Here is a 225,302-nt window from a genome sequence, read left to right on the forward strand (position 1 = left end):
GGGGTGGTGTTTTTTTTAATACCCCTCCGCTTGGGCCTTGCGCCCTCTTATTTTGGGGGTTTTGGGGGGGGGGGGGCCGGCGTTTTTGTGGGCGTGGGGGGGGGACCGTCGCCAGCACGCCGCAGCCCACCCCGCAATAGGGGCAGGTGGTCCTCACCTCGCGCGCTTCGTCGATCTCCATGGGTTCAGGCCGCGCGGCTGGCCAGCGCTTCCAGCGCAATGAACAGATGCTCGCCTTCGACCCGCACCGGAATGGTCCGCACCGCGCCCTCGTCGGCGCCGAGCGCCTTGCCCGTCTCCAGCGAAATCACCCAATTGTGCAAGGGACAGGTCACCGCCGTGCCATGCACGATGCCCTGGCTGAGCGGTCCGCCCTTGTGCGGACAATGGTCGTCGATGGCGTAGACCTGATCGTCGGCGGTGCGGAAGACCGCGATCTTCCCCTCGGGCGTGGCGACGCAGCGCGCGCCGCGGCGCGGGATGTCGGAGATGGAGCCAATGGCGATCCAGTTCATCATGATCACTCCGCCGCCTGCGCAAAGCCGACCGAGGCCATCGGCCGGAATTCGTGCTTGTCCTTGCCGGATACGCGTTCCGACCATGGATCGACCTGGGCGAATTTCTGGCTGAAGACGAAGCGGTCGTAATAGGCCTTGCGCTTCTCCCCATCGTCCATGATCTGGCGCTTGATCTCGGGGATGCCGACGCGCTTGGCCCATTTGTAGATGCGCTCGAGATAGCGGCCCTGCTCGCGGTACATCTGCGTCAGCGCCACGATGTGCTCCAGCGCCTCATCCTCGGTCCTGACCAGTCCGAGCACTTCGGTGCCCTTGATGTCGAGGCCGGCAGCCCCGGCAAAATGGATCTCGTAGCCACTGTCGACGCAGATGACGCCGACATCCTTGCAGGTCGCCTCGGCGCAGTTTCGAGGACAGCCCGACACCGCCATCTTGACCTTGGCCGGGGTCCACGAGCCCCACATGAATTTCTCGATGCGGACACCAAACCCCGTCGAATCCTGCGTGCCGAAGCGGCACCAGTCGGAGCCGACACAGGTCTTCACGGTGCGCAGGCCCTTGGCGTAGGCATGGCCGGAGACGAAGCCGGCCTGGCCGAGATCGGCCCAGACCGCCGGCAGGTCCTCCTTGCGGATGCCGAGCATGTCGATGCGCTGGCCACCGGTAACCTTGACCATCGGGATCTCGAACTTGTCGACGACGTCGGCGATGGCGCGCAGTTCGGCGGCGTTTGTCACCCCGCCCCACATGCGCGGCACCACCGAATAGGTGCCGTCCTTCTGGATGTTGGCGTGGACGCGCTCGTTGATGAAGCGCGACTGGTAGTCGTCGGCATAGTCGTCCGGCCAGTCGCAGACGAGATAGTAGTTGAGCGCCGGCCGGCATTTGGCGCAACCGCAGGAGGTCGTCCATTCCAGCTCCTGCATGACCGCTGGAATGGTCTTGAGGCTCTTGGCTTTGATCAGCCGGCGCACCTCGTCATGGCCGAGCGTCGTGCAGCCGCCCATAGGCTGCACCGCCGCCGGATTGTATTTGTCGCCGATGGTCAGCACCATCAGCTTCTCGACCAGTCCGGTGCAGGAGCCGCACGAGGCCGACGCCTTGGTGTGTGCCCTGACGTCGTCGAGCGAGGTCAGGCCCTTGGCCGTGATCGCGCCCGTGATCTTTCCCTTGCAAACGCCGTTGCAGCCGCAGATTTCCGCATCATCCGGCAAGGCTGCAACGGCCGCCATAGGGTCCAGTGGGGCACCCCCCTGGTAGGACTGGCCGAAGATGAGCGTATCGCGCATCTCTGAAATATCGGTCTGTTTCTTCTTCAGATCGTTGAACCAGGCGCCGTCGGCCGTTTCGCCATAGAGCACGGTGCCGATGATGCGGTCGTCCTTCAGCACCAGGCGCTTGTAGACGCCGGCGGAGGCATCGCGCAGCACAATCTCCTGGCGGTCGTCGCCCTCGGCGAAGTCGCCGAGCGAGAACAATTCGATGCCGGTGACCTTGAGCTTGGTCGGCGTGTCCGAATGGACGAAGGCCGCGGCCTCGTCGCCGGCAAGCTGGCTGGCGGTGACGCGTGCCATCTCGTAGAGGGGGGCGACCAGCCCGTAGACCTGGCCATTGACCTCGGCGCACTCGCCGAGCGCGTAGATGTCGGGGTCGTTGCTGCGCATGCCGGCATCGACGACGATGCCGCGATTGACGGCAATGCCGGCCTCCTTGGCCAGCGCCGCGTTCGGCCTGATGCCGACCGCCATGACTACCAGCGTCGCCGGAATGACGGTGCCGTCGGCAAGCTCAATCTGCTCGACCTTGCCGTTGCCGGTGATGGCTTGGGTGTTGGCCTTGGTGATGACCTTGATGCCGCGCTGCTCGACGGCGCGCTGCAGGAGATAACCGGCGGCCGGATCGAGCTGGCGCTCCATCAATGTCGGCATGACATGCAGCACGGTGACATCCATGCCTTGCGCATTCAGCCCGGCCGCGGCCTCCAGTCCGAGCAGACCGCCGCCGATGACCACCGCCTTGGCCCGCGACTGCGCGGCAAGCATCATCGCCCGGACGTCGTCCAGATCGCGATAGGTCAGCACGCCGGGCAGATTGTGGCCGGGCACCGGGATGATGAACGGCACCGAGCCGGTGGCGATGACGAGCTTGTCATAGGGCTCGGTAACGCCATGATCGGAGGTGACGGTCTTGGCCTCCCGGTCGATGGCAACGATCTTGTGGCCCTTGTAGAGGGTGATGTTGTTGGCGATGTACCAGCCGTCGCCGTGGATGATGATCTCCTCATAGGCCTTCTCGCCCGACAGAACGGGCGACAGCATGATGCGGTCGTAATTGACGCGCGGCTCGGCGTTGAAGATGGTGACTTGGTAGCGGCCAGGGGCCTTTTCCAAGAGATGCTCAAGCATGCGCCCAGGGGCCATGCCGTTGCCGATGATGACGAGTTTTTCGGTCATATTCCTGATCCGCTCCGGTGTCACTCAGCCGCGTATGAAAGGGCTGGGGCTTCGGAAGATGCCGCGCGCTCCATCCGCCGAATGCTGAACTGCATCCAGGCAAAGCAAGCGACGACGATGACAAAGAGCAGCATGAAGCAGCTCGACCAGACGCCCGTGAGGTCGTTGAGCGCGCCGAAGGCAATCGGCAGGACGAAACCGCCGAGCCCGCCGATCATGCCGACGACGCCGCCGACCGCGCCAACGCTGCCTGGATAGTAGGCCGGTATGTGCTTATAGACGGCAGCCTTGCCGAGGCTCATGAAGAAGCCGAGCACGCTGGCGACCGCGATGAAAGCCACCGGCCCGATGGCGAAGTGGAAAGCGATCGGCCCGGTAATGCCGTGCACGATATAATCGGTGGGTGGCAGCGACAGGATCAGCGTGGCGGCGGACGACACCGCGAAGGTCCAATAGAGCACGGTGCGAGCTCCGATCCGATCGGAAAGCACGCCGCCATAGGCACGGAAGACGCTCGCCGGGATCGAATAGGCTGCGCCGATCATGCCGGCGGTCGCGATGCCGAAACCGTAAACACCGATCAGGTAGCGCGGCAACCACAGCGACAGCGCCACGAACGCGCCAAAGGCGAAGAAGTAGTAGAAGGCGAAGCGCCAGACCTGCACGTTCTTCAGCGGCGCGAATTCCTGCCAGAAGCTTCTCGCCGGTGCCGCCTTGCCGGCGCGGCGCTCGCGGATGACCGGATCGTCGCCGGTGGTGAACCAGAAGACGGCAGCCATGACGACGAGTGCTGCCGCCCAGATCAGCGCGACCGACTGCCAGCCCCAGGACAGAAGCACGAACGGCGCAAGGAACTTGGTGACCGCGGCCCCGACATTGCCGACACCGAAGATGCCGAGCGCCGTGCCTTGCTTGCCGGCGGGGAAGAAGCGCGAGACATAGGCGACGCCGACGGCAAAGGAGCCACCGGCGAGCCCGACGCCGAGCGCGGCGATCAGCATCTGCCCGTAGGTGTGCGCAAAAGCCAGCAGGAAGGTCGCGACCGCGGCCGCAAGCATGGTCGCGGTGTAGACCAGCCGTCCGCCAAAGCGGTCGGTCCAGATACCGAGCAGCATGCGTACGAGCGAGCCGGTGAGAATTGGCGTGCCGACGAGCAGGCCGAATTGCGTTTCGTTCAGCCCAAGCTCCGTCTTTATGCGGATGCCGATGATTGAAAAGATCGTCCACACCGCGAAGCAGACGGTGAAGGCGATGGTGGACATCATGAGCGCCTGCCGGGAAGCATTGTCCTGGCTCGGCGCGGCTGGGAGATTTGCGGTCATTATCAGGCTCCGGTTTGCGGCGTGGGAGGCACCGCGCTTGTCTGTTCGTTCGCGACTGTCAGCGGCCCGGCATCGGCGAATTGGGTGAAACCGACGTTTGCGCGGTCACTTCGAGGCCCTTGCCGTCGGTCTTGGCGCCTGCGGGAAAGAGGATGAGCGCAGCGGTGAACAGCGCCGCCGTCAGCGCGCTGCTGGCCAGAAAATCGCGGCGCGCGAAGTCCGCGAGGGACGCGCCAGTTCCGATCCGTTTCGTCATCGTCGTCTCCAGTTGGGCGCCGCTTGGGACCAGCGCCGTCGATTGCGTGTTCGGTCAAAACAAAAAAGCTGCTGGCCAGGCCGCCGCGTCCGTCTATCCGGATCGCGTATTGACCTGAGCAGCAGCTTTGCTTGTGGCGCCCGCCATTGGACGCCGTGTCACTTGACCCTTGCGGGCCTACATTCTGAGAAGCAGGAAACGTGCCAATTCGACAGCACTCTGAATTGTCGAGTGAAATCAATGAGAACTGCAGCCGCGCGACTTTTGACCAAGCCCGGCAGCGGATCAAAGATTAGTCAGAATGCCTTGCAGGGCGGCATAATATTTGTGCAATGCGGTATGTTGCCGATTGCCGATGCGGATTGTTTTTCGGTCACGGCCTTACTCCGCGGCTTCGACGAAGCGGTGGCGTTCGTAGAGGAACTTCAGCACCGCCTCGCGGCAGCGCAGGAAGGTGCGGTCGGAAGAGAGTTCGACGCGGCGGCGCGGCCGGGCCAGCGGCACGGCAAGCACCTCGCCAATGGTCGCCGCCGGGCCGTTGGTCATCATGACGATACGGTCGGAGAGCAGCACCGCCTCGTCGACATCATGGGTAATCATGATCGTCGTCGAGCCGAGCCTGGAATGGATGTCCATCACCGCGTCCTGCAGATGGGCGCGCGTGAGCGCGTCTAGCGCGCCGAACGGCTCGTCGAGCAGCAGGATCTTCGGCTCCATGGCCAGCGCCCGGGCAATGCCGACGCGCTGCTTCATGCCGCCGGAGATTTCCGCCGGGCGCTTGTCCTTGGCATGCGCCATCTGCACGAGGTCGAGATTGCGCATGATCCAGTCATGCCGCTCGGCCTTGCTTTTCGAGCGACCGAAGACCTTCGACACGGCGAGGTTGATGTTTTCGTAGACGGTCAGCCACGGCAGCAGCGAGTGGTTCTGGAACACCACGGCGCGTTCGGGTCCGGGGCTGTCGACCTCCTTGTCCTCGAGCAGCACGGCGCCGGCGGACACCTTGGTCAGCCCGGCGATCAGGTTCAGCAAGGTCGACTTGCCGCAGCCGGAATGGCCGATGATGGAGACGAATTCACCCTTGTCTATGGTCAGCCGGATGTCCTTCAACACCTCGCTGACCTGGTTGCCGCGGGCGAAGGACTTGTCGATATGGTCCAGTTTCAGATAGGCCGTCATCGCCCCTCTCCTCACTTTGCCGTTGCGCCGCGGGTGACGAAGGCGCCGACCGCCGCGACCAAACGGTCGAGGCAGAAGCCGGTGACGCCGATATAGGCGAGCGCGACGATGATGTCGGGCAGCCGCGACGAGTTCCACGCGTCCCAGATGAAGAAGCCGATGCCGACGCCGCCGGTCAGCATTTCGGCGGCGACGATGGCGAGCCAGGAAAGGCCGATGCCGATCCTCAAGCCGGTGAAGATGTACGGCGCGGCGGCCGGCACCATGATTTTCACGAAGAACTCGAACTGGTTGAGCCGCAGGATGCGCGAGACGTTGCGGTAGTCCTCGGGGATGTTGCGCACGCCAACGGCGGTGTTGATGATGATCGGCCAGATCGAGGTGATGAAGATGACGAAGATCGCCGACGGGCTGGAATCGCGAAACGCGGCCAGCGACAGCGGCAGCCACGCCAGCGGCGGCACGGTACGCAGGATCTGGAACACGGGGTCGAGACCGCGCATCGCCCAGATCGACTGGCCGACCAGCGCGCCGAGCGCCACGCCGACGATTGCCGCCAGGCCGAAACCGATGGCAACGCGCTGCAGCGAGATCAGCACGCGCCAGGCGAGCCCGATATCCTGCGGGCCATTGTCGAAGAACGGATGCGCGATCAAATCGTAGGCCTCGTTCCACACCTGGCTCGGCGGCGGCAGGCTTGACGTCGGCGACGAGCAGGCGATCTGCCAGACGACCAGCATGAGCGCGATGACGATGGCCGGCGGCACCAGCGCACTGGCCAGCTTGCCAGCGATGGCGAGCAGATCGAAGCGGCGCCGCGCCTTGGCGGTGAACGCGATGACCGCCGCCGGTTTCGCGGGGAACGCCTTCACCTTTGTGTCCTCGATAGTCTGGATCGACATGTCCGGGAAAAACTCCGTGGTCGGGATTTGCGACAAGCGGCGCGAGCGCTGCTTGCGTGCGACAACGGCGCGAGAGGCGCCGTTGCTCTTGGGGTCGACAAACGGCGCATTGCGCCGTTTGCGACGGTCAAGCCGAAGCCTTTATCTTCAGGCTGTCGAGATAGGCGGATGGGTTGGCCGGATCGAAGACCTTGCCGTCGAAGAAGGTCTCGACGCCGCGCGACGGCGACGCCGGGATGTCGGCTGCCGCGACGCCAAGGTCCTTGGCCGCCTCGCGCCACAGATCCTCGCGGTTGACCTGGTCGACCAGCGCCTTGATGTCGGTGGCCGGCGCGAATTTGCCCCAGCGGATGTTCTCGGCGAGGAACCACGTATCATGGCTCTTGAACGGATAGGAGACGCCGCCTTTCCAGAATTTCATGTAGAGATCGGTGCCGTTGGCGACGCGGCCGTTGCCGTAATCGATGTCGCCCTTGAGGCGGCCGATGATGTCGGCGACGGGCACGTTCATCCATTGCCGCTTGCCGATGATGGCGGCCATCTCGTCCTTGTTCTCGCTGGCCTCGCACCATTGCTGGGCTTCCATGACGGCCATCAGGATCGCCTTGGTGGCGTTGGGGTATTTGTCGATGAATTCGGCGCGCAGGCCGAGCGCCTTTTCCGGATGCCCCTTCCACAATTCACCTGTCGTGGCGGCGGTGAAGCCGACGCCCTGGTGGACAAGCTGCTCGTTCCATGGCTCGCCGACGCAGAACACGTCCATGTTGCCGACCTTCATGTTGGCCACCATCTGCGGTGGCGGCACGACGATGGTCGAAACGTCCTTGTCGGGATCGATGCCGCCGGCGGCCAGCCAGTAGCGCAGCCACAAATCATGCGTACCGCCCGGGAAGGTCATGGCGGCCTTGATCTCCTTGCCGGCCGCCTTCTTGGCGGCGAAGACGTCCTTCAGCTTCGAGGCATCGAGGCCGACACCGGTGCCGGCATATTCCTGAGCGACCGAAATGCCCTGGCAGTCGTAGTTAAGCCGCGCCACGATCGCCATCGGCATCGGCTGGTTGTTCTGCGTCACCTTGCCGGTGTGCATGAGGTAAGGCAGCGGCGTCAGGATGTGCGCGCCGTCGATGCCGTTGGCCGCACCGCCGAGCATCAGATTGTCACGCGTCGCGCCCCAGGAGGCCTGTTTGAGCACCTCGACTTCGGGCATGCCGAACTTGGCGAACAACCCTTTCTCCTTGGCGATCATCAGCGGAGCCGCATCGGTCAGCGCGATGAAGCCGAGTTTGGCGCCGGTGACTTCCGGAGCGGCCGTTGCGGCATAGGCGCCGGAGGGCAGCAGCGCGCGCGCGGCCGCCAGGGTTGCTGCGGTGGCAGCACTTGCCATCAGGAAATTGCGGCGAGTCATTCCCTCGATAGGGGCTTCAGTCTTGATGCGTTTCGTCATCATCGTCTCCCGTTGGGCACTGCTTGGGATCAGCGCCGTCGATTGCGTGTTCGATCAAAACAAAAAAGCCGCCGGCCAGGCCGCGCGCGTCCGTACATCCGGGATCGCGTGTTGACCTGAGCGGCAGCTTTGCCTGTAGCGCCCGCCATTGGACGCCTGTTCCGTGACCCTGAGAAGAGTCTGCTTATTGCAAAGCAGGAACCATGCCAGTTTCAGACTAGATGACAAACGTCAATGAGATCAACGAGATGCCACAATTGTCGGCGATCCGGCCCGCCGGGCAAGCAAGCCAAAGATTGTTCATTAGCGCAGTCGCACGCACAACTTTTGTGCAATGCACAAGAATGGCGCGGAAATGATCAGGCCTGGATGTCGGCGGATTTCTGGCCGGCAATGTAGGCGTCGATCTCGTCGGGATCGAAGATCTGGCCGTCGAAGAAACCATCCGGGCCGAGTACCAGGCCGGCCCCTGTCGCGCCGACCGCGGTCGCTGCCTTGAGCGCGCCCTCGACCTTCGAATTGGCGCCGGGAAGTGCGACGCCAAGCGGCTTCAGTGCAGAACGATAACGGTCCGGCCGGTAGCAGTTGCGGGCGATGGCGAGATTTTCCGGCGTGTGCGCCACATGCCCCCAGCGCACCATCTGCGTGTAGAACCACAGCGCATGGCTCTTCCAGGGAAAATTCGCCGCCTTTTCGAAGGGCAGGAAGAAGTCGTCGATGGTCCGATCGGCCCCGCCGCCCAATTGGAGATGGCCGGTCAGGATCGGCATCTGGACGGCCGGTGGCAGGCCGAGGAAGCCGGGCTGCGCCATCACCGCGGCCAATTCGCCATGATTGGCTGGGTCCTGACACCAGCGCGCCGAATGATGGAGCGCGCGCAGCAATGCCGCCAGTGCCTCCGGGTTTTCGTCAGCCCACGCCTTGCGCACGCCGATCACCTTCTCCGGGCTGTTCCTCCACAGCAGCGCCTTGACGGTGACGATATGGCCCGTGCCGGCGGCCACTGAGGCGCTGTTCCAGGGTTCGCCGACGCAATAGCCGTCGATCCGCCCAGCGGCCAGCGCGTCGGCCATGAAGGGCGGCGGCACGATTACGATCTCTATCTGCCGCTCTGGATCGATGCCGCAGGCGGCGAGCCAGTAGCGCAGTTCGTAATTGTGCCCGGAATGCGGATGCACCACCGCGAAGCGCAACGGGTCGTAACCGGCCATAGCACGCTCGCGGATGAGCGCGCCAAGTGCCGCACCGGCGCGCGCCGGGTCGAGATCGGGTTCGGCGCCATGCCCCGCCATGCCGGCCCAGACGGCGTTGGAGATGGTGACGCAATTGCCGCCGAGCCCGAGCGAAAACGGCACTATGGTCTCCGAAGCGAGCGGCGTCAGCCCGAGATTGCAGGCGAGCGGCATCGGTCCCAGCATATGGGCGAGATGGAAATGGCCGATGGCGATGCGGTCGCGGATGTTGGCCCAGGACGTCTCGCGGTGCAGCGTGAGGTCGATGCCTTCGCGCGCGGCAAAGCCAAGTTCGCCGGCCGCGACCAGCACGGCGCTGTCGAAAAGCGGCATGAAGCCGGCGGTGATCTGGTGCTCGGCGCCCATGCTCATTCGTCCTCCGCCGGTCCCAGCAGCCCGGCGGCGGTCACCAGGCTCTGGGCGATGTCGCTGATCTTGCGGTTCTGGTTCATTGCCGTCTTGCGCAGCAGCGTGTAGGCGGCCTCTTCGGAGAGGCCGCGCGATTTCATCAGGATGCCCTTGGCGCGGTCGATCACCTTGCGACTCTCGAGCTCGCCGCGAACCTCTTCCAGTTCGCGCGCCATGCGCGAAAAAGCGTTGAAACGGCTGACGGCCATGTCGAGGATCGGCTTGACGCGCTCTTGCCTGAGCCCGTCGACGACATAGGCCGAAACGCCGGCATCGACCGCGGCCTCGATCGAGGCCTGGTCGGAACGGTCGACGAACATGGCGATCGGCCGCTTCACCGCGCGCGACAGCTGGAACATATTTTCCAGCATGTCGCGGTTCGGGTTTTCGAGATCGATGACGATGACATCGGGCTCGATCTCGGCGATCCGCCGTGCAATGCCGGTCACGTCGTGGATGACGGTGACCCGCTCATGGCCGGCCTCGCGCAAACCCGCCTCGATGATCGCGGCGCGGATGCGGTTTTCGTCGATCACCAGGACGGCGAGAGAAGTTCGGACCATGCCTGCATTGTGACCAAGCGAAGGAATTGTGCAATGCGGTATGATCGAACAATCCCGACATTCGCTGAGCGCGGCGATTGCTGCCTGCCGGCGCGCATAGCGCGATCGCCACCGCCAGGCCGAAGCAGGTCGTCGTCGACCGCGGCGCCCGCGCCTTCCGTTTTGGCGAGAGGGATACGCCCACTATCGCCCCTTGCGGACAGGAACTCCAAAATCGTCCACGAAAACGATTGCCCTGGTCCATCCTGAGCTTTCCAAGTTCAGAGGGGTTCGAGTCCCTGACTTAATCGAGCTTTTTGTGGGCAAAAATCAGAAATCTTCCCGTATCGTTCCGTATGGTTTCCGCGACCGCCTCGTCCAGTCGAATTTCACTTAGCCTATACGCGCCCAAGAAAAGCCTGAACTGAAAGTCAGGGACCGCGCCCAGAAACGGACAGCTTTTGATCAGCCCCAGCCAATGGCGAAAAATCGAATTTGGCCAGCACCCCAGCTATCCTGGCAAAGCTGACAAATGCCTGTCGCGCCTGTTCGGTTGTCATCTGCCCGGCAATCGCGGCGTTGCAGCTTCTCACCGCGCAACTGTATACCGGTCCGCGACGGGCCTTCGGCCATTGATTCAAGAATACGAGCGCCTCCCGAACAGAGTTGATGTCGTTTATCGCGTCACTGGTCTTAACCTGCACGGGGGCAAGGAAAGCCAGACTGTTCATTGTTGCCTCCCTGTGATTGTAAGAGTTGATTCAGCTTCCCATGATGCGGCTCTTTCGTTTGAGGCTATCGGACATCATTTGACCATCCTCGCTATCCTGCGAGGGCCGGGGCTCGCCCCGGCCCTCCTTCGCGACCGTTAGTTGGTGCCGTTGATCGCAATGCGCTTGGCGCTTGCCTGCGCCTGTTCGGACTTCGGCAGCATTACGGTGAGCACCCCGTTCTTGAACGTCGCTGCCACCTTGTCCTCGTCGATCTCGCGGCCCATGCCAAAGCGCCGTTCAAAGCGTCCATAATAGCGTTCGCTGAACTGGCGATCCTTGTCCTCGGTTTCGGATTTCTTCTCGCCGCGAAGCGTCAGGACGCCGTCTTCCAGCATGACCTCGATGTCTTTTTCCTCGAGGCCCGGCACTTCGGCTATCAGTCGAATTTCCTTGTCATTCTCCGAGAATTCGACGCTTGGCCAACTGCCGTTTCCAGGAGTCATCCGGCCGAACACCGAGGGGGTGTCAAATCCGCGTAAGACTTCATCGAAGAGCTTGTTAACGTCACGATGCAACGACATGAATGGATCCACGTCACCACCGCGGTAGACACTGGGGTGGTTGTTGCCCCGGTTCCAAGGCACCAAGTCACGTACACTCATTGTCTTTTCTCCTTTTCTTTTGTTTTTATGGGTCGTAGCCCACCCGTCGGGACGGGAGTGTTCGCGAAGGCCGATCGCCGAAGGTCAGGCGGCTACGTTGCCTTCAATCCGCTTCGACGCTGGCCCGTTGCCGGGTTCGGTATTGATGGCGATGCGGCGCGGCTTCATCTCCTCGGGAATTTCCTTCTTGAGGTCGATGATCAGCAGACCGTTTTCGAGCCTGGCTCCGACAACGCTCACATGATCGGCCAATTCGAAACGGCGGAAGAACGGCCTCAGTGCCAAGCCATGATGGAGGTACTGAACCTCCTCGTTCTCCGCCTTGGTGCCCTCGATCACGAGCATATTTGGCTCATGCGTGATCGTAAGCTCGTCTTCACCGAAACCTGCGACCGCAACGACAATGCGGTAGGTATCCTCACCGAGCTTGGCGATATCGTAAGGCGGCCAGTTATCCGCATTCTGTGAAGGGCTGGCGTTTTCGAGCAGGTTGAAAATACGGTCAAAGCCGATGCTCGACCGGTAGAAGGGTGAAAAGTCCAGGTTCGTTCTCATAACTACATCCTCCTTGGAGCAACATAGATACGAGGGAACGCCAAGAAGCTTGGCGCTCCCTGACACATCGGCCCCATAACGGCGACCGATCAAAAATGAGTTGGGAATCGATTTCCGCAGCGTCAAGGGGGGAAAGACTGCCGAGGCAGTTTCGCGGCCGTCTTCAAATATCTATTGGCAAGCGCTCCATCGAATACCCATGTGCTTCGCTGGTATTTCGAACGGAGGAAAAAAGATGACCATGACGCGCCAAGACGTTATCTCGGTCCTCGGGCCCGTGGACGACGCGACGATTGCCGAAATCATCACGTCCGGTGCCTCGCTCGAGGAATTGAGAGAGGCATGGGCATGGGCCTTTGGTGACGAGGCATGGATGAACCAAGGCCGGCCGCTGCCGGGAACACGGGTGGCAGCGCTAATCGACCTGATCGAGCCCGACGACGAAGGCGACCTAGCAGATCTGGCCCAGGGGGACCCGGGCAAATCATGAAGATGCCGCCGGCGGCTCACCATTCAGGCAGCAGCGTTTAATCGTTTGATCCGTTTGGCAAGTTCCTGCTGAAGGCATCTATATGATCAGGCAACGATAAGGAGGTTCGGCTTCCGCTCCCGTTGCCGCGATGACGCACCGTTCCGCGGCGGTAAATTGCCGCCGCGGTGAATCCAGCGTCCCCCTCTTAAAGGAATTTAGCCATCACTTTCTAAAAGATAGTCTCCTTGGATCTTCGGCCCTGTCATCCATGGCGGCGCTGCGGGTACGGCCTCAATGACACCCACCCTATGTGCCCAAGTGGCAAAGGCCTTATGTGCCGCCTCGACAGACTTTCTGCCATCGTACGCAGAGTAGCATGCATCAGACGCCGCTGCGTGGAGAAGCCCGCGCCTTTCAACCGGCCATTCTTCCAGAAACTCTATCGCATCCATGGCACAGCCGATCTCTTGGATACCATAGCCGTCGTCTCTTACGAAAACCGGCTGTTTGAACGTCGCATTTTCCATTGGTGACCTCCCTTCAAACCGTGCGGCAACTGATCCTGCCTCACCGTGTGCGGCGACGATGTCAGTTCCCGGCATGCCGTCGAGCTTGGCAACGCCATGGCAGACCGGGACGGAAACGGGATTTTCAAAGAAAATCGCCTCCATGCGCTCCTTCCGCTTCTGTTCGATTCGACATCCGGCAACCGCACATAGGAAAAAGATTGGAAACACCTCTTTTCAGTTCAAGGGGAGTTTGGCGAAACGAACAGAAGACCTCCCGAAGCACCTTCGCACACATGCCGGGCTGCTTCGGGATCGCTGCTAGTGTCCTGATTCCGAAGTTTGAGCCATTTCGGTTTGGTGTTGTGCGACTTGAAGCGTAGCCAGACAGAAGCGCTTGATGGTGTTGAGGATATCGTCGGCCGACTTGGTCCATCTGAAGGGCTTTGGATCGGCATTGACAGCTTCGATGTAAGTTCTGATTGCCGCCTCCAACTCCTGTGTCGACCTGTGGACGCCGCGCCTGATCTGCTTTTCGGTCAGGTTAGCGAAGAAGCGTTCGACCTGGTTGAGCCATGAGGCGGCTGTCGGTGTGAAGTGAATATGCCAGCGGGAACGCTTGAGGAAGAAAGCGCGCACGGTGCTGGTCTCGTGGGTGGCGTAGTTGTCCATGACGATGTGGATATCGAGGTCAGCCGGGACATTGGCCTCGATCTCGCGCAGGAATTTCAGAAACTCCTGCGCGCGGTGGCGCTTAAAGCAGCGGCCGATGATGGTGCCGGTGGCGGCATCGAGGGCAGCAAACAGGGAAAGGGTGCCGTGCCGCGTATAATCGTGGCTGCGCCGCTCGATCTGGCCGGGGCGCATCGGCAGCACCGGCTGCGTGCGATCCAGCGCTTGGATTTGGCTCTTCTCGTCGACGCACAGGACCAGCGCTCGCTCGGGCGGGACCAGATAGAGGCCGACAATGTCACGCACCCTTCTCCACAAACAGCGCATCCGATGATAGTTTGAAGCTCTCTGCGCGGTGCGGCTGAAGGCCGAAGGCCGTCCAGATGCGGTGGATGGCAACTCGCTTGCCAACGTGATCACCGGCAACACCGGCAACAACACCTTGGCAGGCCTGGGCGGCGCCGACACACTCATCGGTGACGCAGGCACCGACACGCCCAGCTATGCGGCGTCGGCGGCCGGTGTGAATGTCAGCCTGATGACCGGTGTGGCTCAAGGCGGCGATGCCGAAGGCGACACCTTCTCCAGCATCGAGGGCCCTCTGGGCTCTGCACAGAACGATACGCTCGAAGGCGATGGCGGCAACAACGTGCTGAATGGCGGCGCCGGCATCGATACGCTGAACGCATTCTGTGGCCAGCTTATGAGCCAAGTCGTCATCAAACGCTCTCCGGGCTGTACATATCGAATGGAAACGTGATCCTAAATACCCCATTATCAGGACCTGCGTTCTTCGCTTTCACCAGAGTTGCAATAGTCTCTGATGCAAAACGTTCTATGGGGTGTGACAGGATCAGCGAAATCGTACCGTCTATCAAAGCAGCCCGCGTATCTTCAAAGAGTTCATAGCCTACGGTAACGAAGTCTTCCCGTTTTGGGGTAGCCCTGAGTGCGGCTATCGCACCTGTAACACCACCCCCTGAGATGAATAGTCCGCACATATCCGGATGGTCTGTCAGCAGCTTTTCGACATGTTCACGGGCAACCACGGCTGACTCGTAAGTTGGCAGCGGTTCGAGCAGCGTGAATCCCGAATTATGTTCACGGAAGTAAGAACGAAACCCGCTTTCGTTCATTTCCTGGTTTCGCAATCGGTGGCTGCCCAAAAGAATGCCTATTTTCCCCGGCTGTCTCACCATGCGGTCAAACGCCCAGGCAGCGGTGCGTCCTACTTTCCAATTATCGAGCCCCACAAAGCTGATGCCTCCCTTGGCCGTAAGGGGGCCGATAAGTGAAACGACCGGCACGCCGCTTTCAAGAACTGCGTCAATCGCGTCAGCAACGGCAGGATGCTGCGGCGCTACAATCGCAAGTGCTTCGCACCGCCCGCCGAGCGACTGAATATGTGCCGCGACTTTCTCCGGCGTGAGGTCTTCCATGTACTCGACCGTTAGATCGATATTGCAGGCAGGATAAGCTTCCGCAGCTTGCGCAATTGAATCGCCGAGTAGGCGATAGAAGCGTCTCTCCCGTCGCTGCAGCAAAACCCCGACACGGTGGATCACCTCTTGTGCCTTCGCCGCCTGCTTGATGGTGCCAAGTCCGTAGAAGCCGATTTCCTCAGCGGCTGCCAAAACGCGTGTGCGCGTATTGCTCCGGACCGATTCAGGCTCGGACAGTACACGATTGACCGTTGACACGGATACACCTGCGGCTTTTGCCAAGTCTGGAATGGTTGGTCTCTTCATGTCAAAAATTCCATTACTCTGGTTTCGGCATCTCAAAAAATATCATTCATACAAATTTTCGAAATGATTTGAGACGAATTTCTGAAGCGATAGTAATCCAGATTGACCTGAAAGATGTCAACGTAGCATTCATTGCGCGTTGACGGTGCTCAGCGATCTAGGAGCCGTCAGCGCTTTGGGGGGAGGCCCGGCGCACAATTTCGACGAGGAGGCTCAACGTCGTTGCGTTGAGATCGCGGACTTGCGCGTGCCTGCCGGGATCGGCCGCACGGCCAAAAAAGGCAAAAAGTATGTCGAGCCGCAGCCATGCGGCTTTAACCTGAGGAGGAATTCGACATGTCGTTCACCAAGAAAATAGCCACCGCAGCCATGGCATTCATGCTGGCATCCAGCGCTCATGCGGGTGACACGGATATCGCCGTCATCGTGGGCTCGGCCCAAGATGGCTTCTGGAACATGGTCAAGAAGGGCGTCGATGATGCTTCGCTGATGGTCAAGGCTAATGGCGGCACCGTCAATTTCATGCAGACCCAAAACTATGACAACTTCGGCCCGGACCTCGCTTCGCTAATCGAACAGGCTGTAGCCCAGGGTGCTAAAGGTATTGCTATCCCGAACTGGCTGCCAGAATCCGAAACCCCTGCCCTCAAGGCTGCGCGGGACAAGGGCGTGGTGATCATCTCCTTCAACGCTGGCCAGAGTGAGATGGATAATTACGGCTCGCTAAACTATTTCGGGTCGGACGAATATCTGGCAGGTGTTGAGGGTGGCAAGTATCTGGCTTCTCATGGTGCAAAGAAAATTCTCTGCCACATCCAGAACCCAGGTGCCGTAAATCTCGAGACCCGCTGCAAGGGCGTTCAAGACGGTGCGAAGAAGGCTGGCGCAGACACCTTCATCCTCCGTGTTCCTGCTAACCTTGACCAGGACATGAATGGTACCTCTGAAGCAATCAAATCCGAGCTGATCGCCGATCCGTCCATTGACGCCGTCATCACGCTCGCTGCATGGGCTGCAGATGCTGCCGCTAGCTCCATCGATCAGCAGAGCAAGATCGGCAAGATTCAGCTTGGTACCTTCGATATGTCCGCCTCGGTTCTGGATCGCATTTCGAAGGGCACCCAGACCTTCGCAATCGACCAGCAGCCTTATCTGCAGGGGTTCCTCGCAACCTCCATGCTGTTTGCAAACCTGAAGTTCGGCACTGCGGTTGCAACGAAGCCGGTTCTGACTGGTCCGGCGATTGTCGACAAGACCAATGTTGCTTCGGCAATCGACGGCGTCAAACTCGGCGCACGTTGAGGCTGGCCCGAGGCTGAGACCTGGCCGCTAACCTGGCCGGGTCTCATCCATGCTCCCTCTATGTAGCTTCGTCTGCGCTAACTGAGGATTTTGCTTCCATGACCACCACAAACCTAAGAACCAGCACCGTTGAAACACCCGCCATCGAGAGTGAATCGGCCATTTCATCCATTAAGGCCTTTTTTCGCACCCCCGCCGCTGGTGCTTTCATGGGTTTCGTGGCTGTATTCATCCTTTTTGCGATGTTCGGGTATAGCCGCAACTTTTTGTCCGTAGCTGGTGTAACTACGTGGGTGAACTTCGCGTCACTCATAGGAATGATTGCGATTCCGGTCGGGTTCCTGATGATTGCCGGTGAACTCGATATTTCAACCGGTGCTGTACTTCCCGCGTCCACGATGACAGTTGCGATTGTCTGCGAGCACTATCAGATGCCTGTGCTTGTCGGTGTAGCTGCAGCGCTTGCCATCGGTGCACTGATCGGCTTCATCAATGGATACATCGTAACTCACACGCGCGTGCCGTCGTTCATCGTGACATTGGCGACGCTCTTTGCAGTGGCAGGCATCACGCTCTACCTGTCGATCTTCTTCATCAACAACACCAATTCCTTCTATCACGCGCCAGATTGGGCAAAATCGCTCTTCGGCGGGAAGGTGTATGGCTTCAATTCTTCCGTCTTCTGGTGGGGTGGGCTTATCGCAGCATTCGTCTTCTTTCTGCATTACTCTCCGAAGGGAAGCTGGGTGTTCGCTCTTGGTGGAGACCAGGAAAGCGCGAGAAACGCAGGTATTCCTGTAACCAGGATGAAGATTGCACTCTTCATGCTGTGTTCCATATCGGCGGCCTTTGCTGGTGTCCTTCAGGTGATGACATTCAGCTCCGCAACGTCTCAGGCCAATTTTGGCCTAATCTTCAACACCATTATCGCCGTGGTCGTAGGTGGCGTTCTCCTCACGGGTGGTTTTGGTACTGTAATGGGCATTGTCTTCGGGGTGCTGACCCTTTCGATTGTTACCCAAGCTATTGGTTTCACAGAGATCGACAGAAACCTGTCCTTCCTAATTATCGGTGTCATGCTTTTGATCGCTGTCCTGCTCAACGACACGTTTCGTCATTTGGCCACCAGCTGGTCGACGTCCAAAAAGAAATAAGGAGAGCGACAATGTCCGATAAGAAACCCGTTCTCGAATTTCGAAACGTCGACAAATCGTTTGGCCATATTGATGTTCTGAACGATATCAGCCTCAAGGTCGGTGAAGGTGAAGTGCTCTGCCTGCTTGGCGACAACGGCGCGGGTAAGTCGACGCTCATCAAAACGCTGTCTGGTGTCTATCAGCCGACGCGTGGCGAAATTCTGATGGATGGTCAGCCCGCACTTTTCTCCAGTCCCCGTGAGGCTCAGGAACGCGGGATAGCTACAGTTCACCAATTCGGTGGGACATATCCTTTGATGTCCATAGGACGTAACTTTTTCATGGGTTCGGAGCCGACAAAGGGTTGGGGACCGTTCAAATATTTCGACCGCAAAACCGCCACCCGAGTGGCAGTTGCAGAGGTTCAGAAAATGGGGATCACACGCATCACCGACGGGGATCGCTTGGTCGGTGGCCTTTCCGGAGGGGAACGCCAGTCGCTCGCGATTGCCCGTGCTGTCTATTTCGGAGCCCGTGTTCTCATCCTTGACGAGCCGACGGCAGCCCTCGGCGTCAAGCAGGCTGCTCACGTACTGCGTATCATCAATGAAGCCAAGCGTCGTGGCCTCGCGGTCATTTTCATCACCCATCAGGTGATGCATGCCATGGCAGTGGGCGATCACTTCGCAGTGCTCATTCGGGGTGCAATTGCGGCTGACTTCCGCAAGGGGGAAAAGACACGCGAGCAGATCGCTGATCTGATGGCCGGTGGTGAATCCATGGCCAGTCTCGAAGCCTCACTTGAAGGGTATATGGAGACCCATGACGGTCTTCCGCCACCGCCCGCTCACTGACTGAATATTGGCATTGCCGCCAAGTAGTGGAATTCGTTGAATGGAAGCGGTTGAGCTCTTGTGCCAGCCGAATGGAAGGAGTTTGTCCAATGGTGCGTGTAGCAGTCATGGGTGCAGGGCTGATGGGCGCTGACCACGCCAAGATCGTCGTGGAGGAAATGCCGGGCGCGACCCTTCAGGTGGTCTGCGACATGGATGAAGTCCGCGCTCGCAAGGTGGCCGATGCCCATGGTGCGGCAGACGTTGCAAGTAATCCGGAAGCCGTGATTGCCCGTGCCGATGTGGATGCGGTGATCGTCGCGAGCCCGGACTTCACTCATGCGCCGCTGTCACTCGCCTGCATCAACGCGGGCAAGAAGGTGCTCTGCGAAAAGCCCCTATCGCAGTCCTCGGCCGAATGCCTCTCGATCATGCAGGCCGAACAGGAAGTTGGTCAAAAGTTCGTCCAGCTCGGCTTCATGCGGCGCTACGACCAGTCCTATGTCGAGATGAAAGAGGCAATTGAAAATGGCACGCTTGGCCGAGTCCTGATGATGCACAACTTCCACCGCAATGTGGAAACGCCAGCCTCCGACTTCACCGGTGCCATGGCAATCACCAATTCCGCCCCGCATGAGTTCGACGTCGTGCGCCATGTACTTGGCACCGAATATGCCTGGATCTCTGCCTTCCAGCCGAAGCGCTCTGATCGACGCGTCGCGCCCGTCTTCATGATCCTCGAAACCGTCGATGACCAGCTCGTCAACATCGAGATCAACAACAACGCTGCGTACGGCTACGACGTTCGTGCCGAACTCGTGGGCGAGCAGGCGAGCATTTCCATGAGCCATGTCGCTTATACCCGTCTCGAACGCTCGCTTGGCGTCCACACCGGCTACGATGCCGATTGGCGGACCCGCTATTTCGATGCCTATCGCCGCCAGAACCGCGCCTTCCTACGCTTCGTCGACACAGACGTGTTTCCCGAGATCGCATCAAGCTGCTGGGATGGCTATGCCGCAGCAGTTGCCGCGGAGGCAGGCGTAACGGCACTCGCTTCCGGACAGAAGCAACCCGTCACCATGATTTCCAAGCCGGAGTTCTACGCATGAAACTGGGTTTCGTATCCGACAGCCTTGGGGGCATGCCGCTCAATGACCTTCTCGACAATGCTGCCCGCATGGGTGTCTCGGGGGTTGAGCTCAACACCTGCGGCTGGTCGACCGCTCCGCATTTCGACCTGAAATACATGCTCGGCAACACGGCCGCGCAGAAGGAGTTCCGGAAGTCCTTCTCTGACCGTGGGCTTGATGTGATCAGCCTCAATGCCAATGGCAATCCGCTTCACCCGACCGATCCGGCTCAGGGCGAAGGTCTGAAGAACACCATCCGGGTCGCGGGCGAGATGGGCATCAGGACGGTCTGCACCATGTCTGGCCTGCCTGCGGGCAATCCGTCCGATACCATGCCAAACTGGGTCGTCTCTTCCTGGCCGCCGGAAACACAGGCGATCCTCAAATACCAGTGGGAAGAAAAACTCTTCCCGTTCTGGACCGAGATCGTGGCGCTGGCAAATGAATGCGGTGTGGAAAAGATTGCGCTCGAACTGCATGGCAACCAGTGCGTCTACAATGTGCCGTCTCTGTTCAGGCTCCGCAACGAAGTCGGCCCGGTCGTTGGGGCCAACCTCGATCCCTCGCACCTCTTCTGGATGGGAGCCGATCCGCTGATCGCGGCCGAAACGCTGGGCGACGCCGTCTATCACGTCCATGCCAAGGACACTTTCCTCAATGCCCCGAAGCAGGCGACGACCAGCCTCTTGGAAAACGGCAGTCTCACCGACATCCCGGCGCGAAGCTGGTCCTACATCACGCTCGGCTTCGGCCACAGCGAGGAATGGTGGCGGCAGTTCTGCTACCGCCTCAAGATGGCAGGCTATGACGGCTGGCTCTCCATCGAACATGAGGACGTCCTCCTTAACGCGCTCGAAGGGCTCGAGAAATCCGTGACCCTTCTGAAGGGCGTCATGCCTGTCGCCCCAGCCGATTTCAAATTGCAGGATATCTGACATGAGCTTTCAACTGGCAGCCTGTGCGGAAATGCTCTGGCAGGACAAACCGATACATTGGCGAGCGTCCCGCTTGCATGAGATGGGGTTTGGCGTCGGCCTGTGGAATTATCCCGCCTGGGACCTCGATGAACTGGAGAAAACCGGCGCGACATTCACAATAATGAACGGCTATCTTGAGGGGCGATTGGCTGACTCAGAGGGGGCCGACCTTATCCTCAAATCTGCGCGGGAAACCGCACAGGTTGGCAAGCGCCTTGGTGTTCATCGCCTGAACCTTCATGGTACTGGTCTTGGAGATCAGGGGCTGCCCATTCAGCAAATGGCACATGTCGCACCGGGCATGTGGCTGAAAGCACGCGATACCCTGCACCGCATCTGCGACATGGCAGAAGAAGAGGGCGTCACGTTCACCCTTGAAAACCTGAACCTTCGCGAACATCCCGGCTGCCCGTTCAATTCAACGGCAGATGTACTTTCGCTGGTCGCTGCCGTCGATAGACCGCAGCTCCGGATCAATCTCGACCTCTATCATACCCAGATCGGCGAAGGGGATGTGATCCGCCATGCAGAAGCGTGTCTTCCATGGATCGGAGAAATCCAGGTCGCCGACAATCCCGGGCGATGCGAACCGGGAACGGGTGAAATGAACTGGCCGATGATTGCAAGAGCGTTGGACGCCATTGGGTATGCGGGGCCTGTGGGGATGGAAGCCTTTGCGAAAGGCAACCCGGAAGATGCGCTAGAGGCATTCCGTAATGCGTTCACGATTTGAAACAGTAAGGAAATTGATATGCTGAAAGTAGGTCTCCTCGGGGCAGTCCGCATCGCAGGCGTCCACGCAACGGCCATCTCCACGAATCCGGGCAGCCGGGCAGGATCCGGAAGGGTATCGACTGGTCAATCGCTCAATTCGAATAGGTGGCCATTCAACGAGCATCCAGCTTGAGGCCACTTTTTGGACGTTGTTGGACGAGATCGCCCACGGACAGGGGATGACGGCGCCGAAATTCCTCTCGACACTTTACGATGAAGCACTGGAAACCAACGGCCATATCCCGAACTTTGCCTCCATGCTGCGCACCACGTGCGCGCTCTGCGCGACAGGCAACCACTCGACAGCGAACCCTCGGAATTGACGAACAAGGCAGCCTGACACGCGGGCACTACTCAAAACGTCCGAATACCGGAAATCCCGTGTAGCAGCCGCCTGCTACCAGCGACCCGAATTTTGGCGCTATCTATTAGCATTGGCGGATCTGACGGAGGCGGTGTAGGGTTCGCGTCACAAGAAGAATGAGCCGTATCCACGGCACTGCGAATCTGGGAGGATTCATGGTCGAGATTATCTCCAAGCGGGATGGCCCGCGGCGCGAGGACGTACAAGTCAAAAGACTGATCGAGCAGAACCGCTCGACCATCGTTCGCCTTGCCGACCAGATCAGCGGCGGCGGCTATTCGGCTTCCAAGAAGCCACGCCAGCAACCAAAGGCCGAAGGCCTGATCATCCATGTTGGCGGTGGTGCCTCGCCTGTGGCTGAAGCCAAACCGTCCATCCATGTCACCATGAACGGTCGTGTGATCTCCAAGGATCAGAACACCGGCCGCCAGCTTCATCATATCGGCGATGTCCGCAACCGGGATGGTAGCCAGATTTTCGTCCTGGCAACGAAGCAGAACGGCTTTTTCTCACCAGTCGACGAAACCGTCGCCGAGGCGCTTGCCGAACTGGACGGGGCCCACCTGACTGCGACCTATAGCGAAGAACAGCTTGCCGCCGACATCGGCGCGAAACTCGGCATCGACTGACCACCGGCACTCGGGCGTCGCTGAGCACGCCCAATCCGCGACAGCATACAGAAATGGCATACCTCAAAGGTACTGTGATGACTGAATGAGACACGCGAACGGCCCCGATCAGATGAAGACCGATGCTCTTCCGGCGCGTGCGTCGATGGCCACCGGACAGTTGGTTCTGGACAACATCGACTATGACGAGCGCGCCACCATGCGCGCTTGGGAAAGTTTTCTGGCTGACGAGCCGAAGTGCGCCCGCGATCCGGTCCATGTCCGCTCGCTGATCCACGATTCCTGGTATCGCAGCGCCACCGGCGGCATCAACGCGCAAGGCATCGAAGCGCCGCTGAGCAGCGATCGTGACGAGATCGAATATCTGACCCGTGCCAATGCCGAGCTGCTTTCGGCGGCGCGGCGATCGTTTGCGTCCCTTGGCCAGTTGCTGGAAGGGACGGGAGCGATGCTGGTGCTCGCCGACAGTGATGGCGTGCTGATCGACGCGATCGGCGACAAGAAGACCTTGCATGACGGCATGGACATTCATCTGGGCATCGGCGGCAAATGGAACGAGGACGCCGTCGGAACCAACGGCATCGGCACGGCGCTTTGGACCGGCGAACCGATTTTCGTCCACGCCGCCGAACATTTCTGCGCCGGCATCAAATCCTGGACCTGCGCCGGTGCGCCGATCCGCGATCCCCTGGACGGCAAGATCATCGGTGTCGTCGACCTGTCAGGCTATTCGCCGATCTTCCGGCCGCACAACACGGCGCTCGTCGCCGCCACCGCCAGGCAGATTGAAAAGGCACTCGCCGAACAACAGCAGGAGCAGCGCACGCGCCTGCTTGAGGCCTTCATTTCCTCGGCACCCAGCTACCGCCGGAAAGACGGGTTGGTGATCGTCGATCATCGTGGCCGCGCGATCTTCTGCAACAACGTGCCCAATGGCGATACGACGGAGATGATGGACGGCCCGATGGAACCGGGGCGTGGTCGTTGGCTGATGAACCTGCCGGCCTCCGGCTCGGACACCGATCTCGCCAACGCACTGCCGGCGCATCTGCGATCCTGCCATGTCACGCCGCTGAAGCTTGATGGCGATCTTCGTGGCGCGGCTCTGGTGTTTCCCTCGGTGCCGGCCGTCTCGGGCATGACGGTGATCCGCCGGGAGGAGAGCAAGCACCTGCGAACCGCCGCCGCCATGATCGTCGGCGAAAGCGAAAAATTGCTGGCCGCCGTCGATGTCGCCTCCCGTGTGGCCGGGTCGAAGGGTGTCACCTCGTTGCTGATCGAAGGCGAGACGGGTGTCGGAAAAGAGTTGTTTGCACGACTTGTCCATGCCGGCAGCCGGCGCACCGAAAACGACCCTTTCATCGCCATGAACTGCGGTGCAATCACCAAGGAACTGTTCGGCAGCGAATTGTTCGGCCACGTCGGCGGCGCCTTTACAGGAGCTTCGCGTGACGGCAAGCCGGGCATCTTCGAACTCGCCAATGGCGGCGTGCTCAGCCTTGATGAAATCGGCGAGTTGCCGCTCGAAATCCAGCCCTTCCTGTTACGTGTGCTGGAGGAGCGCGTCGTCCACCGCATCGGTGACTCCAGAGGCCGGCCGGTGGACGTGCGACTGGTCGCCTCGACCAATCGCGACCTCAAGCAGGAAGTCGCGGCCGGGCGCTTCCGCAGCGATCTCTATTACCGCATCGGTGCGGTCTCGATCCATGTCCCGGCGCTGCGCGAGCGCGGCGACGACGTGCTGCTGCTGATCGAGCATTTCAACCGTCAGATCGCGAAGCTGGCAGGCAACGAACCGTTGGAGTTTTCAAACGCCGCGCTCGATGCGCTGCTTGCCTACCGCTGGCCGGGCAATGTGCGCGAGTTGAAGAACCTGGTGGAACGCCTGCATATACTGGCGCGCGGGGGCACGATCGACTTGCAGGACCTTCCCGGAGAAATCAGTGCGGGCGATCGCAGCGCGATAGCCATGCACGGCGACCATCCCGCAGCCATGCTTGAAGCACCCGTATGTACATTCGAGGACGCGGAACGCCAGGCGATCAAGAATGCGCTTGCCGCGGAGAGCGGCAATCTCAGCAAGGTTGCGCTCAGGCTCGGCATTTCGCGGCCGACGCTCTATCGCAAGCTCGGTCAATACGGGATCCGGCGCGGCTTCCTTTAGGCGCAGCTCCTTTCACCTCCGCAATAAAAAACCGCGGCATTCGCGCCGCGGGATTGGGAGAATTCGTCGACCGAGATTGCCTTCAGGCAGCGGTCGCGGAAATGATCAGGCCTTTACGACCGCACCGGTCACTTTCTCCGAGACGTAGCCGAGGATGTTGCCGATGATCAGCGAGATCACCACGGCGGCAGCAACCTTGATGATGCCGCCGGCACCTTCGCCATAGGCGGCGGCAGCAAGCAGAAAAAGCGCGGCAGTCGTTGCATAGCCATAGACCGCCGACGGAATGGCGCTCAGCAATGGCAGCTTGGCGGCGAGGATCAGGACAATGATTGAAATGCCGACACAAATGCCGGCCATGATCGCGGTAACACCAATAGACGTCAGTGCTATCAGTGCGCCGGCGGCGCAGATCGCTCCCCAGAGGTTTGCAACCGCCGAATTCTTGAAACCGGCTTCCTTGCCGCCACAGTGATAGAAACTTCCCCAGCCGACAAATACCGCCCAGATCAGCAAATAGGGGTTGCCGATGGTGATCGCTGCCCACGTTGCAATGCCGCCCATAATGCCGATGACGACGGCCAACCCTGTGATAAGATCCATATTGTCCTCCCGTTTTTCCAAAGCTCGAAGCAAAGAATCTCGATCGGGATCGCGCTTCGCTGACGTCCCGACACGGAAAACGCCATGGCATCAGCCACAGGGTTCAAGAAAAGGCCTGCCGGATCAGGCAAGCAGTCGGATCGAACCGGACGTGGCACCCGTCCGCGCGAAGTCCGGTCCAAATGTTTCAGGGCACGATGACGCCACGGCCGGTGAACCGGCGGTTCTTGAAATCGTCGAGCGCGGTGTTGATGCTGGCGAGATTGTATTCGGTGTAGTGCATCTTCACCTTGCCGTCGGCGTTGAGCTCCATCAGTTCGACAAGCTCGGTGAAATTGCCGACCAGGCTGCCGCCGATGTTGATCTCCTCGATGACAAGATGCGCGGTCGGCACGTTTATGTTGCCGCCATAGCCGACGACGAACAATTGCCCACCCTTGCGCACCATCTTCCAGCAGATGTTCTCGACACCGAGTTCACCGACGAAGTCGATCACCACATGGGCGCCGCCACCGGTGATCTGGGCGACTTCCTCGACGACATTCGGCCCACCATCGAGGATGAAATCGGCGCCAAGGTCCTTTGCCAGTACCCGCGCCGCCGGCTCGCGATCGACGGCGATGATGCGACAGCCCGAAATCGCGTGCAGCGATTGCAGCGCGATGTGGCCAAGCCCGCCTATGCCGAGCAGCACGCAATAGCTGCCTGGGCGGAGCAGTTTGGCGGCCCGCTTGGCGGCGCGGTAGGCGGTGATGCCGGCGTCCGCCAGCGGCGCCACTTCGATCGGCGTGATGTTGGCATTGAGCTTGATCAGCGATCGCTCGCTGGTGATGAAGTATTCGGCGAAGCCGCCATTCATGCCGAGGCCGGGGAACTGGCCGTTGTCGCAATACATGTCCTCGCCATGGCGGCAGTTGAGGCAGATGCCGCATGAGCGGAAGGGATGGCAGATCACGGCGTCGCCGCGCTTGACCGAGCGGACGCCGCTGCCGACCTCCTCGACCCAGCCGGCATTTTCATGGCCCATGATGTAGGGCAACAGCGTGCCTTCGGGATCCATGGTCGGCTTCCACACGCCCTCGATGATGTGCAGGTCGGTGCGGCAGAGGCCGGCGGCACCCACCCGCACGATCACCTCGTCGGGAGCGGTGATCGTCGGTGCCTTGACCTCCTCGATCTTGAGTAGGACGTTCATCTTCGGGTCGTACTCGTAAAGTCTGGCAGCTTTCATGGCTGTGTCCTTTCAACGTCGAAATCGTTCCGTCGGAATTGTCGCCTCAGGCGCGGCCGAGCCTTTCGGAGCCGCCGCCACGTGCCGGGCCGGCCGTCGGATCCTCATCCTCGGCAAGATCGCCAATCAGCGTTTCGGTGGTCAGGATCAGCGTCGCCACCGAAGCCGCGTTGGCGAGCGCGGTATAGGTGACGCGGACCGGATCGATGATCCCTGCCTCGAACATGTTCTGGTATGCGCCGGTCGACGCGTTGTAACCGTAGCCGCCATTGATGCGGGTGACCTCGGTCACCACCGCTTCAGGATCGGCGCCGGCATTGGCGGCGATGCGCCACAGCGGCCGCGACAGCACCGAGCGTACGAGGCGCACGCCTTCGGCAACATCGCCATCGACGCCGGCCGCCAGCTTGTCGAGCAGTGGCGCGATCTGGGCGAGCGCCGAGCCGCCGCCGGCGACCACGCCCTCTTCGGACGCGGCGCGCACCGCGTTCAAGGAATCCTCGATCAGCTGGATGGTCCGCTTCTGCTCGACCGGCGTGACGCCACCGGCATAGAGGATCGCGGTGCCGCCGGAGAGCTTGGCCAGGCGTTCGCGCAGCTTGTCCTGGTCGATGTTGGGCGGCGAGGCTTCATACTGCCGCTGCACCTGGGCGCGACGCGAGGCGATTGCCGCATGGTCGCCGCCGCCGCGAATGATGGAGGTGTAGGACGAACTGGTCTTCACCCGGTCGGCCGTGCCGAGATCCTCGGCGGTGATATCCTCCAGCCGGCCGCCGAGATCGCGCGCGATCACCTTGCCGCCGGTGATGATGGCCAGATCCTCCATCATCGCCTTTCGCCAGTGGCCATATTCCGGCGGATGGACGACGAGATATCGTCCTGGCCCCTGCTTGCCGAGCAGCGTCACCACCACTTCCGGCGACATTTCCTCGGATACGATCAGCAGCGGCCGGCCATCCTCGTCGGCGATGCGGCGAACCGCATCGAGCTGCCCGGGCTCCTTGATCTTGAGGTCGGTCATCAGGATGTAGGGCCGTTCGAGAACAGCCTCCATCTTCTCCTGATCGGTCACCATGTGATGCGAGAGGTAGCCGCGTTCGAAGGACATGCCCTCGACGACGTCAAGCGTTGTCTCGGTGGTGACGCTGAAGTCGGTGGTGATGACGCCTTCGGCGCCTACCCGCTGATGGGCTTCCGCCACCAGCGCGCCGAGCTTGCTGTTGGTCGCGGCGATGTTGGCGACCGACGCAAGAATGCCGTTGCCCTTGGCCGGCTTGGCCGAGGCCTTGAGTGCCGCCACCACCGCCGCCACGGCGAGGTCGATGCCCTTGCACAGATCGACGGATTTCACGCCACGCTCATTCGCCTCGACGCCACTCTGGATGAGCGCGTTGGCGAGCACGATGGCCGTCGTGGTGCCGTCGCCGGCGATCTCGTTGGTCTGCATCGACACTTCGCGCACGACTTGCGCGCCCATATTTTCGAAACGGTCGTGCAGCTCGATCTCGGAGGCGATGCTGACGCCGTCGCGGGTCACCATGGGCGTGCCGATCGGCCGGTCGATCATGGCGTTCATGCCTTTGGGGCCGAGCGTCGGCTCGACGGCGGCTGCAAGCCTGAAAACGCCACGGGCGAGAGCCCGGCGAGCCTCGGAATTGTGGAGCATTATCTTGGGCATGATTCCTCCTTCCGCCTTACGGGCGGGTTGTTGGTTGGGGGCCTCGTGCGAGGGAGGCCGTTGCTGTCAGCGCTTCAGGCGGCCGGTGTCGTCCCGGTCGGCACACGATCCAGAATGAAATCGACGAGCGTCGGTTCGCCATCGACCACATCCAGTTCCTTGTATCTGGTCTGCTTGAGCCCACGGCACAGCGCGCCGTTGAACTCCATGTTGATGCGCACACCGCGCAGTTCGGCGAGATGGGCACTGAGTGCGGCCGGCGGGATTTTCTGCCCTTCCCATGTCACGAACACAGGATCGTCGGCCCGGCGGTTGGGAAAACGCTCGAGCAGAGCCGCCCTGTATCTCGGCTTCTGTTTGGCCGCCTCGCCCGGTTCGAACCGCGCGACGTCGTAACCCGGCAGGTCCGTGCCGAGGATTTCCCGATCGGTAAGGCCGTGCGCCTTGAGGCCGCGCAGGACCGCCTCCTGGCGCCGCTTGAAGGCCTTCATCGCGAAGGTTTCGCGCAAGCCGCCGAGATCCTGATCCTCGGCAAGCACGGCAAAAATGTCGCCGAAGCTCTTGCCTTCCGCCATGCCGCGATTGACCTCTTCCGCGAACATGTGATCGTGCAGCTTGACGCGATAGGCTGGCTTCCAGGAGAGCTGGTCGAGCGCCTTGCGGACGCCGTCCAGCATCAGGAACGCGAAGTTGGGCGAGCACCAGTAGGTCGGCAGGCGGAAGTCGACTTCCACGCTGCCATCGCCTGTCACCTGCGCCCGCTCGACGAAGCCCATCTCGGTGACGGGTTCGTCGAGTTCCGGGTCGTTGACCTCACCAAGGCGCCGCCACAGTTCCTTCTCGCGGCCGCTGGATACACTGGCGGTTGCCATGGCTCCTACTCCGCCGCGATGCTGAAGGGCGAGCTGGCAAGCGCCTTCTTCTTGGCTTCGATGTCGATGTTGTAGAGACGCGCGGCGTTGAGGCCGAGGATCTTCTCCTTGATCTCGTCGGTCAGCTGCACACCCCGTTCAGCGGCGATGTCCTCTGGGATCTGATAGGCCCAGAATTTCTCGACCAGCCAGCGCGGCGTCCAGATCGCATAGTCGGAGCCGAACAGGATCTTCTCCGGCCCGAGCCAGAACAGCAGTTCGGCGATGACCTCGCCGAAATAGCGCGGGCGGGAATGGATGAAGGGCAGTGCCACCGCCAGTCCGCCGTAGACGTTGGTTTCCTGTGTCGCGATCCAGCAGAAATCGTCGAGACGCGGCAGGCCGCAATGCTCGATGATCCAGTTGAGGCCCTGAAAATCCGTCGCCGCGTGATCGACGTCATGGACGTCGAACGCGTCCTTCGAGAGCGGCAGGATGGTCGGGCCTTTGTGGACGTGGATGTTCCTGATGCCGAGCTTGTCGCAGAGTTCGAAGCACTTGTAGGCATCGGGATCGGTGAGCTTCCAGCCCTTGGAGGCGCCGTTCCATTCGGCCGTGTACATCTTCACGCCCTTGACGTCGTAGGTCTCCTTGAGGAAGTGGATGTATTCCAGCGCCTTCTCGCCGTCGCGCGGATCGAAGGCGCCGTTGACGATGAAGCGCTCGGGATAGCGCTTGGCCACCTCGGCGTTGCGCTCGATGGTGTTGAAGCCGTTCTTGTAGAAATCCTTAAGATAGGTCGACTGGACGATCGCCACATCGTCGGGACCGTCGATGAACAGGTCGCGATAGAGATCGTCGGCGCTGTATTTCTCGAATTTGCTCTTCTCCCACAGCTGGTCCTTCGGGCTCAAGCCAGTGTGATAGGCATAGAAGCACTCGATGAACTGCTTGCCGTGGATGTTCTTCTGGTTTTCCGGGCTGCCGTCCCAGAAATGGGTGTGGCCGTCGACCACGAAAATGTCCTTGCCTTCCGGTGTTCTGTACATGGTTGCCTCCGCAGCAATCGCGTTGATCGGTTCGGCGCGCCGCACCCAGCGGCACGCCGGATTTTTCGTGGCGGCTATTCGATGTATTCGAACATCTCATCCATGTTGCCGAACAGGATCACAGTGTTGTCGTCGACGCGAACCATGCGGCCGTAGTGGGTGGAGCTGTTGACCTCGAAGGTTTCCGCCGTCATCTCGCGGCCGAGATATTCGCTGATCTCGTCCATCTTGAAGATCAGCTTGCCGGTGCCGTCGATGCGGATCATCGCCGGTTGGTAGGTGACGGTTACGTTCGGCTTCTGGCCCATGAATTCGGCGATGGCCCTCGCCTCGACAGAGTCGTTCATGGTGACGCCGCACTGATGCGAAATCGTCTGTTCGAAGGTGATGTCCTTCATCGCCTTGAAGATGTTGGAATGCGTTGCGTCGCGTGCAGATAGTGACATGACGATTTCTCCTGTTTCAGCGCTTGAGGCCGAGTTCGCCGAGGATCTGGCCAATCCGCTCTTCGGATTTGGCACGGACGTCAGTGAACGCGACCGGCTTGGAATGCGGCATCGACCAGATCGGCTGCAGGCCGGCGGCTGCCTTGTCGGCGAGCGCGCCGTGTTTCTTGACCCAGCCCTGGAAGAGCTTCTTGTTGGCGGCGCCATGCTTCCCGTCATTGGCGAGGAGATGCATGAGGTCGATCGTGTTGGCGAGGTTGCGCTCATAGTCGGCCTCGGCTGCCGAAATCACCGCCGGCGTGATGAAGTCGTGGTTGGCGGCGGCGATCTGCATCAGGAAGCCGGAGCGGAACACTTCGCCCACCAGCGGCTCGAAGATGATGTTGATGGCGAAATACTGCTCGAGATAATCGGTCGCGCCCATGATGGTTTCGACCGCTTCGCGGGTGCCTTGCCAGTTCCTGTCCTCGAGCCAGGCTTTCTTGCCTAGCTCATCGTCCCAGTCGGGAAGATCCATCCCGATCTCGGCGAGGTAGAGGGTGATGTCCTGGGCGAGCCTGAGCTTGTAGGACGAGTTGGTCAGCGTCGCGTTGTTGATCATCTGGGTGTAGCCGTAACGCTGCGCCTGCATCAACGACGTACCGAGCCCGAATTCGGCGTGTTTCCAGGCGCCGAGCTGCGTCTGCAGGATCTTGACCCAAGCCTTGTCGAAGGTCTTTGGGGTGCCCGACTTGCGCGCATTGTTGATGACGCTCTGCACCATCGCCTCGATCTTCGACTGGCGCTGGTAGTGCGTGCGCTCCCACTCCTGGTCGGGAGCGCGGAAGGCATGCCAGTTGGAGCTCTGCGCGGCGGTGTTCTGCTTGACATAGGCGCCCTTGCCGTCGGCGAAAGAGATGATCCAGTCCTGGATCAGGTAGCGTTCCGGGTCGGGCTGGACGTCGACCGTCATGTCCTCGTAGTGGGTGGCGCGCTGGCCTTTCGGGTCGAAATACCGGTACTTCCGGCTGTCGGAGTCGGCGAAGATTGCCGCGCCGGCGGCTCCTGATCCGACTGAACTCGAGGTTGCAGGCATAGTCTCTCTCCCTTGTTGCAGTTGTGGTTGGCTGTGCGCGACCGCCCTCAATGGGCCGGCGTTGCACCTGCCGATGTGGTGAACTTGTCGAAGAAGATCCGCTCCGTTTCGAAGCCGTTCATGAACAGGACCGGCTGCAGCGCATCGATCATCGGCGGCGGGCCACAGGCATGGACATCGCCCTGCCCGTCGACCGCCAGTTGCTTGAGCACGACGTCGACACTCTGGTGCACGAAGCCACGTTCGCCCTGCCATTCGGCGTCGTCATTCGCGTGCGACAGCACGGGAATGAAGGTGACGTCGGAATGATTGCCGACCAGCTCGGCGATCCTGTCGAGATAGAACAGGTCGTTGCGGGTGCGGGCGCCGTAGAAGAAATAGACCGGACGTTTCTCGCCGCTCTTCAGGTGATCGTTGAGGATCGACCATATCGGCGACATGCCTGAGCCGGCACCGACCAGGATCAGGGGTCCTTGCCGTTCGTCGCGGCGGAAGCAGGTTCCGTAGGGTCCGACGACGGTGACTTCGGCTCCGGCCTTGATTCCTCCGGAATCGAGTTCTCCCGAGAACTTTCCCTCAGGGTATTTTTTGATGATGAAGGAGAGTTTTTCGGTTTGGTCCGGCGTATTTGCCATGGAGAACGAGCGCGTAATCGTCTCCCCTTTTTGCGTGGTAACCGTGATGTCGACATATTGCCCCGCCCAGAACTTCATTGGGGAGCCGAGTTCGATCTCAATGCCGCGAATGTCGTGGGTCAGCTGCTCGATGCGAGCAATCCGGCCCTTGTACGTCTTCACGGCGATCGCTTTCGCCAAAATCTCCTCGTCGTAGTTGAGAAGCTCGACTTCCAGGTCGGAGAAGGCGATGCAGCGGCACAACAGGACGTGGCCGCTCTCCTTCTCCATGTCGTTCAGCGCGAAGGTCGAGTATTTCAGCATGTCGACTTCGCCTTCGAGCAGCACGCTTTTGCAGGCCGAGCATTGCCCTTCCTTACAGCCGTGCGGCAGGGCAATGCCCTGGCGGAACGCGGCGTTGAGCACCGTTTCGCCATGCTCGACGTCGAATTCGACGCCGACCGGGCTGAGCCTGACCGTGTGGGTTTCCGACATACGGACCTCCAGTGTGAAAAGAGAGGGCGGGACGAACCCGCCCCCTCTGGCCTGATCAGTTGCAGGGATTGATCGTGAAACCGGCCCGGTATTCCGCCAAGTGCTTCTCGCGGTCCGCGGGCGACATGGCACGCAGCGCGTTGAGCGGCGATCCGAGCGTGTTGCCGCGCACGTCATCGAGCGTCCACATCTCCTTGTCGTCGAAGCGAAGATGCGGCTGCGGAACCAGCGTCTTGCCGTCGGAACGGACGAAGTTCAGGTCCTTGATCGCATCGGCCAGATCCCAGCCGTCATAGAGCGTCTCCCACTCGCGCTTGCCGCTGAAGCGGCCCATCGCGGGCGTCGGCCGGCCCTGATACTCGTCGGCGAAGGCGACTGTTGCGGTCCACTTGTCGAGTTCGTGGGCGAAGGTATGGAGCTGGCCGTCGATCTCGCCGACCACCATGTCCTCGCGGATCAGGCACGGAACGAGGCAGGACCAGCAGCGGTGCGGATAGACGTAGCCGACATCGCTATTGAACAGCAGCACCTTCTCGCCCTTGTGGCTGAGCTTGGCGTACCATTTCCAGAAGTCGCCGAACTCGGCGTACCAGCCCGGATATTTGTGCTCGAACCACTCGAAGTCCTTGTCGGTCTGGGCTTCGATACGCCAGAAATTGACCGGCCAGCCGACCGCGAAGAACTGCCCGACCTTGTGAACATAATTCTTCTTGGTGATGCGTTCCCAGGCCGCCTGGACGTCGTCGTGATGGACCTTGATGCCGTATTTTTCGAGCGGCAGCATGTAGGTGCGATAATAGTCCTCATAGATCCAACGGTGCCACATCTCCGCGTAGGATTCCTTGTTCTTGTCGCGGTTGGTGGTGCCGTATTCGATGAAGGTGCCGATTGCCGCATCGACGATGGCGTGGTTCTGCCAGAAGGCGTAACGCAGATCGCGCTCGAGCAGGAGGTGGTTTTCCGGCTCCTTGAGTGCGGCCATCAGCAGCGAGTGGCCATTGCCGATGTGGCGGCTCTCATCCGACTGCACCGACAGGAAGACGGTCGGCAGCGCGTAGTCGCCGTTGCGGGCGGCTTCCGAAGGCATGGCGACGAACAGCGTGTTGGTGAAGGCGGTTTCAGCCACCACGGTCAGGTACATGCAGGCGGCGGTCATCGTGTCGCCGGTGATGAAGCCTTCGGCGAACTGTCGGCCGATGGTCGTGGCGTAGCATTTTCCGAAGGCTTCTTCGGTGATGTCGAAGCCGGCCGGATCGATGTAGTTCTCCATGTACCATTTCTTCAAATTCATCTGGATCGTCGAGTGACGAAACTCGTCGATCATCTGCATGGTGAAGCCGGTTCGGAGTTCCTCACCAGGCGCGATGCGGGCAACCATCGCCATCGAGCGGGCAGCCGAGATTTCCGGGAACGGAATGATGGCCAAGAAGAGCTTCATCCACTCGACCCAACGCGGCTCGACGTTGCGGAACATGTCGCCGCGCAAGGCCGCATCGAGCGCGCCATAGACGCGGTTGTCTTTTTCTTCCTGCATCGGGAAGTACGACCGCAGGACCTGCTTCATCGGGTCGCGCGGCGTCTTGTTGATCTTGTAGTCGGTCGGAAACGTCATCGCTTCCTGGACGTAGGAAGGATTCCAGCCGAGATCGGCAATCTTCTTGGTCGCCTCGCCGACGGAGATTCCGCGTTGCGAGGTAATCTTGTTAAGCGTCAGAGACGTCATGGTCATAAGCCTCCACCAGGTTTGAGCCGCAGGTCCCTTGACCCCGGCATGAAGCGGCACAAAGCACCGCCAGTGAGAGTGCGAACGGCACGACAAAGGGTTGCGCATTCAGGCGCGACTCATGGTCCGGCCGTTCAAGTGGATCGCGGCAAAGGTTCTCGAGGTGTTTTGGCGGAGACCCGCGGCGCCAACCGCATGGGCGATGGGCGTATCGAAGCGGTCTCTGCTTCCTCCGTTCCTTCGTTCTTTTGGCACCGCGTCAAAAATGCGATGGGCTTCTTGTGGAAAGGTACAAAGCAAGCGCCGTGCCAGTTTGAAAAGAGCGCCCATGGCTGACGTTCAAACAAAATCGCCACTCTTTCGGCATATGAGCAGATGGCCGACCGTAACGTTGTTTTACAGTTGTAAAGTACGCTTGTAATATTTAAAATCTATTCGCATACGCAATATGTTTAGTTAGCAAGTGCAGCAAAAAAAAGAAAACAGATATCATCTATTCAATTCTTCGTCTTTCTCTACTATCTGAAGGAGACGGCCGTGGATGGGCCTGGCGCTGGAGAGAGACCATGCCGAACGATAGAGACAGCCGGAGGCCACCAGAGCCAATGTCCAGCCAGGCCGACGGCGTCACCGGCGATCTTGTCAGGCTGATGCCCCGCGATCTGGTCTTTGTCATGCGCTTCATGGGCGAGAGCCAACATCGCCTCCAGAGCCACTTCCAGGACTTCATCCGGGCCGAGCTTGCCGCCGGCGGCGTCACCACGGAAACGCATCCGATGATCCATCTGTTCATCGAAAACCACGCGATCCTGTTGCGGGACTTCGTGTTTTCCGGCGTTTCGCTGACGCGCCAGTTCCGCGTCGACGAGATCGAGCGCCTCACCGGTGACACGACATCGATGATCCGTGTCGACATCTGGGATCAGCTCAAGAGCCATATCGAGACGGCCGAAAGGCAGTTCCAGTCGCAGGCCGGTACGTTGCCAAAATTGCTGTCGGCTTTCGAAAAACCGCCGGGATCTTTGGGGAGCAAACAATGACGGGAGGATCCGATATCGCCAGACGCCACGCGCTGCTCGCCCGCCGGCTCGATCTGGTCGCCAATGTCTCCGCGCTCACTGCCGAGGCGCTGCGGCTCAATCAGAAACGCTCCGGCATCGAGATGGATGTGCTGCGCCTGGAGCTGGAAATCGGCAGAAGCGGCGCCAGCGAGCAACTGGTGCGGGACTTGCATGAGGCAGAGCAGAGCGCGGCGGCGGTCATGCAGGCATGCGCGGTGTGCGAGCAACGCATCGTCGCAGTGGAAGGCGATGTCGAGGACATTGATCGCCGGCTTGCCGCGACGGCGAACGAGGACTGACGGGAGAGAGAGCATGAACCAGCAGACGATGCAGAACCTGACCTTGTTCGACCTTCTGGCGCGGAGCTGGCGTCGCCCGTCGGCAATCGCCGATTTGCGCTTCAGCGCCGATGGCTCGGCTGTTGCCTTCGCTTCAGTGGATGCAACCATCGCCATTGCCACGGTCGCGGATCACGAGCCGCCGGAAACGCGGATAAGGGTAAGCAACGATCTGGGGCAGACGACGATCCGCCCAAGGGAAAGGCCACCTGTCCCGTTGATCGCCACGGCGGCATTCGGAGATGGCGATGTCCCGCTCGCCGCCTATGCGCATTCCGCCTTTCTGGTCGGCGCGGCCAGCGGTGAGGTGCTGCATCTGACCCCCGACGGTGAAGCAGCGGCCCCTTTGGTCCGGATCGACGGACCGATCGTAGCCATCGATCACAACGCTAGGACGGACATGACAGCCATCAGCAATGGGCATGATGCCTTTCTGTCGCGCGGCCAAGGCGGCGCAGTGCAACTGAAACACGCCGTGACATCGTCCATGGACGCCCTTGCTTTCTCGCCAGGCGGGCGGCGCCTCGCCTGCGGCGGTGGTGATGGACTGTCGATCTGGTCTGTCGAAGGCGACGCTGCCTTGATACGCGATGTCTCCTTTCCAGCGCGCCCGGTGTCGATCCGTTGGAGCGGCGACGGCACGTGGTTGGCCTGCGGGCTCGAAACCGGAGGCTTTGCCCTGGTCAGCATGACCGATGGCCGCGCTGACATCGTCGCGGGATTTCCATCGCCGGTGCGGACCGTGTGCTGGAGCCGGCCGGCGAATGCGCTGTTTGCCTCGGGCGCCTTCCGGATTGCCGGGTGGTCGATGACCGCGCCGCCGGTTGGCGGCGAAACCTCCGGCGCGCTGGAGACGGGTCGTGCCGGGCTGGTGCTGGTCGAAACGGTGGCGGCGCACCCTGAAAAGAAACTCATCGCGGCCGGCGACGCCAACGGCCGGATCACCATCGCCGAGATCGGCGCCCGCGACGAACTCCTCGTCAGGCCTTTCGGCAGCGCGGTCACCGCGCTTGCCTGGTCCGGCGACGGACGGCATCTGGCGGTGGGCGCCGTCGACGGCACCGCCGCGATCGTCACCTTTCCAGCCCAGATGTTCAAATAACGGACGCAGTCCGTATGAAACAGGAGGATAGAATGCAGACCGAACTCACCGCAGAGGACGAGAGCAAGGACGAATTTTTCGAGCGGCTGGCCAAGCTGTCGGAAGAGATGGTGGCCAAGCACGGCAAGGATTTCAGCATGGGCGCGCTGGTCCTCGCCGCCCGCTGGATCGCCGAAAACCGCGTCGGCCAGTTGAAGACCAACTAAACTAACGAGGCTGACCAGCCGGTCGGTGATGTATTGTCTACCTCCGGTGTCTCAGCGAGCTGACGGATGATCCTACCCGGCGCTTCGAGGTCTGGTGCGCATTCCACAGCGGACAAGCCGCGCCGAAGCGGGCAGATTGCAGCTTGGCAGTACTGTGGCGTTTGGTGATGTTCCCGGCCCGGTCGATGCGCGCGAAACCTTGGTCGTTCGATCCTGCGCAAGAGGCCGGCTGCGGCCGCCTTAAGTTCTGACGCCGAAATCACTGCGACGTATTCTGCATATCACCAAGGGCATCACCGCCAGCATCTTCCACATCATCAACAGCCTCGCCGTCGACGCCATCGAGAGCGGCCGCGAGTGCATCACCGATGCATCGATTGAGAACTGGGAGCCGGAGTTCGATGCCGAGGCGGCATTCGCATAATGGAGAACATACGAGAACGGCAATTACCGGTGCGGTTGCCGCCCCCATTCGGACGAACCTCTGTCGTCCTGGATCAGTCGCCATGCGGCCTTCAACGCGGCCTCTCCGTTTGTCATGCTTTGGCACTGCCTTCCAGAGGTGCCGTCGCTGCGCAGCGCCGACCTCCATCTCAGCGACGCTGACCAGATCAGGCTGGCCAACATGTTCGCCATCAAACCGACCGTCTTGCGCGGCATGACCTTCACCAGTGCACCAACGTTGTCGCATCGGCACCGGACACAAATAGAACTCCGTTGCGTTAACAAGGCTTACAGGTATATGATGTAAACCTAGCGTCAATCAGGCACCTGAAGTCGCCTAGGTATATCGAAGGAACCCATTATGCTTGAACTGGAACCGCTCTGCTTTTCTTCTGAATGCCCGAGCCGGGCTCTATTCGATCAGATCGCCGACAAGTGGTCGATGATGGTGATTGCGGTTCTCAATGAGGGACCGCAGCGCTTCAATGCCATCCGCCGCCGCTTGCAAGGGGTGACGCAGAAGGCTCTCACTCAGTGCCTTCGCCGCCTCGAGCGCAACGGTCTTATAGCGAGAGAGGTAATTTCACTCTCCCCAGTGGCGGTGCAATATCAGCTGACGCCACTCGGCCATACCTTGCGGGAGCCCCTTCAGGAACTGCACAAGTGGACGTTGGTGAAACTGCCGGAGGTCACCGAAGCGAGAGAGGTTTTCGACAGCAAGGGCGGCGGGCAGAAGGCAGCAGACAGGTCGCTGATACAATTACGCCTGTGACACGAACTGAGCGGCGGATGCTTTCAACAGATGGTTCGCCATCGTGCACGGAATGATGAACCCGGGTCAAGTATACTCTGCCCTACCAGCGCGACTTCAAGTGCCTGATTGACGCCAAGTTTACAAAAGATACTTATGGCTCCATCAACAATGATGGAGCTTTCTCATGCGTAACAATCTTCAATTCTATATCGACGGAACCTGGGTGCAGCCCAAAAGCACAGCCGTAATCGATGTTATCAATCCCGCGGACGAAACCGTCATTGGTCAAGTCGCGCTGGGCGATGCGAGTGACGTGGACGATGCGGTTTCAGCCGCGCGAAAGGCATTTGAAACGTATTCACTCACCTCGATTGAGGAGCGAATTTCGCTCTTCGACCGGATTATTGCTGCCTACGACAAGCGAGCTAGCGACCTAGCCCTAGCGGTAATGGATGAAATGGGCGCGCCGCAATGGCTTTCAGAGCAACTGCAGGTGACCGTCGGTGTTGCCCATTTCCAGATTGCACGAGCAGCGCTTGCGACCTACCGTTTCGATGAGCCGCTTGGCACAAGCGAAGTCGTACGCGAGCCGATCGGCGTTTGCGCCCTGATCACGCCGTGGAATTGGCCATTGATGCTGATGGCCGCAAAGGTGGCACCTGCGCTCGCTGCGGGTTGCACCGTGGTGTTGAAACCATCTGAAATCGGACCGTTCTCAGGTACGATCTTTGCTGAGATCCTCCATGACGCCGGAGTTCCCAAAGGAGTGTTCAATCTTGTTCATGGCGATGGCCGCGTTGTCGGCAATGCTTTGACGAGCCATCCCGACGTGGATCTTGTCTCCTTCACCGGCTCCACCGCGGCTGGGATCGAGGTGGCTCGCACCGGTGCGCTGACTGTCAAAAGAGTACATCAGGAACTTGGAGGAAAGTCACCCAACATCGTCCTGCGTAGTGCAGACCTCGCATCTGCTGTCGAAGGCGGTGTAGCTCAGATGATGCTGAACAGCGGACAGTCCTGCAGCGCACCGTCTCGGATGCTGGTCCATGTCGATCAGGCTGCCGAAGCTATTGGCTATGCCAAGACAGCCGCCGAAACCTGGTCGGTCGGCCATCCTTCTTCCAATGCAAAAATGGGACCGGTAGCTTCGGAAGCGCAATGGAACAAAATCCAGCGTCTGATCCAGTCGGGGCTCGATGAAGGCGCCACGCTTGTGACTGGAGGGCTTGGCCGTCCCGATGGACTTGATGCTGGCTTTTACGTCCGGCCTACGATCTTTGCCGATGTGCGCAACGACATGACGATCGCACGTGAAGAAATCTTCGGGCCAGTCCTGGTCATCATCGCCTATTCCGACGAAGAGGAAGCAGTGAGGATCGCCAACGACACGACCTACGGCCTTGCCGCCTATGTGCAGGGTGAGCGGGTTGCGGCCGAAGCCATCGCGCGTCGCCTGCGTGCCGGCCAAGTCTACTTGAACAATGTTAATCTTGATCTGGCTGCACCCTTCGGCGGCTACAAGCAGTCCGGCAACGGACGTGAATGGGGTCCGATGGCAATTGCCGAGTTTCTCGAGATCAAGGCCATCGTTGGTTTCCGCGATGCAGCCTGACATCTAGGTTACTTTGACAATGGATGCCCGGAGCCAGATTGGTCCGGGCATTCAGCGAATGTTTACCAACTGGCAACCAAGTTATTCGTGGGACTATTTTTGAAAAGCCACGATGTTCTCACTCAACCAGGCAGCGACAGATCGCGGCGCCTTGCCGGTCAGGTCTGTAAAAGTCGCTGTCGTTTCCGCGAACTCCCTGAACAATCGGTCGATTCCCAGCAGAACATCGGCCACCAGGTCGCTGGCGCCTGAACCGATCAGCGAGTGACGCACCTGCCGCTCCTGCCGATAGACCTCCCGGATGAGATCGTGGGCCGAGGAGTTCAACGTAGAACCGTCGCGACCGATCCTGATCGGTGCAGATGAGCGCGACGTGGTGAATGGCCTTCAGCATACTACGAACTCTAGCCAAGCTGGGGTTTGAGGCCAAGGTCACGGCGTCGCAGTGCCCGCTCTGATGGCTTGGTGAGACCACGCCTGTAGCCGGCGGCATGGACCTTGAACGTCTTTGCTCAATCCTGGGGAATCCCAATTCAGCTAGAATGCGCAGCTCGGAGCCAGGGAGGCATCGCCCCCCTGATCGTGAGAATCGTTCCCCGCGCATGGTCGCCGGGAAGCCTCGCAGGTGCGTTTGGCTGTGCAGGGCATGGACCGAGTCGTACGGCTGGTAACGTGCAAGCCGCTGCTTGGCGAGCCTGTTGGCGAACCTCGTGGCGAACCCGCCAATAAGCCACTGATAAATAACGATAATGGTGGGCCCGGAGGATGTGCGAGAAATATTGATTTCATTGGCTTTTTCGTGGGCCAAAATAAAAAGTCTTCCCGTATTGTACCGTATCGTCCCGCGACCGCTTTAAAGTACCCTTACCTCCTTCACAGGCAGGTACAGGTCCATCTTCGCGGCAGGTAAAAAACCGTCATTTCCGCTAGAGATCGCGCTTCCCAACACGATCTCCCAAAAGCCTGGGTTAAGGATGATCCCGTCCTCTATTCCGCGGCCAGTGCCGTCACTTCTCGCCGGAACGGCAGCGCGTCGCCGATATCGAGTTCGTCCAGCTCACGAGCGAAACGATGGCCGGCGTAGGTCGCCCAGGCAATCGGGCCTGGCGCCTCGGCATCGCCGATGACCTTGATCGAGCGAATGCCACTATCGGCCCACTCGTCCCGCCGCGCCTTCAATTCGCGCCAGACGCCATCGTCCTGTTGGCGCGACGTCACCAGCACCACGCCATCTGCGGCGATGTCATGTCGGGTGCCCGTATAAGCACAGGCAGTGACAACACCTCCCGACACGATGTGAGTCATGATCTGGTTCAGCACGATCTCGACGCCGAGCTCGGCCAGCCGGCGATGGATGGTGCCTTGCTCCAGCGTGTTGCGGGTCCAGTCGGACACATAGGCGGACGGCGTCACCAGCGTCACCTTCGCGCCCCGGCGCGCCATAAGCTCTGCCAGAACGCCACCCATGTAGTAGTGGTCGTCGTCGAACAACACGACGTTGCCGGTCGGTACATTTCCGCTCATCAGGTCGTCCGGGGTATAGAGCGGCATGGCCAGATCCATCGGCATCGGCACGACATGCGCACGCGCCACGCCGTCACGGCGCCATGTCGAGCCGGTGGCAATGGCGATGTTCTGAAACCCGAAGGCCAGGATATCCTCGGCGGACAATCGGCTCTCGAAATAGACGTCGACATTGGACATCTGGCTGAGCTGATATTGGCGATAGTCGCGTACGCGACCCCAGGCGGAGAGACCAGGCAAGCGGCACTCGCGTGCCACGCGGCCGCCGAGCTCGGTGCCGGCCTCGGCGATCGCCACCTGGTAGCCGCGCAGGCCGAGTGCGCGGGCGGCCTCAAGCCCGGCGGGACCGGCGCCGACGATCAGCACGCTCTCACTGTCGCCCTTGGCCTGCATCCGCTCCGGATGCCAACCCTTGCGCCATTCCTCCATGAAGGTCGGGTTCTGCGTGCAGCGCGAGATCGACATGGTCATGTCGCCGGCGATGCAGATGTTGCAGCCGATGCATTCGCGAATGTCCTCGATCCGCCCCTCTTCCACCTTCTTCGGCAGGAAGGGGTCGGCAATCGACGGGCGCGCGCAGCCGATGAAATCAAGCGTACCGGACCTGATCATCTTCACCATCACGTCCGGCGACGTAAAGCGCCCGACGCCGACGACCGGCTTTGAGGTCAGCTTCTTGATGCCGGACACGAGGCTCTCCTGCGCGGCCTCCTCCTTGAACCGCGACGGCCCGGAGCAGTCCTCCCAGGCGCCATGGGCCAGATCCCAGAGGTCGGGCAGGTCGGCATGCATCTCGATCATGTCGCGCACTTCGGAATTGGCGAAACCCAGCTCGCCGATCATCTCGTCCAGCGATAGCCGCAGCGTCAGGCCGCAAGTGTCGCCGATGGCGTCCCTGCCCTCCTCAATCAGCTCCCGCATCAGCCGCGAGCGGTTTTCCAGCGAGCCGCCATACTCGTCGCTGCGCTGGTTGGTGGCGGTCGACAGGAAGTGCTGGATGATGCCGAAGCCATGCGCGCCGTAGAGACAGACCAGGTCGAAACCCGCCAGCTTGGCGCGTTTGAAGGCATTGCGATGCCAGCGGCGCAGGTCGCGTATATCCTGCTTGTCCATGGCGCGTGCCTGAACCGGGTCATTGGTGAAGGTGCGGATGGGCAAGGCCGACGGTCCGCGCGGCACTTCCTTGGTGTAGAGGTTCGGTCCGTTGATACCGGAATAGGCCAGCTGGATGCCGGCCAGCGCGCCATGCTGGTGCATGGCCTTGGCCATCCTGGCGAGCGCCGGGATATCGGCGTCGTCCCACAGCCTGAGCTCGATGAAGGGCGTGATCTCCGAGGTGTGGTGCATCTCGGTTTGCTCGGTGAAAATGACACCCCAGCCGCCTTCCGACTTGATGCGCCGCATCTCGGCCGCGGCGGACGGATCGCGATAGCCGCCGCCATTGCAGTGCGGCACCTGGTAGAAGCGGTTCTTGGCGGTCACCGGACCGATCTTCACAGGCTCGAACAGAATGTCGTAGCGTGGATCACGCATGGTGCTTCCTTCCTGCCAGCGTCGCATCGCGGCATGCGCGGTGATGCTTTCAAACCTTGACGGTGGGTAGATGCCGTGAACCTACTCATAAGTTGCGGCGCGCGCCGGAAAACTACAGATTTCTTCTGTGCCGATTAGGACGCGCCTAATCAGCCCCCGCCGCCTGGGTTAGCATCCGGTGAATCCCGGCTGAGCCAAATGCGACTTCAGCGCCGCGGCCACGCGATGCTAGATAGCGCGCACGGCCAATGAGACATACAACACATGGACAGCATCCGAATCCTTGAAAAGCTGATCGCATTCCCGACGGTGAGCCGCGTTTCGAATCTCGACCTCATCGGCTACGTGACGGAGTTGTTGGCGGCACAGGGCATTGCATGCCAGATCGTCCGCAGCGCGGACGGCCATAAGGCGAACCTTTTCACCACCATAGGGCCGGCCGACACTCCCGGCGTCATGCTGTCCGGCCATACCGATGTCGTCCCCATCGACGGCCAGGACTGGACGCTGCCGCCTTTCGAGATGAGCGCGCGCGACGGCAAGCTTTACGGCCGCGGCGCGGCCGACATGAAGGGTTTCGTGGCCTGTGCGCTTGCCGCGTGCCTCAAGGCCTCGAAAATGAGCCTGCAAACGCCCTTGCATCTGGCGCTTTCCTACGACGAAGAGGTCGGCTGCATCGGTGTGCACAGCCTTATCGACATGCTGCATGCTGCGCCGCACCGGCCATTGTTGTGCATCGTCGGCGAGCCGACCAGCATGCAGGTTGCGACCGGCCACAAGGGCAAGCTTGCGGTGCGCGCCATCTGCAGGGGACGGGAAGGCCATTCGGCGCTGGCCCCCTTGGCACTCAATGCCATTCATCTGGGCTGTGACTTCGTCTCCGCACTGCGCCAAGAACAGGATCGGCTGGCGCGCGATGGCGTACGCGACGGCGACTACGACATTCCCTACACGACCGTCCACGTTGGCAAGATGAATGCCGGCGTGGCGCTCAACATCGTGCCGAACCTCTGCCAGCTCGACTTCGAGATCCGCAATGTCGCGGCCGACAATCCCGACCAAATCCTCAATGGGTTGCGCGCGGCGGCAGCGCGCATTGCCGCTGCGGCTTCAACGATCGCGCCAGAGGCGGCCATCGACATCGATATCACCAACACCTATCCAGGGCTGGACACGCCTGCGAACTCGCAGGCCGTAGGCTTCGTCAAATCGTTGACCGGCGCCAACGACACCATCAAGGTTGCCTTCGGCACCGAAGGTGGATTGTTCAGCCGCGACCTCGGCACGCCGACCATCGTGTGCGGACCAGGCTCGATGGCGCAAGGGCACAGATCGGACGAATTCGTCAGCGTCGAACAGATGCGCCGCTGCGACGGCATGCTGGACAATCTGCTGCGGCGGCTTGCCGATCGCCGGCTTCAGGTGGCATGAAGCAACGCCGCTATTCCACGACCCTACCGCTGCCGAACACGCCCTGTTCGACGACGAAACGGCGGCAATGATCGATGAATGCCTGCACCGTTTGGGTGCGATGCTCAGCGTTGGGTAATGCAACCCCCATGGTCAGAGGCCGCAAATCCCCCTCCAGAGGCACGAAGACCAGAGGCTTGCCGTCCGGCGCCAGCGTGTTGAGCGGCCGCATGTTGGCGATGCCATAGCCGAAGCCGTTCGCAACCATCGAACGCATCACCGCGATGTCGCCGGTGCGCTCGGCAATGTTCGGCCGGATGCCTCGCGAATGAAAGGCCGAGAGGAAATATTCGCGGCTATATGGCAGGTCGAGCAGCACCATCGGCTCGTCGGCCAGCTCTTCCGGCGTGATGGAAGCCTTGCCGGCGAAGCGGTGCCCCTGTGGCAACATGACATAGGCCGGAACCAGCATCAGCGGTTCGAACGTCGTGTCCTGCGACAGTTCTAGATCGTAGGTCAGCGCCGCGTCGATTTCGCCTCGTTGCAACATTTCGAGCAGCTGACCCTGGTTGCGTTCGAACTGCCTGAACCGCACCTCGGGATAGGCGCGCTCGAACTTCATGCGCAGGGTCGGCATGACGATTTGCGCGAAGGTCAGCAGGCATCCGACCGCCAGCGGCCCACGCACCTTCTCGGCGATGTCGCCGGCAATATCGTGCAAAGCGTCGGCGTCGGCCAGCAGCCTGGCGGCCTCCTTGAGGAAAACGCGCCCGCCGGCCGTGAGTGACAGGCCATGCGAATGCTTGCGCACAAAAAGCTGGACGCCGAATTCGGCCTCGAGCTGCGCGATGGACGCCGAGATCGAAGGCGGCGAAACATTGACCTGTTCGGCCGCCTTGGTAATGGAGCCGGCTTCGCCGACGGCGACGAAATATTCCAGTTGTCTCAGCGTGAAGCGTAACGGCATGGGCGGCTATGTTGCCGGTTTGGGCGCTGCGATCAAGCGCCCGCACTGCCTCAGTACTTGATCCATGTCGTTTTCAGCGCGGTGTACTTGTCCAGCGAATGCAGCGACAGGTCGCGACCGAAGCCGGATTGCTTGATCCCGCCGAACGGGGTCATCGGGCTCAGCGCATCGACCGTATTGACGGAAACCGTGCCGGCGCGGAGCCGGCCGGCAACGCGGTGCGCGCGCGAGAGACTGTCGGTCCACAGTGATGCGGCCAGTCCGTACGGGCTGTCATTGGCAATGCGGATAGCCTCCTCTTCGTCGTCGAAGGCTATGACCGAAAGCACCGGTCCGAATATCTCGTCGCGGGCAATCGGGTCGTCATGGGCAACATTGTCGAAGATGGTGGGCTGTATGAAGCTGCCGCGACCGTTGATCGTGACCCGATCGCCGCCGGCAACCAGGCGCGCGGTCTTCTTGCCGGCCTCGACGAACCGCATGACGTTGGCGGCGTGGTGGGCATCGACCATGGCGCCCATTTTCGAGGCCGGGTCGAGCGGATCGCCAGGCTGGGTGGCCGCAGCGCGCTCCGCCAGCTTCTCCAGAAGCGCATCCTTGATGCCGCGTTGCACGAGCAGGCGCGAATTGGCCGAACAGACCTCGCCCTGGTTGAAGAAGATGCCGAACGCCGCCATGTCGGCTGCCGCATCGAGATCGCCGCAATCGGCGAAGACAAGGTTCGGGCTTTTGCCACCTGTTTCAAGCCAGACCTGCTTCATGTTCGACTGGCCCGAATACTGCAGGAACATCTTGCCGACCGAGGTCGATCCGGTGAAGGCAAGGCAATCCACATCCATGTGGCGGCCGAGCGCCTGGCCGGCCGTCTCGCCAAGGCCAGGCACGACATTGAACACACCGGCGGGCAGGCCCGCCTCCATGGCAAGTTCCGCCAGCCGGAGTGCCGAGAAAGGCGACTGCTCCGCAGGCTTCAGCACTACCGAATTGCCCGCCGCCAGCGCGGGCGCGCATTTCCAGGTCGCCATGTCGAGCGGAAAATTCCACGGCACCACGGCGCCGATGACGCCGAGCGGCTCGCGCCGCACCAGCACCAGATCGCTTCCGCCGGTCGGCGCCACTTCGTCGTAGATCTTGTCGATGGCCTCGCCATACCACTGGAAGATCGCCGCAGAACCCGGGACATCGACAGTCGCCGCATCCATGACAAGCTTGCCCGTGTCGAGCGACTCGAGCAGGGCAAGCTCCTCCAGGTTTTCGCGCAGCAGCCGCGCCAGCCGCAGCAGCACCTCCTTGCGGTGCGCCGGTCTTGTGCGTGACCAGACACCGGCCTCGAAACTGCGGCGCGCCGCGGCAACGGCGAGATCGATATCTTCCTCGCCGCAGGACGCCACCTCGGCCAGCGTTTCGCCGGTGGCCGGGTTGATGCTGGCGAAGGTTCGGCCCGAACGCGCCGCGACCGTCTTGCCGTCGATGAACGCCTTGTCGCGAAAACGGATCGCGGATGCCTTGCTGATCCAGTCCTTGTGACTCACGCGGATGCCTTCCCCCTGTGTGCCGGCTACTCGTCGCCCGGCACACCGTAGCTCGGCGCGTCGGACGGATTGATCGCACGGGTCACATAGGCATCGAGCTGCGGCTTGTAGATTTCCCACAGGCTTGCCAATTGCTCGATCGGGCAGTCGTCTGTCCAGTCGCAGCGCAGGTCCGCGACGGGCCATGCGACTTCGCGCACCAGTTTCATTCCAGCGGAGTGGACCGGGCCCGCCTCGCCACCCACTCTCAGCGTGGCGCGCAGGGTCGCGATCAGGCGGTCGCCGAGATGCCCTTCAGAGGCGAGGAAGGCCTCGACCATGGCTTGCGGCACGCCATCATGGGCCAGCATGTTGCCGCCGCAGGCGACATTGTCCGCACGCGCCTCCGCCCAGATGCCAAGCGCCTTAGGCCCGGAGTGAATAGCGGTTGTCCCGGCGACATCGACAGCCAGCACCTGACGGTAGTCGCTGTAGGCGCCGGTGCGCTTCAGGATAGCGACCGCCTCGGCGGCCGAGGCACCGCGCGCCAGCAGTTCGAGCCCCCTGGTGCCGAGCGTCGGATCGGTGACGTTCTGGCTGGCGACCGCGCCCACGCCCGCCTGCGCATAGGCGCAACGCGCCGCCACCGCCGGAGAGGAAGACGACACCGCGACGCCGAACATGCCGGTGCGGCTGCATCGCGCGACGATGGAGAAGGTCATGATGATCAGTCCGGAATGACGGCGGTGCCGTCGATCTCGACCAGCCAGTCCGGCCGCGCCAGGGCCTGCACGACGAGGCCGGTCGAAACGGGATGCACGCCTTTGATGTACTCGCCTATGGTGCGGTAGACCGCCTCGCGATGGCGCACGTCGGTGATGTAGACGACCACCTTCACCAGATGCTCCATGGTGCCGCCGCACTCCTCGATGAGCTGCCTGATGTTCTGCATCACCTTGTGCGTCTGCTCGGCCGGATCGTGGCTATCGACATTCTTGGCGGTGTCGAGATCCTGAGGACACTGGCCGCGCAGATAGACCGTCCGGCCGCCCCGCGTGACGACCGCCTGGCACAGATCATTGTCGAGCTTCTGCTCGGGATAGGTGTCTTTCGTGTTGAACTTGCGGATTCTCGTATGCGCCATTCTGGTCTCCATCAGATCGGGCTCGTGGCTGTTGTCGGTCAGGCGTCCATGGTCTCGCGCCGTGCGGCAGCATGGTAGGCCAGATATTTGCGCTGCGTCGAAATCCGGTCTGCGACATGCTTGGCATCATGCCAGACGCCCCAGATGAAACTCGATCCTCTTCGCGACTGCCAAGGCAGGCCGAGAAAATAGATTCCAGGCTCGGTCGAGACCCCGCGCTGATGCCTTGGCCGGCCCTTCTCGTCAAAGGCATCGACCTTCAACCAGCTGTAATCGACGGCAAAGCCTGTCGCCCAGATGATCGCCGCGATCCCGGCCCCGGCCAGATCGAGCTCACGAAGCGGATTGACCAGGCATTCCGGATCCGGGTCGATCCGCCGGGCCGCGGGCTCCTCCGGGAGGTCGAGACCGTTGCGCGCGACATAGGCGTCGGCCTCGTCCAGAAGCGACATCAGGTTGGCGTCACCGCGGGCAATGTTCTTCGCCAGATCGGGGGCGAAGGTCAGCACGCCGCCCTGATATGTCTTGGTCATGCCGACGAGGGTAAGCCCCTGCGCGGCCAGCCGACGGAAATCAATCGTTTCGCCCCCACGCGCGCCGCTCACCGCAATCGTGACATGTTCCGTGCCAGGCCCCGGGGTTTCGAGGTCCCATTTGCCGAGAACGCCAAGCCACCAGCAGAAATCGCGCCCGCGATAGGCTCGTGGCGGGCGGTCGTGCGGGCCGACCGAGAGGTAGACGCGCCGCCCCGAGCGCTGAAGCTCGTCGGCGATCTGCACACCTGACGATCCCGCCCCGACCACCAGCACCGCGCCCTTTGGCAACTGTCCGGGGTTGCGGTACGCGCTGGAATGAATCTGCAGAATGCCGGCATCGCCGGGGACAAGGGCGGGGATGACGGGGACCTGGAAAGGTCCGGTCGCCGCGACGATGCTGTTGGCTTCGATCACCCCATCGGACGTCTCGACTCGGAATCCGGGCCGACCGACATTTCTTTGCGCGAGCTTGACCTCGACGCCGCAGCGGATCGGCGCATTGATCTGCCTTGCATAGGCGGCGAAATAGTCCGCAACCTCTTCCTTGGAGGGAAAGCCGTCGGGACCCGTCACGGGATATTCCATGCTCGGGAAACGGTCATGCCAGGCTGGCCCATTGGCAACGAGCGAGTCCCATCGCTGCGAACGCCAGCGCTCGGCGATCCGGCCACGCTCGAGAACGAGATGCGGCACCGCGCATTTGCTCAGATGCTCAGACATAGCCACCCCGGCCTGGCCACCGCCGATGACAAGCGTGTCTATTTTTTCCACCGACATTTCTGCGTCCTTTCCCCCCAAGAGTTTCTGCGGATGCGAGGAGGTCAGATCGCTGGTGTACCGGAGGGACTGATTACCGAAAATTACGATTTCACGTGGCAGTGGTTAGCTTGTCCCTAAATGCCAGGAGAGTCGGCCAACGCGAGACTACGACAGCATCGCCCTGGCCGCCTTTTCGCCGATCATCATGGACGGCGCATTAGTGTTGCCGCCAATCAGCGTCGGCATGATCGAGGCGTCCGCCACGCGCAGATTGCCGAAGCCGCGCACCTTGAGGCCGGCGGGATCGACCACTGCCATTGCATCGGTGCCCATCTTGGCCGTGCCGACCGGGTGATAGACGGTCAATGCTTCGGCACGCAGATAGGCGAGGATCTCGTCGTCGGTGACGACATCGGGTCCCGGCAGGATTTCCGGTCCGCGAATATCGGCAAAAACTGGCGAAGCCAGGATCGAGCGCGCCAGCTTGATGCCTTCGACAAGGGTCAGGGCGTCCTGCCCGCCGCTGAAGAAGCGGTGATCGATCAGCACGTTGCGGCGGGTGCCGTCACGCTCAAGCGTGATTTCGCCGACGCTTCCGGGTCTGAGCACGCAGGTGTGCACGGCATAGCCGTGGCCATATTCGACGAGCCGGCCGCGATGGCTGCGGTAGCCCGGAACAAAGTGGAATTGGACATCGGGAATATCGCCGGCATATTTCGTCTTGGCGAAGCCGCCGGCCTCGACATAATTGGTCGTCAGCATGCCCTTGCGCCAGACGAAATACTGAAAGGGTGCAGCCAGCATCGCCGGCAGATTGGCGAGCGACAGGCCAAGCGTCCTGGCGCCGTTCGACCGCACGGTGATCATGCCGTCGACATGGTCGCGCAGGTTCTTGCCGACGCCCGGCACGTTCATAAGCGGTTCTATCCCCGCCGCCTTCAGCTCGTCGGCCGGCCCGATGCCGGAAGCAAGCAGGATGCGCGGCGATCCGATCGCGCCCGCGCTGAGCACGATTTCGGCGCGGCATGTCAGCCTTTGGACCGCGCCGTCCTTGATCACATTGGCGCCCGCGACGCGCCCGCTTTCGACGGCCAGATCGAGCACCTCGACGCCCGACAGGACCTGGAGGTTCGACCGGCCGAGAACCGGCCGGACGAAAGCGGTGTAGGCCGAGAAGCGCTGGCCCTTGTCCTGGGTGACGTTGTAGATGCCCAGGCCGAGTTGGCCATCGGCGTTGAAATCGCGGTTTTCGGGCAGGCCCAGGCCCCGACCCGCCTCTACCCACAGATGGGATACGGCGTTGGGATCCCGCGGATTGTCGACCAGCAGTTCGCCCTCGAAGCCATGATAGGCCGGGCTCTGGGACAGGAGGTTCCGCTCCAGTCTCTTGAAGACCGGCAGCACGTCGGCATAGGACCACCCCGCACAGCCGAGCGCTGCCCACTCGTCGTAATCCTGGGCGGCGCCGCGAATATAGACCATCGAATTGATCGAACTCGATCCGCCAAGAAGCTTGCCCCGGTTGACCGGTATACGGCGGTTGTTGAGCAGCGGCTGCGGCACACCCTTGTAGCCGTAGTCGAAGGCCGGATTGCCGTAGAGCGAGAGAATGCCGGCCGGCACACGCACCCTTGTGCGGTCGTCACTGCCGCCGGCCTCGATGAGGCAGACGCGGTTGGCGGGGTTGGCGCTCAGCCTGTTGGCCAGGACGCAACCGGCCGAGCCCGCGCCGATGACGATATAGTCGAATCCCACGGTCGCGATGCTCATGCCGTGCCTATTTCGTGGTCCACAACGAAGACCACCGGTCTTCGTTTCATGCATGTCGTCTTCCCAAAACCGAGGTCACTTTTGGGCGACATGCATTTAGTGCTCTTCGTCTTCGTCGTTCTTCAAGAGATCGAGGATTTCCCGCTTCATGGCGATGAAGTTCGGCTCCATGACCAGATCCATGCTGCGCGGACGCGGCAGGCCGACGCGGATTTCCTTCTTGATCTGGCCCGGCCGGCCGGACATGACGAGCACCCGATCCGCCAGCAGGATCGCCTCGTCAATGTCGTGGGTGACGAACAGGACGGTTTTCTTGGAATGGTCCCAGATCCTCAAGAGAAGCTTCTGCATGGAGTGGCGGGTCTGGCTGTCGAGCGCGCCGAAGGGTTCGTCCATCAGCAGCACCTGCGGATCGTTGGCGAGCGCGCGCGCAATCGCCACGCGCTGCTTCATGCCGCCCGACAGCTGCGAGGGATAATGGTTGGCGAATTTCGCCAGGCCGACCTCATGGAGAAAATGCTCGACGATCGCCCTGCGCTCGGCCGCCGACATGCCCTTGCGCTTCGGACCGTATTCGACGTTCTGCGCCACCGTCAGCCAGGGAAACAGCGTGTAGGCCTGAAACACCATGCCGCGATCCGGACCCGGCTCGGTGACCGGCTTGCCGCCGACGGCGATCGTGCCGCCGGTGCGCTCCTCGAGTCCGGCGATGAGATAGAGCAGGCTCGACTTGCCGCAGCCGGATGGGCCGACGATCACACAGAACTCATTGGGCGCGACATGGAACGAGATGCCGTCCAGCGCCAGCACGGCGTTGTCGCCCGTGCCGTAGCGCAGCGCCACATTGTCAACGCCGATGTCGGCGCTCTTCGGTTTCGTCGCGAGTGTCAGGGCGTCCATTTCAGCAAATCCTCAATTGGCCCAGGGAGCGACGAGGCGGCGGATGCCCCGGAACAATTGGTCGGTGCAAAGACCAAGGATGCCGATCATGGCGATGGCCATGAAGATGACGTCGACCTGGAAGCCGCGCATCGCCTTGAGCGAGATGTAACCAAGTCCGCTGCGGGCGGCGACGAGTTCGGCGACGACGAGATAGGTCCAAGCCCAGCCCATAGTGACGCGCAGCACGTCGAGCACGTTGGGAAGCGTGGCCGGAAAGACAATGTGGAAGACGGTGTCGCTGCGTTTCGTGCCAAGCGTATAGGCTGCGTTGACGAGGTCGCGCTGGACGCTGCGGGCGCTGTCGGCGATCATCACCAGCTGCTGGAAGAAGATGCCGAAGATGATGACGGCCACGCGCTGCTCGACGCCGATGCCGATCCACAGGATGAACAGTGGTACGAAGGACGTCACCGGTAGATAGCGGATGAAATTGACAAGCGGATCGAGCGCCGCCTGGACGATGCGGTAGGTGCCCATCGTCAAGCCGAGCGGCACCGCCACGATACTCGAAATGACGAAACCGATCAGCACCACCTGGACGCTGGCGAGCACGTGCTCCCACAAGGAGCCGTCAAGCACCATCCTGATGGTGGTGGACAAGACGGATTCCGGGCGCGGCAGGAACATTTCCTTGACCGCTCCGGAATAGGTCAGAGCGAACCAGCCGCCGATGACCGCACACCAGACCAGGACGCTGAGCGTGATGGAGAGAGGGCGCGACACGGCCTGAAACGGCGTGGCGACAGCTTTCCAGGCGGATCGACCGGGCTGATTTTTATCCACGCTCTTGGTCACGATATGGCTGATGGGAGACGTTGCATTCGGTGCCAATGTCACAGGGAAACCCTTTGGGCTGGATAGACCGCAGGCGAAAGGCTCGGCCTGCGGTCCAACGAACTCGCTTTGCGAGGCCAGATCACTTTGTCAGGAAGGACGGATCGACGAGGTCATCGTATTTGATGTCCATCTTGAGCTTGCCGAAGCCGCCCCAGACGTCGCCGCCGAGCTTGATCAGCTTGCCGGCTTCGCCATTCTCGCCACCGGCGAAAAATTGCGCATTGCGCTCCTTGCCGTAGAAGTTCACGCCCGCGGCGGAGGAGGCGAAGTCCTTCGGATCCTTGAGCCAGCCGCCGACGCCCTTAGCCATCACTTCATAGGCTTTCTCGGGATTTTCCTTGATGAACTCGTTGGCCTTGTAGAGCCCCTTCACCAGCGCCTCGACATCCACTGGATTCTTCGTAATGTAGTCGCAGTTCAGCGCCACCACGTCGACGATCAAGCCGGGCGTCTTCGACGAGTCGATTAGGACCTGGCCCTTGTTTTCCTTCTTGGCCAACGTCAGATGCGGCTCCCAGGTGACGGCAACGGGAATGCGATCGGCCATGAAGGCGGCGGCGGCATCATCCGCCGTCATATTGGTGACCTTCACATCGGCCTGGCTAAGACCGGCCTGCTTGAGCAGGATGTTGAACCAGAACTGCGAGACCGAGCCTTCATTCAGCCCGACTTCCATGCCCTTGAGGTCGGCGACGCTCTTGACGCTGCTCGGCGCCAAGACGCCGTCGCCACCATGGCTGTCGTCCAATGCATAGACCGATTTGAAGCAGACGTCCTTCGAACGGTACTTCATGATTTCGTCGATGGTCGAGGCGCTGCCGTCGAGCTCGCCGGCGGCGACGGCCGCCATGTACATCGATGCTTCCTCGATGACTTCGAGCGAGACTTCGAGGCCGCCTTCCTTGAAGTAGCCCATGTCGCGCGCAAGGAAGAGCGGGCCGTATCCGACCCAGGTCGTCATGCCCAGCTTCAAGCTGCCGGCTTCGGCGTGGAGGCTCACCGAAAGCGCGCTGAGGGCAATGCCGGCCGAAAGCGCGGCACGGCGAAACTTCGAGATTATTGTCGTCATCACGTTCCCCTGTCTTTTTCTGAGGTCAGGCGCTGTCCGCACCAAAACAACCCGCCTTCGGACGCATCGCCGAAGGCTGCCACCTGACGTTCTTTTTGTTCTCTTTCAGCCGGCGGATGGAGCAAAGCACGCTGTGTGCGATGCACAAATAATGATTTTCGATAATTCTGCTTAGGCTGGGCCTAACCAAGCCGGCGCTGCCGCGTCTGCGCCACCCACAGACTTTGGCGTGAGGCTGACGATCCCGATGACCTCATCGTTGCTTTCGGAGACGTCAACGACGGTCGCCTCCTCTGTATGGCCGGAACTGGCGAAGCCAGCTATTGACCTAGCTTCTAGGCCGCGACCTGCCCTCGCGCATTCAATGGCGACATCAACACACGAGCGCCTTCGAGCAATTTGAGGCTGTGGCCGAGTTCAGAACCCGCCTAATTGCACGTCGTTGCCGCCGATTACCGCACGCATCGCTGAAAGGTCTTTTGGAGCCGGGAATGTTGAGCTACGTGTGACGGGTGCCATTAAGAAGACGGAGAAAACTCACGAACGGCCCAAACCATTTTACCCCGAAGCCATAGATTTACCCGGCAGCGCTCAATTCAAACTCGATGAATTAGGCGTAAGATATTGATATATAATAATATAGTGGGCCCGGAGGATGTACCGGAATCATTGATTTCATTGACTTTTTCGTGGGCCAAAATCAGAAATCTTGCCGTATATTTCCGTATGGTCCCGCGGCAGCCAAACAGTCGAATATGGCGACCCTATGCCCCCTTCGCACCAGGACCGGCCATCCAGATCGCTTCGCGCGTCATTGGCACTTTTCGGACGGCGCCAAAGCTCGGCCTGTTCGGAGATCGCCAGTTCGTCGTGGAGGTCGAGATAGCGGGCGATGCTCACTCTGCCCGAACCTCTGCAAGTCCTGGCTTTATGACAGGTTGATCACCATATTGCGCAGGAGCGCGACGGATTTTCGCATACCTTCCATCGGGGTTAGCTCGTGTCCTCGTGCTCGATCGACAAGACATCGTCGTCGCCGACCTGCTTGAGCACGGTACCGAACTGCCGCCACTAGTTTATGATGGCTCCGGGCCGGCGACCTTTCGAAGGGTCGCTCGACATACTACGCCGATTGGGAACGTTCTGCTGGTATGGCCCGGTGCTTGGAGGCCCGGGTCCGCTCGATATCACGAGCCTGCCTAAGAGCATCAAGATCGGCTATGCAACATTTTTCGACCATATCCATACGCCCGATCGGCGCGCACGGTTTGCACGGCATCTACCTTACAGTTCCAGGATTGCTGAACCTGGCCGCCAATGGCGAGATCGCCGGACGCATCGCGCCACGACCGCAATTTGTCGGCATGGGCGACCAGGATCCGTTGGCGCCGCCGGCAGCTGTCGATTGCGCGCTCTCGCAAACACGAGCCGCTATGAGCGGGCCAGAGCCGGCGACCATCTCATCCTTCACCGGGAACCCGAGAGCGGCCATGTCGAAACGCCAGCCATACGCGCCGCCGTGGCCGGCTTTTTCCGGCGCTTCCTTACTGACGATTAGCGCGAGGCGACGCGCAGCCCGGCGGAATCGAAGAGGTGCAGCCGCTCCGGCGGCAAAGCCAGGCTGAGCGGCAGGCCCTGCGTTTCGACGCCTTGCCGCTTGAGCACGGCGACCAGCTTGTTGTCGCCGGCAATAATGGCATGAACGACAGTTTCCGGGCCCAGCGCTTCGGCCAGCGTAACCTGCGCGCTGACCGCGCCGCTGCCGCCGTCCGAAAGTTCGATGTCGTGTGGCCGGATGCCAAGCGTCGCGTCGTCTCCCGGCTTTAGCGCGGTCCCGTCGGCTGCGACCGCGGCCGAAAGCCCGCCCGGACCGTCGACATGCACCTCGGTCGCGCTGGCGGAACACACCTTGACCGGCAGCAGGTTCATGCGCGGCGCGCCGATAAAGCCTGCGACGAACAGGTTGGCCGGCGCATTATAGAGGTCGAGCGGTCGGCCGATCTGCTCGATCTTGCCGGCGCGCATCACCACGATGCGATCGGCGAGCGTCATCGCCTCGACCTGGTCATGGGTGACATAGATCATCGTGGTGGCCAGCCGCTTGTGCAGGGCTGCGAGTTCGGCGCGCGTCGAGATGCGAAGTTCAGCGTCGAGGTTGGACAGCGGTTCGTCGAGCAGGAAGGCGGTCGGATTGCGCACCACCGCACGGCCGATCGCCACGCGTTGCTTCTGGCCGCCGGAGAGCTGCCCTGGCCTGCGGTCGAGATAGGGCGCGATTTCCAGCATGCGCGCCGCTTCCGCGATGCGCCGGTCGATCTCGGCTTTCGGCATGCGGATGTTTTCGAGCCCAAAGGCAAGGTTCTGGCGCACGCTCATATGCGGGTAGAGCGCATAGGACTGGAACACCATGGCGAGCCCGCGCTGTGCGGCCGAGACCTCGGTGACGTCGGCGCCGTCGATCTCGATCTTGCCGCCGGTCGGTTGGTCGAGCCCGGCAATCAGCCGCAGCAGCGTGGACTTGCCGCAGCCCGACGGGCCGACAAGCACCAGCATCTCGCCGTCGCCGACATCTAGACTGATGTCGTGCAGGATCTTCACCTTGCCGTAGGCGCGATCGATGTTGGTCAGCGTTATGCGTCCCATGGCGCCCTCACTTCAGCCCGGTGCCGGCAATGCCGGAGGTGATGTATCGCTGCAGGAAAACGAAGACGAGGACGACGGGGATCATCGTCACCACGGTCATCGCCAGGATGTAGTGCCACTGCACATTGAGCTCGCCGGCATAGGTGTTGAGCCCGACCTGGAGCGTGTAGAGTTCCTTGCGCGACAGCACCACCAGCGGCCACAGGAAGTCGTTCCAGCGCCAGACCACCGAGAAGATCGCCAGCACCGCGAGCGCCGGTGCCGCGAGTGGCAACACGATGCGCCAGTAGATCTGCCATTCCGACGCATTGTCCATGCGCGCCGCATCAAGCAGTTCGTCGGGGATGGTGAGCATATACTGGCGCAACAGGAACACGCCGGTTGGTGTGGCCACCGTCGGCAGGATGACGCCCCACAGCGAATCGAGCAGGCCAAAGGCGCTGACCACCGAATAGAGCGGCACCAGGATGACCGAGAGCGGCACCATCAGCGTGCCGACGATCAAGAGCATGGTGAAATCGCGGCCGCGGAATTTATATTTTGACAACGCAAAGGCGGCCATCGAATTGGTCAGCAGCGTGATCAGCGTCGCCATAGCAGTGACGAAAACCGAATTGCGGAGATAGCGCAGGAAGTCAAAATGGACGAAGGGTTCGATATAGTTCTCAGTCGCGAAGCCGATCTCACGCACCGGCTGCCGGTCGGCAATATTGACCTTGATGATGTCCTTCGGCGCCTTGGGATCGATCATCTGCGCCACGATGCCGATGCGGCGCACCTCGGCCATCACCTTGCTCGAGCCGTCCGGCAGCTTCACCGTGTAAAGGGTGAGCGGCTTGTCATAGCCTTCGACGCTCGTCTGCTGGCTGACATACGGCAAAATTGTCGGCGGGAACTCTGAGAGCTGTGCCGGCGTCTTCAACGACGAACCAACCAGCCAGATGGCCGGGCCGAATATGATGACGAGACCACCGACGAGCCACAGCCAGGTCACAGTGTCGGTCCAGTGCCAGGAGCGGCCACCGCGCCGGCGGGTCAGGAATGCGGCGACGCCGCTCATTGCCGCGCCCCCTTGCGTTCGCCCCGGCGCCCGACCTGCAACTGCACCAAGGTCAGCACGACCAGCACCAGTCCCATCAGGATGGAGGCCGCCGAAGCCAGCCCTGGATTGCGCAGCAGCGAGGCGAAGCCGATCTCGTAGATGTACTGCGTGAGATAGAGGGTTGAGGTTCCCGGACCACCGCCGGTCAGCACATAGACCTCGTCGAATATCTGCACGGCGCGGATCAGCGCCAGCACGATGACGACAAGCAGGTTCGGCATCAGCATCGGCAGCGTGATGCGCCAGAATACCCGCGCCGGCTTCGTGCCATCCATCTCAGCCGCCTCGTAGAGGTCGCGCGGGATAGCCTGCAGGCCGGCAAGCAGGATGAGTGTGTAGAAGCCCATATGCGCCCAGACCGAAACGCTGACGGCGGCAGTGAAAGCCCAGAATCGGTCGGTCAGCCAGTTGTGCGGCTCGCCCCCAAAGTCATGGACGATCATGTTCAGCAGCCCCTGGCGCTGCAGGATCCAGCGCCAGATGAGGCCGGTGACGACGGGCGACAACAGCACCGGAAAGAAGAACACCGCGCGCCAGAACGAGCGCCCGACGATCTCGCGGTTGAGGATCAGCGCGGTCGCCATCGACACGACCGTCATCAGCGCCACCTGCACGACGACGAACAGGCCGGTGTTGTGCACGGCCTTCCAGAACAGGTCCTCGCGGCAGGTGGCGGTGTCCAGGTAGTTGCCGCAATCGAGCAGGCGCTGGTATTGCTCCAGCCCCACATAGCTGCGGTCCTGCAGGAAGTAAGCCGTCCCTGAGGTGGCCGAGTAGAAGAAATTGATGACCAGCGGCACCAGGACGAAGATGCCAAAGATCGCCATGTTGGGGGCGAGGAAGAAGGCGGCCATGCCGCCGGTGCCCGTCGCGCGCTGCCAGGCGTTGAGCGGCACGTTGACGATCGACGCCAGCCATAAGACCGGCGCCGCGAGCACAGCGCCGGTCCATGCCTTCAATGTCGCAGCGACGCTCACTTGGCCTCGGCGACTTTGTCGGCGATATCCTGGTCGATCTTGACCCAGGCAGCGTCGAGGGTAAGTTCGCCGGCCATCACCTGGCTGACACGGGTCACCAGTGCGGCGTAGTAGGCATTGGCCCATTTCCACGGCGGCAGCGCGTCGGCTGCCGGCAAGGTCTCACCCGCCGCCTGGACAAACTTGTCGAGCGCCGGACCGACATTCTTGTCGGCCGAACCCCACTTCAATCCGCCTTTCGCGATGACGCCTTTGTGCGCTGGCAGGAACAGCGTGCGCTCACTGAACTCCTTCACCACGGCTTCGCTGGCCAGGTAATCCATAACCTTGGCAACGTCCTTGGGGTTCTTGGTGTATTTGATGGCAACGAGTGCCGCGCCACCTTTCAAGCCCGAACACCCCGCGGTGCCGCAGGGCGAGCCGGTCGCGATCCAGTCGAAACTGTCGCCAATCTTGGTCGACAAATTGGCAACCTGCCAGCTGCCTGAATAGTAGAACGGGATCTGCGCGTTTATGAAATCGTCCGTTGCAGCGCGATAGGTCGAGCCTGCCGCCGACACCCAGGTGTCCTTCAGCATCAGGCCCTTGGCGGTCCAGTCTACGAGCTTACCGACGAACGCCTTGGTGCCGTCGTCGACCTTCGCCGGCTTGCCGTCGGCGCCGACGTAGTTCGCACCGTAGGATACGGTGGCGCCCGAAATGCGGTGACCCGAGCGGTCGATGGCGAACGCTGCCGGCAGCTGCTGGCTCTTCGCAACTTCGGCGGCGGCGTTGATCCAGTCGTCCCAAGTCGCCTTGTCGCCCGGCAACGCGACGCCGGCCTGCTCGAACAGCGTCTTGTTGGCGAAGCCGCCGGTGAGCGTAAGCTGGGTCATGAAGCCGGTGATGGCCTTGGAGCCGTCGGGTCGCATCCAGTCCAGCGTGTCGCCGAAATTGTCGTCCCAGTATTTCGCGTCGGCGACCAGTGGCCTGAGATCCAGCCAGTGCTGGGCGAGTTCCTTGATGTTGGTGACGCGCGCAATGTCCGGACCCTGGCCGGCTTCGAGCTGGATCGGCAGCTGCTCCTGGATCACCTTGTAGGCGACGTTGTCGAGGGTGATGTGGATGTCGGGATTGTCCTTCATGAAGCGGTTCAGGATGTCCTGGATGACATCGCCTTCGACACCGTCCGAATACCACATGATGCGCACGTCGCCGGCAAACGCGCTGGTCGATGCGAGCAGGCTGACCGATAGCGCGGCCAGCAGAGTGCGGGTCTTTTTCATGCTTTCGTCTCCTCCTTTGTCGGGGGCTCGCCCCGATGGTCCAAGCCGCCATGCCCTCCTCCCATGAGGGGCGCGGCGATCCTCCTATTCCCTGCGCTGCATGCGCGTCGCCTCACCGCGCACGGTCCAGTCGGCTGGATTAAGTATCCGTCCCTCAGCCACCACTTTCGCGTCGGCGAGGAAACGCACAGTGCCGTATTCCGGATCCTCAACGATAAGCTCGCCTTCGGCCCCCGGCCGTACCGACATGTCGGCAAAGGCGGTGACCCAGGCGTCGAGCGCCGGCAGGTCGGCGTTCTTGTCCCCGAGGCGAACGACCCAGATCGTCTTGCGCCCCGCCGCCCGCAACTCGTTGCCGGCGGTCTGCCCGCCCTTGATCTGCGTCAGCGGCACATCCGTCTTCAGCATGGCAAAGGCGTTGCCCGATTGCGCGAAGGCGCGGCGGCCATCCACCTGCGCGGCGTCGAAGGCGCTGGCCGGGAACCAGGCATGCGTGAAGTCGGGCTGTTCGTCCGAACAGGCAAAACTGACGACGGCAAGGTCGCGGTATTGGTGAACCCTCGGCAAGGTGCCGGAACCGCCCCAATAGGACGGGCGGCCATAGCCGGACTGCAAGACTTCACCCGGATGGTTGATCCAGATCTGCGCATCGGCATTGTTGCCCAGCCGGGCATGGATGACGGTCTCCTGATAGCCCCACTGGTTCCAGCGATAGCCGGCGGCGCTGCCCATCGCATGGTTGCGCGTCTTGTGGTGGTAGAGCCGGGCGAAGCGGTCCTGTCCCTGCGCAAAAGCCCATTCCCACGCCGTATCGTCGGCAAGAGAGGCAATAGGCGCCAGCTCGGCGGGAACGCTCAATCCGTGGTCGCGAAGGCAGAGCGCCAGCTGCGGCAGCGCATGGAAGCGCATGCCGTAATTGCCCTTGCCCCAGACCATGCGGCAGATGCCCGATAGCTCCAGCGAGCGCGCGGCGCGCAGCGTGTGCTCATAGGAGCGGCCTTGCGCGCCGGTCAGCATGCCGTGATGCGCCGAGCGGGCGACGATCTCGAGCAGGCGGATGATGGCTTTGCCGGCACGCTCAGCGATGTCCTTCTCCGGAGCGAGTGCATAGAGCGCGCACAGGCCCTTGAGGTCGATCGGGAAATAGGGCGCCGAGTTGAACTCAGCCATCTCCCATGCCTCGAAATGGTAGAGCCAAGCCCGCACCCGCGCCGCTCCCACAGCCGACTGCTCGCGGCCAAGGCGGCTTGACCGCACAAAGCGTGCGTCGGGTAATAACCCGCCGGCGATATAGGCGGCGGTGTGGAAGAGCAGTGCGTGGTTCTCGGAAAAATACCACTGCACATCGTTGCCGGGCTCGTCCATCCAGTAGCGATAGCCGAGAATGGCCTTGTCGACGCGCCCACGCAGGTCCGCCGCCAGCCGGTCGCCATAGACCCCACGGCACCACAGCAACGGCACCAGGATAAAGTCGGCGCAATCGTGACAATCCTCGATAGCCGGCAGCGCGCCGGAGATCATGGCGTCGGTCTCCGCACCCGCCTGCCCGATCGCCAGGCGCGCCAGCGCGCGCACCGTATCGGCCTCGGCGTGACCCGCGACTTCGCCCAGTGCCTCATCGATGCGCGCGGCGATCGTTGCCGGCGCGTCGCCCTGGCGGCGCGCGTGACAGATCTCGACGCCGAACACACGCGATGCGCTGTAGTCGCCGACTGTCAGCGTCACCTTGAAATGGCGAAAGTCGGCGGGCAGCTGCTCGGTGTCAGCGATCGGCAGCCGCGTTTGCCCTTTGGGCAGATCTAAGCCGAAGCGCACCGGCGCCTCGATCGACATGAAATCGCCCTCGATCTCGATCGCGACTTTTGCGTCGCGCGGTAAGGCCACGCCGGTGACCAGCGCCACCTCGCCGCCATCATAGGCTGGACGCTCGAAATGCATGTCGTCGAGGGCTGCTTCCATCGCGTTGGCGACGCCGCCCTCGACCTCGATCGGCAGTGCGATAGAGATTGCCGGACCTGAGAGATAGTCGAGCTGGAAATAATAACGGGCGTCGCGTTCGGCGAGATCGTCGAACCAGATGCGGATGGTGTTTCGGCCGGCCTTCAGCGCGATGCGAAAATCCTCGGCGCTTTCCAGATTGCGGCCGTAGGGCGCCATCCAGCCGCCTTCCGCGCCATTGGCGAAGAGGATGGCGCCGCCGCATGTGCGTAGCCTGAGCAGGGCCTCGCCGGCCGAGGCGGCCTCTATGATCGTCTCGGCCCAGCTTCCGAGCACCGTTGGCCGGAACCAGAACCCCGACAGGTCGACGCGCGGCGAGGCGAAGGGCAGCCAGATGCGCGCGGCGCTGAACTCAGCTGTGATTTGAGGCCGCTTGCCGCGGCGCTCGGCTACGAACTCGGTGCGGCACGGATATTCATGCGGAATGAAATTCTTGTGCTTGGTCAGGAAGAAGAAGGGATCCATCTCCCCCTTCATCGGCTGGTCGGCGACGTCGTAGCGCTGCTCGGCGATTGAGCCCAGCCGCCAGTAGACGATCGGCTGGCCCGACGCGACCGGCCGGCGCAACGCAAAGTCGGCTTGCATGGTGTGGGCGGCCTCGCTCATCGCAAATCCTTCACGGCAACCGGATCGACGTCGGTGTAGGCCTGGTTCTCGCCGGTCATGCCCCAGACGAAGGCATAGGGGCCGGTGCCGGCGCCCATATGGATAGACCAGGCCGGCGACAGCACGACGTCACCGTCGGCGACCATCAGATGCCTGGTATTGTCCGGCCGGCCCATCAGGTGGACCACACGGTCCGCTGCTGCGAGGTCGAAATAGCAATAGGCCTCCATGCGCCGTTCGTGCAGGTGAGGCGGCATCGTGTTCCAGACGCTGCCGGGCGCGAGGTCGGTGATGCCCATCAGCAAGAGGCAGGACGGCGCCACTTCGGGATGGATATACATGCGCAGCGTGCGCTTGTTGGCGCGCGCCTCCTCGCCCAGCACCAGCGCCTTGGCTTCGCTCTTGGCAATGAGGCGGTGGGCAATATCGGCGCCGGCCGGCACCGAGTTCATGTAGAAATGCGCCGGCCTTTCCGGATCGTCGCTCTCCAGCGCCACCTCACGCGCGCCGCGTCCGACATAGACGACGTCGCGGTTGGCGACGGCGAAGCGCAAGCCATCGACCATGACAGTGCCGCTGCCGCCGAGATTGGCGATGCCCATCTCGCGCGCGGTGAAGAAGAGTTCGGTTCCGACATCGGCCCCGTTGCCGAACAACAGCGGGTTGGCCAGCGGCACCGCGCCGCAGACGATCATGCGGTCGATATGGGTGTAGGCGAATTCGATGGCGCCCGGCCGGAACAGGCCGTCGACCAGAAATTCGGCCTTCAGCCGCTCCGTGTCCATGCCGGCGATGTCGCCAGGCGATGCGCCATAGAGCGTTCGCATCATGCCGCCTCCACCTTCGCCTGCAGATGCCGTGAGCCTTCGGTCAGGCACAGGATGGCCAGCGCCTGGCCGTAACCCGTCGGGTGTATCGGGATGTCGCGGTAGAACTGCAGATCGTGTCCCATGCGCGTGCCGTAGGACACGTTCGCGACCACACCCTTGTCGTCGATGTTGGCGACCACCGCTTCAAGAGCCCGCAGGCCGGCGACACGACACTCCGTCGGGCCGATGCCAAGCCGCGCGGCCTTCATCAGCCCATAGCCGAAACCGGCTGTGGCAGAAATTTCTTCGTAGGAGGTCGGATCGTCCAGCAGAGTATGCCATGCGCCCGATCCGGCCTGCACGTCGAGCAGGGCCTTGATCTGCGTTTCCAGCACGCCGAGCAGATAGGTCCGCACCGAAGGCGATATCTCGGCGAATTCCACCAGATCGAGGATGCCCACCGTGATCCAGGCATTGCCCCTCGCCCAACGGGCGCGGGCGAAATTGTGCCTGCCTTCGAACGTCCAGCCGTGGAACCACAGGCCGGATGCCGGATCGGCGAGGTAGCGGGCGTGGACGAGGAACTGCCGCTCCGCCTCCTCGACGAAGCGGCGCTCACCGGCGGCCCGACCATAGGAAGCGAGGAACAGCGCCACCATGAACAGCGTGTCGTCCCACAATTCGTCGTCGTTGACCCGGTCCGAAACATTGTGCTGGAAGCCGCCTTCGGGCGTCCGCGGCATGGCGCTGACCACCCGCTCGGCCCACTCGCGCAGGACCGGCTCGAAGCGCGGCTGGCGCCGGCGACGCCACAATTCGCTGAGCGCCAGCAAGGGTGCAGTGGTGTTGACGTTCATCGCTGGCAGTCCGACTGCGATATGCCTGTCGTACCAAGCCTCGATCGTCTGCAGCAGCCGATCGTCGCCGTTCCGCGCCCACAATCGAACCAGCCCATAGAGCCCGACGCCCTGCGGCCACTCCCAACTGTCGAAGCTGACGTAATCGCCCGGCGTCCCGTCGAGGTTCGGCTCATCGAACCGCCCGTCGTGGCGCAGGCCGGCCATGCCCGCCACGAGGCTCGCAAGCGCGGAATTCAGACGTTGGGCCGACAGCGGCATCACTCCTCCCGTTTTTCTCGCCTCCATGAAGACTGTTCCACAGGCATTTTTCTTGCGCAATCTGAAAATTTTTTGCAGAGTTGAGCAACTTTGCCGGAGACGCAGAAGCGCATGACTGTCCAGGGCAAGCGGGGCCGTCCCAGCCGCCGCATCCGACTTGAGGAAATTGCGGCGCGGTGCGGTGTGTCGGTCAGCACCGCCTCGCGTGCGCTCAGCGGCGTTGCCGGTGTTAGAAATGAGCTGCGCACCTCGATCATCGATACGGCGAAGTCGATGAATTACGCCATTCCTGCTTCGGCTGCCGGCCGCAGGGTCATCCTGGCCGCAAGCAGCGTGGCGATGGTCGACAGCGCCCGCAGCCAGTTCACCTACCACGTGCTTGACGGACTCAACGAACGCGCCCGGCTGCTCGGCGTCGAACTGGTCACCCGGCCGGTGGCGACGCCGCAGGACGAGACCGCCCTTTTGCGCGAAGCCGAGCACGACGACAGCGTCGCCGGTTGCCTCTTTCTGACGCTGGATGATGACGACGTGCTGACACTGGCGGCCGGCTTCTCCAAGCCGATCGTTCTCGTCAACGGCGACGATCCCTCGATGCGCCATTCGAGCGTGACGCCCTGCAATCGTTCCGCTGCCATGCTTGCCGCGCAGCACCTGATCGGCCTTGGCCACCGCCGCATCCTGTTCCTGATGCGGCGTGGCCGGCGCACGATCGAACGGCGCTACGAGGGTTGGCGCGACGCGCTGATCGCGCACCGCATTACCGGCTTCGAGGACCTCGTTGTCGAGGTGCAGGACTGGCTGCCGGAGCTTGCGAGCAAAGCCGTGAAAGAGCGCATCGCCACGCGCGGCCTGGATTTCACTGCCGTGCTGACGGCCGGCGACAGCCTGGCCTTCGGTGCGATCGCCGGCGTTCAGGAAGCCGGATTTTCGGTGCCTGCCGACGTGTCCGTCGTCGGCATGGACGACCTGCCGCTGGCGGCTTTCTGCAGCCCGCCGCTCACAGCGATGCATATTCCGATGCGCGAGATCGGGTCGGCGGCTCTCAGCCTGCTGCTCGACGACATGGCCCATTCGGGATCGCCGCCGCGCCGCGTCGAACTCGCCTGCCATCTCGTGGTGCGCCAGTCGACGGCACCAGCCCGGGCCGACGCCGGCCGTCATCTGCCCGCGCCTTGAGCCCGGGACTTGCCGCCGGCAAAGAGCAGCGGCGAACCTTCTTGCGTCTCCAGTTCAAGGACGCGTCCAAGCAGGATCAAATGATCCCCTGCCGCGAAACGGTCGGCGACGCCGCATTCGAACCGCGCCAGCGCCCGCGGCAGCAGCGGCACACCGTGCTCATTCCACGAGAGGTCGAGACCGGCGAAGTCGGAACCGGATTTCGAGAAGCGCCAGCACAGATCGGTCTGGTCTTGCGCCAGCACGTGGATGGCATAATGGGTGGCGTTGGCGAAGGCGTCGAACCGGCGCGAGTGGCGACCGATCGACCACAGTACCAGCGGCGGATCGAGCGACACCGACGAGAAGCTGTTGGCGGTTATCGCGACCGGCCCGTCGACTGTGGCGGCGGTGACGACCGTGACCCCGGTGGCAAAGCGCCCGAACGCGTTTCGCAAAAGGCGTGGATCGCACACGATATGCTCCATCAGCGCCGCTCCTCTGTTCCCAATGGTGTCGCCGGGATCCGGTCCGGCACCCGGCCATAGGCGTGCGGCAGCGAGCATGTCTTGAGTTGTGGCAGCACCTTGGTGCCGAATTGACGCGCCTCGTCGAGATGCGGATAGCCGGAAAAGATGAAGGCACGGATGCCCATCTTCATATACGCCTCGATCTCCGACAGAACCTGGTCGGCTGAGCCCACCAGCGCCGCGCCGCAGCCTGACCGCGCCCGCCCGATCCCCGTCCACAGATGCGGCTCGACAAAGCCTTGCGCGTCGGCGGCCTCACGCGCCCTGGCCTGGTGCGACACGCCGAGCGATCCGGCGTCGAGCGCCCGTTCGCGGATCGCCTTGCCCTGCTCGTCGTCCAGTTTCGAAACCAGCTCGCGGGCATAGTCCTTCGCCTCGGCCTCGGTATCGCGCACGATTATGTGGACGCGCAGCCCGTAGTCGAGCGTGCGCTCATGGCGCGCGGCGCGCTCGTGCACGGCTTTCATGCGGCCGGCGAGTTCCTCTTTCGTCTCCGGCCACATCAGATAGACGTCGCACTGTTCGGCGCAAAGCTCGAGCGCGTCGGGCGAGTAGCCGCCGAAATAGAGCAGCGGGCCGCCATTCTGCTGATAGGGCTTCGCCGGCGCCGTCGAGAGGCCCTTAAAGCTGTAGACCTCGCCCTCGAAATCGATGCTGTCCCGGGTCCAGGCCTGGCGCAGGATCTGCACCACCTCGCGGGAGCGCCGGTAGCGGTATGCACTGTCGGCCGTCTCGCCCGGAAAGTCCGACGAGATGATGTTCACCGTGAGCCGGCCTTCCAGCATGTGGTCGAGCGTAGCGATCGTGCGTGCCAGCATGATCGGCTGCATCTCGCCGCAGCGTATGGCGGCGAGCATATTGATCTTCGACGTTATCGGCGCGCAGCCGGCAACGAAGCTCAGCGTGTCCTGGCCGACCTGATAGGATGACGGGCACAGGATGTTGCGGAAGCCGAGGTCCTCGGACGTCTTCACGATCTGCGAGCAGTGCGCCCAGCTCGAGCGCAGCGCGCCATCCTCTACGCCGAGATGGCGATAGTCGTCCGAACAGAGCGCGGCGAACCAGGAGACTTCGGCTGCGTCGAGATCCGGCGAGGTGATTGGGACGATGGTCATTGCTCACCCTTTTGCAGACGACTTGGGTTGCGAATGGGTCTTGCGTAGCAGCCGTTTTGATGTAGATCAATACTGTATCAATTTTTGACACCGCCCGGAGGAACCGGGATGCGATTGGGAAGCGGGATGCAATTGACAAGGGCGGACCCCGGCCACCGATCCAGCCAGATGCGCGGCCCCCTGCCCGTGCACCTGCAGATCAGTGAGATGCTGATCCGCGAAATCGCGGCCGGACGCTTGGCCGACGGGGCGCGGCTGCCGCCCGAGCGCGAGATGGCCGGTAGCCTTGGAATCGCTGTCGGCACGCTCAGGCGCGCGCTTGCCGAACTGACCGAAAAAGGGCTTCTCGATCGCATCCAGGGGTCGGGCAACTATGTGCGGGCGCGCGGCGATCTGCTCGGCGTCTATGCCTTCTTCCGGTTGGAGCGCATCGGCGGTGGTGGCCTGCCGACAGCCGACGTGCTGTCGGTCGAGCGTCTGCCCAAACCGTCCGACTTGCCGGAATTCGGCAGTGCAGACGAAGCGCACCGCATCCGCCGCCTGCGGCGGCTCGACGGCGAGCCCGCCGCCGTCGAGGAGATTTGGCTCGACGCCAGCCGTGCCGAGTGGCTCGAGCGCGACGACCTGTCGGAATCGCTCTACCTCCATTACCGGCTCGCGCTCGGCTTCTCGATCGTTCGCGCAGAGGATCGCATCGCCGTTGCACCCGTGCCTGACTGGGCCCCGGCCGATTTCAGGCCGCTGCCTGCGACGGTCGTTGGATTCATCGAGCGCATCGCCTGGGCCGGCGACGGAGCCAGCGTGGAATTTTCCCGCAGCTGGTTCGACCCGAGCGTGGCGCGCTACGTGATACGTTTCAAATAGACCGAAGGAAGACGCTGCGTGACCAAATCATCGATCGGCTACGGCATCATCGGCTGCGGCATGATGGGCCAGGAGCACATCCGCAACATCGCCCTGCTACCGGACGCCCATGTCGCCGCGATCTTCGAACCGGACCCCGGCATGCTGGCAGCGTCGCTGGCGATGACGCCGGGCGCCCGATCGGCAGGGTCGGTCGCCGCGCTGCTGGCCATGGACGAGATCGATTGCGTTCTGATCGCCAGCCCGAACCATCGCCACCTTGCCCAGTTGGAGGAGATCGCCAAACTGCGGCCGTTGCCAGTGTTGGTGGAAAAGCCGCTCTTCACTGACGTCGCCGACGAAGGGCGGATCGCTGCGCTGAAGGCCCGGCTCCCGCTGGTCTGGGTGGCCATGGAATACCGCTATATGCCTCCGGTCGCCGCCTTCGTCGAGCAGGCCGGCGACGCCACCGGCGGCATCCGTATGCTGACCATTCGCGAGCACCGCTTCCCCTTCCTGGCCAAGGTCGGCGACTGGAACCGCTTCAACCGCAACACCGGCGGCACCTTCGTCGAAAAATGCTGCCACTTCTTCGATCTGATGCGGCTGATTCTCAAATCTGACCCTGTCCGTGTGATGGCGAGTGCGGGACAGGCCGTGAACCATCTCGACGAACGCTACGACGGCGAGACGCCGGATATTCTCGACCATGGCTACGTGCTCATCGACTTTGCCAGCGGCGCGCGCGCCATGCTGGAGCTGTGCATGTTCGCCGAGGGCAGCCGCTACCAGGAGGAACTCTCCGCCGTCGGCGGCAACGGCAAGATCGAATGCCTGGTGCCCGGACCGGCCCGCTTCTGGCCGCGGCATCTCGGCCCTGCCCCGGTGCCGCAGCTCATCGTCAGCCCGCGCAACCCGCCGGGACCGCAGGTCCTGGAAATCCCGGTCGATCCGCAGCTGCTCGCGGCAGGCGACCATAACGGCTCGACCTATTTCGAGCACGCCCGCTTTGTCGCGGCGGCGCGCGGACAGGGCAAGGTGGAGGTGACCTCGCAGGACGGCTGGTGGGCCGTCATCATGGGTCTTGCCGCCGAAATCTCCGCCCGCCAAGGCCGCGCCATCGACCTCGCCAGTGAATTCGCGCTGCCAACTTAGGGAGTGCTGCCTGGCGAGATGGCAGCCAGCGGCCACCATCATTGCACCCGGCCACGGCGAAATATTCCCACATCGTTCGTTGCTCGAATATCCGAGGGGTTCGAGTCCAAAACTCCGAGGTTGTTATGGTCATAAAACAAAATAGAATCAATAAGTTAAAGCGATGGTGGGCCCGGAGGACGTATTAAGATCGTTGATTTTATTGGTTTTTTCGAGGGCCAGAATTGGAAATCATTCCGTAGTGTTCCGTATGGTTCCACGGCTTGCGGCGTTGGCCGCCGGCGCCCACGTCCCACCCCCCAAACGCGCCAAGCGCTGCTCGATCAGAGGCACTTGTGCAGTATCTCTGTGGCGTAGGGAAATTGCCCCAACGGGCGGTCACAGACTTGAGAGTCCCACTTTGGAGTTCGCCTCTGCCCCGTAGCTTCACCCAGGTTCGGTCCGAATGTCGGTCTTGACAGGCCTTTAACCCGGCACCGATCAGCGCCTTGCGGCCAGCCATTGGGATCGTAGCGTAGCGGGCTAGGCCGGGACTTTGTATTAATGCTTGAGCTTCACAACAAAACGCACTGTCACCTCGAGCGCAACAACTGTTGCGCGATAGACCAGGCTTGTTCGACATGATGTCGGGCGGCCGCCTCGGCTTTGTCCGGGTCGCGAGACTTGATTGCGTCCATGATCGCGGTCATTTCGCCTATCGCCGGTTCCCGGCGATTGGTTGAAGTTATGGTCATCGACCGCAGTTGGTTGATGCGGACGTTCAGCCCTGTGACGATTTCCCAGGCAATGCGCTTGTCGGCCGCTTCGAACAGCGCCTCGTAGAATTTGGTCGTCGCCCGCATCACCGCGACCGGCACGCCTGAGGCCCACGCTTCGAAAAGATTGGTCAAAGCGCCGTCGAGCACGGCGATCTGGTCGTTCGTTGCCGACATGGCGCAAGCCCGCGCCGCGATGCCCTCCAGCAGCGCCCGCAGTTCATAGATCTCGTCGGTGCGGCCGAGATCCGGCTTGGCCACGGCAGGCCCATGGCCGGGTATCATCTGCACCAGGCCTTCCGCCTCCAGTTGCCGCAGGACCTCGCGCACGACCGACCGGCTGACCCCAAGCTGATCGCAAAGCGGCCGCTCGACCAGCCTTTCACCGGGCTGGAAATGGAAGCCCATGATCGCCTCGCGCATACGCTCCAGTGCCAGCGTCCGCAATGTCTTGGCAGAGCGGTCGATCCGCAGCGTATCGTCTGACATTTTCTCTCCGCTTCCTCGCGCTGCCACAAAACAGATTCCATGGCCAGTTGACAAGGTTCTTGGCGCTCCATAGCATGGTATACCATAAGATGATGGCGCGAAACTGTGCCATCCGACCGAGGATTTTGATGAAACCGGCCATTCGAAAGATCGTCACCTACATCGAGAACACGCTGATCGAAGGCGGCAAGGCCGCACCCCAGCCGCTGCGCCTGATCGGCGTCGCCGCGGTGCTGACGAACCCCTGGGCCGGCCGTGGTTTCACCGAGGATCTGTCACCGGAGATCCGCGCCGTCGCTCCCGTCCTCGGCGAACTGCTGACGCGCGAGATCATCGCCGTCGCCGGTTCGGGCGAGGCGATCGAAGGCTACGGCAAAGCCGCCATCTGCGGCACGGCGGGCGAGATCGAGCATGCATCGGCGCTGATCCATACGCTGCATTTCGGCAACCACTACCGTCGCGCGGTCGGCGCCAAGACCTATCTCGCCTTCACCAATCTGCGCGGCGGGCCGAACACGCCGATCATGATCCCGCTGATGGACAAGAACGACGAAGGCCGCCGCTCGCACTATCTGACCGTGCATTTCCAGATCGGCGACGCCCCCGCTCCCGACGAGCTTGTGGTGGCGCTTGGCGCTTCGATCGGCGGCCGCCCGCATCACCGCATCGGCGACCGCTATCAGGACATCAAGGAGGTGGGAGACCTGCATGGCTGATGCCGCCGCCCCCGCATGGATCCGGGACAAGGCTCCGGACGGCACCGGCTTCATCCGCGCCGGCTCCGGCGCGCCGGGTCTGCTCATCCACGGCGTCGGCATGAACGCGGCGATCTGGCGCGATCAGATGGCGTCGATGCAAGACCGCTACGACCTGATCGCCATCGACATGCTCGGCCACGGCAACTCGCCGCTGCCGCCGGAAAATGCCACCCTGTCGGATTTCGCCGACCAAGCGCTGCGCCTGCTCGACCATCTCGGTCTCGCCTCGGTGTCGATCGTCGGCCATTCGATGGGCGCGCTGGTCGCCCTCGAAATCGCCCTTCGCGCGCCCTCGCGCGTGCGCTCCATCGTCTGCCTCAACGCGGTCTTCCGCCGCCCCGGCGCCCTGGCGCGGTCCGTGCGCGAGCGAGCGGCGGCGCTGGGCTCACAGGGCGATGCTTCCGCCATCGCGGCAACGCTGGCCCGCTGGTTCGGCGACCCGCTGCCGGAAAGCCTGGCGGGTGCGGCGGCAACAGCTCGCGCGGCTCTTGAAGGCGTCGACCCAGAAGGCTACGCGCGCACTTATCGCCTTTTTGCCCATGCCGATGCCGAGCATGCCGCTACTCTGGCCGGGCTGGCCGTACCGGCCCTGTTCATGACCGGGTCTGACGACAGCAATTCGACTCCGGCCATGTCGGCGGCGATGGCAAGGCTCGCGCCGCACGGCCAATGCTTGGTGCTCAGCGGAGAAAGGCACATGATGGCGATAGCTTCCCCCGGAAAAGTGACTCAACACATCAGCACCTTTCTCGACGTCGAAGCTGCGGCACCGCTGGCCGATGCCACCTTCGACAGCGGCGAATTCCGGCGTGCGCTCGGCTCCTTCCTGACCGGCGTCACCATCGTCACCACGGTCAGTGCGGAAGGCGAGCCGCGCGGCTTCACCGCCAACTCCTTCACCTCGGTCTCGCTCGAACCGCCGCTGGTGCTTATCTGCATCGCTAAGAAGGCGCTGGGACACAGCGCCTTCTCGACATCGAAAGGCTTCGCGATCAACATCCTGTCGGAAAGTCAGAAAGCCCACTCCGGCATCTTTGCCTCCAAGGCCGCGGACAAGTTCGCGAGCGTGGCCTGGCAACCCGGCCAGACCGGCAATCCGCTGATCGAGGGTTCCGTCGCGGTCTTCGATTGTGCCATGCAGCAACTGGTCGACGCCGGCGATCACTCGATCCTGATCGGCCGCGTTCGCGACTTCAGTCACAACGGCGCACAGCCGCTCGGCTATTGCCGGGGCACCTATGTGACACCAGGCCTCAGCCAGGAAGCGCTGGCCGCGGCGCCGCCCGATACGGAAGTCGGCGCCATTCTCGAGAATGACGGCCGTGTGCTGTTCTTCGAAACATCCGACGGCTTCCACGAATTGCCGGCCGGGCGCGGACTGGGCACGCCGAGCGATGCGCGTAGTCTGAAGGGGCGTCTTGCCTCCAAGGCCATCGACGCGCAGCTCGGCTTCCTGTTCGCCGTCTGGGACGATGTATCAGCTCCATCGCGCACACATGTCTATTATCGCGGTACGGTCGAGGCGCCAGCCTCAGACGATCGGCAGGCCCGTCTTGTCGACATCAACCAAATCGCCGATCTCAGGATTGCCGATCCGGCGGTGCGTTCGATGCTTGGCCGCTATGTTCGCGAGCGCACGGAGGATGCGTTCGGCGTCTATGTCGGCAACGAGGTCGAAGGCGAAGTCCGGCCGCTCGCCAAGCCCTTGCCAGTTCTTCTTTCCGGTCACGGGTGACGCTGATGAAATTCTCGCTTTTCGTCCATATGGAGCGGTCGGATCTGGCAAAGCCGCATTCCGAGCTTGTCGGCGAGCTGGAAGAGCTGGTTGTGCAGGCCGAAGAGGCCGGCTTCGAGACTGCCTGGATCGGCGAGCATCACGGGATGGAATTCACCATCTCGCCGAACCCGTTCATCAACATTGCCTGGCTCGCCGCCAAGACCAAGCGCATCCGGCTTGGAACCGGAACGATCGTCGCGCCATTCTGGCACCCGATCAAACTTGCCGGCGAAGCGGCGATGGCCGACGTGATCTCTGGCGGCCGCCTCGACATCGGCATCGCGCGCGGCGCCTACGCCTACGAATACCAACGGCTTTTTCCCGGCCTCGAGGCCTGGAGCGCCGGCCAGCGCATGCGCGAGATGGTGCCGGCGGTCCGCGGCCTGTGGGATGGCGATTTCGAACTCTCCGGCGAGTTCTGGTCGTTTCCGTCGACCACCTCGTCGCCCAAGCCGTTGCAAAAACCCTATCCGCCGATCTGGGTGGCCGCGCGCGATCCGAACTCGCATGACTTCGCGGTCGCCAGCAAATGCAATGTCCAGGTAACGCCGCTGGCCTCCGGCGATGGCGAAGTGGCTAGCCTGATGGAGCGCTTCAACGCCGCCTGTGCAGCCCATCCCGACATAACGCGGCCGGAAATCATGCTGCTGATGCATACATTCGTCGCGGAGGACGCGGCCGACGCCGACCGCCTCGCGCAAGATTTGTCGCAGTTCTACTGCCAGTTCGGCGCCTGGTTCCAGAACAAGAAACCGGTGCACCAGGGCATATTGGAGCCGCTGGCCGACGACGAGATCGCGGCCATGCCGCAATATGCGCCGGACAAGATCAGGCAGAACCTCGTCATCGGCGAAGCCGACGAGGTGATAGCCAGACTGAAGGCCTACGAGGCGCTCGGCTGCGATCAGTATTCGATCTGGATCGACAGCGGCCTTTCCCATACGCGCAAGAAGAAATCGCTGCAGCTCTTCATCGACAGGGTGATGCCGGCATTTTCCGGACCGAAAGCGGGTTTGCGATGAGCACCGCTCAATTCAGGAACTACATTGACGGCAGCTTCGAGGAGGCGGCCGCGACCTTCGACAGCATCGACCCGTCGACCGGCACGGCATGGGCAAGAATGCCCGCCGCATCGTCTGATGATGTCGACCGCGCCGTCGATGCCGCTCATCGAGCGCTGCGCTCCGGCGCGTGGGCAGCGATGACGGCGACCACGCGTGGCAAGCTCCTGGTGCGGCTCGGCGATCTCGTCGCCGCTAATGCCGATCGGCTGGCGGAACTCGAGACGCGCGACACCGGCAAGATCATCCGCGAGACCCGCGCCCAGATCGCCTATGTCGGCGACTACTATCGCTATTATGGCGGGCTGGCTGACAAGCACGAAGGCTCGTTTGTTCCGATCGACAAGGCGGATATGGAGGTGACGATCAGGCCCGAGCCAATCGGCGTCGTCGCCGCCATCGTGCCGTGGAATTCGCAACTCTTCCTGTCCGCCGTCAAGCTCGGGCCCGCGCTGGCGGCCGGCTGCACCGTCGTCCTCAAGGCCTCCGAGGAAGGCCCCGCCCCGCTGCTGGCCTTCGCCGAACTCGTCCATGAGGCCGGCTTTCCCGCAGGCAGCGTCAACATCCTGACCGGCTTTGGTCATGATTGCGGTCATCGCCTGACCAGCCATCCGCTTGTCGCCCGCGTCGCCTTCACCGGCGGTCCGGCAACCGCCCGGCAGATCGTCAGGAACACGGCGGAAAACCTTGCCTTCACGACGCTCGAACTCGGCGGCAAGAGTCCGGTCGTGGTGTTTGCCGATGCCGATCTGGACAGCGCCGCCAACGCGGTCGTCGCCGGCATCTTCGCCGCCACCGGCCAGAGCTGCGTCGCCGGCTCGCGCTTGCTGGTCGAGCGTTCGGTGAAGGATGAATTCCTCGCCCGGCTCAGGCACAAGGCAGAAGCGATCCGGATCGGCGATCCGCAGGACCCCGAGACCGAAATGGGGCCGCTGGCCACCTCGCGGCAGCGCGACTGGATCGAGAAGATTGTTGCGGCAAGCCTTGCCGGAGGTGGGCGACTGGTCACCGGCGGCGAACGGCCCGCCGGCCACGACGGTGGCCTCTATTACGCACCGACGATCATCGATGCTAATGATAATACCGGCCTGCCCTGCGTGCGCGAGGAGCTGTTCGGCCCCGTGCTCAGCGTACTCGCCTTCGATACGGAAGTCGAAGCTCTGGCGCTTGCCAACGACACGCCGTTCGGCCTGGCGTCCGGCGTCTTCACCACCAATCTCGCGAAAGCCCACCGCATGGCGCGCGGCATCCATGCCGGCGTGGTCTGGGTCAACACCTACCGCGCCGTCTCGCCGCTGGTCCCGTTCGGCGGCTATGGCCAGTCAGGGCTCGGCCGCGAGGGTGGCATGGACGCGATCCGCGACTACACGCGTTCGAAGTCGGTGTGGATACGCACCTCGGACGACCCGATTCCCGATCCTTTCGTCATGCGGTAGCCGCCGCTGGCCGGGGAAACGCGATCAAGGCGAAAACGCCGGTCGCAAACAGAAAAGAACCAAAACAAACAGAGGAGAACGACATGAAACTGATCATCACCGGCATTCTGGCCGGATTTCTGGCAACGACAGTTCTGGCAACGACGGCCGCACAGGCCGAGGACATGGTGTTCACGTCCTGGGGCGGGACGACCCAGGAAGCGCAGACCAAAACCTGGGCCGAACCGTTCGCGGCCGCATCCGGCATCAAGGTCATGCAGGACGGCCCGACCGACTACGGCAAGCTGAAGGCCATGGTCGACGCCGGCAGCGTCAACTGGGATGTCGTCGACGTCGAAATGGATTTCGCCATCAAGGCGGCCAAGGACGGCCTGCTCGAGCCGATCGATTTCACCGCCGTGCCGAAGGCCGACCTCGATCCGCGCTTCACCACCGAACACGCCGTCGGCAGCTTCTACTATTCCTTCGTGCTCGCCTGGAACAAGGGCGCCGTTTCGGGCGACCCGGCCGGCTGGGCCGACATGTTCGACACCAAGAAATTCCCGGGCAAGCGCACCTTTTACAAATGGTCGGCGCCCGGCGTCATCGAGATCGCGCTGCTCGCTGACGGCGTTCCCGCCGACAAGCTCTATCCGCTCGATCTCGACCGCGCCTTCAAGAAGCTCGACACCATCAAGTCGGACATCGTCTGGTGGGGCGGCGGCGCGGAGTCGCAACAGTTGATCGCCTCCGGCGAAGCGACGTTCGGCCAGCTGTGGAACGGCCGCGTCTTTGCACTGGAGAAGGATGGCGCCGATGTCGGCGTCTCCTGGAACCAGAACCTGACAGCGGCTGACGTTCTGGTGGTGCCGAAGGGCGCCAAGAACAAGGATGCGGCAATGAAGTTCCTGGCCGCGGCAAGCAGCCCGACCGGCCAGGCGAAATTCGCCGCAGCCAGCGGCTATGCGCCTGTTAACACCAAGGCCAAGGCCGAAATGGCGGCGGACGTCGTGAAGTCGCTGCCCGACGCCCATGTCGAAGGGCAGATCAATCTCGACATGAACTATTGGGCCGAAAATCGCGACGCCATCGCGACGCGCTGGTACGCCTGGCAGGCGAAGTAGCGCCGGCTGCCGCAACAGAACGGGACGAGGCGGCTCCAGCTGTCTCGTTCCACAAAAGGTTCCCGCCATGTCGGTCGAAACGCGTCAGAGCTTTGGAACAGTCAGGATGCCGGCAGGCTTCAGTGGCCTGCTGCCGGCGCTGATCCTGATCGCGTTGTTTTTCGTCGTCCCGGTGCTGGCCCTGCTGTTGCGCAGCATCACCGAGCCGGCGCCCAGCCTGCAGAACTACGCGACGCTGCTGGGCGACGGCACTTATGCCAGGGTGTTCTTCAACACCTTCCTGGTCGCGGCGGTCGTTACTGCCGTTACCGTCCTCGTCGCTTTTCCGGTCGCGTGGATGCTGGCGATCATGCCGGCGGCGCTGGCCTCGATCGTCTTCGGCGTCATCATCCTGTCGATGTGGACCAATCTGCTCACCCGCACCTATGCCTGGATGGTGCTGCTGCAGCGCACCGGCGTCATCAACCGGACGCTGATCGCCACCGGGATCATCGACCAGCCGCTGCCGCTCATCAACAATCTCACCGGCGTCACCATCGGCATGGTCTACATCATGCTGCCGTTCATGATCCTGCCGTTGGTCGGCAGCTTGCGGGCGATCGACCCGATGACGCTGCGTGCCGCAGCATTGTGCGGCGCCAGCCCCTTCCAGGCCTTCCGCCGCATCCTTTTGCCGCTGTCGCTGCCCGGCATCGCCGCCGGCGGGCTGATGGTGTTCGTCATGTCGCTTGGCTATTTCGTCACGCCGGCGCTGCTCGGCGGCACGTCGAACATGATGCTGGCCGAAATGATTGCGCAGATGATCCAGTCGCTGCTCAATTGGGGGCTCGGCAGCGCCGCCGCCTTCATCCTGCTTGTCGTCACCATGGCGCTCTACGCGCTGCAGCTGCGCCTCGTCGGCGCCCGGCGCGTGACGGGAGGCGTCTGAGATGCTGCTCGACTATGACCGCATGGGTTGGCTGAAAATTGCGCTGCTCGGCTTCACGGTACTGGTCGCCGGCTTCCTGCTCCTGCCGGTGGTCTTTATCGTTCTGCTGTCGTTCGGATCGTCGCGCTGGCTGGCGTTTCCGCCACCCGGCTGGACGCTGAAATGGTACCAGGAACTGTTTGCCGATCCGGCCTGGCTGGAGGCGGCGCTGACCAGCGCCCGCATCGCCACCATGACGGCGATCCTCGCCGTGGCAATCGGCCTGCTCGCCTCCTTTGCGCTGGTTCGCGGCCAGTTTCGGGGCCGTGAAATCCTGCGCGGCCTGCTTCTGACGCCGATGGTCCTGCCGGTCGTGGTCTTCGCCATCGCCATCTACGCCTTCTTTTTGCGCCTTGGCCTTGGCGGCACCACGATCGGCTTCGTCATCGCCCACACGGTGCTGGCGCTGCCCTTCGCCATCATCCCGATCGCCACAGCGCTGGAAGGCTTCGACAAGTCGATCGAGGACGCAGCGATCGTCTGCGGCGCCAGCCCGCTCGAGGCAAAGCTCCGGATCACCTTGCCGTCAATCCGGATCGGGATCTTTTCCGCCGCCATCTTTGCCTTCCTCGCCTCCTGGGATGAAGTCGTCGTCGCCATCTTCATGGCCAGCCCGACCTTGCAGACCTTGCCGGTCAAGATCTGGGGCAGTCTGCGGTCGGATTTGAGCCCAGTCGTCGCCGCCGCCTCCAGCCTGCTTGTCGGTCTGACACTTGCCTTGATGGTGGTGACGGCACTGCTGCGCCGAAAGTTCCAGACATGACCCAGCCCTTCCTTTCCATCCGCAAATTGCGCAAGGCGTTCGGCGCGTTCACCGCGGTGCATGACGTCACCCTCGAGATACCCAGGGGCGAATTCCTGACCTTTCTCGGACCGTCGGGCTCGGGAAAATCGACCACGCTCTATGCCATTGCTGGCTTCCAGGACCCGAGCTCCGGCGACGTACAGCTGGAAGGCAAGTCGCTGCTCGCAGTGCCGTCGCACAAGCGCAACATCGGCATGGTGTTCCAGCGCTACACGCTGTTTCCGCATCTGACAGTGGCCGAAAACATCGCCTTCCCGCTGCGGGTTCGCCGCCGGCCTGATGCCGAGGTGAAGAAGAAGGTCGCCGACATGCTGGCGCTGGTGCGGCTGGAGAGCTTCGCCGCGCGATTGCCCGGCGCGCTGTCAGGCGGCCAGCAGCAGCGCGTCGCGCTGGCGCGGGCGCTGGCCTACGATCCGCCGATCCTGTTGATGGATGAGCCGCTTTCGGCGCTCGACAAGAAGCTGCGCGAGGAGATACAGGCCGAGATCCGCCGCATCCACCGCGAGACCGGCGTCACCATCCTCTACGTCACCCATGACCAGGAAGAGGCGCTGCATCTGTCGGACCGTATCGCCCTGTTCAAAGACGGTCGCATCGAGCAGACCGGCACCGGCGAGGACCTCTATCTCAGGCCCGCGACCGACTTCGTCGCCGGCTTCATAGGCAATTCGAACTTTTTGGCCGCCGAACATCTCGAAACCATCGATGGAGCGGCAACGATCCGGCTCGCAGACGGTTCGGTCGTCTCCGGCGTCAGCGTCAACCGCGCTTTCGACAAGGGTCAAAAAACCCGACTGATGATCCGGCCGGAGGCGTTCGGCATGAGGCGAAAGCCGATGAGTGCGGAACTCAATGTCGAGATCGTCGATGTCGCATTCTATGGCGAGCGCCGGCGCATCGTCGCGCGCACCGCCAACGGACAGGAAGTCGACATCAGGCCGACGTCGACCGCCATGCAATCGCACGACGCAACGCAACGTCATCGGCACGTGTTTTTCGATCCGGCCGCCGCGTTCCTGTTTCCGGCCTGAGTTTTCCAAAAGTGGGTCAAGGTAACAATCTGTTCCAGATCGCAGATACGCGACTTTACACGTAGAAGACAGGATGCCAGCTGCCGTCTCGATGGCAGTGTGCGTGTGGCACCTGCGAACCGCGAATGATACACCTCTGACCGTGCGCATCACCGACCTTGTGCGGTTGAACCCTTCTGCTGCTCGGATAGCAATTGAGTTGCGGACTCAGCTTACGCACCCGCTCACTGAACCACGGCGCGCTTGCGTAGGCCATCATTGCGGCCCGCTGCTGCGAACGCTGGCATTTGAGTTCGAGGAGGTCTTCCATCCCCCATTTTGATCCCTCGGCGACTTCGATCGAGATAAGTCGGGTGTTGATGCCAACCATCAAGGCGCGTGGCATCGAGTCATGATCGCTCGCCATGTCACGCCGCTCGCATCATTGGCACGACCTGGAGCTTCGCAACAGCGGCGGCCGCCAAGCATCGGCGATTTTCGGATCCCCTAGCCCCGGCAGCGTTCCAGACGGCATATTGCGCGACTTTGAAACGCCTCTGCTCTCGATTCGCTCGCACGGACAGGAGGGCTGCGTCTGATCATTTGCCCGCGAGTTCAATCACTGTCGTTGCGACGCCAAACGATCTAAGCCACCCGCTAACTACTGGATCCGGCGTGCCTGGGCGGTCCCCCTTCAGTCTTTCATGACTCTTGAGACTGGTATCTATCACGAAGCTCCCACCACTCTCATGTTGTGGAATTTTCGATTTTCGAAGAGACCCGAAGGGGTGCGAGTCCAAAATGCAAAGGCAAGGCAAGTAAAAAAGATAAATAATTCAAACGCTTGTCGTTCTGGGTGGGCCCGGAGGACGTACGAAAACTGTTGATTTCATTGAGTTTTTCGTGGGCCAGAATCAGAAGTCTTCCCGTATCGTTCCGTATGGTTTCGCGACGCTTTCATCGTCCAAACTTGACTAGATATGCGCCACATTGATGCGCGCCTGCCTTGGGTAACTCCGAAGGCTGTGACAATCCGCTTTGGTCTCATGCGTTCGGTCCAGCATAGCTGCAGAAACCGTACTTCTCTTAGCGCCACAAGAGTGTCTGCAAGGGCGTGGACAGCTGCGCCTGGCTGCGTACTGGACTACTACCCGAGAGTCTGACTGGCGAGGGCGTAGGTCATCGGTGTGGCTGCGCCGCCGACGAAAAAATCGGCGAAGCGTTTGCCCATCGACATGGTCAGCACCGTGTCGAAAACCGGCATTCCGCTGTGCGACAGAAAGGCGGCGAACTCGCCATTGTCCATGTGGGTGTCGATCCGCAGGAAAGACCCCGAATGGTCGGCCACGTGTGGCTGGACAACCGCTACCGCCTCGGCGTCGCTTTCCGCCACGACCGGCCCCACGACGTGGCCCCGCCCGAACGGTCGACAGAGCGCGAACGCGTTCAGCTTGTCATCTTTGAAAAGACCATAACCGGCCGAGTGCGTGAAAAGCCTTTCGATGAGTGCCGCCCGCCTCACGCCAGATCCTGCCGCGTCGAGTGCGATAGCTGCTGGAATATCCCCTGCGCCCAAGGTCCTGACATCGCGTATGTCTCCCGGGCTACCCGTCGTCTCCAGGCGGGCGATGCCCTGGCATTGATAGACAGTCTTCTCCGGCTGGAAGTCGAGCGAGAGATAGAGCCGCCTTGCCGCCCTGGTCGCATTGAGGCGCAAGTCGCGGCCGGCTACCCTGTCGAAGACCCGCTTCATCAGCCATTGCCCCGCACCCAGCGTCTGGAGCCGCGGCGAGGTGATGACCATGCCCACGGTTGCGAAATCCGTGCCATGCGCGAACCACATGGCCGAGCCAAGAACCCGGCCGATCTCGTCGAGCGCCACGAACCCCTCTCCCGATTGGCGCAGGAATTGCCAATCCTCGGCGCGATGCGGCCATCCCACGGAGAGTGAGAGTGCGTGCAACCGGTCAAGATCGACGCCTTCGATGCCGTCGATGCGCATCGAGAAAGTATCGATTTTCAAGCTCTCGGAAGGCTTCAAGTCCATGCCCCTGAAAGATTACAACGAGGGAGGGCGACCTATTGGCGACCGCCTACTGTCCCGCCAACGCTAAACAAGCAGCCCGGTACGATTTGCTCGAAAGCCGCGCGCCAACGCAAGATTCGACTGAAACACTTCCGCTTTCGGCACGCAATCGCGAAAGAACGCGCACACTCTCTCTGGAAATCTAGCAGCATATGGTCGACGGCACCGATCCGGCGAACCCGAAATGTTTTGAGGGCTGGAATGGACGTCTTCGACATCCTCGATCGTCTCGTCGCCTTTCCATCGGTCGCTGGCAGGCCGAACGGCGATATCGCCAGTTGGATCGCGAGCTATCTCGCGGAACACGGAACCCAGGTCACCGTACTTCCAGGGCCGGAAGGCGATCGTTCCAATCTTTTCGCGACGATCGGCCCCGCCGATGTCCCGGGCTACATCCTATCCGGTCACATGGACGTCGTCCCCGCCAGTGAGCCGCAATGGAGTTCGAGCCCTTTCGCGCTACGCCGGGAGGGCGAACGGCTCTACGGACGCGGCACCACGGACATGAAAGGGTTTCTTGCCGCGGCACTCGCGGCCGTGCCCACGCTGGCGGGACTGCGCCTCGCCAGGCCAATCCACCTCGCCTTCTCCTATGACGAGGAGGTGGGATGCCGCGGCGTGCCGCATTTGATCGCCCGCCTTCCTGAGCTTTGCGCAAAGCCGCTCGGCGTCATTGTCGGCGAGCCGAGCGGTATGCGCGCCGTGCGCGGCCACAAGGGCAAGGCGGCCGCCCGCGTGATTGTCAACGGGCGCTCCGGCCATTCCTCCCGACCCGACCTTGGGCTCAACGCCATCCATGCCATGGCCGATGCGCTGAACGCAGCCGTGAACGAGGCCGAACGGCTGACGCACGGTCCGTTCGACCCTGCCTTCGAGCCGCCCTATTCCTCGCTGCAAGCGGGCGTGATGGCTGGCGGACATCAGGTCAACATCGTCCCCGACACCTGCACGCTGGACCTGGAGGCACGCGCCATACCTGGCGTCGACCCGGCAAGCCTGCTGGCGCCTGTAAGGGCGCGCGCAGAGGCCCTTGCGGCCGATGGCTTTCGCATCGAGTGGACACCGATGAGCGCCTATCCGGCGCTGTCGCTGCCGCAGGATGCGCCACTTGCGGGACTGCTGCACGCCTTGACCGGCGAGGTGCCGCTTGCCGCCGTCAGCTACGGTACGGAGGCCGGACTTTACCAGGCCGCTGGGTTCGATGCGATCATCTGCGGCCCCGGCGACATCGACCGCGCCCACAAACCGGATGAGTACATTTTCACCAGCGAACTCGCCGTCTGCCAGCGATTGATCGAGGTGCTGGGCGCCCGTTGCGCGGCTTGAAGGGGAAAGCGGAATGACATTCCTGTTCAATTCCGATGCGCGCCGCGGGACGATCTTCGCCGATGCCTTCGCGAGAGAACTGCCGGACGTCCCCTTCACGATGAATGCCGCAACGGTCGATCCCGACGCCGTGCGTTACCTGATCAGCTGGACGGTGCCGGATAACCTCGCCCGTTATAGGAATCTGGAAATCCTGTTTTCGATTGGCGCCGGCGTCGACCAGCTTCGCCTCGATGCGGTGCCTGCGAACGTTAAGATCGTGCGCATGATCGAGGAAGGCATCGTGCGCATGATGCAGGAATATGTGACGCTTGCCGTGCTTGCCCTCCACCGCAACCTGCCGGCCTATCTGGCGCAGCAGCGCGCCGGCGAATGGGCGGATATCGCGCAGCTCCCGGCCGTGTCGCGCCGGGTCGGCGTGCTCGGCCTCGGGCAGCTCGGCCAAGCCGTCCTCGACCGCCTGAAGCCCTTCGGCTTCCCGCTCGCCGGATGGAGCCGCGAGCCGCGGCAGATCGAGGGTGTGGCCTGTCATCATGGAAAGCTTGGACTGAAGGAGATGCTCGCTGCCAGCGACATACTGATCTGCTTGCTGCCGCTGACGGGAGACACGCGCGGTTTGCTCAATGCCGGCCTGTTTGCGAAGCTGCCCAAGGGCGCAGCGCTCGTCCACACCGGCCGGGGGCCGCAGCTCGACCATGAAGCCCTTCTCGCCGCGCTCGACAGCGGCCATCTGTCGGCGGCGATGATCGACGTGACCGATCCTGAACCGCTGCCTCCGAGCCATCCGTTCTGGTTGCATCCGAAGATCATTCTGACCCCGCATGTCGCCAGCGTCACCCAGCCGGCGACCGCTGCGCCCGCCGTTATCGACAACATCAGGCGCCACCGCGCGGGCCTCGATCTCATCGGGCTCGTCGACCGATTGCGCGGTTATTGAAATCCAACCCGAAAGGCCATTCCTTGTCCCTACTCAAGACCGTCGATACCAACCCAGACTTCACCCCGCGCGAATCCAAGGCGCTGCCCGAACGACGAATTGCCGGCGACCCCGCCTTCAAGACCTGGGCACAGGACGCCGCCAAGGGCGACCTTGTCCGTACCGGCGTCTGGGAGGCGACGCCGGGGGAGACGCGCTCGATCAAGGGCGACACGTTCGAGTTCTGCCACATCCTCTCCGGCGTGATCGAAATCACGCCCGATGGCGGCGAGACGATGACCTACCGCGCCGGCGACAGCTTCGTAATGAAGCCCGGCTTCACCGGTATCTGGAAGACCATCCAAACGGTGCGCAAGATCTACGTGACGGTCGGATAACGGAACCCGCGTGAGGTGCCTGCATGCGCGGAAGATTTTGCCGTCTCGCGTGCCTGGCACGCAACATTCGGCGGCGGCGGATCGCCGAACAGCGCATGCTGCGTGCCAGCACGCGCTAGGCTCCAGCCGATGCCGCAGAGTGGTTGTCGATGAGCCTGAGCTTCGATCCCAATACAATCCGCCTCCCCGTCGGCCACTTCATCGGCGGGGAACTGATCCCGGCCGAGGGTGGGATCGAAATGCGCCGCCCGTCGGATGGCAAGTCATACACGGCCTGCCCAGTGGCTGGCGTAGACGTCGTCGACCGTGCGGTGGAAAGCGCCAAGGTGGCGCTGAAGACCAGCAACTGGGGCGGCGTCCGGCCACGCGAGCGCACCAGGGCGCTCCAGGCTTGGGCTGACCTGATCGAGGCGGAAGCCGAAACGCTGGCCAGGATCGAGGCGCTGTGCTCGACGCGGCCCGTAGGCCAGCTCGTCGCCGGCGATATCGCCATAACCGCCGAGCAGATACGCTTCTTTGCCGAGTTCGCCGACAAGGAAGGCAGCGAGCTTGTGCCCACCGACGATGCCAATCTCGGCATGATCATGAGCGAGCCCTATGGCGTGGTCGGCGCGATCACGCCCTGGAATTTTCCTGTCTCGATGGCCGGCTGGAAGCTCGGTCCTGCGCTGGCCGCCGGCAATGCGGTTGTGCTGAAGCCTTCGGAAATGACCCCCTTTTCGACAGTCTATATCGCGCAGCTTGCCGTTAAGGCCGGTCTGCCCGTCGGGCTCATCAACGTGGTCTTGGGTGACGGTCCAACGACAGGCACGGCGCTGACCGGCCATCCCGAGATCGCCAAGGTCTCCTTCACCGGCTCGACCCGCGCCGGATCGGCGATCATGGAGAATGTCGCCCGCACCGGCGTCAAGCCGATGACGCTGGAGCTCGGCGGCAAGAGCCCGCAGATCGTCTTTGCCGATGCCGATCTGGACAAGGCGGCGACGGCCATCGCCGGCAGCGTCACCTTCAATGCCGGCCAGGCCTGTGTGGCCGGCACACGCCTGATCGTCGAGAAGAGAGTCGCCGACAGGCTGACGGCCGCCATCCTGGAGCGGATGAAGGCGGCCCGACCCGGGCCGACCTGGGACGAGACGACGCAGTATTCGCCCATCATCTCGGAACGGCAGTGGGCGCGCATCGACAGCATCGTGCGAGCCGCGGTCGAGGCCGGCGCCGAATGCCTGACCGGTGGCAACGTCATGGACAGCCCCGGCTATTTCTACGAGCCGACGCTGATCGCCAATGTCGATCAGGCCAATCCTGCAATCATCGAGGAGATCTTCGGCCCGGTCCTGACCGTGCAGACCTTCGAGACCGAGGAAGAGGCGCTGGCGCTGGCCAGCCATCCGACTTACGGGCTGGCTTCCGGCCTGTTCACCACCGACCTCTCGCGCACCATCCGCTTCGCACGCAAGCTCGAAGCGGGCACCGTCTGGGTCAACCGCTACAGCCGCTCGCGCGACCATATCCTGCCGACCGGCGGCTACAAGCGCTCCGGCATCGGCAAGGACCTCGGCCGCGACGCGTATCTTGCCAACCGCAGGACCAAGAGCGTCCTGATCAGCCTGTGAAGAGATGCCGATGAAGTCCTACTCGATCGCCCTGATCCCCGGTGACGGCATCGGCCGCGATGTCACCACCGCCGCCTGGACGGTGCTGGAGACGGCGGCCAGACATGCCGGCTTTGCCCTGACGGGTACGGAGTTCCCCTGGTCCTGTAAATTCTACAAGGATACCGGCCGCATGATGCCCGAGGATGGCATCGAGACGTGCGCGGCTTCGACGCCATCCTTCTCGGCGCGGTCGGCTGGCCGGCGGAAGTGCCGGATTCCGTCTCGCTCCACGGTCTGCTGCTGCCGATCCGCAAGGCATTCGTGCAATATGCCAACATCCGGCCGCACCGTCTGCTGCCGGGTGTGACAGGGCCGCTGCGGGCCGAGAGCTTCGACATATTGTGCATCCGCGAGAACACCGAAGGCGAATATTCGGGCGCCGGCGGGCGCGTGCATCAAGGCACGCTGAACGAGGTCGCTGTGGAGACCTCGATCTTCACCCGCGCCGGCGTCGAGCGCATCCTGCGCTTCGGCTTCGAGCAGGCGCGGACGCGGCGGCGCAAACTTGCCTCCGTCACGAAATCCAACGCGCAGAAATACTCGATGGTGTTCTGGGACGAGATCACGCGAAAGCTGGAGGCGGACTATCCTGATGTCGCAGTGACCAGCTATCATGTCGACGCGCTCGCCGCGCGCATGATCATGGCGCCGGGGAGCCTCGACGTGGTCGTCGCCTCCAATCTGTTCGGCGACATCCTGACCGATATCGGCGCGGCGATCCAGGGCGGGCTCGGCTTCGCCGCCTCCGCCAACATCAATCCCGACCGCTCGGCGCCGTCCATGTTCGAGCCGGTGCATGGCTCCGCGCCCGACATCGCCCATCTCGGCATCGCCAACCCGATCGCCACCATATGGTCCGGCGCCATGATGCTCGATCATCTCGGCGAAAAGGCCGCCGCCGGCCGGGTTATGCAAGCGATCGAAGCGACAACCGCGCGCGGCATTGGAACAACTCCCGGCAAAGACGGCACGAAAGCCATCACAGCCGCCATCGTCGCGGCGCTCACCTGATTGCAAGGTCGTATCCGATGAAAAGCCTGAAAGACAAAAATCTGTTCCGCGAAGCCGGCCTGATTGCCGGTAACTGGATTGCTGCCGGCTCCGGAAAAACGGTCGATGTCCTGGATCCGGCGACCCAGTCGCCGATCGGCACAGTGCCCGACATGGCCGGTCCGGAGACCCGCGCGGCGATAGAGGCCGCGGCTTCCGCCTTTGGCGACTGGAGGAAGAAAACCAACGCCGAACGCGCTTCGCTGCTGGAAGCATGGCATGGCCTGATGCTCGCGCATCTGGACGATCTGGCGCTGATCCTGACGACCGAACAGGGCAAGCCACTGGACGAGGCCAAAGGCGAGATCCGTTACGGCGCATCCTTCGTCAAATGGTTCGCCGAGGAAGCGCGCCGCATAAACGGCCACACCATCCCCTCGCCCACGCCAGACCGGCGCATCATCGTGCTTAAGGAACCCGTCGGGGTTTGCGGCATCATCACGCCGTGGAACTTTCCCAACGCGATGATCACCCGCAAGGTCGCGCCGGCGCTGGCCGCCGGCTGCACGGTGGTCATCAAGCCGTCCGAGTTCACGCCCTATTCGGCGCTGGCGCTTGGCGTACTCGCCGAACGCGCGGGCATTCCCGCGGGCGTCATCAACATCGTCACCGGCATGCCGCCCGAGATCGGCAACGAGATCATGGCGAACGAGACCGTTCGCAAGATCTCTTTCACCGGCTCGACGCGGGTCGGTTCGCTGCTGATGCGCGGCGCCGCCGACAGCGTGAAGCGGCTCAGCCTCGAACTCGGCGGCAACGCCCCCTTCATCGTCTTCGACGACGCCGATCTCGATCTCGCCATCGAGGGCGCGCTCGTCTCGAAGTTCCGCAATGGCGGCCAGACCTGCGTCTGCGCCAATCGCATCCTCGTCCAGGCCGGTGTCTACGAAACCTTCGCCAGGAAGCTCACCGCCCGCGTCAACGCCATGACGGTCGGACCCGGCACACAGCCCGGCGTCGCCATCGGGCCGATGATCAACATGGCGGCGGTCGAGAAAATCAACCGCCACGTCGAGGATGCGCTGGCCAAAGGTGCAAAGATCATCACGGACCGGCCGGCCTTGCCTGGCGGTCCGCAATATGTCGCGCCGCTGGTGCTGACCGGCGCCACAAAAGAGATGCAGCTTGCCGGTGAGGAAACGTTCGGTCCGGTCGCGCCGCTTTTCCGTTTCGAGACGGAAGAAGAGGCGATCGCGCTGGCCAATGGCACGCCCTACGGGCTTGCCTCCTACTTCTACACCGAGAACCTGAAACGCGCCTGGCGCGTCGGCGAGGCACTGGAGTTCGGCATGGTGGGGCTCAACACCGGCTCGGTCTCGATCGAGGTGGCCCCCTTCGGCGGCGTCAAGCAGTCCGGACTCGGGCGCGAGGGCGCGCAGGCCGGCATCGAGGAATATCTCGAGATGAAGAGTTTTCATATGGGCGGGCTGGGCTGAGATCCAGCCGCCGGACGTCACTGAATCCGATCGAGCGCCTTGTAGTAGAGGCCGACCATCGGCAGGAACCAGGGCTTGCCGGAATAGCCGGGAATGTCAGGCCACTCGAACCCCTTCATTGGATTGAGATCCTCGCGGCCGAGCATGGCATCGGCCATGATCATGCCGAGATGCGTGGAAAGCTGCGCGCCGTGGCCGGAATAGCCCATGGCGTACCAGACGCCGTCATGATAGCCGGCGCGCGGGAAGCGGTCCTTGGTCATGTCGACCAGACCGCCCCAGCAATAGTCGATCTCGACCTTGGCGAGTTGCGGGAAGATCGTGGCAAGGCTTGCCTGCAATATCTGCCCGCTCTTGGCGTCGGATCGCTGGTCCGAGGTCGCCGAGAAGCGTGCGCGGCCGCCGAAGATCAGGCGGTTGTCCGGTGAGAGCCGGAAGTAGTTGCCGATGTTCATCGAGGTCACGCATGTCCGGTTGCCGGGCATGGTCGCGGCGATCTCGGTGTCGCTCAACGGCCGCGTGGCGATAATGAAGCTACCGACGGAGATGATCCTGCGGCGAAAATAGCTGAAATTCGGCGTGGTATAGGCGCCGGTCGCCACCAGCACATTGCCGGCGTTGATCTGGCCGCGGGAGGTGGTGAGTTCATGCCTGGTGCCGACCTGCTTGCGGTTCGTCACTACCGCGTTCTCGTAGATGACGGCGCCGTGGCCGGCGGCTGCAGTGGCCAAGCCTGCCACATAGCGGCCCATATGCATCATGGCGCTTTTCTTCGACAGCATCGCGCCGTGGAAGGGCGAGCCGATCTCGGATTTGATATCGGCCGCAGACAGCAGTGCCGTATCCGGATCCACTTCGGCATGGAGGGCGTCGAAATTGCGGGCGATCGCTTCGAAATGCTGCGGCTTGGAGGCGAGCTTCAGCTTGCCGGCGCGGCGGAAATTACAGTCGATGCCTTCCTCGGCGACCAGCGCCTCGATGGTGTCGACGGAATCGTCCAGCGCCCGGTAGAGCGCGATCGCGCGTTCCTTGCCCAGCTCCGCCTTGGCCGAGAGGTAGCTGTGGGCGAGGCCGTTGTTCAAGTGTCCGCCATTGCGTCCGGACGCGCCCCAGCCCACCCCCTCCGCCTCCAGCACCGCCACCTTGGCGCCAGCCCTCGCCAGTCGGTGCGCGGCGGCAAGGCCGGTGAAGCCGCCGCCGATGATGGCGGCATCGTAGTGCCCCTCGACGGGGCCTGGCGCCCCGCCGGTAAATACCGGGGCTGTGTCGTGCCAGTAGGAGATCAGTTTCATCGGCAATCCGCCTGTTTCAAAGCCCGACCACGCCTGCAAGACCCGAAATGTCCGATATCTCGACATAGCCGTAGTACGGGTTGGCCGGTTCGTGGCCGCGATTGACCCAGACCTTGTTCTTGATGCCGAGGTCGTGAGCCGACATCAGGTCGTAGCGGAAAGAGGACGAGCAGTGAAGAATATCTTCCGGGCCGCAGCCCAGCCTGTCGAACATGTATTCGAAGGCTTGGAAACGGGGCTTGTAGGCCTGCGCCTGCTCGGCCGTGTAGACGGCATGGAACGGCGCGCCGAGCTTCTCGACATTGGACATGATCTGCGCGTTCATGGCGTTGGACAGGATGACCAGCGGAATTTCCTTGGCCACCTTCGCCAGGCCGGCCGGAACGTCGGCGTGCGGCCCCCAGGTCGGGACGCGATCATAGACCATTCTGGCGTCGTCAGGGCTGAAGGCGACGCCGTTGCGCTTGCAGGTGCGCTCGAGCGCGTTGTGGATGACGTCGGCATAGGGCTTCCAGTCGCCCAAGATCTCGTCGAGCCGATACGCGGCGAAGTTCTTGATGAACTCCTGCATGCGCGGCTCGTTCAGCCGGCTGCCATAAAGGTCGCGCGCCGCTTCCGCCATCTGAAAATTGGTCAACGTGCCATAGCAGTCGAACGTGATGTATTTGGGCCGGAAGAAAGCCATGTCCGTCGATCTCCAGTGGAAGCACATTCGCGTTGGGACGTATTTCATCATATGACGGCAGGTGGCGATCTACCTGACCGAAATAGCCCTCCCGAAAGCAGAAAGTTCCGTATCCGCCGTCCGGTTTGGCACGCTGTAGCATCTTGACGGTCGATGGGAGCGGCGGTCTCGGAGTCAAAGGCATCCGCCGTGGCCGGCGCCAGCACAAGATGCGGCGCATCCCTCGCGCTACGGCGAAAGATACTGCCGAAACCAACGCCTTCAGACGATCTGCGGCGCGCCGATGGACGAAACTTGGCGTCAGACGGAAGGATGCCTCATGCAGCACGGCGACATCGAACTCCAGGCCTTCGGGCCGGACCATATTGAGGGAGCCGTAGTGCTTTCTCGCCAGGAGAACTGGCCGCATCGCCCGCAGGACTGGCAGATGGCCCTGCAGCTCTCGAACGGTGCGGTCGCGCTCGATGACCAGGGCCGCGTCACCGGAACCATCCTGGTAACGCCCTACGGCGCGGATTGCGCCATGATCAACATGGTGATCGTCGACAGGAATGTGCGGGGCAAAGGGCTCGGGCGCCGGCTGATGGAACAGGCCTTCGCCCTTGCCGAGGACCGTCCGCTGCGGCTCGTCGCGACAGCGGACGGCATGCCTCTCTATGAAAAGCTCGGCTTTGTATCCTCTGGCACCGTTCTGCAGTATCAGGGCAAGGTTGCAGAATTTGACGCGCCTGAAGGCGTGGAAGCAGCAAGTGCCGACGATCTGCCGACGATCAAGGCGATGGACCGCGAGGCCTATGGCGCGGACCGGGAAGCTCTGATCGATGCGCTGGCCGAGCGCGGCGAATTCGCGGTCATCCGCCGCAGTGGCGCCATAGAGGCCTATGCCGCGATCCGCCCGTTCGGACGCGGCGAGGTAATCGGCCCGGTCATCGCCGGAAACGTCGAGGACGCCAGGGCACTGATCAGTTTCTTCGCCACATTGCGCCCCGGCGCCTTCCTGCGTGTGGATACCGATCGCCTGACCGGCATCGCCAATTGGCTCGGGGAAATCGGCCTCGCCCATGTCGGCGGCGGCGTGACCATGGACCGTCCGTCCAGGAAGAACGCGGCACAGGACCGGCCAAAAGTTTACGCCCTCGCCAACCAGGCGCTCGGCTAGCGCGGAGGACAACAATGCTCGCCAATTCCCTGATCGAACTCGACCGTGCCCATCTTATTCATCCGGTCTCGTCATATCGCGGTCACGAGGCGCTTGGCGTGCGTGTGCTGAAATCGGCGAAGGGCGCGACGGTGACCGATGCGTCCGGGCGGCAACTCATAGACGGTTTCGCCGGGCTGTGGTGCGTCAACGCCGGCTATGGTCACGACAGCATCGTAGAGGCGGCGGCCCGGCAGATGCGTGAGCTTCCCTATGCCACCGCCTATTTCGACCTCGGCTCCGGGCCGGCCATCCGGCTCGCCTCGGAACTGGCCGAGCGCGCGCCAGGCGACCTCAATCATGTCTTTTTCACGTTGGGGGGGTCGGACGCCGTCGACAGCACGATCCGTTTCGTCCGCTACTACTGGAATGCCAAGGGCGAGCCGCAACGCGACCAGTTCATTTCCATCGAGCAGGGCTATCACGGGTCGTCCGTGGTCGGCGCGGGCCTGACCGCGCTCCCCGCCTTTCACACCGGTTTTGGCATTCCCTTTGAATGGCAGCACAAGATTCCTTCTCCCTATCCCTACCGCAACCCGGTGGGCGAGGACGGAAACGCGATCATCGCCGCATCGTGCGCCGCGCTGAAGGCCAAGATCGAGGAGATCGGGCCGGAACGGGTCGCTGCCTTCTATGCCGAGCCGATCCAGGGCTCGGGCGGCGTCATTGTTCCGCCCAAAGGCTGGATCAAGGCGATGCGCGAGCTCTGCCGGGAGTACGGTATTCTGTTCATCGCCGACGAGGTCATCACCGGCTTCGGCCGCACGGGCCCCTTGTTCGCCTGCACTGATGAAGACATCATTCCCGATTTCATGACGACCGCGAAGGGGCTGACCTCGGGCTATGTTCCCATGGGCGCCGTGTTCATGGCCGATCATGTCTACGACGTCATCGCCGATGGCGCGGGCGCTTCGGCCGTCGGTCACGGCTACACCTATTCCGCCCATCCCGTCAGCGCCGCCGTAGCGCTTGAGGTGTTGAAGCTCTACGAAGACGGCCTGTTGGAGAATGGCATCAAGGCTGGCGCTCGCCTGATGGCGGGATTGGAGGGCCTCAGGGACCATCCGCTGGTCGGTGACGTGCGCGGTCGCGGCATGCTTGCCGCGATCGAACTGGTGGTCGACAAGAAGAAGAAAACACCGCTTCCGGCGTCGGCCATGCCGGCACGGCGCGTCTTCGACAGGGCGTGGGACAATGGCCTGATCATCCGTGCCTTTGCACACGGGGTTATCGGCTACGCACCTCCGCTCTGCTGCACCGACAGCGACATCGATGCGATCATCGAGCGGACGCGTCGGACGCTCGACCAGACGCTGGCCGATCCCGACGTCCGCCAGGCCCTGGCATGACGGGCGAAGAATACCGCGTGTTTCGAAATAGCGCCGGGGCAGACGATTTCGCAATTTTGTGCCGCCCCCTCACGCCTTTTCGGCGAATCCAGCGCGGGGGAAGTGCCAGACTGCATTTAAGACAAGGCCAGAAAGCCCAAGTTTCCGGGTTTTTGAAAAAGGCCAGCGCCCCGGACAGCACGCAATTTTGTTCTGTTCAGAACGATGTAATTCGGCCCTGCGCAGAGGAGAGCTAAATTTTGGCCAGGGGCTTTAGCGAATTCAAATACATGACCTTCGATGTGGTCGGCACGCTGATCGACTTCGAAGGTGGCATCACGACTTGCCTGGCCGGGATTGCCGCCGAAGCTGGCGTGTCCATCGATGGCGAAGCGGCATTGGCTCTGTACCGGCAGGCCCGCTATATGCCCGATGCGAGCCTGTTTCCCGACGATCTCGTACGTGTCTACATGGTCATCGCGCCACAGCTCGGCCTGCCGTCCGAGGAGAGATACGGCATGCGCCTGCGGGACTCCGCCAGCGCCTGGCAAGGCTTTCCTGACAGCGCGGCGGCATTGGCCGAGCTTGCGAAATCGCACAGACTGATCGCCATGACCAATGCCCGGCGATGGGCGCTCGATCATTTCGAGAAGCAGCTCGGTTCGCCCTTCTTCGCTACCTTCACCGCTGACGACACCGGCACCGAGAAACCGGAGCCGGCCTTCTTCCAGAAGGTCTTCGATTTCGTGGCCTCCCGGGGCGACAGCAAGGATGACATCTTGCACGTCGCGCAAAGCCAGTACCACGACATTGGCATATCCCGAGCGCTTGGCATGACCAATAGCTGGATCGAGCGCCGGCATGCCCAGAAGGGCTATGGCGGCACGATCGAACCGGAGCGTTTCACCGTGCCGGACCACCACTTCACCTCAATGGCCGCATTGGCGGCGGCCGTGCGGGAAAGCCAGAAGGAACGAACCTGAGCCCAAGCCCGGAAAGCCGCAACAAGACGAGCAACCCGGAACAACAAACAGAAAGGGGAATGATATGACCGACAAGATCTCGAACTGGACCAGAGCAGACGATGCCATGGTCGAAAACGCCATTCGGCGGGGCGCGAGCCGCCGCGAACTGCTCAAGATGCTGCTGGCCGGCGGCGCCGCGATTGCCGCGGGCAGCGCGGTGCTCGGCCGCGCCACGAATGCCGTCGCCGCCACGCCGGCTTCCGGCGGAACGTTCAAGGCAGCAGGCTGGTCGTCCTCGACCGCCGACACGCTCGATCCGGCAAAAGCGTCGCTTTCCACCGACTATGTCCGCTGCTGCTCGCTCTACAACCGGCTGACGTTCCTCGACAAGGACGGCGTCACGCAGATGGAGATGGCCGAGAGCTTCGACAGCAAGGACGCCAAGACCTGGACGGTGAAGCTGCGCAAGGGCGTCACGTTCCACGACGGCAAGGATCTCACCGCCGACGACGTCGTCTTCTCGCTGAAGCGCCATCTCGATCCGGCGATCGGTTCCAAGGTCGCCAAGATCGCCGCGCAGATGACCGGCTTCAAGGCAGTCGACAAGTCGACCGTCGAAATCACGCTCGCCGATCCGAATGCCGACCTTCCGACCATCCTGTCGCTGCATCACTTCATGATCGTGGCGGACGGCACCACTGACTTCTCCAAGGGCAATGGCACTGGCGCCTTCGTGCTCCAAACGTTCGAACCGGGCGTGCGGTCGGTCGTTACCAAGAACAAGAACTATTGGAAGTCGGGCAAGCCCTATCTCGACTCGTTCGAATTCATCGCTATCAGCGACGACAGCGCCCGCGTGAACGCGCTCTTGTCTGGCGACATCAATTTCGCCGCCTCGATCAATCCGCGCGCCATGAAGCTCATCGGCGGCCAGCAAGGCTTCGAATTGTCGAAGACGACCTCGGGCAACTATACCGACCTCAACATCCGGCTCGACATGGATCCGGGCAGCAAGGCCGATTTCGTCGCCGGCATGAAAAATCTCGTCAACCGAGAGCAGATCGTCAAATCGGCGTTGCGCGGCCTCGGTGAAATCGGCAACGACCAGCCCGTCTCGCCGGCGAACATCTTCCACAATACCGACCTCAAGCCGAAAGCCTTCGACCCGGACAAGGCCAAGTTCCACTTCCAGAAGTCGGGCTTGCTCGGCCAGTCCATCCCCGTGATCGCCTCCGATGCCGCGACCTCTTCGATCGACATGGCGACGATCGTCCAGGCTGCCGGTGCCGAGATCGGCATGAAGCTCGATGTCCAGCGCGTCCCGTCCGACGGCTACTGGGACAATTACTGGCTCAAGGCGCCGGTCCATTTCGGCAACATCAATCCGCGGCCGACGCCGGACATCTTGTTCTCGCTCCTCTACGCTTCGAACGCGCCGTGGAACGAAAGCCAGTACAAGTCCGAGAAATTCGACAAGCTGCTCGTCGAGGCGCGCGGTTCGCTCGACCAGGCCAAGCGCAAGGAAATCTACGGCCAGATGCAGACCATGGTCTCCGAGGAGGCCGGCACCATCATCCCGGCTTACATTTCCAACGTTGATGCCCTCTCCAGCAAGGTGAAGGGTTTGGAGGCGAACCCACTCGGTGGCATGATGGGCTACGCAATGGCGGAATACCTCTGGCTCGAAGCCTGAGAGGCGCCTGCCAGGGACCGGACAGCCAGTCCCTGGCACCTTAATTGCGCAACATGGCTTGGCCGAACGCAACCGCAGGAGCGCTTCCATGACGTCTGGGGTTCTAAACCTCGTGCTGAAGCGGCTGGCGATCGCGGTCGTCACGCTTTTGATCGTGCTGTTCGCCGTTTTTTTCGCCACCAGCATGCTGCCCGGCGACACCGCGTCGATCCTGCTCGGCCAGGCGGCGACTCCGGAAGCCGTCGCTGGTCTGCGCGAGGCCATGCATCTCAACGATCCGGCAATCCTGCGCTTCCTGCGCTGGCTTATCGGCCTGCTCCACGGCGATCTCGGCACGTCCTATGCCAACGAGATGCCGGTCGCGGCGCTGATCGGCGGGCGCTTCGTCAACACCATGAAGCTGGCCGGCATCACCACACTGCTTTCGGTGCCGCTGGCGCTGACGCTCGGCATCACCGCCGCCACGTTGCGCGGTTCTCTCTACGACCGCACCGTCACCATTCTTTCGATCGGCATCATCTCCGTGCCGGAATTCATGGTCGCGACCCTCGCGGTCCTGCTTTTCGCCGTTTACCTCAAATGGCTGCCGGCGCTGTCCTCGGTCAACGAGGCGCATTCGCTGACCGACCTCGTACGCATCTATGCAATGCCGGTGATCACGCTGACCTTCGTCATCTCCGCCCAGATGATCCGCATGACCCGCGCCGCGGTGATCGAAACGCTCTCCACGCCTTATGTCGAGATGGCGCTTCTCAAAGGCGCCTCACGCAGCCGCATGGTGCTCAAACATGCGCTTCCCAATGCGCTCGGGCCGATCGTCAACGCGGTTGCGTTGTCGCTGTCCTATCTGGTTGGCGGCGTCATCATCGTGGAGACGATCTTCAACTATCCCGGCATCGCCAAGCTGATGGTCGATGCGGTCGCGACCCGCGACCTGCCGCTGATCCAGAGCTGCGCGATGATCTTCTGCCTCGGCTACCTTCTCCTCATCACGGTCGCCGACATCATCGCCATCATGTCCAACCCGAGGCTCAGGTGACGATGGCGCGCGTGGCAGCTTCCCGACGGTCCTTCCTGGGCCACAGCTACAATCTCGTGGGCGTCGTGGCCTCGCTGGTCATCGTGGCGTGGACGCTGATCGCCATCTTCGCGCCCACCATTATTCCCCATTCGATCGGCGACATCGTCGACGACGATTATTTCGGCCCGATGCGTCAGGGGCTATGGCTCGGCTCCGACTATCTGGGCCGCGATATGCTCTCACGAGTGCTGATGGGCGCGCGTTACACCGTCGGCATATCGCTCGCCGCCGTTGTTATCGCCTGCTTCTCGGGCGTGGTGCTGGGGATGGTCGCGGCCGTCACCGGTGGCTGGTTCGACACCTGCCTCAGCCGCTTCCTCGACGCCATGAACTCGATACCCAGCAAGCTGTTCGGTCTTGTGGTCGTCGCCGCGGTCGGCTCGTCGATCCCGGCGCTGATCATGACCCTCTCCGTCATCTATATTCCGGGCGCCTACCGCTTCGCGCGGGCGCTCGCCGTCAACGTCAACACCATGGACTTCATGACCGTCGCTCGCGTGCGCGGCGAAAGCACCGCCTATCTCATCGGGTCCGAGATCCTGCCCAATATCATCCGCCCGGTTCTGGCCGACTTCGGTCTGCGCTTCGTCTTCATCGTGCTCTTGCTCTCCGGCCTGTCCTTCCTCGGGCTCGGCCTGCAGCCGCCGCTCGCCGACTGGGGCGCGCTGGTGCGCGAGAACATAGGTGGCCTGCCCTTCGGGGCTCCCGCCGTCATCGTGCCGTCGCTGGCGATCGCCAGCCTCACCATCAGCGTCAACCTGCTGATCGACAACCTGCCGCAGAAGATCAGGGACAGGGACGCATGACCAATCTCGTCGAGGTCAGGAACCTGAGGATCGAGGCGACGACCGACGCCGGACGCGTCGTCGAAATCATCAAGGGCGTCAGCCTCCACATCGCCGATGGCGAGATCGTCGCCCTGATCGGCGAAAGCGGCTCCGGCAAGACAACGGTGGCGCTCTCACTCATGGGCCACGCACGGCCGGGCTGCCGGATCACCGGCGGTGAGATCAATGTCAACGGCAAGAACATGGCCGCACTTTCCGAAAAGCAGCGGGCCAGGTTGCGAGGCACCGACATTGCCTATGTTCCGCAAAGTGCCGCCGCCTCCTTCAACCCCTCGTCCACCATCATGGAGCAGGTGATCGAGGTTACGCGCATCCACAGGCTGATGCCGCCCGAGCAGGCGCGAAAGCGAGCGGTCGAGCTGTTCCGGGCCTTGTCGCTACCGGATCCGGAAGGAATCGGCGCGCGTTATCCGCACCAGGTTTCGGGCGGACAATTGCAGAGGCTGTCGGCGGCCATGGCGCTCATCGGCGATCCCAAGCTGATTATCTTCGACGAGCCGACGACTGCACTCGACGTGACGACGCAGATCGACGTGCTGAAGGCATTCAAGTCGGTCATGCGGGCGGGCGGAATAGCAGGGGTCTACGTGTCCCACGACCTCGCGGTCGTCGCCCAGATCGCCGACCGCATTGTGGTGCTGAAGGGCGGCGAAGTGCAGGAGACCGGCACCACGGCTCAGATTCTTTCGGCCGCCCAGCACCCCTATACGCGCGAACTGCTGGCTGCCTTCGAGCCGAAGCCGAGGCAAGCGCATGCGGACGCAGATGCCGGCGCGAAGCCGTTGCTGCGCATCGACAATGTGACGGCAGGTTATGGCGCGGTGCGGGATGACGGGCTGCCTCTCATCCGCGCTGTCGATTCCGTAAGCCTAGTCGTCGAGAAGGGGCGCAACCTCGGCATCATAGGCGAATCCGGCTGCGGAAAATCGACGCTCGCGCGCGTCATCGCCGGCATCCATCCGGCGGCGGCCGGCGATATCATATTCGACGGCAAGGAATTGCAGCGCGCCGCAGGGAAGCGCAGCCAGGACCAGCTGCGCGAGATGCAGATCGTGTTCCAGTATGCCGATACCGCGCTCAATCCGGCCAAGCCGGTGGAGGACATCATTGCGCGGCCGCTGGCCTTCTATCACCGACTCGACAGGCAGGCGCGCTCGAAGCGCGTCGACGAACTGCTCGACATGGTTCGCCTGCCCAGGACGCTGCGCTACCGGCGCCCGTCGGAACTCTCGGGCGGCCAGAAGCAGCGCGTGAATTTCGCGCGCGCTCTGGCGGCCGACCCCAAGCTGATCATCTGCGACGAAATCACTTCGGCGCTCGACACGGTGGTGGCGGCCGCCGTGATCGAACTGCTCAAGGAGTTGCAGCGCGAGTTGGGCCTTTCCTACATTTTCATCAGCCACGACCTCTCCGTCGTCGAAGCGATCTGCGACGAAATCATGGTCATGTACAATGGCGAGCGGATGGAGCAGATCACGCCCGACAGACTGCAGGCGCCCACCCACCCCTACTCCAAGCTTCTGTTCTCCTCCGTGCCGAAGCTTGACCCGACCTGGCTCGATGGCCTCGTCCGCGACCCCGAACTGGTCAGCCAGTACGGCCATCGCTAGAGCGGCTCAGCATTTTACGGAAACGGTGAGTCGCTCTGACTACATCGGGAACAGGCTGGGCAACGGCATGTGCGCCTTGACGATGGGAGATTTCAGCACCACGAAGCTGAAATACTTGTCGATGCCGATATCCATGTCGCTCAGCCGCTCCATGATCTCCTGGTACTCGCCGATGCCGGCGGCCACGAATTTCATCAAATAGTCATAACGGGCGGAAACGCGGTGGCATTCGACCGCCGCATCAACTTTATCGATGGCGGCAAGGAAACGCGCGAAGTCGATCTGGCGATGGTTCTTGAGCGTGATTTCCGTGAAGACGGTGAGCGTCCGCCCCAGCTTTGCGATGTCGATCTGCGCCGAATAGCGCACGATATAGCCTTCGGCATGCAGCTTCTTTACCCGCATCAGACAGGGGCTGGGGGAGAGATTGACCCGTTCCGCCAATTCCACATTTGTGATGCGGCCGTTCTTCTGCAGCTCGTAGAGGATCTTGATGTCAATCCGATCGAGTTTCATGACCCCGTCTACAATTGCGAGCAGAGCCGGTAGGCCTCATAGATCGACGAGTAGATGTCCCTGCTGGCAACCGCGTCTCCAATGCGGTGCAAGACGAATGATCCGGCAGCTTGGGGACCATTGTCTCCCTTAGTTTCCGTTCCCGTCATCAGTGCTATGTCGGTGACGCCGTTGTTGGCTGAGCGCGCACGCAAATCCTGGTAGGTGTCCTCCATGGGCACCGTACCGCGCTCGACAATGAGTTGGGCTGCCGTCATTTCCGTTTCCGCACCGGTGAGCTCATGCCGGAACGTGGCGGCGATGCCGTTGCCTTGGCGCGCTGCCTTGACCAGGCGCACATCGCTGACGACCCGGATGCCGCGTTCCGAGGCGCGTTTGCGGAAACTCACCCGGTCCGGATAGGGCGTTTCGATCGCCATCGTGTCGTCCGCTATGGCCAGGCTGACCACCCGCCCATGTTGGGCAAGATGCAGGGCGCAGGAAACTGCGGCCTGGCGTCCGGTCTCATCGTAGATGAGCACATCGTCCTTCGCCGGCACGACCCCGGTCAGGACGTCCCAGACGCTGTCGCAATGTTCGGCGCCCTCCAGCCTTTCCATATCGGGAACGCCGCCGGTGGCGACGATGACCGCGTCGGGTTTCGCGGCAAGGACGATTTCTGCGTCCGCATAGGTGTTGAGACGGACTTCCACGCCCAGGCGAGCGAGTTCGTCGGTACGCCAGTCGACTATGCCGATGAGATCCTTGCGATCGGACGCCGAGGCCGCGACGAGCACCTGCCCACCAAGTCGTGCTCCGGCTTCGAGCAGGCTCACTCTGTGGCCACGCTCGGCGGCGACCCTTGCCGCTTCCATCCCACCCGGACCACCGCCGACCACGACCACCCGTTTCGGCGTCTCGGCCCGCACGATGGTATGGCTGATGATCGTTTCATGGCCGCTGGCCGGGTTGTGAATGCATTGCACCTTCTTGTACAGGCAGTAGGACGCGCCTACACACGGGCGAATGCGTTCTTCTTCGCCGCGCATCACCTTGTTGACGATATGCGGGTCGGCAATATGCGCCCGGGTCATGCCGACCAGATCGACAAGGTTCTCGCGGATGGCATGCCGCGCCGTCGCTATGTCCCGGATGCCTGCGGCGTGGATCACGGGCAGCCTGGTTTCCCGTTTGAACTGTCCAACCAGCGGCAAGAACGGCGCGCTCGGGCTGAACATGCCGGGCATGTTCTGCTCAGCCAGCGACAGGTCGGTGTCCATGCGGCCAAAGATGCAATTGAAGAAGTCGACATGGCCTTCCCGCTCGAACAGCCTGGCGAAGGCAAGGCATTCCTCGAAATCCGACCCGTCGTCGACCGCCTCGTCGATCACGAACCTGATGCCGACAGCGAAATCGTCGCCCACCGCGCGGCGGATCGCCTCGTGAACCATCAGGCCAAAGCGCGCGCGGTTTTCCAGCGAGCCGCCGAAGCCATCCGTGCGCCTGTTGGTTCTGAGCGAGAGGAATTGACCGATCAGATGCCCCCCCGTGACGGTTTCGACGCCATCGAGATCGCCGTCAACGCAGCGCCTGGCGGCACTGGCGTAATCCTTAATGATCCTGTCTATGTCGGCGGCGTCCATCTCCTTCGGAAAATTCCGGTTTCGCGTCTCGCGAACGCGCGATGGCGCCACCGGCGGCAGCCAGTTCCCGGCATAGGCGGTTGCGCGCCGGCCAAGGTGCGAGACCTGGCACATGACGGCAGCGCCGTGACGATGCACTCGCTGCGACAGCGACTGGAGATGAGGCACGATGTCATCGGTCGAAAGGTTCAACTGACCGCCGCCCCAACTCGAGTCGGGCGACGTCATGGCCGATCCGCCCACCATGGTCATCGCCAGGCCGCCGCGCGCTTTCTCCTCGTGGTAGCGCTGGTAGCGCTCGAGCGGCAGGCCGCCATCGTCCAGCATCGAAGCGTGACTGGTGCTGATCACACGGTTGCGCAGCGTCAGGCCCTTGAGCCGAAACGGCTGAAGCAGAGGATCGCCGGACATGCTGCCTGCTTGAGATGCCGCTATCTTCACGTCCTGCTCCACCCCATTCATGAGGGTTATAGTTCGCCATTTCCAGAACCATAGAAAGCTTGAAAATTGTTTGGGTACCTATACGCTGGGCGTATGGCTGGTTTTGCAAAACTCGTTCCTTCCGCGCGCGGACTGCTTGTCTTCGAAGCTGCCGTCCGGTCGGGTAGCTTCACGGCCGCGGCGCGCGAGTTCAACGTCACGCAACCATCGATCAGCCGTAGCATCGCCCAGCTCGAGGCCGATTTTGGTGTTCCTCTTTTCACGCGGGGTCCAGCGGGGTTGACCCCGACCCCGGACGGACGTGCCCTCTATTCGGCTGTGCGGGAGGGATTTGACGGCATCGCGGAGGTGATCCGGAGAATCAAGCAAAACAGCGCTGCAAAGCCGGTGGTCACCCTTTCCCTTTCGAGTTCTCTGGCAACATATTGGTTCGTTCCCAGGTTAGGGGCGTTCAACACGCGGTTTCCTGACGTCGACCTGAGGTTCGAACTGATCGCGGGCGTTCTGCGAGGACCAGCCGAGACTGTCGACCTTGCCACGAGAATCCTGGCGGATGACGACACCCACTATCACCACTGGGCATTCTCGCCGGAAATCATCGTTCCGGTGTGCAGCCCATCCTATTTGTCCGCCCACGGTCGGTTGATCCATGCCGGAACCGGGGAAGGTCATGCCCTGCTTCACCTGACCGACGCCAAGGAGCAGTGGCTGGACGCCTGGGGCAGTGTGGCGGACCGCAAGACCAGCCGGGCAAAGTGGCTCGAATTCTCGGACTACGCGGTCGTGCTTCAAGCCGCGATGAACGGCGAAGGCGTGGCGCTCGGCTGGCTCAGCAACGTTTCAAGGGCGTTGCTTCAGGGAACCCTTGTCCCGGCTTCGGACAGGCAGATCAAGACGGGCCGGATCCATCAGCTGATTGCACCGCGCTCAAGACCGATACGGCCTGTCGTTTCCGATATCTGCGCCTGGATGATCGCCGAGATGCAAGCCGAATTAAAAGCACTGCACCCGATCTTGCGACCGGACACCTTGTAGCGGACTGCAGGCGACAAGCGCGGCGCGGCGCGGTCGCCGGTGACTACCTCGGAAACAGGCTGGGCAGCGGCATGTGCGCCTTGACGATGGGTGACTTCAGCACGACGAAGCTGAAATACTTGTCGATGCCGATATCCATGTCGGTCAGCCGTTCCATGATCGTCTGGTACTCGCCGATGCCGGCAGTCACGAATTTCATCAAATAATCGTAGCCGCCCGACACGAGGTGGCATTCGATGACCTGATCGATCTTCTCCACGACGGCGAGAAAGCGGGCGAAGTCCACCTGGCGGTGGTTCCTCAAGGTGATTTCGGTGAATACGGTCAGCATCTGGCCGAGCTTGCCGATATTGATCTGCGCGGAATAGCCTTCGATGTAGCCTTCCGACTGGAGTTTCTTCACCCGCATCAGGCAAGGGCTCGGCGACAGATGCACCAGATCGGCCAGTTCCACATTGGTGATGCGGCCGTTCTTCTGCAATTCGTGCAGAATTTTGATGTCGATCCGATCCAGTTTCATGGCCGTCTCCGAAGAAGCACGCCACAGCACGATCTGCTGTCCTGGCAATAAGCTTTGACACTACCACAGCCCGGTGGCCTGTCCATCCGAGCGGATACGCGCTGAATGGCAGGGACTCCCGATTCCGCTGGAGCTGCCAGAATAAAATTCTGCCTCGGCCTCAACTGCAGCAGCGGCGGCCTGCGCAAAGCGCTAGATTGGAGCGTCGAAGCAGAGAAGACCATGCCCGCGCCGCTGCAGCAAATCGAGACATCTGGCGAACTGCCTCAGTCCGCGGACGCGGTGGTGATCGGCGGTGGCATCGTCGGTGTCTTCGCCGCCTACTATCTGGCAAGGCGCGGCATGCAGGTTGCGCTTGTCGAAAAGGGACGCATCGGCGCCGAGCAATCGAGCAGGAACTGGGGATGGTGCCGCCAGCAGAACCGCGATGCCCGCGAGCTGCCGATGGCGACGCGAAGCCTCGATCTTTGGGAGCGCTTTGCAGAGGAAACCAGCGAGGACACCGGCTTCCGCCGCTGCGGGCTGCTCTATCTCAGCAATGACGAGGCGGAACTGGCCGGCTGGGCGCGCTGGCGTGACTTCGCCAAAACGGCCGACGTCACCACGCATATGCTTGACAGCGCCGAGGCCAGCGAGCGGGGCCGCGCCACGGGCCGGACCTGGACGGGCGGCGTCTTCTCGCCGACAGATGGCACCGCCGATCCGTCGCGAGCCGCGCCCGCGGTCGCCCGCGCCATCCTCAAGCTCGGGGGCGCCGTGCACCAGAATTGCGCCGCGCGCGGTATCGAGACCGAGGGCGGCCGCCTGAGCGGCGTGGTCACGGAAAACGGAACGATCCGCACCAAGCTGGCGGTTCTTGCCGGCGGCGCCTGGGCTTCCTCCTTCTGCCATCAGTTCGGTTTCCGCTTCCCACAGGCATCGATCCGATCCTCCATCCTGTCCGTCTCCCCCGGCGCGGAGGGCCTGCCGGATGCGCTGCACACGGCAAGAATTTCGGCCACGCGTCGCAGCGATGGTGGCTATACGCTCGCCATAAGCGGACGTGGCCGTCTGGACGTCACGCCCCAGCAACTGCGTTTCTCCTCGCAGTTCCTGCCCATGTTGCTGAAGCGCTGGCGAAGCCTCGGGCCCGGCGGGTTGCAAGGCATGCGTTCGGGCCACGAAGCGCTGCGGCGCTGGCGGCTCGACCGGCCAACGCCGATGGAGCGGATGCGCATCCTCGATCCGGTTCCGGATCAGGCGACCATTCGCCTGACGCATGCCCGCGCGCTCGAGCTGCTGCCGGCACTGCGCCAGACCAAGATCAGTGCGGCGTGGGCCGGCTACATCGACAGCACGCCGGACGGCGTGCCCGCCATCGGTGAGATCCATAGCGTTCCGGGTTTCTTCCTGGCTGCCGGGTTTTCGGGGCACGGCTTCGGCATCGGGCCAGGCGCCGGGCACCTCGTCGCCGATCTGGTGACCGGTTCGGAGCCGATCGTCGATGCGACATCCTACGATCCCCGGCGCTTCGACGCTTCGTCCTGGGGCAAGGTCGCCGATTTCTAGCAGCTGATCCTCATCCATGCGCGGCCTCCGCAATTGCATCAGCCGTTGCGCAGAAAGGCGCCGATAGGCGCTGGCCGGACGGGCGCCTGGCCGCGAAACCGGCCGACAGCGTCAGGCGCGCAGCCGGCCTGCGCCGCGACGAGTTCGACAGCGGCCAAGTGACAATAGCGTCCCTGGCATCGCCCCATACCGGCGCGAGACAGCGATTTCACCTTGTTGGCCTCGCCGCCGCCGAAACCCGCGCGCTCGCGTATGGCTGAGGCATTCACGTTTTCGCAGCGGCAGACGACCGCGTCGTCAGAGAGTGCCCGCACCATGGCGGCCGGCCAGGGAAAGCTGCAAGCCAGACCGCCGGCAAAGCGCTCGAGCCGCGCGAGCTTGCGCAGATCGGTGCTGGCGGCGGGCGCTGGATGTCCGAGATCGGCAAGGCATGCGGCAGCTGCAAGACGCCCAGCGATCTCCGCGCCGTCCGCTCCCAGAAGACGAACCCCATCACCCGCCAGATAGACGCCGTTGCCGGCGCGACCCATCCGGTCGGTCTTTGGCAGCCATTGCCGCCACTGCTCGTCATAGGTGAAGTCGCATCCCACGAGATCGGCCAGATGGGTCTCCGCCCGCAGGTGCCAGCCCATGCCGATCATGTCGCATGAAGTGAGGCGTTGCCTTCCGCCGGCGTCGCGCCAGCGCATCGCTGTGACACCCGTCCCGTCTGCCTCGATCCGCTCGAGCGTAACGCCCGCATGATAGCGGCCGCCGAGCCTCGCCCGCAGAGCCAGGCCGCGCAGCGCGACAACCGGCCGGGCGGCCAGTCCCCAAAACCCCCGCATCTGCTGTCGCCAGGAGGAGGTATCCAGAACCGCCGCCACGTCCGCCCCAGCCTTTTCAAGTTGGGCGCCGACCAGCGTCAGCAGTGGCCCCGATCCAATCAACACGATCCGCCGCCCCAGCGCCACGCCTTGCGCCTTGAGCGCGATCTGCGCCGCGCCAAGGCTGTAGACGCCGGCGCTCTGCCAGCCGGGGACCGGCGCGACACGGTCGGACGCGCCGGTGGCAAGGATCAGGCGGTCATAGAAGATCACCTGAACGCCGCTCTCCCCCAGCACGTGCAGCCGGCCTCCATGCGCGGCGATGAGCGAGCTGCCCGCGCAATGGGTGAGCCGCCCGTCTTCGGCCAACCGGTCGAAGAGCACATGCAGCGCGCGCGCCTTCGCAGCCTCGGACCCGTAGAGCTGCTCGGGCGTGCGGGTGAACCCGTCAGGCGGACGGCGATAGATTTGCCCGCCAGCGCGCTGGCCTTCGTCGATCACCAGCGGGTTGAACCCGGCTTCGACCACGACTGCGGCGGCCCTTATCCCGGCAGGACCGGCGCCCACGATCACGATCCGTGGCGATGACTCGTTCACAGCCAGCTCTCCGGCTCCGTTGTGCGCAACCGCATGCCTTCGGTGACAAGTGTCGAGCACGCCCGCACGCGCGGCCCCTCGTCCTGCCATACCCAGCAATCCTGGCAGGCCCCCATCAGGCAGAACCCGGCCCGCGGCTCGGGTCCGAACTCGGACTTTCGCAAGGCGTGCCCTGATGCCAGCATCGCGGTCAGCACGGTGTCGCCCGCCAGTGCACTACGTATCTGGCCGTCGAGGAAGAAATGCAGCTGCCCCCGGTCGCGCTCGGCCAGCCGGACGATGCGGCCGGCGGTGATCATTCCGCGGCCTCTTGCACGGGGCGAGGACGGGGCAGTTCGGGGAACCGTTCACAGACCGCATCGAACGCCGCCTGGACGCCTTCCGACCCCGAGCGCCCCTTCATGCGACGGAATATCTCGGTCTTGGCGAAGAACCGCCAATGGATCGGCAAGTCCCTCAATATGGCGGTGAGCCTGTCGTAAGCAACTGGCGTCCACTGCGCTTCGTAGCTTTCCCGCTCCGGACCGAAATGAAAATGGCCGGCGGACGGCTTATGCCCCGCGCGCAGCCTCGCGGTCGCCTGTTCGTCGACCTCGCCATCGCGAATGACGACGCCGTAATCGCGCTCGGCAACAATCGGTGACACATAGCCGCGCCGCACATCCTGCGCGACCCGCCAGAGCTCGCGTTGATGCGGATCGCCGCGCCCGCCACCTCCGGCTGAGCGGATATCGAGCACGTCGCCAGGCTGCAGCACCGCCGTGTCGATGTTGCCCAGCCGCCGCTCGTGCGCGGTCCCCGGATTGACAACCATGTCCGACAAGCCCGCCGCCTTGCCGCCCAGCACGCCCCAGGGACGAAAGAAGCTGCGGTCGCGGTTGCGCGCCGTGATCCTGGAATCGGGGGCAAAGACGCGGAAGGCCATCTCGGTCGCCAGCCCACCGCGCCAGCGACCCGCCCCGCCGCTGTCCCTGGCGAGTCCGTATTTCACGAATTCGACCGGGATCTCGGTCTCGGTGATCTCGATCGGCGTGTTCTTGAGATAGGCGGCATCGGCGCCCGATCCGTTGGTCCCGTCGCGATGCGGCATCGCGCCGCCGCCGCCCACCACGGGGTTCACCGCCGCGATGACGGTGCGGCTGGTGCGCTCGTCCGTGGTCATGACGTTGACGATGCAATTGTTGCCGGCAGGAGCCGCGGGCAGGCATTCCGGCACTGCTAGCGAAAAGGCGCCGAAGATGACCGACCGCAACCGGGCGCAGGTGAGCGAGCGCATGCCCACGGCAGCGGGGAATATCGGATTCAGAACCGAACCCTTGGGGGCGATGCAGGTAAACGGCCGGGTGAGGCCCGTGTTGAGCAGGATCTTCGGATTGAGCGTGTAGAGCACGTAATAGACGCCCACCAGCAGCATGGTGTGTCGCGGGTCGCCGCCCGAGGGCACGTTGAGCGAAGAGCCGAGCTGCGGATCGGAGCCGGTGAAATCGAGCACCGCCTCGTCGCCGTTGATCGTCAGCGTCAACTTCAGCCGGCAGGGATTGGCCTCCACCGAATCCTCGTCGGCATAGTCCGCGAATTCCCATCTGCCGTCGGGCATGGAGCGCAGCACGTCGCGCGCCTGCGCTTCCGCCTGGTCGAGAAGAGCTGAAACGCCTTCGATGAAGCCGGCCTTGCCGAACTTCCTCACCATTGCCTGGATCTTGCGCTCGCCGGTGTTGAGCGCGCCGACCAGCGCCTTGATGTCGCCGATGTTGAGGTCGGGCTTGCGCACATTGGTGCTCATGATCCGCAGGATCATCTCGTCGAAGACGCCCTCGTTCACCAGCTTCATGGGCGGAAAGCGGATGCCTTCCTGATGGATTTCGGTCAGCGCCCGGCTGAGAGAAGCCGGCACGGCTCCGCCCATGTCGGTGTTGTGGATGTGGCCTCCGCTCCAGGCGACGATCTCGCCATCGACGAAGACCGGCTTCCACAGATGCGTGTCCGGCGCGTGGGTGGCGACATAGCCGGAATAGGGATCGTTGGTGAAGGCAACATCCCCCGGCCGGTAGTCGTCCACCATTGCAATGGCGCGGCGATACGAAAGCCCAGGGTACCAGGTGGCGCCGAGTTCCATCGGGACGGCGAAGGTTGCCCCCGAACGGTCCATTAGCATCACGGTGAAGTCCTGCGTTTCCTTGACGAAGGCGGAGTGCGCGGTGCGGTGCAGCGTGTGGGCCATGTTCTCGGCGGCCGCGCGGGCATGGTTCGCCAGAACCTGAAGGTTTGTGCGGTCAAACAAAGGCATCACTCCGGGAAGGTGAGCAGAAGGTTGAGATGGCGGTCGACGCTTGCCTGCGCGCCCGCGGGAATAGCGAAGGTTGTGTCTTCCTGAACGACCACGGCAGGCCCTTGGAACGTGCTGCCCGGGGCGAGGCTCTGCCGGTCGTGGAGATCGATGGTCTCGACACTCACGCCCGTATAGACCGGGAGGCGACGCGCCGGAATGGCCGTGGCGGCGATCACGTCGATCTCCGGGAAGGAGAGTTTCGGCCCCGCGCCTACGGCGGAGAGCCGGACATTCACAAGTTCGATCTCGCCATCCGGATCGTGAAAATCGTAGAGCCGTTGATGGGTGCGGTGGAAGGCGTCCGCGATGGCAGCGGCGTTAGCGTCCGCCAGCCATTCCGGCGACAACACAACCTCGATTTCATAGCTCTGCCCGATGTAGCGCATGTCGCAGGACAGAGTGAGTTGCGCGGCCGCGTTGTGCCCCTGCGCCACCAGCCAATCGCGGCCCTCTTGCGCCAGGGTCTCGAACGCCTCGCGGATTGTGGGGAGCGATGTGCCCGATAACTGGCTGAAGATGGTGCGAATGAAATCTCCGCGCAGATCAGCCACCAGCCCGCCAAGCGCCGACACCACGCCGGGGCGGCGGGGCGCCATGACGCGCTTCATGCCGAGTTCGCGGGCAAGGAAGGCGCCAAGCATGGGGCCGCCGCCGCCGAAGGGCATCAGCGTGAAATCGCGCAAATCGACGCCGGCGCGCGAGGCGAGTTTCTCGACATCGACGAACATTTCCGACACCGCGATGTCGAGGATCGCCTGCGCGGTCTGCTCGACTGGGCGGCCGAGCCCGGCGGCAAGCTCGCCGACAGCGCGCTGCGCCGGTCCGGTATCGATGCTGAGCTGGCCATAGGCCATCTCGCTGTGGCCGAGCCATCCGCACACCACCATGGCGTCCGTCACCGTCGCGCGCTCGCCGCCACGGCCGTAGCATGCTGGTCCTGGCGTCGAGCCGGCCGACTCCGGCCCCACCCGCAGCACACCTTGCGCATCGACACTTGCGATCGAACCGCCGCCGACGCCGATCGAGCTCACCGAGACGGAGGGGATATGGAGCGGAAATTCGCCGATCAGTTCGCCTGTGCCGAACTGCGGCTCACCGTCGATGATGAGCGCGAAGTCGGCCGAGGTGCCGCCGATGTCGAGGGTAAGGATCCTGTCTTCGCCTGCCTGACGCGCCAACCACGAGGCGCCGATGACGCCGGAAGCCGTTCCCGAAAGCAGCATGTTGACGCAGGCGTGCTTGCCTTCGGCAGAGTTCATCAGCCCGCCGTTCGATTTCGTCAGCATGGGGCGGGCCGGCACGCCTCGGTCCTTCAGCCGCTCTTCCAGCGCCGTCAGATAGCCACAGACACGCGGATGGACATAGCCGTTGAGAATGGCGGTGGAGCTGCGCTCGTATTCGCGAATGACCGGCCACACCTCGGCTGAGCAAAAGACGAAGAGCTCGGGCGCAAGATGCGCTATCGCCGCCTTCACGGAGGCTTCCTGCGCGGCGTTGCGCCAGGAATGGAGGAAGGACACGATGATCCCTTGCGCCCCGTTCGCCTTCGCCATTGCCAGCGCCCTCTCCACAGCCGCCATGTCCGGCGCCCGGGATTCACTGCCATCGGCACGCATGCGGACCGGAATGCCGAACACCATGTCGCGCGAGATCAACGGGTCCGGCCGCGAGCAGAACAGCGAATACATGTCCGGCATGCGAAGCCTTGCGAGTTCGATAACGTCCTCGAAGCCGGCATTGGTGAACAGGGCCAGCGGCGCGCCCTTGCGCTGGATGATGGTGTTGATGCCTACGGTCGTGCCATGCACGAAGCGCGTCATATGGGCAGGGTCAAAACCTTCGCGCTCGGCCAGCAAGGCGAGACCGGTCATCAGTTCGGCGCCAGGATCTTCCGGCGTCGTCAGCACCTTTAGCGATGCGAGGCGTCCGGAATTTGCTTCGAGCGCACAGAAATCGATGAATGTTCCGCCGATATCGACGCCAACCTTCCAGTCGGCTCTGTTCGGCACCTCATCTGCCGTGATGACACCATCCATGATGCGTCCCTTCCTGTCTGCCAGGCAAAACTGGCACGACCGGATGGTGCGGGTCCAAGACGTATGACAGGCAAGGATATAAGTCTTGCTTATGGCTTCGCGAGATGCTCATCCAGGACGACAGCACAGGCCGCGCGGATCTCCTCGCGCATCATCTCATCGGCGCGTGAAAGGGCCCGTGTCCGCGAGGTGAGAAGCGCGATTGGAAATTCCGGCCCTGCCTTCAGCGGCCTGACCGCAAGCCCGGCAAACTGATGCCAAGGCAGCAGCGCGTCGACCAGGGCGATGCCCATACCGGCCTGGACAAAACCAAACGCGGAGATGGATACGTCGATCTCGAGCGACAGCGAAAGCGTCACACCTTGCGCGCGGGCAGCTTGGGCCAATTCGTCGGCGGGGCGGGTGTTGCCGCGATACGATATCAACTCCTCCCCGACGAGGTCGGCGAGCATCAGCTCGGCTTTCTTTTGCAGCACGTGCCCGGCGGGTAGCAGGCATGCGAAGCCGACGCTGCCGATCATCTCCGCCTCGATATCCGGCGGAAGCCGGTCGTCCATGGCCACGCCGAGGCTGGCGTCGCCGGCTCGCAGCATGTCGACGATGGCAGCGATCGGCGCGCTATGGGCACGCAACATGATGTTGGGATGCTGGGCCCGGAATCTGGTGAACGCACGCGGCAAGATAGCCATGGCCGGCGGTGGTGAGGCGGCGACCCGCACCAGCCCTGCCCGACCCAGGCGTAGATCGGTGGTCTTGCGGCGCAAGCCTTCAAGCCCGGCCGACAACCTCTCGGCATCAGGAAAGATCTCGAGCGCCTCCGGGGTCGGTCGCAACCGGCCCTTCACCCGCTCGAACAGGGTGAAGCCGAGGTCATCCTCGGCGCGGAGCAGGATCTGGCTCAAAGCAGGCTGGGAGATGTTCAGCATCCGCGCCGCGGCGGTCACGGTGCCCGCGCGCATGACGGCGATGAACACTTCGAGCTGCCGGGCCCGCATTGCCACTCCATAGGGTAAGCTTATGGCTTCTGTCCAAACGCATCTTTGACGCAATGCCGCCGCCCGGACAAGATCGGCAAGAAATTCGGTTGCTTTTAGCAGGAGGCCGCTATGGATGTGATCGTGCTGGGCGGCGGGCTTATGGGGACGGCTTCGGCCTATTTCCTGGCCCGGCGCGGCGCGCGCGTGACGTTGATCGAGCGCAACCGGATCGGCACTGGAGCAACGGTTGCTTCCTTCGGCAACATCCGGCGTACGGGGCGTCATCTGTCCCAGCTTCCGCTGGCCCATCGCTCGCTCAGGCTGTGGGGCGAGGCCGAAAAAATGCTTGGCCGCGACGTGGAATTCCGCGCAACCGGCCATATCCGGCTGATCTTCGATGAAGATAGCCGCGCCGACATGCGGGCCTACGCCAAGGCGGCGCTGCCCTGGGGGCTTGAGCTGGAAGAGCTCAGCCCGTGCGAGATTCGCGCCCGTTTTCCCGCTCTCGGTCCTGATGCTGTTGCGGCGTCGTTCTCGCCGCAGGATGGCAGCGGCAATCCGCGGCTGATCGCACCGGCCTTTGCCGAGGCGGCCCGCAAGCTCGGCGCGGAAATCATTGAGGGAGCTGAGGTCGAGAAGATCACCCACGCGAGCTCCAGCTTCCTTGTCGCAAGTTCAAAAGGTGCATTCGCCGCCGACTGTCTGCTCAACACCGCCGGCGCCTGGGGCGCGCGCATCGCCGCGCAGTTCGGCGAAGCGGTCCCGCTCGACGCCCGCGGCCCGCAGATGGGTGTGACCGAGCCGCTGCCGCATCGGATCCTGCCGGTGGTCGGCATCTGGACGCGCAACAAGGACCATGGCGCCTATCTGCGTCAGGTCGAGCGAGGCAACATCGTCTTCGGCGGAGCGGCCGAAAGGGTAGCGGTGGACCTCGATCCAGGCCACGCGGCCGCCGACCCCATGCGCCTGCCGACGCAGCTGCGCGCCGTCGCGCGGCTGCTGCCGGCGATCGCGCAGGCTACGGCCATCCGTACCTGGTCCGGTTGCGAGGGCTATGTCAGGGACATGCTGCCGGTCATGGGACGCTCGGCGACGACGCCAGGCCTGTTCCACGCTTTCGGCTTCAGCGGACACGGCTTCCAGCTCGGTCCGGGCGTGGGCGACGCCATGGCCGAACTCATCACGACCGACCGTTGCGAAACGCCGCTCGATGATTTCAGGATCGATCGCTTTAGCCGCGCTGCTGCCTGAAGAAGCAACTGACGACATCCACGCAACGATGGCTCCTTTGGCCGCGAAAGGCGGGGGATCACTCTCGCATGCGCCTTCGGTCTCAAGCGAGCGGGCCGATCTAGGCACGAAGATTTCTCTATGATCTTGGCCACCAGCGGCCAGTCCTCGCACCGGAGGGCGTGCACGACCGAAGTCAGAACCCGCCTAATTGCACTTCGTTGCCGCCGATTACCGCATCCATTGCAGATAGATCTTTCGACGCCTGGAATGTTGAGCTACCTGTGACGGGGTGCCATCAACGAGACGGAGAAAATTGACAAACGGGCCCAAAACCATTTCACCCGAAAGGCAGAGACTTACTCGACAACACTCAATTCAAGCTCAAAGAATTAAGCGTAAGCCTCTGATTTATAATAAGTTGGTGGGCCCGGAGGGACTCGAACCCCCAACCAAGCGGTTATGAGCCGCCGGCTCTAACCATTGAGCTACGGGCCCCACGCCGGCTGGATTAATGTTTTTCCCGTCGCGGCACAAGGCTTTCCCGACGGGCTTCCGCAGATCGCCCAAATCAACCCATAATCGCGATCTACGCGACCTTTGCGACTTGATCGCGGACCAAGGAGATTTTCATGACCAGACATCTTTTGCCTCTCGCGCTCGCCGCTGCAATCGCTTTTCCGGCGATGGCTGGAGCCACCGATTTGACGCCGCCGCCCCGCATCATCGTGTCAGGCGAAGGCGAAGCAACCGTAGCCCCCGATCTGGCGGTCCTGACGCTGAGCGTCATGCGCGAGGCCAAGACCGCGCGCGCCGCGCTCGACGCCAACAATGACGCCATGGCCGCCGTAATCGCGGCGATGAAGTCGGCCGGCATCAACGACCGCGACCTGCAGACCGCGGGCATCCAGATCAACCCGCGCTACAACTACACCAACAAGCCGGATGGCAGTCAGGAAGCCGAACTCGTCGCCTATCAGGTGACCAACACGCTTTCGGTGCGGGTGCGCGATGTCGACAAGACCGGCGAGATCCTCGACAAGGCGGTGTCGCTCGGCGTCAACCAGGGCGGCGGCATCGCCTTTACCAATGACAACCCGGCGGCAACGGTCACCGAAGCGCGCAGGAAGGCGGTCGCCAACGCCATGGCCAAGGCCAAGACGCTGGCCGCGGCCGCCGGGGTCAGCCTTGGCCGGGTGATCGAGATCACCGACCAGAACATCGCGCCGGCGCCGATGCCGATCAACGCCAAGGCCTTCGACGCCGCGGCGGGTGCCGCGGCTCCCGTGCAGGCCGGCGAGAATTCCTACAATGTGCAGGTCACCGTCACCTTCGAGCTGAAGTAGCGGCCTTGACGATCCGTGACTGAGGATCCGACCAGCCAACAGCGTGCATGAAAAACCCCGCGGGATCGCTCCCGCGGGGTTTTTTCGAGCCACACCCTTAAATGGCAAGGGGCTCGGCTAGTCCGGACCGACCTTCGCAGAAGGTCGTGTCTCCCGGCTGATCCTCGCAGAGGATCATGCTGCCCGGCTGATCTTCGCAAAAGATCATGCTGCCTGGCTGATCTTCGTAGATCATGCCTCTAAGCTCCCGGGCTGATCTTTTCCGAACCGCAGGTTCGGGAAGATCATGCCCCTGCAATCAAGCCGAACCCGGCCTCAGCGATAGATAACCGGGCAGCCGCGCTCATTGGCGAATACGACCACGACACGGTCGCCGTCCTGGCGGCCCATCACCTTCACCGTACGACGGCTTACGTCGACGATGCGGGCACGGTAGAGGCCCATGCGTTCGGCCTTGTCGAGGGCGCGGTCCGGCGAACAGCCACGACGCCAGCCGCCGCGGCGTTCATCACGCCAGTCGCTACGGCGTTCATCACGGCGATGGCGATAGCCATCGTCGCCGGTATAGACGCCAAAACGCGGGTCGTTGTTGTTGCCGAAGCCGAGGTAGAGGCTGTCGGCCTGAGCGGGGATGGCCGTCAGCGCGCCGAGACCGACCAGAGCCGAAAGGGCTGCCGTCCTGATGGTGTTGAACATCGTTTTTTCTCCTTTTTTGCGGGCTTTCACCCGTCCTCGTGAACCGATGGTGGGAGAATGCACTTGCCTGTCTGAACTCTTTACGAACCTGATGTTCATCTCCGGTTCATGTGGCGGGAAAAAGGAAATTGCCCGCCATTCATCCCGTCACGCACCCCGGTGAACGCCAGGAACGCCGCCGGTTTCCGATCCGGCCGATTGGCTGAGGAGCAGGCGTCACCGGCGCGATCCCTGCGGTTGGCCGTTCCCAGCGCGAGCCCCTGGCTCGTCGTCGCGCCGCGGGCCCTACGGCTCCTCGTCGAGCATGTAATCAAAATAGTCTTCCGGCTCGGCAAGATCGGTTTCGCTCGCCTTGACCCGGCCGCGCATCGAGATGCCGGCTTCATGCACGGTCTCGGCGCTGCCCGACACCAGCCAGTGCCACCAGTAGAGGTCGCGGCCCTCGGCCACCAGCCGGTAGGCGCAGGTGCTGGGCAGCCAGCTGATGGTGCGCACATTTTGCGGCGTCAGCCCGACGCAGTCGGGAACGCGCGCCAGCCGGTTGGCGTAGTCCGAACAGCGGCAGGTCTGCGCGTCGAACAGCCGGCAGCCGACGCTGGTCCAGTAGATTTCGCCGGTGTCCTCGTCCTCGAGCTTCGACAGGCAGCATTTGCCGCAGCCGTCGCAGAGCGATTCCCACTCGCTCTGGCTCATCGCCTCCAGCGTCTTGGTTTTCCAGAATGGCGTTTCCATTGCCGGCATGTGGCCCCAGCCGCCGGCAACGTCAAGCGTGGCAACGGGCGGAATGCGGCGTTCGCCAGTCGAAAGACACGAAGTTGCCTTCAAAAGGCCGGCCAATAGCCCTGCACGGTCTCTATTCACGCCAAACCGGAACCAATTGATGCAAGATCGGTTTCGGCAAGGATGGGACCCCACAAGGAGAGTTTTCGATGAAACGCCAACCACGGATTCTGGCCGGCACCGCACTTGGCCTGCTGATGGCATCCACGCCTTTGGGCGCGTTCCCGCTTCCGGAAAGTGCCGCGTTCGGCCCTACCCAGCGCACGTCGGTCCCATTCAATTTGGCGCAAGCAGCATGCGCCGAGGGCGAATCGGCCGAAGCCTGCGCGCAGAAGCAGCAGACGGAACCGGAACAAAAGCCCGAGCGCAAGAAGGCCGAGCGCAAGAAGGCCGAGCCTGAACAGCAGGCGGCGCCGGCCCAAAGCGAGCAGCCCGCCGAGGAGCAGCAGCCACGCAGGAAGAAGCGTGATCAGCAGCAACAGACCGAGCAGGCACCGGCCGAACAGGCCGCACCCGCCGAGGAACAACTGCCGCGCAGGAAGAAGCGCGATCAGCAGCAGCAGACCGAGCAGGCGCCGGCCGAACAGGCCGCACCGGCCGAGGAACAGCAGCCGCGCAGGAAGAAGCGCGATCAGCAGCAAACCGAGCAGGCACCGGCCGAGCAGGCCGCGCCCGCCGAGGAACAGCAGCCGCGCAGGAAGAAGCGCAATCAGCAGCAGCAGACCGAGCAGGCGCCGGCCGAGCAGGCCGCACCCGCCGAGGAACAGCAGCCGCGCAGGAAGAAGCGCGATCAGCGGCAGCAGACCGAGCAGGCGCCGGCCGAACAGCCTGCCGAGCAGGCGGCCCCGGCAAACGACAACAACCCACAGCCCCTGCGCAAGAAGCACAAGCAGGACCAGCAGATTGAAGCCGCGCCCGCAGAACAGGCGCCGGCCAGGAAGCAAGCGCCCGCCGGCGAGCCGGTTCCGCAGGCCGAACCGCTTCAACCCGAGCAGCAGGCGGCGCCCGCCGAGGGCGAACAGCCTAGGGAAAAGAAGAAGCGCGGCAAGAAGCCTGTCGGCGAGCAGCCGGTGACGGGAGAACAACCGTCGACGGCCGAACAACCAGCCAATGGCCGGCAACCCGTGACCGGCGAACAGCCGGCCCAGGGCGAAAGTGCGGCCCAGGGTGAAGCCCCGGCCGACAAGAATGCAGCCCCCATCCTCGACAGCCAGAAGGATGTCCTGCGCAAGCGCAAGGGCAAGAACGGCCCGCACGGAGGCGAGAATGCGAATGGCGAGCAGGCCACCCAGCCCGCCCAGCCGACTGGCGAGCAGGCGCAGGCTCCAAAGCCTGCCCCGGTCGACCAGGGACCACCACCCACCGACGACAAGTCGGCCCAGCAGGCAATCCAGCCTGAAAAGATCGCCCCTGTGACGGAGGAAAAGGGCAAACGCGTCGAGCGTGCACCCGATGAGAACGTCCGCGACCGCCGGCGTCCGAAAGGCGTCGACGTCGTCAGGGAGTTCGGTGACCGCGTCATCCTCCAGTTCAACAACCAGACGATCGTGGAAAGCAATGACGCTCCGCGCATGCACCGCGGCGCCAGGAACGTATACTATGAGGATCTGTCGGGCGATCGCACCCGGGAAATTGTCGAGCGTGACAACGGTGTCCGGATCGTCACCATCCGCAACCGCTATGGCGACGTCATCCAGCGTTCGCGGATCGCGCCGGATGGACGCGAGTATGTGCTGAGCTATGTCGACGAGCGGCACTATGAGGATGACGGCGACTGGCGCGATCCGGGCGACGACCTGCCTCCGATGCGGCTCACCATTTCGCGCGAGGAATACATCCTGGACTCCGAGGATGTAGAGGATCCGGACGACTATTACACCTTCCTCGAACAGCCGCCGGTGGAACGGGTCCAGCGCCTCTACTCGATCGACGAGGTCAAGCGTTCGGCCCGCGTGCGCGACATCGCACGCCGCGTCGATCTCGACACACTCAACTTCGAATTCGGGTCGGCCTCTATCTCCGATACCGAAGTGCAAAAGCTTGAGGGCGTCGCCAACGCCATGGAAAAGCTGTTGAAGAAGAACCCGGCCGAGACCTTTCTGATCGAGGGCCACACCGACGCCGTCGGCACGCCGGAGGCAAACCTGGCTCTGTCCGATCGCCGCGCGGAAGCGGTGGCGGAGGCGCTGACCAACGCGTTCGGCATCCCGCCGGAAAACCTGACGACACAGGGCTATGGCGAGGAGTATCTGAAGGTCAACACGGCGGGGCCCAACCGCGAGAACCGACGCGTTGCGATCCGCCGGATCACCCCACTGGTGGCGCCTGTGGCCAGCAACAATTAGGTCATGATTTCAAAACCATGACCTGGTTTGTGGAATCGGTACGAGAAGCCATCCCCGGCCCTGCCGGGGATGGCTCGACGTGCCGGGATTCAACAAGAATTGTACTGGTACGCCGCCGGGCTCATTGAATCGAAGACGTACCTACCCCAGATTCAGAAGTGGGCGTTCCCTGGCCCGTCCCGACTCCAGCGGGACGCATTGAGCCCCGTCGGACCCTCTCCGGCGGGGCTTTTGTCTTGCCGACTGCAAACCGGAGCGACCCGACCGAAATACGGCTCTGCTGGCCGTATCACGCGGAGCTTGCTGAGTTCCAAGCCACGCCATCGCAGATCAGCTGATAGCTCCGCGCTTCCGAGTTCTCCGGCCTAGTAGATCCCTCTTATCTCCGTGCTCGAATTAGCGAACACCTCGTCCGGCACAAAAAAGTCGCCGGCCAGAGGCCCGGTCGCATCAGGTGAATAGACCGAGAAATCGCTGACGCCCTCGGCGCGCAGCACCTCTTCGTCGATGTAGAAATTGCCCGTGGTCTCGCGCGCCGGCCGCATGAAAATGGCATGCGCGGCATCGGCCATGATGTCGGGCAAACGGCTCATCGCCGCCACCGTCGCGCCGCCGAGCAGATTGCGCACCGCCGCCGTGTCGATGGTCGAGATCGGCCACAGTGAATTTATCGCAATGCCGTCCCTGGCGAATTCGGCGCTCATCCCCAGCGTGCACATCGACATGCCGAACTTGGCCATCGTGTAGGCGACGTGGTTCTTGAACCATTTGGCCTTCATGTCGAGCGGCGGCGCCAGATTCAGGATATGAGGATTGCTGGCTAACTTCAGGTGTGGAATGCACATTTTGGACACCAGGAAGGTGCCCCGCGTGTTGATCTGGTGCATCAGGTCGTAGCGTTTCATGTCGGTCTCCAGCGTGCCGGTGAGCTGGATGGCGCTGGCATTGTTGACACAGATATCGATACCGCCGAACTTTTCCACGGTTCTGGCGACCGCCTCGGCCACCTGCGCCTCTTCACGGATATCGCACAGCACAGGCAGCGCCTTGCCTCCGGCCTGCTCGATCTCTTCGGCCGCCGTATGGATCGTGCCCGGCAGCTTGGGATGCGGCTCAGCGGTCTTGGCCGCGATCGTCACATTGGCGCCGTCACGCGCGGCACGCAGCGCGATCGCCAGCCCGATACCGCGCGACCCGCCGGAGATGAACAGCGTCTTTCCCTTGAGCGACATTTTTCCTCCGCCTGCATTATCTCGTGTGCGATCCTTGCCTGTGCCACGACGGGATACAAGAGCTTAGGCGGGGAGCCATGGTGACGCTGCGGAGGGTTGGGTATATATTCCGTACAGAATGGTAGACCATCAAATGGCTTTGTCGATTAAGAATGCGGAGATCTCGCAACTGGCACGTCAACTCGCCAGCAGCCGCGGCGTGTCGGCGACCGAGGCGATCCGGCAGAACCTCGAAAACCAGATTGCTCGCGAAAGCATGGTGTCTCGGTCGGGAGAATCTGAGCTGATCGTCAAGCTTCGGGAAATTTCTGAGCGAGCAGGTCGAATACCAAAGCGCGACCACCCGAGGAGGGAAGACGAGATACTCGGTTACGACGAGTTCGGAATCCCGACCAGATAATGCATGTTCCGTCCGTAGCGCCGCGCTGCCCCTCATTGCCCTGCCGGGCATTTCTCCCCGTATGGTGACGGGGAGAAAGACGCCGTCACCACCGCTTTCGCCAATCGCCAACGTTGCAGGAAGAGCGCCGAGGTCGCGGCAAACTCCCTTCTCTCCGTCACTATACGAGGAGAAGGTGCCGGCAGGCGGATGAGGGGCAGCACTGACTTTGACGATGATCGCAAGATCTGCCTGAGACGTCGTCGCCTAAACCAGCACCAGCCCCTGCCGCATCGCGATGGCAATGGCGTCGGTGCGGTTGGCCGCACCCAGCTTGATCAGGATCGCTGCGACATGGAACTTCGCCGTGTGCACGGAAATGTTCAGCCGCCGTGCGATCACCTTGTTGGGTGCTCCCTCGGCCAGCAGCGCCAGGACTTCCGCCTCGCGCGGCGACAGTGTTGGGCGGATCGCATGCTCGTCGGAGGCTTCGTCCTCGAACGGCTCGCCGTCGCCGGCATGGAAGTCCTCAAGGCGCCCGCTTCTACCGCCGCCCGATACGCGATAGCCCGCCGCGGCCAGCCGTGCCGCCGCAGCGATCAACAAATCATCCGCGTCCGCAGGCATGACGGCCAATACCTCGCCAGCGGGTCGCCCGCCATTGGCGCGTCCCGACAGCAGCACCCGAGGCGTGGACGCCGGCACGGCGTCGCCGCTCCTGTCGTCGACGATGGCGACATCGGGTTTGCCATCACCGGCCACGACCGGCAGCAGGTCATCGCTCGCGGCAAGCGCGGCCGCCAGGCGCTCGGCGCGCGACGCGTCGCCAAGCGCAATCAGCACCACCAGCCGCCGCGAGACGGCACCGTCAGTCATGATCCGGTCGCTGGTGAGCGTATCCATCACTCCTCTCAGGAAAGCGGCTTTTCGCCGACGGTCAGCGCGACATCGCGCTGTTCGCCGCCGCGCACGACGCCAAGCGTCACCGAAGCGCCGGCGCTGTCGGGCCCGAGCCTGCGGATCAGGTCGCGCGGACCATGCACGGCCTCGCCGTTCCACGCCACGATGATGTCGCCGAGAGAGAGACCGGCGGCCTTGGCCGGGCCATCCCCGTCGAGGCTCATCACCATCGCGCCATGCGCGTCACGGTCGCGCACCGGATGCAGGCCGGCGCCGAGATAGCCGCGCGCGACATGACCCTTTTCGCGCAGGGTCGCGACCGCCCGCTCGATCGTCTCGTAAGGCATCACCAGCGCCCGGTGTCGCGGCCCGAACAAGAGCATGCCGATCAGAGCGCCCTTGGCGTCGAGCACCGGGCCGCCCTCGAAACGGCCGCCGGCGCCGACCGCAAGATTGATGCGCCGGTCGATGGTGCCTCCGCGCATCGAGCGCCAGGCCGGACCGACCTCGCCGACCGAGCCCGACACGGCCAGAGCGGAACCGTCGCTGTTGCCGATGGCGATGGCGACATTGCCCGGCCGCACCGCATCGGCCTTGGCCAACGACGCGGCGCTGACGGCGGCAGCCGGCTTCAGCAGGGCGACTCCCGTCGAAGGATCGCGGCCGACGAGTTCGGTCTTCACCGTCTCGCCGGAGGCCAGCGTCAGCTCGATCTCCTCGCCGGCCTCGACAGCCTCTTCGGCGGTGACGAAATAGCCGTCACGCCAGTGGAAGGCGCTTGCCGTGCGGTGGTGATGCGTGGCGAAACTTGCCGTAGCCGGCGCCGCCTTGGCGGCGAGATCGGCGATGGCTTCCGAAAACGCACTCAGATTGAAATCGCTCATATTGGTCTCCTGGGTTCATCCATGCCCCAGATATCGCTCGATAGCGCGCCTAGAGGTACTCGCCTGACGGCTAGTTGCCGGTTGACTGGCCATCTGGTCAGGTCGCGGCCGGTCGGACTGCTCCGCACATATAGTCATCCTTGCGCCCGACAACACGGAACCCCGCCGATGGCCTTCCTCGCCCCGAAATTCCAAACTGACGATAGATTAGCCGACGACACGCTGCTCGACGCCTATTCGACGACGGTTGCCGACGCGGTCGACCGCATTGGCCCTGCCGTCTGCCGCATCGAGCGCGTCAGCGGTCAGGGCGGCCATGGCTCGGGCTTCGTCATCGCGCAGGACGGGCTGGTCGTCACCAATTTTCACGTCGTGGGTGATGCAAGAACGGTGCGCGTCTCGATGCCGGACGGCGCCTCGCGAGAAGGCCACGTGCTCGGTCGCGACCCGGACACCGACATCGCGCTGGTGCGGGCCGACGGCAGCTTTGCCGATGTCGCGCCGCTGGGCGATTCCAAGCGGCTGCGGCGCGGCCAGATCGCCATTGCCATCGGCAACCCTCTGGGCTTCGAATGGACCGTCACCTCCGGCGTTGTGTCGGCGCTGGGGCGCTCGATGCGCGCCTCCACCGGCCGGCTGATCGACGATGTCATCCAGACCGATGCGGCGCTCAACCCGGGCAATTCCGGCGGTCCGCTGGTTTCGTCGGCCGGCGAGGTCATCGGCGTCAACACCGCCATGATCCATGGCGCGCAAGGCATCGCCTTCGCGGTCGCTTCCAACACCGCCAATTTCGTCATTTCGGAGATCATCCGGTTCGGCCGCGTGCGCCGCGCCTTCATTGGTGTCTCGGCCGACACTGTCAATTTGCCGCGCCGCGCCGCCCTTTTGTCGCAAGTCTCGACCAGTACGGCGGTGCGGCTGCGCGGCGTCGAAAAGGACGGTCCGGCAGCCAAGGCGGGCTTCAAGGAAGGCGACATCATCGCCGCCATCGATGGCCGCCCGGTCACCGGCGTCGACGACCTCGTGCGTATGCTCGACGCCGAGCGCATCGGCCGCGAGACGCTGTGCACCGTCGTGCGCCGCACCGGCGTCAGCCAGGTGACGGTGACGCCGGTGGCGAGGGCGAGTTGAGCCGACGTTCAGGCTCCCGCCGCACCGTCCGCATATTGCGCCAGAAACTCCCCACTCGGCGGTATCGGCTTTATGACGTCGATCAGCACGCCATTGGGATCCTTGGTGATGAAGTGGCGCTGACCGAAGGGTTCGTCGCGCAGAGAGCACAGAATCGGCAGGCCGGCGGCAAGGATCCGCTCATAGACCGCGTCCGGGTCGCGGACCTCGAAATTGATCAACAGGCCCGATGTGCGGCCCCGCCCCTCCTCAGGGATCGTCTCGTGGTCGCCCTGGACAACGCCGAGATTGACACGTTTGGTGTCCACCGATTGCAGGTGCACGTACCAGTCGATCTCGAACAGCGGCCGGAAGCCGAAATGCCTGACATAGAAAGCCGCCGTACCGGCAACGTCACCGGTCATCAGGACCGGGTAATAGCTCGTGGTCCTCATCTTCCTTTCTCCCTTCAGATAACATACAATCTGTATGTAAATTGTTTAACATACAGGCTGCATGTATGCAACGGGACTCCGCGCGCCGCTCCAACCGCGACCGCACCGAGGCGACGCGCGCCGATCTGATCGCCGCGGCGCGAAAGCTGTTCACCGAAAAATCCTATGCCGAGACCGGCACGCCCGAGATTGTCGCCGCCGCCGGCGTCACGCGCGGCGCGCTCTATCACCATTTCGCCGACAAGCAGGCGCTCTTTGCCGCCGTCGTCGAGCAGGAGGCGGCGGCGGTGGCCGACGAGATCGAGCGCGCCTCGCCGCCATCGCTCGATGCCCGCGACGCGCTGATTGCCGGTTCGGATGCCTATCTCGCCGCCATGCGCGCACCCGGCCGCACGCGGCTGCTGCTGCTCGATGGTCCCGCCGTACTTGGCCGCGCCGCCATGGATGCGATCGACAACCGCCACGGCAACCGCTCGCTGCGCGAGGGGCTGGTCGCGGCAATGCGGGCGCAGACGATGACGAGATTGCCGGCGGAGGCGCTGACCGCGCTGCTCGGCGCAGCCTTCGACCGCGCCGCCCTGGCCATCGAGGGCGGCGCCTCGGCCGAGGATTACCGGGCCGTTCTCATGGCGCTGATCGAGGGACTGTCTCCGGCTCTTCCTCGGGCACCTCGCCAGGCTCGAACTCGTTGAAGCAGCCGAGCTGGCGCTTGAATTGGTCGATCAGCCAGGCCGCCGCCGGCTTCGGGCTGCGATCCTTGCGATGCATGGCAAACAGGGGCGAACTGACCTCCCTGAAGGACTCAAGGTCGAGTTCCACCAGCCGGCCGCTCGCCAGATCGTCGGCGATCAGCCAGCGCGGCAGCCCGCCCCAGCCCAACCCCTCGCGCATCAGCGTATGCTTGGTACGCACGTCCGTCAGCCGCCAGGTGCGGTAGGCGTAGACGCCAAAGTCGCGCCCCTTGGTGCGCTCCGACTGGTCGGTGACGACAAGCTGGGTGTGTTCGCGGGCATCCTCGATCGCCACTGGTTTTGGCAGCAACGCCAGCGGGTGGGTGGGCGCGGCTGCCAGCACGATCGACATGAAGCCGATACGCACGAGATGCACATCGACCTCGCCCAGCAGGCCGCCAATGCCAAGGTCGGCCTGCCCGCTGACGACATGATCGGGGATCAGCCCAAGCGTGCCGATGTGCAGGCGTAACATCACGGTCGGAAACTGTGCCTCGAACGCCTTCAGCACCCGAACCAGCACCGGTGACGGCAGCGTCGCATCGACCGACAGCGCAACTTCGGCCTCAAGCCCCTGATGATGGCTGTCGACGCGCGAGCGCATGCGCTGCAGCACGCCGATCATACGACGCGCATCTTCCAGCATCGCCCGGCCTATCTCGGTCAGCTGCGGCTCGCGCGTGCCCTCGCGCTCGAACAGTTTCAGCCCGAGCTGCGCCTCGAGATTGGCGATCCCGTAGCTGATCACGGACTGCGCCCGGTTGAGCTTGCGCCCGGCAGCCGAGAAACTGCCGGTTTCGGCGACCGTCACCAGGATCTGAAGTTGGTCGAGCGTCGGATTGGGTTGCATCGCTGTATCTATTTTATTGATGGATCGTATAGGAATTATACTGGTTTATCCAATGGATCGATAGCCCATATGTGGTGGGACAAATCATTCCAACCACTGGAGAGCCCAAAATGTCCATTCTTCTTGTCACCTCAAGCCCGCGTGGCGCCGCTTCGCACTCGACCCGTATCGCCACCGAATTCGCCGAGAAGCTGCTCGCCGCCGATCCGTCCAACACGCTCGTGGTGCGTGATCTGGTCGCCAACCCGCTGCCGCACATCGATGCCGACTACGCGACCGGCATCTATACGCCGGTCGAGGCCCGCACCCCGCGCCAGGCGGAAGTCGTCGGTGTCTCCGATGTCGTGCTCGACGAACTGTTCGCCGCCGACACGGTGATCCTCGCCACCGGCTTCATCAATTTCAACATTTCCTCGACGCTGAAGTCGTGGGTCGATCACATCGCCCGCTCCGGCAAGAGCTTTGCCTACGGCGAAAACGGCCCCAAGGGCCTCGTCACCGGCAAGAAGGTCTATATCGTGCTCGCTTCCGGCGGCATCTATTCGGAGGGCGCCGCCGTGCAGTTCGATCACGCCATTCCGTACTTGCGCGGCGTGCTCGGCTTCCTCGGCATGACCGATGTAGACGTCATCCGCATCGAAGGCGTCGGCATGGGACCCGACGCGGTAGCCACAGCGCTCGCCAAGGCGACCGCCAAGGTCGACGCCGTGGTTGCAGCTACCCGCGATGTCGCGGCGGCAGCGTAAGTCACACCGACCATCTGGATTGAAAAAGGCAGACGCCTCGGCGCCTGGCCTTTTTCGTTTTAGCCAATCAGATGCCGCAACAGCCCCGCCGAAGAGATCCCGATCAACACAGTTGGCAGCATGGACAGCCGCGTTGCGGCGGCGAGAGTGATCCCCAGCGCCAGAAGGTCGGCCGGATTCCTCGACACGAAGGCCGGCGCGATCACCGAGATCAGCACGCAACCAGGTGCCGCCTCCATCACCGCCGTGGCGCGGGCACCGAGCGTGCGATTACGCAGCACGACATAGCCGCCGATCCGGGTCAGGTAGGTAACGCAGGCCATCAGCACGATGGTGAGAAGGGTCGTTGCGTCGATCATGCATCACCTGCCATCAGCCAGGCCGCGACCAGCCCTGACACCGCGCCGGCGGCGACATACCAGGCGCCCGGGACGAAGAGATAGAACAGCGCCGCGACGACGAGGCTGATCAGCCAGAGCCGCGCCGCCGCCATGTCCGTCCACATGCCGCGCATCAGCACCAGGAAGACGGCCGGGAACGCCATGTCGAAACCGTAGGTCTCCACACGGCCCAGCATCGGGCCGAGCAAGGCACCCAGCGTGGTGAAAGCCACCCAGGTGAGATAAATCGCGAGTGCGGCGCCCATATAATAGTGCGGGCTGAAGGCCGGCGTGATGCCTGCAACGGCACGCTGCCTGGCATCGGCAAGTCCAAGTGCCCAGCTTTCATCGCACATAAAAAACAGCGCCGGAAAGACCTTGCGCTTCGGCAGATCGCGCAGGAACGGCGCCAGTGCCGCTCCCATCAGCAAATGACGGCTGTTGACCAGGAAGGTGATGGCAACGATGAGCGCGATATGCGGCGGCGACGTCCACAACTGGACCGCCGCGAATTCCGAGCCACCGGCAAAGTTCAGCCCGGTCATCGCGGACAGTTCGACCGTGCTCAGCCCTTTCTGGGTTGCCTGGGCGCCGAGCACCAGCGCATAGGGGATGGTACCGAACAGCACCGGTGCGCATGACGCCACGCCACGACGGAATTCGGATCTCGAACCGTCGCCCGCCGTCTCGACTGCCTGTGAAATACTCATGGTTATCCATCGGCTGACCTCACGGCCACCGCTTCCCTGCATTTGAAATCAACTGATGTCGGGGCAAACATACCGATATCGGTCCGCAATTTGGTTGCAAAGATTGTTGTATTTCACCGAATTTCGGCATTGAGTGTCACAAATTGCCGAATAGATGGAATCCAAAACCATGAAGCTGGACGAGATCGACAAGCGGATCCTGCGAGCGCTGCAACGCGACGGCCGCATGGCCAACACCGATCTGGCCAATGAAGTCGGGCTGTCGCCCTCGCCTTGCCTGCGGCGCGTGAAGCTGCTGGAGGAAGCCGGTATCATCGACCGCTATGTCGCCGTGCTCAACCCGGCCAGCATCGGCAAGGGCCTGACCTTCTTCACCCGCATCTGGCTGAAGGCACAGGACGAGGACACGATCGAGCATTTCGCCACCGAAGTGGCCAAGCTGCCGCAGGTGATGGAGTGCTACCTGATGCTCGGCGACTGCGATGCCATGGTGCGCGTGGTGGCGGCCGGCATCGACGACTACCGCCGCTTCCAGTCGGAGCATCTGAGCCGCATCAAGGGCGTGCAGAACGTCAAGACCGACGTTCCCAGCCAGACGATCAAATACACGTCGGAACTGCCGATCTGAGCCAACGAAAAACCCCGTCATTTCAGACTGGATAAAAAATGCAACCGGATTGTAGGATCGGCCTCGGTGCCAGCGTCCTTCGGAGGCAAGCAGCGCGCAGCGCTGCCCTCTGGCATGGGAGATTTGAATGAACCTTTCCTATCGTTGGGTCATCGTCGCGGCTGGCGCGCTGATGTCCTGTGTCGCCATCGGCACGATGTTTTCGCTGGCGATCTTCCTTGAGCCGATGGCGATCGACACCAACTGGTCGCGCGCCGGCATTTCGAGCGCCATGACCCTTAACTTCCTGGTGATGGGCCTTGGCGGCTTCGCCTGGGGCGCCATTTCGGACCGTTTTGGAGCCCGCATCGTCGTCACGATCGGCGCGGTGCTGCTCGGGTCGGCGCTGGTGCTGGCCAGCCGCGCCGGTTCGCTGCTCAGCTTCCAGATCACCTATGGCGTGCTGGTCGGCCTCGCCGCCAGCGCCTTCTTCGCGCCGATGATCGCGCTGACCACGGGCTGGTTCGAGACAAACCGCGGCCTTGCCGTCTCGCTGGTCTCGGCCGGCATGGGCGTGGCGCCGATGACGATCTCGCCCTTCGCCCGCTGGCTGATCTCAGCCTACGACTGGCGCACCGCCATGTTCGACATCGGCATCACCGCCTGGGTGCTGCTGTTGCCGGCCGTGCTGCTGGTCCGTCAGCCGCCAAAGCCAGCAACGGCGGCTGCGAGTCCAGCGCCGGCTACCGAGGGCGCCGGCCTGACGGTCGGCCAGGCGCTGCGCTCGCCGCAATTCATCGTACTGGGCCTCACCTTCTTTGCCTGCTGCGCGGCGCATTCCGGGCCGATCTTCCATATGGTCAGCTATGCCATGCTGTGCGGCGTCGCGCCCATGGCAGCCGTCTCGATCTACAGCGTCGAGGGCCTTGCCGGCCTCGGCGGCCGACTTTTCTACGGCGTGCTGGCCGACAGGCTTGGCGTCAAGCCGGTGCTGATCGCGGGCCTAGCGATCCAGGCGATCGTCATTGCCGCCTATCTCTCGATCAGCCGGCTCGAGCAGTTCTACATGCTGGCCGTCATCTTCGGCGCCACCTATGGCGGCGTCATGCCGCTCTACGCGGTGCTGGCGCGCGAATATTTCGGCCAGCCCATCCTCGGCACCGTGTTCGGCGCCGCCACGATGCTGTCCAGCCTCGGCATGGCGTTGGGACCGCTGGCCGGCGGCATGGTGTTCGATGCCTACGCCAACTATTCCTGGCTGTTCATCGGCTCGGCCCTCATCGGGCTTGGCGCGGTCGGCATCGCCATCGCCTTCCCGCCGCTGCCCCGCCGGGAGTTGCAGGCGGCTTAGAGCAATTCCAGGAAAAGTGTGAAACGGTTTTCCGTCCGGAATTGTGTCAAAATAAAGAGCTAGAGCAGTTCACCGTTTCATGGAAACGGTGAACTGCCATGGTCCTCGGCCGGATCGAATCCGAGCCATGCGGGCTAGGCACGTGTGAGTCTGGCCCGTTCGGATCAACTGGTTCTGCCGGCTTTACAGCCGTCCCAGGCCTTGCCGAAGTGTAGTGGTCCACGGCCAGCATATTTTCTGCGACGAGGGATCGGGGCTAAGCTCGCGCGTCCCCGCCACACCAGAGAGGCGCCCTTATGGCCGAACGTCCGAGTGGAAGAGAAAGCAACCGAATTGTCGAAAGCGGTGTTGCCGACGACGATCCGCGTCTTGCGTTCATTTATCAGGAGGCGGTGAGAGGTCTCACGCAACAGCAGACCCTTGTGGAGAACATGAGCACCCGCGCCGGCAGCCTTATCTTTGCCACCGCATTCGCCAACTCGTTGCTCGGCGGCGCGGCCCTTGCCAACGGTCTTGGGCCTTGGGACTGGACGGCGGTGGCCCTGCTGTTCGGCATCGGCGGACTGATCGTCTTCATGCTTTGGCCCTATCACCAATATACATTCCGCTTCGATCCCGAAGAGCTGCTCTATCAATATGTCGACGGCGAGAAGCCGACGACGATGTCGGCGATGCGCCGCGCGCTTGCCCTGCGCATCAAGGCGGACATGGCCAGCAACTGGCGAATTATCCAGCGGCTTCGGGTGGCGTTGCAGATTGCGCTGCTCTTACTGTTGCTCGATATCCTGGCTTGGCTTTTGGCGATTGCGCGCGTTTAAGCCGGGGCACGCGGCGGCGCCACGGCCAGGTCCATTTCCAGGACTGACGAACCTCTTACTTCACCGTGATGGACATACCGCTGAGATCGGCGTTGACTTGCAGGCCTACCTGCTTGCCTGACAGTTCGAGTTGGGCGCCCTTGTCATTGGTCATGACGATCACCTGAGCCCCTTTGCCGAGCGTGCCACCACCGCCCGCCGCACCGTAGACCCCCGTCACATCCCGGGCGCGCCTGATGTGGCGCACGGTCCCGTGGAAATAGGTCTTGGAGACCCCGAAGGCGAGGCCGCCCGAGACGCCGGCGACCGAGATGGGATAGCGACGACCATGGAAGGTCAGCGTGCCCTCGCCCCCGGATCCACCAACGAAAAAGGCCGCCTTGTAGATGGCAAAGCGAATCGTGCCGCTGTCGGCATGCGCGGCGCCGGCAACGCTGACTGCCCCTGCCGCGATGACGGCAACCGCGAGTGAACGAATTCTGGAAATCGTCATGATGAGAGCTCCTTGAGGTGGCCGCTTGCCCAAAGGCTGGGCTCGTCAGCGTGGTTCAAAGTTACAACTGAACAGTCTCACCCGTCATTGGTTCCAGGCACTCGCCCCGGTCGTGCATCATACCGATGTCCAACTAAGAAATGGACAGGATCTCAAGCTCGCGCTGCCCTAGCTGGACAAAGTCGCCAACGGTTTTGCCAGTCAGCACGATAGCAACCGGCGAACCATGCGATATCGAAGCTTGAGACGGGTTGGCCTCATCCTCGCCGACGATACGGAAGGTCTGAATGCGTCCATCATCACGCTTGAAAGTGACGCTGTGCCCGAAGGCGATCACATCATTGGACGTGGGCGCCGACATAAGCTGAGCCGTACGGACGCGCTCGGCATAATAGCGCATATCTCGAACCGGAACCGCCGACTGCCGTCGCCTCTCGTTGACATCCTCCAGCATGTTGGCGGCCTCGAGAGCCTGCTGAGCGCCAGCCAATTCATCCTGCAGCATCTTGAGGCCCGCCTCCGTGACGAGGTTGATCCGGTCGGAGACAGGGCGAGCCGGCAGGATGGTTTCCGATGCTGCCTCAGCACTTTCCTCCTTGGCAAATGCTACGCTCATTTGTCGAGACTCTCTGCTTGCGGCCCACGGCCGTTGTTCGAGAAACTGGCGGCGAATAACTGCTTCCTGCGGAGGGCCGACATTTCGTTGCCTCGACCAGTCCTGCCTAACCGAAAATCCGCTCGCCCTGCTCGTCGACCAGCTGAATGCCCTTCTTGATCGAGATGTCGACGGCGTCATCGAGCCCGGCGAAGCGGTCGGCGCGGATGAATTTGTGTTCCTTCACCACACCGTCGATCTCCTTGGAGACGACGCCGCAGGTCTGGTATTGGCCGTCCGCCTTGTAGGGCGTGGCGCTGATCAGAAAGCCCTTGTGCTCGACCTGCTTGGCTGGTGCCGCGTTTTTTGGCTCGGCCGCTTCATTGCCGCCACCACCGCCGAAAAGACGCTTCAGAAAAGACATCGGGGCTTCCTCCAACAGCATTCATCCCACACCATGTAGCGTGGCGCGGGATGAATTTCACTATCGGTCCTTGGCCCGGCGGGCAAGGGCTGCGTCCGGCCGTGCCGGAAGACCTTACTTGTGCGACAGCGCTTCCAGCGCCTCGGCGGCGGCTTCGAGGATGGCGATCGCCTCGGCCTGCTTGTCGGCCGGGGCATCGACGAAGTCGCCCAGAGCCGCGCGCAGCCGGTGGCGCACGGCACGGAACTCGTCGCGTGCTTCCGAACGGCCACCACGACCGCCACGACGACCGCCCTCTTCGCTCTCGTCGTTCCAGCCGAACCAGTCGCGCGCCTTGGCCATCTTGCGGCCGAAACGCTCGAGATGGTCGAGCACGCCGTCGATCATCTCGCGATTGTCGGCAAGATGCGCTTGGCCCGCCTCGGTGATCGAGAACACCTTCTTGTTGCCGTCGGCGGCGGAGGCGGCGTAGCCGGCCTCTTCCAGGAAGGTCAGGGTCGGGTAGACCACGCCCGGGCTCGGGCTGTAGATGCCGCTGGTGCGCTCTTCCAGTGCCTTGATGATGTCGTAGCCGTGGCGCGGTGCCTCGGCCAGCAGCGACAGCGTGATCAGCTTGAGGTCGCCGTCGGCCAGCATGCGGCCTGCGCGGAACATGTCGCCCGGGCCGCCGCGTCCACCGCCACGACCACCATGCCCGAACGGGCCGAAACCGCCGCCTCCTCTGCCACCAAATTTGCCGGCCATGTGCATGAACATGCGCTCGCCGAAATGATTGTGCCCGAATTGCTTGTGCATTGATTGCTCCTTGAGTTCTATCTTACGATATATCTTAATTAGGCAAGCCAATCGCTGGAGTCAAGATATATCTTACGATGTATCTCGAAACGATGCCAAGAGGCTTGCTTTCACCGGAACGTGCCGCTAGAAGGCCCGCGAGCGCCTCGGCTGCTCCGTAAGCGTCTGACGTCAAGCAACGCATCCAACCCCGGCCTTTCCGGGCAATTCAGCCGGTCACCGGCGAATGGATGCCAATGCGACGGACCGGACAATTCAGGGAAACTCCCAAAATGACTGCAAGACATCAGCGCAGGAAGCTGCCTGCGCACTATGCCGCTGTTCTCAGCCCGCTGGTGCTGTCGCTGTTGATGACCTTCATCGTCTCGTTCATCTCGACGCTGAAAAGCCTCGGTTTCCATCCCGGCCTGGCTTCCATCTGGTTGACCGCCTGGGGCCTGTCCTGGCTGGTGGCGTTTCCGACGCTGCTGCTGGTGCTGCCGATGGTACGCCGCATTGTCGGCACGCTGTGCGAACCGGCCAGCCGATAGCTCGCACGAAAAAGGTCCGGAGATGTCCTCCGGACCTTCGCGCTCCTGGCCATCAATGACGAGCTGCTACCAGCGACCCTTGCGTCGGTTCCAGGCATAGAGCAGGTCGGCGAAACGATCATAGGCAAAGCGTGTCAGCGGCAAGACAACCGGATTGCCGAACAAAGTCGCCAGCCAGCCCTCGCCCGGCGTGACCTTCCACACGGCAATCGCCACGTCGGCGCCGACCAGCAGTTGGCCACCCGCGTCGGTGGCGTGCAGCCGGCGGCGGATATCCTCAAGGGACGCGCCAAATCCGGCAAGCGCTGCCGGTTCAAGGTTGATGTCGCGAAACTCGATCCGTCCGGCCTTGACCGCTTCGATCAACCGCCGCTTCTGCCTGCTGATGCCGGTATCGCAAACCGGGCAGCGCGTGTTGTACCAGACGGTGAGCATTTACCCGTGGCCATGCCTATGGTGCAGGTCGGGATAATGCGGATGCCGGTGGCGCATCGGCGCATGCCGGTGCCAGTGCGAATGCGGTTCGCTCACCGGCTCGTCATGATGGTGCTGGTGGTGCTCGTCATGCACATGGCTGTGCTCGTGTTCAAGTTCCTCGTGTTCGTGCTCGTGCTCATGGCGTTCCGACAGATGCAGCCAGAGGCCGATGCCCATCAGAAGCCCTGCGACCGCCAGCTTGAGCGTGACGGCGTCACCCAGGATGGCGATTGCCAGCAACGCGCCGATAAAAGGGGCGAGCGAGTAATAGGCTCCCGTCCGTGCGGTGCCCAGATGACGCAGTGCCACGATGAACATCACTAGGCTGACGCCGATGCCGAAGAAGCCGACGGCCGCGGTGGCCGCGACGATTGATGCTGGGGGAAACGAAGCCCCGCCGGCAAGCGCCAGCCCGACATTGACGACGCCCGCCACCAGACCCTTCAGCATGGCGATCATCACCGGGTCGGTGGCCGAGATCCTGCGCGTGAAATTGTTGTCGAGCCCCCAGGCCACACAAGCCCCCGCCACCAGCAGGGCGCCACGGTTGAAGGCGATGCCGTCACCTTGCCAGGACAGCAGAACGGCGCCGGCCAGAATGGCGAAGGCGCCAAAAAGCAGACGCCGGTCGACATTCTCGCGATAGACGAGCCAGGCGATCGTCATCGTCGACAGCCCTTCCAGATTGAGCAGCAGCGCCGAACTGGACGCCGTGTTGAGGGTCAAACCGAACATCAGCAGCACCGGCGCGATGATGCCGCCCATGCCGATTGCCAACGTCAACCAGGGAATATCCCCAGCGGTCAGCTGCGCTTCCTCGGCTGCGGCCTGCCTGCCCCGAAGCAAACGATACAAGGCGAGGCCGAGACCGGCACCGAGATAGAGCAGTCCGGCCAGCATGAAGGGATTGACGCCGTCGAGCAGCAGCTTGCTGAGCGGCGGCGTCGCCCCGAACAAGGCGGCGGAGCCAAGCGCGAGCGGCACGCCGGGCCACAGATGCGAATGGGAATGCGGTTCGGACATGGCCACATCCTAACGCACGTTACCCAAAAGTGGCGACGCGCTTTACGCGCTGTCTCGTCACGGCTCTATCCGAGCGAGGTGATGATCTCGCGGTAGGCGAATTCGGGGAAGGCCTTCAACGTTCGCGTCCTGACGTTGCCGGCCGCCGCCAGCATCAGCGAGAAACGCGCCAGGACCGCGTCGTCGGGGGCTTCGACCAGCGCCACCATGTCGTACTCGCCCATGGTCAGGTAGAACGCCTTGAACGATCCGCCCATATCTCCCAGCTGCTTCCTGGCGGCGTCGAGCCGCTTCGGTGAATCGCGCACGTTTTTGGCGCCCTGCTCGGTCCAGTTCATCAGCACGATGTAGCTTGTCATGGCACACCTCCTCCGGGGCCACGGAGCACGGCGGCTTCGCCGGGGCGGGCATCCGGGTTGTCGCCCAGAAAATGCATCCGATACGAAATTATCCTCCCGAAGCGTCCGAGCCGCAAGAGCATGCCCCGAAACCGAAAAAGGGCGCCAGTGGCGCCCTTGAACTCTTTGATGTCGGAGGTCCTAGCTATCCAGGAAGCTCCTGAGCTTGCGGCTGCGGCTCGGGTGCTTCAGCTTGCGCAACGCCTTGGCCTCGATCTGGCGGATACGTTCGCGGGTGACCGAGAACTGCTGGCCGACCTCTTCAAGCGTATGGTCGGTGTTCATGCCGATGCCGAAGCGCATGCGCAGAACGCGCTCCTCGCGCGGCGTCAGCGAGGCCAGCACGCGCGTGGTGGTCTCGCGCAAATTGGCCTGGATCGCCGCGTCGATCGGCAGGATCGCCATCTTGTCCTCGATGAAATCGCCCAGATGCGAATCCTCCTCGTCGCCGACCGGCGTTTCGAGCGAGATCGGCTCCTTGGCGATCTTCAGCACCTTGCGCACTTTTTCGAGCGGCATGGCGAGCTTTTCGGCCAGTTCTTCCGGCGTCGGCTCGCGGCCGATCTCGTGCAGCATCTGGCGCGAGGTGCGCACGATCTTGTTGATCGTTTCGATCATGTGCACCGGAATGCGGATGGTGCGCGCCTGATCGGCGATCGAACGGGTGATCGCCTGCCTGATCCACCATGTCGCGTAGGTCGAGAACTTGTAGCCACGGCGGTATTCGAATTTGTCCACCGCCTTCATCAGGCCGATATTGCCTTCCTGGATCAGGTCGAGGAACTGCAGGCCGCGATTGGTGTATTTCTTGGCGATGGAGATGACGAGGCGCAGATTGGCCTCGACCATTTCCTTCTTGGCGATCGCCGCTTCGCGCTCGCCCTTCTGCACCTGGTTGACGATCTTGCGGAATTCCAGGATCGAGATCGCCGTTTCGGTGGCGAGGTTCTGGATCTCGGCGCGCAGGTCCTTGATCGCGTCCTTCTCGTTCTTGGTGAATTCCTTCCAGCCGCGCGAGGTCAGGTTGCCGATCGCGCGCGTCCAGTTCGGGTCGAGCTCGGAACCCTGATATTCCTTCAGGAACTCCTCGCGGCGCACGCCATAGCTTTCGGCGAGCCTGAGCAACTTGCCCTCGTTCTGCACCAGGCGCTTGTTGATGTCGTAGAGCTGCTCGACCAGCGCCTCGATGCGCGCCGTGTTGAGCGACAGCGACTTCACCGCCTTGATCAGCTGGTCCTTCAGCTCCTTCAGCCGGCGGTCCTGGCTGGGCGACAGCGTGCCGGCGGCGGCCAGACGGTTCTCGACCTGCTGGTCCTGCAGCTTGCGCAGCTTCTTGTAAGTGTCGGCGATGACGTCGAGCGTCTCCATCACCTGCGGGCGGAGTTCCGCTTCCATGGCCGCCAGCGAAAGGCTCGCTTCGTCCTCGTCTTCCTCGTCGTCATCCACCAGCCCGCGCGTATCGGCGGCGACATTGGTGATGTCGTCTTCCTCGTCGCGCGAACGGCGCGGCTTATCCTCGACCTTGGCTTCCTCGATGCGCTCGACGACCGGCGCCTGCTTGGCTTCCGGTCCGGCATAGGTGGCTTCGAGGTCGATGATCTCGCGCAGCAGGATCTTGGATTCGTTGAGTTCGTCGCGCCAGATGATGATGGCCTGGAAAGTCAGCGGACTTTCGCACAGGCCCGCGATCATCGTCTCGCGGCCGGCCTCGATGCGCTTGGCGATGGCGATTTCGCCCTCGCGCGACAGCAACTCGACCGAGCCCATCTCGCGCAGATACATGCGCACCGGATCGTCGGTGCGGTCGGTCGGCTCTTTCTTCGTCGTGGTGGCGGCAACGGCGGTGCCGGTCTGCTCGGCCAGTTCGTTGGCGTCTTCCTCGGCATCGGCCGCGGTGTCGGCGGCTTCGGGCTCCTCGCCCTGCTCGTCGTCCTCGACCACGTTGATGCCCATGTCGGACAGCATCGCCATCGTGTCCTCGATCTGCTCGGAGGTGACTTCCTCGGAGGGCAGCACCGAATTCAGCTCGTCCATGGTGACATAGCCGCGCTTCTTGGCGGCCTTGATCATCTTCTTGACAGCATCATCGGAAAGGTCGAGCAGAGGGCCATCGGTGGCGCCTTCGCGTTCGGTTTCGACCTCTTCCTTTTCCTTTGTCGCCATAGTCTTTATCTTCTCCTAGCGGCCGAACATCAAAGCCGCGTAAGCTGTCGGACCAGTCAAATCGGATGCGCTCGCTTATGAACGCGCTTCACCGGGCCAGTAACTGCATCAACTCATCGTTTGGTGCATGTCGTTGCCCCAAAACCGGTTTCCTTTTGGGCAACATGCATTAAGTCCAGATTAACCCTGGTATCTGTGGCAGGCAGGCTGCCTGTCCAGTGACCAGTACCCTCACATCGCTTATTTCCCGTCGACGCGGGTTCGGGTTAACGTTTCGAATCGTCCTGATTCCGTCATTCTGCCAGAAGGTCAAGCGCCTCTCGCATGATTCGCCTTAAAAAAGCGAATCAATTACCCGACTTAGCCCGCCGCACGCCATTTCGACGCGCAACAACGCCTTCACATTTCACTCGCTTCAAACTAAGCCCGCCCGGCCCTGCCCGAGGACACGCCGAATCCTTCGATCAGCGCTTCCGTTGCCTGTACATCCTGAAATTGCGCCTGAATTTCGATCAGGTGCCGGTAGTTTTCGTCCGTGGGATCGGTGGCGAGCGCCGCTTCCGCCTGTTTCAGCTCCTTATGTAAGGTGCGCGCGCTGCGCTGCAAGTGCAGTGCCTGGCTGAAAGCGTCGCGGGCATCGTCAAGGGCAGCGGTCTCCAGCGCCGGCCATTGACGCATACGCCGGATCAAGCCGACGGCCCGCTCCCAGATCTCGGCGCAGCCGGCGCGTTCGATCGTGGCGATAACGGCATGACGGTCATTGGCCATGTCATGCGCCATCGCATCGAGGATCGCCGCATGCAGCCGTCGCAGATCGGAGTTGGCGAGATCGAGAAACTCGATATGCGCGAAATTCTCGTCGATCAACGCTGGATGGTTGATCAGCGCGACAATGATCGTCGCCTCGCGCACCGACATCCCCTCGCTGCCACGCTTGACCAAAGCTGACTGGCCGAGGCTTTCAGTGATCGCGATGCGGCCGCCGCCACTCTTGGCGAACTGTCCGCCGGGTGCGGGCGTCTTGCCCTGGCCGCGCTCGCCTGGCCGGCCGCCATCTTGACGCCCTTGGCGCGCACTGCGCTGCGAGCCGAAGAAGCTCAGCACGCGTTCGCGCATCTCCTGCTGATAATGGTAGCGCAGGCTTTCGTCGCGGATACGGCTGGTCAGCTCGCGCAGCGTCTTCTCAAGCTCGGCCCGCCGCTCCGGCGTATCGAAGACGCCGCCCGCCGTCTCACGCATCCACAGCAGATCGACCAGCGGCCGTGCGTCGGCCAGTACGCGACGGAAAGCATCCGGTCCTTCGGCCTTGACCAGATCGTCGGGATCCTTGCCTTCCGGCAGCAGCGCGAAGCGCGCCGAACGCCCGGCCTGCACCGACGGCAGTGCCATGTCGGCCGCGCGCCACGCCGCCTTCAGCCCAGCCTTGTCGCCGTCGAAACACAACATCGGCTCCGGCGCCATGCGCCAAAGCAATTCAAGCTGGTTTTCGGTGAGCGCGGTGCCGAGCGGCGCCACGACATTCTCGAAGCCGGCCTGCGCCAGCGCGATGACGTCCATATAGCCCTCGACGGCGATGACCGTGCCGCCCTTGGCCAGGGCCCCCTTTCCCATTGCTTGGCGGGCGCGGGCGAAATTATAGAGCACATTGCCCTTGTGGAAGAGCTCGGTATCGGGCGAGTTCATGTATTTGGCCAGCGCATCCGGCTGCAGCGCGCGCCCGCCGAAGGCGATGATCTTGCCGCGCGAATCCGGGATCGGGAACATGATGCGGTCGCGGAACCAGTCATAGGAAACCGGGATGTCGTCGCCGTGGCGCACCAGCCCGCAGGCCTCGATATCGGCCTTGGGAACACCCTTGGCGGCGAGATGCTCCTTGAGCGCATTGCGGCTATCGGGCGCGAAGCCGAGCCGGAACGATTGCTGCGTCGCCGGTGTCAGTCCACGATCGCGCAGATAGGCGCGGGCTTTCGCGCCTTCCGGTCCCTGCAGCCGTTCCTGGAAGAAGGTGGTCGCCATCTCCATGACGTCGGTCAGGCTGGCGCGTTCCTTTTCGCGCCGCTCCTCCTGGGCATCGCGAACCGGCATCTGCACGCCGGCCATGTCGGCGATCTTTTCGACCGCTTCGGGAAAGCTCATCCCGTCGAGTTCGGTCAGGAACTTGAAATGATCGCCCGAGACCGAGCAGCCGAAACAATGGTAGCGGCCCTTCTTGTCCTCGCAGTGGAAGGACGGGCTCTTCTCGCCATGGAACGGGCAGCAGGCCCAATAGTCGCCGCGCGGCGCGTTGGTCTTCTTCCGGTCCCACGCAACGCGCTGGCCGATAACCGATGAAATCGGCACGCGGTCGCGTATCTCGTCGAGGAAAGCAGGCGGAAAGCGCATCGGGGAACTCGTTTCCCCACCATATAATCATGCCCGCGAAATCCGACGACCCCTAATGCGGGCCATACCCGGTTTCCACAGGGCAAAAGGCGGCCTTGCCTATAGCCTGTCGATCAATCGCCTTCGTCGACGAGACTTTCAACCGGCAGTTCGAGCGCGCGAGCCAGCCGCAGCCAAAGCGCGACATCCCCTCCACGCTTTCCGTTCTCGATTTCAGAAAGATAGTTCTGCGTCACTCCGACGGACGCGGAGAGCACAGCTTGGGTAAGCTTGCGATACCTGCGCCAGAAAGCAAGCGGAGAGACCGCTGCGACAAGAGCCCGTGCCTCGTCCGGAGTAAGTCCTGGAATCTGGCCTGCGCGAAAGCTGCCCAGCGCCTGTGCGTGGTCCAGCGATTCCCGCAACGCATCCAGTTCGCTGCGTGGTAAGATGGCCAGTTCCTCGCCACCTGGCGTCGTGACATAGGCAACGTTGTTCACCTTGGCATCCCTTCAATCATAAACCGACCCGCGCGGTCCGATCCTGGTGACGATGATCTCCTGATCCGTTTCCTCGAACATCACACGATAGTCACCCACCCTCAAACGCAGAGCGGTCGAGCCTTGCAACGCCTTGACCATGTTTGCAAGGCTGCTCGGGTCATTGGCATATGCTTCTATCTTCGACAGAATTCTCTCGGCATCCGCCCGATGCTTTCGCAGCGCCTTGGCAGCCAGAGGAAGGAGAATGACCCGCTTCACCTCGAAAATATCGCACATCGTGATATTTTCGGCAAGCTGTTTCAAAACTTCTTAATGTTGGTGAGGAGTTGGTCGCGGACGGCAGAAAAGCGGCCATGGCGGGCCGCCTCCCTTCAAATGTCCGGCTAAGTGCCGGTTAATGAGCGGCAAGCGCGCCGAAGATGACGCCGGAGAGGATGCCGACCAGCACATAGTCGTTGCCGACGCGGATCCATTCCTGGCCACGGCCGGGACGATGCAGGCCATAGCGGCCATAATCGCGGATCGGTTGGTGACGCTTCCAGCTGGAATATTTCTGGCCATTGCGCCAATGGCTGCGCTTCACGACGACCGTCTTCTTGAAGACGCGCTTCTTCACATCGGTATGGTGGCCGGGCTTCTGCCAGTCGACCTGGCTATAGTTCGACTGTGGTGCGACCTGCGCAGTCAGCGGTGCGGCCTGGCTGGTGAACGACGTGGCGGCCAGCATCGAGAAAGCGAGGGCGGAAAGGACAATGCGTTTCATCAGAAGTCTCCTGGTTGTCGACATCAGGGGAATAGCGCGGCACTGATGAACCGAAACTGAACGCCGGCATTACAATTGTGTAATGAATTCCTTCATTTAATCGAGGGAGTTGAACATCCTCGCAAAGGTAGGAGACAAGCGCGGCAACCCGCGCGAATCCGCCGTGCCACGGTAGCCCGGCAATGCAACCTTTTGCGCCTCAATCCATTTTCCGACACTGCCTGTCGCGCGGCAACGGCCCTTTGAAATCCACAAGATTTTATTATCCGGCTAAAATATTCGAGTTATTATCGGCCACTGCCATGAACATGATTCGTAACCCCGCTTTTCATCCCGCTCGCCACGCTGGCCGCGTCGCGCGCCCTGTTCGCACGCGGGCGACAAGATGAGCGGCTCCGTCGTCCTTCTGCATCTGGCCGGCGCCGTGGCGCTGATGCTGTTTGCCACCCGCATGGTGAAGACCGGCGTCGAGCGTGCCTATGGCGACGTGTTGCGCCATCGTCTGCGCGCCACCATGCGCAATCCGATCATGGCGGTGCTGGCCGGCACCGGCCTCGCCATCGCCCTGCAGAGTTCCACCGCCGTCACGCTGCTGGTCGGCTCCTTCGCCGGCTCCGGCATCGTCTCGGGCGCCGCGGGCCAACTTGCCGTGCGTGGGGCCGAGATCGGCTCGGCGCTGGTGGTCAAGCTGCTGACCTTCGATCTCACCCTGCTGGTGCCGCTTTGCCTGATCACCGGCACGGTGATGTTCATGGCCACCGAGCGGCGCGACTGGCGCCAGTCCGGCCGCATCCTGGTCGGCATCGGCCTGTTGATCCTGTCGCTGGAAATGATCGGCCAGGCATCGGAACCGCTGCGCAACAGCCAGCTCCTGCCGGTCATCATCAACTACTTCTCCACCGATTCCATCACCGCCTATCTGCTGGCGGCGCTGATCACCTGGCTGTTCCAGTCGAGCATCGCGGCGGTTCTCTTGATGGCGACGCTGGCCGGTCGTGGCCTGATCACGCCGGAACTCGGCGTCGTCCTCATCCTCGGCGTCAATCTCGGCTCCTCGATTATCGCGCCGATGCTGACACGCTCGTCGAGCCCCGAAGTGCGCGTCGTGCCGATCGGCAATCTCCTGATGCGCGGGCTTGGCTCGCTGGTCATGCTGATCCTGGTCATGATCTTCAGGCCGCACTTCGCCTTCCTCGGTTCGACGGCCGCGGACCAGATCGTCAACGCCCACATCCTGTTCAATGTGCTGATCCTGCTCGCCGGGCTGCCGCTGGCCGGGTTCGTCTACCGCGCCTCGGAGAAGATCGTGGCGCTCGGCACTAGGCCCGTGCCGGCCGCCTCGCTCGACGTCGTCGAGCTGTCCGCGCTCAACGAGAGCGCGCTCGACGTGCCAAGCCAGGCGCTGGCCAATGCCACGCGCGAGGTGGTGCGCGTCTGCGAGACGGTCGAGATCATGCTCAAGCGCATCATCGAGCTCTATGAAAGTGCCGACGCCGACAAGATCATGGCGCTGGCTGCACTCGACGACCGCGTCGACAGGAAGCATGCCGCGATCAAGCTCTATCTGGCCAAGCTGACCAGGAACCCGCTGACCGAGGACGAGGCGCTGCGCTGCCAGGAGTTGATCGGCGCCTGCGTCAAGCTCGAGCAGGTCGGCGACATCATCGTGCGCAACATGCTGGTGCATGTGAAGAAGAAGTTCGAGCGCGGACTGGAATTCACCGACGAGGGCTGGAGCGAGTTGTTCGCCTTCCACAGTTCGGTGCTCGCCAACGCGCGGCTTGCCTTCAACGTGCTGGTGTCGCGCGATCCCGAAACCGCCCGCCAGCTGGTGCTGGAAAAGGACCAGCTGCGCGACCGCGAGAAGGAAACCAGCACCAGCCATTTCGAGCGCCTGCGCGATGGCACCGCCAAGAGCGTCGAGACCAGCTCGATCCATCTCGACACCATCCGCGACCTGAAGCAGATCAACTCGCTGCTGGCCTCGATGGCCTATCCGGTGCTCGAAGAGCGCGGCCTGCTCACCGGGTCGCGGCTGAAGGCGAGCTGATCACGACACCGTCAAGCACCGTACTCGCTTCGGCGGCAAAATACCTTTGCCCTGTTTCCTCCAGTCGGGATAAGGGTTCATTAGCCCAGCCTTTCGGAGGAAATCGATGGACACCCATTCGCGCAGCTTCGCCAAGGCGCTCTCCTGGCGGGTGACCGGCACCATCGACACGATGATCATCTCGCTGGTCGTGACCGGAAGCATCAAGCTCGCCGCGGCAATCGGCCTGACCGAGGTCGTCACCAAATCGCTGCTCTACTATTTTCACGAGCGGACGTGGCTGAAAATTCCTTACGGGCGCAAAACCGTGGCATAGCGGCCCTCGGTGCACGACCGAGTTCGCGTGCCCTCGCCGGCCGTCGCGCGAACAAGTGACGCGCGGAAACTCGATCAAGAAAAGCTAAAGCGGCGCCAACAATTTCTGGATTGCCCGCGACGCTCATCCGTGGTTTGAGGCCTGCGTTCGAGGATCCAATTCCCGCTATGTCGCTTCCGCTCATCGCCTTGTTCATCGCCGCCTTTGCCTTCGGCACCACCGAATTCGTCATTGCCGGCGTGCTGCCGCAAGTGGCGCAAGGGCTTGGCGTTTCGGTTCCCTCGGCCGGCTATCTCGTCTCCGGCTATGCCTGCGGCATAGCCGTCGGCGGTCCGCTGCTGGCGCTAGCCACCAAGTCGCTGTCGCGCAAGAGCTTGCTGCTCGGCCTCGCCATCGCCTTCACCATCGGCCAGGCGGCCTGCGCGCTGGCGCCCGACTTCACCTCGATGCTTTTGTTGCGCATTGCCGTCGCGGTCGCGCATGGCGCCTATTTCGGCGTCGCCATGGTCGTCGCCGTCGGACTTGTGCGCGAGGACCAGCGCGGCATGGCGGTTGCCGTCATCCTGTCCGGCCTCACCGTCTCCAACGTCATAGGCGTGCCCGCCGGCACCGCGATCGGCAACATCTGGGGCTGGCGCGCCACCTTCTGGGTGATGTGCGCGCTCGGCGTGGCGGCAACGCTTGCCATGGCGGCGCTGTTGCCGCGCGCGACGGGATATCAGGTCAAGCCCGCCGGCCTCGCCCGCGAGGTTCGCGTGCTGGCCCGCCAGCAGGTCTGGACCTCGCTGATCCTGATGTTGATGCTGATGATCGGCCAGTTCGGCCTGTTCACCTACATCACGCCGACTTTGCTGGAGGTCACCGGGCTCGACGAGAACCTGGTGCCGTGGGTGCTGCTGCTCAACGGCGTCGGCGCAACGCTCGGTGTCTTTCTCGGCGGCAAGCTCTCCGACTGGAAGCTGATGCCGTCATTGATCACCATGCTGGCCCTGCAGGCGGTGACGCTAGCCATCATCCATGCCGTGAGCCCCTATCCCCTGCTGCTGATTATCGCCATCGTCATCTGGGGCGGTCTCAACTTCGCCATCGGCACACCGATCCAAACCCGGATCCTGGCCTGGACGGCAGACGCCTCGAACCTCGCTTCGTCGCTCATTCCGTCCGGCTTCAATGTCGGCATCGCGCTGGCCGCGTCGCTGGGCGCCGCCATGCTAAATGCCGGCTATGGCTACCGCAGCCTGCCGCTGCTCGGTGCTATCGCCATGCTGGTCGCCGTCGCGGTGGCGCTCGCCTCTTATGTCTGGGAAGGGCGCAGCAACGCCACGCCGCCACTGACGGCCCCAGCGGAGTAGAGTGGACGCCGGTTTTCCGCCACGCCCGCGACCTCGGTTTCGCTGTCGAGGACATCCGCTCGCTGATCGAATTGAGCGGCCACGCCGACCGGATCGCCGAGCAACAACTGATCTCGGTGCGGGAGAAGATCGCCCGGCTGAAGCGGCTGGAGGCCGAACTCGAACGCATCGCCACCTGCTGCAATGGCGAGAAGGTCGGCGACTGCTACGTCATCCGCGCGCTATCCGACCACGCGCTGTGCGCTGACGAGCATGATTGAGAGGTTCGACGGGGCAGCTTGCGTGTCGGGCAGTTGCTATACCGCTCCCATGTCTACGTCGGCGCCGCCCCTCATCTGGCTGCCGCCATCTTCTCCCCGTAAACGGGGCGAAGGACGCCCTCATCAATGGTTTCGCCAATCACCAGCGCTGCAGAAAAGGCGCCGAGGTCGCGGCAGCCCCCTTCACCCCGTCGCTATACGGGGAGAAGGTGCCGGCAGGCGGATGAGGGGCGGCGCAACGCTCGAAGAGAGGGAGCGAGCAGATTCAACCCCGCCCCACCTACAGCTCGATCCGAAACCGCAAACTCTCCGCCCCGCCATAGGCGGCGTCCTCGAAGAAGCGCTCGACGAGCTTGCCGCCATTGGCAAGGATCACCTTGTGCGATGCCGGATTGCCCGGCTTGGCGGTGATCTCGACATAGGGCAGCCCGACCGCCCTCGCCTCGTCCAGCATCAGCCGCAGCGCCTCGGTGGCGTAGCCGCGCCGCCGCTTCCACGGCACCACCGCATAGCCGATATGGCCAAGCACATGTGGCGGCAGCTCCGCCGTTCCTGGCTGCCAGCGGAAGCCGATCGAGCCCGACGCCTCGCCGTCCCATATCCAGCGGCGGAAGCCCGGCAGGCGCGGTACTTGCCTGCCATCCGGCAAGGTGATCGGGCCGCCCCTGGCTTGGGGATCGTCGAGGTCGGCGAGAAAGGCCACTGGATCTTTTTCGATTGCCGCAAGCTGCTCGCGCGTCGCTTCCATCAGCCGCACATTGTCCGGCGACCAGCCGCGCTCAAGCGCCGCCTTATAGGACGGCAGATGTTCAAGCGCGGGTTTGACGATTTCGACCATGGTGCACCGGCGGAGACGCTACGGCGATAAGATAGCAGCATCGCCCGGCGAGGCACGGTCCACCAAGGGGCAGCCTCTTGCGACAGGGCCGCGTTCCCATCGCTGGAAACGCGGCCCTGATCCAAGTCCTTGGGAGGACTGGCGCAACGGCACGGTCGCACTGGATCGCCACTAGAGCATTTTGCAGCCAAGCGGAATCGCTTGGCGTCGCAGAAATGCGGCTAAAACAAACAGTTAGAGCGGGATGCCAGGTTCAATTCAAATGCATCCCGCTCTAGCGATCTCAGGCGATGTCGAAGCGGTCGGCGTTCATCACCTTGGTCCATGCCGCCACGAAATCCCTGGCGAATTTCTGCCCGGCGTCGGCGGAGCCATAGACCTCGGCAAGTGCACGCAATTGCGCGTGCGAACCGAAGATCAGATCTGCGCGCGTGCCGGTCCACTTGACCGCCTTGGTCTTACGGTCGCGCGCTTCGTAGACTTCGTCGGAGCCGGCGGCCGGATCCCAGACCGTGTTCATGCTGAGCAGGTTGACGAAGAAGTCGTTGGTCAGCGTCCCCGGCCGGTCGGTGAACACGCCGTGCTTCGACTTGGCCGTGTTGGCGCCAAGCACCCGCAAGCCGCCGACCAGCACCGTCATCTCCGGCGCCGTCAGCGACAGCAATTGCGCCCGATCGACCAGCATGGCTTCGGTCGACATCGGCTGCTTGCCCCTGGCATAGTTGCGGAAGCCATCGACTTTCGGCTCGAGCGGCGCAAAGGAATGAACATCCGTCTGTTCCTGAGAGGCGTCCATGCGGCCTGGCGTGAATGGCACCTTCACCTCATGGCCCCCATCTTTCGCGGCTTTTTCGACCGCGGCGACGCCGCCGAGCACGATGAGGTCGGCAAGTGAGACCTTCTTGCCGCCGGTCTGTGCCGCGTTGAACTCGTTCTGGATGCCTTCAAGCCTGGCAAACACCTTCGACAGTTCGGCCGGCTGGTTGACCTCCCAGTCCTTCTGCGGCGCGAGCCGGATGCGGGCACCGTTGGCGCCGCCGCGCTTGTCGGAATTGCGGAATGTCGAGGCCGACGCCCAAGCGGTCGAAACCAACTCGGAGACCGACAGGCCCGATGCCAGGATCTTCGACTTCAGGGATGCGATATCCTGCTCGCTGACCAATTCGTGGTCGACCGCCGGGATCGGATCCTGCCAGATCAGCACTTCCTTCGGCACGAGCGGGCCGAGATAGCGAGCGATCGGGCCCATGTCGCGGTGGGTCAGCTTGTACCAGGCGCGGGCAAACGCGTCGGCGAACTGGTCGGGATGCTCGTGGAAACGCCGCGAGATCTTTTCGTAGGCCGGATCGACCCTCAGCGCGAGATCGGTGGTCAGCATGGACGGCGCGCGGCGCTTTGACGGATCGTGGGCATCCGGCACGGTGCCGGCACCGGCGCCGCCCTTCGGCGTCCATTGATGGGCGCCCGCCGGGCTCTTCGTCAGCTCCCATTCGTAGTTGAACAGATTGTCGAAGAAGTTGTTGCTCCACTTGGTCGGCGTCGTGGTCCAGGTCACCTCGAGGCCCGAGGTGATCGCGTCGCCTGCAATGCCGGTGGCATGCTTGCTCGACCAGCCGAGGCCCTGCGCTTCGATGCCGGCGCCTTCCGGCTCGGCTCCCACCAACGAGGCATCGCCGGCGCCGTGCGTCTTGCCGAAGGTGTGGCCGCCGGCGATCAGCGCCACGGTCTCCTCGTCGTTCATCGCCATGCGGCCGAAGGTTTCGCGGATGTCGCGTGCCGAAGCCAGCGGATCCGGCTTGCCGTTCGGCCCTTCCGGATTGACGTAGATCAGACCCATCTGCACGGCGCCGAGATGGCCTTGGAGTTCACGATCGCCGGAGTAGCGCTCGTCGTCGAGCCACTTGGTTTCCGAACCCCAGTCCACGTCCTGCTCGGGCTCCCAGACGTCGGCACGGCCGCCGGCGAAGCCGAAGGTCTTGAAGCCCATCGATTCGAGCGCGACATTGCCGGCGAGGATCAACAGGTCGGCCCAGGAGATCTTCCTGCCGTATTTCTGCTTGACCGGCCACAGCAGCCGGCGCGCCTTGTCGAGATTGGCATTGTCCGGCCAGCTGTTGAGCGGCGCGAAACGCTGCTGGCCGGCGCCGGCGCCGCCACGGCCGTCGCCGATGCGATAGGTGCCGGCACTGTGCCAGGCCATGCGGATGAACAGCGGTCCGTAGTGGCCGAAATCGGCGGGCCACCAATCCTGCGAATCCGTCATCACATGGTGCAGATCCTTGATCACCGCATCGAGATCGAGCGACTTGAATTCCTCGGCATAGTCGAACGCCTCGCCCATCGGGTCGGAGAGGTTCGATTGCTGATGCAGAACGCCGAGGTCAAGTTGGTTTGGCCACCAGTCACGGTTGCTCCTGCGGGAGGACCCATGCGCAACCGGGCATTTGCCCTTGCTGTTGTCGTCTGTGTTGGCGTCCATGTTTTTCTCCGATCGTGGCTGTGTTGTGCTGCTTCAACGGCTGCGTGAGCAAGGACACTGGATGTCCCTGGAGGTGGTCCGTTTCATGGCAGGCGCGATGACCTGTGCCCGATACGCGACCGAATATCTTGGAAGTCCCGTCACTGCGGGCGCCTGGACCAGGCGGTCCTGGCTGCTCCTCCTTACAGTTCCTATAGCAAAGCCGTGTGATTAATTTAAGTTGGATTTCCTGATTGCAGCGATAAGATCACACTATGACAAACCTGACGCTGAAGCAGCTGCGTTATTTCGAGGCGCTGGCCCGACACAACCATTTCGGCCGCGCGGCCGATGCATGCGCGATCTCCCAGCCCGCTATCTCGGTGCAGATCAAGGAATTGGAGGCGACGCTCGGCACCGAGCTGTTCGAAAGAGGTCCGCGGCAAGTCCGTCTGACCAATTTCGGCGAGGAGTTTGCCTTGCGCGTGCGCGACATCCTGCGTTCGGTGGACGAACTGACTGATCTCGCCCGCTCCTCGCGTGACCGGCTGGTCGGCCGGCTCCGCATCGGCGTCATCCCGACGGTCGCGCCATACCTTTTGCCGACCATCATCGGCAATCTCTCGCGCATGCATGACGGCCTCGATATCCATGTGCGCGAGACGCTGACGCAGAAGCTGATCCAGGAACTGGCGGACGGCCGGCTCGACGCGGCTATTGTCGCGCTGCCGGTGTCCGAACCATCGTTGACGGAGGTCGTGCTGTTTGCCGAGAACTTCGTGTTGGTCCGGCCCGGCGAGGACGAGGGAAAGCCGGTGCCCAATCGCGAAATGCTGCGCGAGATGCGGCTGCTTCTCCTGGAAGAAGGCCATTGCTTTCGCGACCAGGCGCTGTCGTTCTGCAGCATGCATTCGGCGCGGCCACGCGAGTTGCTGGACGGTAGCTCGCTGTCGACCTTGGTGCAGATGGTCGGCGCCGGCATCGGCGTCACCTTGATTCCGGAAATGGCCGTGGCGGTGGAGACGCGCTCGGCACCGGTTTCCATCGCGCGCTTCAGAAATCCCCAGCCCTCGCGCACGATCGGCATGGTCTGGCGCAACACCAGTCCCATCGCCAAACAGCTGCTGCGGATTTCCGAAGTCGTTCGTCAGTCAGCCGACGCGCTGCGCGCGCAACACAATCCACCATCGGTTGCACACCTCCTGAACCTGGCGGCAGCCGCCCAATGAAGGCTGCTTGACAGATCCGTCCTAGTGGGTGCGCTAAACAAGATGTGTTTCGCAGATTGATGCGGGACCATTTATGATTGATTCTCGGCGGCAACACCGCAAGGAATTGCAAAGCGCTTCGACAGGAGAATTGATCCGGTGCGGTTGAGATCTGTCTCTCTGGGTGTCGTCGCCTGCCTTCTTGTCATGGTCATCGCCGTGGCGGTGTCGGCCCGATCCTTTGCCGCACCATCTGACGTTCCGGCCTGGCTACAGCCCCATGTCGGCGACAGCGACGGGCAGATATCACAGGTGGTGCTGGAACGGGCGCGCGCGCTCTACCTCAAGAAGGTGGCGCAAGGTGCGGTCAAAAACCCCTGCTACTTCGCCATGGACGCGACGCGCCCCAGCGATCTGGGCAATGGCAAGCCCGGACACCGCTATTATGTCGTTTGCGAAGCCAGCCAGTCGTTTCGCGCGATTTCGTCGGGCCACGGCAGCGGCCGGAATTTGAAAGGCGTCGTCGATTTCGCCAACGGCAGACGCTGCGCGAAGAACTTCGGCAATGCGATGGATTCATCGTTGACCGCCGGCGGCGCCTATATGACCAGCGAGGCGAAAACCTCGTTCAAGGGCTACTACCGTACCGGCGCGAAACAGGATGCGGTTTTCCAGCGCACCTTCATACAGTTCGACGGTGAAGGCGAAGCCGCGAACGCCAGGCAACGGGTGATCGGCGGCCACGCTGCCCAGGTGCTGCACGGCATGTGCCTGCGCAAAAATCCCAACAGCTCGCACGCCGACCATGATGGCTACGTGCCGTTCGGCAAGCTGGTGGACTACGCAAGCGGCCGCAGCAATGGGTGCACCAGCTGGTCGCCGGCGGATGCCAAGCAGATCATCCCAATGGTCAAGGACAACCCGACGACGCTCTACATCTACCCTGAATCACGCGACATCGCCGCTGTAGCGTCCAGCCGTTCGCAGTCGGGCGCTTACTGGAACGCATCCTGCCTGAAAGAAATCGGCACTCCGAAATTCTGGCCGAGAAAGACCCTCGAGCCGATCATCGCTCAGTACAGCAAGGATCACCCGGCACCGGCGCCGCAGCCGGTGCCGATTTGCAAAGGGCCATGAAGTTCGCTCTCTGCGGACTTCACTCAACCACGCCGAGGCTCAGCGTAGAAAACCGAGCACGGCCTGCATGAACTCGGCTGGATACTCCAGCCAGCAAGCGACCTCCACGGCGCTTGCCTGATGCTGCGGCTGCCTCGGTCGGGAATGGATCAGCCGCGATGTCGGCAGCCGGTGCTTGTGCTGCGCCTTCATAATGCTCTTCAGGATTCGGCGATTTCGCCGCGCATGGCGCATTCTCCTTCGACGGCCGCCGACGGCGGTTCGCCCATGAAAAGAGTACCAAAGATGCCGGCAGGCTATTTGCTCGCGAAGACCGAAACCATGGAACGTTTTCCAAGGGCGCTCATTCAAGCATCTGGTGGCGCGGGGCCGCGGAACGAGAGGAGGTTACGATGAGAATTGCCGATTGTATGACGAAAGACGTCCAGATCGCCAATCCGGAGCAAACCATACGCGAAGCCGCCCGAACCATGGGCCGTCTCGACGCCGGCGTCATGCCGGTGGGTGAGAACGACCGGCTTGTCGGCATGATAACGGACCGGGATATCGCGATCCGGGGCATCGCCCAGGGCAAAGGACCCGACGCCAAAATTCGCGAGGTAATGAGCCCTGACGTCGAATATTGTTTCGACGACGAAGACGCAGACGACGTCCTTCACAAAATGGGTGAGCTTCAAGTGAGGCGCCTGCCGGTGTTGAACCGCGACAAGCGACTGATCGGCATTGTTTCGCTTGGCGACCTCGCCATGAATGGCGAATCGGCAAGGGCGGGTGAGGCATTGAGCGGCATCTCGCAGCAAGGCGGACAGCATTCGCAGATGCATTGAGGTCGGCTTAACAAGGCCGGCGTCGGGCTGCGAGCTGCCGACCAGATTGCGATAATCGACCCAGACAGAGGCGGATGTTGCTTGGTATGCCGCAACCGCATGGTCTATCCGTTCGGGTTTGGTGCCAATGTTGCGTGACGTCGACTATGTGCTGCGAAAACTCGATTGGATGCGCGCCGAACGCATCTGGCCTAACGGCTTGCGTTACCTCTGGACCGATGCGTTCGGGGTCGTGCTCTACGTCTCACTCTATACGGAAACTGGCGAGGCGCGCTGGCTGGACGAGGCTGAGCGGCTTGTGGCCGATGTTGAGCGTGTGCTCGGCCGTCGGCGCGGACTGAGAATCGGGGAAGCAGCTGATCGTGACGGTCAGTATTTCCACTACCTGGCGATGTGGCTGTTTGCCTTGGCGCGTCTCGGCGATCTGAAGCCGCGATACCGCGCGCGCGGTATCGTGCTGGCGCGTGACATTCACCCGGCTTTTGTGATCCCGGGCCGCGGTGTGATCTGGAAGATGCAGGAGGACTTGAGCAATCCTTATCCCGGCTATGGCCTCGGCAGCATGGACGCCTATGATGGCTATGTCTCCTACCGGATGCTCGATGAAGACGGGCTGGCGCCCGAAATCGCGCAGATGCGTGACCTGATCGAGCGCGATTGGCAAGCGCTCGATATCGAACAGGATCTCGGTCTCGGCATGATGCTGTGGCTCGCCCACTTCTTCCCCGCGGAGCCATGGGCCGAGACCCAGACGAGGCGATCGCTTGGAACCCTGGAAACAATGTGGGTCGACCCGCCGGGTTATTTCAGCCGCGCGCCGTGGCTGCGCGACACGAAGTTCGCTTTCACCAATTTCGGCGTGTCACTGGGGCTGCAGGCCAGCGACGTCTGGCCCGAGCGTGTCGACACGTTGAACGCCTACTTCGAGGACTGGCGCTCCGGTGACCAATATGATCGAGAGGCGATCACATGGGTGATGGCCTGCGCCTCGCACCTTCCCGCTGCGTTTATAACCCGCGGACGGATCAAGAGTGGCTGAATGCTTCCAGCCGGGGAAAATGGCTCGGCGCCACGCACAGCCGATGGTGCTCCAGATTTGTTGATTGGAACCAATGGCCTGCAACGCAGTTAGAGAGCCAGCAAGTCCGGTTGTAGCCCTGCCGCCATGTGGATCGGCGGTTTCAAGGCCAGCCGACTGAGCTTCGGAAGCGTGGAAAGCACGCTTGATGGAGAAAAATCATGAACCAGTGGTCAAACGCCAAGCTTTGTGACGTGGCAAATCTGATCCTTGGAGCAGTTCTCTTCTTCTCTCCGTGGATCTTCGCCTTCGCGGCGGGGACACAGTCCCAGAACGCCATGGGCAGCGGCATCGTGATTTTCTTGCTTTCGGTTGCCGCCCTCTCCGCCTTTGCTGTTTGGGAGGAGTGGTTGAACCTCGTTGTGGGTCTTTGGGTACTCGTGTCTCCCTGGGTGCTTGGATTCCAGGCAACCACGGCAATGGGCGTGCATGTTGTAATCGGCGTTCTGGTCGCGGTCCTTGCTGCGATCGAGCTGTGGATGATGTATCAGAACCCTCCAACGCAATCCGCAGCCTAGCAGGACTGGCGTCCTTGCGGCGCCGATTGTGATCTGGCGGGTGGCCCGCGCGAGCAAATGAACATGCGGGCGCCACAGCAATCGGGGCCGCCGACCCGCAGACAGCGTCGCCGACAGCCGAACCAAGAGGAGGTATCGACATGAAAGCAGTCCGCATCCATGCGTTTGGCGGACCCGAGGTTCTTTCGATCGATCAAGTCCCCTTGCCTCAGCCACTTGACGACGAGGTTCTGCTCAGGGTTCGCGCGGCGAGCGTCAATCCGATCGACTACAAGACCCGCGAAGGTTCGACGAGCCAGCCCCTGCCGGTCACGCTCGGTCGTGACGTGTCCGGCACGGTGGAAACATGCGGCACGCGAGCGCATACGTTGAAGAAGGGCGACCCGCTATTTGCCATGCTTGGGCATGACCGCGGCGGCAATGCCGAATATGTCGTGGTCAAGGCGACGGAGGCGGCTGCGAAGCCGGACCGTCTAAGCCATGTGGAAGCCGCTGCCGTTCCACTCGCAGGCATTACTGCGTGGCAGGGCCTGTTTGAGCATGGCGGCCTCAAATCCGGGCAAAGGGTTCTCATCCATGGCGGCGCCGGCGGCGTCGGTCATCTGGCGATCCAGTTGGCCAAGGCCGCGGGCGCGTTCGTCGCGACAACCGTTTCCGCCGAGGACATCGTTTTTGTCCGCGAGCTCGGCGCGGATCAGACGATCGACTACAAGGACCAGCGTTTCGAAGAGGTCGTCGACAAGGTCGATCTGGTGTTCGACCTTGTCGCGGGCGACACGCAGGACCGCTCCTGGGATGTGCTCAAGCCAGGCGGGACGCTCGTTTCCACGCTTTCCCAACCTTCGCAGGAAAAGGCAAACGTGCGTCGGGCGCGTGGCGTCTCCTATCTGGCCGAGCCGAATGCGGCACATCTCGCGAAGATCGGCCATCTCATCGACGCCGGCAAGGTCATCCCCTTCGTGCAAGCTACCTATCCTCTTGGAGAGGTCGCCAGGGCGGAGGAACGGCTGGAAAACGAGCATGTGCGCGGCAAGATCGTGCTTGAGGTCTCGGCCTAGCGACCTGGTGGCAGCGATCGCGGATCTCTCCGACGGGACAGTGGTCCTGCCATCGCTCTCGATCGGTTTATCTGATGCGCGCCTCGCCTGCGCGGTCGCCGCCATTCCGCGCATTTGGAAACAGCAGCCTCAGTTTGTGTTCCGCGCTTTGCCCAGCCGCTGGACCATTGGGCGCCAGTTGAGGAACGTCGGGCGGGTTCCGGCGCAATCGAGAGCGTTCCCGGATTCCGCCGACAAGCAGATCTCGAGCCGCCGGAGAGATTTTCTCGACGGATAGCGAAACGATTGCCCCCGAGCATCGTTTCGAAACCAGGCACGAATAAATGAGGAGGCGATAATGAGCGCTACCGGTTTGGACGTTTTCGACAGGACGCTGCAGACAACGAACATCTGGCTCGATGAGATCATGGCCGATCATGGCCCGGATCGGCGGATTGCATGGCACATATTGGGCGCGGTCTTGCGGGCCGTAAGGGACAGGCTGCAGATCGGACTTGCGGCGAAGCTTGGGGCGGAATTGCCGCTGCTGGTGCGCGGCGCTTACTACGATCACTACCGGCCCGCAGCTGAGCCAGACAAAACGCGCTCGCTGGAAGACTTCTCGCAGCACATCGACGAGGAATTAAAATCAATCCGCCCCGTCGATCCCGAGGATGCAGCCCGCACGGTCTTCCGCGTTCTTACACGGCATATTGATCTTGGCCAATCGGCCAAGGTTCGCGATGCGCTGCCGAGGGAAATCCAGGCGCTCTGGCCCGAAAGCGTCGGCGTCAAGTAGCGACGGCAACGATTCTGGCGATTCCCAGCCGTGCCAAGGTGGTGCCCTGTCGGGCGTCAATCCCGCAACCGGTTGGCGACGTGATCCTGGCGCTGCTCGGTCGCGACCTCTCTAGAATCCAAGCCGCGTTCTCGGGAATGCTGTGCCTTGTCGCGATTGGATAGAACCTTGTTTTCTTCGAGCTTATCCTTTGGCGTCACGGTCATGGCGCCTGCGCCAGAGCCCTTTCCCTGCGAACCTGCTCCGATGTGTTTCTTGCTGCCGCGTGCCATGGGCTGCCTCCAATCTATGCCAAAACGTCTCACGATGGTGCCTAGTCGTCAGCACGGTCTTGTTCGTGTTGTCGCCCGGATGAGGAAGTGGTGCGTCGCCGCCGTGTCACGGCGTTTGCCTGTCCGGGCCTGCCCTCGTGCTGATAATGGCAAAGCGACGGGATCGTTCCGAAAGGCGTCGAATAGTCTTCTCGCCAAGTGGCTCGGTTCGGCTTAGCGCTGCTGCCGCCTGATCTTCGGAGCCTTGGTGCCCTTCGAACGCCCGGCGACCGCCGGACTGGCGCCGGATGCTTTTTCCGTCGCGGTACCCGGCGTGGCTTGCCTCGGCGGGTTCTGTCCGTCCGACTGGTGGGTTCGGTCTTCCACTTCGCCCATCCGACGGGTGAGCCCCACTCCGCCGGCAGGCTTCTTGTTGCCGGCCGCATCCTGGGAGAATTCATCGGATGCGTCGGCATCGGTCTTTGCCGGATACTTCGTCGCACCGGTTTCGTAGTGGGTTTTGTTCTCAGCCATGACATCTCTCCGGTTGCATGGCGGATAAACATCCCGGCGGTATCCGAGTTCCAGCTCCTGGCCTTGGATTCGGGAAGCGCCCAGTCGAATGAGGCTCTTCACCTTCGGCATAACGGAACAGAACCACGGACCTTGTGCCTTGTGGCAATTCCAACCCGGCAAAGGGCGTTGCCGTCCAGAGGGGATCGGAACTCACCACTGAAACGCCGCCCGTCCAAGGACAAGCAGACCGATCTGCGATTCCCGTTGCCCTCGCACCGCCAGCCGGACAGGCGCAGGGCAGCCGATTTTTCCCGCCCCAGCGACGAGATGGGCAGCAACCCTTACTGCAGCAACCCCTTGACGATGCCGCTCGCCTTGCCGAAATCCATCTGGCCGGAATATTTCTGCTTCAGCGCGGCGATCACCTTGCCCATGTCCTTCTGGCTGGCCGCGCCTGTCGCCGCGATCGCCTCGCGCGCCGCTGCCTGGATGGCGGCATCGTCAAGCTGCGCCGGCAGGAAGGTGCGGATGATCTCAATCTCGCCGCGCTCCTGCGCGGCCAGTTCGGGCCGTTTGCCGTCGTCGAATGCCTTTGCCGATTCCTCGCGCTGCTTCACCATCTTGGCCAGGATCTGCAGGATTTCCTCGTCGCTGGCCGGCTCCTTGCCCGAACCGCGATTGGCAATGTCGCGGTCATGAATGGCGGCCTGGATCAGCCGCAAAGTCGGCAGCCGGTGCTTGTCCTGCGCCTTCATCGCGCTCTTCAGGGATTCGGCGATTTTGCCGCGCATGGTGCATTCTCCTTCGATCGGCGCGGACAATAGCGTCGGGGGCGAGCCAACGCAAACCCAGAAATGCCAGGGCAAGCCTCTGATATTGCTAGATGAAATAAATCGAAGCCGCATTTCGCATGATCATTGACCGCCCTGCCCCCTTCCCCTATGTACTGGGCCTTGCATGAACTGAAGCTTGACTGCGTGGAAGCCGCGAAATCGCTGCTTGGCGCCGTTTGCTGCGCGGACGGCCCGCCGGGCCGTTGAGCCACGCAGCTTGATAGGAGTGCCGCCATGGCCGAGATGACGCCCGCCTGGGCAATCGAAAAGCCGACCGCCCTGCTGGTGCTGGCCGACGGCACCGTCATCGAGGGTCGCGGCCTCGGCGCCACCGGCTCCGCCGTCGCCGAAGTCTGCTTCAACACAGCGCTTACCGGCTACCAGGAAATCCTCACCGACCCGTCCTATGCCGGCCAGATCGTCACCTTCACCTTCCCGCATATCGGCAACATCGGCACCAATGACGAGGACATCGAGGACCTCAATCCGGTCGCCCGCGCCGGCGCCGTCGGCGCCGTGTTCAAGGCCGATGTCACCAACCCGTCCAACTATCGCGCCGGTACCGGACTCGACCAGTGGCTGAAGAAGCGCGGCATCGTCGCCCTGTCGGGCATCGACACCCGCGCGCTGACCGCGCTGATCCGCGAAAAGGGCATGCCCAACGCCGTCATCGCCCATGCGCCCGATGGCGTGTTCGACCTCGACGATCTGAAGCGTCGCGCCGCCGCGTGGTCCGGCCTGATCGGGCTCGATCTCGCCAAGGAGGTCACGTCGGGCCAGTCCTCGGTCTGGCGCGAGACGCCATGGGTGTGGAACGAAGGCTTTGGCGAACAGACCGAGCCTTCGATGCACGTCGTCGCCATCGACTACGGCGTCAAGCGCAACATCTTGCGCCTGCTCGCCGGCCTCGGCGCCAGGGTCACAGTCGTGCCAGCCAAGACCGGCGCCGAAGAAATCCTCGCCATGCAACCGGACGGCATTTTTCTCTCCAACGGTCCCGGCGACCCGGAGGCCACAGGCGACTATGCCGTCCCGGTTATCCAGGACCTGTTGAAGACCGACATTCCGGTGTTCGGCATTTGCCTCGGCCACCAGATGCTGGCGCTGGCGCTGGGCGGCAAGACCGCCAAGATGCATCAGGGCCATCACGGCGCCAACCATCCGGTCAAGGACCACACCACCGGCAAGGTCGAGATCGTCTCGATGAACCACGGCTTTGCCGTCGATGCCGACTCGCTACCGTCAGGCGTCGAGGAAACCCACGTCTCGCTGTTCGACGGTTCGAACTGCGGCATCACGCTCACCGGCCGGCCGGTGTTCTCGGTCCAGCATCACCCCGAGGCATCGCCCGGCCCGCAGGATTCGCACTATCTGTTCCGCCGCTTCGTCAACCTGATCCGCGAAAAGCGAGGCGAGGAATTGCTGGCCGAGCGGGCCTGACTTGACCCGTCAGCGCTGCCCCCAACGCCCTGCCGGGCACTTCCTTCTGAGACGGGGCCTCATATCTGTGCTCCATCTTCGGCGACGCCGGTAGTGACATTTGTGCGCGCCGCCGGCCTGGCCACTTTCGTGACGAAGACGATGAGCGCCAGCGTCAGGAAGCACGCTCCGAGCAAATAGGGCGCGCCGCCGAAGGTCACGGGCGCGTTCGGCCCGGTGAACCAGGAAAAGATCGCCGTATAGAGCAGTGGCGTGATGATCGAGGTGATCGAGAAGATCGAGGTCATCGCGCCCTGCAATTCGCCCTGCGCCGAAGGCGGCACCTTGGCTGCGGCGAGGCTCCTCAGCGGCGGGTCGGCCAGCGCTTCCAGACAGCCGACGACGATCACCGCATAGATCATCCAGCCCTGCGACGCGAACGCGTAGCCGAACGCGCTGAGTGCCGTGAAGGTAAGGCCGATGACCGCCGTCCTCCACTCGCCAAGCCGGGGGATCACGCGCGGCAGCACCGTCGCCATGACGATCGCGCCGCACAGGCCGAAGGCGCCGAGCGAGAAGCCGATCTGCTGCTCGCTCCAGCCATAACGGTAATTGGAAACGAACGACCAGACCGCCGGATACATCATGTGCCCGAGCGTCATCAGAAAAAAGGCGAGCCCGATCCAGCCGATGCCCTGATATTGGCGCATCTGGAGGAGCGTGCCGACCGGATTGGCGCGCTTCCACTCGAAGCGGCGGCGATGCTTGTCGTCGAGCGTTTCCGGCAACAGGAACAGCGCGATCAGGAAATTCACGAAGGCGAGTCCGGCAGCGAAATAGAACGGCACGCGCGGCCCGAACGTGCCGAGCAACCCGCCCAGGACCGGCCCGATGACGAAGCCGACGCCGAAGGCGATGCCGAGCAGGCCGAAATTCTTCGCCCGGTTCTCATCGTTCGAAATGTCGGCGACGAAGGCGGATGTCGTCGAATAGCTGGCGCCCGAAATGCCGGCCAGCACACGGCCGATGAACAGCATCGGGTAGGACCAAGCCACGGCGCAGATCAAATTGTCTATGGAAAAGGTCAGCACCGAGGCAAGCAGGATCGGCCGCCGCCCGAACCGGTCACTCAACCCGCCCATGATGGGCGCGAAGAAGAACTGCATGGCCGCATAGACGAAGAACAGCCAGCCGCCTTCGATCGCCGCTTCGCTGATGCTGACCCCGGTCAATTCCCTGAGATAGGCCGGCAGCACCGGCATGATCATGCCGAAGCCGATGATGTCGAGCAGCAGCGTGGTGAAGACGAGCGCAAGGCCCCGTCTGGCGGTTTTGGGGTCGATCATGACGGCTCAGGCTCCCGTGGTCGCCCTGGGGCGCAGGCGGACGCACCTTATAGGCGAGTCCGCCGTAAGGAACAATGCGGGAACAGATCGGATTCTTTCATCCTGACAGCCCCTGACGGCGCCTTGGCCGTCAGGTCAGCGCCCGGAAGCGGCTATTCAAATTGGCCCGCTCAGCGTGTTGCAATCCGAAAGCTTGCCGCTTTTGTAGCCGCGCGCCAGCCAGGTCTGCCGCTGCTGCGAGGTGCCGTGGTTGAAGCTTTCCGGCACGACATAGCCTTGCGCCTTCTTCTGCAGCGTGTCGTCGCCGATCTGCTTGGCGGCGTTCAGCGCGCTTTCGATGTCGCCCTGCTCCAATATGCCTTTCTGGTCGGTGTAATGCGCCCACACGCCGGCGAAGCAGTCTGCCTGAAGCTCGATGCGCACCGACATCTGGTTGGCCTCGACCTCGCCCATGCTTTGCCGCATCTGGTTGAACTTGGACATGATGCCGGTCAGGTTCTGCACGTGGTGGCCGATCTCATGCGCGATCACATAGGCGCGGGCGAATTCGCCAGAGGCGCCGAATTGCTGATCGAGCTGCTGGAAGAACGTCATGTCGAGATAGACCTTGTGGTCGCCGGGGCAGTAGAACGGTCCGGCCGCCGCGGAGGCAAAGCCGCAGGCCGAGCGGACCTGGCCGCTGAACAGCACCAGCTTCGGATCCTCATAGGTCAGGCCCTGCGATTTGAAGATGCCGGTCCAGGTGTCCTCGGTCTCGGCCAGCACGGTCGCCACGAACTGCTTCATCTCGTCATTGGCGGGCGTACCCGCGCCGCTGTCCTGGCCACCGCCGCTGTTGTCGGTGATCAGGCCACCGCCGCCGTCGCCACCGCCCAGGATCGTCGATGGATCGAAGCCGAAATACCATCCGGCCAGCACCACCAGGATGACGAGGAAGATGCTGCCGCCGCCGCCGGCGCGACCGCCAATCGGAATGCGGAACTGGCCGGGGCTGCCGCCGCCGAGCCCGCCGCCGCTGTCGCTGCGGTCGTCCTCGACATTGTCACTCTGACGACGGCCCTTCCAGAGCATGGCAACTCCTCGTGCTGCGAATTTCCCCGCTGTTCCGGGGCTCAACCCAACAAACAATTATCCCAATGGTTGCGGCAAGTCACAGCATTTTTCCAGACTGCGGCGGTGCTGGCATGGCGGCCCTCACCACTCTGGCCGAGAGTGCGCAAGGCCTGTAGCATTGCCCGCAATGGGGATGTGTTGGGCTTGAGGACGATCGGTTCGTTTCTGTCGCTGATTGCGGCGTTGTTTTGTCTCGGCACGCCGGCCGCCGGCGCGGTGACGCTCGATTCCAGTGTCGCCGTCACCGATCCCGCCACCTTGCAGGCGCTGGATCGCGGCGGTCTGTCGATCAGCCGCCTGCTCGGACCCGCGCTCGGCCTCACCCGCGAGGTCGACAATCGCGGCCTGTTTTCGGTGCCGGCGCTGGCCACGGTGCGCGACACCGTCAAGCTTGAGATCACCGACGAGCCGAAGACCAGCCCGGACCCTTATGTTGCGGCCATGGCGAAATCGAAGGACACCAGCCAGAAATTCAATCCAAAATACATCGACGACGACGGCTCGACGCTCGACCTGACCGGCGTCGTCAACCGCATGGATCGCGGCTATCTCGGGCGCACCGAATGCGGCGAGATCCGGCTGATCTACCGCTTCCACTATTCGGTCGCGGAAAAGCCGGTCAAGGGAAAGGCTGGCCAGCGCATTTCCTCGCGCCTGCCGCTGACCATGAGCCTGGTGTTCAACGCCAAACCCAGGCGGGCGCAAGCCCGCGCCTCGAAGGATTTGCCAAGCGCCACCGATGTGTCCTGCGCCGATGTCGCCCGGCGCTGGCTGGCTGCCGGGAAACGGGACCTGCCGCCCGATCAGCTTGCCGCCTGGCTGCGCTCCGACGAGGGGCCGCTGTCGGGTGCCATGCTGAATTCCTCGCAGATCATGCGGCTGGAACTCAACATGCAGGTGCTTCGGCTGTCGGCCTCGACACGGCGCGATTTCGGCGGCCACGCCGAGTACCTGCTGAAGATCTTCAAATGGGATCCGGCTACGTCCAGCTTCTATGAAGCGAAGATGGAAAACCAGATCGATCGGACCACAGTGCTGGCCGACAGGCCGTCCTTCGCCAAATGGCTGCTCACCGACCGAAACATCTACGACCTCGATCATGGCCGGCTGGTCATCGACGAAAAATTCCTGGCCAAAAGCGCCGTTTCCGTCGCGCCCGGCGGCCTCAGCCGGTCGCAGAACAACATCGCCCATGGGCTGGTCGACGACGCCGATATCGACAAGGCGCTGAAGGACTATGTCGCCAGGGGCAACACGCTCGCCACCATCAAGTCGGTGGCCGGCTTCGACTTGCGGCTCAACGAGATGAGCTGCACCGGCTGCCACCAGACGCATGGCATTGCCGGCTTCCACTACACCGGCGCCGATCCGGCCAGCGAGCCGCGCCGCAACGCCGTCTTCGTGCCGGGCTCGGCCGTCTTCTTCGGCGACCTGCCGCGCCGCCGCGCCATCGTCGAGCAGTTCGCCGCCGGCGGCCACCCGGACTTTACGCGCGGCTTCGCCGCCCGTCCGGACGCGAAATATGCCGAGGCACTGAAGGACACCGACCTCTACAATGGCTGGGGCTCGATCTGCTATCGCGGCGAGGACCTGAGCTTCAAGGACTGGACCTGCGGCGCGGGCCTGCGCTGCGCCGGCGTCCATGAAAGCGCCATCCATCCGGGCTTCGGCACCTGCGTCAGCGAGGCCGGCACGGCGGTCGGCGATCCCGTCGAATTCGGCGAGATCAAGATGTCGACCTGGGGCAACGACCAGTATTGCCGCCTGTCGCCGGCCACCGCCAAGGCCTGCGCCATCGACCCGGCGCGGGACAAGAAGCCGGTGGTCAAGCTCGCCGGCTATGGCGCGGCGCGCCAGCGCTACGACAATCCCGAACAGAAGACCGGCGGCTTTCCCGGCGGCATGCTTCGCAAGGCGGGCTGCGACAAGCTTCCCGACGAGGCGACGTGCGGTCGTCTCGCCAAGACCGGCTTCAACGACTGCGTCGCCTCGGGCAAGGACCACAAATTCTGCACCAGGGAGTTCACCAAGACCGCCGGCCTGCGTGCTTGCGACAAGGCCCATCCCTGCCGCGAGGACTATATCTGCACCGCCGGCTATGACGATCTGGCGGAAGCGAAAGCCGGCAAGGGCACCTGCATTCCGCCCTATTTCATCTTCCAGTTCCGCGTCGACGGCCACCCGCGCAGCTGGGTGCAGGATGTCAGGGAGTGAGGGACCGGTTTGCCGCAGGCAAATTGAAAGGTCCAGTGGACCTTTCAAAGGACCCGAACGCCCGGAGCCATAGCGGAGGGCCAAGCGGTGCTGCCCTCAGCGAGTCTAATCTTTCTGCTTGGCGCCGGCGCTCTTGCCGTCGGAACTCTTAGAACGTTCCTCGAAACGCGCCGCGCCCTTTTTCAGGGGATGGCCGGTCTCGGCCTCGGTCTTGCGCTCGTCCTTCGCCGCCGCCTGTTTCAGTCCCTTGGCTGCCTGCTTGCCCTTTGCGGTCGGTGCCTGTTCAACGCCCATCGCTTCCTCCCTTGCCGCGCGACTTGCGCGGGTTTCAGGAGCAACGTGCGTAGCGCGCGGCGGTTCCCGCGGCTCGGGAAATCCGGCGGCGAACGCGGTTCAGCGCGCCGCCGTCATTGCTTTGCGAAACGCTTCCAGCGTCTCTGCGCTGACATGGTGCTCGATGCCCTCGGCATCGATGCGCGCGGTCTCGGCGCTGACGCCGAGCGAGCGCAGGAAGGCTTCCACCGTCTGGTGGCGGATGCGGCTTTGCTCCGCGACCTTGCGGCCGGCATCGGTCAGGAACACACCGCGATAGGGCTTTCTCGACACCAGCCCGTCGGCGCACAGCCTGGTCAGCATCTTGGCCACTGTCGGCTGGGCGACGCCAAGCCGTGCGGCGATATCGACCTGGCGCGCCTCGTTGCCGTCCTCGATCAGGTCTGCGATCAACTCGACATAATCCTCGACCAGCGCGCTGCGGCGCGCTTCGCGCGTCTGCCGGAAGCCCTCCGAATGAACGTCGGCGTCGAGCAGCGGCTCACGCGGGACTGATCTGTTCTTCGGCGCCAATACGCGCTCCTCCCGAGGCTTTTGCTGTCCATGCATTTATAGCACAGGCTCTGATTCTTCAGGCCGTTTATTTGCATTCCGCCACAGGTGCAACCGGCGTTTGCGATTGCCCCTTCGCGCGCTGATGGCCGTCATATAAAAAGCACGAACAATGAAATATAGCATATTGCATAATGTTGAGCCATGGCATAGCTTAAGGCAACATCGTACAGTTTCGCGGAAAGCCCTCCCTCATGTCCAACGTCGAAGCCACAGTTCCCCGCTCCTCATGGCGCTTCGCCAGGCCCGAGGAAGACGAACAGCCCAGCCTGCGCGAAGTCAATTCCTCGATCGCCGTGCCGAATTCGGGTATCTGGTTCCGTCGCCTGTTCGCCTTCATGGGCCCCGGCTACATGGTCTCGGTCGGCTACATGGATCCCGGCAACTGGGCGACCGACCTCGCCGGCGGCGCGCAGTTCGGCTACACGCTGCTGTTCATCATCATGCTGTCCAACCTGATGGCAATCCTGCTGCAGGCGCTGGCGGCACGGCTCGGCATCGCCACCGGCCGCGACCTTGCCCAGGCCTGCCGCGCCTACTATCCCCGTCCGGTCAACTTCGTGCTGTGGATCGCCTGTGAACTGGCCATCATCGCTTGCGACCTGGCCGAGGTCATCGGCACCGCGATCGCGCTGCAGCTTCTGTTCGGCATTCCGCTGATCGGCGGCGCGATACTGACGGCGCTCGACGCCTTCCTCGTGCTTCTCTTGATGAACAAGGGCTTCCGCTATCTCGAAGCCTTCGTCATCGCGCTTCTGATCATCATCTTCAGCTGCTTTGCCATCCAGATCTTCGTTGCCGCCCCGCCGGCCGGCTCAATCCTGCATGCGATGTTCGTGCCGTCGTCGGAAATCGTCACCAATCCGGCGATGCTTTACATCGCCATCGGCATCATCGGCGCCACCGTCATGCCGCACAATCTCTACCTGCACTCCTCGATCGTGCAGACCCGCGCCTATGAACGCACCGACAAGGGCAAGCGCGACGCCATCAAATGGGCAACGACCGACTCGACCATCGCCCTGATGCTGGCCCTGTTCGTCAACGCCTCGATCTTGATCGTATCCGCGGTCGCTTTCCATAACACCGGTCACCATGACGTCGCCGAGATCAGCCAGGCCTTCGAGCTGTTGTCGCCGCTGCTCGGCCTCGGCATAGCCTCGATCCTGTTCGCGGTGGCGCTGTTGGCTTCCGGCCTGAACTCGACGGTGACGGCGACGCTGGCCGGCCAGATCGTCATGGAAGGCTTTCTGCGCCTGCGCATCCCCAACTGGGCGCGCCGGCTTCTGACGCGCGGCCTCGCCATCGTCCCGGTGGTGATCGTCACCGCGCTCTATGGCGAAAAGGGCACCGGCCAGCTGCTGGTGTTCAGCCAGGTGATCCTGTCGATGCAGCTGCCCTTCGCGGTCATTCCGCTGGTGCAGTTCGTGTCCGACAAGAAGAAGATGGGCAATCTCGCCATTCCGCGCGGCGTCGCGGCCCTTGCCTGGGTGGTCGCGGCGGTCATCCTGTCGCTCAACTTCAAGCTGCTCTACGATACCATGTTCGGGATCGGCTGAGCTTCCGCCTCGCCGGGACATCGAATACCAGCTCCGCGCAAAGGGTAGTCCAGCGACAAATCGGCGATCCGCGCTATCTTCTCCGGCATCATGACGCGGATCGAAGACATCAGGAAGTTCTACGCGCGGCTGATGGCCGCCAATGCCGGCTCGCCCGACCCGCGCCTGGAGGCGGTTTTCACCGAGGTGCCGCGCGAAACGTTTCTCGGTCCCGGGCCGTGGACGATCATCGCCGGTAACGGCAAGATCACGACGCCGAGCGCCGATCCGGCCCACATCTACCAAAACGTGCTGGTGGCGCTCGACGACGACAAGGGCATCAACAATGGCGAGCCGTTCCTGCACGCCATGTGGATCGGAAAGCTTGCACCGAGACCCGGCGAAGCCGTTTGCCATATCGGCGCCGGCACCGGCTACTACACCGCTGTGCTGGCCAGGCTGGTTTCACCAGGCGGCACCGCCACCGCTTTCGAACTCGATGAAAATCTAGCCAACCTCGCGCAACGAAATCTCGAAGCCTATGGCAATGTAACCGTCGTCCATGGCAATGCGGTGACGATGCCCTTGCCGTCGTCCGACATCATCTATGTCAATGCCGGCGTCGTCGCCCCGCCAGCCGGATGGCTGAAGGCGCTGCGCCCAGGCGGCCGCATGATCTTTCCCTGGCGCCCGGCCGAGCGTGTCCCTCTGGCGGTGATGGTGACCCGCACCGAAAAGGGCTTCGCTTGCGATCCGTTTATGCGATCGTGGTTCATTCCCTGTGTCGGCGCCTCGGTTGCGGGCCCCGCGGCGACGATCCCGACGCGCGAGCAGGCCGCGCGCAGCCGCTCGATCTGGCTGGTGCGGGACAAAACGCCGGACCGCACTGCCACCGCGATCTTCGGCGATGTCTGGTTCTCATCGAAAAATCTCGACGCCGGACCGCGCAAATGACGGTGGTCTGCCAAAATTTTCACATGTCCTGTCGGACCGATTAGCGCTCGCCCGTCCTTGGGCTGAAGTCCCGCCGCGACGGCGTGGATTGAGTTAAAGGGAGCATTGGAATGAGAAAGATCATCGCCGCGACATTCGTCAGCCTCGACGGCGTCATGCAGGCACCGGGCGGTCCGGAAGAGGATCCTGTCGGCGGCTTCAAGTTCGGCGGCTGGACGTTCCATTACTTCGACGACGTGGCGGGCGCGGCAATAGATGAATTATTCTCCAAACCCTTCGCCCTGCTGCTCGGCCGCAGAACCTACGACATCTTCGCCGCGTACTGGCCGTATCAGAAAGATTCGATCGCGGATGCCTTCAACCCCGCGACCAAATATGTGGCGACGCATCGGCCGGATTCGCTCACCTGGCGGAACACGCAATCGCTTGGGCCGGATATCGTCGCGACGTTGCGCCGCCTCAAGCAGGAGGATGGACCCGACCTGCTCATCCAGGGATCGGCCAATCTGATCCAGACCTTGCTCGCCAACGGGCTGATCGACGAGATCAGGCTGATGATCTTCCCGCTATTGCTGGGCAAGGGCAAGCGGCTGTTCGGCGATGACGCGATGCCGGCCGCCTTCAGGCTTGCCAAGTCGCAGGTCTCCAGCACCGGCGTCATCATGGCGACCTACGAGCGCGCGGGCGAAATCAAGGTCGGGTCGTTTGCGACGGAGAAGCCGTCCGAGGCCGAGATCGAGCGGCGCAAGAACTGGAAGTAGCAGAGCCGGAACATGGCGCCAAGCTGGACCACCCCTCATCCGACCGAGCTTCGCTCGGCCACCTTCTCCCACAAGGGGGAGAAGGTGGAGCCTGGGGTATGTGGCTCGGCCAATCTTTAACGTCAATGATTGGCAGGGACATGCGCGCAATCTTGCCTTCTCCCCTTGTGGGAGAAGGTGGATCGGCGCGCAGCGCCGAGACGGATGAGGGGTGCTCCGGCGGAGCGAGGCGTTCAAGCAGCCACCGGCCGCCGCGCCAGCCCATCGCGGATATGGCGCGCGAATTCCCGCGCGGCCGGCCCTATCCCATGCCTGGGCAAATGCAGGTTGATGGCAAAATTCGGCAGCGGCGGCAACCCGGACTCGGATGGCAATATGTCGAGATCGGCCGGCACGGTGGAGGCGAGCCAGGTGGTGACGGCAAGGTCGGAACGCACCGTCGCCGTCGTCGCGTCGATGTTGCCGTTCTCGAACACAGTGCGCCATTCCAGCCCATGCTCGCCGAGCGCCGCCAGCACCGCCGGCCGGAAGGCGCAGGTGTCGGCGACGATCGACACCGGCAGCGGCCGCTTGGCGCGGGCAACTCCGCCCTTGGCGCCGACCCAGACCAGCCGGTCGATGGCAAGGCATTCGCCCGCCGACGGGCCGACGCGTTCCTCGATCACCGCAAGGTCGATGGTCCCGGCCGAAAGGGCAGCGGTCAGTTCCGGCGACGAGGCGCAGACCAGCGATATCTCGACCTGCGGATAGGTCTCGGCATAGGTCTTCAGCACCGGTGCCAGCAAGGTGCCGACAAGGTCGTAGGGCACGCCGAGCCGCACCTGGCCGGCCACCGGGTTGCCTGCCATTTCGGCCCAGATCTCGTCATTGAGGCCGAGCAGCCGCTTGCCCTTGCCGAACAGCTGTTCGCCGGCGCGCGTCAGCCGCAAGCCGCGCCTGTCGCGCTCGAACAGGCTGGAGCCGAGCGCCTCCTCCAGCCGCTTGACCTGCTGGCTGACGGCACCCTGCGTCAGATGCAGCGCATTGGCGGCCGCCGTCATGCTGGCCTTGTCGGCGACGGTGACGAAGGTGCGGATCAGCGCCATGTCGAGATTTCGGATCATGATTGGCATTATGCCTTCTAATGCCAAGCATGGCAAACATTGCATTTACTGAAGTTCGTACACAGCTACGATGGCAACTTCCGAACAGAGGAAGCCGCATGCTCGAGCCCATCATCCCGCTCATCCTGTTTGCGATCGTTGCCACCACAACGCCCGGCATCGCCACGACCCTGTCGACCGCTTCCGGCGCGCAGTTCGGCTTTCGCCGTTCCGTCCCTTTGCTGGTCGGCAGCGCCGCCGGCCTCGCCACGGTGACGGGCGCAACGGCGGCTGGGCTCGCCGGCCTGCTGCTTGCCGTGCCCTCGCTGCAACTGGCGATGAAGGTCATCGGCTCGCTCTATCTCGTCTGGCTGGCGATCAAGATTGGCCGCAGCGGGCCGCCCAATCTGGATGTGACCATGGCCAGGCCGAACAGCTTTTTCGGCGGTGCCGGCATTCAATGGATGAATCCGAAAGGCTGGGCGATGGGGCTGGGCGCCGCGGCCTCGTTCGCCGCATTGGCCAGCGGCCCGATGCAACTCGCGCTGCTGCTCGGCACCACCTTCGGCCTCGCTGCGGCCGTCTCGCTGTCGCTGTGGTGCGTGGCCGGCATGCTGCTGGCCCGGCTGCTCAAGACCGAACGGCAATGGCGCGCGCTCAACATCGTGCTAGCGCTGGTGCTGGCCGCCTCGATCATCCCGATGTGGCGGACGGCTTAGAGCGCTCAAGCCACAATCCGCGCCAGTACCCGGACCTTCGGTCTACCTCCCCATAAGGGGGAGGTAGAGAGCGCAGCTTTCTCGCACCCGACAAGACCATTGTCGCATGGGGGGACGAGGCGCTTCCTCACCCTCCCCTTGTGGGGAGGGTCGCTGCGAAGCAGCGGGTTGGGGGTCCTGGTTCGCAAAGCGAACCAGCCTTTGCCACCTCAAGCCGCGTAGCGTGCCGCCGGCTTGTTGGCGTGCAGGCTGCCGTAGAAGGCTTGCCGGGCACCAAGGAACGTGTCCAGCTTGGCCGCATCGGCAAGTCCCGGCACGGTGACGGCTTCGCCCCTGGCCAGTCCGACAAGCGCCGCATCGACCAGATCGTCGGCCGTCATGATGATTTCCTTCGGAAGCTGGTCGATATCGCTGCCGGCAATTTCCCAGAAATCCGTCCGGGTCGCGCCGGGCAGCACCACCTGGGCCTTCACCTCGGTACCCGCGACCTCACGCTGCAGGGCCTCGGTGAAGTTGACGACATAGGCCTTGGTGCCGCTGTAGATGCCGCCGAACGAGGTGTCGTAGGCCAGCACCGAGGCGATGTTGACGATGGCGCCGCGGTTGCGTGCGATCAGGCCGGGCAACACGGCACGGGTCAGCCGCGTCAAGGCGACGACATTGACCTTGATCATGCGCTCGGCCACATCGGCGTCCGCCGTCGCAACCACTTGCGCACCGCCGAGGCCGGCATTGTTGACAAGCAGCGTCACGCTGTCGTCGGCCGATATCGCCTGCTCGACGCGGCGCACGTCATTGTCGTCGGCCAGATCGGCGCTGATCACGCTGACCTTGCGGTCATAGGCATAGCGCAGCTTCTCGGCCAGTTCCTCGAGCCGGTCGGCGCGCCGCGCCACCAGGACCAGATCATAGCCCTGCCCCGCCAGCCGGTCCGCATAGACCGCGCCGATACCCGCCGAAGCACCGGTAACGACCGCCGTGCCCTTGTTGCTCTGTCCGCTCATTGTGCTTGTTCCTTCTGTTTAAAGTTGTTCGTTTCGACCTGACCGCCGGCGCGCGGGCATTTGCCTCGCTCTGTCGAAAAGTCATCTGATTTCATTAGTGGTATATGCCACTAAATGTGAAGTAGGTATATGCCACTATCTTGTCAATGATCGAAGCGAGGATTATTTGACGGAGAGCGGCCGGACGTCATTCGCCGGCGCCAAGGACCCATTATGTCGAAGGATACCCTGCCCGGCCTGACGCTCTGCAATAACGCCGCGCTGCGCCGTGCGGCGCGCAAGCTCGGCCAGTTCTATGATGATGTGATGGCGCCTTCGGGCCTGAAGGCCACGCAGCAGGGCCTGCTCTACCAGATCCATATCGGCGACGAGCCGGCGATGGGCGCTATCGCAGCGTCGCTGATCATGGACCTGTCGGCGCTCGGCCATACGCTGAAGCCGCTGATCCGCGACGGCTATGTCGAGACCTTTGCCGACCCGGGCGATCGCCGCATCAAGCGCGTGCGGTTGACGCCGCAGGGTCTGGCCAAGCTAGATGAGTCGATGAAGCTGTGGCAAATTGCCCAGCAGCGTTTCGAGGACGTGGCCGGCAAGGAACAGGCGCAAAGGCTGCGCGCGGCGCTGGATGAGATCGCCGCGCTGGATTTCGATCTGCCGCAGGCCACGCCCTGAGGGCGGGCGTTACCAACAGACTCTATTCGGCCGGCATGGCGACCGTTCTGGCCGCCCAGCGGCCCGCCAGCAGGATGCCGAGCCCGACGATCGGGAAGACCGCGGCGACAATGCCGAGATCGGCCGGCGCGCCGTAGCGCAGCACCGCACCACCGACCACCGCCCCCAGCGCCACGCCGAGATAGAGCGCCGAACCGTTGAGCGACAGCACGATCGGGGCGGCGTCGGGCGCCAGCTTGATGATGCGGCTCGCCTGCCCCGGCGGGAACGCCCAGCCGACAATGCCCCACGGCACCATCATCGCCATCAGTGCCGGCCCGGCAATATGGGGAGGCAGGAAGGTCGGGATGACCGACAGCATGACCAGCATGGCGGCGCTCAGTGCCAGCGACCAGCCGACGGTGCGGGTCGCGCCGAACCGGTCGGCAGCCTGGCCGCCGGCAATGTTGCCGATGACGGCGCCGACGCCGAAGGCGAGCAGCATGCCGGGCAGCGCGATCTGGCTGAGCCCGCCGCCCTCGATGGCAAGCGGGGCGACAAAGGCAAAGACGGTGAAGGCGCCGGTCAGCGCCAGCAATGTCGTCACCAGGATCGGCATCACGCCGGGGCGAAGGGCCGCCGCCAGCCTGCGCTTGAGGGGCAGCCTGGTGCCGACGATGCCGCGCGGCAGCCTGTACCACAGTATGGCGCCGGCGAGCGCGCCGAGACCGGCGATGGCATAGAACGTGCCGCGCCAGCCGGCGATCGTCGCAACGAGAGCGCCCAGTGGCGCACCGACGGCTACGGCCACCGTGGTGCCGCCGACGACGACGGCGATGGCACGCGCCCGGTGATGGTCATCGACCAGTGCCACCGCCGTGCCTTGCGCGGTCGCCGCGAACAGGCCCGACGACAGCGCCATGACGATGCGCGCGATCAACAGCAGCTCGAAGGAGGAACTCAAGGCGGCGGCAATGTTGCCGAGCACGAAGAACACCAGCGTCCACAGGATGACGCGGCGCCGGTCCCATTCGCCGGTCAGCGTCGCCAGGATCGGCGTGCCGACCGCATAGGCGAGCGCGAAGGCGGTGATCAGCGTGCCGGCGAGCGGGATGGAAATGCCGGCATCCGCCGCGATGTCGGGCAGAAGGCTGGAGATGACGAAGCCTTCGGTCGAGATCGTGAACGATCCGAGCGCAAGCCAGAAGAGGCGCTTGTCCATGGGGCGATGTCCTTAGTTCAACAGTTATTGAACAATTGGACACAAAAGGCCATGATGTCAATGAAGCGAGGGAAAATTAGCTGAACCTTCCTGACAGCCCTGTGTCGGCATGGATCACGCAGAACAGTGTGGACGGCTGCGGCGGGATGGATGCGTTGAAATCGGCCCGAACTGTGCTTAGTTTCCAGCCATGACCTTGCCACACCCCAATACGGACCAGATCAGCCTGCCCATCGTGCTCGGCGTGCTCGGCGACCCGACGCGGCTCGCCATCGTGCGGTATCTCGCCAGCAAGGAAGGCGTGCCGCTGAACTGCAGTCAGTTCCTCGATCTCGGCTCGAAGACCAATCTGAGCTACCATCTGGCCAAACTGCGCGAGGCCGGCGTCACCCGCGCCGAAGTGGTCGGCACCAACCGCATGATCACGCTGCGCCGTGCCGATCTCGACGCCCGCTTCCCCGGCCTGCTCGACAGCGTCATCGCCGCGGCCGGCGCTGAGCCGGCGCTGCCGGCGGTTGGTGGCCACGAGATCGAGATTTCTGCCTAGCCTTTTTCCTCTCCCTCGCGAAGTGGGGCGAGGAACCCAAGTCCTGCAAGGTCGCCTTCCCGTGACCAGCCAACCCACGGAGCCCGCCGCATGCGCATTGCCGTCCTCGCCGATATCCATGGCAATGTGCTGGCGCTGGACGCCGTGCTTGAGGATCTGCGCCAGCGCGGCGGCGCGGACCTGACCGTCAATCTCGGCGACAGCGTTTCCGGCCCGCTATGGCCGCGCGAGACATTTGCGCGGCTGGAGGCGCTCGACCCGCCGACGGTGCGCGGCAATCACGACCGCCGCGTCGCCGCCGACCCGGCCGACGCAACCATGTGGGCCTCCGATGTCTATGCGCAACAGCGGCTGACACAGGCGCAGCGCGAAGTCCTCTTTGCCCAGCCGCTGACGCTGGAGATCGCGCCGGGCGTGATCGCCTTCCACGCCCGTCCCGACCACGACGAGAAATATCTGCTCGATACGATCGTCAATGGCCAGCTGGTGCGCGCGCCGCTGGCGGCGATCCGGCGCCGGCTGAAGGCGCTCGACCCCGCCTGCCGCATCGCACTGTGCGGCCACAGCCACCGGGCGGAATTGATCCGCATTCCCGATGGTCCGATCATCTTCAATCCAGGCAGCATCGGCTGCCCCGCCTATGACGATTCGACACCGCCTGCGCATGTCTCCGAGCAAGGCTCGCCACACGCCCGTTACGGCATCGTCACCTTGGGCAGCGCCGGTCAGCCCGACCGCTTCGAGGCCATCGCCGTCGACTACGACCATGAGGTAGCGGCGCGCCAGGCCGAACAGGCGGGCCGGCCGGAATGGGCCCACGCGCTCAGAACGGGGTTCATGCCAGGCTGAGCGCTTTTGCGTTCATGCCGTCAGGTTGGGGCTGGTTCCTGGTCTATTGGGCCGGGCAACAATGATCGAATTTTCGGGCTTACATGGCGGCGCCTCGTCCCTTATAAAACCGGCCGGGCACGCGGCGGGCTCGACCCGCCCGGTATGATATCAGCGCACGGCCAAACGATGAGGCGCACAGTTACGCTCCGAACAACCCTGCATGCGCTGATTACCGCTCCGCTGCTGATGGCGGCATGGCCGGCCATTGCCCCCACTATGGCTGAAGAGGCGCCGGATCTTGTCATCTCCATCGTGACCGGCCTGGCGCCGGACGATCTTCTCAACGTCCGCACGGCCGCGTCGCCGATCGCCAAGGTCGAGACTCGCCTGACCGGCGGCGAAAGGGTCACCAATCTCGGCTGCAACGACATCAACGGCTACAAATGGTGCAAGGTCGAGAGCACGGGCAAGGAGAAGCTGAGCGGATGGGCGCCGGCGCGCTACCTCACCCCCCTCAATCCGGCCCCCTATGTCGAAGGCACGGCGAAACCGGCCGATGCGCCGGTGGTTGCCTCCACTGGCGATGAGGCGGGCAAGCCGGAGGCCGCAGCCGCCGTTGAAGCCGCCGTTTCCGCTCAGCCGCCGCCCGACCTGACGGCGCGGCTTGGCGGCAGCGGTCCGGCAACTGAAAACATGCCGAAATCCGCCGCTGAAATCGGCTACGCGGCGATGCGGGACGCCTATGGCCTGGCGCTGGCGGCGACCGAAACCTCAGAAGATGTCCAGGACGTCGCGGCGTCACGGCCGCCCGCTTCTGCCGCCGACGAGATTCCCTGCGCCCGCTATGTCGGCCAGCCGATGGAGCGCTGCAAGGTCAGCGCCGTGCGCGCCGCCGACAAGACCGACATCACGGTCACCTGGCCCGATGGCGGCACGCGCATCATCTCCTTCGTCGCTGGCAAGCCGGCCAGCTCCGACGCGCCTGGCGACTTCCGCTTCACCCGCGAAGGCAGCCTCAACATGATCCGCGTCGGGGTGTCGGAACGCTTCGAGATCACGGATCAGTTGGCGCTGGGGGATTAGGGATCAGGCAGTAGCCAGTAGGGAATAGGCATTAGCCCCTACTGCCTACTGCCTACTGCCTACTGCCTACTGCCTCCTGCCTACTCTCTCGCATTTTCGGGGTTACATCAGTCAAAACTCTTCCCTATAAGGCCCTCCTAGCCTGATACCAGAATCGCGAGCACAACCGGCCGGGTCTTCCCGTCCCGGTTTTTTGTGCAAGCCGCCCGCCGAACGGACCTGTGACATGCCAAGACGCACCGACATCAAGTCGATCCTGATCATCGGGGCCGGCCCCATCGTCATCGGCCAGGCCTGCGAGTTCGACTATTCCGGCACCCAGGCCTGCAAGGCGCTGAAGGAAGAAGGTTTCCGCGTCATCCTGGTCAATTCCAACCCGGCCACCATCATGACCGACCCGGAACTGGCCGACGCCACCTATATCGAGCCGATCACTCCGGAAGTCGTGGCCAAGATCATCGCCAAGGAGCGGCCCGACGCGCTCCTGCCGACCATGGGCGGCCAGACCGCGCTCAACACCGCTCTGTCGCTGCGCCGCATGGGCGTGCTCGAGCGCTACAATGTCGAGATGATCGGCGCCGACGCCACGGCCATCGACAAGGCCGAGGACCGCGCGCTGTTTCGCGAGGCGATGAAGAAGATCGGCCTGGAAACGCCGAAGTCGATGCTGGCCAACGCCACCGACGTCAAGAACACCGACCGCAAGACGCATGAGGCCGAGCGCGCTGCCGTCAAGGCCGAGGCGCCTGCCGATCTCGACGCCGCGCTCGACGCGCTGGAAACCCGCTGGAACCTCGGAGAAGGCGATCGCAAGCAGCGCTACATCAGCCACGGCATGGCGATTGCAGCACAAGCGCTCGACCATGTCGGCCTGCCGGCCATCATCCGCCCGTCCTTCACCATGGGCGGCACCGGCGGCGGCATCGCCTACAACCGTGCCGAATTCTACGAGATCGTCCAGTCCGGCCTCGACGCCTCGCCGACCACCGAAGTGCTGATCGAGGAGAGCGTGCTCGGCTGGAAGGAATATGAGATGGAGGTCGTCCGCGACAAGGCGGACAATTGCATCATCGTCTGCTCGATCGAGAACATCGACCCGATGGGCGTGCATACGGGCGATTCGATCACCGTCGCCCCGGCGCTGACGCTGACCGACAAGGAATACCAGATGATGCGCAACGCGTCGATCGCGGTGCTGCGCGAGATCGGCGTCGAGACCGGCGGCTCCAACGTGCAGTTCGCCGTCAACCCGGCCGACGGCCGTCTGGTGGTCATCGAGATGAACCCGCGCGTCTCGCGCTCGTCGGCTCTCGCCTCCAAGGCGACCGGTTTCCCCATCGCCAGGATCGCGGCCAAGCTTGCTGTCGGCTACACGCTGGACGAGCTGGAGAACGACATCACCGGCGGCGCCACGCCCGCCTCGTTCGAACCCAGCATCGACTACGTCGTCACCAAAATCCCGCGTTTTGCGTTTGAAAAGTTCCCCGGCGCCGAGCCGGTGCTGACCACCGCCATGAAGTCGGTCGGCGAAGTGATGGCCATCGGCCGCACCTTCCAGGAATCGCTGCAGAAGGCGCTGCGTGGACTGGAGACCGGCCTGACGGGTCTGGACGAAATCGAAATCCCCGGCCTCGGCTACGGTGCGGCGACCGCCAACCATGCCGACGACCGCAATGCCATCCGCGCCGCACTGGGCACGCCGACGCCCGACCGGCTGCGCATGGTGGCGCAGGCGATCCGCATGGGCACCTCGCTGGAAGACGTGCACGCCATGTGCAAGATCGACCCGTGGTTCCTCGAGCAGATCGCCGGCATCCTCGCCATGGAAGCCCGCATCCGCGAGCACGGCATCCCGCAGGACGCCGTCAACCTGCGCATGCTGAAGGCGATGGGTTTTTCCGACGCCCGCCTCGCCTCGCTGACGAAGACCGACGTCGAGGTGATTGCCAAGATCCGTGACAAGCTCGACGTTCATCCGGTTTACAAGCGCATCGACACCTGCGCGGCCGAGTTCGCCTCCCCCACCGCCTACATGTATTCGACCTATGAAGTGCCGTTTGCCGGCGCGCTCGCCAACGAGGCGCAGGTGTCGTCGCGCAAGAAGGTCGTCATCCTCGGCGGCGGCCCCAACCGCATCGGCCAGGGCATCGAGTTCGACTATTGCTGCTGCCATGCCGCCTTTGCGCTGCGCGACGCCGGCTACGAAGCGATCATGATCAACTGCAACCCGGAGACCGTGTCGACCGACTACGACACCTCCGACCGGCTCTATTTCGAGCCGCTGACGGCCGAGGACGTGCTGGAGATCCTGCGCGCCGAGCAGGCGTCGGGCGAGCTGATCGGCGTCATCGTCCAGTTCGGCGGCCAGACGCCGCTGAAGCTGGCGGATGCGCTGGAGAAGGCCGGCATCCCGATCCTCGGCACCTCGCCCGACATGATCGATCTGGCCGAGGACCGCGACCGCTTCCAGAAGCTGCTGCACAAGCTCGGCCTCAGCCAGCCGAAAAACGGCATCGCCTATTCGGTCGAGCAGGCCCGCCTCGTCGCCGGCGAGCTCGGTTTCCCGCTGGTGGTGCGCCCGTCCTATGTGCTGGGCGGCCGCGCCATGCAGATCATCCACAGCGAGGGCATGCTGCAAACCTACCTGCTCGACACCGTGCCCGGCCTGGTGCCGGAAGACATCAAGCAGAAATACCCCAACGACAAGACCGGCCAGATCAACACGCTCTTGGGCAAGAACCCGCTGCTGTTCGACACCTATCTCAGTGGCGCCATCGAGGTCGATGTCGACTGCCTCTGCGACGGCAAGTCGACCTTCGTCTCCGGCATATTGGAGCACATCGAGGAGGCCGGCATCCACTCGGGCGACAGTGCCTGCTCGCTGCCGGTGCACTCGCTGCCTTCGGAGCTGGTCGACGAGCTGGAGCGCCAGACGGCCGCGCTTGCCCGCGCGCTCAATGTCGGCGGCCTGATGAACGTGCAGTATGCGATCAAGGACGGCACGGTCTATGTGCTGGAGGTCAATCCGCGCGCGTCGCGCACCGTGCCCTTCGTCGCCAAGACCATCGGGCGTCCCATTGCCAAGATCGCCGCCCGCATCATGGCAGGTGAGAGCCTGGAAGACGCCTTCGCCCATTACGGCGCCATGCCCGACCCCAGGAACCCCGGCCACATCGCGGTCAAGGAAGCCGTCTTCCCCTTCGCCCGCTTCCCCGGCGTCGACATATTGCTCGGCCCGGAAATGCGCTCGACCGGCGAGGTCATGGGCCTCGACCGCGACTTCGCGCTGGCCTTCGCCAAGAGCCAGCTCGGCGCCGGCGTCGACCTGCCGCGCTCCGGCACCCTGTTCGTCTCGGTGCGCGACGAGGACAAGAAGGGCATCCTGCCGGCGGTCAAGCGCCTCGCCGGCCTCGGCTTCAAGGTCATGGCGACCTCCGGCACCGCCCGCTTCCTCGCCGAAAACGGCGTCGTCGCCGAGAAAATAAACAAGGTGCTGGAAGGCCGCCCTCACATCGAAGACGCCATCCGCAACCGACAGGTGCAGATCGTCTTCAACACGACTGATGGCCAGAAGGCGGTGTCGGACTCCAAATCGCTGCGCCGCGCCACGCTGATGCAGAAGGTGCCGTATTATACGACGTTGTCGGGTGCGGCGGCCGTGGCGGAGGCGATTGCGGCGTTGAAAGCGGGGAGCCTCGAAGTGAGGCCGCTGCAGGAGTATTTTGCGTAGACGCTTGGCCTTCTTCTCTCCAAATTGGATGAGAGTGAAATGTTCTACACGCAGCGATACTGGCGAACACCTGTCGTCGTGTTGGAACGCTATCGTCGTGAACTCAATTTTTTCCTAGACACGTGAGTACGAATTGTTTCAAGCTTGTCCTTTTTGGGGGGACTATCCGTCATGACAACAATTTATCCAACTTTCGGTGACATAAGGATTGGCGAGCCGGATGCCAATGTCGAATACTACAGCGCTATCAAAGCCAAACGGACACCAATATTTTTAGATACCTTTTTTGCAATTCCAAATTTTCCTCTTGACCAATTCCTGAGTGGAGAAAAATTCTTAATTTATGGCCAAAAGGGAACGGGTAAAACGGCGGCGATCCGATATTTGGAAAATCGCCTGAAGAACGAATTTTCTACCTATTTTCTCGTGTTTCGAAGATCCTTTTTGGAAGAGAGCGACCTTCACGCGTTCTCAAAACTGCCACTGATGCTCGACGAGGTAAATATCGAGAGGTTCAAGCATTTTCATCATGCAATTAAAAGGATACTAATATTTATATTGATAAAGCAGACTTTTGCGTCCTCAGGAACATATGATGAAGACAGGCCAGGTAACGACGCGACTTGGGTGGAAAAAATTAAAAACTCCACGCTGGGTGAACTGATCTCTCTAGGATTCGATTCTATTACTGCAATTTTTAACGCAGCCGGAGTCAACCTTGATAAAGTGACTGTTGGAACCGCACTCCTAGATGCCGGAAAATTACTTAAGAGGAACAACGATGATCTGCTGAATTTCTTGGTACGTCGAGCGAAGCGCCTAGGGATCAAAGCGTGCATTTTTGTTGACGAGATTCATTTCGCGTACCGATCGGAAGAAGCCTTACAGCAAGATGCTATGCTTGTAAGGGATTGTATACTCGCAATGCATAGTCTTAATGATAGATTTTCAGAAGAACAGATTGACCTAAGAATTTACTCGGCCGTTAGATCAGAATATCTTGAGCACCCAATAATCTCATCTGCTGACGTTAACCACTCTGTCGAGTCGGTTGGATATAATTTAACTTGGTCATCCTTCCCACAAAATAAAGATCACCCTCTGTTTAAATTTATATTCGAAAGATTTAAGGCTTCTATAGAGTCAAATTTCTCAATAGGAGACTTTTTTCGCGTATACATGGCAAATATAGACGCTGAAGAATTTCTACACAGAACATGGGTCAAGCCGCGCGATTTTGTAAGATTCTTTAAATGCGCAAAGGAGCTTTATTCAAAAAGATCACAATTAAGCTCGTCCGAAATAAACGCAATTTGGAGAATTTACGCACAGCTGTCTTGGAGCGAGATAAAATCTTCCGCTAGTCCATTTATGAATTCGGCATCCATTGCTGCGCTTGAGAACGAATTTAGAAAGATAGTGCCTAGCGTGATCGACAAACACACACATACAACTACAAAAGCTTTACAAAGGTACTACGCCCAATATACGAAATAGCCAAAGGAAATAATACGAATTTTTACAGCCTTGAGCACTTTATCGAGCTGATTTACATATTAGGAATATTTGGAACTATGCGCGACGACGCAACAGGTCAACCTATCGTCCAAACTTACCATCGCGGGAATCGAAGTTTCCATAGGGACGGCCGAGTTTTGATTCATCCGACTGTGCTAAAGGCCTTTGGTTAGCCCTATTTGTTGATCACCCCGGGAATTTTGGCGATTAGCTGGTGAAGCTCGTTGAGGATCCTACCGTCCGTTGCCTAGATCGTCGGGTGGCGGTCTGCTAACAATTCTCCTGCCATGCAGACATGGCGATTATCTTTCCGCAAGTCCTATCAAGCCACCGCCACGCACTCAATCTCAATATCGAACTCCATAGGCCATGAAGCCACCGGCACAAAACTCCGCGCCGGCGGGTTGACGCTGAAGTACTTCGCATAAACCCGGTTGATGGCGTTGTAGAAGCCGGAATTGACGGCGTAGATGCGCACCATCACCACGTTTTCCAGCGAGGTGCCGGCCGCTTCCAGGCAATGTTTCAGTGCCTTCAGCGACGCCTCGGTCTGCGTTTCGATGTCGCCGCGCACCATCTCGCCGGTCACCATGTCCACCGGCGGCGTCGCCGAGATGAACACGAAGCCGTTGGCCCTCACCGCTGTCGAGCAGGGAAGGCCAAGCGCCCGCACCTTGGCCGACATGACAGGCACTTCGATGATTTCCTTCTTCATGGCAATCCTCCCTTTGTTTGCAGGGAGCTTATCCCGGCGCCAATGGAACGCCAGCGCCGACGCATGGTCCAGAGCCAGCCGCTCACCCCTGCCCGGATGCGGCGTGCAGAAAGCGGATGTCGGCGTTGCAGTTCATCAGACTGATGTCAGAGCAAGTGATGGGGAGCGCGCCTCCCTTCTCCCCTTGTGGGCCCACAAGGGGAGAAGGGAAGATCAAGCCGTCGCCACACACTCGATCTCGATATCGAACTCCATCGGCCATGACGCCACTGGCACGAAGGTCCGTGATGGCGGGTTTTCGGGGAAATGCCTGGCGTAGACCCGGTTGATGGCGTTGTAGAAGCCGGAATTGACGGCGTAGATGCGCACCATCACCACATTGTCCAGCGAGGTGCCGGCCGCTTCCAGGCAATGCTTCAGCGCCTTCAGCGACGCTTCGGTCTGTGTTTCGATATCGCCCTTGACCAGCCTGCCGGTCGCAATATCGAGCGGCGGCGTGCCGGACACGAAGACCAGCCCGGCGGCCCTGGTCACCAGCGACAGAGGCACGCCCAAGGCGCGCACGGCCGCCGACAGCACCGGCACTTCGATGATTTCCTTCTTCATGGCAATCTCCCTGGGTTTGCAGAGAGCTTATCGTGCCACTGGCCGAACGCCAGCGCCGGCGCATGGTCCAGAGCCGGACCTCGTCGCGGTCCTGGTGAATGTCGTAGGGCTGTCGCCGCCATTTGCGATTGCGCTCACCCCTGCCCCGGATATGGCGTGCCATCCTTGTGCAGGAAACGTCCGTCGGAGCTTGGGCTCATCATGTCGATGTCGGAGCAGGTGATGACATCGTCCGGGATGCGCGAGCCGACCTCCAGATAGAGCGCCGTCGTCGACGAACGGTTGATCAGGTGGTGGCCGTTGCCGCTGTTCTTGGCGAAGGTCGCGCAGTCGCCTGCCCCGAGCAGCGTTTCGCCGTCATCCTCGACCAGCGTCAGTTCGCCCTCCAGCAGATAGACGAACTCGTCCTCATGGCTGTGCCAGTGCCGCTGGCTGGACCAGCCGCCGGGTGGCAGGGTCATGAGGTTGACGCCGAAATCGGTGAGGCCGCCTGCATCGCCCAGGCGGCGGCGCGCGCGCTCGGCGCAGGGGGCATCGAAGGGTGCGGGGTAGCCAGAGCCCTTGCGGATGGGGACGGCTGATAGATCGACCTTGGGCATGGGTGTCTCCCTCGGATTGATTGCCGCAGTCTAATTCATGGAGGACGGAGGCACAGGGCCAGCTTGCGGCAGTGGTTTGCCAACAGGCTAGCATCCAACGTGGCACTCTACGGCGCCCCCCTCTGTCCTGCCGGACATCTCCCCCACAAGGAGGGAGATTGGCCGTCACTGCGGCCTTCGCTAATTTTCACCGTTGCAAGAAGAGCGCCGGCGCCGAAGCTGCCAATCTCCCCACCTGTGGGGGAGATGTCCGGCAGGACAGAGGGGGGCGCCGTAGGCGCCGACCTTGAACCGCCTTCAACCCTGGTGCGCGACCGCCAGTTCCTTCGCGTGCTTCTCGTGCATCCGCAGCGTCGGCAGCGTCTTCTTGGCGAATTCCTTCAGCGCCGGGTCGTCGCCTGACCGCGCATAGGTGGAAAACAGCGCCACCGCCTGCTTGTGCGCTTCGGTCTGCAGGGCGATGTATTTGGCCTGGAAGGGCTCGCCATCCAGAGCCTTGAGCTGGTCCAGCATCGCCTGATCCTTCGGCAGCAGCGGTGGGCCTTCGGGTGCCACCGACGCGGTGGTCTGGCTCTTTTCCCGAGCCATCCTGAAATCCTGGCCGGCCTTGGTGTGGTCCTTGACCATCAGCCCGGCGAAATCCTTCACGTCCGCCGCAACGCCCTTCTCCTCAGCCAGCTTGCTGCTCTCGATCTCGAAACGATTGGCGCTGGCCAGCGTCCTGGAGAAGGTCTCGGTGTCGACCTTGTTTTCCGAAAGCGGCGGCACGTCGGCGGGTGCTGCCTGTTGCGCGAAAGCCGTGGGCGCGCCGGCCAGAAGGGCCAGCGTGGCGATGGTGAGATAGGGTCTCATCTGAACTCTCCGTGTTGGGTCCCAAAGGCCCAACGCGGCAGACAGAATGAAGTTGCGCTTCGCTTGGCCCTCAATGGCAACACGCCTCGCCATATTGCAGCTGTTCGTTCCAGTTCGGCCGGCCTTCCGGCGTGAAATCCATCAGGTTCCACAGGATCTCGCAGGTGCCGATGGCGCGCGGGTCCTGGCCGGGCTCCGGTGCCGCGAAGCCCAACTCGGACGACCAGAAATGGCGGATGCCGTCGGCATCGCGATGAAACACCGACAGCAGCGGGATCTGCGCGCCGTCGGCATCCTCGGCATTGTAGTCGCGCTTGAAGCTGTTGTTGGCCGAAGACACCAGCCGCATGTTGTGCCAGCCCCGGTCGCGGCCGAGCGTGACCAGGTTTTCGAGCGCGGTCTTGCCGACCACCGCGAAATTGAAGCCGGCCGCCTCGAGATGCCCGACCGCGCCATCGAACTGGTCGAGCAGCGCGGTGCAGGATGGACATGGCTGGTCCTGTCGCGCAAGCCTCGCCGTGCCGCCGCTGGTGGCCACCTCGCGCGTCTCCTGGGGATGGCGCGGAAACATCATGTTATAGAGGATCAGCGAGTTCTTGCCCGGCGCGAACAGCTCCGAAAGTTTGACCCTTGCTGGCCTTCCATCGGTATCCAGCCCGTCGAACTCATAGTCCTGGCGGATCAGTCCGCCGGGAGGCAGCGCCCGCCGTGCCTCGGCCACGTCCTCCATGGCGCGGCGCAGCTCCATTTCCTTCCGCAGCAGTTTTTCACGCGCGGTGCGGTATCTGGCGGACTCGTTGGGAAAGGTGATCATGATCGTCTCCTTGGTCGTCGCGCCGGCGTCCCGGCGCGGTTGCTCTACGACCCAAGGACGTCTGGCGACGATCGACTCCGACATTTTTGCGCGCGGCAAGACGACAACGGCGGAACCTTTCGCAGGACCGGCGAACGCTACTGCGCCGCCGGCACCGGGCAGTCCATCACCCCTTCCTCGCAATGGAGGTAACCCTGAAAATCCTTCAGCCGTTTTTCGGTCAATCCGGCCTGGCAATTGGCGATCACCATGGGACGGATGCTGCCGGCGGTTTCGGGCGGGCCGCCCTGGAAATTGCATTCGGCGTCACGGAAAGCGACCCAGGCGCGCTGCGCATTGACCAGCAGCTTCTTCGACGCGGCATTGTCCTTCAGCCTGCCCTCGATCTGCTTGTAGGCGTCGTTGAGCTTCTTGTCGGACGCCGCGAAATCCTTGCCGGCGCACTCGTTCATGGTCGCCTGGTCCTGCGCATTGGCGCAGTCGTCGGCGGCCCGCGCGGTGTTCACAAAGAGCGGGGCGGCAAGTATCAGGGTGGCAAGGCTGGAGAGCAGAAACCGCATCACGTTTCCTCCGGTTCAGCAACGCCCCACGCAGGCGAAGCTTAGCAACCGGACGAGTGCAGGCAAGATGCGGCCTGCCGCGTTGGTGGACATTTCCTTTACTTGCCTGATTCTCGCGGCAGCTCGGCAAACGCGCCGCACGATGACACCGCCTCACCCCTTGACGCCACCGGCCGTGAGGCCGGAGACGATCTTGCGCTGGAAGATCAGGACCAGCACCACCAGCGGCACCGTGACGATCACCGATGCGGCCATGATGTTGCCCCACGGGATCTCGAACTGCGAGTTGCCGGAGAGCAGCGCGATCGCCACCGGCACGGTCCGCTGCGCGTTGTTGGAGGTGAATGTCAGGGCAAACAGGAACTCGTTCCATGCGCCGATGAAGGCCAGCAGCCCGGTGGTCGCCAGCGCCGGCCACATCAGCGGCAGGAACACCCGGGTGATGATGATCCACGGCGTCGCGCCGTCGAGGATCGCCGCCTCCTCGAGCTCGACCGGCAGATCGCGGACGAAGGTGGTGAGCACCCAGACGGTGAAGGGCAAGGTGAAGATCATGTAGGAGAAAATCAGCGCGAACAGCGAATTGTAGAGGCCGAACATGCGGACCAGTTCGAACAGCCCGGCCAGCAGCGCCACCTGCGGGAACATCGAGACCGACAGGATGGTGAACAGCAGGGCCGAGCGGCCGCGAAAGCGGATGCGTGCCAGCGCATAGGCTGATGTGACGCCGAGCAACAGCGACAGCGCGACGACCGCGCCCGAGACGAACAGCGAATTTATGAGATTGCGCACGAAGCTGCCCTCGGTCAGCACATTCCGGTAGTTGGCAAAACTGACCGTCGTCGGCCACAGATCGGCCCGGAACAGGTCGGTCCCCGATTTCAGGCTGGTGACGATGGCGTAGTAGAACGGGAACACCGCGACGAAGACGATTCCGCCGACCAGCAGATAAAAGGCCGTGCGCTTCAGGATCCACATGTCAGCGGCCTCCGTCCAGGCTTATCCGGCCGACCCGGATGGTGACGATGGTGAGCAAAGCGAGGATGAGGAAGAGCAAGGTCGAGGCGGCGGAGCCATAGGCGAACTTGTCGAACTCGAACAGGTTCTCGCGGGCAAACACCGACATCGACTTGGTGTGCACATTGTTGGGCGTCAGCACATAGTTCAGGTCGAAAATACGCAGCGCGTCGAGCGCGCGGAAGATCACCGCCACCATCACCGCCGGGCGGATGAGCGGCAAGGTCACCCGCCAGAAGATCTGCCACGGGTTGGCACCGTCGAGCCTGGCGACCTCGATGATCTCCCTCGGCAGCATCTGCAGCGCGGCCAGGATGAGCAGCGTCATGAATGGTGTCGCCTTCCAGATATCGACGATGAGGATCGCCGCCATCGCCGTATCGGCGTTGGCCGTCCAGGCGATCTTGCCGCTGATCAGGCCGAGGTTCAGCAACACGACATTGATGATGCCGAACTGGTCGTTGAGCATCCACTGCCACATCTTCGCCGAGACGATCGTCGGGATGGCCCAGGGGATGAGGATCGCCGCCCTGACGATGCCGCGGCCCGGGAATTTGGCATTGAGAACCAGCGCAACGATCGTGCCGAGGATCGTCTCGCAGGTCACGGAGACCACCGCGAAGCGCATCGTGTTCCAGACGGCACGCCACCAGACCGGGTCAACGAGCAGACCATCGTAGAGGACCCGCCCGCTCGGCATGCTGAACGCCGAGAAATAATTGGCGAAGCCGACCCATTGGCGCGCGTCGAGGTCGGCCAGCGAGGCGTCGGTGAAGCTGAAATAGACCGTGCGGGCAAGCGGCCAGCCGGCCGCCGCAGCGAGCACCAGAAGCATTGGCGCCAGGAAAAGCCACGCCGAGCGAACGCGCTGTGCCTTCAGCGGCGTATGCGCAGCCCTGGCTGTTTCGGGTACCGGTTCCATTCCTGTCATCTCGCACCCGCTCGTTGCGGTTCCGCCGGGCGGATGCCCCGGCATCGTCGCGTCACCAGCCTCGGCCCTTCAGCTTGGTCAGCATCGCTTCGAGGTCGGCCAGATTGTCGGCGGCAGTACCGTCGCCCGAGAGCGTGTTGTGAACGGCGTTCCAGAACTGGCTCGACGCCTCGTTGTATTTGATCCTGGTCGCGGCAGAGGGGCGCGGCACCGCATTGAGAAATATCTGCTTCCAGCGCGGAACAATCGGCTGTTGCCTGGCGATGTCGGCATCGTCATACAGCGCCTGGATGGTCGGCAGGTTGGACGTCTTCAGCGTGCGGTATTTCTGCATCGCGGGCGAGGCGATGAACTTGACCAGCTCGATCGCGGCATCCGGATGCTTCGAATATTTGGAGACGGCGAGATTCCAGCCGCCCAGGGTCGCGACCGGTCGGGCGCCTTCGCCCGTGCCGGCCGGCAGCGGCGCCACGTCGAATTTGCCCTTGATCGGCGAGCCCTCGCCGTTGCCAAGCGCGTAGGCATAGGGCCAGTTGCGCATGAACACCGCGTTGCCGGTCTGCCACACGCCGCGCGATTCCTCTTCCTGGTAGGCAAGCACGCCGGGCGGCGCGATGGTCCCGACCCAGCCCTTGGCCATATCGAGCGCCGCCGCCGCGTTCGGGTTGTTGATGGAGATGGAGCCGTCCGGCTCGATGATCTGGCCGCCGCCATTCGACATCACCCATTCGAGCGCGTCGCAGGTCAGCCCCTCATAGGCGTTGCCTTGAAAGACGAAGCCCCAGATATCCCGATTGCCCGCCGCACGCTCCTTGTCCATGACCAGCTTGGCGGTGTCCGCCAGTTCCTTCCAGGTGGCCGGCACCTTGGCGCCGTATTTGTCGAGGAGATCCTTGCGGTAGTAGAGCGCCGGCGCATCGGTGAAGATCGGCAGAGCGACGAGCTTGCCATCGACCGTCTGCGACTGGATGATCGACGGGAAATGGGCGCCGACGACATCCTTGGTCGCGGCGGTCAGATCGACGAGCTGGCTGGCGAGCTGCGGCGCCCAGATCACGTCCGTCTGATAGACGTCGATGTCGCTGTTACCCGCGGCGAGCCAAAGCCGGTATTGGCCGAACTGGTCGGTCCCGGACGTCGGCATGACGACGATGCCGACTTTGTTGCCGCTGTCTTTCTCGTAACGGTCGAGGATCTCGCGCAGCACCTTGATGCCGTCGCCCGTATCGCCCGACACGATCGACAACTCGACGGCCCGCGCCGGAGCAGCAGCCAGCATGGCGGCGACACCGAGTGCCAGAAATGCGTGAAAAAGATTCATGATGGCGGATGTCCCTCCGCGGCCGGCGACGGAAAATCCTCCCCCCCGCCGGCAGCTTGTCAGACCCCACCCTGCAATGAATGCGAAGCGGCGCTTTGGGTTCCCAAAGCGAGTCATTCCTTGTGATCGGCGATCGGGCCGATTCGCGCGGCTGGAATGGTTTCAGCCTTCCCAGGCGACAGGCATCATTCCCAGTCGCTCGTAGAGCCGGACGGCGGCGGCGTTCTCGACCGTGTTGGTCTTGAGGTCGACATGGTCGGCGCCGCGTTCGCGAAAAATGGCGAAGGCGTGCCACATCAGCGCCTCGGCAACGCCCTTGCCGCGCGCCTCGGGATGAACGGCGAGGTCCTTGACGAAGGCGCGGGTCCAGCACAGCGCCGCCGCCGCCAGCCGACCCTTGGCATCGATGACGAGGAAGCACAGCGCCGGGTCGAATTCGGGATCATCCGCGATACGCGGCCACCATTCGTCGAACGGGCCATCGGCGCCGTCGTCGAACACTTCGGTCAACAGCGCATGCAGGGGCAGCGCATCACCGGGCTCGAAGCAGCGCATGACGAAACCGTCCGGCCAGTGCGGCGGAACCAGCGTCTCGTCGAGGATCTTGCGCAGCCGGATGTCGTTCAAAGCCGGCGGACGCGGTTCCGGCATCGCGCTCAGGCGTCGGGCTGCAGGCGGCGGCGCTGACGGTCGACACCAAGGCCGGTCGCCTCGAGCAGGCCCTTGCGCTTGGCGTCGAAATAGTAGCCGGTCTGGTAGAGCCAGTCGGCCTTCTTGGCGTTGCCGCCGGCCACCAGCCAGGCGCCACGCAGATATTTCACCGCGTATTTCAAATTGGTCTCGGCGTCGAACAGGCCCTTGGCCGGTCCGTCATAGCCCATGCCGCGCGCCGTCGCGTGCTTGATCTGCATCAGCCCCCAATGGCCATTGTTGTAGGCTTTCGGGTTGAAGGTGCTCTCGCGGTTGACGACGCGGCGCACCAGGTCCACCGGCACCTGGTAGAGGGCGGCATATTTCTCGATCAGCCGTTCGACATCGCCACGCACGCCCGTCGCATGTTCTTCCGTCGGCCCGACGGGACCCTGCACCAGGGCAGCCCGGTTCTGCGGCACGACATAGGCGACCTGCTGGACGCCGGGCATCCGGTCGCCCTTGGCGGTCGCCGGCATCACCAGCCCCGCGGTCGTATAGGTCTCGGCAGCCTGGACCGGCTCGCCCGCATTGGCTGGCGCAGGCGCCTGCCAGGCATTGGCGGTCATCACGGCTGGTGCCGCCGGCGTCGAACCGGCAAAGGCGGCGGTCACTGCCGCCGGTTGTGCCGCGGGATCGAGCGGTAGCGCGGCCGTCTGAACGGGAGCGATACCGGAGGATTCAGGCAGCACTGAAACCGTCTCCGGCAGCGGCACGGTGAAGCCGGCATCAGCGCCGGCGGCGGTTGTTGTTTCGGTAAGAGCAGGCGCGGACTTCATCTGCGAGGTCGACGTGCAGCCGCTGACGCCGGCGGCGGCCAGGATCACGCCGATCGCGATAAGGTTGAGTTTTGCTGGCAAGCCGCGCTCGGGTCCGATTTGTCGGGTTGTTAAGAAATCCCTTACACCACCGATTCATGAGCGGCAATCGGGGCCATCAGGTGGTTTTCGGGTGGCGAGACTTGGCCTCTGATGCCATATTGTTCTGGATATGTACCGGGACGAATCCCGGTTTTCGCCACTTTGCGGAAAGGAACGCGGCATGGACACGACATCTTCGATCACGGCCGGCCACGCAGTGTTAGAAACAGTGATCGGTTTCATGGGCATCGCGTGGAGCGAAAAGGGCCTGATCCGGCTCTGCCTGCCCGAACGCAGCCGCGAAGCGGTGGAGCGGCGCCTGCTGCGCCATGGAGGCGTTTCCGCCTCCACGGCCCAGCCGCCATGGGTGGTCGACCTGATCGCCTCGATCAAGGCTTATGCGGCGGGCGAGGACGTCGATTTCTCCGGCGTGCCGGTCGATCTCGACGGCGTCGACGATTTCCGCCTCGCCATCTATGACGCGGCGCGAAAACTCTCCTTCGGCGAAACCACCACCTATGGCGAGCTGGCCAAAACCGCCGGCCATGCGGGGCTCGCCCGCGAAACCGGGGTGGCGCTCGGCGCCAATCCGGTGCCGCTGGTCATTCCTTGCCATCGCATCCTTGCCGCCGGCGGCAAAATCGGCGGCTTCTCGGCGCCCGGCGGCTCGGTCACCAAGGAGAAGATGCTGGCCATGGAAGGCGTGCGCGTCGGCCCGCCGCCACCGGCGCAGGTTTCCTTCGGGTTCTGACGCGGACAAGTTCTAGTTGTTGTGGAAGAACCGCCTGCGGAAATGCCGGTCATTGTCCGGGCGCTTGCAGTTATAGACGGAACAGGACTTGGTGTCGGCGCTGGGCACGTAGGCGCGCGTCCTCACCTCGCCCATGGTGCAGAATTGCTGGCTCTGCACATAGCGGTCGTAAAGCGGCAATCCCGGCACCCGCGTCGACTGGTAGCGCAGGATGACGGCGCCTTGCCGGGCTATCGTCGCCTGAACCTTGCCGCAGCTCATACGCGTCGGATCGTAGCGCGAGATCGCCTGCGCCTCGGCCGCCACCAGCGTCAGGCAGCCGGCAAGTAGAATGGTTTTCATGGTCCTCTCCCCCTGATCCGCCGCTCGAGGACAGCGCGACCTGCCGCAACGTTTTCAGCAGATTGGGGCAGCCGTTGGGCAGCCCCTCGATCACGGTTTTCTCACGCAGTCTTGTATTTTATGCGAAACCAGCCTATATGCCTTCCATTGATATTTCGGCCGATCGATCCGGGCCTCGCGATCTTCGCGTTTGCTGACGTCTATCTCCAAAATCTCGATGCACACCGGCTGGACTTCGGTCCGGTCAATCTAAAGCAAATGTTGAAGGACTATCTAAAATGGCAACAGGAACGGTCAAGTGGTTCAACGCCACCAAGGGCTTCGGCTTCATTCAGCCTGACGCGGGCGGCGCGGACGTTTTCGTCCACATCTCCGCTGTTGAGCGTGCTGGGCTGTCGACCTTGGTCGAAGGCCAGAAGATCAACTTCGAGATCGAGCAGGACCGCCGCACTGGCAAGTCGTCCGCTGGATCTCTGAGCAAGGCAGCCTGATTTTGCGATAGCGCGCGCCGGGCGAGAGCCCGGGGCGCGCGGCAAGTCACGGATGTACTGACAGTCGCGCGAGAAGCGCGCCGGAGCGGAAGACCCGACAAGCTGGATCAGCAGATAGCTGCCAGCCCGGACCGGACGCTCCCGATCAGGCTACCAAGCATGGAAGGCGGGATTTTTCCCGCCTTTTTGCTGTCTGGGGTTTAGGTGGCGACAATTGGCGAAACCGGCGAGACAGCGTCCTTCTCCCCGTCTCTATACGGGGAGAAGTGCCCGGCAGGGCGATGAGGGGCAGCGCCGACGCTTCAAGAGGGACGATCGCAGAGCCAAGCACACAACCGAAGGCTGGCGCCGCCCCTCATCTGGCTGCCGCCATCTTCTCCCCGTATAGAGACGGGGAGAAGGACGCCTCGCCGAGGTTTTCGCCAATCGCCGAAAAGCTTACCCCAGCCACTCGATCGGCACATGCCCCGGATCGGCCTCCACCCTTTTCAGCCAGGCGGCGACAGACGGATAGGCGTCGAGCTGGAAGCCGCCCTGCTCCGCCGTATGCGTATAGGCATAGAGCGCGATGTCGGCGACGCTGAGCGCCCCGCCGGCGAAGAAAGCATTGTCTTCCAGATGCTTGTTCATCACACCGAGCGCCTTGTTGCCGCGCTCCAGCGTCACTGCCAGCCGCTCCGGAGTCCGCATCCCCTGCTCTTTCGGGAAAGGTCAGCAGCGCCTTGCGCACGGCGATGTAGGGCTCGTGGCTGTACTGCTCGAAGAACAGCCATTGATAAGCGAGCCCCCGCTCGTATCTGTCGACCGGCAGGAAGCGCGTGCCTTCGGCGAGATAGAGCAGGATGGCATTGGACTCGGCCAGGCGACGGCCGTCGTCGAGTTCGAGCAGCGGCACCATGGCATTCGGGTTCTTGGCGACAAAATCGGCTTTGCGCGTATCGCCGGTGTGCGAACTCACCTCGACATTGGTGAAGGCAAGGCCAAGCTTGGCCATCAGCAGGCGCGGCTTGTAGCAATTGCCGCTGTCGATCATGCCGTAAAGTATCATGGCTGTTCCCCGGAGCGCTCGCCTGAATCCGTTCAAACGCGACGCGCTTTAGCCAAACAGCGGGATGACATTGCCTATATTGCCAAGCAGCGTGTCGATGTGCAGCGGCTTTTCATCAAATATCGTGCCGGCAAGCGCCGGACGGGCGAGAAGAAAACCCTGCAGAAGATCGACGCCGCCTTCGAGCGCGACGCGAAGATGGGTGGGGTGCTCGATGCCTTCGACCAGCACCTTGGCGCCGCGGTCATGCAGACTGGAAACCAGCGGGCGGAAGAACCGTTCGGCGGCGGCGTGGCGGCAGAACTCCGCGAACCATGTGCCGTCGATCTTGACGATGTCGGGCTTGAGCAGGTTCACCCGCTCCTCGGTCGAGTGCCCGGTGCCGAAATCGTCGATGGCGATGCGGATGCCGTCGCGCCGCATTTCGCGCGCCAACCGGGCAAGAAGCGTGTCATCGGCCGCCTGTTCGGTGATTTCGCAGACCAGCATGCCCGGCGCGAGGCCGAACTCGCCGAGGTGCCTGGTCATCAGCCGGATCTCGGCCAGCGCCCGCCCGGGATGGTCGTTGATCAGCGGATTGTAGTTGAAGAACAGGTCGAGCCCGTCGACGCCGATGTTGCAAAAATTCCTGAGGTGCAGCGCCCGGCACATGGTCTCGACGAACAGCCGATCCGAGGCGGCAATGCTGTCGAAGAAAACCCGTGGCGCACCGGGGCGCCCGGCGCGGTGCGGCTCGATCAGGGCTTCGACCGCGACCGCGTGAAGGAACCGGCCACGCGGCGCGAAAATCGGCTGATAGGCGCTGCGCAGCCGGAACTCGCCATGAATGCCGTATGCGATGCCGACTTCGTCGACCCAGATCGCATCGCCGACATTGCGCCGCCGCTCAAGCCTCATGGCGCCACCCTGCGTCCGAACGCCTTCACCTGCCGCGCCGAATGCGGTGCCGGAGCAGGAGCAGGCGTGTCGGCGGCAGCGGCGACTGGTGCCTGCCTTTTCTTGTCGAGGACGCCAAAACTGGTCGGCGCCAGTTCGGGCCGCGCCAGCACGAAACCCTGCACCATCGACGCTCCCGATTTCTCGGCAAGCTCCAATTGCCAGCTCTCCTCGATACCTTCGAACACCGTGCGGATGCCTTGTGCCTCGAAACTTTTCACCATGGTGGTCAAGAGCGCGAAGCCGGCGCCGGATTCCATCAGTTGCGTGATCCAATAGGCATCGAACTTGACGATATCCGGCTTCAACTCCTTGACGCGGTTGATGTCGGAATCGGCGGCGCCATAATCGTCGACGGCGATGCGAAAGCCGTTGGCCCTCAGTGCCGCGACGAAACTGTGCAGGGTTTCCTGCGACGCCGAGCGCTGCTCGGTCACTTCGCAGACGACCCGGCGTGGATCGATGCCGGCCTCATGCAGCACCAGCCGCATTTCGCGCAAGGCGGCGTCGGCAACGGGGCGTTCAGTGAACACCGACGGGTCGAAATTGACGAAGATCGACGCCTCTTGTGGCAGGCAGGCGCCGGCGTTCAGAAGATGCAGCGTCCTGGTCAGCGCCTCGATATGCAAACGGTCGGCGGCTGGGCAGGTCGAGAAGAAATTCATCGGCGATTGCGGCTCGCCGTCGCGGAACGGCCGGATCAACCCTTCAAACGCGACCACCGACAGCTTGCCTTCGTTGAAGGCAAAGATCGGCTGGAAGGCACTCCGCAGCGTGTAGATGCTCCAGACACCGGTGGAGGTGCCGTCGTCTTGACGGATGATGTGGGCAAGCCCGATGCTGCGCGACACGGTTCCTCGCTCCGCGACCTGGCGGAATTGGTCTGCGATCCTGCCACTCAAGCCTCTACCGCTCGTTAATGAATTTATTGTTGCCGATCACGGTCCCGATCACGGGTCATTGACGGCTGGATCAGCCGACAATGCTTGCACTGCGCGAAATCATGCGACATGAGAAGCGCCGCGGCCGCTCCCGGTCGCACCGATCTTCCATGGAGACGTTCAAGGTCATGGCCTTTCTTGCCGACACCCTTTCCCGCGTAAAGCCTTCCGCCACCATCGCGGTGACGCAGAAGGCGCGCGAGCTGAAAAATGCCGGCCGTGACATTATCGGCCTCGGCGCCGGCGAGCCGGATTTCGACACGCCCGACAACATCAAGAATGCTGCGATCGAGGCGATCCGCCGGGGCGAGACCAAGTATCCGCCGGTTTCGGGCATCGTGCCGCTGCGCGAGGCGATCTCGAAGAAATTCAAGCGCGAGAACAATCTCGACTACAAGCCCGAGCAGACCATCGTCGGCACCGGCGGCAAGCAAATCCTGTTCAACGCCTTCATGGCGACGCTGAACCCGGGCGACGAGGTCATCATCCCCCGCCCTTACTGGGTCAGCTATCCCGAGATGGTGGCGATCTGCGGCGGCACCTCGGTATTTGCCGACACCTCCATCGACAACGGCTTCAAGCTGACCGCTTCTGTGCTGGAAAAGGCGATCACGCCGCGCACAAAGTGGCTGCTGATGAACTCGCCGTCGAACCCGTCGGGCGCCGCCTACACCGAAGCCGAACTGCGCGCGCTGGCCGACGTGCTGTTGAAGCACCCGCATGTCTGGACCCTGACCGACGACATGTACGAGCACCTGACCTATGGCGACTTCGTCTTCAAGACCATCGCCGAGGTCGAGCCGAAACTCTACGAACGCACGCTGACCATGAACGGCGTGTCGAAAGCCTACGCCATGACCGGCTGGCGCATTGGCTATGCGGCCGGTCCCGTCCAGCTGATCAAGGCGATGGACATGATCCAGGGCCAGCAGACATCGGGCGCCTGCACCATCGCGCAATGGGCCTCCGTCGAGGCACTCAACGGCCCGCAGGACTTCATCGCCAGGAACAAGGCGATCTTTCAAGGCAGGCGCGATCTCGTTGTCTCGATGCTCAACCAGGCGCGCGGCATTACGTGTCCGTCGCCGGAAGGCGCTTTCTACGTCTATCCCTCCTGCGCCCAGCTGATCGGCAAGAAGACTAAAGCCGGCAAGCTGATCGACACCGACGAGACCTTCTGTTCGGAACTGCTCGAGGCCGAGGGCGTCGCCGTGGTATTCGGCTCGGCCTTTGGCCTTGGCCCCAACTTCCGCATCTCCTACGCCACCTCGGAGACGCTGCTGGAGGAAGCCTGCACGCGCATCCAGCGCTTCACGGCATCGCTGACCTGATCAGGCCAGCACCTGAAACAGAAACCCGGCTTCACCGCCGGGTTTCTGATCGCGCTGTGAGCCTTCTCGCCTCTTTGCCCGAGTGCGCCTCGACCGGAGCCAGCACGGCGACCAGCCGTGCGGTGGGTGGTGAGGAACGCGGCAATCGCCGCTGTCGGCATCGCCGCGCGGAACCCGCCGGGCTCGGCACTCAGCCGCCATATTGCTCCGCGGTCACCGCTTCCAGCCAATCGGCATGGACGCCGTCGATTGCCTCCTGCATGGCAATATGCGTCATCGACGATGTAAGCGCCGCGCCGTGCCAGTGCTTTTCACCGGGGGCGAACGAGATGACGTCGCCGGCCCTGATCTCCTGGATCGGTTCGCCCCATGTCTGCGCGAGACCGGCGCCCACGGTGACATAGAGTGTCTGACCAAGCGGATGCGTATGCCAGTGGGTGCGCGCGCCCGGCTCGAAGCTGACCAGCGTGGCCCGCAGCCGCGCCGGCGCCTCTTTCTCGATGATCGGCGTCTGCAATACCCGGCCGGTGAAATATTTGTCTGGCGCTACGATGGTCGGCACGCTGCCGCAGGCAATGATCTTCATGGTCTATGGTCCTTGAACGGAGGGCGACGGGTCGCCCATCCCCAGTTTCGACCGATATCGGCCAACGTGCAACAGTGTTCGACCGCCAGACGCCCAGCGTCCGAGCAGCGCGTGTCCGCGGCCGAGTGCCGGATTTCTATTTTTCTTGCCCTGCCGGCAAACAAGTGGGACGATGGCTTTGGGCAGGTAGCGACGAAAAGAACCGCCCGCGACGGTCGAACAGGCCGGCCGCCGCTCCAGGACCGATTGACCACGCCTGAACCATGAATGCCAGTCGGTCCTACGGGAAACGCCTGAGTGGAGGTCAGTCATGGGTACTCGCGCCGGAGGACGACGCACGGGACCGAAATGCATTGCCATAGTCGGTCCCTTCGCAAGCGGTAAGACGACACTTCTCGAAGCCATTTTGGCCCGTACGGGCTCAATTCCCCGACAAAATCCCGTTTCATCAGGCAATACCGTTTCAGATTATTCGCCCGAGGCGCGGGCTCATGCCATGAGCGTCGAGGCGACAATCGCCACCACCGAATTCATGGGCGAGCAGATTACCTTCGTCGATTGTCCCGGCTCCATCGAATTCTCCTTCGAGGCCGAGCCGGTGCTGGCAGCCTGCGACCTTGCTGTGGTCGTTGCCGAGGCCGACGAAAAGAAGATCCCTGCCCTGCAGCTGATCATGCGCAAGCTCGACGATCTCGGCGTGCCGCGCATCCTGTTTCTCAACAAGGTCGACAAGGCAATCACCGGTGTGCGCGACACGCTGAAGATGCTGCAGCCGGCAAGCTCGGTGCCGTTGCTGCTGCGCCAGATTCCGTTGCGCAAGGACGGCGTCGTAATCGGTTCGATCGACCTGGCGCTGGAGCGTGCCTACATCTATCGCGAATATGCCGAGAGCGAAGTGGCTCAGATACCGGGCGACGACAAAGCGCGCGAACTCGAGGCACGCTTCTCCATGCTGGAGACGCTGGCCGACCATGATGACCAGCTGATGGAACAGCTGCTCGAAGAAATCGAGCCGCCCAAGGATGCCGTCTTCGACGACCTTGCCGCCGATCTGCGCGATGGTGCGGTGACGCCGGTGCTGATCGGCACCGCCGAGAAAGGCAACGGCGTGCTGCGCCTCTTGAAGGCGATCCGCCACGACGCACCCGACATCGAGGCAACCCGCAAGCGGCTCGGCGCACCCGACGGCGCGGCCACCGTGGTCCAGGTGATCAAGACCATCCACACGCCGCATGGCGGCAAACTGTCGGTGTCGCGCATCCTCTCCGGCCAGGTCGTCGACGGCTCCGAACTTTGGCTGCCCAGCGGCGATACGGCCAAGGTCTCCGGCATTTACCGAATGCTCGGCAAGGACCAGGTCAAGCTGACCATCGCCAAGGCCGGCGACACGGTGGCGCTGGGCAAGCTGGACGAGGTCAAGACCGGCCAGACCCTGAGTTCGACCAAGGGCGGCATCAAGCCGCTGATCCAGCTCGAGCCTCCGCAGCCGGTCTTCGCCTTCGCGCTGCGCCCCAAGGAACGCAAGGACGAAGTGAAGATGTCGGCCGCCATCCAGCGGCTGGCCGAGGAAGATCCCTCGCTCAGCCTGCGCCACAACCAGGACTCGGCCGAGACCGTGCTGTCGGGTCATGGCGAGATGCATCTACGGGTCGTGCGCGAGCGGCTGGAAGGCAAGAACCAGATACCGGTCGAAGGCCATGCGCCGGCGGTGCCCTATCGCGAGACGATCCGCAAACCGGTGCAGCAGCGCGGCCGTCACAAGAAGCAGTCCGGCGGCCATGGCCAGTTCGGCGACGTGGTGATCGAGATCAAGCCGCTGCCGCGCGGCTCCGGTTTCCAGTTCACCGACACCATTACCGGCGGCGTCGTGCCGAAGACCTACATCCAGTCGGTCGAAACCGGTGTGCGCGATTATCTGAAGTCCGGGCCGCTCGGCTTTCCCGTCGTCGATGTCGCCGTCAACCTGTCGGACGGCTCGTATCACGCGGTGGATTCCTCCGACATGGCCTTCCAGATGGCGGCCAAGCTGGCGATGAGGGAAGGCATGGCCGCCTGTTCGCCGGTGCTGCTGGAACCTGTGATGAAGGTCGAGATCGTCACGCCGTCCGATGCCACCTCGAAGATCATCGCGCTCATCCCGCAGCGGCGCGGCCAGATCCTTGGTTACGACGCAAGGCCGGGCTGGCCTGGTTGGGATGTCGTCGAGGCAACCATGCCGCAGGCCGAGATCGGCGACCTGATCATCGAACTGCGCTCTGCAACTTCGGGCGTCGCCAGCTACCGTGCCGTCTTCGACCACATGGCCGAACTCACCGGCCGTCTGGCCGACGAGGCGATGAACACCAACGGCAAGGCTGCCTGACCCATAGCACCGTCACACGCCCCTCGAACCCGGTTCGAGGGGCAAAAAAGAAACGACGCCCGGCGGGGACCGGGCGTCGTTTTGTTTGCGGACCGTTTCCTTGGGAGGTAACGGAGGTCCGCCGCATTTGGTGCCGCCGAACGTCGGCGGAAGAAACGGTTCGGACGCGGTAGCCGCCTGAGCCCGGGCCGTCCGAGTGATGCCCCCATCTCCCGTCCGAACCACACCGCGTCCTATGATCGGCGTAGCAGGTCCCGGACGTCCGCGATATGTTACCAGAGGTTACATGTCACTGTTACGTGGCAATTGTGATGGATTTTTTGGCCAGCCCAGCAGGGAACAGGCAACAAAAAAGCCGGATCAACGAAGATCCGGCTGAGTTTGATTGGAAGTGCCTGTTAAGGCTAACCTCCAGAGGGGAACACTCAAGGGCGCTAATGGGAGGAGAACGCGCCCAGGAGATGATCTATATATGTGCTCATCATGCCCAAGAAACAAGCATCTATTTTGCAACACACGCATGCAAAAAGACACAGGCTGTGGTCTAACCCGTTCCAGAAGCCAATAGGACCAGCAAAATCGTCCAAATGGAGCCATGAACTGGGCGATTGCCACTACAGAATCCCAATCGTCGCTGGTTCTCGGCTCGAAATGCCAAAACTGCGTAATGGCGTGGAAGCGGGCAGCGGGCGTTCATTTCTAAGGCAATTGGAGAGGAGGCAGCCAATGCGGACGTTTTCGGCGATCGCCGGCAGTGCGGCCTTCTTCATTGCAGTCCCCGGCGTGGTTGCCGGGCTGGTGCCTTGGCTGTTGACCGACCGCTGGGGCTTGCCGTGGTCGAACCTGCCGGGCTTTGTCTCCGCTGGCGGGCTTCTGATCGTCGCCGCGATCGCAGCACTCCTGCATGCGTTCGGCCGCTTTGCGCTCGAAGGCCTGGGCACGCCCGCTCCGGTCGCGCCGACCGAGAGACTGGTGATCGGCGGCATCTACCGCCATGTCCGCAACCCGATGTATGTCGCCGTGCTGTCGATCATCCTCGGCCAGGCACTGCTGTTCTCGAGCTGGATTCTGGTCGCCTATGCCGTCATCGGCGCGATCGCCATGGGCTCCTTCGTGCGGCTCTACGAGGAGCCGACATTGGCCCGCCGCTACGGCGCCGAATACGAGACCTACCGCCGCAATGTCCCGGGCTGGCTGCCTCGGCTGACACCCTGGCGGGAGCTAAATTAGGTCAAAGCAGAGCCACATGGGGCATGTTGAGATTCAGGTCAGGCCGAGCCGAGAGCGGGGGATTCCGAGAACCGGAACGGAGCGGACATTTGGGTCCGTGAGTACCGGAAGCGCAGGAAGCCCTCGTTCGCAGGCCGGCATCACCTGAATATCGATATGCCCCTCAGAAGGACCAGCTTCGGGCCTTGGCAATGATGAAGTCGCGAAAGACGTGCAGCTTGGCCTGGTTCTTCATCGCGTCGGGATAGGCGAAATAGGTGTCGAAGGACGGCACCTCGGTTTCCGGCAGCAACTGCACCAGGTCGGAGTCCTTGCTGATCACGTAGTCGGGCAGCATGGCGATGCCGGCACCACCCTCCACCGCGCGCTTGATCGACAATATGTCGTTGATCTGCAGCGTCGGCACCCTTTGTCCGCCTTCGAAATCGCCGACCGTTTCCAGCCAGTTCAGCTCCGACAGATGCGCGGGCACCGGCACGCCGAAGGTGACGATGCGATGGGCCTTCAGCTCGGCGACCGAAGCCGGCTTGCCGTGCTTGGCGACATAGGAAGGCGCCGCGTAAAGATGGAAATGCACGGTGAACAGGCGGCGCTGGATCAGGTCCGGCTGCTGCGGCTGGCGCAGCCGAATGGCGCAATCGGCCTGGCGCATGGTGAGGTCGAGTTCCTCGTTGGCGAGGATCAGCTGCAGGCTGATTTCGGGATAGAGCTCGATGAACTCCTGTACCCGCTCGGTCAGCCAGCCGGCGCCCAGTCCCACCGTCGTCGTCACCCTGAGCACGCCGGAGGGGCGGTCCTTGGTCTCGGTCAGCCGTGACTTGATGGTCTCCAGCTTCATCAGCACGTCATGCGCCGTGCGGAACAGCATCTCGCCCTGCTCGGTCAGCACCAGCCCGCGGGCATGGCGGTTGAACAGCGGCACGCCGACGTCATGCTCGAGCGCGCTGACCTGCCGCGAGATCGCCGATTGCGACAGATGCAGTGTCTCGGCCGCATGGGTAAAAGACCCTGCCTCCGCCGCAGCGTGAAACACGCGTAGCTTGTCCCAGTCCAACGCCATGATTCCCCTCGTTCTGTTTTGGCGTCTGAATGAAAAATCAGGCTTTTACACGGCGTTTCCAAGCCGCTTTCTGAACTCTCTACTCGGCCGCTTCGCGGTGCACTTCGATACCGGCCAGATACTTCTCCGCCTCGAGTGCGGCCATGCAGCCGAGCCCCGCCGCCGTCACCGCCTGGCGGTAGATGTCGTCGGTGACGTCGCCGGCCGCGAACACGCCGGGCACGTCGGTGCGGGTCGAATCCGGCGCCGTCCACAGATAGCCGTTCGGCTTCTGCTTCAGCTTGCCGGCGAACAGCTCGACCGCCGGTGCGTGACCGATCGCCACGAACACGCCGTCGACCTTGAGGTGCGTTTCTTGGCCGGTCACCGCATGCTTGAGCTTCAGCCCTTCGACCGAAGGCGGCAGCGGCGTCTTGCCGGGACGGCCGGTGATCTCGTCGACGATCGTGTCCCAGATGACGCGGACATTGTCCTTCTTCAAGAGCCGCTCGCGCAGGATGCGTTCGGCTCGAAAATCGCTGCGCCGATGGATGACGGTCACGCTCTTGGCGAGGTTGGACAGGTAGAGCGCCTCTTCCACCGCCGAATTGCCGCCACCGATCACCGCGACATCCTTGCCGCGATAGAAGAAACCGTCGCAGGTGGCGCAGGCCGAGACGCCGAAACCCATGAAGGTCTGTTCGGTCGGGATGCCCAGCCACTTGGCCTGCGCGCCGGTGGCGATGATCAGCGCGTCGGCGGTGTAGGTGGTGCCGGAATCGCCCTTGGCCCGGAACGGCCGCACGTTGAGGTCGACCTCGGTGATGATGTCGTTGACGATGTCGGTGCCGACATGCTCGGCCTGCTTCAGCATCTGCTCCATCAGCCACGGACCCTGGATGGGGTCGGCGAAGCCGGGATAGTTCTCGACATCGGTGGTGATCATCAGCTGGCCGCCCTGCTGCAGGCCGGCGACCAGCATCGGCTTCAGCATGGCGCGGGCGGCGTAGACCGCCGCCGTATAGCCGGCCGGGCCGGAACCGATGATGAGAACGGGCGCGTGCTTGGTGGTCATCTAAAGCCTCTGTGGAGGGGCCGCCGGCAATTGCGGCATGGAAAACTCGTCGCTATCGCGCGTAATGTAAGTGTTGCCCACGACGCCAGCAAGGCAAGTTGGCGTTCGTCCCCGGAAAGCTTTGTCGCACCCTTCCCCCCGCTTGATCCTGCGAAATATTCCGGGGCGAGGGATGGAATGGACAGCGAAGTCGTTTAATTACAAAATCACGCAAGATTCTTGCGCGTTGCCGCTGACTTCTCGAGAGCTCTCATGCCACTCAAGGCCGATCTCGACGCCATCGACTGGAAGATCCTGCGCGAATTGCAGGGCGACGGTCGCATGACCAATGTCGAACTGTCGAACCGCGTTGGCATTTCGGCGCCGCCATGCCTGCGCCGCGTCAAGCGGCTGGAGGAAGCCGGCATCATCCGCGGCTACCGCGCTTTGCTCAACGCGCCGGCGCTAGGCCTTGATGTCGTCGCCTTCTGCCTGATCGGCCTGCATCACCAGGCCGACGCCGAACTGCGCACCTTTGCCGAGCGTACCCGAGGCTGGCCGATCGTGCGCGACGCCTGGATGGTGTCGGGCGAATCCGATTTCCTGCTGCATTGCGTGGCGAGCGACCTCGGCGCCTTCCAGACCTTCGTCATCGAGGAGCTGACCTCGGCCCCCAATGTCGACACGGTGCGCACCGCGCTCACAATCCGCCGGGTCAAGGATGAAGGGCTGGTCTCGTTCGCACAGGCTTGAGCCGGTCGAATGGCGATGCGAATTCCCGGCTTCGCCATATCAGGGCCGCTTTGGCATTCGATAGGCTCTCGTGTAGAAAGCCGGATCGTTCTGCCATGGCCCGCCCTGTTGGTTTCCTAGAGCAATTCCAGGAAAAGTGTGTAACGGTTTTCCGTCGGGAATTGCGTAAAAACAAATGGCGCAAGCAACGCGAATTCCGAGGACATTGTGCCGCGGGGGTGGGACCATGACTCGATTTGCTAGCCCGGTATCGGCGCTCATCATTTGCATGAACGAAGCCGACATGATCGGCCAGTGCCTGGAAAGCGTCGACTTCTGCGCCGAGATCATCGTCGTCGATTCAGGCTCGACGGACAGCACCCTGGATGTCGTTCAGGAGTTCATCGCCAAGGGCTACCCGATAAGGCTGTTTCACAACGATTGGCCGGGTTTTCCACGCCAGCGGCAATTCGCGCTCGATCAGGCCACGCGGCCATGGTGCCTTTCGATTGAAGCCGACGAGGCCATCGACGATCTGCTCAGGCAGTCGATCAGGGACGTGACGCAGCCTCGCAATGACGCCATCGACGGATGGTACATAAGACGCCGCGACAAGCTGAAAGGCTATGGCTATGCGCACCGCTGGGTGCTGCACAACAGGCTGCTGCGTCTTTTCCGCCGCGACAAGGCCACCATGGACCTCAACTTGCGGGTCCACGAATCGTTCGAGGTGCCGGGCAAAACCGGCACGATTGAAAATGGCGTGCTGCTGCATCGCCGCGAAATGACCGTCGCGGAGGACCTGGCAAGGGCCAACACCTATTCCGGTCTCAAGGTTGCCACGCTGCTCGAAAGAGGCAAGAAGCCTGGCCTCGTAAAGCTTGTGCTGTCGCCGTTCGGCAACTTCCTGAAGTTCTACCTGGCCAAGCGCTACTTCCTGTGCGGCCGGCACGGCTTCGTCTATTCGATGATGGTGATGGTGTATTCGTTCGCCACCGAGGCCAAGCTTTATGAAGCCTGGCGAGACAACGATCCAGTGTGAGCCGTCACGGCTGGCCCGACACGGCGCCAAGTGCCGCTATCGCGGCGAGCAGGCCGTCGAAATCCTCGCGGTCGCGCAAGGGCCTGACGGTGAAGCCCGGTTGAACAGCCGCTTGCCCGTCGACCAGCCAACCCCGCGAGAGGCCGGCGCGCTGTCCAGCCTCCATGTCGGCCGGCTTGTCGCCGACGATCAGCGAACGCCGCAGATCGAGCCCGAGGCGTTTGGCCGCCTCCAGCAGCATGCCCGGATTGGGCTTGCGCATCGGATGATCGGCGACCGCGAGCGGGCCGGAGCCCGCCTCGTGATAGGCGCAGGCGAGGACCATATCCACGCACGCATCGTCGGCGCGTAGCAGCTCGAGCACGCGGCCATTGACGGCGGCGAAATCGGCCCAGCCGTAATAGCCCCGCGCGATGCCCGACTGGTTGGTGACGATGATGACGGGAATGCCTGCCCGGTTGGCGGCAGCGATCACCGCGGCGATATCCTCGCGCAGTACTATTTCGCCCGGATCGTCAGGATAACCGGTATCGAGATTGATGGTGCCGTCGCGGTCGAGGAACAGCGCCGGTGTACCGGCGGAAAACACCCTCGATCCGACCCGCTCGACCCACAGGCCGGGTTCCGCCAGCGGATAGCGGCCAGACGTCGTGGGGTCAGCCATTGCTGAGGCGCGCTTCGACGATCTCGCACAGATGATGATAGAGGCACAGATGCCCCTGCTGGATGATCGGCGTCGAGGTCGATGGCACGTTGAGCAGGATGTCCGTGAGCGGCTTCAGCTTGCCGCCGGTGTCGCCGGTCAGGCTGATCACCGTCATGTCCATCATTCGCGCCTGTTCGGCGGCGGCGAGGATGCTCGGCGAATTGCCGCTGGTCGAGATTGCCAGCAGTACGCCGCCGGCCGCGCCATGCGCCTCGACCTGGCGCGAAAACACCGTGTCGAAACCATAGTCGTTGCCCCAGGCGGTCAGCACCGCGGCGTTGGCCGGCAGCGCGATGACATTGTAGGCCTTACGCTCCTTGAGGAAGCGGCCGACCAGTTCGCCGGCGATGTGGATGGCATCGCTGGCCGAGCCGCCATTGCCGGCGATCAGCAAAGCTTTCCCCGAGGAAAGCGCCGTCACCACAGCGCTCGCCGCCCGCTCCATCTCGCTGGTGAGGTCGCGCTCGACCATGGCTGATATGGCAGCCGCCGAGCGGACTAGGTAATCGTTCAAGTCGGACATGAAAACCTCAGTTTGTGGTGCCGCCGGCACGCAATTTGCCAATCGTGCCGGTGGTGCTCTTGCCTGCGACGAGATCGACCAACACGACCCGTCCGCCGGCCTTCCGCACCACATCGGCGCCAACCACGGTGTCGACCGTGTAATCGGCGCCCTTGACCAGTATGTCGGGCAGCAGCGCTTCGATCAGCGCCAGCGGCGTATCCTCCTCGAACACCACGACCGCATCGACCGAGGCAAGGGCCGCGAGCACGCAGGCGCGGTCGTGCTGGTCGTTGACCGGGCGCCCGGCGCCCTTCAGGCGCCGCACCGAGGCATCGCTGTTGAGACCTAGCACCAGCCGGTCGCACTGGCTGCGCGCCGCATGCAAGAGGCTGACATGGCCGGCATGCAGGATGTCGAAACAGCCATTGGTGAAGCCGACGCTCAGGCCCTCTTCCTTCCACGCCGCGACCATGCGTGCGGCCGATGTGGCATCGAGGATGGCGTCCTTATGGGCGGTCGGTCCATGCGAGCGGAACAGCGCGCCGGTGAGTTCCTCGACCGTCAGCCGGGCAGTGCCGCGCTTTCCCACAACGAGGCCGCCGGCGGCATTGGCGATCGAGGCGGCCATGACGGTATCGGCGCCTACGGCCAACGCCAGCGCGAAGCTCGCGATCACCGTGTCGCCTGCGCCCGAAACGTCGAACACTTCCCGCGCCTGGGTCGCGATGTGGCGCGCCTCGGCCGGTCCGACCACGCTCATGCCCTTTTCGCTGCGCGTCGCGACGACGAAGTCGAAGCCGTGCGCCGAAATCAGTTGGCGTGCCGCGCCGACGATCTCGTCATCGGCGAACACCGCATGGCCGACAGCTTCGCCAAGCTCTTTACGGTTGGGGGTGATGGCGGTCGCCCCGGCATAGCGCGCATAATCGCGACCCTTCGGGTCGACCAGCACCGGCTTTCCCGCCTCGCGGCAGATGGCGATCAGGTCGGCGGCGACGCCGTCAAGCAGGATGCCCTTGCCGTAGTCGGATAGGATGACGATGTCGGCGCGTGTCAGCGCGGCGCGGAAATGCCTGATCAAGCCGGCGCGCTCCGCGGCACCCAGCGGCTTGATCTCCTCCTCGTCGAAGCGCAGTACCTGCTGGTTGAGCGCGCTGAAACGGCTCTTCGATGAGGTCATGCGGCCGCGCTCCTGCGCCAGGCCGGTCGTGTCGGCGCCAAGCTCGCCAAGCATCCGAACCAGGCTGTCGCCCGCCGCATCGGTGCCGATTACCGAGACGGGAACAGCGGTGGCACCGAGCGAAACGATGTTGGCCACGACATTGCCGGCGCCGCCCATCGTCGAGGTCTCGCCGCGCCCGTGCAGCACCGGGATCGGCGCTTCCGGCGAGATCCGCTCGATGACGCCATTGACGAAACGGTCGAGGATGAAGTCGCCGACCACCAGCACGGTGGCCTGGCCGAACCGCGCAATGGCGCGGTGCAGGGGCTCGGGAGAAGGAGGATTGTGCTTGATCATGTCATCTGCGGCGCGCGGGAAAAGTCGATCTCAGATAGGTCACAGTGCTCGAATTGCGAGGTCGGTCGGTCACGGCGAAGCCGATATACCGCAATTCCATGCAGCGCAACGGCAGGGCATGGCCGCGACGGCCCGGGCGGTCAGCTCTTCTGCAAGGCGACATGGACACCGAGACCAACCAGCACCGCGCCGCCGGCCCGCTGCATCAGCCGCTGTGCGCGGCTCGAACGCCGCAAGCGGCCGATCACGGCACCCGCCAGGAACACGCAGACGACATCGGCCGAAGAAAACATCAGATTGACGATCGTGCCCAGCACGACGAACTGCAGCCAGACCGGAAACGCCGCCGAAGCATCGATGAACTGCGGCAGGAACGCCATGAAGAAGATCGCCGTCTTGGGATTGAGCACCTCGACGGTGATACTCTCGAAAAAGGCACGTCGTGCCGATTTGCGCTCGATCGCGGGCAGCGCCGTATCGCCCTCCGCACGCTTGCGCAACAGCGAGACGCCGAGCCAGATCAGATAGAGCGCGCCGACCAGCTTGACCGCCATGTAGAGCGTCGGCACGGCGTGAAACAGCACCGACAGACCGGCGGCAGCGGCGAAAACATGCACGTAACCGCCCAGATGGATGCCAAGTGCCGCAGTGAGGCCGGACCAGCGGCCGCGTGCCATCGTCTGCGCGGCGGCATAAAGCATAGCGGGGCCTGGGATGTAGGCGAAGATCGCCGTGGTGGCGAAAAACGCCAGGAGCAGTTCGGTCGACGGCATTATTGGTCCCTCACGATCATGCCTCTGTCCTGTCGGTTCAGTCCGCGCGCGGGATGGCTTTGGACTGACCCGTGCGGACGGCCGCGATAAAAGCGGACATGATTTTCTTATGGAATGATGGGCTGAATGCGCCGATGCGCGCACCCGGTTCGAAATAGGCTGACGTTTCTAGAATATCGTGGTTGTACTCATCGACCATTACCCAAAGAGGGATAGGGTCGAGGCCTGCGCGGCGGCGTTCAATTTCCGGGATGCTGGCGGCAATGCGATCGCGGCCCGGCTGCGTGGAAGTGATTGCAAGGATGAAGAGATTCGTACGCCGGCTTTCCCAGGAAGGACGGCCACGAAGGCGACAGGTCGTGTCTTGCGGCCTTCGGTCTCGCCGTCTCCGTGTTGGCGATACCACAGATATGGATATCTCCAGACGTCGGCGGCGATGGGTCTAATCACGATCCAACTCCGCCATGTATTCCTCAAGCATCTCGACATGTTCGGGTGGGGCGTCTTCGGTCGCGTAGACGCGGCGGCTATCGTTGACGAAGCGAGCTTCGTAGGTCTCTATGCTCATCAGGACGTATCTCGGCTTGTTGTGACGAGTGATGGAGACGGGCTGCTGGCTGGCAGCCGCGAGCACGTCTCCAAGATTCTGTTTCAGATCGGTCGATGGATAGCGCTTCATAGGCCACTCCGTTTTGCACATAATAGACAAAACAGACAAAACAGACAAGCGTAAGGAATGCAGATCTGGCGACCACGCCTGCTTTATCGACAGCCCACCCAGCCTCCCTTATAAGGGCCGGAATCGGCAAGTGAAACGCGTATCAGGGCCAGCAACATGATCATCGTCACGGGCGGCGCCGGCATGATCGGCTCCAACATCGTCGCCGCTCTGAATACCGAAGGCCATGACGACATCCTTATCGTCGACGATCTCACCGACGGCCACAAGATCGCCAATCTCGCCGACCTGCGGATCGCCGACTATCTCGACAAGGATGATTTTCTGCCCCGCATGGAGGCCGGCTCGCTTGGCCGCATCGAGGCCGTCTTCCACCAGGGCGCCTGCTCGACCACCACCGAGTGGAACGGCAAATTCATGATGGAGGTGAATTACGCCTTCTCGAAACGGCTGCTGCATGCAAGCCAGGCGCTGCGCGTGCCCTTCCTCTACGCCTCCTCCGCATCCGTCTATGGCGGCGGCTCGGAGTTTCGCGAGGATCCGGCGCTCGAGCGGCCGCTCAACGTCTACGCCTATTCCAAGAAGCTGTTCGACGACTATGTCAGGCGAACGGTGTTCGCCGGGCGCACGGTCTTCGATACCGACCATTCGCAGGTCGCGGGCCTGCGCTATTTCAACGTCTACGGCCCGCGCGAAGCGCACAAGGGCGCCATGGCCTCGGTCGCGTTCCATCTGTTCAACCAGGTCGAACGCGGCGAAAACCCGAAACTGTTCGGCGCCTATGACGGCTTCGGGCCTGGCGAACAAAGCCGCGACTTCATCCATGTCGGCGATGTCGCCGACGTCAATCTGTGGCTGTGGAAGCGGGAGCTGAGCGGCATCTTCAATTGCGGCACCGGCCGCGCCCAGCCCTTTCGCGCCATCGCCGAAACGGTGATCGACACGCTGGGCAAGGGCGAAATCGAGTTCATCGAATTCCCCGATCACCTCAAGGGCAGCTACCAGAGCTTCACGCAAGCTGATATGTCACGTTTGCGCGCGGCCGGTTACAATGGCCAATTCCGGACAGTGGAAACCGGCGTCAGAGACTATGTCGAATGGCTGAAAGCCCAACGATCCTCGTGATCGGCCCACGCTGGGTGGGCGACATGGTGATGGCGCAGTGCCTGTTTTCGGCGCTGAAGGAGCTGCATCCCAACGCCGCCATCGACGTACTGGCACCGGCATGGGCCGCGCCGCTAGTCAAGCGCATGCCCGAAATCCGCCAGCAGATCGACTTTCCGCTCAAACCCGGTGCGCTCGAATTCACCCATCGTCGCCGCTTCGGCCGCCTGCTGCACGGCCGCTACGACATGGCCTATATCCTGCCGGGCAGCTGGAAGTCGGCGCTGATCCCGTTCTTTGCCCGCATTCCGCGCCGTGTCGGTCATCTGCGCGAGATGCGCTATGGTCTGTTGACCGACATCGTACCGCTGCCCGACAGCCTCAAACGACGCACCGCGCAGGCCTATTTCGGCCTCGCCCAGGGCGGCAGTTTCCGGGCGCCTCGACTGAGCGTGGACACGAAAAACCAGGTTGACCTGCTCGACCGTTTCGGGCTGACGCCGCAAAAATTCGCGGCACTGATGCCTGGTGCGGAATTCGGCCCGGCCAAGCGCTGGCCGAGCGAAAGCTACGCCGGCCTTGCCCGCGATTTCATGGAAAAGGGCTTGAAGGTCGCGCTGTTCGGCTCGAAGAACGACCGCGACGTGACGGCGGAGATCGCCGCGCTCGCCCCTGGCGTCGTCGATCTCGCCGGCCAGACGCGGCTGGAGGACGCCATCGACCTGATCGCTGCCGCAAGGCTGGCGGTGTCCAACGACAGCGGGCTGATGCATGTCGCCGCTGCCGTCGGCACGCCGATCGTGGCCGTCTATGGCTCGACCTCGCCCGAGAATACGCCGCCGCTGGCCGAGCACCGTGAACTGGTCTGGCTTGGGCTGTCGTGCTCGCCCTGCCACCAGAAAATCTGTCCGCTCGGCCACCTCAACTGCCTGAAGGCGCTTGAAGTCGACCAGGTCGCGGCGGCGGCGGGCCGCCTGCTGGAAATCCCGGCCGCGGCATGAAGGTCCTCATCGTCAAGACATCCTCGATGGGCGATGTCATCCATACCTTTCCGGCTGTCGAGGATACCAGCCTTAACCGGCCGGACGTGACCTTCGACTGGTGCGTCGAAGAGGCGTTCGCCGGCATCGTCGGGCTGCATCCGGCGATCGACAGAATTCACACGGTGGCGATCCGGCGCTGGCGCAAGGCGCTGTTCGACGGCGGCACCTGGCGCGAAGCGGCCACCTTGCGCCGAGCCTTGCGCGATTGCCGCTACGATCTGGTCATCGACGCACAAGGCCTGCTGAAATCGGCCCTGGTGGCGCGACAAGCCGGCGCTCCGATTGCCGGCTTCGACCGCTCCAGCGCGCGCGAACCGTCGGCAACTCTGTTCTACGACGTCACCAATGCCGTGCCGCGCAACCTGCACGCCATCGAACGGACGCGACGGCTGTTCGGGCTGGCGCTCGGCTATCAGCCCGATCTTTCGAGGCTGGACTCCGGCATTGTGGCGCCGGCAGGCACTCTGGCCGGCATCGCTGGAAAAACCGCCTTCCTGCTGCACGGCACCAGCCGCGAAGACAAGAAATGGCCCATCCAGGACTGGATCGAAACCGCCCGCCTCTTTGTGGAGCGCGGCCTGACGCCGGTCACCACCTGGTCGAACGACCGCGAAAAAGCCGTGGCCGAAGCGATCGCGAAAGCTGTGCCGTCAACGGTCGTGGTGCCCAAATCATCGCTGGCAGACATCGCCGCCATCATCGGCCGCTCGACGCTGGTCATTGGCGCCGACACCGGGCTGACCCACCTCGCCAGCGCTTTCGGCCTGCCGACGGTCGCGGTGTTCCTGGCGACCGAGCCCGGCCTTACCGGCCCGCGCGGCCCATATGCATCGACGCTCTTGGCGGCACCTGGGGGGCGTGTTGCGCCGACTGATGTGATGGCGGAGGCTGACAGGCTGCTGGAGCGCCAGGCGCGTGATGAGGCCGTCACTGGCAAGAATTGATTTATTCAATCAATTCAATCGGAAAGGTTGGCACTGCCCCTCATCCGCCTGCCGGCACCTTCTCCTCGTAATAGTGACGGGGAGAAGAGAGATGAGGCAGCCTCGGCGCTCTTACGGCCTGGGAAATTAGCGAAATCACCGGTGAAGGCGTCTTTCTCCCCGTCACTATACGGGGAGAAATGCCCGGCAGGGCAATGAGGGGCAGCGCAAGCGTTGGTAATCCCTTAGATAAACTGCACCTGGACGATCTCATAGCCCCTTGCACCGCCCGGCGCATTGACCTCGATGGCGTCGCCGACTTCCTTGCCGATGAGCGCTCGCGCGATCGGCGAGGAGATCGAGATGCGGCCGGACTTGACGTCCGCTTCCTGGTCGCCGACGATCCGGTAGGTCTTCTTTTCCTCAGTGTCCTCGTCAACCAGCACCACGGTGGCGCCGAACTTGATCTTGTCGCCGCTGAGCTTGGTGACGTCGATCACCTCGGCGCGCGCGATATAATCTTCAAGCTCGTTGACGCGGCCCTCATTGAGGCTCTGCGCCTCTTTGGCGGCATGGTATTCGGCATTTTCGGACAGGTCGCCATGCGAGCGCGCTTCGGAGATCGCCTCGATGATGCGCGGCCGCTCTTCCTGCTGGCGCCAGCGCAGTTCTTCCTTCAATGACGCGAACCCCTCGCCTGTCATCGGGACCTTGTTCATGATACCTGACCTTTCCTGCCGCCACCCCCGCGTTTCGGGGGAAGCCTTGTCGATGGGTACAAAAAGAAAACGGTCCGGCAGCCTCGGGCTAACGGAACCGTGTCACCGCAATTTCCCTGAATATAGCAATCTTCGCGGGTTTTTCACGCCCAAAAATTGGTTTTGCAAAAATCATCCCCGCTTTCATCAGTCGGTGCGGCTAATGAGACTGAGGGGTAGACAAAAAAGCGGCCGCGAGCGCTCGCGGCCGCTTCGAAGAGCCCTGGAGGCCCCTTCAACTCCTCGTGAAATGGTCGATCTGCTCGGCCAGCATGCCGTATTCGCGCGAACCCTTACCGGTCCGCTTCTCGATCTCCACCAGCTGCTGCCGGGCGCCGGCCAGATCGCCGATCTGCAGATGCGCTTCGCCGAGATATTCGCGCACCAGCGTGTAGTTGGGATCGATGCGCAGCGCTTCCTCGTAATAGCCGAGGCCGACGGTAACGCGGCCGGAATGGCGGTGCGAATAGCCGAGATAGTTGAGGATGCGCGGATCCTGCTTGTTGACGGCGAGGCTAAGCACGGCAATCGCCTCGTCATAACGCCCGGCCATCGCCAGCGCGTGGCCTGCGTCATAGATGCTGTCGTCGTCGAGCATGCCTTCCTGGGGTGCGACGCACTTTTTCTTCTTCTTGTCCCAGACCTCGCCCTTCTTGCACTGGGTGACGGTCTCATCGCTGCCACCACTGCCGGCGGCGAACACCGGAACGGCAAGGAACTGCAGCGCGACAAGGGCAGTCGCCGCCTGGATCAGCATTCTTTTATGCATCGAAGCCTCCTTGAGGGTGAGAATGCAACACTAACGCCGGATGGTTTGCATTTCATCCCGGAAAAATGCGTGCCGAAGAACATCAGGTGACGGATGCCGCAAATCCGCTATCATCAGCCAGGATTTCGGCACTGGGAGACTGCTCGTGCAGCGGCGGCTTGAAAAGGACTGGGAGCTTTCGATCGGCCCCGATACCGTGCGCCTGTTCATCCTCAAGGCCAAGGCGCTGAGCGCTGCCGTCAACGAAGACTATGCCGATGGCGCCGAGCATGAGGTCGAGTTCGACGGCGAGTCCCATGCCAACCATCACCATGACGGCCTCGCCGAGGAGAGCTCCGAAAACCTTACCGAGGAAGAGCTGCGCGAACTGATCAATGACCTCAATGTCGATGAAGCAGCCGAACTGATCGCGCTGGCCTGGGTCGGTCGCGGCGACTACGACGCCACCGAATGGGCGGACGCGCTTGCCACGGCGCGCGAACGCGCCAACAAGCGCACCGCAAAATACCTGCTTGGCATGCCGCTGCTTGCCGACTGGCTGGAGGAAGGGCTGGAAGCGATCGGCGCGTAACGACGTGGTTACCGTTCGTGATGCGGCGCAGGCAACCTCCTTGCGTCGGCGCCGTTGACGGCCATGCGGTCGCTTGTCTTTTCCCGAACATGCAGGATTGCGTTGGTCATGGCCGTCACGGCCTTGCTGGTGGTGCCGGCCGACGCTCGACATCGCCATCGGCATCACAAGCCGCTGACGCCGCGGGCGGAGCAGCCGCTGACACCGCGGGTCGATCAGCCCCTGAAACCGCGAGGCGGACAGCGCCTGAAATCGCGGGGTAAACGGCAGCTCGCACCGAACCGGACACGGCAGAAAACGCAGGAACCGCTTCCCTCGCCTGCCGATGCTCCGATGCCCGGGCCTGGTATTCCGGTGCCAGGGCCCGGTATTCCGGTGCCCGAGCCGCGCCCGGCGGATGCTCCGAAGACCGATGCCGCGGCGCCGGAAGGGCAAAAGACGGAAGGTCCGAAGACCACCGGACCCGATCGGTTCAATGAAGAAAAATCCCGTCAGAAAAAGCAGGCACGCCCCGAGCCGTCCGCCCCAGAACCGTCAGCCAATACGGAAAGCGAGCCGGAGCCGCCAGCCGTTGCGCCGACGCCGACACCAAAACCTGACGTCGAAGAAGAGCCCGTGGTTGAGCCTCCGGTGGTCGCCCCGCAGCCGCCGCAAAAGCCCGCCGATGCAGACGAGAGGATGCTCGCCGATCCGCGCTCGGCTGACCGGCCCCAAGGAAAGATGCCCGCCGAGGAAGTCGCCTGCCGCGAGCGGCTGAAGACGCTCGGCGTCGAATTCGAGGAGCACAAGGCGGAAAGCAACCCCGAAATCGGCTGTTCGATCCCCTACCCGATCGTGCTGAAGACACTTGAAAATTCAGTCGCCATCGGCCCCGGCACCGAGCTCAATTGCAAGATGGCCGAGGCGACGGCGCGTTTTGCCGCCGATGTCATCCAGCCGGCGGCGAAAGCTGAGTTCGGCGCCGACCTGAAATCGATCGACCAGGCGTCGGCCTTTATCTGCCGGCCACGCAATGGCACACGAAAGCTGTCGGAACATGCCTTCGGCAACGCGCTCGATATCGCCAGCTTCACGCTGTCGGATGGCAAGAAGATCGAGGTCGGTCCGGCGCCGCCCGAGAAGGACGCCAAATTCCTCAACGCCGTGCGCAAGGCGGCCTGCGGGCCGTTCAAGACCGTGCTTGGCCCGGGCGCCGATGCCGATCATTCCATGCACTTCCATCTCGATCTCGAGCCTAGACAGCATGGCGGAACGTTCTGTCAGTGAGCATGGTTAGCCGGACCACGTGCCCCAATTCGGCCGCAGGCATGAACGCGGGCGCTGAGTTTTCCTTTACCCTTGATCGTTAAAATGCCGGATATCTGAACCATGATCCCGAAAAGTGGGAACCGGTTTTCGGAAAAGATCGTGGTCAGGCAAAGGTAGAACCTGATCGGGATCAGGTTCGGGAATAGGGATTCCGCCGATGGCCGGGACATTTCGCGCCGTGTTCTTCGCCGTCGCGCGCCAATCGAAACATGCAGCGATGGCAGCCGCCGGCCTTGCCCTCGTCGCGATTTCGGGCTGCAACACCGGCAGCGTGCTGTCACTTGAACCGGCTGTCGACGTCGGCTCCCACACCTCAGCCGTGCCGCAATATGCCGGCATGCAGAAGCTTGTTCCCTCCAACCCCTACATGACGCAGGCCGCTTATCCGCGCATGGACGAGCCGATGTCGCCGGTCGAGCAGATGCCGGCCAGCGAAACCGACTGCCGCCAGCAATTGAAGCGCCTTGATGTTGCCTTCACCGACCTGGCGCCGATCCATGAAGGCCAGTGCGGCATCGACTATCCGGTCAAGGTTTCGGCCATCGGCAACATCCAGATGAAGCCCGCCGCGACGCTGACCTGCGACATGGCCGCCACCTTCGCCGGCTGGACCAGGAACGAACTCGTTCCCTCCGCCCGCTGGCGCTATTTCTCCGGCGTCAAGACCATCCACCAGGGCTCCAGCTATTCCTGCCGCAACATCGCGGGCGAAGGCGTTTTGTCGGAACATGGCAAAGGCAACGCGCTCGACGTCATGAGCATCGAGCTCAACAATGGCGACGACATCGACGTGCGCAAGCCCGGCCTGTTCGCCTTCCGCACCCGCGGCTTCCTCAACAATGTGCGCGCCGACGGCTGCCAGTACTTCACCACCGTGCTCGGCCCCGGCTACAATTACGATCACCGCAACCATTTCCATTTCGACATCAAGAACCGCAAAAGCGGTTATCGCGCCTGCCGCTAGGAAAATCAGACAGGGTGGGCGCTACCGGTGGAAGCGATGATTTGTTGCGCCACCAGATCCTGGATGCGCCACAGATTCCTGTCGCGAATACCGCTTTCCTCCAGTTTGCTGACGGTCCGGAACAGATACTGCGCCGATGAGCCCCAATGTCCGGCGGCCCGCGCCAGCGTGTCCGCAACCTGCTCTGGCGGCAACCGTCCGGCATAGGCCCTGCCGTTTGGCGCGGCGACGAAGGCCACGGCACGCAGCGGACCATCCTTGGTCCTGACCTTGATCCAGCACGGCACGTTGGTTGGCGGGTTCGCATCAATCTCGCGGCGCATCAACAGGCCAAGTTGCCCGAAATGATCTTCGGCCGGCAGTCGGTAAACGATGCCGTTGCAACTGCCACCACGGTCGAGGGCCAGCATCAGGGCCGGCAGATCGCGGGTGCCGCGCCAGCGCGTCAGCTTCAGACAGAATGAGCGGTGCCACCCTGGCGCCGTGGCCGGGCGCTGTTCGACATGGACGAATTCGGGATTCCAGATCAGCGAGCCATAGGCAAAGACCCACAGCGTTTCGGGCCGGTGGTAGGAAAGCAGCCGTTCGACAAGGCCGTCGAACTCAGCCTCGGTATGCTCGCTGGTTCCGGGCTCGGGGCCGGGGTCTGGTTCGACACGGTCGACTCGCGCGACGAGATCGGCAGTCAACGCCATCGAAGTGCGGCCTGGCGGTTTTCGCTTCATTCCTGCCCCCAATGCAAAAACGATGGCCGACGATAGACCAGCTGCATGCAGCTGGCCATTGATTTTCAAGGTCTGTCAGGCGACAGCTACGCACAGATCGAAGCGGCATTCATGAGCCAGCGAAGTTTTCGGCGAAGCATTGCAATCTGGCTGGCAGCCTTGTTTGCCGCCTATCTGGCGCTCGCCTATTTCGCCGCGCCGGAATTCTGGACGTTCCGGGACCGCGGCTTTCGCACCCAGCACTTCGAGATGGTGACACACACGCCGCAGGGCATTCCGGGCGACCCCATCAATGTCGGCTTGGTCGGCACGCAGAAGGAGGTGGTCCATGCCTTCGCCGTCGCCGGCTGGGACACCGCCGACGCCGTGACCTTGAAGACCGCGATCGAGATCGGCGAAAGCGTGTTGTTCGACCACCCCTACCCCGATGCGCCGGTCAGCCGGCTGCTGTTCGATGGCCGCGCCCAGGATCTCGCCTTCGAAAAGCCGGTCGGGGCCCCCGCCCCCCGGCGGGATGATGGGCGGGTATGGGAGACCCCTTGTGGCGGCGGTGGCGGGCGGCCGCGGTGGGGGGGTTCGGCCAGCTTCGATCGCGGCGTGGGACTGAGCCACGACACCGGCGCCGTCACCCACCATATCGGCCCCGACATCGACGCCGAGCGCGATTTCCTCATGCGCGACCTAGCCACCGCCGGTGTGTTGATCTCGACCGGCGACATATCGGGCGTCGGCGCCACCAGCACCGGGCGCAATGGCGGCGGCGATCCCTATTTCACGGATGGCGAGGCGATCGTCGGCATACTCAAACAGTAGATCGCACGGCCCTGCAAGCTGAGACAGCCAAGCGGTTCAAAAAGGGCGGTTTCAAAGGAAGATTCCGATGTTCGACGCGGAAAGTGTGGTGAATAGCTACTGCAAGGCCTGGTTCGACCCGGAGCCTGAAGAGCGTCGCCGGCTGTTGTTCGCCTCATTCGAACCGGAAGGCACATACATCGATCCGACGGTACATATCTCCGGAGCCGAGGCGCTGCTCCATCACATCGATCAGGTCGTGAAAGCCCGCCCGGGCTTCTGGCTCGAACGGACGACCTTGGTCGATGTCCATCATGACTTCCTGCGTTTTGGCTGGGTGCGGAGAGGCGAAAACGGATTTCGAGGCGCCGACAGCATGGACATGTGCCGCGTTTCCAAGCAGGGAAAGCTGTCGCTGGTCGTGGCTCTTTTGGGCCCTTCAGACCAATGCCAAATCCCTGACGGTTCCCTCACCGCCGCGGATGCCGTCTGACCCTAAATACCGGACATTTGTCAAAAAACACGCCGGACTATTTTCGAAGACCGCGCGGCAATGCTATTGACCGCTGATGCTATACGTCGAAATCGCTATCGTGGTCGTCCTCATCTGCGTGAACGGCCTTTTGTCGATGTCCGAACTTGCCATCGTCTCATCGCGCCCGGCCCGGCTGAAAGCGATGATCGACCGCGGCATCAATGGCGCCGGCCGCGCCCTTGAGCTTGGTTCGAATCCGGGCAAGTTCCTGTCCTCGGTGCAGATCGGCATCACCCTGGTCGGCGTGTTGTCGGGCGCCTTTTCCGGCGCCACGCTCGGCGAACGGCTGGCGCGGTTCCTGGCCTCCGCCGGCATCCGTGAGACCGTTGCCGATCCGCTCGGCGTCGGCATCGTCGTTGCCGTCATCACCTATTTCTCGCTGATCGTCGGCGAACTGGTGCCCAAGCAGATCGCGTTGCGTGACCCTGAACGGGTCGCCGCCAAGGCCGCTCCGGCGATGACCATCCTTGCAACCGTCTCGGCGCCGCTGGTCTTTCTGCTCGACTTTTCCGGCCGCGTCATCCTGTGGCTGCTCGGCCAGCGCGGCGAAAGCGAGGAGAAGGTCACCGACGAGGAGATCAAGATGCTGGTCGCCGAGGCCGAGCATCACGGCACCATCGAATCCGACGAGCGGCGCATGATCGCCGGCGTCATGCGGCTTGGCGACCGCGCCGTGCGCGCGGTGATGACGCCGCGCACCGAAGTCGACTGGATCAATCTGCAATCCGACGAGGCGGCCATCCGCAAGCTTTTGATGGAAACCCAGCATTCGCGACTGCCGGCCGGCGACGGCGGCGTCGATGTCATGGTCGGCGTCGTCCAGACGCGCGACGTGCTGGCGGCATTGCTTGCCGGCCTCGTGCTCGACCCGCGCAGGCATGTGCAAGCCGCACCCATAGTCTACGACCAGGCCGACGCGCTGGATGTGCTGCAGAAGCTCAAGGAATCCGACGTGCCGATGGCACTGGTGCATGACGAATACGGCCATTTCGAAGGCATCGTCACCCCGGCCGACATCCTCGAAGCCATCACCGGCGTGTTCCGGGCGGATACCGACGCCGGCGACGAGGAAAACGCCGTCAAGCGCGAGGACGGCTCATGGCTGCTCGCCGGCTACATGCAGGCCGACGAGATGGCCGACATTCTCGGCATCGACCTGCCGGAAAACCGCGACTACGAGACTGTCGCCGGCTATGTGCTGTCGCATATGCACCATCTGCCGGCGACCGGCGAATGCGTCGACGCGCAGGGCTGGCGCTTCGAGGTGGTCGATCTCGACGGCCGCCGCATCGACAAGCTGATCGCCACCCGCCTGCCCGGTGCTCACCGCCATGCGGTGCGCTGACTGTCGACGCGATGTGCAGCATTCGCTCTATCGTTGCCAGAAGGGCTTGGCGATCTCAGCTTCGACCTCACATCTCGTCAGACCGATATCGTCGATCAGATAAGGGTTGTCCTTCGACATTTGCCTGAGTTGCCAGCGAAAGCGTATCCGCTCGCGCCAGGTCCGATCGCGCAAGGTCGCGACAATGCTTCGCAGGGTCATCAGGAGCCGACGCGACGCCGGCGCCACGAGCGTTCCCGGCCGCGCTGCACAATTCGGGGCCGATGCAAGGGTATTGGTGGTCATGGCAACCTCCTATGGTTTGAGGCCCGGAGGGCTCTCGAAAGAGGTTGAATTCTGCGCGATACGAACCGCGCCGTAATTAAGCCCTCCCAAATAGTTCTCAAAACTTCCAAACCGGCCAGAACAGTTCACCGGTTCACGGAACCGGCAAACTGCTCTAACTCTTTGTTTTGACGCAATTCCCAAGGGAAGGCACTATGCGCTTTTCCCGGGAAAACCGTTTCACGCTTTTCCTGGAATTGCTCTATAGATGCGCCCTATGCAGGGATCGCGTTTTGCCTTTGGTCCGTTCGTGCTTGATCCGGGTGCGGGAACGCTACTTCGGAACGATGTCCCCGTTGCCGTTGGCTATCGCGGGCTCAACCTGCTTGCGGCGCTCGTCGGACGGCCCGGCGAAATCCTGGGGAAGGCTGAGTTGATGGACGCGGCATGGCCGGGCACGGCCGTCGAGGAAGGCAACCTCACCGTCCAGATCGCGCAACTGCGCAAGCTGCTTGGTCCGGCAGCCGACGGCGGTGAATGGATATCCACGGTTCCGCGCGTCGGCTACCGCTTCACGGGCGCCGTCGAACAGCTCGGCAGCGCAAAGCGAAAATCTTTGCCCCTGCCCGACAAACCGTCGATAGCCGTGCTGCCCTTCGTCAATTTCAGCAATGATCCCGAACAGGACTCCTTCGCCGATGGGTTGACCGAAGACCTGATCACCGACCTGTCCAGGATCTCCGGCCTGTTCGTCATCGCTCGCAACTCGACCTTTGCCTACAAAGGAAAGGCGATGGACGTGCGCGAGATCGCCGGGGATCTTGGCGTGCGCTACCTGCTGGAGGGCAGCGCAAGACGCGCCGCGGATCGCGTGCGCATCAACGCCCAGCTGGTCGACGCGGTGAGCGGTGAACATCTATGGGCGGAACGCTTCGATCGCGGCCTGGAGGATATCTTCGCCGTTCAGGACGAGGTCACGGCCAAGATCGTCGAGGCGTTGCTTGGCCGGCTGCGCGCACCGCTGCCGCGCAACCGGCCCCGAAATCTGGAGGCCTACGACCTCTGCGTGCGGGCGCGCAAGCTGATCGATGATTCGCCACAGACGGCGCGGGAAGCGCACCTCATGCTCACGCGCGCGGTATCGCTCGATCCGGAATATGCCGAGGCCTATCGCTGGCTTGCCATGAACCACTGGATGGGATGGGTGCATTGGGGCGAACCCATCGAGCCAAACCGTAGCGTTGCCTTGGAGCTGGCGCGTAAGGCCGTGGCGATCGATCCCAACGATGCCGGCTGCCACTGGGTCCTTGCCAACCTGCTCGCCTATGAACGCCGCTTCGCAGAGGCGGATGCAGAATTCGCCAAGGCGTTCGAGCTCGACCCGAACGAGGCAGACGCCTGGGCGACATTGTCCGACATCGCGGTCCTGGCCGGGCGGGTCGAAGAGGGCCTGGAGCACATTCGCAAGGCGTTCCGGCTGAACCCGTTTCCCGCAAGCTGGTACTATCTGACGCTCGGCGCGGCGCAATACGCGGCGCGCGAATACGAAGCCGCTGTCGAGACACTGCGCAGGGACGAGACCTATCGCACAAGCTCACGCCGTTTCCTGGCGGCAAGTCTTGCGCAACTGGGCCGGCTCGAGGAGGCGCGCGCGGAGGTCGAAATGTTCCTCATCAGCAACCCGCATTTCACAACCCGCCACTGGGTCATGACGGAGCCGTTTCGCGACGCCGCCATGCAGGAACATTTCGTCGATGGCTTCCGCAAGGCCGGTCTTCCTGAGTGACGCGCAGGCGTGACCCAATAGGGTTCCCTGGCGGGGACGACTTGCGTCCTCAAACCGCCGCTTCGATTGGTTCGGCAAGCTTCGGATTTGCCCGCGCGGCGATCAGGCAGCCGGCGACGATCAGGCATGCTCCGGTCAGCGTGGTCCAGGTTGCCTCCTCGCCGAAGAAGAACCAGCCCAGTGCGACCGCCCAGATGAAGGCCGAGTATTCGACAGGGATCAGATATTGCGCTTCGGCGCGGGCGTAGGCCCAGCTCATCAGGAATTGGCCGGCAAGCGACAGCACAGTCACCCCGGCCAGCGGCAGCCAAAGGTTGGTCGGCAGGGCGACGGCGAGCCACGGTGCCGCGAGGCCAAGGATGATTGCAACGCAAAGGTTCTGGAACAACATGATCTCGATGGGCTTGGCCAACTGCGCCTGTTGTCGGGTGAGGATGAGATTGTAGCCGTAGAACACCGTCGATACGAGCACCGCCGCCGTGCCAAGCATGGCATCCTGCGAATAGCTTGCCTGCCCGAACTGGCCGGCCATGATGATCGCGACGCCGGCGATGCCGGCCAGCGATGCCCAGACGGCCTGCCGCCGGATTCGCTCGCCCAGCAACAGCGCGGCGAGGAAGAGCGCGAATAGAGGCGCGACGAAGCTGAGCCCGATCGCTTCCGCCAGCGGCAGCCTGGCGAGCCCCCAAAAGAAGGATATCAAAACGATGCCGACAATTGCCGCACGCAGCGCATGCAGCCTTAGCACCGGAAGGGTTGGCTTCGAGCGCGGCCCTGCCGACCAGGCAGCACCCGCGACCACGGTCGCGACCATGCTGCGCCACAGCACCGTGTTATAGACGCCGACCGCAATAACCAGGGTCTTCATCGCCGCATCCATTCCGGACAGCAGGAAGATCCCGAGCGCGCAGACGAGCACCGGGATCATCGGGGAAACGGCGCCGGTCAGGCTGGATGTCTTCACGGCTACACTCATGTGACGGATTGCAGCCGGATATCGCAGTGCAAGGAGCGGGACCAGATGGCAGGACCGCGCATATGGAGGTCCAATCCCGATTGGCGTCATGTCCGCCGCGGCGGCGCAGGCAACCAGCAAGGCCGAAAGGCTCTTCTGGTGCAAGGCGGAGACACCACGACACTAAGGCACCAGCACGACCTTGCCTGTCGAACGGCGCTCGTCCAGCAGCCGGTGCGCTTCACCGGCCCGGTCGAGCGGGAAGCGGCCGCCGATCACAACCTGAAGCCGGCCGCTTGCAGCCAGTTGGAACAGCTCGGAAAGGCTGGCTTTCAGCACGTCGGGAGACAGCAGCGGCAGCAGCGCGAAACCTCTCAGCGACTGGTTGCGGCCGATCATCGCCTCCAGATCGGAAGCCGCGAGGCCATAGCGGCCGAGTGCCGCGAACACCAGTTCGCCGCCAGGCGCCAGAGCCTGCAGTGACGCAGCCGTCAGCGCGCCGCCGACGGTGTCGTAGATGATGTCGGCACCCTTGCCGTCCGTGACGTCGCGGACGCGGGCGGGCCAATCCAGATTGTTGTAATCGACCGCGGCATCGGCTCCCCGGGAAAGGGAAAGATCGAGCTTGGCCCTGCCGCCGGCGGTCGCGATCACCCGACGTGCGCCTTTCCACTTCGCAAGCTGGATCAGCAACGATCCCACACCACCCGACGCGGCCGGCACCAGCACCGCCTTGCCGTCCGGCGGGCTTTGCCGAAGCAGATGAAAGGCCGTCAGCCCCTGCACCATCAACGCCGTCGCATCCTCGAACGAAAGACTATCCGGCAATTGGACGACAAGGTCGGCATCGATCGTCACCTGCTCCGCATAGCCGCCGTAAGGGCGTTGCGACATGAACAGCGGCGCGGCCATGCGGCTCCCCAGCAGCTGTGCATCCACCCCTTGTCCGACGGCCTCGACGACGCCCGCCGCCTCGACACCGAGGATCATGGGAAGTTGCGGCGTCACCGCGTAGCGGTCCGCCCGCATCAGCACTTCGAAAAAATTGATCCCGGCGGCGTGGACGCGGACCAGTACCTCGCCGGCCTGCGGTACCGGCGTCGGTAGATCGATCACCTCCAGCACCTCGGGACCGCCGAAGCGGTTCGGTTGAATGGCTCTCATGGCAAACTCCGATCGCACTGGCATCGGCCGTGGTTTGCCACTATCTGCGGCGCTTCGACTACACACTCATTTGTCCCCTGCTGACCAGGAGGTGACCATGCCCAATCCCAAGAAAATGCCCATCAAGAGACTGCCGATGCTGCCGGCGGAGCGGGCGCTGAAAGTGATCGCGGGGCGCTGGAAGGCGGTTATCCTCTACCATCTGTTCGACGGCCCCCGGCGGCTGTCCGCGCTGAAGGCGATAATGCCCGGCATCACCCAGAAGGTGCTGATCCAGCAGCTGCGTGAAATGGAAGAGCACGGCCTCGTCAGCCGCGAGATCTTTGCCGAAGTGCCATCGCGCGTCGAATATTCGGCAACGCGCCTTGGCCTCAGCCTCGAGCCGATCCTGCTGGCACTCTGCCAATGGGGCCAGCATCATGCCGACGAGCTCAACGAGATGGATCGCCTCGCCGACTGCATCATCCGACCAAGGCAGGCGCAACACGACGCCACGGCTTCCCTCAATTGAAAAGGGCGGCGCAAGCGCCGCCCCGGATCCTTGGGAGGATAATTCGAACCGGCGGTCAGGCCGCCTTGACTTCCTCGGCGACGGCGTCGGCCTGACGCGCTGCCTTGAGCACCTTGGCCCACCACGCAACGTCGTTGACCAGCGCGGTCGCGGCCTGGTTCAGATGCTCGAGATCTTCCAGCTTCTTCTCGCCCTGGCGAACGGCGAGGAAATCGCCCCAGGCGATATGGACGGCCGATTTGACCGGCGCCATCTGCAGTTCGACCGCATGAAGGCGGAGCTGTTCGACGGCGCGGGAGCCGCCGACGCTGCCATAGCCGACGAAGCCGGCCGGCTTCTTGTTCCACTCATTGGCGGCGTAATCGATGGCGTTCTTCAGCACGGCCGTCGGACCATGATTGTATTCGGCGGCGGTGAAGATGAAGCCATCGAATTCGGCGACCTTCTTCTGCCAGCGTTGTGCCACTTCATTCGTCGACGGCACCCAGGCGGAGGATGCGACCTCGTCGAAGAAAGGCAGCGGGAAGTCGCGCAGATCGACGACTTCGACGTTGATGTCGGCATGTGACTTGGCGATCTTGGCGATCCATTCGGTCGGCACATCGGCGAAACGCGCGGCGCGTGTCGAACCGATGACAATGGCGATCTTGGGTTTGGACATGAAGGGCTCTCCTTGCAGGAAGTACTGGTATCGTTTGGATACCGGCGCTATATGAGATACTGTCAACTCGAGACGCAAGGAGGCACCTTTTTGTTACTGAGGCACCCGCACCGCACCGAGGATTGTCGCGCCATCTCGGAAATCCTGCAGCGCGTCGGCGACAAATGGACCGTTCTGGTCGTCGGCAAGCTGGGCGACGGACCGCTGCGCTTCAACGAATTGCGCGCAGCCGTCGGCGGCATTTCACAGAAGATGCTGACCACCACCTTGCGCGGGCTGGAGCGCGACGGCTTCGTCACCCGCACCGTGTTTCCGACCATTCCGCCGCGTGTCGATTATGAGCTGACCGAGCTTGGTCACGAGCTGCTGATCCCGGTCAGCGCGCTTGGCGAATGGGCGCGCAAGAACACCACGCGCGTCAGAGCGGCACGCGAAAAATTCGATAGTATGCATGCCTGAAACCGTTGCAGGGCAAGGGGTGCCGCCCGCACGTGACTTGGCTTGATCTGATCTGAGATTCTAGCTCGGCCGCGCGGATCGTTGCCCGATTGCGCGTGCTGTGTTGGCTGCCGGAATGCCTTCGTGATCCGTCCGCTGACGGCTGCCGCTCAGGCTCCCGATGTGCCGTTATCGCATCGAACCGCGGCACAGATATCACACCGCGCGGTCCGCTCGCCGAGGGCCTGGTGATCATGCGTGCAGGAGATGCGCGAGATGTCTTCCTTCACCTCCGCATAGGCGGTCACGCCGAGCAGGCAGGTCGTCACGACCAGCGCTGCCAGAAGCCAGCCGTTCAGCATATGTTGACGCATTGTCTCCCCTCCAACGCCGGCACAATCGGGCATGGAGGCAACCATTGGAAGTCGCGAAACGCGCCTCCCGCACGGGCGCTGTTACAAACGGCCGAGCGTGGGGCCATGCATGGGAGAACGGCGCCCGTCAGCCTTCGGCCGGAACCGCCTTCGGCTTGCCCTCGCCGTCCAGCGCCACCATGACGAAATCGGCGTGGGTGACCTTTTCCATCAGGTCCGAGAGGTAGCGCTGCGCCCAGGCTTCGACCTTGAGCGTCATCGAGGTGCGGCCGACGCGTTCGACATGGGTGTAGATGCAGAGCGTGTCGCCGATCTTCATTGCCTTGGCGAACGACATCTCTTTCACCGCAGCCGTCACCACGCGGCCCTTGGCGCGTTCAGCGGCGCGGATGCCGCAGGCCAGATCCATCTGCGCCATCACCCAGCCGCCAAAAATGTCGCCGGCGGCATTGGCATCCGAAGGCATGGCCAGCGTGCGAAGCGTCAGATCGCCGAGCGGCCGTCCTTCAGCGTAGTGCACCATGGGGGAAATCCTTCGAGAGCGGTTGCCCTCGATCCCGTAACGTCATGGCGCCGACAGGTCAACGCAGACTGCCCCCGGCGAAGGCTCACTTGGCCGCTAAAAGTAGCGCTCGAGGTTCGAGCGAATGCGATCGAGCACGGTATCCCCGGAAAGGTCGGGAGAAAATTCCTTGCCCGTGATCGCCTCATAGGCCTGCGCATAGACCCGCGAGGCCTGTTCGACGATCTCGTCGGGTATTTTTGGGATCGGATCGCTGTAGGGATCGCACCGCGCCGAGACCCACGAGCGGATGAAATCCTTGTCGAAGCTCTCCGGCCGGCTGCCGCTGGCGAGCGCCTGTTCGTAACTCGCCGCGATCCAGTACCGGCTGCTGTCCGGCGTGTGGATTTCGTCGGCGAGAATGATGGTGCCGTTCTTGTCGGTGCCGAACTCGTATTTCGTATCGGCAAGGATGAGGCCGCGTTCGGCGGCGCGCTGCTGGCCGCGGGCGAACAGCCGCAAGGCATAGCCCGATACGGTATCCCACTGCGCCTGCGTGAGCAGGCCCTGTTCAAGGATCTCGGCTTTGGACAGAGGCTCGTCATGACCACCGTGGGAAGCCTTGCTGGTCGGCGTGATTATCGGCTCCGCCAGTTTTTCATTGTCGCGCAGGCCGTCCGGCAGGCGCATCCCATACATCTCCCGGTCGCCACGCTTGTAACGGGTCAGGATCGAAGTGCTGGTGGTTCCCGCCAGATAGCCGCGCACGACGATCTCGACCGGCAGGATATCGAGCCTTGTGCCGACGACGACGTTCGGGTCGGGGTATTCGAGAACATGGTTTGGGCAGATATCGGCGGTTTCCTCGAACCAGTACCGTGCCGTCTGGGTGAGGATCTCTCCCTTGAAAGGGATCGAAGTCAGGATGGTGTCGAAGGCGCTGAGGCGATCGGTTGCGATGATGATGCGCCTGCCATCCGCCAGATCGTAGTTTTCGCGGACCTTGCCGCTATAATGGCCCGGCAGTTCGGGAATGAACGCGTCAGGAAGGGTCCGCATGTGATTTCCTGCCTTCCGCAAATTGGTCGATGCCATCGCATAGGCCGTCGAGCCGGTGCATATCAAGCGCGATTGTCGGGAATCCCTGCAAACCCGGCCAGTTCGACGGTCGCTTTTTTCACAACTGATGCCGGAAGGCACAGCGACTTGGGAACGCCATGGCGTCTAGGCTGCGCCAGATTTCCGGCGCCGCCCGAACCAATCATGCAGACCCATCATGCAGACCTATGATTTCATCATCGTCGGCTCCGGCTCGGCCGGCTCGGTCCTGGCCGACAAGCTCTCGGCCTCGGGACGCTTTTCGGTGCTGGTGCTGGAGGCCGGCGGCACCGATCGCCGCTTCTACGTGCAGATGCCGCTCGGCTACGGCAAGACCTTCTTCGATCCTGATGTCAACTGGAACTACAAGGCCGAGCCGGACCCGGGCCTTGCCGGCAATGCCGACCACTGGCCGCGCGGCAAACTGCTCGGCGGCTCGAGTTCGATCAACGCCATGGTCTGGATCAGGGGCGCGCGCGAGGATTTCGACGCCTGGCGCGCCGCCGGCAATCCCGGCTGGGGCTATGACGACCTGTTGCCCGCCTTCAAGGCGCTCGAGGACAACCAGGCCGGCGCCGACGCATGGCGCGGTGTCGGCGGCCCGCTGCACATCACCGACTGTGCCGATGCCGTCCACCCGCTGACCAAGCGCTATCTCGCTGCCGGCCAGCAGGCTGGCCTGCCGCTCAACCCGGATTTCAACGGTGCCGTCCAGGAAGGCGTCGGCGTCTACCAGATCTCGACCCGCAACGGCCGCCGCATGTCGGCGGCGCGCGCTTTCCTGCGCCCGGCGATGAAGCGCAAGAACGTCCGCGTCGAGATGAATGCACTCGTGACAAAAGTCCTGTTCGAGGGCAAGCGCGCCGTTGGCGTCGAATATCTGCAGAACGGCGAGACGAAGATGGCGCGTGCCGGCCGCGAGGTCATATTGTCGGGCGGTTCGGTCAACTCGCCGCAATTGCTGCAGCTGTCCGGCGTCGGCCCGTCCGCTCTGCTTGGGGGGCTGGGCATTCCCATCGTCCATGCCAACGAAAATGTCGGCGCGCATCTGCAGGACCATGTCGGCATCAACTACACCTTCAAGGGCCGGCTGCCGACGCTCAACCAGATCCTGCGTCCGTGGTGGGGCAAGCTGCTGGTCGGCATGCAATACATCCTGACGCGTTCGGGCCCGCTGTCGCTGTCGATGAACAATGCCGGCGGCTTCTTCCGCACCGACCCGGCGGCGACCCGCCCCAACATGCAGCTCTATTTCCAGGCCTTCTCGACCGTCATTCCCAAAAGCGGCGAGCGCCCGATCCTGACGCCGGATCCATGGCCGGGTTTTTCCATCGGCCTGTCCAATTGCCGTCCGTCGAGCCGTGGCGAGATCATGATCCGCTCGGCCAACCCGCGCGATTACCCCAAAATCGTCGCCAATGCCTATTCGACCGAGGCCGACGTCGCCGAGATGCTCGACGCGGTGAAGTTCGTGCGCAAGATCGCCTCGATGCCCGCGATGGCCGAGATCATCGAGGAAGAGGTCCTGCCCGGTCCGTCGATCACCTCCGACGCCGATCTGATCCAGGATTTCAGGAAGCGCTCGGGGACCGTCTATCACCCGGTGTCGACTTGCCGCATGGGACCGGACCCCTCGCGCGCCGTCGTCGATCCGCGCCTCAAGGTGCACGGCATCGAAGGCTTGCGCGTCATCGATGCCTCGATCTTTCCCGACAACATTACCGGTAACACCAACGCCGCCTCGATCATGACCGGTTGGAAGGGCGCCGAACTGGTTCTGGAGGACCAAGAATGAAGATCACCGACGTCAAGACCTGGGTTGTCGGCAATCCGCCGCCCGGCATCGGCGGCAA

222 protein-coding genes, 1 tRNA gene and 7 pseudogenes (1 of these 230 running past the window's edge) are annotated in these 225,302 nt (G+C 62.9%); 101 read left to right on the forward strand and 129 right to left on the reverse strand.

What is annotated here, in order from left to right:
* Nucleotides 1-102: 102 nt before the first annotated feature.
* From NKG99_RS35910 to NKG99_RS01520, 13 genes and pseudogenes are all read right to left on the reverse strand, one after another.
* A pseudogene (locus NKG99_RS35910) lies at nt 103-181 on the reverse strand (hypothetical protein); the annotation flags it as partial.
* Nucleotides 182-185: 4 nt separating this feature from the next.
* Nucleotides 186-515, reverse strand: coding sequence for a nitrite reductase small subunit NirD (gene nirD, locus NKG99_RS01465; RefSeq protein WP_352606443.1), 330 nt, complete (start codon nt 513-515; stop codon nt 186-188).
* Between the two features lie 5 nt (nt 516-520).
* Entirely contained in the window at nt 521-2,971 is a 2,451-nt protein-coding gene (nirB, locus tag NKG99_RS01470; protein ID WP_352863485.1) for a nitrite reductase large subunit NirB, read from the reverse strand.
* Between the two features lie 20 nt (nt 2,972-2,991).
* Complete coding sequence (locus NKG99_RS01475; protein WP_352863487.1) at nt 2,992-4,293, reverse strand: MFS transporter; 1,302 nt, start codon at nt 4,291-4,293, stop codon at nt 2,992-2,994.
* Between the two features lie 58 nt (nt 4,294-4,351).
* On the reverse strand, nt 4,352-4,549 hold the full coding sequence (locus NKG99_RS01480; RefSeq protein ID WP_352863489.1) for a hypothetical protein: 198 nt from the start codon (nt 4,547-4,549) through the stop codon (nt 4,352-4,354).
* 381 nt (nt 4,550-4,930) lie between these two features.
* Nucleotides 4,931-5,728: an ABC transporter ATP-binding protein gene (locus NKG99_RS01485; RefSeq protein WP_136620067.1), complete on the reverse strand. Its 798-nt coding sequence runs from the start codon at nt 5,726-5,728 to the stop codon at nt 4,931-4,933.
* 11 nt (nt 5,729-5,739) lie between these two features.
* On the reverse strand, nt 5,740-6,630 hold the full coding sequence (gene ntrB / locus NKG99_RS01490; protein ID WP_352863491.1) for a nitrate ABC transporter permease: 891 nt from the start codon (nt 6,628-6,630) through the stop codon (nt 5,740-5,742).
* Nucleotides 6,631-6,757: 127 nt separating this feature from the next.
* Complete coding sequence (locus NKG99_RS01495; RefSeq protein WP_352863493.1) at nt 6,758-8,074, reverse strand: CmpA/NrtA family ABC transporter substrate-binding protein; 1,317 nt, start codon at nt 8,072-8,074, stop codon at nt 6,758-6,760.
* A 359-nt stretch (nt 8,075-8,433) separates the two neighbouring features.
* The gene (locus NKG99_RS01500) at nt 8,434-9,672 is read right to left on the reverse strand and encodes a CmpA/NrtA family ABC transporter substrate-binding protein (RefSeq protein WP_352863950.1); all 1,239 of its coding nucleotides are present in this window, start codon (nt 9,670-9,672) and stop codon (nt 8,434-8,436) included.
* Between the two features lie 2 nt (nt 9,673-9,674).
* Nucleotides 9,675-10,277, reverse strand: a complete 603-nt coding sequence (locus tag NKG99_RS01505) for an ANTAR domain-containing response regulator (RefSeq protein WP_352863495.1) — start codon at nt 10,275-10,277, stop codon at nt 9,675-9,677.
* A 410-nt stretch (nt 10,278-10,687) separates the two neighbouring features.
* Nucleotides 10,688-10,987, reverse strand: coding sequence for a DUF982 domain-containing protein (locus NKG99_RS01510; protein WP_352863497.1), 300 nt, complete (start codon nt 10,985-10,987; stop codon nt 10,688-10,690).
* A gap of 137 nt (nt 10,988-11,124) precedes the next feature.
* Nucleotides 11,125-11,631, reverse strand: coding sequence for an Hsp20/alpha crystallin family protein (locus tag NKG99_RS01515; protein ID WP_352863499.1), 507 nt, complete (start codon nt 11,629-11,631; stop codon nt 11,125-11,127).
* Nucleotides 11,632-11,715: 84 nt separating this feature from the next.
* On the reverse strand, nt 11,716-12,186 hold the full coding sequence (locus NKG99_RS01520) for an Hsp20 family protein (RefSeq protein ID WP_352863952.1): 471 nt from the start codon (nt 12,184-12,186) through the stop codon (nt 11,716-11,718).
* Nucleotides 12,187-12,421: 235 nt separating this feature from the next.
* Between NKG99_RS01520 and NKG99_RS01525 the strand changes: the two genes are divergently transcribed.
* Complete coding sequence (locus NKG99_RS01525) at nt 12,422-12,676, forward strand: hypothetical protein (protein ID WP_352863501.1); 255 nt, start codon at nt 12,422-12,424, stop codon at nt 12,674-12,676.
* A gap of 197 nt (nt 12,677-12,873) precedes the next feature.
* On the opposite strand, the gene NKG99_RS01530 is transcribed toward NKG99_RS01525, so the two are convergent.
* On the reverse strand, nt 12,874-13,329 hold the full coding sequence (locus tag NKG99_RS01530; protein WP_352863503.1) for a DUF982 domain-containing protein: 456 nt from the start codon (nt 13,327-13,329) through the stop codon (nt 12,874-12,876).
* A gap of 156 nt (nt 13,330-13,485) precedes the next feature.
* Nucleotides 13,486-14,230, reverse strand: a pseudogene (locus tag NKG99_RS01535) (IS630 family transposase); the annotation flags it as partial.
* A gap of 18 nt (nt 14,231-14,248) precedes the next feature.
* Here NKG99_RS01535 and NKG99_RS01540 point away from each other — a divergent pair.
* Nucleotides 14,249-14,596, forward strand: a complete 348-nt coding sequence (locus NKG99_RS01540) for a hypothetical protein (protein WP_352863505.1) — start codon at nt 14,249-14,251, stop codon at nt 14,594-14,596.
* Here NKG99_RS01540 and NKG99_RS01545 read toward each other — a convergent pair.
* Entirely contained in the window at nt 14,556-15,584 is a 1,029-nt protein-coding gene (locus NKG99_RS01545; RefSeq protein ID WP_352863507.1) for a LacI family DNA-binding transcriptional regulator, read from the reverse strand. The genes NKG99_RS01540 and NKG99_RS01545 overlap by 41 nt on opposite strands.
* A gap of 336 nt (nt 15,585-15,920) precedes the next feature.
* Between NKG99_RS01545 and NKG99_RS01550 the strand changes: the two genes are divergently transcribed.
* The 9 genes from NKG99_RS01550 (at nt 15,921) to NKG99_RS01590 (ending at nt 24,896) form a co-directional block, all read left to right on the forward strand.
* Nucleotides 15,921-16,886, forward strand: coding sequence for a substrate-binding domain-containing protein (locus NKG99_RS01550; RefSeq protein WP_352863508.1), 966 nt, complete (start codon nt 15,921-15,923; stop codon nt 16,884-16,886).
* 98 nt (nt 16,887-16,984) lie between these two features.
* Nucleotides 16,985-18,040, forward strand: a complete 1,056-nt coding sequence (locus tag NKG99_RS01555) for an ABC transporter permease (RefSeq protein WP_352863510.1) — start codon at nt 16,985-16,987, stop codon at nt 18,038-18,040.
* A gap of 11 nt (nt 18,041-18,051) precedes the next feature.
* Nucleotides 18,052-18,876, forward strand: coding sequence for an ATP-binding cassette domain-containing protein (locus NKG99_RS01560; RefSeq protein ID WP_352863512.1), 825 nt, complete (start codon nt 18,052-18,054; stop codon nt 18,874-18,876).
* 89 nt (nt 18,877-18,965) lie between these two features.
* Nucleotides 18,966-19,967, forward strand: a complete 1,002-nt coding sequence (locus tag NKG99_RS01565; RefSeq protein ID WP_352863954.1) for a Gfo/Idh/MocA family protein — start codon at nt 18,966-18,968, stop codon at nt 19,965-19,967.
* On the forward strand, nt 19,964-20,923 hold the full coding sequence (locus NKG99_RS01570) for a sugar phosphate isomerase/epimerase family protein (protein ID WP_352863514.1): 960 nt from the start codon (nt 19,964-19,966) through the stop codon (nt 20,921-20,923). The genes NKG99_RS01565 and NKG99_RS01570 overlap by 4 nt, the downstream gene beginning before the upstream one ends.
* Before the next feature lies 1 nt (nt 20,924).
* Nucleotides 20,925-21,698: a TIM barrel protein gene (locus NKG99_RS01575; protein ID WP_352863516.1), complete on the forward strand. Its 774-nt coding sequence runs from the start codon at nt 20,925-20,927 to the stop codon at nt 21,696-21,698.
* A gap of 85 nt (nt 21,699-21,783) precedes the next feature.
* The gene (locus NKG99_RS01580; protein ID WP_352863956.1) at nt 21,784-22,062 is read left to right on the forward strand and encodes a ribbon-helix-helix domain-containing protein; all 279 of its coding nucleotides are present in this window, start codon (nt 21,784-21,786) and stop codon (nt 22,060-22,062) included.
* 196 nt (nt 22,063-22,258) lie between these two features.
* Entirely contained in the window at nt 22,259-22,732 is a 474-nt protein-coding gene (locus NKG99_RS01585; protein WP_352863518.1) for a hypothetical protein, read from the forward strand.
* A gap of 85 nt (nt 22,733-22,817) precedes the next feature.
* The gene (locus tag NKG99_RS01590; protein WP_352863520.1) at nt 22,818-24,896 is read left to right on the forward strand and encodes a sigma-54-dependent Fis family transcriptional regulator; all 2,079 of its coding nucleotides are present in this window, start codon (nt 22,818-22,820) and stop codon (nt 24,894-24,896) included.
* Between the two features lie 105 nt (nt 24,897-25,001).
* On the opposite strand, the gene NKG99_RS01595 is transcribed toward NKG99_RS01590, so the two are convergent.
* The 9 genes from NKG99_RS01595 to NKG99_RS01635 form a co-directional block, all read right to left on the reverse strand.
* Complete coding sequence (locus tag NKG99_RS01595) at nt 25,002-25,499, reverse strand: DUF1097 domain-containing protein (protein ID WP_352863522.1); 498 nt, start codon at nt 25,497-25,499, stop codon at nt 25,002-25,004.
* Nucleotides 25,500-25,686: 187 nt separating this feature from the next.
* Entirely contained in the window at nt 25,687-26,730 is a 1,044-nt protein-coding gene (locus tag NKG99_RS01600) for an NAD(P)-dependent alcohol dehydrogenase (protein WP_352458624.1), read from the reverse strand.
* A 46-nt stretch (nt 26,731-26,776) separates the two neighbouring features.
* Nucleotides 26,777-28,408 carry a molecular chaperone GroEL gene (locus NKG99_RS01605; protein WP_352863524.1) on the reverse strand — a complete coding sequence of 544 codons (1,632 nt, stop codon included), beginning with the start codon at nt 28,406-28,408 and terminating at the stop codon, nt 26,777-26,779.
* 74 nt (nt 28,409-28,482) lie between these two features.
* The gene (locus NKG99_RS01610) at nt 28,483-29,280 is read right to left on the reverse strand and encodes an iron-sulfur cluster assembly protein (protein WP_352863526.1); all 798 of its coding nucleotides are present in this window, start codon (nt 29,278-29,280) and stop codon (nt 28,483-28,485) included.
* A gap of 5 nt (nt 29,281-29,285) precedes the next feature.
* Nucleotides 29,286-30,308 carry an amidohydrolase family protein gene (locus tag NKG99_RS01615; protein ID WP_352863528.1) on the reverse strand — a complete coding sequence of 341 codons (1,023 nt, stop codon included), beginning with the start codon at nt 30,306-30,308 and terminating at the stop codon, nt 29,286-29,288.
* Nucleotides 30,309-30,382: 74 nt separating this feature from the next.
* Nucleotides 30,383-30,754 (reverse strand): MmoB/DmpM family protein, encoded by a 372-nt coding sequence (locus NKG99_RS01620; protein WP_352863530.1) that lies wholly within the window; start codon nt 30,752-30,754, stop codon nt 30,383-30,385.
* Between the two features lie 16 nt (nt 30,755-30,770).
* Nucleotides 30,771-31,829, reverse strand: a complete 1,059-nt coding sequence (locus tag NKG99_RS01625; protein ID WP_352863532.1) for an aromatic/alkene monooxygenase hydroxylase subunit beta — start codon at nt 31,827-31,829, stop codon at nt 30,771-30,773.
* Nucleotides 31,830-31,876: 47 nt separating this feature from the next.
* Entirely contained in the window at nt 31,877-32,938 is a 1,062-nt protein-coding gene (locus NKG99_RS01630) for an NADH:ubiquinone reductase (Na(+)-transporting) subunit F (RefSeq protein ID WP_352863534.1), read from the reverse strand.
* Between the two features lie 55 nt (nt 32,939-32,993).
* Nucleotides 32,994-34,667, reverse strand: a complete 1,674-nt coding sequence (locus tag NKG99_RS01635) for an aromatic/alkene/methane monooxygenase hydroxylase/oxygenase subunit alpha (RefSeq protein ID WP_197033322.1) — start codon at nt 34,665-34,667, stop codon at nt 32,994-32,996.
* Between the two features lie 599 nt (nt 34,668-35,266).
* On the opposite strand from NKG99_RS01635, the gene NKG99_RS01640 reads away from it, so the two are divergent.
* Genes NKG99_RS01640 through NKG99_RS01655 form a run of 4 tightly spaced genes read left to right on the forward strand, consistent with a single transcriptional unit; the run spans nt 35,267 to nt 37,368 of the window.
* Complete coding sequence (locus NKG99_RS01640) at nt 35,267-35,701, forward strand: hypothetical protein (protein ID WP_352863536.1); 435 nt, start codon at nt 35,267-35,269, stop codon at nt 35,699-35,701.
* Nucleotides 35,698-36,021, forward strand: coding sequence for a hypothetical protein (locus tag NKG99_RS01645; protein WP_352863537.1), 324 nt, complete (start codon nt 35,698-35,700; stop codon nt 36,019-36,021). Before NKG99_RS01640 ends, NKG99_RS01645 begins: the two co-directional genes overlap by 4 nt.
* A 13-nt stretch (nt 36,022-36,034) precedes the next feature.
* The gene (locus NKG99_RS01650) at nt 36,035-37,162 is read left to right on the forward strand and encodes a WD40 repeat domain-containing protein (protein ID WP_352863539.1); all 1,128 of its coding nucleotides are present in this window, start codon (nt 36,035-36,037) and stop codon (nt 37,160-37,162) included.
* Between the two features lie 32 nt (nt 37,163-37,194).
* Nucleotides 37,195-37,368, forward strand: coding sequence for a hypothetical protein (locus tag NKG99_RS01655; RefSeq protein WP_256750209.1), 174 nt, complete (start codon nt 37,195-37,197; stop codon nt 37,366-37,368).
* A 41-nt stretch (nt 37,369-37,409) separates the two neighbouring features.
* Here NKG99_RS01655 and NKG99_RS01660 read toward each other — a convergent pair.
* Nucleotides 37,410-37,564: pseudogene (locus tag NKG99_RS01660) on the reverse strand (short-chain fatty acyl-CoA regulator family protein); the annotation flags it as partial.
* A gap of 609 nt (nt 37,565-38,173) precedes the next feature.
* Here NKG99_RS01660 and NKG99_RS01670 point away from each other — a divergent pair.
* Entirely contained in the window at nt 38,174-38,584 is a 411-nt protein-coding gene (locus NKG99_RS01670; protein WP_352863541.1) for a winged helix-turn-helix transcriptional regulator, read from the forward strand.
* A gap of 166 nt (nt 38,585-38,750) precedes the next feature.
* Complete coding sequence (locus NKG99_RS01675) at nt 38,751-40,178, forward strand: aldehyde dehydrogenase family protein (RefSeq protein WP_352863543.1); 1,428 nt, start codon at nt 38,751-38,753, stop codon at nt 40,176-40,178.
* A 93-nt stretch (nt 40,179-40,271) separates the two neighbouring features.
* Here the strand turns inward: NKG99_RS01675 and NKG99_RS01680 are convergent, their stop codons facing one another.
* Both NKG99_RS01680 and NKG99_RS01685 read right to left on the reverse strand, forming a co-directional pair.
* On the reverse strand, nt 40,272-40,505 hold the full coding sequence (locus NKG99_RS01680) for a hypothetical protein (protein ID WP_352863544.1): 234 nt from the start codon (nt 40,503-40,505) through the stop codon (nt 40,272-40,274).
* 660 nt (nt 40,506-41,165) lie between these two features.
* Nucleotides 41,166-43,235 carry an oxidoreductase gene (locus tag NKG99_RS01685; RefSeq protein WP_352863545.1) on the reverse strand — a complete coding sequence of 690 codons (2,070 nt, stop codon included), beginning with the start codon at nt 43,233-43,235 and terminating at the stop codon, nt 41,166-41,168.
* Between the two features lie 264 nt (nt 43,236-43,499).
* Here NKG99_RS01685 and argE (NKG99_RS01690) point away from each other — a divergent pair, with 264 nt between their 5' ends.
* Nucleotides 43,500-44,666: an acetylornithine deacetylase gene (argE, locus tag NKG99_RS01690; RefSeq protein WP_352863547.1), complete on the forward strand. Its 1,167-nt coding sequence runs from the start codon at nt 43,500-43,502 to the stop codon at nt 44,664-44,666.
* Between the two features lie 10 nt (nt 44,667-44,676).
* On the opposite strand, the gene NKG99_RS01695 is transcribed toward argE (NKG99_RS01690), so the two are convergent.
* The 10 genes from NKG99_RS01695 to NKG99_RS01740 all read right to left on the reverse strand — a co-directional run bounded on the left by NKG99_RS01695 (nt 44,677) and on the right by NKG99_RS01740 (nt 55,080).
* Nucleotides 44,677-45,612 (reverse strand): LysR family transcriptional regulator, encoded by a 936-nt coding sequence (locus NKG99_RS01695; RefSeq protein WP_091581784.1) that lies wholly within the window; start codon nt 45,610-45,612, stop codon nt 44,677-44,679.
* A gap of 50 nt (nt 45,613-45,662) precedes the next feature.
* A complete protein-coding gene (locus NKG99_RS01700; protein WP_352863548.1) occupies nt 45,663-47,144 on the reverse strand; it encodes an aldehyde dehydrogenase in 1,482 nt (493 codons plus the stop codon).
* A gap of 26 nt (nt 47,145-47,170) precedes the next feature.
* Entirely contained in the window at nt 47,171-47,845 is a 675-nt protein-coding gene (locus tag NKG99_RS01705; RefSeq protein WP_352863550.1) for a DUF1028 domain-containing protein, read from the reverse strand.
* A gap of 5 nt (nt 47,846-47,850) precedes the next feature.
* Complete coding sequence (locus NKG99_RS01710; protein WP_352863551.1) at nt 47,851-48,267, reverse strand: RidA family protein; 417 nt, start codon at nt 48,265-48,267, stop codon at nt 47,851-47,853.
* Nucleotides 48,268-48,305: 38 nt separating this feature from the next.
* Nucleotides 48,306-49,580, reverse strand: a complete 1,275-nt coding sequence (locus tag NKG99_RS01715) for a flavin-containing monooxygenase (RefSeq protein WP_352863552.1) — start codon at nt 49,578-49,580, stop codon at nt 48,306-48,308.
* Between the two features lie 147 nt (nt 49,581-49,727).
* The gene (locus NKG99_RS01720; RefSeq protein WP_352863554.1) at nt 49,728-51,332 is read right to left on the reverse strand and encodes a GMC family oxidoreductase; all 1,605 of its coding nucleotides are present in this window, start codon (nt 51,330-51,332) and stop codon (nt 49,728-49,730) included.
* A 96-nt stretch (nt 51,333-51,428) separates the two neighbouring features.
* Nucleotides 51,429-52,232, reverse strand: coding sequence for an ABC transporter ATP-binding protein (locus tag NKG99_RS01725; protein WP_352863555.1), 804 nt, complete (start codon nt 52,230-52,232; stop codon nt 51,429-51,431).
* Nucleotides 52,233-52,244: 12 nt separating this feature from the next.
* Nucleotides 52,245-53,057, reverse strand: coding sequence for an ABC transporter permease (locus tag NKG99_RS01730; RefSeq protein ID WP_352863557.1), 813 nt, complete (start codon nt 53,055-53,057; stop codon nt 52,245-52,247).
* 133 nt (nt 53,058-53,190) lie between these two features.
* On the reverse strand, nt 53,191-54,180 hold the full coding sequence (locus tag NKG99_RS01735; RefSeq protein ID WP_352863558.1) for an ABC transporter substrate-binding protein: 990 nt from the start codon (nt 54,178-54,180) through the stop codon (nt 53,191-53,193).
* Between the two features lie 675 nt (nt 54,181-54,855).
* Nucleotides 54,856-55,080, reverse strand: a complete 225-nt coding sequence (locus NKG99_RS01740) for a hypothetical protein (RefSeq protein ID WP_352863559.1) — start codon at nt 55,078-55,080, stop codon at nt 54,856-54,858.
* Nucleotides 55,081-55,248: 168 nt separating this feature from the next.
* Here NKG99_RS01740 and NKG99_RS01745 point away from each other — a divergent pair.
* A pseudogene (locus NKG99_RS01745) lies at nt 55,249-55,429 on the forward strand (quinone oxidoreductase); the annotation flags it as partial.
* Nucleotides 55,430-55,734: 305 nt separating this feature from the next.
* On the opposite strand, the gene NKG99_RS01750 reads toward NKG99_RS01745, so the two are convergent.
* The 7 genes from NKG99_RS01750 to bglB all read right to left on the reverse strand — a co-directional run bounded on the left by NKG99_RS01750 (nt 55,735) and on the right by bglB (nt 64,698).
* Nucleotides 55,735-56,823, reverse strand: a complete 1,089-nt coding sequence (locus NKG99_RS01750; protein WP_352863560.1) for an ABC transporter ATP-binding protein — start codon at nt 56,821-56,823, stop codon at nt 55,735-55,737.
* 7 nt (nt 56,824-56,830) lie between these two features.
* Complete coding sequence (locus tag NKG99_RS01755) at nt 56,831-57,883, reverse strand: carbohydrate ABC transporter permease (RefSeq protein ID WP_352863561.1); 1,053 nt, start codon at nt 57,881-57,883, stop codon at nt 56,831-56,833.
* Complete coding sequence (locus NKG99_RS01760; protein WP_502910988.1) at nt 57,880-58,902, reverse strand: carbohydrate ABC transporter permease; 1,023 nt, start codon at nt 58,900-58,902, stop codon at nt 57,880-57,882. The genes NKG99_RS01755 and NKG99_RS01760 overlap by 4 nt, the downstream gene beginning before the upstream one ends.
* Complete coding sequence (locus tag NKG99_RS01765; protein ID WP_352863563.1) at nt 58,899-60,167, reverse strand: ABC transporter substrate-binding protein; 1,269 nt, start codon at nt 60,165-60,167, stop codon at nt 58,899-58,901. The genes NKG99_RS01760 and NKG99_RS01765 overlap by 4 nt, the downstream gene beginning before the upstream one ends.
* An 84-nt stretch (nt 60,168-60,251) precedes the next feature.
* On the reverse strand, nt 60,252-62,771 hold the full coding sequence (locus NKG99_RS01770) for a hypothetical protein (protein WP_502910989.1): 2,520 nt from the start codon (nt 62,769-62,771) through the stop codon (nt 60,252-60,254).
* On the reverse strand, nt 62,768-63,601 hold the full coding sequence (gene kduI / locus NKG99_RS01775; RefSeq protein ID WP_352863564.1) for a 5-dehydro-4-deoxy-D-glucuronate isomerase: 834 nt from the start codon (nt 63,599-63,601) through the stop codon (nt 62,768-62,770). Before kduI ends, NKG99_RS01770 begins: the two co-directional genes overlap by 4 nt.
* Nucleotides 63,598-64,698 carry a beta-galactosidase BglB gene (gene bglB, locus NKG99_RS01780; protein WP_352863565.1) on the reverse strand — a complete coding sequence of 367 codons (1,101 nt, stop codon included), beginning with the start codon at nt 64,696-64,698 and terminating at the stop codon, nt 63,598-63,600. The genes kduI and bglB overlap by 4 nt, the downstream gene beginning before the upstream one ends.
* 111 nt (nt 64,699-64,809) lie before the next feature.
* On the opposite strand from bglB, the gene NKG99_RS01785 reads away from it, so the two are divergent.
* Nucleotides 64,810-65,877 carry a LacI family DNA-binding transcriptional regulator gene (locus tag NKG99_RS01785; protein ID WP_352863566.1) on the forward strand — a complete coding sequence of 356 codons (1,068 nt, stop codon included), beginning with the start codon at nt 64,810-64,812 and terminating at the stop codon, nt 65,875-65,877.
* Here NKG99_RS01785 and NKG99_RS01790 read toward each other — a convergent pair.
* Both NKG99_RS01790 and NKG99_RS01795 read right to left on the reverse strand, forming a co-directional pair.
* Nucleotides 65,859-66,344 carry a flavin reductase family protein gene (locus NKG99_RS01790; protein ID WP_352863567.1) on the reverse strand — a complete coding sequence of 162 codons (486 nt, stop codon included), beginning with the start codon at nt 66,342-66,344 and terminating at the stop codon, nt 65,859-65,861. The two genes, NKG99_RS01785 and NKG99_RS01790, sit on opposite strands and share 19 nt — an antisense overlap.
* Nucleotides 66,344-67,501, reverse strand: coding sequence for an LLM class flavin-dependent oxidoreductase (locus NKG99_RS01795; protein WP_352863569.1), 1,158 nt, complete (start codon nt 67,499-67,501; stop codon nt 66,344-66,346). The genes NKG99_RS01790 and NKG99_RS01795 overlap by 1 nt, the downstream gene beginning before the upstream one ends.
* Before the next feature lie 168 nt (nt 67,502-67,669).
* Here NKG99_RS01795 and NKG99_RS01800 point away from each other — a divergent pair, with 168 nt between their 5' ends.
* Both NKG99_RS01800 and NKG99_RS01805 read left to right on the forward strand, forming a co-directional pair.
* Nucleotides 67,670-68,365, forward strand: coding sequence for a GntR family transcriptional regulator (locus tag NKG99_RS01800; RefSeq protein ID WP_352863571.1), 696 nt, complete (start codon nt 67,670-67,672; stop codon nt 68,363-68,365).
* A 60-nt stretch (nt 68,366-68,425) separates the two neighbouring features.
* On the forward strand, nt 68,426-69,499 hold the full coding sequence (locus NKG99_RS01805) for a Gfo/Idh/MocA family protein (RefSeq protein WP_502913052.1): 1,074 nt from the start codon (nt 68,426-68,428) through the stop codon (nt 69,497-69,499).
* Nucleotides 69,500-70,071: 572 nt separating this feature from the next.
* Here NKG99_RS01805 and NKG99_RS01810 read toward each other — a convergent pair.
* Nucleotides 70,072-70,743, reverse strand: coding sequence for a GntR family transcriptional regulator (locus NKG99_RS01810; protein ID WP_352863575.1), 672 nt, complete (start codon nt 70,741-70,743; stop codon nt 70,072-70,074).
* A gap of 128 nt (nt 70,744-70,871) precedes the next feature.
* On the opposite strand from NKG99_RS01810, the gene NKG99_RS01815 reads away from it, so the two are divergent.
* The 8 genes from NKG99_RS01815 to NKG99_RS01850 all read left to right on the forward strand — a co-directional run bounded on the left by NKG99_RS01815 (nt 70,872) and on the right by NKG99_RS01850 (nt 79,681).
* Nucleotides 70,872-71,459 carry an amino acid synthesis family protein gene (locus tag NKG99_RS01815; RefSeq protein ID WP_352863577.1) on the forward strand — a complete coding sequence of 196 codons (588 nt, stop codon included), beginning with the start codon at nt 70,872-70,874 and terminating at the stop codon, nt 71,457-71,459.
* Nucleotides 71,452-73,236, forward strand: a complete 1,785-nt coding sequence (locus tag NKG99_RS01820) for an alpha/beta fold hydrolase (RefSeq protein ID WP_352863579.1) — start codon at nt 71,452-71,454, stop codon at nt 73,234-73,236. The genes NKG99_RS01815 and NKG99_RS01820 overlap by 8 nt, the downstream gene beginning before the upstream one ends.
* A 5-nt stretch (nt 73,237-73,241) precedes the next feature.
* Nucleotides 73,242-74,300, forward strand: a complete 1,059-nt coding sequence (locus tag NKG99_RS01825) for an LLM class flavin-dependent oxidoreductase (RefSeq protein WP_352863581.1) — start codon at nt 73,242-73,244, stop codon at nt 74,298-74,300.
* Nucleotides 74,297-75,775, forward strand: a complete 1,479-nt coding sequence (locus NKG99_RS01830; protein ID WP_352863583.1) for an aldehyde dehydrogenase — start codon at nt 74,297-74,299, stop codon at nt 75,773-75,775. The genes NKG99_RS01825 and NKG99_RS01830 overlap by 4 nt, the downstream gene beginning before the upstream one ends.
* A gap of 83 nt (nt 75,776-75,858) precedes the next feature.
* Nucleotides 75,859-76,878, forward strand: a complete 1,020-nt coding sequence (locus NKG99_RS01835) for an ABC transporter substrate-binding protein (protein ID WP_352863585.1) — start codon at nt 75,859-75,861, stop codon at nt 76,876-76,878.
* 67 nt (nt 76,879-76,945) lie between these two features.
* Entirely contained in the window at nt 76,946-77,806 is an 861-nt protein-coding gene (locus NKG99_RS01840; protein WP_352863587.1) for an ABC transporter permease, read from the forward strand.
* Nucleotide 77,807: 1 nt separating this feature from the next.
* Entirely contained in the window at nt 77,808-78,608 is an 801-nt protein-coding gene (locus NKG99_RS01845; protein WP_352863589.1) for an ABC transporter permease, read from the forward strand.
* Nucleotides 78,605-79,681: an ABC transporter ATP-binding protein gene (locus NKG99_RS01850; protein ID WP_352863590.1), complete on the forward strand. Its 1,077-nt coding sequence runs from the start codon at nt 78,605-78,607 to the stop codon at nt 79,679-79,681. Before NKG99_RS01845 ends, NKG99_RS01850 begins: the two co-directional genes overlap by 4 nt.
* Before the next feature lie 55 nt (nt 79,682-79,736).
* On the opposite strand, the gene NKG99_RS01855 is transcribed toward NKG99_RS01850, so the two are convergent.
* Together NKG99_RS01855 and NKG99_RS01860 are read right to left on the reverse strand one after the other, a co-directional pair.
* Nucleotides 79,737-80,087, reverse strand: a complete 351-nt coding sequence (locus tag NKG99_RS01855; RefSeq protein WP_352863591.1) for a hypothetical protein — start codon at nt 80,085-80,087, stop codon at nt 79,737-79,739.
* A gap of 720 nt (nt 80,088-80,807) precedes the next feature.
* Complete coding sequence (locus NKG99_RS01860) at nt 80,808-81,707, reverse strand: GNAT family N-acetyltransferase (protein WP_352863593.1); 900 nt, start codon at nt 81,705-81,707, stop codon at nt 80,808-80,810.
* Between the two features lie 240 nt (nt 81,708-81,947).
* On the opposite strand from NKG99_RS01860, the gene argE (NKG99_RS01865) reads away from it, so the two are divergent.
* From argE (NKG99_RS01865) to NKG99_RS01890, 6 genes and pseudogenes are all read left to right on the forward strand, one after another.
* Nucleotides 81,948-83,072 (forward strand): acetylornithine deacetylase, encoded by a 1,125-nt coding sequence (gene argE / locus NKG99_RS01865; RefSeq protein WP_352863595.1) that lies wholly within the window; start codon nt 81,948-81,950, stop codon nt 83,070-83,072.
* Between the two features lie 13 nt (nt 83,073-83,085).
* Nucleotides 83,086-84,009, forward strand: a complete 924-nt coding sequence (locus tag NKG99_RS01870) for a 2-hydroxyacid dehydrogenase (protein ID WP_352863597.1) — start codon at nt 83,086-83,088, stop codon at nt 84,007-84,009.
* Between the two features lie 23 nt (nt 84,010-84,032).
* Nucleotides 84,033-84,386 (forward strand): cupin domain-containing protein, encoded by a 354-nt coding sequence (locus tag NKG99_RS01875; RefSeq protein ID WP_352863599.1) that lies wholly within the window; start codon nt 84,033-84,035, stop codon nt 84,384-84,386.
* Between the two features lie 149 nt (nt 84,387-84,535).
* On the forward strand, nt 84,536-85,999 hold the full coding sequence (locus NKG99_RS01880; RefSeq protein WP_352863601.1) for an aldehyde dehydrogenase family protein: 1,464 nt from the start codon (nt 84,536-84,538) through the stop codon (nt 85,997-85,999).
* A gap of 10 nt (nt 86,000-86,009) precedes the next feature.
* A pseudogene (locus NKG99_RS01885) lies at nt 86,010-87,052 on the forward strand (tartrate dehydrogenase).
* A 17-nt stretch (nt 87,053-87,069) separates the two neighbouring features.
* Nucleotides 87,070-88,527: an NAD-dependent succinate-semialdehyde dehydrogenase gene (locus NKG99_RS01890; RefSeq protein WP_352863603.1), complete on the forward strand. Its 1,458-nt coding sequence runs from the start codon at nt 87,070-87,072 to the stop codon at nt 88,525-88,527.
* Between the two features lie 17 nt (nt 88,528-88,544).
* On the opposite strand, the gene NKG99_RS01895 is transcribed toward NKG99_RS01890, so the two are convergent.
* Both NKG99_RS01895 and NKG99_RS01900 read right to left on the reverse strand, forming a co-directional pair.
* Nucleotides 88,545-89,819, reverse strand: a complete 1,275-nt coding sequence (locus NKG99_RS01895) for an NAD(P)/FAD-dependent oxidoreductase (protein WP_352863605.1) — start codon at nt 89,817-89,819, stop codon at nt 88,545-88,547.
* Nucleotides 89,820-89,835: 16 nt separating this feature from the next.
* Nucleotides 89,836-90,504: a haloacid dehalogenase type II gene (locus tag NKG99_RS01900; RefSeq protein WP_352863607.1), complete on the reverse strand. Its 669-nt coding sequence runs from the start codon at nt 90,502-90,504 to the stop codon at nt 89,836-89,838.
* A 319-nt stretch (nt 90,505-90,823) separates the two neighbouring features.
* Between NKG99_RS01900 and NKG99_RS01905 the strand changes: the two genes are divergently transcribed.
* The 7 genes from NKG99_RS01905 (at nt 90,824) to NKG99_RS01935 (ending at nt 99,227) form a co-directional block, all read left to right on the forward strand.
* On the forward strand, nt 90,824-91,663 hold the full coding sequence (locus tag NKG99_RS01905; RefSeq protein WP_352863609.1) for a GNAT family N-acetyltransferase: 840 nt from the start codon (nt 90,824-90,826) through the stop codon (nt 91,661-91,663).
* A 14-nt stretch (nt 91,664-91,677) separates the two neighbouring features.
* Nucleotides 91,678-93,051, forward strand: coding sequence for an aspartate aminotransferase family protein (locus tag NKG99_RS01910; protein WP_352863611.1), 1,374 nt, complete (start codon nt 91,678-91,680; stop codon nt 93,049-93,051).
* A gap of 269 nt (nt 93,052-93,320) precedes the next feature.
* On the forward strand, nt 93,321-94,013 hold the full coding sequence (locus tag NKG99_RS01915; protein WP_502913053.1) for an HAD-IA family hydrolase: 693 nt from the start codon (nt 93,321-93,323) through the stop codon (nt 94,011-94,013).
* 64 nt (nt 94,014-94,077) lie between these two features.
* Nucleotides 94,078-95,688 carry an ABC transporter substrate-binding protein gene (locus tag NKG99_RS01920; RefSeq protein WP_352863615.1) on the forward strand — a complete coding sequence of 537 codons (1,611 nt, stop codon included), beginning with the start codon at nt 94,078-94,080 and terminating at the stop codon, nt 95,686-95,688.
* Between the two features lie 88 nt (nt 95,689-95,776).
* Complete coding sequence (locus tag NKG99_RS01925; RefSeq protein WP_352863617.1) at nt 95,777-96,727, forward strand: ABC transporter permease; 951 nt, start codon at nt 95,777-95,779, stop codon at nt 96,725-96,727.
* A 2-nt stretch (nt 96,728-96,729) separates the two neighbouring features.
* Complete coding sequence (locus tag NKG99_RS01930) at nt 96,730-97,575, forward strand: ABC transporter permease (RefSeq protein WP_352863619.1); 846 nt, start codon at nt 96,730-96,732, stop codon at nt 97,573-97,575.
* Complete coding sequence (locus NKG99_RS01935; protein ID WP_352863621.1) at nt 97,572-99,227, forward strand: ABC transporter ATP-binding protein; 1,656 nt, start codon at nt 97,572-97,574, stop codon at nt 99,225-99,227. Before NKG99_RS01930 ends, NKG99_RS01935 begins: the two co-directional genes overlap by 4 nt.
* Nucleotides 99,228-99,266: 39 nt before the next feature.
* On the opposite strand, the gene NKG99_RS01940 is transcribed toward NKG99_RS01935, so the two are convergent.
* Together NKG99_RS01940 and NKG99_RS01945 are read right to left on the reverse strand one after the other, a co-directional pair.
* Nucleotides 99,267-99,743: an Lrp/AsnC family transcriptional regulator gene (locus NKG99_RS01940; protein WP_352863623.1), complete on the reverse strand. Its 477-nt coding sequence runs from the start codon at nt 99,741-99,743 to the stop codon at nt 99,267-99,269.
* Between the two features lie 8 nt (nt 99,744-99,751).
* Nucleotides 99,752-101,776 (reverse strand): oxidoreductase, encoded by a 2,025-nt coding sequence (locus NKG99_RS01945; RefSeq protein WP_352863625.1) that lies wholly within the window; start codon nt 101,774-101,776, stop codon nt 99,752-99,754.
* 123 nt (nt 101,777-101,899) lie between these two features.
* On the opposite strand from NKG99_RS01945, the gene NKG99_RS01950 reads away from it, so the two are divergent.
* Nucleotides 101,900-102,841 carry a LysR substrate-binding domain-containing protein gene (locus NKG99_RS01950; protein ID WP_352863627.1) on the forward strand — a complete coding sequence of 314 codons (942 nt, stop codon included), beginning with the start codon at nt 101,900-101,902 and terminating at the stop codon, nt 102,839-102,841.
* Between the two features lie 43 nt (nt 102,842-102,884).
* On the opposite strand, the gene NKG99_RS01955 is transcribed toward NKG99_RS01950, so the two are convergent.
* Complete coding sequence (locus NKG99_RS01955; RefSeq protein WP_352863628.1) at nt 102,885-103,361, reverse strand: Lrp/AsnC family transcriptional regulator; 477 nt, start codon at nt 103,359-103,361, stop codon at nt 102,885-102,887.
* A 222-nt stretch (nt 103,362-103,583) separates the two neighbouring features.
* Here NKG99_RS01955 and NKG99_RS01960 point away from each other — a divergent pair, with 222 nt between their 5' ends.
* The gene (locus tag NKG99_RS01960; protein ID WP_352863964.1) at nt 103,584-104,909 is read left to right on the forward strand and encodes an NAD(P)/FAD-dependent oxidoreductase; all 1,326 of its coding nucleotides are present in this window, start codon (nt 103,584-103,586) and stop codon (nt 104,907-104,909) included.
* Nucleotides 104,910-104,947: 38 nt separating this feature from the next.
* Here the strand turns inward: NKG99_RS01960 and NKG99_RS01965 are convergent, their stop codons facing one another.
* The 5 genes from NKG99_RS01965 to NKG99_RS01985 all read right to left on the reverse strand — a co-directional run bounded on the left by NKG99_RS01965 (nt 104,948) and on the right by NKG99_RS01985 (nt 111,672).
* Entirely contained in the window at nt 104,948-106,318 is a 1,371-nt protein-coding gene (locus NKG99_RS01965; RefSeq protein ID WP_502911033.1) for an FAD-dependent oxidoreductase, read from the reverse strand.
* The gene (locus NKG99_RS01970) at nt 106,309-106,611 is read right to left on the reverse strand and encodes a (2Fe-2S)-binding protein (RefSeq protein ID WP_352863631.1); all 303 of its coding nucleotides are present in this window, start codon (nt 106,609-106,611) and stop codon (nt 106,309-106,311) included. The genes NKG99_RS01965 and NKG99_RS01970 overlap by 10 nt, the downstream gene beginning before the upstream one ends.
* A complete protein-coding gene (locus NKG99_RS01975) occupies nt 106,608-108,593 on the reverse strand; it encodes a hydantoinase B/oxoprolinase family protein (RefSeq protein WP_352863633.1) in 1,986 nt (661 codons plus the stop codon). Before NKG99_RS01975 ends, NKG99_RS01970 begins: the two co-directional genes overlap by 4 nt.
* 5 nt (nt 108,594-108,598) lie before the next feature.
* On the reverse strand, nt 108,599-110,677 hold the full coding sequence (locus NKG99_RS01980) for a hydantoinase/oxoprolinase family protein (RefSeq protein ID WP_352863635.1): 2,079 nt from the start codon (nt 110,675-110,677) through the stop codon (nt 108,599-108,601).
* A gap of 89 nt (nt 110,678-110,766) precedes the next feature.
* Nucleotides 110,767-111,672, reverse strand: coding sequence for a LysR family transcriptional regulator (locus NKG99_RS01985; protein ID WP_352863637.1), 906 nt, complete (start codon nt 111,670-111,672; stop codon nt 110,767-110,769).
* A 111-nt stretch (nt 111,673-111,783) separates the two neighbouring features.
* Here NKG99_RS01985 and NKG99_RS01990 point away from each other — a divergent pair, with 111 nt between their 5' ends.
* On the forward strand, nt 111,784-112,905 hold the full coding sequence (locus NKG99_RS01990) for an NAD(P)/FAD-dependent oxidoreductase (protein ID WP_352863638.1): 1,122 nt from the start codon (nt 111,784-111,786) through the stop codon (nt 112,903-112,905).
* Nucleotides 112,906-113,306: 401 nt separating this feature from the next.
* Here NKG99_RS01990 and NKG99_RS01995 read toward each other — a convergent pair.
* A tRNA-Ile gene (locus tag NKG99_RS01995) sits at nt 113,307-113,382 on the reverse strand.
* A 134-nt stretch (nt 113,383-113,516) separates the two neighbouring features.
* Here NKG99_RS01995 and NKG99_RS02000 point away from each other — a divergent pair.
* Nucleotides 113,517-114,230 (forward strand): SIMPL domain-containing protein, encoded by a 714-nt coding sequence (locus NKG99_RS02000; protein ID WP_352863639.1) that lies wholly within the window; start codon nt 113,517-113,519, stop codon nt 114,228-114,230.
* 97 nt (nt 114,231-114,327) lie between these two features.
* Here NKG99_RS02000 and NKG99_RS02005 read toward each other — a convergent pair whose 3' ends face one another.
* From NKG99_RS02005 to NKG99_RS02015, 3 genes are all read right to left on the reverse strand, one after another.
* Nucleotides 114,328-114,465, reverse strand: coding sequence for a hypothetical protein (locus NKG99_RS02005; RefSeq protein WP_352863641.1), 138 nt, complete (start codon nt 114,463-114,465; stop codon nt 114,328-114,330).
* 80 nt (nt 114,466-114,545) lie between these two features.
* Nucleotides 114,546-114,926 (reverse strand): hypothetical protein, encoded by a 381-nt coding sequence (locus NKG99_RS02010; RefSeq protein WP_352863643.1) that lies wholly within the window; start codon nt 114,924-114,926, stop codon nt 114,546-114,548.
* Nucleotides 114,927-115,211: 285 nt separating this feature from the next.
* Nucleotides 115,212-115,658, reverse strand: a complete 447-nt coding sequence (locus NKG99_RS02015) for a YcgN family cysteine cluster protein (protein WP_352863966.1) — start codon at nt 115,656-115,658, stop codon at nt 115,212-115,214.
* 197 nt (nt 115,659-115,855) lie between these two features.
* Between NKG99_RS02015 and NKG99_RS02020 the strand changes: the two genes are divergently transcribed.
* Nucleotides 115,856-118,051, forward strand: a complete 2,196-nt coding sequence (locus NKG99_RS02020; protein WP_352863644.1) for an OmpA family protein — start codon at nt 115,856-115,858, stop codon at nt 118,049-118,051.
* 365 nt (nt 118,052-118,416) lie between these two features.
* Here the strand turns inward: NKG99_RS02020 and NKG99_RS02025 are convergent, their stop codons facing one another.
* On the reverse strand, nt 118,417-119,283 hold the full coding sequence (locus NKG99_RS02025) for an SDR family oxidoreductase (protein WP_352863645.1): 867 nt from the start codon (nt 119,281-119,283) through the stop codon (nt 118,417-118,419).
* Between the two features lie 133 nt (nt 119,284-119,416).
* Here NKG99_RS02025 and NKG99_RS02030 point away from each other — a divergent pair, with 133 nt between their 5' ends.
* The gene (locus NKG99_RS02030; RefSeq protein WP_352863647.1) at nt 119,417-119,683 is read left to right on the forward strand and encodes a type II toxin-antitoxin system VapB family antitoxin; all 267 of its coding nucleotides are present in this window, start codon (nt 119,417-119,419) and stop codon (nt 119,681-119,683) included.
* A 246-nt stretch (nt 119,684-119,929) separates the two neighbouring features.
* On the opposite strand, the gene NKG99_RS02035 is transcribed toward NKG99_RS02030, so the two are convergent.
* Together NKG99_RS02035 and NKG99_RS02040 are read right to left on the reverse strand one after the other, a co-directional pair.
* A complete protein-coding gene (locus tag NKG99_RS02035) occupies nt 119,930-120,565 on the reverse strand; it encodes a helix-turn-helix transcriptional regulator (RefSeq protein ID WP_352863648.1) in 636 nt (211 codons plus the stop codon).
* Between the two features lie 8 nt (nt 120,566-120,573).
* The gene (locus NKG99_RS02040; protein ID WP_352863650.1) at nt 120,574-121,446 is read right to left on the reverse strand and encodes a S1C family serine protease; all 873 of its coding nucleotides are present in this window, start codon (nt 121,444-121,446) and stop codon (nt 120,574-120,576) included.
* A 168-nt stretch (nt 121,447-121,614) separates the two neighbouring features.
* Here NKG99_RS02040 and NKG99_RS02045 point away from each other — a divergent pair, with 168 nt between their 5' ends.
* The gene (locus tag NKG99_RS02045; RefSeq protein WP_352863651.1) at nt 121,615-122,580 is read left to right on the forward strand and encodes a S1C family serine protease; all 966 of its coding nucleotides are present in this window, start codon (nt 121,615-121,617) and stop codon (nt 122,578-122,580) included.
* A gap of 8 nt (nt 122,581-122,588) precedes the next feature.
* Here NKG99_RS02045 and NKG99_RS02050 read toward each other — a convergent pair whose 3' ends face one another.
* Nucleotides 122,589-123,014 carry a VOC family protein gene (locus tag NKG99_RS02050; protein ID WP_352863652.1) on the reverse strand — a complete coding sequence of 142 codons (426 nt, stop codon included), beginning with the start codon at nt 123,012-123,014 and terminating at the stop codon, nt 122,589-122,591.
* 65 nt (nt 123,015-123,079) lie between these two features.
* On the opposite strand from NKG99_RS02050, the gene NKG99_RS02055 reads away from it, so the two are divergent.
* Nucleotides 123,080-123,706, forward strand: a complete 627-nt coding sequence (locus NKG99_RS02055; RefSeq protein ID WP_352863653.1) for a TetR/AcrR family transcriptional regulator — start codon at nt 123,080-123,082, stop codon at nt 123,704-123,706.
* On the opposite strand, the gene NKG99_RS02060 is transcribed toward NKG99_RS02055, so the two are convergent.
* Complete coding sequence (locus NKG99_RS02060) at nt 123,639-124,595, reverse strand: LysR family transcriptional regulator (protein WP_352863654.1); 957 nt, start codon at nt 124,593-124,595, stop codon at nt 123,639-123,641. The genes NKG99_RS02055 and NKG99_RS02060 overlap by 68 nt on opposite strands.
* 110 nt (nt 124,596-124,705) lie before the next feature.
* On the opposite strand from NKG99_RS02060, the gene NKG99_RS02065 reads away from it, so the two are divergent.
* The gene (locus NKG99_RS02065; protein WP_352863655.1) at nt 124,706-125,341 is read left to right on the forward strand and encodes an FMN-dependent NADH-azoreductase; all 636 of its coding nucleotides are present in this window, start codon (nt 124,706-124,708) and stop codon (nt 125,339-125,341) included.
* 59 nt (nt 125,342-125,400) lie between these two features.
* On the opposite strand, the gene NKG99_RS02070 is transcribed toward NKG99_RS02065, so the two are convergent.
* Nucleotides 125,401-125,700 carry an AzlD family protein gene (locus NKG99_RS02070; protein ID WP_352863657.1) on the reverse strand — a complete coding sequence of 100 codons (300 nt, stop codon included), beginning with the start codon at nt 125,698-125,700 and terminating at the stop codon, nt 125,401-125,403.
* The gene (locus tag NKG99_RS02075) at nt 125,697-126,431 is read right to left on the reverse strand and encodes an AzlC family ABC transporter permease (protein WP_352863658.1); all 735 of its coding nucleotides are present in this window, start codon (nt 126,429-126,431) and stop codon (nt 125,697-125,699) included. The genes NKG99_RS02070 and NKG99_RS02075 overlap by 4 nt, the downstream gene beginning before the upstream one ends.
* A gap of 169 nt (nt 126,432-126,600) precedes the next feature.
* Between NKG99_RS02075 and NKG99_RS02080 the strand changes: the two genes are divergently transcribed.
* The 3 genes from NKG99_RS02080 to NKG99_RS02090 all read left to right on the forward strand — a co-directional run bounded on the left by NKG99_RS02080 (nt 126,601) and on the right by NKG99_RS02090 (nt 129,207).
* Nucleotides 126,601-127,059, forward strand: coding sequence for an Lrp/AsnC family transcriptional regulator (locus NKG99_RS02080; RefSeq protein ID WP_352863660.1), 459 nt, complete (start codon nt 126,601-126,603; stop codon nt 127,057-127,059).
* A gap of 127 nt (nt 127,060-127,186) precedes the next feature.
* The gene (locus NKG99_RS02085; protein WP_352863661.1) at nt 127,187-128,389 is read left to right on the forward strand and encodes an MFS transporter; all 1,203 of its coding nucleotides are present in this window, start codon (nt 127,187-127,189) and stop codon (nt 128,387-128,389) included.
* 296 nt (nt 128,390-128,685) lie between these two features.
* Complete coding sequence (locus tag NKG99_RS02090; RefSeq protein WP_352863662.1) at nt 128,686-129,207, forward strand: hypothetical protein; 522 nt, start codon at nt 128,686-128,688, stop codon at nt 129,205-129,207.
* A 55-nt stretch (nt 129,208-129,262) separates the two neighbouring features.
* On the opposite strand, the gene NKG99_RS02095 is transcribed toward NKG99_RS02090, so the two are convergent.
* The 4 genes from NKG99_RS02095 to NKG99_RS02110 all read right to left on the reverse strand — a co-directional run bounded on the left by NKG99_RS02095 (nt 129,263) and on the right by NKG99_RS02110 (nt 131,514).
* Complete coding sequence (locus NKG99_RS02095; RefSeq protein WP_502911015.1) at nt 129,263-129,700, reverse strand: hypothetical protein; 438 nt, start codon at nt 129,698-129,700, stop codon at nt 129,263-129,265.
* A 133-nt stretch (nt 129,701-129,833) separates the two neighbouring features.
* The gene (gene greA, locus NKG99_RS02100; RefSeq protein ID WP_352863663.1) at nt 129,834-130,316 is read right to left on the reverse strand and encodes a transcription elongation factor GreA; all 483 of its coding nucleotides are present in this window, start codon (nt 130,314-130,316) and stop codon (nt 129,834-129,836) included.
* Nucleotides 130,317-130,422: 106 nt separating this feature from the next.
* A complete protein-coding gene (locus NKG99_RS02105) occupies nt 130,423-130,719 on the reverse strand; it encodes an HlyU family transcriptional regulator (protein ID WP_352863664.1) in 297 nt (98 codons plus the stop codon).
* Nucleotides 130,720-130,833: 114 nt separating this feature from the next.
* Entirely contained in the window at nt 130,834-131,514 is a 681-nt protein-coding gene (locus NKG99_RS02110) for a PadR family transcriptional regulator (protein ID WP_352863666.1), read from the reverse strand.
* Between the two features lie 272 nt (nt 131,515-131,786).
* Here NKG99_RS02110 and NKG99_RS02115 point away from each other — a divergent pair, with 272 nt between their 5' ends.
* The gene (locus NKG99_RS02115; RefSeq protein WP_352863667.1) at nt 131,787-132,044 is read left to right on the forward strand and encodes a DUF2798 domain-containing protein; all 258 of its coding nucleotides are present in this window, start codon (nt 131,787-131,789) and stop codon (nt 132,042-132,044) included.
* Nucleotides 132,045-132,110: 66 nt separating this feature from the next.
* Here NKG99_RS02115 and NKG99_RS02120 read toward each other — a convergent pair whose 3' ends face one another.
* The 8 genes from NKG99_RS02120 to NKG99_RS02155 form a co-directional block, all read right to left on the reverse strand.
* Entirely contained in the window at nt 132,111-132,479 is a 369-nt protein-coding gene (locus NKG99_RS02120; RefSeq protein ID WP_352863668.1) for a thiol-disulfide oxidoreductase DCC family protein, read from the reverse strand.
* The gene (locus NKG99_RS02125) at nt 132,480-133,544 is read right to left on the reverse strand and encodes a DMT family transporter (protein WP_352863669.1); all 1,065 of its coding nucleotides are present in this window, start codon (nt 133,542-133,544) and stop codon (nt 132,480-132,482) included. It abuts the gene before it with no gap.
* 65 nt (nt 133,545-133,609) lie between these two features.
* On the reverse strand, nt 133,610-133,903 hold the full coding sequence (locus NKG99_RS02130; protein ID WP_352863672.1) for a GYD domain-containing protein: 294 nt from the start codon (nt 133,901-133,903) through the stop codon (nt 133,610-133,612).
* Nucleotides 133,904-134,083: 180 nt separating this feature from the next.
* Nucleotides 134,084-136,105 (reverse strand): RNA polymerase sigma factor RpoD, encoded by a 2,022-nt coding sequence (rpoD, locus tag NKG99_RS02135; RefSeq protein WP_352863673.1) that lies wholly within the window; start codon nt 136,103-136,105, stop codon nt 134,084-134,086.
* Between the two features lie 420 nt (nt 136,106-136,525).
* Nucleotides 136,526-138,487, reverse strand: coding sequence for a DNA primase (gene dnaG, locus NKG99_RS02140; RefSeq protein WP_352863675.1), 1,962 nt, complete (start codon nt 138,485-138,487; stop codon nt 136,526-136,528).
* Nucleotides 138,488-138,600: 113 nt separating this feature from the next.
* Nucleotides 138,601-138,966, reverse strand: a complete 366-nt coding sequence (locus NKG99_RS02145; RefSeq protein ID WP_352863677.1) for a helix-turn-helix transcriptional regulator — start codon at nt 138,964-138,966, stop codon at nt 138,601-138,603.
* A 12-nt stretch (nt 138,967-138,978) separates the two neighbouring features.
* Nucleotides 138,979-139,272 (reverse strand): type II toxin-antitoxin system RelE family toxin, encoded by a 294-nt coding sequence (locus NKG99_RS02150; RefSeq protein ID WP_352863678.1) that lies wholly within the window; start codon nt 139,270-139,272, stop codon nt 138,979-138,981.
* 91 nt (nt 139,273-139,363) lie between these two features.
* Entirely contained in the window at nt 139,364-139,732 is a 369-nt protein-coding gene (locus tag NKG99_RS02155) for an RcnB family protein (RefSeq protein ID WP_352863680.1), read from the reverse strand.
* A gap of 385 nt (nt 139,733-140,117) precedes the next feature.
* Here NKG99_RS02155 and NKG99_RS02160 point away from each other — a divergent pair, with 385 nt between their 5' ends.
* The 4 genes and pseudogenes from NKG99_RS02160 to NKG99_RS02175 all read left to right on the forward strand — a co-directional run.
* A complete protein-coding gene (locus NKG99_RS02160) occupies nt 140,118-141,782 on the forward strand; it encodes a Na/Pi cotransporter family protein (protein WP_352863681.1) in 1,665 nt (554 codons plus the stop codon).
* 106 nt (nt 141,783-141,888) lie between these two features.
* Nucleotides 141,889-142,098, forward strand: coding sequence for a DUF2061 domain-containing protein (locus tag NKG99_RS02165; protein WP_352863683.1), 210 nt, complete (start codon nt 141,889-141,891; stop codon nt 142,096-142,098).
* A gap of 167 nt (nt 142,099-142,265) precedes the next feature.
* Entirely contained in the window at nt 142,266-143,450 is a 1,185-nt protein-coding gene (locus NKG99_RS02170) for an MFS transporter (RefSeq protein ID WP_352863685.1), read from the forward strand.
* A 17-nt stretch (nt 143,451-143,467) separates the two neighbouring features.
* Nucleotides 143,468-143,710 (forward strand): annotated as a pseudogene (locus NKG99_RS02175) (MerR family DNA-binding protein); the annotation flags it as partial.
* Between the two features lie 280 nt (nt 143,711-143,990).
* Here the strand turns inward: NKG99_RS02175 and NKG99_RS02180 are convergent.
* Both NKG99_RS02180 and katG read right to left on the reverse strand, forming a co-directional pair.
* Nucleotides 143,991-144,548: a GNAT family N-acetyltransferase gene (locus tag NKG99_RS02180; RefSeq protein ID WP_352863687.1), complete on the reverse strand. Its 558-nt coding sequence runs from the start codon at nt 144,546-144,548 to the stop codon at nt 143,991-143,993.
* 283 nt (nt 144,549-144,831) lie between these two features.
* Nucleotides 144,832-147,027, reverse strand: a complete 2,196-nt coding sequence (gene katG / locus NKG99_RS02185) for a catalase/peroxidase HPI (RefSeq protein WP_352863689.1) — start codon at nt 147,025-147,027, stop codon at nt 144,832-144,834.
* A gap of 254 nt (nt 147,028-147,281) precedes the next feature.
* On the opposite strand from katG, the gene NKG99_RS02190 reads away from it, so the two are divergent.
* Nucleotides 147,282-148,235, forward strand: coding sequence for a hydrogen peroxide-inducible genes activator (locus tag NKG99_RS02190; protein WP_352863691.1), 954 nt, complete (start codon nt 147,282-147,284; stop codon nt 148,233-148,235).
* 138 nt (nt 148,236-148,373) lie between these two features.
* On the forward strand, nt 148,374-149,351 hold the full coding sequence (locus tag NKG99_RS02195) for a hypothetical protein (protein ID WP_352863693.1): 978 nt from the start codon (nt 148,374-148,376) through the stop codon (nt 149,349-149,351).
* 39 nt (nt 149,352-149,390) lie between these two features.
* On the opposite strand, the gene NKG99_RS02200 is transcribed toward NKG99_RS02195, so the two are convergent.
* Nucleotides 149,391-149,543, reverse strand: coding sequence for a hypothetical protein (locus tag NKG99_RS02200; protein ID WP_352863695.1), 153 nt, complete (start codon nt 149,541-149,543; stop codon nt 149,391-149,393).
* 200 nt (nt 149,544-149,743) lie between these two features.
* Between NKG99_RS02200 and NKG99_RS02205 the strand changes: the two genes are divergently transcribed.
* From NKG99_RS02205 to NKG99_RS02230, 6 genes are all read left to right on the forward strand, one after another.
* Nucleotides 149,744-150,178 (forward strand): CBS domain-containing protein, encoded by a 435-nt coding sequence (locus NKG99_RS02205; RefSeq protein ID WP_352863697.1) that lies wholly within the window; start codon nt 149,744-149,746, stop codon nt 150,176-150,178.
* A 127-nt stretch (nt 150,179-150,305) separates the two neighbouring features.
* A complete protein-coding gene (locus tag NKG99_RS02210) occupies nt 150,306-151,217 on the forward strand; it encodes a hypothetical protein (protein ID WP_352863699.1) in 912 nt (303 codons plus the stop codon).
* Between the two features lie 200 nt (nt 151,218-151,417).
* Nucleotides 151,418-151,774: an SPW repeat protein gene (locus tag NKG99_RS02215; RefSeq protein ID WP_352863701.1), complete on the forward strand. Its 357-nt coding sequence runs from the start codon at nt 151,418-151,420 to the stop codon at nt 151,772-151,774.
* 140 nt (nt 151,775-151,914) lie between these two features.
* Entirely contained in the window at nt 151,915-152,832 is a 918-nt protein-coding gene (locus tag NKG99_RS02220) for an NADP-dependent oxidoreductase (protein WP_352863703.1), read from the forward strand.
* Nucleotides 152,833-152,839: 7 nt separating this feature from the next.
* A complete protein-coding gene (locus NKG99_RS02225; protein ID WP_352863706.1) occupies nt 152,840-153,109 on the forward strand; it encodes a hypothetical protein in 270 nt (89 codons plus the stop codon).
* A 60-nt stretch (nt 153,110-153,169) separates the two neighbouring features.
* Nucleotides 153,170-153,610, forward strand: a complete 441-nt coding sequence (locus NKG99_RS02230; protein WP_352863708.1) for a DUF2267 domain-containing protein — start codon at nt 153,170-153,172, stop codon at nt 153,608-153,610.
* A 56-nt stretch (nt 153,611-153,666) separates the two neighbouring features.
* Here NKG99_RS02230 and NKG99_RS02235 read toward each other — a convergent pair whose 3' ends face one another.
* The 3 genes from NKG99_RS02235 to NKG99_RS02245 all read right to left on the reverse strand — a co-directional run bounded on the left by NKG99_RS02235 (nt 153,667) and on the right by NKG99_RS02245 (nt 155,168).
* On the reverse strand, nt 153,667-153,882 hold the full coding sequence (locus NKG99_RS02235) for a hypothetical protein (RefSeq protein ID WP_352863710.1): 216 nt from the start codon (nt 153,880-153,882) through the stop codon (nt 153,667-153,669).
* Nucleotides 153,883-154,095: 213 nt separating this feature from the next.
* On the reverse strand, nt 154,096-154,395 hold the full coding sequence (locus NKG99_RS02240) for a hypothetical protein (protein ID WP_352863712.1): 300 nt from the start codon (nt 154,393-154,395) through the stop codon (nt 154,096-154,098).
* Between the two features lie 323 nt (nt 154,396-154,718).
* Entirely contained in the window at nt 154,719-155,168 is a 450-nt protein-coding gene (locus tag NKG99_RS02245) for a GatB/YqeY domain-containing protein (protein ID WP_352863714.1), read from the reverse strand.
* A gap of 276 nt (nt 155,169-155,444) precedes the next feature.
* Between NKG99_RS02245 and carA the strand changes: the two genes are divergently transcribed.
* Nucleotides 155,445-156,650, forward strand: a complete 1,206-nt coding sequence (gene carA, locus NKG99_RS02250) for a glutamine-hydrolyzing carbamoyl-phosphate synthase small subunit (protein WP_352863716.1) — start codon at nt 155,445-155,447, stop codon at nt 156,648-156,650.
* A gap of 59 nt (nt 156,651-156,709) precedes the next feature.
* Here the strand turns inward: carA and NKG99_RS02255 are convergent, their stop codons facing one another.
* Both NKG99_RS02255 and ypfJ read right to left on the reverse strand, forming a co-directional pair.
* The gene (locus NKG99_RS02255) at nt 156,710-157,975 is read right to left on the reverse strand and encodes a TCR/Tet family MFS transporter (protein WP_352863718.1); all 1,266 of its coding nucleotides are present in this window, start codon (nt 157,973-157,975) and stop codon (nt 156,710-156,712) included.
* Nucleotides 157,976-158,131: 156 nt separating this feature from the next.
* Nucleotides 158,132-159,046, reverse strand: a complete 915-nt coding sequence (ypfJ, locus tag NKG99_RS02260) for a KPN_02809 family neutral zinc metallopeptidase (RefSeq protein WP_352863720.1) — start codon at nt 159,044-159,046, stop codon at nt 158,132-158,134.
* Nucleotides 159,047-159,223: 177 nt separating this feature from the next.
* Between ypfJ and NKG99_RS02265 the strand changes: the two genes are divergently transcribed.
* A complete protein-coding gene (locus NKG99_RS02265; protein ID WP_352863722.1) occupies nt 159,224-161,302 on the forward strand; it encodes a hypothetical protein in 2,079 nt (692 codons plus the stop codon).
* A 105-nt stretch (nt 161,303-161,407) separates the two neighbouring features.
* Here the strand turns inward: NKG99_RS02265 and NKG99_RS02270 are convergent, their stop codons facing one another.
* Nucleotides 161,408-161,596 carry a hypothetical protein gene (locus NKG99_RS02270; RefSeq protein ID WP_109659990.1) on the reverse strand — a complete coding sequence of 63 codons (189 nt, stop codon included), beginning with the start codon at nt 161,594-161,596 and terminating at the stop codon, nt 161,408-161,410.
* A gap of 99 nt (nt 161,597-161,695) precedes the next feature.
* A complete protein-coding gene (mntR, locus tag NKG99_RS02275; RefSeq protein ID WP_352863724.1) occupies nt 161,696-162,148 on the reverse strand; it encodes a manganese-binding transcriptional regulator MntR in 453 nt (150 codons plus the stop codon).
* Between the two features lie 233 nt (nt 162,149-162,381).
* Between mntR and NKG99_RS02280 the strand changes: the two genes are divergently transcribed.
* The 3 genes from NKG99_RS02280 (at nt 162,382) to NKG99_RS02290 (ending at nt 165,440) form a co-directional block, all read left to right on the forward strand.
* Nucleotides 162,382-163,746: an Nramp family divalent metal transporter gene (locus tag NKG99_RS02280; protein WP_352863726.1), complete on the forward strand. Its 1,365-nt coding sequence runs from the start codon at nt 162,382-162,384 to the stop codon at nt 163,744-163,746.
* Between the two features lie 90 nt (nt 163,747-163,836).
* Nucleotides 163,837-164,679, forward strand: coding sequence for a protein-L-isoaspartate O-methyltransferase family protein (locus tag NKG99_RS02285; RefSeq protein WP_352863728.1), 843 nt, complete (start codon nt 163,837-163,839; stop codon nt 164,677-164,679).
* A gap of 110 nt (nt 164,680-164,789) precedes the next feature.
* On the forward strand, nt 164,790-165,440 hold the full coding sequence (locus tag NKG99_RS02290; protein WP_352863730.1) for a dihydrofolate reductase family protein: 651 nt from the start codon (nt 164,790-164,792) through the stop codon (nt 165,438-165,440).
* Nucleotides 165,441-165,673: 233 nt separating this feature from the next.
* Here the strand turns inward: NKG99_RS02290 and NKG99_RS02295 are convergent, their stop codons facing one another.
* Nucleotides 165,674-166,543, reverse strand: coding sequence for a LysR family transcriptional regulator (locus tag NKG99_RS02295; RefSeq protein WP_352863970.1), 870 nt, complete (start codon nt 166,541-166,543; stop codon nt 165,674-165,676).
* A 98-nt stretch (nt 166,544-166,641) separates the two neighbouring features.
* On the opposite strand from NKG99_RS02295, the gene NKG99_RS02300 reads away from it, so the two are divergent.
* The gene (locus NKG99_RS02300; protein ID WP_352863732.1) at nt 166,642-167,241 is read left to right on the forward strand and encodes a LysE family translocator; all 600 of its coding nucleotides are present in this window, start codon (nt 166,642-166,644) and stop codon (nt 167,239-167,241) included.
* 209 nt (nt 167,242-167,450) lie between these two features.
* Here the strand turns inward: NKG99_RS02300 and NKG99_RS02305 are convergent, their stop codons facing one another.
* Entirely contained in the window at nt 167,451-168,245 is a 795-nt protein-coding gene (locus NKG99_RS02305; RefSeq protein ID WP_352863734.1) for an SDR family NAD(P)-dependent oxidoreductase, read from the reverse strand.
* 213 nt (nt 168,246-168,458) lie between these two features.
* Between NKG99_RS02305 and NKG99_RS02310 the strand changes: the two genes are divergently transcribed.
* The gene (locus NKG99_RS02310) at nt 168,459-168,917 is read left to right on the forward strand and encodes a MarR family winged helix-turn-helix transcriptional regulator (RefSeq protein WP_352863736.1); all 459 of its coding nucleotides are present in this window, start codon (nt 168,459-168,461) and stop codon (nt 168,915-168,917) included.
* A gap of 22 nt (nt 168,918-168,939) precedes the next feature.
* Here NKG99_RS02310 and NKG99_RS02315 read toward each other — a convergent pair whose 3' ends face one another.
* Nucleotides 168,940-170,118: an MFS transporter gene (locus tag NKG99_RS02315; RefSeq protein WP_352863738.1), complete on the reverse strand. Its 1,179-nt coding sequence runs from the start codon at nt 170,116-170,118 to the stop codon at nt 168,940-168,942.
* A gap of 190 nt (nt 170,119-170,308) precedes the next feature.
* On the opposite strand from NKG99_RS02315, the gene NKG99_RS02320 reads away from it, so the two are divergent.
* The 5 genes from NKG99_RS02320 to NKG99_RS02340 all read left to right on the forward strand — a co-directional run bounded on the left by NKG99_RS02320 (nt 170,309) and on the right by NKG99_RS02340 (nt 177,806).
* A complete protein-coding gene (locus tag NKG99_RS02320) occupies nt 170,309-170,665 on the forward strand; it encodes an ArsR/SmtB family transcription factor (RefSeq protein WP_352863740.1) in 357 nt (118 codons plus the stop codon).
* A 90-nt stretch (nt 170,666-170,755) separates the two neighbouring features.
* Entirely contained in the window at nt 170,756-171,514 is a 759-nt protein-coding gene (locus tag NKG99_RS02325; protein WP_352863742.1) for a metallophosphoesterase family protein, read from the forward strand.
* Nucleotides 171,515-171,682: 168 nt separating this feature from the next.
* The gene (locus NKG99_RS02330; protein WP_352863744.1) at nt 171,683-172,579 is read left to right on the forward strand and encodes an SH3 domain-containing protein; all 897 of its coding nucleotides are present in this window, start codon (nt 171,683-171,685) and stop codon (nt 172,577-172,579) included.
* A gap of 226 nt (nt 172,580-172,805) precedes the next feature.
* Complete coding sequence (gene carB, locus NKG99_RS02335) at nt 172,806-176,309, forward strand: carbamoyl-phosphate synthase large subunit (RefSeq protein ID WP_352863745.1); 3,504 nt, start codon at nt 172,806-172,808, stop codon at nt 176,307-176,309.
* Nucleotides 176,310-176,480: 171 nt separating this feature from the next.
* Nucleotides 176,481-177,806, forward strand: coding sequence for a P-loop ATPase, Sll1717 family (locus NKG99_RS02340; RefSeq protein ID WP_352863747.1), 1,326 nt, complete (start codon nt 176,481-176,483; stop codon nt 177,804-177,806).
* 343 nt (nt 177,807-178,149) lie between these two features.
* On the opposite strand, the gene NKG99_RS02345 is transcribed toward NKG99_RS02340, so the two are convergent.
* The 11 genes from NKG99_RS02345 to NKG99_RS02395 all read right to left on the reverse strand — a co-directional run bounded on the left by NKG99_RS02345 (nt 178,150) and on the right by NKG99_RS02395 (nt 186,792).
* A complete protein-coding gene (locus NKG99_RS02345) occupies nt 178,150-178,542 on the reverse strand; it encodes a RidA family protein (RefSeq protein ID WP_352863749.1) in 393 nt (130 codons plus the stop codon).
* A gap of 213 nt (nt 178,543-178,755) precedes the next feature.
* Nucleotides 178,756-179,148, reverse strand: a complete 393-nt coding sequence (locus tag NKG99_RS02350; RefSeq protein WP_352863751.1) for a RidA family protein — start codon at nt 179,146-179,148, stop codon at nt 178,756-178,758.
* Between the two features lie 134 nt (nt 179,149-179,282).
* Nucleotides 179,283-179,747, reverse strand: coding sequence for a cupin domain-containing protein (locus tag NKG99_RS02355; RefSeq protein ID WP_352863753.1), 465 nt, complete (start codon nt 179,745-179,747; stop codon nt 179,283-179,285).
* A gap of 297 nt (nt 179,748-180,044) precedes the next feature.
* Nucleotides 180,045-180,599 carry a DUF4142 domain-containing protein gene (locus tag NKG99_RS02360; RefSeq protein ID WP_352863755.1) on the reverse strand — a complete coding sequence of 185 codons (555 nt, stop codon included), beginning with the start codon at nt 180,597-180,599 and terminating at the stop codon, nt 180,045-180,047.
* Nucleotides 180,600-180,669: 70 nt separating this feature from the next.
* Nucleotides 180,670-181,413 carry a DUF899 family protein gene (locus NKG99_RS02365; RefSeq protein WP_352863757.1) on the reverse strand — a complete coding sequence of 248 codons (744 nt, stop codon included), beginning with the start codon at nt 181,411-181,413 and terminating at the stop codon, nt 180,670-180,672.
* A 137-nt stretch (nt 181,414-181,550) separates the two neighbouring features.
* Complete coding sequence (locus NKG99_RS02370; protein WP_352863759.1) at nt 181,551-181,973, reverse strand: lysozyme inhibitor LprI family protein; 423 nt, start codon at nt 181,971-181,973, stop codon at nt 181,551-181,553.
* A 153-nt stretch (nt 181,974-182,126) separates the two neighbouring features.
* Entirely contained in the window at nt 182,127-182,951 is an 825-nt protein-coding gene (locus NKG99_RS02375; RefSeq protein WP_352863761.1) for a carbohydrate ABC transporter permease, read from the reverse strand.
* Nucleotide 182,952: 1 nt separating this feature from the next.
* A complete protein-coding gene (locus tag NKG99_RS02380; RefSeq protein WP_352863763.1) occupies nt 182,953-183,921 on the reverse strand; it encodes a carbohydrate ABC transporter permease in 969 nt (322 codons plus the stop codon).
* Nucleotides 183,922-183,973: 52 nt separating this feature from the next.
* Nucleotides 183,974-185,242: an ABC transporter substrate-binding protein gene (locus NKG99_RS02385; protein ID WP_352863765.1), complete on the reverse strand. Its 1,269-nt coding sequence runs from the start codon at nt 185,240-185,242 to the stop codon at nt 183,974-183,976.
* A 162-nt stretch (nt 185,243-185,404) separates the two neighbouring features.
* A complete protein-coding gene (locus tag NKG99_RS02390; protein ID WP_352863767.1) occupies nt 185,405-185,893 on the reverse strand; it encodes a GNAT family N-acetyltransferase in 489 nt (162 codons plus the stop codon).
* 5 nt (nt 185,894-185,898) lie between these two features.
* On the reverse strand, nt 185,899-186,792 hold the full coding sequence (locus NKG99_RS02395; RefSeq protein ID WP_352863769.1) for a transglycosylase SLT domain-containing protein: 894 nt from the start codon (nt 186,790-186,792) through the stop codon (nt 185,899-185,901).
* A 181-nt stretch (nt 186,793-186,973) separates the two neighbouring features.
* Between NKG99_RS02395 and NKG99_RS02400 the strand changes: the two genes are divergently transcribed.
* Nucleotides 186,974-187,543 (forward strand): methylated-DNA--[protein]-cysteine S-methyltransferase, encoded by a 570-nt coding sequence (locus NKG99_RS02400; protein WP_352863771.1) that lies wholly within the window; start codon nt 186,974-186,976, stop codon nt 187,541-187,543.
* Nucleotides 187,544-187,555: 12 nt separating this feature from the next.
* Here NKG99_RS02400 and NKG99_RS02405 read toward each other — a convergent pair whose 3' ends face one another.
* The gene (locus NKG99_RS02405; protein WP_352863773.1) at nt 187,556-187,885 is read right to left on the reverse strand and encodes a hypothetical protein; all 330 of its coding nucleotides are present in this window, start codon (nt 187,883-187,885) and stop codon (nt 187,556-187,558) included.
* Between the two features lie 278 nt (nt 187,886-188,163).
* Here NKG99_RS02405 and NKG99_RS02410 point away from each other — a divergent pair, with 278 nt between their 5' ends.
* Entirely contained in the window at nt 188,164-188,376 is a 213-nt protein-coding gene (locus NKG99_RS02410; RefSeq protein ID WP_010910991.1) for a cold-shock protein, read from the forward strand.
* Between the two features lie 438 nt (nt 188,377-188,814).
* Here the strand turns inward: NKG99_RS02410 and NKG99_RS02415 are convergent.
* The 3 genes and pseudogenes from NKG99_RS02415 to NKG99_RS02425 form a co-directional block, all read right to left on the reverse strand.
* Nucleotides 188,815-189,424, reverse strand: a pseudogene (locus NKG99_RS02415) (glutathione S-transferase family protein).
* A 48-nt stretch (nt 189,425-189,472) separates the two neighbouring features.
* Entirely contained in the window at nt 189,473-190,321 is an 849-nt protein-coding gene (locus NKG99_RS02420; RefSeq protein WP_352863775.1) for an EAL domain-containing protein, read from the reverse strand.
* A complete protein-coding gene (locus tag NKG99_RS02425) occupies nt 190,318-191,211 on the reverse strand; it encodes an EAL domain-containing protein (protein ID WP_352863777.1) in 894 nt (297 codons plus the stop codon). The genes NKG99_RS02420 and NKG99_RS02425 overlap by 4 nt, the downstream gene beginning before the upstream one ends.
* A gap of 218 nt (nt 191,212-191,429) precedes the next feature.
* Between NKG99_RS02425 and NKG99_RS02430 the strand changes: the two genes are divergently transcribed.
* Nucleotides 191,430-192,632: a pyridoxal phosphate-dependent aminotransferase gene (locus NKG99_RS02430; protein WP_352863779.1), complete on the forward strand. Its 1,203-nt coding sequence runs from the start codon at nt 191,430-191,432 to the stop codon at nt 192,630-192,632.
* A 190-nt stretch (nt 192,633-192,822) separates the two neighbouring features.
* On the opposite strand, the gene NKG99_RS02435 is transcribed toward NKG99_RS02430, so the two are convergent.
* Nucleotides 192,823-193,218, reverse strand: a complete 396-nt coding sequence (locus tag NKG99_RS02435; RefSeq protein WP_352863782.1) for a (R)-mandelonitrile lyase — start codon at nt 193,216-193,218, stop codon at nt 192,823-192,825.
* Nucleotides 193,219-193,528: 310 nt separating this feature from the next.
* On the opposite strand from NKG99_RS02435, the gene NKG99_RS02440 reads away from it, so the two are divergent.
* Together NKG99_RS02440 and NKG99_RS02445 are read left to right on the forward strand one after the other, a co-directional pair.
* Nucleotides 193,529-195,580 (forward strand): elongation factor G, encoded by a 2,052-nt coding sequence (locus NKG99_RS02440; RefSeq protein ID WP_352863784.1) that lies wholly within the window; start codon nt 193,529-193,531, stop codon nt 195,578-195,580.
* Nucleotides 195,581-196,306: 726 nt separating this feature from the next.
* Complete coding sequence (locus tag NKG99_RS02445; RefSeq protein WP_352863786.1) at nt 196,307-196,810, forward strand: methyltransferase family protein; 504 nt, start codon at nt 196,307-196,309, stop codon at nt 196,808-196,810.
* 163 nt (nt 196,811-196,973) lie between these two features.
* Here NKG99_RS02445 and NKG99_RS02450 read toward each other — a convergent pair whose 3' ends face one another.
* A complete protein-coding gene (locus NKG99_RS02450) occupies nt 196,974-197,870 on the reverse strand; it encodes a LysR family transcriptional regulator (RefSeq protein ID WP_352863788.1) in 897 nt (298 codons plus the stop codon).
* Nucleotides 197,871-197,949: 79 nt separating this feature from the next.
* Nucleotides 197,950-198,924 carry a thioredoxin-disulfide reductase gene (gene trxB / locus NKG99_RS02455; RefSeq protein ID WP_352863790.1) on the reverse strand — a complete coding sequence of 325 codons (975 nt, stop codon included), beginning with the start codon at nt 198,922-198,924 and terminating at the stop codon, nt 197,950-197,952.
* A 252-nt stretch (nt 198,925-199,176) separates the two neighbouring features.
* Between trxB and NKG99_RS02460 the strand changes: the two genes are divergently transcribed.
* Both NKG99_RS02460 and NKG99_RS02465 read left to right on the forward strand, forming a co-directional pair.
* The gene (locus NKG99_RS02460; protein WP_352863792.1) at nt 199,177-199,656 is read left to right on the forward strand and encodes an Lrp/AsnC family transcriptional regulator; all 480 of its coding nucleotides are present in this window, start codon (nt 199,177-199,179) and stop codon (nt 199,654-199,656) included.
* A 226-nt stretch (nt 199,657-199,882) separates the two neighbouring features.
* Nucleotides 199,883-200,677: a glycosyltransferase family 2 protein gene (locus NKG99_RS02465; RefSeq protein WP_352863794.1), complete on the forward strand. Its 795-nt coding sequence runs from the start codon at nt 199,883-199,885 to the stop codon at nt 200,675-200,677.
* Nucleotides 200,678-200,681: 4 nt separating this feature from the next.
* On the opposite strand, the gene NKG99_RS02470 is transcribed toward NKG99_RS02465, so the two are convergent.
* The 5 genes from NKG99_RS02470 to NKG99_RS02490 form a co-directional block, all read right to left on the reverse strand.
* Complete coding sequence (locus tag NKG99_RS02470) at nt 200,682-201,341, reverse strand: HAD family hydrolase (RefSeq protein WP_352863796.1); 660 nt, start codon at nt 201,339-201,341, stop codon at nt 200,682-200,684.
* Nucleotides 201,334-201,906 (reverse strand): D-sedoheptulose-7-phosphate isomerase, encoded by a 573-nt coding sequence (locus NKG99_RS02475; protein ID WP_352863798.1) that lies wholly within the window; start codon nt 201,904-201,906, stop codon nt 201,334-201,336. The genes NKG99_RS02470 and NKG99_RS02475 overlap by 8 nt, the downstream gene beginning before the upstream one ends.
* Before the next feature lie 7 nt (nt 201,907-201,913).
* Nucleotides 201,914-203,407, reverse strand: coding sequence for a D-glycero-beta-D-manno-heptose-7-phosphate kinase (gene rfaE1, locus NKG99_RS02480; RefSeq protein ID WP_352863799.1), 1,494 nt, complete (start codon nt 203,405-203,407; stop codon nt 201,914-201,916).
* Between the two features lie 140 nt (nt 203,408-203,547).
* On the reverse strand, nt 203,548-204,180 hold the full coding sequence (locus NKG99_RS02485) for a LysE family translocator (RefSeq protein ID WP_352863801.1): 633 nt from the start codon (nt 204,178-204,180) through the stop codon (nt 203,548-203,550).
* Between the two features lie 442 nt (nt 204,181-204,622).
* Nucleotides 204,623-204,859 carry a type II toxin-antitoxin system Phd/YefM family antitoxin gene (locus NKG99_RS02490; RefSeq protein ID WP_352828900.1) on the reverse strand — a complete coding sequence of 79 codons (237 nt, stop codon included), beginning with the start codon at nt 204,857-204,859 and terminating at the stop codon, nt 204,623-204,625.
* A 156-nt stretch (nt 204,860-205,015) separates the two neighbouring features.
* On the opposite strand from NKG99_RS02490, the gene rfaD reads away from it, so the two are divergent.
* The 3 genes from rfaD to waaC are packed head-to-tail and all read left to right on the forward strand — an operon-like array spanning nt 205,016 to nt 207,950.
* A complete protein-coding gene (gene rfaD, locus NKG99_RS02495; protein ID WP_352863803.1) occupies nt 205,016-205,984 on the forward strand; it encodes an ADP-glyceromanno-heptose 6-epimerase in 969 nt (322 codons plus the stop codon).
* Entirely contained in the window at nt 205,957-206,964 is a 1,008-nt protein-coding gene (gene waaF / locus NKG99_RS02500) for a lipopolysaccharide heptosyltransferase II (RefSeq protein ID WP_352863805.1), read from the forward strand. Before rfaD ends, waaF begins: the two co-directional genes overlap by 28 nt.
* Complete coding sequence (waaC, locus tag NKG99_RS02505) at nt 206,961-207,950, forward strand: lipopolysaccharide heptosyltransferase I (RefSeq protein WP_352863807.1); 990 nt, start codon at nt 206,961-206,963, stop codon at nt 207,948-207,950. Before waaF ends, waaC begins: the two co-directional genes overlap by 4 nt.
* Nucleotides 207,951-208,174: 224 nt before the next feature.
* Here waaC and greA (NKG99_RS02510) read toward each other — a convergent pair whose 3' ends face one another.
* Both greA (NKG99_RS02510) and NKG99_RS02515 read right to left on the reverse strand, forming a co-directional pair.
* Complete coding sequence (gene greA, locus NKG99_RS02510; RefSeq protein ID WP_292183751.1) at nt 208,175-208,648, reverse strand: transcription elongation factor GreA; 474 nt, start codon at nt 208,646-208,648, stop codon at nt 208,175-208,177.
* Between the two features lie 274 nt (nt 208,649-208,922).
* Entirely contained in the window at nt 208,923-209,456 is a 534-nt protein-coding gene (locus NKG99_RS02515; protein ID WP_352863809.1) for a tetratricopeptide repeat protein, read from the reverse strand.
* A 145-nt stretch (nt 209,457-209,601) separates the two neighbouring features.
* Here NKG99_RS02515 and NKG99_RS02520 point away from each other — a divergent pair, with 145 nt between their 5' ends.
* The 3 genes from NKG99_RS02520 (at nt 209,602) to NKG99_RS02530 (ending at nt 212,299) form a co-directional block, all read left to right on the forward strand.
* Nucleotides 209,602-210,027 (forward strand): DUF3775 domain-containing protein, encoded by a 426-nt coding sequence (locus NKG99_RS02520; RefSeq protein WP_352863811.1) that lies wholly within the window; start codon nt 209,602-209,604, stop codon nt 210,025-210,027.
* Between the two features lie 102 nt (nt 210,028-210,129).
* Nucleotides 210,130-211,293 carry an extensin-like domain-containing protein gene (locus tag NKG99_RS02525; RefSeq protein WP_352863813.1) on the forward strand — a complete coding sequence of 388 codons (1,164 nt, stop codon included), beginning with the start codon at nt 210,130-210,132 and terminating at the stop codon, nt 211,291-211,293.
* Between the two features lie 199 nt (nt 211,294-211,492).
* Nucleotides 211,493-212,299 carry an extensin-like domain-containing protein gene (locus NKG99_RS02530; protein ID WP_352863815.1) on the forward strand — a complete coding sequence of 269 codons (807 nt, stop codon included), beginning with the start codon at nt 211,493-211,495 and terminating at the stop codon, nt 212,297-212,299.
* Between the two features lie 5 nt (nt 212,300-212,304).
* Here NKG99_RS02530 and NKG99_RS02535 read toward each other — a convergent pair whose 3' ends face one another.
* Nucleotides 212,305-213,024 carry a gamma-glutamylcyclotransferase gene (locus NKG99_RS02535; protein WP_352863817.1) on the reverse strand — a complete coding sequence of 240 codons (720 nt, stop codon included), beginning with the start codon at nt 213,022-213,024 and terminating at the stop codon, nt 212,305-212,307.
* 111 nt (nt 213,025-213,135) lie between these two features.
* On the opposite strand from NKG99_RS02535, the gene NKG99_RS02540 reads away from it, so the two are divergent.
* The 3 genes from NKG99_RS02540 to NKG99_RS02550 all read left to right on the forward strand — a co-directional run bounded on the left by NKG99_RS02540 (nt 213,136) and on the right by NKG99_RS02550 (nt 215,696).
* On the forward strand, nt 213,136-213,837 hold the full coding sequence (locus NKG99_RS02540) for an LssY C-terminal domain-containing protein (protein ID WP_352863972.1): 702 nt from the start codon (nt 213,136-213,138) through the stop codon (nt 213,835-213,837).
* A gap of 67 nt (nt 213,838-213,904) precedes the next feature.
* Nucleotides 213,905-214,309: a hypothetical protein gene (locus NKG99_RS02545; RefSeq protein ID WP_352863819.1), complete on the forward strand. Its 405-nt coding sequence runs from the start codon at nt 213,905-213,907 to the stop codon at nt 214,307-214,309.
* A 76-nt stretch (nt 214,310-214,385) separates the two neighbouring features.
* Nucleotides 214,386-215,696, forward strand: coding sequence for a hemolysin family protein (locus NKG99_RS02550; protein ID WP_352863820.1), 1,311 nt, complete (start codon nt 214,386-214,388; stop codon nt 215,694-215,696).
* A 27-nt stretch (nt 215,697-215,723) separates the two neighbouring features.
* Here NKG99_RS02550 and NKG99_RS02555 read toward each other — a convergent pair whose 3' ends face one another.
* On the reverse strand, nt 215,724-215,981 hold the full coding sequence (locus NKG99_RS02555) for a DUF1127 domain-containing protein (RefSeq protein WP_352863822.1): 258 nt from the start codon (nt 215,979-215,981) through the stop codon (nt 215,724-215,726).
* Between the two features lie 247 nt (nt 215,982-216,228).
* On the opposite strand from NKG99_RS02555, the gene NKG99_RS02560 reads away from it, so the two are divergent.
* Entirely contained in the window at nt 216,229-217,746 is a 1,518-nt protein-coding gene (locus tag NKG99_RS02560; protein ID WP_352863823.1) for a winged helix-turn-helix domain-containing tetratricopeptide repeat protein, read from the forward strand.
* A 49-nt stretch (nt 217,747-217,795) separates the two neighbouring features.
* Here NKG99_RS02560 and NKG99_RS02565 read toward each other — a convergent pair whose 3' ends face one another.
* On the reverse strand, nt 217,796-218,722 hold the full coding sequence (locus NKG99_RS02565; protein ID WP_352863825.1) for a DMT family transporter: 927 nt from the start codon (nt 218,720-218,722) through the stop codon (nt 217,796-217,798).
* Nucleotides 218,723-218,884: 162 nt separating this feature from the next.
* Nucleotides 218,885-219,865: a quinone oxidoreductase family protein gene (locus NKG99_RS02570; RefSeq protein ID WP_352863827.1), complete on the reverse strand. Its 981-nt coding sequence runs from the start codon at nt 219,863-219,865 to the stop codon at nt 218,885-218,887.
* A gap of 97 nt (nt 219,866-219,962) precedes the next feature.
* Between NKG99_RS02570 and NKG99_RS02575 the strand changes: the two genes are divergently transcribed.
* The gene (locus NKG99_RS02575) at nt 219,963-220,376 is read left to right on the forward strand and encodes a winged helix-turn-helix transcriptional regulator (protein WP_352863829.1); all 414 of its coding nucleotides are present in this window, start codon (nt 219,963-219,965) and stop codon (nt 220,374-220,376) included.
* Between the two features lie 55 nt (nt 220,377-220,431).
* On the opposite strand, the gene NKG99_RS02580 is transcribed toward NKG99_RS02575, so the two are convergent.
* Nucleotides 220,432-221,037 (reverse strand): NADPH-dependent FMN reductase, encoded by a 606-nt coding sequence (locus tag NKG99_RS02580; RefSeq protein ID WP_352627661.1) that lies wholly within the window; start codon nt 221,035-221,037, stop codon nt 220,432-220,434.
* A gap of 90 nt (nt 221,038-221,127) precedes the next feature.
* Between NKG99_RS02580 and NKG99_RS02585 the strand changes: the two genes are divergently transcribed.
* Nucleotides 221,128-221,496, forward strand: coding sequence for a winged helix-turn-helix transcriptional regulator (locus NKG99_RS02585; RefSeq protein ID WP_352863831.1), 369 nt, complete (start codon nt 221,128-221,130; stop codon nt 221,494-221,496).
* 149 nt (nt 221,497-221,645) lie between these two features.
* On the opposite strand, the gene NKG99_RS02590 is transcribed toward NKG99_RS02585, so the two are convergent.
* The 3 genes from NKG99_RS02590 to NKG99_RS02600 form a co-directional block, all read right to left on the reverse strand.
* Nucleotides 221,646-221,849, reverse strand: a complete 204-nt coding sequence (locus tag NKG99_RS02590; protein WP_352863833.1) for a hypothetical protein — start codon at nt 221,847-221,849, stop codon at nt 221,646-221,648.
* 127 nt (nt 221,850-221,976) lie between these two features.
* Nucleotides 221,977-222,372, reverse strand: a complete 396-nt coding sequence (locus tag NKG99_RS02595) for an acyl-CoA thioesterase (RefSeq protein WP_024504171.1) — start codon at nt 222,370-222,372, stop codon at nt 221,977-221,979.
* 96 nt (nt 222,373-222,468) lie between these two features.
* A complete protein-coding gene (locus tag NKG99_RS02600) occupies nt 222,469-223,410 on the reverse strand; it encodes a phosphoribosylaminoimidazolesuccinocarboxamide synthase (protein ID WP_352863835.1) in 942 nt (313 codons plus the stop codon).
* Nucleotides 223,411-223,627: 217 nt separating this feature from the next.
* Here NKG99_RS02600 and NKG99_RS02605 point away from each other — a divergent pair, with 217 nt between their 5' ends.
* Complete coding sequence (locus NKG99_RS02605) at nt 223,628-225,244, forward strand: GMC family oxidoreductase (protein WP_352863837.1); 1,617 nt, start codon at nt 223,628-223,630, stop codon at nt 225,242-225,244.
* Nucleotides 225,241-225,302: the 5' end (the start) of a mandelate racemase/muconate lactonizing enzyme family protein gene (locus tag NKG99_RS02610; RefSeq protein WP_352863839.1), read on the forward strand. 1,150 nt of this gene lie beyond the right edge of the window; the window shows 62 of its 1,212 coding nt (coding positions 1-62); its start codon is at nt 225,241-225,243; the stop codon falls past the right edge of the window. The genes NKG99_RS02605 and NKG99_RS02610 overlap by 4 nt, the downstream gene beginning before the upstream one ends.

It is taken from the genome of Mesorhizobium sp. M1409 (genome assembly GCF_040317535.1).
In the GTDB taxonomy this organism is placed as follows: domain Bacteria; phylum Pseudomonadota; class Alphaproteobacteria; order Rhizobiales; family Rhizobiaceae; genus Mesorhizobium.

Coding starts and splice junctions, on each gene's coding strand:
- NKG99_RS01565 (WP_352863954.1), top strand. CDS start 18,966: ATGGTGCGTGTAGCAGTCATGGGTGCAGGGCTGATGGGCGCTGACCAC.
- NKG99_RS02435 (WP_352863782.1), bottom strand. CDS start 193,218: ATGAAGATCATTGCCTGCGGCAGCGTGCCGACCATCGTAGCGCCAGAC.
- NKG99_RS02035 (WP_352863648.1), bottom strand. CDS start 120,565: ATGGATACGCTCACCAGCGACCGGATCATGACTGACGGTGCCGTCTCG.
- NKG99_RS01805 (WP_502913052.1), top strand. CDS start 68,426: ATGATGGGCCAGGAGCACATCCGCAACATCGCCCTGCTACCGGACGCC.
- NKG99_RS02085 (WP_352863661.1), top strand. CDS start 127,187: ATGAACCTTTCCTATCGTTGGGTCATCGTCGCGGCTGGCGCGCTGATG.
- NKG99_RS02095 (WP_502911015.1), bottom strand. CDS start 129,700: ATGACGATTTCCAGAATTCGTTCACTCGCGGTTGCCGTCATCGCGGCA.
- NKG99_RS02550 (WP_352863820.1), top strand. CDS start 214,386: ATGCTATACGTCGAAATCGCTATCGTGGTCGTCCTCATCTGCGTGAAC.
- NKG99_RS01480 (WP_352863489.1), bottom strand. CDS start 4,549: ATGACGAAACGGATCGGAACTGGCGCGTCCCTCGCGGACTTCGCGCGC.
- NKG99_RS01985 (WP_352863637.1), bottom strand. CDS start 111,672: ATGCGGGCCCGGCAGCTCGAAGTGTTCATCGCCGTCATGCGCGCGGGC.
- NKG99_RS02330 (WP_352863744.1), top strand. CDS start 171,683: ATGAGGCGCACAGTTACGCTCCGAACAACCCTGCATGCGCTGATTACC.
- NKG99_RS01515 (WP_352863499.1), bottom strand. CDS start 11,631: ATGAGTGTACGTGACTTGGTGCCTTGGAACCGGGGCAACAACCACCCC.
- NKG99_RS02420 (WP_352863775.1), bottom strand. CDS start 190,321: ATGAGGCTTGAGCGGCGGCGCAATGTCGGCGATGCGATCTGGGTCGAC.
- NKG99_RS01495 (WP_352863493.1), bottom strand. CDS start 8,074: ATGACGAAACGCATCAAGACTGAAGCCCCTATCGAGGGAATGACTCGC.
- NKG99_RS01550 (WP_352863508.1), top strand. CDS start 15,921: ATGTCGTTCACCAAGAAAATAGCCACCGCAGCCATGGCATTCATGCTG.
- NKG99_RS02060 (WP_352863654.1), bottom strand. CDS start 124,595: ATGCAACCCAATCCGACGCTCGACCAACTTCAGATCCTGGTGACGGTC.
- NKG99_RS02580 (WP_352627661.1), bottom strand. CDS start 221,037: ATGTCCAAACCCAAGATCGCCATTGTCATCGGTTCGACACGCGCCGCG.
- NKG99_RS02560 (WP_352863823.1), top strand. CDS start 216,229: ATGCGCCCTATGCAGGGATCGCGTTTTGCCTTTGGTCCGTTCGTGCTT.
- NKG99_RS02000 (WP_352863639.1), top strand. CDS start 113,517: ATGACCAGACATCTTTTGCCTCTCGCGCTCGCCGCTGCAATCGCTTTT.
- NKG99_RS01670 (WP_352863541.1), top strand. CDS start 38,174: ATGCTTGAACTGGAACCGCTCTGCTTTTCTTCTGAATGCCCGAGCCGG.
- NKG99_RS02105 (WP_352863664.1), bottom strand. CDS start 130,719: ATGTCTTTTCTGAAGCGTCTTTTCGGCGGTGGTGGCGGCAATGAAGCG.
- NKG99_RS01485 (WP_136620067.1), bottom strand. CDS start 5,728: ATGACGGCCTATCTGAAACTGGACCATATCGACAAGTCCTTCGCCCGC.
- NKG99_RS02410 (WP_010910991.1), top strand. CDS start 188,164: ATGGCAACAGGAACGGTCAAGTGGTTCAACGCCACCAAGGGCTTCGGC.
- NKG99_RS02465 (WP_352863794.1), top strand. CDS start 199,883: ATGACTCGATTTGCTAGCCCGGTATCGGCGCTCATCATTTGCATGAAC.
- NKG99_RS02540 (WP_352863972.1), top strand. CDS start 213,136: ATGAGCCAGCGAAGTTTTCGGCGAAGCATTGCAATCTGGCTGGCAGCC.
- NKG99_RS01755 (WP_352863561.1), bottom strand. CDS start 57,883: ATGAGCGGCGTCGCCGCATTCCTGACCCGCCGGCGCGGTGGCCGCTCC.
- NKG99_RS01720 (WP_352863554.1), bottom strand. CDS start 51,332: ATGAGCATCGCGACCGTGGGATTCGACTATATCGTCATCGGCGCGGGC.
- NKG99_RS02475 (WP_352863798.1), bottom strand. CDS start 201,906: ATGTCCGACTTGAACGATTACCTAGTCCGCTCGGCGGCTGCCATATCA.
- NKG99_RS01610 (WP_352863526.1), bottom strand. CDS start 29,280: ATGGCAACCGCCAGTGTATCCAGCGGCCGCGAGAAGGAACTGTGGCGG.
- NKG99_RS02240 (WP_352863712.1), bottom strand. CDS start 154,395: ATGGCTGAGAACAAAACCCACTACGAAACCGGTGCGACGAAGTATCCG.
- NKG99_RS02200 (WP_352863695.1), bottom strand. CDS start 149,543: ATGAAGGCGCAGCACAAGCACCGGCTGCCGACATCGCGGCTGATCCAT.
- NKG99_RS02570 (WP_352863827.1), bottom strand. CDS start 219,865: ATGAGAGCCATTCAACCGAACCGCTTCGGCGGTCCCGAGGTGCTGGAG.
- NKG99_RS01990 (WP_352863638.1), top strand. CDS start 111,784: ATGGATGTGATCGTGCTGGGCGGCGGGCTTATGGGGACGGCTTCGGCC.
- NKG99_RS02220 (WP_352863703.1), top strand. CDS start 151,915: ATGAAAGCAGTCCGCATCCATGCGTTTGGCGGACCCGAGGTTCTTTCG.
- NKG99_RS01705 (WP_352863550.1), bottom strand. CDS start 47,845: ATGACCTTCTCCATCGTCGCGCGATGCAGCCGCACCGGCATGTTCGGC.
- NKG99_RS01735 (WP_352863558.1), bottom strand. CDS start 54,180: ATGACGACAATAATCTCGAAGTTTCGCCGTGCCGCGCTTTCGGCCGGC.
- NKG99_RS01475 (WP_352863487.1), bottom strand. CDS start 4,293: ATGACCGCAAATCTCCCAGCCGCGCCGAGCCAGGACAATGCTTCCCGG.
- carA (WP_352863716.1), top strand. CDS start 155,445: ATGGCCGAGATGACGCCCGCCTGGGCAATCGAAAAGCCGACCGCCCTG.
- NKG99_RS01835 (WP_352863585.1), top strand. CDS start 75,859: ATGAAACTGATCATCACCGGCATTCTGGCCGGATTTCTGGCAACGACA.
- NKG99_RS01560 (WP_352863512.1), top strand. CDS start 18,052: ATGTCCGATAAGAAACCCGTTCTCGAATTTCGAAACGTCGACAAATCG.
- NKG99_RS02315 (WP_352863738.1), bottom strand. CDS start 170,118: ATGGACAAGCGCCTCTTCTGGCTTGCGCTCGGATCGTTCACGATCTCG.
- NKG99_RS01520 (WP_352863952.1), bottom strand. CDS start 12,186: ATGAGAACGAACCTGGACTTTTCACCCTTCTACCGGTCGAGCATCGGC.
- NKG99_RS01795 (WP_352863569.1), bottom strand. CDS start 67,501: ATGACCATCGTCCCAATCACCTCGCCGGATCTCGACGCAGCCGAAGTC.
- NKG99_RS02005 (WP_352863641.1), bottom strand. CDS start 114,465: ATGATCTACGAAGATCAGCCAGGCAGCATGATCTTTTGCGAAGATCAG.
- trxB (WP_352863790.1), bottom strand. CDS start 198,924: ATGACCACCAAGCACGCGCCCGTTCTCATCATCGGTTCCGGCCCGGCC.
- NKG99_RS01935 (WP_352863621.1), top strand. CDS start 97,572: ATGACCAATCTCGTCGAGGTCAGGAACCTGAGGATCGAGGCGACGACC.
- NKG99_RS01900 (WP_352863607.1), bottom strand. CDS start 90,504: ATGGCTTTCTTCCGGCCCAAATACATCACGTTCGACTGCTATGGCACG.
- NKG99_RS01855 (WP_352863591.1), bottom strand. CDS start 80,087: ATGGCGAGCGATCATGACTCGATGCCACGCGCCTTGATGGTTGGCATC.
- NKG99_RS01830 (WP_352863583.1), top strand. CDS start 74,297: ATGAGCACCGCTCAATTCAGGAACTACATTGACGGCAGCTTCGAGGAG.
- NKG99_RS01625 (WP_352863532.1), bottom strand. CDS start 31,829: ATGCCTGCAACCTCGAGTTCAGTCGGATCAGGAGCCGCCGGCGCGGCA.
- NKG99_RS02595 (WP_024504171.1), bottom strand. CDS start 222,372: ATGGTGCACTACGCTGAAGGACGGCCGCTCGGCGATCTGACGCTTCGC.
- NKG99_RS01605 (WP_352863524.1), bottom strand. CDS start 28,408: ATGCCCAAGATAATGCTCCACAATTCCGAGGCTCGCCGGGCTCTCGCC.
- NKG99_RS01530 (WP_352863503.1), bottom strand. CDS start 13,329: ATGGAGGCGATTTTCTTTGAAAATCCCGTTTCCGTCCCGGTCTGCCAT.
- NKG99_RS01585 (WP_352863518.1), top strand. CDS start 22,259: ATGGTCGAGATTATCTCCAAGCGGGATGGCCCGCGGCGCGAGGACGTA.
- NKG99_RS02280 (WP_352863726.1), top strand. CDS start 162,382: ATGTCCAACGTCGAAGCCACAGTTCCCCGCTCCTCATGGCGCTTCGCC.
- NKG99_RS02535 (WP_352863817.1), bottom strand. CDS start 213,024: ATGAAGCGAAAACCGCCAGGCCGCACTTCGATGGCGTTGACTGCCGAT.
- NKG99_RS01845 (WP_352863589.1), top strand. CDS start 77,808: ATGCTGCTCGACTATGACCGCATGGGTTGGCTGAAAATTGCGCTGCTC.
- NKG99_RS01820 (WP_352863579.1), top strand. CDS start 71,452: ATGGCTGATGCCGCCGCCCCCGCATGGATCCGGGACAAGGCTCCGGAC.
- NKG99_RS02440 (WP_352863784.1), top strand. CDS start 193,529: ATGGGTACTCGCGCCGGAGGACGACGCACGGGACCGAAATGCATTGCC.
- NKG99_RS02605 (WP_352863837.1), top strand. CDS start 223,628: ATGCAGACCTATGATTTCATCATCGTCGGCTCCGGCTCGGCCGGCTCG.
- NKG99_RS01860 (WP_352863593.1), bottom strand. CDS start 81,707: ATGGACTTGAAGCCTTCCGAGAGCTTGAAAATCGATACTTTCTCGATG.
- NKG99_RS02290 (WP_352863730.1), top strand. CDS start 164,790: ATGAGAAAGATCATCGCCGCGACATTCGTCAGCCTCGACGGCGTCATG.
- NKG99_RS01850 (WP_352863590.1), top strand. CDS start 78,605: ATGACCCAGCCCTTCCTTTCCATCCGCAAATTGCGCAAGGCGTTCGGC.
- NKG99_RS01825 (WP_352863581.1), top strand. CDS start 73,242: ATGAAATTCTCGCTTTTCGTCCATATGGAGCGGTCGGATCTGGCAAAG.
- NKG99_RS01655 (WP_256750209.1), top strand. CDS start 37,195: ATGCAGACCGAACTCACCGCAGAGGACGAGAGCAAGGACGAATTTTTC.
- katG (WP_352863689.1), bottom strand. CDS start 147,027: ATGGACGCCAACACAGACGACAACAGCAAGGGCAAATGCCCGGTTGCG.
- dnaG (WP_352863675.1), bottom strand. CDS start 138,487: ATGCGCTTTCCGCCTGCTTTCCTCGACGAGATACGCGACCGCGTGCCG.
- carB (WP_352863745.1), top strand. CDS start 172,806: ATGCCAAGACGCACCGACATCAAGTCGATCCTGATCATCGGGGCCGGC.
- NKG99_RS01575 (WP_352863516.1), top strand. CDS start 20,925: ATGAGCTTTCAACTGGCAGCCTGTGCGGAAATGCTCTGGCAGGACAAA.
- NKG99_RS02445 (WP_352863786.1), top strand. CDS start 196,307: ATGCGGACGTTTTCGGCGATCGCCGGCAGTGCGGCCTTCTTCATTGCA.
- NKG99_RS02015 (WP_352863966.1), bottom strand. CDS start 115,658: ATGGAAACGCCATTCTGGAAAACCAAGACGCTGGAGGCGATGAGCCAG.
- NKG99_RS02545 (WP_352863819.1), top strand. CDS start 213,905: ATGTTCGACGCGGAAAGTGTGGTGAATAGCTACTGCAAGGCCTGGTTC.
- NKG99_RS01910 (WP_352863611.1), top strand. CDS start 91,678: ATGCTCGCCAATTCCCTGATCGAACTCGACCGTGCCCATCTTATTCAT.
- NKG99_RS02360 (WP_352863755.1), bottom strand. CDS start 180,599: ATGAGACCCTATCTCACCATCGCCACGCTGGCCCTTCTGGCCGGCGCG.
- NKG99_RS02090 (WP_352863662.1), top strand. CDS start 128,686: ATGGCCGAACGTCCGAGTGGAAGAGAAAGCAACCGAATTGTCGAAAGC.
- NKG99_RS01790 (WP_352863567.1), bottom strand. CDS start 66,344: ATGGAGCATATCGTGTGCGATCCACGCCTTTTGCGAAACGCGTTCGGG.
- NKG99_RS01980 (WP_352863635.1), bottom strand. CDS start 110,677: ATGGATGGTGTCATCACGGCAGATGAGGTGCCGAACAGAGCCGACTGG.
- NKG99_RS02380 (WP_352863763.1), bottom strand. CDS start 183,921: ATGACAGGAATGGAACCGGTACCCGAAACAGCCAGGGCTGCGCATACG.
- NKG99_RS02080 (WP_352863660.1), top strand. CDS start 126,601: ATGAAGCTGGACGAGATCGACAAGCGGATCCTGCGAGCGCTGCAACGC.
- NKG99_RS01510 (WP_352863497.1), bottom strand. CDS start 10,987: ATGAACAGTCTGGCTTTCCTTGCCCCCGTGCAGGTTAAGACCAGTGAC.
- NKG99_RS02040 (WP_352863650.1), bottom strand. CDS start 121,446: ATGAGCGATTTCAATCTGAGTGCGTTTTCGGAAGCCATCGCCGATCTC.
- NKG99_RS02165 (WP_352863683.1), top strand. CDS start 141,889: ATGGACACCCATTCGCGCAGCTTCGCCAAGGCGCTCTCCTGGCGGGTG.
- NKG99_RS02355 (WP_352863753.1), bottom strand. CDS start 179,747: ATGCCCAAGGTCGATCTATCAGCCGTCCCCATCCGCAAGGGCTCTGGC.
- NKG99_RS02180 (WP_352863687.1), bottom strand. CDS start 144,548: ATGGTCGAAATCGTCAAACCCGCGCTTGAACATCTGCCGTCCTATAAG.
- NKG99_RS02450 (WP_352863788.1), bottom strand. CDS start 197,870: ATGGCGTTGGACTGGGACAAGCTACGCGTGTTTCACGCTGCGGCGGAG.
- NKG99_RS02155 (WP_352863680.1), bottom strand. CDS start 139,732: ATGAAACGCATTGTCCTTTCCGCCCTCGCTTTCTCGATGCTGGCCGCC.
- NKG99_RS02390 (WP_352863767.1), bottom strand. CDS start 185,893: ATGCCGGAACCGCGTCCGCCGGCTTTGAACGACATCCGGCTGCGCAAG.
- NKG99_RS01545 (WP_352863507.1), bottom strand. CDS start 15,584: ATGAAGAGACCAACCATTCCAGACTTGGCAAAAGCCGCAGGTGTATCC.
- argE (WP_352863595.1), top strand. CDS start 81,948: ATGGACGTCTTCGACATCCTCGATCGTCTCGTCGCCTTTCCATCGGTC.
- NKG99_RS02110 (WP_352863666.1), bottom strand. CDS start 131,514: ATGCACAAGCAATTCGGGCACAATCATTTCGGCGAGCGCATGTTCATG.
- NKG99_RS02350 (WP_352863751.1), bottom strand. CDS start 179,148: ATGAAGAAGGAAATCATCGAAGTGCCGGTGCTGTCGGCGGCCGTGCGC.
- NKG99_RS02305 (WP_352863734.1), bottom strand. CDS start 168,245: ATGAGCGGACAGAGCAACAAGGGCACGGCGGTCGTTACCGGTGCTTCG.
- NKG99_RS02285 (WP_352863728.1), top strand. CDS start 163,837: ATGACGCGGATCGAAGACATCAGGAAGTTCTACGCGCGGCTGATGGCC.
- NKG99_RS02215 (WP_352863701.1), top strand. CDS start 151,418: ATGAACCAGTGGTCAAACGCCAAGCTTTGTGACGTGGCAAATCTGATC.
- NKG99_RS02130 (WP_352863672.1), bottom strand. CDS start 133,903: ATGACAAGCTACATCGTGCTGATGAACTGGACCGAGCAGGGCGCCAAA.
- NKG99_RS01710 (WP_352863551.1), bottom strand. CDS start 48,267: ATGGCGCATACGAGAATCCGCAAGTTCAACACGAAAGACACCTATCCC.
- NKG99_RS02370 (WP_352863759.1), bottom strand. CDS start 181,973: ATGCGGTTTCTGCTCTCCAGCCTTGCCACCCTGATACTTGCCGCCCCG.
- NKG99_RS02070 (WP_352863657.1), bottom strand. CDS start 125,700: ATGATCGACGCAACGACCCTTCTCACCATCGTGCTGATGGCCTGCGTT.
- ypfJ (WP_352863720.1), bottom strand. CDS start 159,046: ATGCTCTGGAAGGGCCGTCGTCAGAGTGACAATGTCGAGGACGACCGC.
- NKG99_RS02490 (WP_352828900.1), bottom strand. CDS start 204,859: ATGAAGCGCTATCCATCGACCGATCTGAAACAGAATCTTGGAGACGTG.
- NKG99_RS01950 (WP_352863627.1), top strand. CDS start 101,900: ATGGCTGGTTTTGCAAAACTCGTTCCTTCCGCGCGCGGACTGCTTGTC.
- NKG99_RS01925 (WP_352863617.1), top strand. CDS start 95,777: ATGACGTCTGGGGTTCTAAACCTCGTGCTGAAGCGGCTGGCGATCGCG.
- bglB (WP_352863565.1), bottom strand. CDS start 64,698: ATGCCGCTGTCGGCCCAACGTCTGAATTCCGCGCTTGCGAGCCTCGTG.
- NKG99_RS01940 (WP_352863623.1), bottom strand. CDS start 99,743: ATGAAACTCGATCGGATTGACATCAAGATCCTCTACGAGCTGCAGAAG.
- NKG99_RS02515 (WP_352863809.1), bottom strand. CDS start 209,456: ATGCATAAAAGAATGCTGATCCAGGCGGCGACTGCCCTTGTCGCGCTG.
- NKG99_RS01630 (WP_352863534.1), bottom strand. CDS start 32,938: ATGTCGGAAACCCACACGGTCAGGCTCAGCCCGGTCGGCGTCGAATTC.
- NKG99_RS02340 (WP_352863747.1), top strand. CDS start 176,481: ATGACAACAATTTATCCAACTTTCGGTGACATAAGGATTGGCGAGCCG.
- NKG99_RS01890 (WP_352863603.1), top strand. CDS start 87,070: ATGAAAAGCCTGAAAGACAAAAATCTGTTCCGCGAAGCCGGCCTGATT.
- NKG99_RS02320 (WP_352863740.1), top strand. CDS start 170,309: ATGACCTTGCCACACCCCAATACGGACCAGATCAGCCTGCCCATCGTG.
- NKG99_RS01840 (WP_352863587.1), top strand. CDS start 76,946: ATGTCGGTCGAAACGCGTCAGAGCTTTGGAACAGTCAGGATGCCGGCA.
- NKG99_RS01640 (WP_352863536.1), top strand. CDS start 35,267: ATGTCCAGCCAGGCCGACGGCGTCACCGGCGATCTTGTCAGGCTGATG.
- NKG99_RS02125 (WP_352863669.1), bottom strand. CDS start 133,544: ATGTCCGAACCGCATTCCCATTCGCATCTGTGGCCCGGCGTGCCGCTC.
- NKG99_RS02075 (WP_352863658.1), bottom strand. CDS start 126,431: ATGAGTATTTCACAGGCAGTCGAGACGGCGGGCGACGGTTCGAGATCC.
- NKG99_RS02115 (WP_352863667.1), top strand. CDS start 131,787: ATGACTGCAAGACATCAGCGCAGGAAGCTGCCTGCGCACTATGCCGCT.
- NKG99_RS01785 (WP_352863566.1), top strand. CDS start 64,810: ATGACTGTCCAGGGCAAGCGGGGCCGTCCCAGCCGCCGCATCCGACTT.
- NKG99_RS01505 (WP_352863495.1), bottom strand. CDS start 10,277: ATGGTCCGAACTTCTCTCGCCGTCCTGGTGATCGACGAAAACCGCATC.
- rpoD (WP_352863673.1), bottom strand. CDS start 136,105: ATGGCGACAAAGGAAAAGGAAGAGGTCGAAACCGAACGCGAAGGCGCC.
- NKG99_RS02590 (WP_352863833.1), bottom strand. CDS start 221,849: ATGCGTCAACATATGCTGAACGGCTGGCTTCTGGCAGCGCTGGTCGTG.
- NKG99_RS02055 (WP_352863653.1), top strand. CDS start 123,080: ATGCAACGGGACTCCGCGCGCCGCTCCAACCGCGACCGCACCGAGGCG.
- NKG99_RS02255 (WP_352863718.1), bottom strand. CDS start 157,975: ATGATCGACCCCAAAACCGCCAGACGGGGCCTTGCGCTCGTCTTCACC.
- NKG99_RS02295 (WP_352863970.1), bottom strand. CDS start 166,543: ATGATCCGAAATCTCGACATGGCGCTGATCCGCACCTTCGTCACCGTC.
- NKG99_RS01905 (WP_352863609.1), top strand. CDS start 90,824: ATGCAGCACGGCGACATCGAACTCCAGGCCTTCGGGCCGGACCATATT.
- NKG99_RS02230 (WP_352863708.1), top strand. CDS start 153,170: ATGAGCGCTACCGGTTTGGACGTTTTCGACAGGACGCTGCAGACAACG.
- NKG99_RS01685 (WP_352863545.1), bottom strand. CDS start 43,235: ATGCGTGATCCACGCTACGACATTCTGTTCGAGCCTGTGAAGATCGGT.
- NKG99_RS02325 (WP_352863742.1), top strand. CDS start 170,756: ATGCGCATTGCCGTCCTCGCCGATATCCATGGCAATGTGCTGGCGCTG.
- argE (WP_352863547.1), top strand. CDS start 43,500: ATGGACAGCATCCGAATCCTTGAAAAGCTGATCGCATTCCCGACGGTG.
- NKG99_RS02190 (WP_352863691.1), top strand. CDS start 147,282: ATGACAAACCTGACGCTGAAGCAGCTGCGTTATTTCGAGGCGCTGGCC.
- NKG99_RS01955 (WP_352863628.1), bottom strand. CDS start 103,361: ATGAAACTGGATCGGATCGACATCAAAATTCTGCACGAATTGCAGAAG.
- NKG99_RS02045 (WP_352863651.1), top strand. CDS start 121,615: ATGGCCTTCCTCGCCCCGAAATTCCAAACTGACGATAGATTAGCCGAC.
- NKG99_RS02600 (WP_352863835.1), bottom strand. CDS start 223,410: ATGCGGACCCTTCCTGACGCGTTCATTCCCGAACTGCCGGGCCATTAT.
- NKG99_RS02235 (WP_352863710.1), bottom strand. CDS start 153,882: ATGGCACGCGGCAGCAAGAAACACATCGGAGCAGGTTCGCAGGGAAAG.
- NKG99_RS01800 (WP_352863571.1), top strand. CDS start 67,670: ATGCGCGGCCCCCTGCCCGTGCACCTGCAGATCAGTGAGATGCTGATC.
- rfaD (WP_352863803.1), top strand. CDS start 205,016: ATGATCATCGTCACGGGCGGCGCCGGCATGATCGGCTCCAACATCGTC.
- NKG99_RS02310 (WP_352863736.1), top strand. CDS start 168,459: ATGTCGAAGGATACCCTGCCCGGCCTGACGCTCTGCAATAACGCCGCG.
- NKG99_RS01635 (WP_197033322.1), bottom strand. CDS start 34,667: ATGACCATGACGTCTCTGACGCTTAACAAGATTACCTCGCAACGCGGA.
- NKG99_RS02020 (WP_352863644.1), top strand. CDS start 115,856: ATGAAACGCCAACCACGGATTCTGGCCGGCACCGCACTTGGCCTGCTG.
- rfaE1 (WP_352863799.1), bottom strand. CDS start 203,407: ATGATCAAGCACAATCCTCCTTCTCCCGAGCCCCTGCACCGCGCCATT.
- NKG99_RS02470 (WP_352863796.1), bottom strand. CDS start 201,341: ATGGCTGACCCCACGACGTCTGGCCGCTATCCGCTGGCGGAACCCGGC.
- kduI (WP_352863564.1), bottom strand. CDS start 63,601: ATGATGCGAACGCTCTATGGCGCATCGCCTGGCGACATCGCCGGCATG.
- NKG99_RS01615 (WP_352863528.1), bottom strand. CDS start 30,308: ATGTACAGAACACCGGAAGGCAAGGACATTTTCGTGGTCGACGGCCAC.
- NKG99_RS02170 (WP_352863685.1), top strand. CDS start 142,266: ATGTCGCTTCCGCTCATCGCCTTGTTCATCGCCGCCTTTGCCTTCGGC.
- NKG99_RS01590 (WP_352863520.1), top strand. CDS start 22,818: ATGAGACACGCGAACGGCCCCGATCAGATGAAGACCGATGCTCTTCCG.
- NKG99_RS01810 (WP_352863575.1), bottom strand. CDS start 70,743: ATGTCAGACGATACGCTGCGGATCGACCGCTCTGCCAAGACATTGCGG.
- nirD (WP_352606443.1), bottom strand. CDS start 515: ATGAACTGGATCGCCATTGGCTCCATCTCCGACATCCCGCGCCGCGGC.
- NKG99_RS01750 (WP_352863560.1), bottom strand. CDS start 56,823: ATGGGACGCATAACGCTGACCAACATCGATCGCGCCTACGGCAAGGTG.
- NKG99_RS01600 (WP_352458624.1), bottom strand. CDS start 26,730: ATGAAAGCTGCCAGACTTTACGAGTACGACCCGAAGATGAACGTCCTA.
- NKG99_RS01525 (WP_352863501.1), top strand. CDS start 12,422: ATGACCATGACGCGCCAAGACGTTATCTCGGTCCTCGGGCCCGTGGAC.
- NKG99_RS02485 (WP_352863801.1), bottom strand. CDS start 204,180: ATGCCGTCGACCGAACTGCTCCTGGCGTTTTTCGCCACCACGGCGATC.
- NKG99_RS01715 (WP_352863552.1), bottom strand. CDS start 49,580: ATGTCGGTGGAAAAAATAGACACGCTTGTCATCGGCGGTGGCCAGGCC.
- NKG99_RS02025 (WP_352863645.1), bottom strand. CDS start 119,283: ATGTCGCTCAAGGGAAAGACGCTGTTCATCTCCGGCGGGTCGCGCGGT.
- NKG99_RS02160 (WP_352863681.1), top strand. CDS start 140,118: ATGAGCGGCTCCGTCGTCCTTCTGCATCTGGCCGGCGCCGTGGCGCTG.
- NKG99_RS02385 (WP_352863765.1), bottom strand. CDS start 185,242: ATGAATCTTTTTCACGCATTTCTGGCACTCGGTGTCGCCGCCATGCTG.
- NKG99_RS01815 (WP_352863577.1), top strand. CDS start 70,872: ATGAAACCGGCCATTCGAAAGATCGTCACCTACATCGAGAACACGCTG.
- NKG99_RS02400 (WP_352863771.1), top strand. CDS start 186,974: ATGGACACGACATCTTCGATCACGGCCGGCCACGCAGTGTTAGAAACA.
- NKG99_RS02460 (WP_352863792.1), top strand. CDS start 199,177: ATGCCACTCAAGGCCGATCTCGACGCCATCGACTGGAAGATCCTGCGC.
- NKG99_RS01880 (WP_352863601.1), top strand. CDS start 84,536: ATGAGCCTGAGCTTCGATCCCAATACAATCCGCCTCCCCGTCGGCCAC.
- nirB (WP_352863485.1), bottom strand. CDS start 2,971: ATGACCGAAAAACTCGTCATCATCGGCAACGGCATGGCCCCTGGGCGC.
- NKG99_RS01555 (WP_352863510.1), top strand. CDS start 16,985: ATGACCACCACAAACCTAAGAACCAGCACCGTTGAAACACCCGCCATC.
- greA (WP_352863663.1), bottom strand. CDS start 130,316: ATGAGCGTAGCATTTGCCAAGGAGGAAAGTGCTGAGGCAGCATCGGAA.
- ntrB (WP_352863491.1), bottom strand. CDS start 6,630: ATGTCGATCCAGACTATCGAGGACACAAAGGTGAAGGCGTTCCCCGCG.
- waaF (WP_352863805.1), top strand. CDS start 205,957: ATGGCTGAAAGCCCAACGATCCTCGTGATCGGCCCACGCTGGGTGGGC.
- NKG99_RS01960 (WP_352863964.1), top strand. CDS start 103,584: ATGCCCGCGCCGCTGCAGCAAATCGAGACATCTGGCGAACTGCCTCAG.
- NKG99_RS02210 (WP_352863699.1), top strand. CDS start 150,306: ATGTTGCGTGACGTCGACTATGTGCTGCGAAAACTCGATTGGATGCGC.
- NKG99_RS02065 (WP_352863655.1), top strand. CDS start 124,706: ATGTCCATTCTTCTTGTCACCTCAAGCCCGCGTGGCGCCGCTTCGCAC.
- NKG99_RS01595 (WP_352863522.1), bottom strand. CDS start 25,499: ATGGATCTTATCACAGGGTTGGCCGTCGTCATCGGCATTATGGGCGGC.
- NKG99_RS02375 (WP_352863761.1), bottom strand. CDS start 182,951: ATGTGGATCCTGAAGCGCACGGCCTTTTATCTGCTGGTCGGCGGAATC.
- NKG99_RS01500 (WP_352863950.1), bottom strand. CDS start 9,672: ATGGGCGCCGAGCACCAGATCACCGCCGGCTTCATGCCGCTTTTCGAC.
- NKG99_RS02205 (WP_352863697.1), top strand. CDS start 149,744: ATGAGAATTGCCGATTGTATGACGAAAGACGTCCAGATCGCCAATCCG.
- NKG99_RS01570 (WP_352863514.1), top strand. CDS start 19,964: ATGAAACTGGGTTTCGTATCCGACAGCCTTGGGGGCATGCCGCTCAAT.
- NKG99_RS02345 (WP_352863749.1), bottom strand. CDS start 178,542: ATGAAGAAGGAAATCATCGAAGTGCCTGTCATGTCGGCCAAGGTGCGG.
- NKG99_RS02010 (WP_352863643.1), bottom strand. CDS start 114,926: ATGTTCAACACCATCAGGACGGCAGCCCTTTCGGCTCTGGTCGGTCTC.
- NKG99_RS01620 (WP_352863530.1), bottom strand. CDS start 30,754: ATGTCACTATCTGCACGCGACGCAACGCATTCCAACATCTTCAAGGCG.
- greA (WP_292183751.1), bottom strand. CDS start 208,648: ATGAACAAGGTCCCGATGACAGGCGAGGGGTTCGCGTCATTGAAGGAA.
- NKG99_RS01915 (WP_502913053.1), top strand. CDS start 93,321: ATGACCTTCGATGTGGTCGGCACGCTGATCGACTTCGAAGGTGGCATC.
- NKG99_RS02365 (WP_352863757.1), bottom strand. CDS start 181,413: ATGATCACCTTTCCCAACGAGTCCGCCAGATACCGCACCGCGCGTGAA.
- NKG99_RS02270 (WP_109659990.1), bottom strand. CDS start 161,596: ATGGGCGTTGAACAGGCACCGACCGCAAAGGGCAAGCAGGCAGCCAAG.
- NKG99_RS01945 (WP_352863625.1), bottom strand. CDS start 101,776: ATGTCCGGCGATCCTCTGCTTCAGCCGTTTCGGCTCAAGGGCCTGACG.
- NKG99_RS02530 (WP_352863815.1), top strand. CDS start 211,493: ATGGCCGGGACATTTCGCGCCGTGTTCTTCGCCGTCGCGCGCCAATCG.
- NKG99_RS01645 (WP_352863537.1), top strand. CDS start 35,698: ATGACGGGAGGATCCGATATCGCCAGACGCCACGCGCTGCTCGCCCGC.
- NKG99_RS01765 (WP_352863563.1), bottom strand. CDS start 60,167: ATGAAAAAGACCCGCACTCTGCTGGCCGCGCTATCGGTCAGCCTGCTC.
- NKG99_RS02120 (WP_352863668.1), bottom strand. CDS start 132,479: ATGCTCACCGTCTGGTACAACACGCGCTGCCCGGTTTGCGATACCGGC.
- NKG99_RS02430 (WP_352863779.1), top strand. CDS start 191,430: ATGGCCTTTCTTGCCGACACCCTTTCCCGCGTAAAGCCTTCCGCCACC.
- NKG99_RS01870 (WP_352863597.1), top strand. CDS start 83,086: ATGACATTCCTGTTCAATTCCGATGCGCGCCGCGGGACGATCTTCGCC.
- NKG99_RS02555 (WP_352863822.1), bottom strand. CDS start 215,981: ATGACCACCAATACCCTTGCATCGGCCCCGAATTGTGCAGCGCGGCCG.
- NKG99_RS01695 (WP_091581784.1), bottom strand. CDS start 45,612: ATGCCGTTACGCTTCACGCTGAGACAACTGGAATATTTCGTCGCCGTC.
- NKG99_RS02300 (WP_352863732.1), top strand. CDS start 166,642: ATGCTCGAGCCCATCATCCCGCTCATCCTGTTTGCGATCGTTGCCACC.
- NKG99_RS02030 (WP_352863647.1), top strand. CDS start 119,417: ATGGCTTTGTCGATTAAGAATGCGGAGATCTCGCAACTGGCACGTCAA.
- NKG99_RS02405 (WP_352863773.1), bottom strand. CDS start 187,885: ATGAAAACCATTCTACTTGCCGGCTGCCTGACGCTGGTGGCGGCCGAG.
- NKG99_RS01675 (WP_352863543.1), top strand. CDS start 38,751: ATGCGTAACAATCTTCAATTCTATATCGACGGAACCTGGGTGCAGCCC.
- NKG99_RS01725 (WP_352863555.1), bottom strand. CDS start 52,232: ATGGACGCCCTGACACTCGCGACGAAACCGAAGAGCGCCGACATCGGC.
- NKG99_RS01650 (WP_352863539.1), top strand. CDS start 36,035: ATGAACCAGCAGACGATGCAGAACCTGACCTTGTTCGACCTTCTGGCG.
- NKG99_RS01920 (WP_352863615.1), top strand. CDS start 94,078: ATGACCGACAAGATCTCGAACTGGACCAGAGCAGACGATGCCATGGTC.
- waaC (WP_352863807.1), top strand. CDS start 206,961: ATGAAGGTCCTCATCGTCAAGACATCCTCGATGGGCGATGTCATCCAT.
- NKG99_RS02565 (WP_352863825.1), bottom strand. CDS start 218,722: ATGAGTGTAGCCGTGAAGACATCCAGCCTGACCGGCGCCGTTTCCCCG.
- NKG99_RS01970 (WP_352863631.1), bottom strand. CDS start 106,611: ATGATCACCGCCGGCCGCATCGTCCGGCTGGCCGAGCGCGACCGGGGG.
- NKG99_RS01770 (WP_502910989.1), bottom strand. CDS start 62,771: ATGAGCGAGGCCGCCCACACCATGCAAGCCGACTTTGCGTTGCGCCGG.
- NKG99_RS02245 (WP_352863714.1), bottom strand. CDS start 155,168: ATGCGCGGCAAAATCGCCGAATCCCTGAAGAGCGCGATGAAGGCGCAG.
- NKG99_RS01930 (WP_352863619.1), top strand. CDS start 96,730: ATGGCGCGCGTGGCAGCTTCCCGACGGTCCTTCCTGGGCCACAGCTAC.
- NKG99_RS02050 (WP_352863652.1), bottom strand. CDS start 123,014: ATGAGGACCACGAGCTATTACCCGGTCCTGATGACCGGTGACGTTGCC.
- NKG99_RS01895 (WP_352863605.1), bottom strand. CDS start 89,819: ATGAAACTGATCTCCTACTGGCACGACACAGCCCCGGTATTTACCGGC.
- NKG99_RS02575 (WP_352863829.1), top strand. CDS start 219,963: ATGCCCAATCCCAAGAAAATGCCCATCAAGAGACTGCCGATGCTGCCG.